The 230087-nt window shown below is 72.3% G+C and carries 194 protein-coding genes, 2 pseudogenes and 1 riboswitch (1 of these 197 running past the window's edge); of the genes and pseudogenes, 94 read left to right on the top strand and 102 right to left on the bottom strand.

What is annotated here, in order from left to right:
- Positions 1-1251, top strand: the 3' portion of a protein-coding gene (locus ACH41F_RS30150; RefSeq protein ID WP_391231779.1) for an FAD-binding domain-containing protein. The gene continues 123 nt to the left of window position 1, outside the view; only the last 1251 of its 1374 coding nucleotides appear in the window; its start codon lies off the left edge, out of view; it ends in the stop codon at positions 1249-1251.
- A gap of 144 nt (positions 1252-1395) precedes the next feature.
- On the opposite strand, the gene ACH41F_RS30145 is transcribed toward ACH41F_RS30150, so the two are convergent.
- On the bottom strand, positions 1396-2424 hold the full coding sequence (locus tag ACH41F_RS30145) for a MerR family transcriptional regulator (protein ID WP_391231778.1): 1029 nt from the start codon (positions 2422-2424) through the stop codon (positions 1396-1398).
- A 114-nt stretch (positions 2425-2538) separates the two neighbouring features.
- On the opposite strand from ACH41F_RS30145, the gene ACH41F_RS30140 reads away from it, so the two are divergent.
- From ACH41F_RS30140 to ACH41F_RS30130, 3 genes and pseudogenes are all read left to right on the top strand, one after another.
- The gene (locus tag ACH41F_RS30140; protein WP_391231777.1) at positions 2539-3150 is read left to right on the top strand and encodes a sigma-70 family RNA polymerase sigma factor; all 612 of its coding nucleotides are present in this window, start codon (positions 2539-2541) and stop codon (positions 3148-3150) included.
- A 249-nt stretch (positions 3151-3399) separates the two neighbouring features.
- A complete protein-coding gene (locus ACH41F_RS30135) occupies positions 3400-3867 on the top strand; it encodes a hypothetical protein (RefSeq protein WP_398838303.1) in 468 nt (155 codons plus the stop codon).
- Positions 3868-4009: 142 nt separating this feature from the next.
- Positions 4010-4246 (top strand): annotated as a pseudogene (locus tag ACH41F_RS30130) (SPW repeat protein); the annotation flags it as partial.
- 77 nt (positions 4247-4323) lie between these two features.
- Here the strand turns inward: ACH41F_RS30130 and ACH41F_RS30125 are convergent.
- Positions 4324-5115: pseudogene (locus tag ACH41F_RS30125) on the bottom strand (phosphotransferase); the annotation flags it as partial.
- Positions 5116-5200: 85 nt separating this feature from the next.
- On the opposite strand from ACH41F_RS30125, the gene ACH41F_RS30120 reads away from it, so the two are divergent.
- The gene (locus ACH41F_RS30120; RefSeq protein WP_398838301.1) at positions 5201-6097 is read left to right on the top strand and encodes a GNAT family N-acetyltransferase; all 897 of its coding nucleotides are present in this window, start codon (positions 5201-5203) and stop codon (positions 6095-6097) included.
- On the opposite strand, the gene ACH41F_RS30115 is transcribed toward ACH41F_RS30120, so the two are convergent.
- The 3 genes from ACH41F_RS30115 to ACH41F_RS30105 all read right to left on the bottom strand — a co-directional run bounded on the left by ACH41F_RS30115 (position 6086) and on the right by ACH41F_RS30105 (position 8571).
- A complete protein-coding gene (locus tag ACH41F_RS30115) occupies positions 6086-7003 on the bottom strand; it encodes an NAD-dependent epimerase/dehydratase family protein (RefSeq protein WP_398838299.1) in 918 nt (305 codons plus the stop codon). The genes ACH41F_RS30120 and ACH41F_RS30115 overlap by 12 nt on opposite strands.
- 57 nt (positions 7004-7060) lie before the next feature.
- Positions 7061-7837 (bottom strand): GNAT family N-acetyltransferase, encoded by a 777-nt coding sequence (locus ACH41F_RS30110; RefSeq protein WP_391231773.1) that lies wholly within the window; start codon positions 7835-7837, stop codon positions 7061-7063.
- 83 nt (positions 7838-7920) lie between these two features.
- Complete coding sequence (locus tag ACH41F_RS30105; RefSeq protein WP_391231772.1) at positions 7921-8571, bottom strand: chaplin family protein; 651 nt, start codon at positions 8569-8571, stop codon at positions 7921-7923.
- 261 nt (positions 8572-8832) lie between these two features.
- Between ACH41F_RS30105 and ACH41F_RS30100 the strand changes: the two genes are divergently transcribed.
- A complete protein-coding gene (locus ACH41F_RS30100) occupies positions 8833-10383 on the top strand; it encodes an alpha/beta hydrolase (RefSeq protein ID WP_398838298.1) in 1551 nt (516 codons plus the stop codon).
- A 12-nt stretch (positions 10384-10395) separates the two neighbouring features.
- Here ACH41F_RS30100 and ACH41F_RS30095 read toward each other — a convergent pair whose 3' ends face one another.
- Positions 10396-10821, bottom strand: coding sequence for a MarR family transcriptional regulator (locus ACH41F_RS30095; protein WP_391231770.1), 426 nt, complete (start codon positions 10819-10821; stop codon positions 10396-10398).
- Between the two features lie 67 nt (positions 10822-10888).
- On the opposite strand from ACH41F_RS30095, the gene ACH41F_RS30090 reads away from it, so the two are divergent.
- Entirely contained in the window at positions 10889-11320 is a 432-nt protein-coding gene (locus ACH41F_RS30090; protein WP_398838296.1) for a PaaI family thioesterase, read from the top strand.
- A 1-nt stretch (position 11321) separates the two neighbouring features.
- Here ACH41F_RS30090 and ACH41F_RS30085 read toward each other — a convergent pair whose 3' ends face one another.
- Both ACH41F_RS30085 and ACH41F_RS30080 read right to left on the bottom strand, forming a co-directional pair.
- Entirely contained in the window at positions 11322-12578 is a 1257-nt protein-coding gene (locus ACH41F_RS30085) for an arginine deiminase (RefSeq protein WP_398838295.1), read from the bottom strand.
- 19 nt (positions 12579-12597) lie between these two features.
- The gene (locus ACH41F_RS30080) at positions 12598-14016 is read right to left on the bottom strand and encodes a basic amino acid/polyamine antiporter (protein ID WP_398838294.1); all 1419 of its coding nucleotides are present in this window, start codon (positions 14014-14016) and stop codon (positions 12598-12600) included.
- 118 nt (positions 14017-14134) lie between these two features.
- On the opposite strand from ACH41F_RS30080, the gene ACH41F_RS30075 reads away from it, so the two are divergent.
- On the top strand, positions 14135-15232 hold the full coding sequence (locus ACH41F_RS30075) for a chemotaxis protein (protein WP_398838292.1): 1098 nt from the start codon (positions 14135-14137) through the stop codon (positions 15230-15232).
- Between the two features lie 13 nt (positions 15233-15245).
- On the opposite strand, the gene ACH41F_RS30070 is transcribed toward ACH41F_RS30075, so the two are convergent.
- On the bottom strand, positions 15246-15659 hold the full coding sequence (locus ACH41F_RS30070) for an SsgA family sporulation/cell division regulator (protein ID WP_391231765.1): 414 nt from the start codon (positions 15657-15659) through the stop codon (positions 15246-15248).
- A 535-nt stretch (positions 15660-16194) separates the two neighbouring features.
- On the opposite strand from ACH41F_RS30070, the gene ACH41F_RS30065 reads away from it, so the two are divergent.
- Positions 16195-17622, top strand: coding sequence for a PP2C family protein-serine/threonine phosphatase (locus ACH41F_RS30065; RefSeq protein ID WP_398838291.1), 1428 nt, complete (start codon positions 16195-16197; stop codon positions 17620-17622).
- A 78-nt stretch (positions 17623-17700) separates the two neighbouring features.
- On the opposite strand, the gene ACH41F_RS30060 is transcribed toward ACH41F_RS30065, so the two are convergent.
- Positions 17701-19191: a hypothetical protein gene (locus tag ACH41F_RS30060; protein ID WP_391231762.1), complete on the bottom strand. Its 1491-nt coding sequence runs from the start codon at positions 19189-19191 to the stop codon at positions 17701-17703.
- A gap of 253 nt (positions 19192-19444) precedes the next feature.
- Here ACH41F_RS30060 and ACH41F_RS30055 point away from each other — a divergent pair, with 253 nt between their 5' ends.
- Both ACH41F_RS30055 and ACH41F_RS30050 read left to right on the top strand, forming a co-directional pair.
- Positions 19445-20584: an aminoglycoside phosphotransferase family protein gene (locus ACH41F_RS30055; protein ID WP_398838289.1), complete on the top strand. Its 1140-nt coding sequence runs from the start codon at positions 19445-19447 to the stop codon at positions 20582-20584.
- Positions 20585-20857: 273 nt separating this feature from the next.
- A complete protein-coding gene (locus ACH41F_RS30050) occupies positions 20858-22813 on the top strand; it encodes an N-acetylmuramoyl-L-alanine amidase (protein WP_398838288.1) in 1956 nt (651 codons plus the stop codon).
- Positions 22814-22933: 120 nt separating this feature from the next.
- Here ACH41F_RS30050 and ACH41F_RS30045 read toward each other — a convergent pair whose 3' ends face one another.
- The 7 genes from ACH41F_RS30045 to ACH41F_RS30015 all read right to left on the bottom strand — a co-directional run bounded on the left by ACH41F_RS30045 (position 22934) and on the right by ACH41F_RS30015 (position 28956).
- Positions 22934-23431 (bottom strand): hypothetical protein, encoded by a 498-nt coding sequence (locus tag ACH41F_RS30045; protein WP_391231759.1) that lies wholly within the window; start codon positions 23429-23431, stop codon positions 22934-22936.
- Positions 23432-23556: 125 nt separating this feature from the next.
- Complete coding sequence (locus ACH41F_RS30040) at positions 23557-24483, bottom strand: universal stress protein (RefSeq protein WP_398838287.1); 927 nt, start codon at positions 24481-24483, stop codon at positions 23557-23559.
- A 159-nt stretch (positions 24484-24642) separates the two neighbouring features.
- The gene (locus ACH41F_RS30035) at positions 24643-24885 is read right to left on the bottom strand and encodes a DUF397 domain-containing protein (RefSeq protein ID WP_391231757.1); all 243 of its coding nucleotides are present in this window, start codon (positions 24883-24885) and stop codon (positions 24643-24645) included.
- 106 nt (positions 24886-24991) lie between these two features.
- The gene (locus ACH41F_RS30030) at positions 24992-26158 is read right to left on the bottom strand and encodes a thiolase domain-containing protein (RefSeq protein ID WP_391231756.1); all 1167 of its coding nucleotides are present in this window, start codon (positions 26156-26158) and stop codon (positions 24992-24994) included.
- Entirely contained in the window at positions 26155-27204 is a 1050-nt protein-coding gene (locus ACH41F_RS30025) for a thiolase domain-containing protein (protein WP_391231755.1), read from the bottom strand. Before ACH41F_RS30025 ends, ACH41F_RS30030 begins: the two co-directional genes overlap by 4 nt.
- On the bottom strand, positions 27201-28142 hold the full coding sequence (locus ACH41F_RS30020; protein WP_398838286.1) for a Zn-ribbon domain-containing OB-fold protein: 942 nt from the start codon (positions 28140-28142) through the stop codon (positions 27201-27203). Before ACH41F_RS30020 ends, ACH41F_RS30025 begins: the two co-directional genes overlap by 4 nt.
- Positions 28143-28155: 13 nt before the next feature.
- Positions 28156-28956, bottom strand: a complete 801-nt coding sequence (locus ACH41F_RS30015; protein WP_391231753.1) for a crotonase/enoyl-CoA hydratase family protein — start codon at positions 28954-28956, stop codon at positions 28156-28158.
- Between the two features lie 238 nt (positions 28957-29194).
- Here ACH41F_RS30015 and ACH41F_RS30010 point away from each other — a divergent pair, with 238 nt between their 5' ends.
- Positions 29195-30805, top strand: coding sequence for an acyl-CoA synthetase (locus ACH41F_RS30010; protein WP_398838284.1), 1611 nt, complete (start codon positions 29195-29197; stop codon positions 30803-30805).
- Positions 30806-30921: 116 nt separating this feature from the next.
- Positions 30922-32670, top strand: a complete 1749-nt coding sequence (locus tag ACH41F_RS30005) for a sulfatase (RefSeq protein ID WP_398838282.1) — start codon at positions 30922-30924, stop codon at positions 32668-32670.
- Positions 32671-32781: 111 nt separating this feature from the next.
- Here ACH41F_RS30005 and ACH41F_RS30000 read toward each other — a convergent pair whose 3' ends face one another.
- Positions 32782-33636, bottom strand: a complete 855-nt coding sequence (locus ACH41F_RS30000; RefSeq protein WP_398838280.1) for an alpha/beta fold hydrolase — start codon at positions 33634-33636, stop codon at positions 32782-32784.
- 182 nt (positions 33637-33818) lie between these two features.
- On the opposite strand from ACH41F_RS30000, the gene paaK reads away from it, so the two are divergent.
- A complete protein-coding gene (gene paaK / locus ACH41F_RS29995) occupies positions 33819-35114 on the top strand; it encodes a phenylacetate--CoA ligase PaaK (protein WP_398838278.1) in 1296 nt (431 codons plus the stop codon).
- Here the strand turns inward: paaK and ACH41F_RS29990 are convergent.
- Positions 35111-36604 (bottom strand): acyl-CoA synthetase, encoded by a 1494-nt coding sequence (locus ACH41F_RS29990; protein WP_398838276.1) that lies wholly within the window; start codon positions 36602-36604, stop codon positions 35111-35113. The two genes, paaK and ACH41F_RS29990, sit on opposite strands and share 4 nt — an antisense overlap.
- Positions 36605-36711: 107 nt before the next feature.
- On the opposite strand from ACH41F_RS29990, the gene ACH41F_RS29985 reads away from it, so the two are divergent.
- Positions 36712-39129 (top strand): penicillin acylase family protein, encoded by a 2418-nt coding sequence (locus ACH41F_RS29985; RefSeq protein WP_398838275.1) that lies wholly within the window; start codon positions 36712-36714, stop codon positions 39127-39129.
- A gap of 6 nt (positions 39130-39135) precedes the next feature.
- On the opposite strand, the gene ACH41F_RS29980 is transcribed toward ACH41F_RS29985, so the two are convergent.
- Both ACH41F_RS29980 and ACH41F_RS29975 read right to left on the bottom strand, forming a co-directional pair.
- Positions 39136-40689, bottom strand: coding sequence for an acyl-CoA synthetase (locus tag ACH41F_RS29980; protein WP_398838273.1), 1554 nt, complete (start codon positions 40687-40689; stop codon positions 39136-39138).
- Entirely contained in the window at positions 40686-41795 is a 1110-nt protein-coding gene (locus ACH41F_RS29975) for a nitronate monooxygenase (RefSeq protein WP_391231744.1), read from the bottom strand. The genes ACH41F_RS29980 and ACH41F_RS29975 overlap by 4 nt, the downstream gene beginning before the upstream one ends.
- 85 nt (positions 41796-41880) lie before the next feature.
- Between ACH41F_RS29975 and ACH41F_RS29970 the strand changes: the two genes are divergently transcribed.
- The 3 genes from ACH41F_RS29970 (at position 41881) to ACH41F_RS29960 (ending at position 48121) form a co-directional block, all read left to right on the top strand.
- Positions 41881-43638 (top strand): serine hydrolase, encoded by a 1758-nt coding sequence (locus ACH41F_RS29970; protein WP_398838271.1) that lies wholly within the window; start codon positions 41881-41883, stop codon positions 43636-43638.
- Positions 43639-43784: 146 nt separating this feature from the next.
- Entirely contained in the window at positions 43785-44168 is a 384-nt protein-coding gene (locus ACH41F_RS29965; RefSeq protein WP_398838270.1) for a toll/interleukin-1 receptor domain-containing protein, read from the top strand.
- Positions 44169-44185: 17 nt separating this feature from the next.
- Positions 44186-48121: a HEAT repeat domain-containing protein gene (locus tag ACH41F_RS29960; RefSeq protein ID WP_398838268.1), complete on the top strand. Its 3936-nt coding sequence runs from the start codon at positions 44186-44188 to the stop codon at positions 48119-48121.
- Between the two features lie 12 nt (positions 48122-48133).
- On the opposite strand, the gene ACH41F_RS29955 is transcribed toward ACH41F_RS29960, so the two are convergent.
- From ACH41F_RS29955 to ACH41F_RS29935, 5 genes are all read right to left on the bottom strand, one after another.
- Positions 48134-49699, bottom strand: coding sequence for a phytoene desaturase family protein (locus ACH41F_RS29955; RefSeq protein WP_398838266.1), 1566 nt, complete (start codon positions 49697-49699; stop codon positions 48134-48136).
- A gap of 167 nt (positions 49700-49866) precedes the next feature.
- Positions 49867-52104: a tetratricopeptide repeat protein gene (locus tag ACH41F_RS29950; protein ID WP_398838264.1), complete on the bottom strand. Its 2238-nt coding sequence runs from the start codon at positions 52102-52104 to the stop codon at positions 49867-49869.
- A 57-nt stretch (positions 52105-52161) separates the two neighbouring features.
- The gene (locus ACH41F_RS29945) at positions 52162-53004 is read right to left on the bottom strand and encodes an oxygenase MpaB family protein (RefSeq protein WP_391231736.1); all 843 of its coding nucleotides are present in this window, start codon (positions 53002-53004) and stop codon (positions 52162-52164) included.
- Between the two features lie 10 nt (positions 53005-53014).
- Positions 53015-54223 (bottom strand): acyl-CoA dehydrogenase family protein, encoded by a 1209-nt coding sequence (locus ACH41F_RS29940; protein ID WP_391231735.1) that lies wholly within the window; start codon positions 54221-54223, stop codon positions 53015-53017.
- A 163-nt stretch (positions 54224-54386) separates the two neighbouring features.
- Positions 54387-54761, bottom strand: a complete 375-nt coding sequence (locus tag ACH41F_RS29935; RefSeq protein WP_391231734.1) for a ferredoxin — start codon at positions 54759-54761, stop codon at positions 54387-54389.
- Positions 54762-54866: 105 nt separating this feature from the next.
- Here ACH41F_RS29935 and ACH41F_RS29930 point away from each other — a divergent pair, with 105 nt between their 5' ends.
- The 4 genes from ACH41F_RS29930 to ACH41F_RS29915 all read left to right on the top strand — a co-directional run bounded on the left by ACH41F_RS29930 (position 54867) and on the right by ACH41F_RS29915 (position 57491).
- Positions 54867-55226 carry a DUF6479 family protein gene (locus ACH41F_RS29930; RefSeq protein ID WP_391231733.1) on the top strand — a complete coding sequence of 120 codons (360 nt, stop codon included), beginning with the start codon at positions 54867-54869 and terminating at the stop codon, positions 55224-55226.
- Between the two features lie 228 nt (positions 55227-55454).
- Positions 55455-56447 carry a dihydroxyacetone kinase subunit DhaK gene (gene dhaK / locus ACH41F_RS29925; protein WP_391231732.1) on the top strand — a complete coding sequence of 331 codons (993 nt, stop codon included), beginning with the start codon at positions 55455-55457 and terminating at the stop codon, positions 56445-56447.
- A 41-nt stretch (positions 56448-56488) separates the two neighbouring features.
- Entirely contained in the window at positions 56489-57088 is a 600-nt protein-coding gene (dhaL, locus tag ACH41F_RS29920) for a dihydroxyacetone kinase subunit DhaL (protein WP_391231731.1), read from the top strand.
- Positions 57081-57491 carry a PTS-dependent dihydroxyacetone kinase phosphotransferase subunit DhaM gene (locus ACH41F_RS29915; protein WP_398838260.1) on the top strand — a complete coding sequence of 137 codons (411 nt, stop codon included), beginning with the start codon at positions 57081-57083 and terminating at the stop codon, positions 57489-57491. Before dhaL ends, ACH41F_RS29915 begins: the two co-directional genes overlap by 8 nt.
- Positions 57492-57552: 61 nt before the next feature.
- On the opposite strand, the gene ACH41F_RS29910 is transcribed toward ACH41F_RS29915, so the two are convergent.
- Positions 57553-58266, bottom strand: a complete 714-nt coding sequence (locus tag ACH41F_RS29910) for a glycoside hydrolase family 75 protein (RefSeq protein ID WP_398838258.1) — start codon at positions 58264-58266, stop codon at positions 57553-57555.
- Positions 58267-58646: 380 nt separating this feature from the next.
- On the opposite strand from ACH41F_RS29910, the gene ACH41F_RS29905 reads away from it, so the two are divergent.
- Positions 58647-59612: a fibronectin type III domain-containing protein gene (locus ACH41F_RS29905; RefSeq protein WP_398838256.1), complete on the top strand. Its 966-nt coding sequence runs from the start codon at positions 58647-58649 to the stop codon at positions 59610-59612.
- A gap of 167 nt (positions 59613-59779) precedes the next feature.
- Positions 59780-60307: a hypothetical protein gene (locus tag ACH41F_RS29900; protein ID WP_391231726.1), complete on the top strand. Its 528-nt coding sequence runs from the start codon at positions 59780-59782 to the stop codon at positions 60305-60307.
- Between the two features lie 171 nt (positions 60308-60478).
- Here the strand turns inward: ACH41F_RS29900 and ACH41F_RS29895 are convergent, their stop codons facing one another.
- From ACH41F_RS29895 to ACH41F_RS29885, 3 genes are all read right to left on the bottom strand, one after another.
- A complete protein-coding gene (locus ACH41F_RS29895; RefSeq protein WP_391242520.1) occupies positions 60479-61027 on the bottom strand; it encodes a helix-turn-helix transcriptional regulator in 549 nt (182 codons plus the stop codon).
- Between the two features lie 31 nt (positions 61028-61058).
- A complete protein-coding gene (locus ACH41F_RS29890) occupies positions 61059-63074 on the bottom strand; it encodes an FAD-dependent oxidoreductase (protein WP_391242517.1) in 2016 nt (671 codons plus the stop codon).
- 213 nt (positions 63075-63287) lie between these two features.
- Complete coding sequence (locus ACH41F_RS29885; RefSeq protein WP_391242514.1) at positions 63288-63650, bottom strand: hypothetical protein; 363 nt, start codon at positions 63648-63650, stop codon at positions 63288-63290.
- Between the two features lie 301 nt (positions 63651-63951).
- On the opposite strand from ACH41F_RS29885, the gene ACH41F_RS29880 reads away from it, so the two are divergent.
- Complete coding sequence (locus ACH41F_RS29880; protein WP_391242511.1) at positions 63952-66030, top strand: SpoIIE family protein phosphatase; 2079 nt, start codon at positions 63952-63954, stop codon at positions 66028-66030.
- Here the strand turns inward: ACH41F_RS29880 and ACH41F_RS29875 are convergent.
- The gene (locus ACH41F_RS29875; RefSeq protein ID WP_391242508.1) at positions 66002-66805 is read right to left on the bottom strand and encodes a putative protein N(5)-glutamine methyltransferase; all 804 of its coding nucleotides are present in this window, start codon (positions 66803-66805) and stop codon (positions 66002-66004) included. The genes ACH41F_RS29880 and ACH41F_RS29875 overlap by 29 nt on opposite strands.
- 156 nt (positions 66806-66961) lie before the next feature.
- Here ACH41F_RS29875 and ACH41F_RS29870 point away from each other — a divergent pair, with 156 nt between their 5' ends.
- The gene (locus ACH41F_RS29870) at positions 66962-67366 is read left to right on the top strand and encodes a MarR family transcriptional regulator (protein WP_391242551.1); all 405 of its coding nucleotides are present in this window, start codon (positions 66962-66964) and stop codon (positions 67364-67366) included.
- On the opposite strand, the gene ACH41F_RS29865 is transcribed toward ACH41F_RS29870, so the two are convergent.
- Both ACH41F_RS29865 and ACH41F_RS29860 read right to left on the bottom strand, forming a co-directional pair.
- Positions 67363-68241, bottom strand: a complete 879-nt coding sequence (locus ACH41F_RS29865) for a GNAT family N-acetyltransferase (RefSeq protein ID WP_391242505.1) — start codon at positions 68239-68241, stop codon at positions 67363-67365. The genes ACH41F_RS29870 and ACH41F_RS29865 overlap by 4 nt on opposite strands.
- Positions 68238-68447 (bottom strand): hypothetical protein, encoded by a 210-nt coding sequence (locus ACH41F_RS29860; protein WP_391242502.1) that lies wholly within the window; start codon positions 68445-68447, stop codon positions 68238-68240. Before ACH41F_RS29860 ends, ACH41F_RS29865 begins: the two co-directional genes overlap by 4 nt.
- 153 nt (positions 68448-68600) lie before the next feature.
- Here ACH41F_RS29860 and ACH41F_RS29855 point away from each other — a divergent pair, with 153 nt between their 5' ends.
- The 6 genes from ACH41F_RS29855 (at position 68601) to ACH41F_RS29830 (ending at position 74694) form a co-directional block, all read left to right on the top strand.
- Positions 68601-69206, top strand: a complete 606-nt coding sequence (locus tag ACH41F_RS29855) for a molybdopterin-dependent oxidoreductase (RefSeq protein ID WP_391242499.1) — start codon at positions 68601-68603, stop codon at positions 69204-69206.
- A gap of 91 nt (positions 69207-69297) precedes the next feature.
- On the top strand, positions 69298-70017 hold the full coding sequence (locus ACH41F_RS29850; protein ID WP_391242548.1) for an FAD-binding oxidoreductase: 720 nt from the start codon (positions 69298-69300) through the stop codon (positions 70015-70017).
- 195 nt (positions 70018-70212) lie between these two features.
- Positions 70213-70812 (top strand): hypothetical protein, encoded by a 600-nt coding sequence (locus ACH41F_RS29845; RefSeq protein ID WP_391242496.1) that lies wholly within the window; start codon positions 70213-70215, stop codon positions 70810-70812.
- Between the two features lie 641 nt (positions 70813-71453).
- Complete coding sequence (locus ACH41F_RS29840; RefSeq protein WP_391242493.1) at positions 71454-72422, top strand: acetylxylan esterase; 969 nt, start codon at positions 71454-71456, stop codon at positions 72420-72422.
- Positions 72423-72653: 231 nt separating this feature from the next.
- On the top strand, positions 72654-73820 hold the full coding sequence (locus tag ACH41F_RS29835; RefSeq protein WP_398838253.1) for a serine hydrolase domain-containing protein: 1167 nt from the start codon (positions 72654-72656) through the stop codon (positions 73818-73820).
- Between the two features lie 121 nt (positions 73821-73941).
- The gene (locus ACH41F_RS29830; protein WP_391242490.1) at positions 73942-74694 is read left to right on the top strand and encodes a GntR family transcriptional regulator; all 753 of its coding nucleotides are present in this window, start codon (positions 73942-73944) and stop codon (positions 74692-74694) included.
- A 59-nt stretch (positions 74695-74753) separates the two neighbouring features.
- On the opposite strand, the gene ACH41F_RS29825 is transcribed toward ACH41F_RS29830, so the two are convergent.
- The gene (locus ACH41F_RS29825) at positions 74754-75488 is read right to left on the bottom strand and encodes a methyltransferase domain-containing protein (protein WP_391242487.1); all 735 of its coding nucleotides are present in this window, start codon (positions 75486-75488) and stop codon (positions 74754-74756) included.
- Between the two features lie 98 nt (positions 75489-75586).
- Between ACH41F_RS29825 and ACH41F_RS29820 the strand changes: the two genes are divergently transcribed.
- The 4 genes from ACH41F_RS29820 (at position 75587) to ACH41F_RS29805 (ending at position 79568) form a co-directional block, all read left to right on the top strand.
- Positions 75587-75988 carry a nuclear transport factor 2 family protein gene (locus ACH41F_RS29820; RefSeq protein WP_391242484.1) on the top strand — a complete coding sequence of 134 codons (402 nt, stop codon included), beginning with the start codon at positions 75587-75589 and terminating at the stop codon, positions 75986-75988.
- 81 nt (positions 75989-76069) lie between these two features.
- Positions 76070-76897 (top strand): class I SAM-dependent methyltransferase, encoded by an 828-nt coding sequence (locus tag ACH41F_RS29815; protein WP_398838251.1) that lies wholly within the window; start codon positions 76070-76072, stop codon positions 76895-76897.
- A 266-nt stretch (positions 76898-77163) separates the two neighbouring features.
- Positions 77164-78303, top strand: a complete 1140-nt coding sequence (gene rho, locus ACH41F_RS29810) for a transcription termination factor Rho (RefSeq protein WP_398838250.1) — start codon at positions 77164-77166, stop codon at positions 78301-78303.
- 83 nt (positions 78304-78386) lie between these two features.
- The gene (locus ACH41F_RS29805) at positions 78387-79568 is read left to right on the top strand and encodes a D-alanyl-D-alanine carboxypeptidase family protein (RefSeq protein ID WP_398838249.1); all 1182 of its coding nucleotides are present in this window, start codon (positions 78387-78389) and stop codon (positions 79566-79568) included.
- Between the two features lie 217 nt (positions 79569-79785).
- On the opposite strand, the gene ACH41F_RS29800 is transcribed toward ACH41F_RS29805, so the two are convergent.
- The 13 genes from ACH41F_RS29800 to ACH41F_RS29740 form a co-directional block, all read right to left on the bottom strand.
- Positions 79786-80718, bottom strand: a complete 933-nt coding sequence (locus tag ACH41F_RS29800) for a glutaminase (protein WP_398838324.1) — start codon at positions 80716-80718, stop codon at positions 79786-79788.
- Positions 80719-80764: 46 nt separating this feature from the next.
- Positions 80765-82177 (bottom strand): aspartate ammonia-lyase, encoded by a 1413-nt coding sequence (gene aspA, locus ACH41F_RS29795; RefSeq protein ID WP_391242473.1) that lies wholly within the window; start codon positions 82175-82177, stop codon positions 80765-80767.
- A gap of 118 nt (positions 82178-82295) precedes the next feature.
- Entirely contained in the window at positions 82296-83312 is a 1017-nt protein-coding gene (locus ACH41F_RS29790) for an asparaginase (protein WP_398838247.1), read from the bottom strand.
- 34 nt (positions 83313-83346) lie between these two features.
- The gene (locus ACH41F_RS29785; protein WP_391242467.1) at positions 83347-84789 is read right to left on the bottom strand and encodes an amino acid permease; all 1443 of its coding nucleotides are present in this window, start codon (positions 84787-84789) and stop codon (positions 83347-83349) included.
- Positions 84786-85469 (bottom strand): FadR/GntR family transcriptional regulator, encoded by a 684-nt coding sequence (locus ACH41F_RS29780; protein WP_398838323.1) that lies wholly within the window; start codon positions 85467-85469, stop codon positions 84786-84788. The genes ACH41F_RS29785 and ACH41F_RS29780 overlap by 4 nt, the downstream gene beginning before the upstream one ends.
- A 161-nt stretch (positions 85470-85630) precedes the next feature.
- Positions 85631-86467: an undecaprenyl-diphosphate phosphatase gene (locus ACH41F_RS29775; RefSeq protein WP_398838245.1), complete on the bottom strand. Its 837-nt coding sequence runs from the start codon at positions 86465-86467 to the stop codon at positions 85631-85633.
- Between the two features lie 71 nt (positions 86468-86538).
- On the bottom strand, positions 86539-86901 hold the full coding sequence (gene crcB / locus ACH41F_RS29770; protein ID WP_391242461.1) for a fluoride efflux transporter CrcB: 363 nt from the start codon (positions 86899-86901) through the stop codon (positions 86539-86541).
- Positions 86898-87275, bottom strand: a complete 378-nt coding sequence (locus tag ACH41F_RS29765; protein ID WP_391242458.1) for a DUF190 domain-containing protein — start codon at positions 87273-87275, stop codon at positions 86898-86900. Before ACH41F_RS29765 ends, crcB begins: the two co-directional genes overlap by 4 nt.
- Positions 87272-87721, bottom strand: coding sequence for a CrcB family protein (locus ACH41F_RS29760; RefSeq protein ID WP_391242455.1), 450 nt, complete (start codon positions 87719-87721; stop codon positions 87272-87274). The genes ACH41F_RS29765 and ACH41F_RS29760 overlap by 4 nt, the downstream gene beginning before the upstream one ends.
- A 48-nt stretch (positions 87722-87769) precedes the next feature.
- Positions 87770-88744: an SMP-30/gluconolactonase/LRE family protein gene (locus ACH41F_RS29755; RefSeq protein ID WP_391242452.1), complete on the bottom strand. Its 975-nt coding sequence runs from the start codon at positions 88742-88744 to the stop codon at positions 87770-87772.
- Between the two features lie 34 nt (positions 88745-88778).
- The gene (locus tag ACH41F_RS29750; RefSeq protein ID WP_391242449.1) at positions 88779-89066 is read right to left on the bottom strand and encodes an ArsR family transcriptional regulator; all 288 of its coding nucleotides are present in this window, start codon (positions 89064-89066) and stop codon (positions 88779-88781) included.
- Between the two features lie 234 nt (positions 89067-89300).
- Positions 89301-90860: an arabinogalactan endo-beta-1,4-galactanase gene (locus ACH41F_RS29745; RefSeq protein WP_398838242.1), complete on the bottom strand. Its 1560-nt coding sequence runs from the start codon at positions 90858-90860 to the stop codon at positions 89301-89303.
- Between the two features lie 131 nt (positions 90861-90991).
- On the bottom strand, positions 90992-93013 hold the full coding sequence (locus ACH41F_RS29740) for a beta-galactosidase (RefSeq protein ID WP_398838240.1): 2022 nt from the start codon (positions 93011-93013) through the stop codon (positions 90992-90994).
- A gap of 310 nt (positions 93014-93323) precedes the next feature.
- Here ACH41F_RS29740 and ACH41F_RS29735 point away from each other — a divergent pair, with 310 nt between their 5' ends.
- The 7 genes from ACH41F_RS29735 to ACH41F_RS29705 all read left to right on the top strand — a co-directional run bounded on the left by ACH41F_RS29735 (position 93324) and on the right by ACH41F_RS29705 (position 99784).
- Positions 93324-94643 (top strand): ABC transporter substrate-binding protein, encoded by a 1320-nt coding sequence (locus ACH41F_RS29735; RefSeq protein WP_398838238.1) that lies wholly within the window; start codon positions 93324-93326, stop codon positions 94641-94643.
- Positions 94640-95614: an ABC transporter permease subunit gene (locus ACH41F_RS29730; protein ID WP_391242438.1), complete on the top strand. Its 975-nt coding sequence runs from the start codon at positions 94640-94642 to the stop codon at positions 95612-95614. Before ACH41F_RS29735 ends, ACH41F_RS29730 begins: the two co-directional genes overlap by 4 nt.
- Complete coding sequence (locus ACH41F_RS29725; protein ID WP_398838236.1) at positions 95611-96552, top strand: carbohydrate ABC transporter permease; 942 nt, start codon at positions 95611-95613, stop codon at positions 96550-96552. Before ACH41F_RS29730 ends, ACH41F_RS29725 begins: the two co-directional genes overlap by 4 nt.
- Positions 96549-97580, top strand: a complete 1032-nt coding sequence (locus tag ACH41F_RS29720; RefSeq protein WP_398838235.1) for a LacI family DNA-binding transcriptional regulator — start codon at positions 96549-96551, stop codon at positions 97578-97580. Before ACH41F_RS29725 ends, ACH41F_RS29720 begins: the two co-directional genes overlap by 4 nt.
- 265 nt (positions 97581-97845) lie before the next feature.
- Positions 97846-98190, top strand: a complete 345-nt coding sequence (locus tag ACH41F_RS29715) for a VOC family protein (protein WP_398838233.1) — start codon at positions 97846-97848, stop codon at positions 98188-98190.
- Positions 98191-98250: 60 nt separating this feature from the next.
- On the top strand, positions 98251-98640 hold the full coding sequence (locus ACH41F_RS29710) for a MarR family transcriptional regulator (RefSeq protein WP_391242426.1): 390 nt from the start codon (positions 98251-98253) through the stop codon (positions 98638-98640).
- Between the two features lie 163 nt (positions 98641-98803).
- Positions 98804-99784 carry a helix-turn-helix domain-containing protein gene (locus ACH41F_RS29705; protein ID WP_391242541.1) on the top strand — a complete coding sequence of 327 codons (981 nt, stop codon included), beginning with the start codon at positions 98804-98806 and terminating at the stop codon, positions 99782-99784.
- 262 nt (positions 99785-100046) lie between these two features.
- Here ACH41F_RS29705 and ACH41F_RS29700 read toward each other — a convergent pair whose 3' ends face one another.
- The 6 genes from ACH41F_RS29700 to gndA all read right to left on the bottom strand — a co-directional run bounded on the left by ACH41F_RS29700 (position 100047) and on the right by gndA (position 106932).
- Positions 100047-100454, bottom strand: a complete 408-nt coding sequence (locus tag ACH41F_RS29700; protein ID WP_391242424.1) for an SseB family protein — start codon at positions 100452-100454, stop codon at positions 100047-100049.
- Between the two features lie 167 nt (positions 100455-100621).
- Positions 100622-101164 carry a cysteine hydrolase family protein gene (locus tag ACH41F_RS29695; protein WP_398838232.1) on the bottom strand — a complete coding sequence of 181 codons (543 nt, stop codon included), beginning with the start codon at positions 101162-101164 and terminating at the stop codon, positions 100622-100624.
- On the bottom strand, positions 101161-102651 hold the full coding sequence (locus ACH41F_RS29690; RefSeq protein ID WP_398838229.1) for a purine-cytosine permease family protein: 1491 nt from the start codon (positions 102649-102651) through the stop codon (positions 101161-101163). The genes ACH41F_RS29695 and ACH41F_RS29690 overlap by 4 nt, the downstream gene beginning before the upstream one ends.
- An 86-nt stretch (positions 102652-102737) precedes the next feature.
- Complete coding sequence (locus ACH41F_RS29685; RefSeq protein ID WP_398838227.1) at positions 102738-103202, bottom strand: (2Fe-2S)-binding protein; 465 nt, start codon at positions 103200-103202, stop codon at positions 102738-102740.
- 29 nt (positions 103203-103231) lie between these two features.
- A complete protein-coding gene (locus tag ACH41F_RS29680) occupies positions 103232-105292 on the bottom strand; it encodes a molybdopterin cofactor-binding domain-containing protein (RefSeq protein WP_398838322.1) in 2061 nt (686 codons plus the stop codon).
- 200 nt (positions 105293-105492) lie between these two features.
- Positions 105493-106932 (bottom strand): NADP-dependent phosphogluconate dehydrogenase, encoded by a 1440-nt coding sequence (gene gndA, locus ACH41F_RS29675; RefSeq protein WP_391242412.1) that lies wholly within the window; start codon positions 106930-106932, stop codon positions 105493-105495.
- Between the two features lie 219 nt (positions 106933-107151).
- Between gndA and ACH41F_RS29670 the strand changes: the two genes are divergently transcribed.
- Complete coding sequence (locus ACH41F_RS29670) at positions 107152-108597, top strand: glyceraldehyde-3-phosphate dehydrogenase (protein WP_391242409.1); 1446 nt, start codon at positions 107152-107154, stop codon at positions 108595-108597.
- A gap of 508 nt (positions 108598-109105) precedes the next feature.
- Positions 109106-110488, top strand: a complete 1383-nt coding sequence (locus ACH41F_RS29665) for a Tat pathway signal sequence domain protein (protein WP_398838226.1) — start codon at positions 109106-109108, stop codon at positions 110486-110488.
- Positions 110489-110574: 86 nt separating this feature from the next.
- Here the strand turns inward: ACH41F_RS29665 and ACH41F_RS29660 are convergent, their stop codons facing one another.
- Positions 110575-111168, bottom strand: a complete 594-nt coding sequence (locus tag ACH41F_RS29660) for a TetR family transcriptional regulator (protein WP_391242403.1) — start codon at positions 111166-111168, stop codon at positions 110575-110577.
- Between the two features lie 37 nt (positions 111169-111205).
- A complete protein-coding gene (locus ACH41F_RS29655; protein WP_398838224.1) occupies positions 111206-113260 on the bottom strand; it encodes a discoidin domain-containing protein in 2055 nt (684 codons plus the stop codon).
- A gap of 230 nt (positions 113261-113490) precedes the next feature.
- On the opposite strand from ACH41F_RS29655, the gene ACH41F_RS29650 reads away from it, so the two are divergent.
- Complete coding sequence (locus tag ACH41F_RS29650; RefSeq protein WP_398838223.1) at positions 113491-116664, top strand: RICIN domain-containing protein; 3174 nt, start codon at positions 113491-113493, stop codon at positions 116662-116664.
- Positions 116665-116872: 208 nt separating this feature from the next.
- Positions 116873-117724, top strand: a complete 852-nt coding sequence (locus ACH41F_RS29645; RefSeq protein ID WP_398838222.1) for an SDR family oxidoreductase — start codon at positions 116873-116875, stop codon at positions 117722-117724.
- A gap of 510 nt (positions 117725-118234) precedes the next feature.
- Here the strand turns inward: ACH41F_RS29645 and ACH41F_RS29640 are convergent.
- Positions 118235-118912: a class I SAM-dependent methyltransferase gene (locus tag ACH41F_RS29640; RefSeq protein WP_398838220.1), complete on the bottom strand. Its 678-nt coding sequence runs from the start codon at positions 118910-118912 to the stop codon at positions 118235-118237.
- A 114-nt stretch (positions 118913-119026) separates the two neighbouring features.
- Between ACH41F_RS29640 and pgm the strand changes: the two genes are divergently transcribed.
- The 3 genes from pgm (at position 119027) to ACH41F_RS29625 (ending at position 123721) form a co-directional block, all read left to right on the top strand.
- Positions 119027-120667, top strand: a complete 1641-nt coding sequence (gene pgm / locus ACH41F_RS29635; protein WP_391242388.1) for a phosphoglucomutase (alpha-D-glucose-1,6-bisphosphate-dependent) — start codon at positions 119027-119029, stop codon at positions 120665-120667.
- A gap of 160 nt (positions 120668-120827) precedes the next feature.
- Positions 120828-121772 (top strand): hypothetical protein, encoded by a 945-nt coding sequence (locus tag ACH41F_RS29630; RefSeq protein ID WP_398838219.1) that lies wholly within the window; start codon positions 120828-120830, stop codon positions 121770-121772.
- A gap of 560 nt (positions 121773-122332) precedes the next feature.
- A complete protein-coding gene (locus tag ACH41F_RS29625) occupies positions 122333-123721 on the top strand; it encodes an MFS transporter (protein WP_391242381.1) in 1389 nt (462 codons plus the stop codon).
- A gap of 55 nt (positions 123722-123776) precedes the next feature.
- Here the strand turns inward: ACH41F_RS29625 and ACH41F_RS29620 are convergent, their stop codons facing one another.
- The 4 genes from ACH41F_RS29620 to lnt all read right to left on the bottom strand — a co-directional run bounded on the left by ACH41F_RS29620 (position 123777) and on the right by lnt (position 128733).
- Positions 123777-125702, bottom strand: coding sequence for a helix-turn-helix domain-containing protein (locus ACH41F_RS29620; protein ID WP_398838217.1), 1926 nt, complete (start codon positions 125700-125702; stop codon positions 123777-123779).
- 76 nt (positions 125703-125778) lie between these two features.
- Positions 125779-126579 carry a 3-hydroxybutyrate dehydrogenase gene (locus ACH41F_RS29615; protein WP_391242373.1) on the bottom strand — a complete coding sequence of 267 codons (801 nt, stop codon included), beginning with the start codon at positions 126577-126579 and terminating at the stop codon, positions 125779-125781.
- 54 nt (positions 126580-126633) lie between these two features.
- Positions 126634-127113 carry an NUDIX domain-containing protein gene (locus ACH41F_RS29610; protein ID WP_391242370.1) on the bottom strand — a complete coding sequence of 160 codons (480 nt, stop codon included), beginning with the start codon at positions 127111-127113 and terminating at the stop codon, positions 126634-126636.
- Between the two features lie 9 nt (positions 127114-127122).
- Positions 127123-128733 carry an apolipoprotein N-acyltransferase gene (gene lnt / locus ACH41F_RS29605; RefSeq protein ID WP_398838216.1) on the bottom strand — a complete coding sequence of 537 codons (1611 nt, stop codon included), beginning with the start codon at positions 128731-128733 and terminating at the stop codon, positions 127123-127125.
- Between the two features lie 217 nt (positions 128734-128950).
- On the opposite strand from lnt, the gene ACH41F_RS29600 reads away from it, so the two are divergent.
- Positions 128951-130036, top strand: coding sequence for an O-antigen ligase family protein (locus ACH41F_RS29600; protein ID WP_391242363.1), 1086 nt, complete (start codon positions 128951-128953; stop codon positions 130034-130036).
- Positions 130037-130141: 105 nt separating this feature from the next.
- Here the strand turns inward: ACH41F_RS29600 and ACH41F_RS29595 are convergent, their stop codons facing one another.
- Together ACH41F_RS29595 and ACH41F_RS29590 are read right to left on the bottom strand one after the other, a co-directional pair.
- Complete coding sequence (locus ACH41F_RS29595) at positions 130142-130687, bottom strand: hypothetical protein (RefSeq protein ID WP_391242360.1); 546 nt, start codon at positions 130685-130687, stop codon at positions 130142-130144.
- 91 nt (positions 130688-130778) lie between these two features.
- Positions 130779-131564: a glutamate racemase gene (locus ACH41F_RS29590; RefSeq protein WP_398838321.1), complete on the bottom strand. Its 786-nt coding sequence runs from the start codon at positions 131562-131564 to the stop codon at positions 130779-130781.
- Positions 131565-131603: 39 nt separating this feature from the next.
- Between ACH41F_RS29590 and ACH41F_RS29585 the strand changes: the two genes are divergently transcribed.
- Complete coding sequence (locus ACH41F_RS29585; RefSeq protein ID WP_398838215.1) at positions 131604-132797, top strand: glycosyltransferase; 1194 nt, start codon at positions 131604-131606, stop codon at positions 132795-132797.
- A gap of 2 nt (positions 132798-132799) precedes the next feature.
- Here ACH41F_RS29585 and ACH41F_RS29580 read toward each other — a convergent pair whose 3' ends face one another.
- Entirely contained in the window at positions 132800-134065 is a 1266-nt protein-coding gene (locus tag ACH41F_RS29580) for a TerD family protein (protein WP_398838320.1), read from the bottom strand.
- Positions 134066-134361: 296 nt separating this feature from the next.
- Here ACH41F_RS29580 and ACH41F_RS29575 point away from each other — a divergent pair, with 296 nt between their 5' ends.
- From ACH41F_RS29575 to ACH41F_RS29560, 4 genes are all read left to right on the top strand, one after another.
- Positions 134362-134796, top strand: coding sequence for a DUF6643 family protein (locus ACH41F_RS29575; protein ID WP_391242352.1), 435 nt, complete (start codon positions 134362-134364; stop codon positions 134794-134796).
- A gap of 51 nt (positions 134797-134847) precedes the next feature.
- Positions 134848-135678: an MOSC N-terminal beta barrel domain-containing protein gene (locus tag ACH41F_RS29570; protein ID WP_391242349.1), complete on the top strand. Its 831-nt coding sequence runs from the start codon at positions 134848-134850 to the stop codon at positions 135676-135678.
- Between the two features lie 178 nt (positions 135679-135856).
- Positions 135857-136462, top strand: coding sequence for a hypothetical protein (locus ACH41F_RS29565; protein WP_398838213.1), 606 nt, complete (start codon positions 135857-135859; stop codon positions 136460-136462).
- Positions 136463-136663: 201 nt separating this feature from the next.
- Positions 136664-139102 carry a right-handed parallel beta-helix repeat-containing protein gene (locus tag ACH41F_RS29560; protein ID WP_391242343.1) on the top strand — a complete coding sequence of 813 codons (2439 nt, stop codon included), beginning with the start codon at positions 136664-136666 and terminating at the stop codon, positions 139100-139102.
- Between the two features lie 31 nt (positions 139103-139133).
- On the opposite strand, the gene ACH41F_RS29555 is transcribed toward ACH41F_RS29560, so the two are convergent.
- A complete protein-coding gene (locus ACH41F_RS29555; protein ID WP_391242532.1) occupies positions 139134-141365 on the bottom strand; it encodes a hypothetical protein in 2232 nt (743 codons plus the stop codon).
- Positions 141366-141715: 350 nt separating this feature from the next.
- On the opposite strand from ACH41F_RS29555, the gene ACH41F_RS29550 reads away from it, so the two are divergent.
- Positions 141716-142546, top strand: a complete 831-nt coding sequence (locus ACH41F_RS29550; RefSeq protein ID WP_391242341.1) for a DeoR family transcriptional regulator — start codon at positions 141716-141718, stop codon at positions 142544-142546.
- Between the two features lie 54 nt (positions 142547-142600).
- Positions 142601-143071: an SRPBCC family protein gene (locus ACH41F_RS29545; protein WP_391242338.1), complete on the top strand. Its 471-nt coding sequence runs from the start codon at positions 142601-142603 to the stop codon at positions 143069-143071.
- 83 nt (positions 143072-143154) lie between these two features.
- Here ACH41F_RS29545 and ACH41F_RS29540 read toward each other — a convergent pair whose 3' ends face one another.
- Positions 143155-144279 (bottom strand): pyridoxal-phosphate dependent enzyme, encoded by a 1125-nt coding sequence (locus ACH41F_RS29540; RefSeq protein WP_391242335.1) that lies wholly within the window; start codon positions 144277-144279, stop codon positions 143155-143157.
- Between the two features lie 336 nt (positions 144280-144615).
- Between ACH41F_RS29540 and ACH41F_RS29535 the strand changes: the two genes are divergently transcribed.
- Both ACH41F_RS29535 and ACH41F_RS29530 read left to right on the top strand, forming a co-directional pair.
- Positions 144616-144939 carry a hypothetical protein gene (locus ACH41F_RS29535; protein WP_361520942.1) on the top strand — a complete coding sequence of 108 codons (324 nt, stop codon included), beginning with the start codon at positions 144616-144618 and terminating at the stop codon, positions 144937-144939.
- Positions 144940-145123: 184 nt separating this feature from the next.
- A complete protein-coding gene (locus ACH41F_RS29530) occupies positions 145124-145660 on the top strand; it encodes an ATP-binding protein (RefSeq protein ID WP_391242332.1) in 537 nt (178 codons plus the stop codon).
- 228 nt (positions 145661-145888) lie between these two features.
- On the opposite strand, the gene ACH41F_RS29525 is transcribed toward ACH41F_RS29530, so the two are convergent.
- On the bottom strand, positions 145889-146209 hold the full coding sequence (locus tag ACH41F_RS29525) for an SHOCT domain-containing protein (RefSeq protein ID WP_391242529.1): 321 nt from the start codon (positions 146207-146209) through the stop codon (positions 145889-145891).
- A 176-nt stretch (positions 146210-146385) separates the two neighbouring features.
- Between ACH41F_RS29525 and ACH41F_RS29520 the strand changes: the two genes are divergently transcribed.
- The 3 genes from ACH41F_RS29520 to ACH41F_RS29510 all read left to right on the top strand — a co-directional run bounded on the left by ACH41F_RS29520 (position 146386) and on the right by ACH41F_RS29510 (position 148522).
- Positions 146386-146961: a TetR family transcriptional regulator C-terminal domain-containing protein gene (locus tag ACH41F_RS29520; RefSeq protein WP_391242329.1), complete on the top strand. Its 576-nt coding sequence runs from the start codon at positions 146386-146388 to the stop codon at positions 146959-146961.
- Positions 146962-147032: 71 nt separating this feature from the next.
- Complete coding sequence (locus tag ACH41F_RS29515) at positions 147033-147617, top strand: DUF4865 family protein (protein ID WP_391242327.1); 585 nt, start codon at positions 147033-147035, stop codon at positions 147615-147617.
- Positions 147614-148522 (top strand): phosphotriesterase, encoded by a 909-nt coding sequence (locus tag ACH41F_RS29510; protein ID WP_391242325.1) that lies wholly within the window; start codon positions 147614-147616, stop codon positions 148520-148522. Before ACH41F_RS29515 ends, ACH41F_RS29510 begins: the two co-directional genes overlap by 4 nt.
- 152 nt (positions 148523-148674) lie before the next feature.
- On the opposite strand, the gene ACH41F_RS29505 is transcribed toward ACH41F_RS29510, so the two are convergent.
- From ACH41F_RS29505 to ACH41F_RS29495, 3 genes are all read right to left on the bottom strand, one after another.
- Entirely contained in the window at positions 148675-149124 is a 450-nt protein-coding gene (locus tag ACH41F_RS29505; RefSeq protein WP_391242322.1) for an RpiB/LacA/LacB family sugar-phosphate isomerase, read from the bottom strand.
- Between the two features lie 119 nt (positions 149125-149243).
- Complete coding sequence (locus ACH41F_RS29500; protein WP_391242319.1) at positions 149244-150488, bottom strand: ROK family protein; 1245 nt, start codon at positions 150486-150488, stop codon at positions 149244-149246.
- Positions 150489-150524: 36 nt separating this feature from the next.
- Complete coding sequence (locus ACH41F_RS29495; RefSeq protein ID WP_398838211.1) at positions 150525-151166, bottom strand: alpha-ketoglutarate-dependent dioxygenase AlkB family protein; 642 nt, start codon at positions 151164-151166, stop codon at positions 150525-150527.
- 70 nt (positions 151167-151236) lie between these two features.
- On the opposite strand from ACH41F_RS29495, the gene ACH41F_RS29490 reads away from it, so the two are divergent.
- A complete protein-coding gene (locus tag ACH41F_RS29490) occupies positions 151237-152385 on the top strand; it encodes a methyltransferase (RefSeq protein ID WP_398838318.1) in 1149 nt (382 codons plus the stop codon).
- A gap of 3 nt (positions 152386-152388) precedes the next feature.
- On the opposite strand, the gene ACH41F_RS29485 is transcribed toward ACH41F_RS29490, so the two are convergent.
- Positions 152389-153243 (bottom strand): ketose-bisphosphate aldolase, encoded by an 855-nt coding sequence (locus ACH41F_RS29485; RefSeq protein WP_398838209.1) that lies wholly within the window; start codon positions 153241-153243, stop codon positions 152389-152391.
- An 8-nt stretch (positions 153244-153251) separates the two neighbouring features.
- A complete protein-coding gene (locus tag ACH41F_RS29480; RefSeq protein ID WP_391242311.1) occupies positions 153252-154136 on the bottom strand; it encodes an SIS domain-containing protein in 885 nt (294 codons plus the stop codon).
- A gap of 128 nt (positions 154137-154264) precedes the next feature.
- Here ACH41F_RS29480 and ACH41F_RS29475 point away from each other — a divergent pair, with 128 nt between their 5' ends.
- Together ACH41F_RS29475 and ACH41F_RS29470 are read left to right on the top strand one after the other, a co-directional pair.
- Positions 154265-155044, top strand: coding sequence for a DeoR family transcriptional regulator (locus ACH41F_RS29475; protein ID WP_391242308.1), 780 nt, complete (start codon positions 154265-154267; stop codon positions 155042-155044).
- A gap of 58 nt (positions 155045-155102) precedes the next feature.
- Positions 155103-156920: a glycoside hydrolase family 15 protein gene (locus ACH41F_RS29470; RefSeq protein WP_398838207.1), complete on the top strand. Its 1818-nt coding sequence runs from the start codon at positions 155103-155105 to the stop codon at positions 156918-156920.
- 36 nt (positions 156921-156956) lie between these two features.
- Here ACH41F_RS29470 and ACH41F_RS29465 read toward each other — a convergent pair whose 3' ends face one another.
- Positions 156957-157169, bottom strand: coding sequence for an MbtH family NRPS accessory protein (locus ACH41F_RS29465; protein WP_391242302.1), 213 nt, complete (start codon positions 157167-157169; stop codon positions 156957-156959).
- 121 nt (positions 157170-157290) lie between these two features.
- On the opposite strand from ACH41F_RS29465, the gene ACH41F_RS29460 reads away from it, so the two are divergent.
- A complete protein-coding gene (locus ACH41F_RS29460; RefSeq protein WP_398838205.1) occupies positions 157291-158373 on the top strand; it encodes an alpha/beta hydrolase-fold protein in 1083 nt (360 codons plus the stop codon).
- Between the two features lie 9 nt (positions 158374-158382).
- Here the strand turns inward: ACH41F_RS29460 and ACH41F_RS29455 are convergent, their stop codons facing one another.
- The 8 genes from ACH41F_RS29455 to ACH41F_RS29420 form a co-directional block, all read right to left on the bottom strand.
- Positions 158383-160083 (bottom strand): ABC transporter transmembrane domain-containing protein, encoded by a 1701-nt coding sequence (locus ACH41F_RS29455; protein WP_398838203.1) that lies wholly within the window; start codon positions 160081-160083, stop codon positions 158383-158385.
- The gene (locus ACH41F_RS29450; protein WP_398838202.1) at positions 160070-170998 is read right to left on the bottom strand and encodes an amino acid adenylation domain-containing protein; all 10929 of its coding nucleotides are present in this window, start codon (positions 170996-170998) and stop codon (positions 160070-160072) included. Before ACH41F_RS29450 ends, ACH41F_RS29455 begins: the two co-directional genes overlap by 14 nt.
- 58 nt (positions 170999-171056) lie before the next feature.
- Entirely contained in the window at positions 171057-172844 is a 1788-nt protein-coding gene (locus ACH41F_RS29445; RefSeq protein ID WP_398838200.1) for an ABC transporter ATP-binding protein, read from the bottom strand.
- Positions 172841-173908, bottom strand: coding sequence for an iron-siderophore ABC transporter substrate-binding protein (locus ACH41F_RS29440; protein WP_398838199.1), 1068 nt, complete (start codon positions 173906-173908; stop codon positions 172841-172843). The genes ACH41F_RS29445 and ACH41F_RS29440 overlap by 4 nt, the downstream gene beginning before the upstream one ends.
- A gap of 126 nt (positions 173909-174034) precedes the next feature.
- A complete protein-coding gene (locus tag ACH41F_RS29435; protein ID WP_398838197.1) occupies positions 174035-174856 on the bottom strand; it encodes an ABC transporter ATP-binding protein in 822 nt (273 codons plus the stop codon).
- Between the two features lie 57 nt (positions 174857-174913).
- Positions 174914-175993, bottom strand: a complete 1080-nt coding sequence (locus ACH41F_RS29430; RefSeq protein ID WP_398838317.1) for a FecCD family ABC transporter permease — start codon at positions 175991-175993, stop codon at positions 174914-174916.
- A 140-nt stretch (positions 175994-176133) separates the two neighbouring features.
- Positions 176134-177192 (bottom strand): FecCD family ABC transporter permease, encoded by a 1059-nt coding sequence (locus ACH41F_RS29425; RefSeq protein WP_398838195.1) that lies wholly within the window; start codon positions 177190-177192, stop codon positions 176134-176136.
- Between the two features lie 11 nt (positions 177193-177203).
- Positions 177204-178616, bottom strand: coding sequence for a lysine N(6)-hydroxylase/L-ornithine N(5)-oxygenase family protein (locus ACH41F_RS29420; protein ID WP_398838193.1), 1413 nt, complete (start codon positions 178614-178616; stop codon positions 177204-177206).
- 259 nt (positions 178617-178875) lie between these two features.
- On the opposite strand from ACH41F_RS29420, the gene ACH41F_RS29415 reads away from it, so the two are divergent.
- Complete coding sequence (locus ACH41F_RS29415; protein WP_398838191.1) at positions 178876-179823, top strand: methionyl-tRNA formyltransferase; 948 nt, start codon at positions 178876-178878, stop codon at positions 179821-179823.
- Between the two features lie 67 nt (positions 179824-179890).
- On the opposite strand, the gene ACH41F_RS29410 is transcribed toward ACH41F_RS29415, so the two are convergent.
- Positions 179891-180829, bottom strand: a complete 939-nt coding sequence (locus ACH41F_RS29410) for a hypothetical protein (RefSeq protein ID WP_391242272.1) — start codon at positions 180827-180829, stop codon at positions 179891-179893.
- Positions 180830-181006: 177 nt separating this feature from the next.
- Between ACH41F_RS29410 and ACH41F_RS29405 the strand changes: the two genes are divergently transcribed.
- Positions 181007-183274 carry a heavy metal translocating P-type ATPase gene (locus ACH41F_RS29405; protein WP_391242270.1) on the top strand — a complete coding sequence of 756 codons (2268 nt, stop codon included), beginning with the start codon at positions 181007-181009 and terminating at the stop codon, positions 183272-183274.
- A 58-nt stretch (positions 183275-183332) separates the two neighbouring features.
- On the opposite strand, the gene ACH41F_RS29400 is transcribed toward ACH41F_RS29405, so the two are convergent.
- On the bottom strand, positions 183333-184028 hold the full coding sequence (locus tag ACH41F_RS29400) for a DJ-1/PfpI family protein (protein ID WP_391242266.1): 696 nt from the start codon (positions 184026-184028) through the stop codon (positions 183333-183335).
- 50 nt (positions 184029-184078) lie between these two features.
- Here ACH41F_RS29400 and ACH41F_RS29395 point away from each other — a divergent pair, with 50 nt between their 5' ends.
- The 7 genes from ACH41F_RS29395 (at position 184079) to ACH41F_RS29365 (ending at position 190929) form a co-directional block, all read left to right on the top strand.
- Entirely contained in the window at positions 184079-185008 is a 930-nt protein-coding gene (locus ACH41F_RS29395) for a LysR substrate-binding domain-containing protein (RefSeq protein WP_391242263.1), read from the top strand.
- A gap of 112 nt (positions 185009-185120) precedes the next feature.
- A complete protein-coding gene (locus tag ACH41F_RS29390) occupies positions 185121-185651 on the top strand; it encodes a DUF2269 domain-containing protein (RefSeq protein ID WP_391242261.1) in 531 nt (176 codons plus the stop codon).
- A gap of 123 nt (positions 185652-185774) precedes the next feature.
- Positions 185775-186458, top strand: a complete 684-nt coding sequence (locus ACH41F_RS29385; protein ID WP_391242258.1) for a LuxR C-terminal-related transcriptional regulator — start codon at positions 185775-185777, stop codon at positions 186456-186458.
- Positions 186459-186590: 132 nt separating this feature from the next.
- Complete coding sequence (locus tag ACH41F_RS29380) at positions 186591-187676, top strand: acyltransferase family protein (protein ID WP_391242255.1); 1086 nt, start codon at positions 186591-186593, stop codon at positions 187674-187676.
- A gap of 224 nt (positions 187677-187900) precedes the next feature.
- Positions 187901-187983: riboswitch (cobalamin riboswitch) on the top strand.
- A gap of 125 nt (positions 187984-188108) precedes the next feature.
- Positions 188109-189164 carry an iron chelate uptake ABC transporter family permease subunit gene (locus tag ACH41F_RS29375; protein WP_391242253.1) on the top strand — a complete coding sequence of 352 codons (1056 nt, stop codon included), beginning with the start codon at positions 188109-188111 and terminating at the stop codon, positions 189162-189164.
- A 2-nt stretch (positions 189165-189166) separates the two neighbouring features.
- Positions 189167-189934 carry an ATP-binding cassette domain-containing protein gene (locus ACH41F_RS29370; protein WP_391242250.1) on the top strand — a complete coding sequence of 256 codons (768 nt, stop codon included), beginning with the start codon at positions 189167-189169 and terminating at the stop codon, positions 189932-189934.
- Positions 189935-189942: 8 nt separating this feature from the next.
- Entirely contained in the window at positions 189943-190929 is a 987-nt protein-coding gene (locus tag ACH41F_RS29365) for an ABC transporter substrate-binding protein (protein WP_391242247.1), read from the top strand.
- A gap of 262 nt (positions 190930-191191) precedes the next feature.
- Here ACH41F_RS29365 and ACH41F_RS29360 read toward each other — a convergent pair whose 3' ends face one another.
- Positions 191192-192424 (bottom strand): MFS transporter, encoded by a 1233-nt coding sequence (locus ACH41F_RS29360; protein WP_391242245.1) that lies wholly within the window; start codon positions 192422-192424, stop codon positions 191192-191194.
- Positions 192421-192915, bottom strand: a complete 495-nt coding sequence (locus ACH41F_RS29355; protein WP_391242242.1) for a GNAT family N-acetyltransferase — start codon at positions 192913-192915, stop codon at positions 192421-192423. The genes ACH41F_RS29360 and ACH41F_RS29355 overlap by 4 nt, the downstream gene beginning before the upstream one ends.
- A gap of 26 nt (positions 192916-192941) precedes the next feature.
- Between ACH41F_RS29355 and ACH41F_RS29350 the strand changes: the two genes are divergently transcribed.
- Positions 192942-193463 carry a CGNR zinc finger domain-containing protein gene (locus tag ACH41F_RS29350; protein WP_391242239.1) on the top strand — a complete coding sequence of 174 codons (522 nt, stop codon included), beginning with the start codon at positions 192942-192944 and terminating at the stop codon, positions 193461-193463.
- A gap of 110 nt (positions 193464-193573) precedes the next feature.
- Entirely contained in the window at positions 193574-194047 is a 474-nt protein-coding gene (locus ACH41F_RS29345) for a carboxymuconolactone decarboxylase family protein (RefSeq protein WP_398838187.1), read from the top strand.
- A 57-nt stretch (positions 194048-194104) separates the two neighbouring features.
- Here the strand turns inward: ACH41F_RS29345 and ACH41F_RS29340 are convergent, their stop codons facing one another.
- Complete coding sequence (locus ACH41F_RS29340) at positions 194105-195160, bottom strand: cellulase family glycosylhydrolase (protein ID WP_391243061.1); 1056 nt, start codon at positions 195158-195160, stop codon at positions 194105-194107.
- A gap of 164 nt (positions 195161-195324) precedes the next feature.
- Here ACH41F_RS29340 and ACH41F_RS29335 point away from each other — a divergent pair, with 164 nt between their 5' ends.
- The 5 genes from ACH41F_RS29335 (at position 195325) to ACH41F_RS29315 (ending at position 200014) form a co-directional block, all read left to right on the top strand.
- Positions 195325-196371 carry a LacI family DNA-binding transcriptional regulator gene (locus ACH41F_RS29335; RefSeq protein ID WP_398838185.1) on the top strand — a complete coding sequence of 349 codons (1047 nt, stop codon included), beginning with the start codon at positions 195325-195327 and terminating at the stop codon, positions 196369-196371.
- 276 nt (positions 196372-196647) lie between these two features.
- Positions 196648-197172: a hypothetical protein gene (locus tag ACH41F_RS29330; protein WP_391243055.1), complete on the top strand. Its 525-nt coding sequence runs from the start codon at positions 196648-196650 to the stop codon at positions 197170-197172.
- 74 nt (positions 197173-197246) lie between these two features.
- Positions 197247-198089, top strand: a complete 843-nt coding sequence (locus tag ACH41F_RS29325; protein ID WP_398838183.1) for a DUF4097 family beta strand repeat-containing protein — start codon at positions 197247-197249, stop codon at positions 198087-198089.
- Positions 198090-198221: 132 nt separating this feature from the next.
- A complete protein-coding gene (locus tag ACH41F_RS29320) occupies positions 198222-199226 on the top strand; it encodes an ATP-binding cassette domain-containing protein (RefSeq protein WP_398838182.1) in 1005 nt (334 codons plus the stop codon).
- The gene (locus tag ACH41F_RS29315) at positions 199223-200014 is read left to right on the top strand and encodes an ABC transporter permease (protein ID WP_391243047.1); all 792 of its coding nucleotides are present in this window, start codon (positions 199223-199225) and stop codon (positions 200012-200014) included. The genes ACH41F_RS29320 and ACH41F_RS29315 overlap by 4 nt, the downstream gene beginning before the upstream one ends.
- Positions 200015-200115: 101 nt before the next feature.
- On the opposite strand, the gene ACH41F_RS29310 is transcribed toward ACH41F_RS29315, so the two are convergent.
- The 7 genes from ACH41F_RS29310 to ACH41F_RS29280 all read right to left on the bottom strand — a co-directional run bounded on the left by ACH41F_RS29310 (position 200116) and on the right by ACH41F_RS29280 (position 208547).
- On the bottom strand, positions 200116-201492 hold the full coding sequence (locus ACH41F_RS29310) for an alkaline phosphatase family protein (protein ID WP_398838181.1): 1377 nt from the start codon (positions 201490-201492) through the stop codon (positions 200116-200118).
- Complete coding sequence (gene eboE, locus ACH41F_RS29305) at positions 201489-202673, bottom strand: metabolite traffic protein EboE (protein ID WP_398838179.1); 1185 nt, start codon at positions 202671-202673, stop codon at positions 201489-201491. Before eboE ends, ACH41F_RS29310 begins: the two co-directional genes overlap by 4 nt.
- 7 nt (positions 202674-202680) lie before the next feature.
- On the bottom strand, positions 202681-203535 hold the full coding sequence (locus ACH41F_RS29300) for a TatD family hydrolase (protein WP_398838316.1): 855 nt from the start codon (positions 203533-203535) through the stop codon (positions 202681-202683).
- Entirely contained in the window at positions 203535-204251 is a 717-nt protein-coding gene (locus tag ACH41F_RS29295) for an EboA domain-containing protein (protein ID WP_391243038.1), read from the bottom strand. Before ACH41F_RS29295 ends, ACH41F_RS29300 begins: the two co-directional genes overlap by 1 nt.
- A 53-nt stretch (positions 204252-204304) precedes the next feature.
- Positions 204305-205189 (bottom strand): sugar phosphate isomerase/epimerase family protein, encoded by an 885-nt coding sequence (locus ACH41F_RS29290; RefSeq protein WP_398838177.1) that lies wholly within the window; start codon positions 205187-205189, stop codon positions 204305-204307.
- Positions 205186-206085, bottom strand: a complete 900-nt coding sequence (locus tag ACH41F_RS29285; RefSeq protein WP_391243033.1) for an SCO3242 family prenyltransferase — start codon at positions 206083-206085, stop codon at positions 205186-205188. Before ACH41F_RS29285 ends, ACH41F_RS29290 begins: the two co-directional genes overlap by 4 nt.
- 284 nt (positions 206086-206369) lie before the next feature.
- Positions 206370-208547, bottom strand: a complete 2178-nt coding sequence (locus ACH41F_RS29280) for an RICIN domain-containing protein (protein ID WP_391243030.1) — start codon at positions 208545-208547, stop codon at positions 206370-206372.
- Positions 208548-208751: 204 nt separating this feature from the next.
- Here ACH41F_RS29280 and ACH41F_RS29275 point away from each other — a divergent pair, with 204 nt between their 5' ends.
- The 5 genes from ACH41F_RS29275 to ACH41F_RS29255 all read left to right on the top strand — a co-directional run bounded on the left by ACH41F_RS29275 (position 208752) and on the right by ACH41F_RS29255 (position 213445).
- On the top strand, positions 208752-209468 hold the full coding sequence (locus ACH41F_RS29275; protein WP_391243027.1) for a ThuA domain-containing protein: 717 nt from the start codon (positions 208752-208754) through the stop codon (positions 209466-209468).
- Positions 209438-210538: a Gfo/Idh/MocA family oxidoreductase gene (locus ACH41F_RS29270; protein ID WP_391243024.1), complete on the top strand. Its 1101-nt coding sequence runs from the start codon at positions 209438-209440 to the stop codon at positions 210536-210538. Before ACH41F_RS29275 ends, ACH41F_RS29270 begins: the two co-directional genes overlap by 31 nt.
- A gap of 200 nt (positions 210539-210738) precedes the next feature.
- Positions 210739-211152 (top strand): VOC family protein, encoded by a 414-nt coding sequence (locus ACH41F_RS29265; RefSeq protein ID WP_391243021.1) that lies wholly within the window; start codon positions 210739-210741, stop codon positions 211150-211152.
- Between the two features lie 176 nt (positions 211153-211328).
- On the top strand, positions 211329-212519 hold the full coding sequence (locus ACH41F_RS29260; RefSeq protein WP_391243018.1) for an MFS transporter: 1191 nt from the start codon (positions 211329-211331) through the stop codon (positions 212517-212519).
- Between the two features lie 194 nt (positions 212520-212713).
- On the top strand, positions 212714-213445 hold the full coding sequence (locus ACH41F_RS29255) for a maleylpyruvate isomerase family mycothiol-dependent enzyme (RefSeq protein ID WP_391243016.1): 732 nt from the start codon (positions 212714-212716) through the stop codon (positions 213443-213445).
- 13 nt (positions 213446-213458) lie between these two features.
- Here the strand turns inward: ACH41F_RS29255 and ACH41F_RS29250 are convergent, their stop codons facing one another.
- Entirely contained in the window at positions 213459-213854 is a 396-nt protein-coding gene (locus ACH41F_RS29250) for a MarR family transcriptional regulator (RefSeq protein WP_391243013.1), read from the bottom strand.
- Positions 213855-213941: 87 nt separating this feature from the next.
- Between ACH41F_RS29250 and ACH41F_RS29245 the strand changes: the two genes are divergently transcribed.
- Together ACH41F_RS29245 and ACH41F_RS29240 are read left to right on the top strand one after the other, a co-directional pair.
- The gene (locus tag ACH41F_RS29245; protein WP_391243011.1) at positions 213942-215426 is read left to right on the top strand and encodes an MFS transporter; all 1485 of its coding nucleotides are present in this window, start codon (positions 213942-213944) and stop codon (positions 215424-215426) included.
- A 79-nt stretch (positions 215427-215505) separates the two neighbouring features.
- A complete protein-coding gene (locus tag ACH41F_RS29240) occupies positions 215506-215799 on the top strand; it encodes a DUF6332 family protein (protein ID WP_391243008.1) in 294 nt (97 codons plus the stop codon).
- Here the strand turns inward: ACH41F_RS29240 and ACH41F_RS29235 are convergent.
- The 3 genes from ACH41F_RS29235 to ACH41F_RS29225 form a co-directional block, all read right to left on the bottom strand.
- The gene (locus tag ACH41F_RS29235; RefSeq protein WP_391243005.1) at positions 215760-216425 is read right to left on the bottom strand and encodes a response regulator; all 666 of its coding nucleotides are present in this window, start codon (positions 216423-216425) and stop codon (positions 215760-215762) included. The two genes, ACH41F_RS29240 and ACH41F_RS29235, sit on opposite strands and share 40 nt — an antisense overlap.
- Positions 216422-217648 carry a histidine kinase gene (locus ACH41F_RS29230; protein ID WP_391243002.1) on the bottom strand — a complete coding sequence of 409 codons (1227 nt, stop codon included), beginning with the start codon at positions 217646-217648 and terminating at the stop codon, positions 216422-216424. Before ACH41F_RS29230 ends, ACH41F_RS29235 begins: the two co-directional genes overlap by 4 nt.
- A 113-nt stretch (positions 217649-217761) precedes the next feature.
- Entirely contained in the window at positions 217762-218478 is a 717-nt protein-coding gene (locus tag ACH41F_RS29225; RefSeq protein WP_391242999.1) for a WHG domain-containing protein, read from the bottom strand.
- Positions 218479-218612: 134 nt separating this feature from the next.
- Between ACH41F_RS29225 and ACH41F_RS29220 the strand changes: the two genes are divergently transcribed.
- Entirely contained in the window at positions 218613-219062 is a 450-nt protein-coding gene (locus tag ACH41F_RS29220) for a nitroreductase family deazaflavin-dependent oxidoreductase (protein ID WP_391242996.1), read from the top strand.
- On the opposite strand, the gene ACH41F_RS29215 is transcribed toward ACH41F_RS29220, so the two are convergent.
- On the bottom strand, positions 219055-220293 hold the full coding sequence (locus tag ACH41F_RS29215) for a geranylgeranyl reductase family protein (RefSeq protein ID WP_391242993.1): 1239 nt from the start codon (positions 220291-220293) through the stop codon (positions 219055-219057). The genes ACH41F_RS29220 and ACH41F_RS29215 overlap by 8 nt on opposite strands.
- Positions 220294-220440: 147 nt before the next feature.
- Here ACH41F_RS29215 and ACH41F_RS29210 point away from each other — a divergent pair, with 147 nt between their 5' ends.
- Entirely contained in the window at positions 220441-221796 is a 1356-nt protein-coding gene (locus ACH41F_RS29210) for a M20/M25/M40 family metallo-hydrolase (RefSeq protein WP_391242990.1), read from the top strand.
- Between the two features lie 179 nt (positions 221797-221975).
- On the opposite strand, the gene ACH41F_RS29205 is transcribed toward ACH41F_RS29210, so the two are convergent.
- The 3 genes from ACH41F_RS29205 to ACH41F_RS29195 form a co-directional block, all read right to left on the bottom strand.
- A complete protein-coding gene (locus ACH41F_RS29205) occupies positions 221976-223016 on the bottom strand; it encodes an NUDIX domain-containing protein (protein ID WP_391242988.1) in 1041 nt (346 codons plus the stop codon).
- Between the two features lie 138 nt (positions 223017-223154).
- On the bottom strand, positions 223155-223346 hold the full coding sequence (locus tag ACH41F_RS29200) for a hypothetical protein (RefSeq protein ID WP_391242985.1): 192 nt from the start codon (positions 223344-223346) through the stop codon (positions 223155-223157).
- A gap of 153 nt (positions 223347-223499) precedes the next feature.
- Positions 223500-224447 (bottom strand): ROK family protein, encoded by a 948-nt coding sequence (locus tag ACH41F_RS29195; protein WP_391242982.1) that lies wholly within the window; start codon positions 224445-224447, stop codon positions 223500-223502.
- 194 nt (positions 224448-224641) lie between these two features.
- Here ACH41F_RS29195 and ACH41F_RS29190 point away from each other — a divergent pair, with 194 nt between their 5' ends.
- On the top strand, positions 224642-225691 hold the full coding sequence (locus tag ACH41F_RS29190; protein WP_391242978.1) for a substrate-binding domain-containing protein: 1050 nt from the start codon (positions 224642-224644) through the stop codon (positions 225689-225691).
- 326 nt (positions 225692-226017) lie between these two features.
- On the top strand, positions 226018-226782 hold the full coding sequence (locus ACH41F_RS29185) for a hypothetical protein (RefSeq protein WP_391242975.1): 765 nt from the start codon (positions 226018-226020) through the stop codon (positions 226780-226782).
- Here the strand turns inward: ACH41F_RS29185 and ACH41F_RS29180 are convergent.
- Positions 226728-228488: a protein kinase gene (locus ACH41F_RS29180; protein ID WP_398838169.1), complete on the bottom strand. Its 1761-nt coding sequence runs from the start codon at positions 228486-228488 to the stop codon at positions 226728-226730. The genes ACH41F_RS29185 and ACH41F_RS29180 overlap by 55 nt on opposite strands.
- Positions 228489-228643: 155 nt before the next feature.
- Positions 228644-229939, bottom strand: coding sequence for a DUF6986 family protein (locus ACH41F_RS29175; RefSeq protein ID WP_391242969.1), 1296 nt, complete (start codon positions 229937-229939; stop codon positions 228644-228646).
- Positions 229940-230087: the final 148 nt, after the last annotated feature.

The following is a 230087-nucleotide window of genomic DNA, read 5'->3' as shown; positions in this document are numbered from 1 at the left end:
GCCGGGTTCGCCGCCCCCAACCGGCTGGCGTTCCTCGCCGACTGCCTGCACGACCTGGACTCCGGTCTGCGCGAGCGCGGCGGCCGTCTCGTGGTGCGCTCCGGGAACGTCGTCGAGGCGGTGTGCGAGGTGGCCGCCGAGACGGACGCCGACGAGGTGCACATGGCCGCCGACGTCAGTGCCTACGCCCACGCCCGCGAGGCACGGCTGCGGCGCGCCCTGGAGGCCGAGGGACGCCGGCTGCACGTCCACGACACGGTGACCACGGCCGTCGCCCCCGGCGAGGTGACCCCGGCCGGCTCGAACCACTTCGCGGTCTTCACGCCGTACTTCCGGCGATGGTCCGGACAGAACCTGCGGGCCCCCCTGGCCCCGCCACGTGCCCTGCGCGTCCCGGACGAGGTCAGGTCGGAACCCCTGCCGAGCCGGTCCGCCCTCGACGGCCTCTCCCCCGGTCTGGCCGGAGGCGGGGAGACCGAGGCCCGCAAGCGCCTCGCGGCCTGGCTCCGCGACGGCGTCGCCGGGTACGCGGACCGCCACGACGACCTGCCCGGCGACGCCACCTCCCGCCTCTCCCCACACCTGCACTTCGGCACCCTCTCCCCCGTCGAGCTGGTCCACCGGGCGCGCAGAGCGGGCGGCTCGGGCGCCGAGGCCTTCGTACGGCAGCTCGCCTGGCGCGACTTCCACCGGCAGGTCCTTGCCGCCGGTCCCGGCGCCGCCACCGCCGACTACCGCACCAAGCGCGACCACTGGCGCACCGAGCAGAGCGCCGCCGCGGACATCGAGGCCTGGAAGGAGGGGCGCACCGGCTACCCGGTCGTCGACGCGGCGATGCGCCAGCTGCGCCACGAGGGGTGGATGCACAACCGCGGCCGCCTGCTGACCGCGAGCTTCCTGGCCAAGACGCTGTACGTCGACTGGCGCGTCGGCGCCCGCTATTTCCTGGAGTTGCTGGTCGACGGGGACGTGGCGAACAACCAGCTCAACTGGCAGTGGGTGGCCGGCACCGGCACCGACTCGCGCCCCAACCGCGTCCTCAACCCGGTCACCCAGGCCAAGCGGTACGACCCGGACGGCGCGTACGTCCGACGCTGGGTGCCCGAACTCGCCGGTCTCCGGGCGCCCGCCGTGCACGAGCCGTGGAAGCTGCGCGGCCTGGACCGCGCCACCGTCGGCGACTACCCGGACCCGATCATCGACCTCTCCGAAGGCCTGGCCCGCTTCCGGCGGGGACGCGGCCTCGAGTGACTCCTCCTGGCAGGGCTTTACGGGTGCGGTGATCCGCGCCGGGTGAGTCCTCCCGGCAGGCCTTCCCGGCTGCGGTGATCCGGGCGGCCTCCCGGTGCCGGCGCGACGGCTTCCCGATCCGGGGCGCCCTGGGGATTCCCGCCGTCAGTGCCGTTCCCCGCTGCCCGCCCCCGCGAACGCGCCGGACAGGATCTCGAGTGCGTCCTTCAGCGCCGTCGGGCGCGGCAGTTCGCGCGCTGCCGGGACGGACCAGCCGGGTCCGCCCAGGACCACCAGGGGCCGGCGCCGGGCGCCCTTCACACCCCACGAGGTGCCGGCGACGTGCCGGGCCAGCGGCAGGCTCGCGGTGGAACGGGCCTGCGCCCACAGGAACACCGCGGCCGGGCCCAGCCGCTGCACCGCGGCGGTCAGCGCCTCCCCGGGCACCGCCGCGCCGAACATCCTGGTGGGCAGGCCGAGTTCGCCCAGCGCGGCGTTGAGCGCCTCGATCGGCAGGGTGTGCTGTTCACCGGGTACGCAGGCCAGCACCACCGGTCCGGCGGCCGGGGCCACGGTCTGCCGGGCCACGGACGGTGTGCACCGGCGCAGCGAGGTCGACACGTGCCACGACAGCAGGTGCTCGACCTCGACGTAACGGTCTCCGGAGGACGCCCACTTGCGCCCCACCGCGTGCAAGGTGGGGACCATCACCTCCTGCCAGGCGACGGTGACGCCGTACTGCTCCACCGCGGCCGCGAGCTGCTCCTCGACGGCCGGGGCGTCGAGCCGTACGGCGGCTCGCGCGAGCCCCCTGCACTCCTGGCGCACGTCGCCGAGCGGCAGGGTGCCCGCGGCCCTCGAACGCGGCCGGTGCGGTTGCGGCCCCTCGGTCGGGGGCGGCGGGGCGCCCGGCGCCTGCCTCGCCAGGCGGGCGGCTTCGGCGGGCGGCACCCCCGACGAGGTCAGCCGGCACATCGCCTCCAGCACCGCCACGTCCGCGGGGGTCCACCGGCGGTGGCGGCCGTCGGCGCGCACGGCGGGTCCGATGCCGTACCGGCGGTCCCAGGAGCGCAGCGTGGTGGGCGACACGCCCAGCCGGCGGGCCAGGGCACCCGTCGTCAGGGGCACGTCCGCGGTCTCGGAGGACGGCCCCGGCCGGTCCTCGGGCGCCGCCTCGGCTGACGTCTCACTCATGGCAGCGACTATACGACGCAGAACCGATGCAAGTTGATGACCATGCTCGGCCGCTTCGACGATGGGCTCACCGGGCGTCGCGAAAGACGTCCCGACGCGTGAGGAGCAGTCGCCATGTGCCAGCAGCAGAACGCGACGCTGCCACCCGCCGCCGCGCCCCTGTGGGCACCGGTGGAGGAGTCGTTCGCCGACGAGGAGATCGCCCGGGGCCTGGCCGCGGGCGACGAGGCGTGCCTGGAGGAGGCCTACCACCGCTGGTCGACGCTGGTGCACACGCTCGCCTGGCGGTCCCTGGGGGACCTCAAGGAGGCCGAGGACGTGACCCAGCAGGTGTTCCTCGGGGTGTGGCGGGGGCGCGGCGGGTTCCGCCCCGAGCGGGGGACGATCGGCGGCTGGATCGTCGGCATCACGCGGCGCAAGATCGCCGACGCGCTCGCCGCCCGGACACGCCGTTCGGACCTCGTCGCCGCCGCCGGGTCGGCACTGCCGCCGACCGACACCGACGCGCACGGGCCCGAGGCGGTTCTGGACCGGGTGATCGTCCTGCACGAGCTGGCGAAACTGCCGTCGGCCCAGCAGCGGGTCCTGCGGCTGACCTTCTACGAGGACCTGACGCAGACCCAGATCGCGGAGTGCACCGGGTGGCCGCTGGGCACGGTCAAGAGCCATGCGCGGCGCGGGCTGCACCAGTTGCGCCGGTGCCTGCGGGACGCGGCCCTCGGCTGAGCGGTTCCGGCACAGACGGTCGTACAAGATTTCGACGCAAAAACGTTGCAGGCATGAACCACTGGCCGTCTTTCCTGTTCACGGGACCGGACGCAGTTCCTTCGACACGCGTCGGATCGCTCGGGCGCATCCATGAGGCCTCGAACTCGGGAAGAGGGGGAGATCACGCATCGTCCGAGACCGGGACGGCCGCATCCGACGGCCCACCGCACACCGCGACACCGCGACACCGCAGGGAGAGGTGGAACCGTGGCCGATACGAACACGGACGGTCATGTGCCTCCCGACCTCCTCGCCGCCCTCGCCCTGGACGGAGACCGCCTGCCCGACTCCGCGGAACTCGCCTCGGCCCACCTGCATCTGACCCACTGCCCCCAGTGCGGCGCGACGCTGGCCGAGCTGCGGAAGGCAGCGTCGGCCGCACGCGGAGCCGGGCCCGAGGACGGCCTCCGCGCCCCCTCCGACCGGGTGTGGCGGGCGATCCTCCGACTGGTGCGGGAGACCGGCACTCCCCTGGCGGCCCCGGCACCCGCGCGGCCGCCCGCCTGCCCGCCCGAAGCCACGGGGCTGCTCCTGTCCACGGTCGCGGTCCTGCTCGTGGTCGCGCTCCGGCTCCCGCGCCGAGGGCGAGGTCGAGGTCGGGGTTCAGGTCGGGGTTCAGGTCGAGAAATTCTCGGCGCGCCCCTGCATCCGCGGCCCGGTCGGCGTCAGAAGTAGGAGCAGGCCGGGAAATCGGATGACCGAGCCGGGTCAGGACATCCCCCCTCCGATGCCCCGGCCACCTCCGGGGAGTGTCGGCGCTCCCCGGAGGCCGCCACCGGGGGCCGCCCCCGGAGGCCCTTCCCGGCCGGACGACGCCTTTGACCTCGGTATGTACTGCGCCGTGTCCCCCTGGATCCTCCATTACCCGGAGCGCATGTACGGCCTCAGCTGGGCCTTCTGCGCGATCGGCGTGTGGATGATCGTGTCGCCGTGGATCGTCGGCGACAGCCCGGACGCCGGCGTCGTGCTCAACAACGTCATCATCGGCGCCCTGGCCGTGATCCTGGGCCTGGTGTGCACCGGGACGGCGGCGAAGAGCGCCCCGCGGACGTAGGAACCGCCCGGGAAGGAACCACTCGGCCGGCCCGCGCCGGAAAGCCACAGCACGACGGTCTCCGGCGCCCCGGCCCATCAGCGCATCAGCGCCCCCAGCTCGCGCCGGTGCCGGGCCACCCACTGCCGCGCCGCCCGCACCTCCCGCACGACCCCGCGCTCGCGCAGCGCCACCATCGCCGGCTCGCCTCGTTCGGCACCGGCGTCGATGCCCCGGGCGCACCGGTCCTGCCACCACAGGACCGTGTCCAGGAGCCGCTCCCCGTCGATCGGCCCGTACGCGTCACGGATCAGACGGATGTGCCGGGCCGCCTCGCCCACGTCCGTGACGCCGGGTCCGAGGTCCAGGTACTGCCAGCACACGTGCGCGACGTCGTGGACGCGCTCACCGGGGGCGGCGAGATCCCAGTCCACGAAGGCCAGCGGCCGCCAGTGCGCGTCGTACACGGTGTTCTTCGGGGCCAGGTCGTTGTGGCAGACGACGTCCTGGTCCCCGGCCGCCGGTGTGCCGTGCGTCAGGTCGTGGAAGGCCCGCACCAGGCGAGCCACGCGCACGAGCCCCTCGTCGGTGCGGGCGGCGGCGCGGTCGGACGGGGTGACGGCGGCCCGGCCGTCGACGTAGGAGAGGACCTCCCGGCCCCGCTCGTCCGTTCCGAGGTGACGCGGCGCCCCCGGCCAGTCATGGCGCTCGAACAGGGCGAGCACCTCATGGACGTACGCGGATCGCGGTGACCCGGTGCGCCGCACGGTCGCGCCCACCCGGACCACGTCGTTGACCGCGCCGCCCTCCAGTGATGTCTCTTCCACGCGTACGAGTATCGGCCGACGGGCGGCGACCACGACACCGCCGTCGCGGAGCACTCGGAGGCGCCTGCCCTCGGCGGCCGGGCCGGAATTCCCTTGTCGGGCTCGTCCGGTGGTGGTTTGCTACAGCGGCCCAGCGCTCGACCCGACCATGACCGGAGCCCAGTTGACCCCGCGCATCACCCCGCTGACCGACCCCGGAGCCGGTGGTTCGAGCCGCCGTCTGGCCTGGCTGGCCTCGGCCGTCGACGGGGCACCGACCGGATCGGCCTTTCTGCGGCTGTTCACCCAGGAGGGCCAGGCGCACCTCGCGGAACTGGAGATCGCGGTGCACGCCGCCGAGCGCCGACAGGGCGTCGGCACCCTCCTGCTGGAGGCAGCGGTGAGCGCGGCACGGGCCGAGGGACGCCGCTCCGTCATCGCCCAGGCCGAACAGGGCTCCCCCGCGGACCGGTTCCTCGCGGCCCGGGGCTTCAACCCGGTGCTGTCCCTGACCTACGCGCGGCTCCCGCTGGCCGACGCGGACCTCACCCCGATCCGCGCGATCGCCGAACGGCCGTGCCCCGGCTACCGGTTGACCACGTGGGACGGCGTCGTGCCGGACGACCTGGCCGCGTCCTACGCCGCCTCACGGCGCGCCATGGACGACATGCCCATGGAGGGCACCGACTACGGCACCGTCGTCTGGGACGTGGACCGGGTGGTCGCCGCGGCCCGGACGGTCGCCGAGCGCGGCGATCTCCTGCACACGGTCGCCGCCGTCGACACGGCGGACGGCTCGGTGGTCGGATTCTGCGAACTCGTCGTGCCCGGCGACGGCCGGGGCGACGGACAGCACTACGGCACGGCGGTGCTGCCGGACCATCGCGGCCGGGGACTCGCCCGGCGGCTCAAGGCGGCGTCGATCCTCCTGGCCCGTGAACGGCACCCGGAACTGGGCGGGTTGCTCACCGACACCGCGGACAGCAACGCGCCCATGCGTGCCGTCAACGACGCCCTCGGCTATCTGCCCACGCACCGGGCGATGGAGTACCAACTAGACCTGTGAGGCACGCAGCGCGGCCAGACCCTCGCGGCACGAGGGGTACACCGGCGTCCAGCCCAGCTCCCGCTCGGCCTTCGCGATGGACACCCGCAGCGTCGCCCCCATCAGCGCGTGCGCGTACGACATCGGCCGCATCATCCACATCGGTACGGCCATCGGCTTGGGCAGGCCGAACTCCTCGGCCACGCGCACGATGTGCCCCCGGAACCCCGTCGGCGTGCGGTCGGCGATGTTGTACGCCTGCCCCGGGCGCCCGCGCTCCACGGCGGCGACCATGGCGCGGGCCGCGTCCGTGAGCTCGACCCACGGCAGGACGCGTCCGCGGTCGGCAGGGACCGGCAGTTGCCGCTTGCGGAGCATGGGCAGCAGGTTCTCGGTGCCGCCCGGGCCGTAGAAGGCTCCGTAGCGCAGCGCGATGCCCTCCAGGCCCTCGGCCTCGAAGGTCAGCCGTTCCTTGGTGCGCATGCCGGCGACGTGGCGTTCCAGCTCCGGGTCGGCGCACCGGGCGCCGAAGGAGCCCTCGTCCTCGGTGAGTTCGCGGTCACCGTGGTCTCCGTAGCCGTAGCCGAACACCATCGACTCCGCGACGAAGCGGCGGGCTCCGGTGGCCTGCGCGGCCTCGATCAGATGGGCGGTCCCCTCGACGCGCAGCGCGTCCGTGGCGTGCATGTCGCGGTGGCGCATGGGCGGCTTGCTCAGCGCGGTCGCCGCGTGGATCACGGTGTCGAAGTGGTGGCCGTCGACGGCGCGCAGCAGGGCGTCCCGGTCCATGAGGTCGGCCCGGATCTCGTTGCCCTCGCTCCGGCCCAGCCCGGTGACCTTGTGGCCCGCCTCGGTGAGGGCGTGGGTGATGTGCCGGCCGAGGACCCCGCCGGCGCCTGCGAGGAGGATGCTCTGGTTCGTGTCCATGCCCTTGCGACGGATCGGGGGCCCTCGGATGTGACATCCCCCGGCACATGGTCCCCGTCACACGGTGTACAGGTACGGCGTGGTCGTGGTCAGCGGCTCGAAACCGAGGCGCTCCAGGATGGGGCGGCTGCTCGGCAGGGCGTCCACCTGGAGGTAGCGGTAGCCCCGCTCCACGGCCTCCCGGGCCCGCAGGGCGACCAGGGCGCGGTAGATCCCCCGGCCGCGCCAGGCCTCGACGGTGCCGCCGCCCCACAGCCCGGCGAAACGGGTGCCCGGCACGAGTTCCATGCGGGCCGCGCTGACCGGCGTCTCCCCGGCCAGCGCGACGACCGCGACCACGGTCTCCGGGTCGGCGGTGAGCTGGGCGAGCAACTGGTGGCGCAGGCGGGTGCTGTCGGTGCCGAAGGCGGCCTCGTGCACGTCGGCCACGAGGTCCACGCCCGCGCGGTCGGTGACCGGCAGGACGCGGATGCCCTCGGGCGGTTCGGCGTCGAGGGTGAGGTCGTTGACCTCACCGATCATCAAGGTCTCCTCGGGCTGCGCGGTGAACCCGGCCGATCTGAGCCGCTGCCCGAGGTCCACCGGCAGGTCGTGCCCGTACAGCTTCCACTCGAACTCGCGGCCGAGCCCGGAGAAGTACGCGATCTGCTCGGCGATCGCCGCGTCCGCGCCGGCGTCGTCGAGGTCGGACCAGACGACCCCGTTCCAGCCCTGCTCGGAGGAGACCTGGCGGACCACCTTGCCGACCCGCTCGATCCTGGACTCCGGGCTGTCCGGCTGCGCGCCCTCACGCATGTCCCGGTCGTACAGGGCGAGTACCGCGGTGTGATCCATGGGTTCACTCCAGCATCAGGACCGGCGCGGGGCAACACCATTACGGGTCATGGTCCGAGGGCCGGTGCGGGCCGGGTACCCCGTCAGCGCGCCGCCCCCGGGCGGAAGCGGCGGTACAGCACCGCTCCACCCAGCACCAGCGCGGCGCTTCCCGCGACGGCGGGAAGCGTCCCGTCGGTGCCCGTGCGGGCGAGCGAGGCCACGGGCCGGTGCGGCTCGGGCACGTCGGGCTTCGGGTCGGGGTGCGCCCTGGGCGGTTCGGCCTCCGGCTCGGGGACCGGCGTGACCGGGGTGTCCCGCGGCCGGTCACCGGGAGTGTTGACGGACTCGTTGCCCACGGCGGCGTTGCCGACGCCGACCACGCTCACACCGTTGCCGCTGACGTGCACGGGAACGTGGACCGGCAGCTGGAGGCCGTTGCCGGAGAGCACGCCCGGCGCGTCCGTCACGCCGCCCTCCGCGGCGGCGTCCGCGGGTGCGGGGGTGGCCGTACCGCCTCGGTTGCCACAGGTGTTGCCCGCGGCGGGGTTGAGCAGTCCCACCACGTTCACGGTGGTGCCGCACACGGTGACCGGGACGTGCACGGGGAGCTGGATCGTGTTGCCGGAGACCGCTCCGGGCGAGCCGGCCGTGTCACCGTCCGACATGGAGTCGGCGTGCACGGGCATCGACACCGCCATCGCGCCGGACACGGCGGCGACGGCGAGCACACCGTTTCGGGTAACCCGCCTCATAGGTTCCCTGCCTTCCCGTCATGGATCGCGGGCAGTCGCCCGCACCGCGTAAAACGCGGACGAACCATCCGAGTTATGGCTTATCGGTCTTTCACCCCATCGAGCGGCACAGTTGTCGAACTAGTCGTAAAACCGTCGAATGCGTGGTGAGGGGCGCAGGATAAGGCACTCCGCACGCTCCCGCCCGTCCGGAGGCGGCGCTTCCGCGAGCCGCCTATCGTGATCGAGGGCGCGGTGTGCGCGCTCCGCCTGGAGGCATCGATGCTGGCCAAGCTGTCAACGCGACGCTGCGCGCTCGCCGGGGCGGTCGGACTCGCCCTGCTGGGCACCGGGCTGCCGACGGCCACCCGCACCAACGGCGCCGACCTGTCGCGTTTCTACGACCAGAAGATCGCGTGGTCGAGATGCGAGGGCATGTCCGCGGCCGACGACCTGCAGTGCGGCAAGGTCACCGTGCCCCTCGACTACGCCAATCCCCGTTCGGGCACCCTCGATCTCGCCCTCGCCCGCTACCGGGCGACGGGCAGGGCGAGAGGCTCGGTGCTGCTGAACTTCGGCGGTCCCGGCGGTGCCGGTGTCGGCGAACTCGCTGCCGGCGGCGACGAGTTCATGGGCCTGGCCAAGGGCTACGACGTGGTGTCGTTCGACCCGCGCGGCGTCGGCCGCTCCTCGCCGGTCAGCTGCGGGGACGACACCGAGGCGGCCCTCGCGGCGGAGGGCGGTGACGATCCACGGGCGCTGCTACGGCAGTTGAAGCGGGTCGCCGCTGCCTGCGCCGAGCACTCCGGCCCCGTCCTGCCCCACATCGGCACGGTCGACGCCGCCCGCGACCTGGACGTGATGCGCGCGGCCCTCGGCGACAAGAAGCTCAACTACCTCGGTTTCTCCTACGGAACGCGGCTCGGCGCGGTGTACGCGGCCCAGTTCCCCAAGAAGGTCGGCCGGTTGGTCCTCGACGGCGTGGACACCCTCACCGAACCCCTGACCGAGCAGGGCAGGGTGGGCGCCGAGGGGCAGCAGACCGCGCTGGAGGACTTCATCGACTGGTGCGTCGACGACGTCGCCTGCCCGTTCGGCCAGGACGCGCGCAAGGCCCGCGAGCAGGTCGTCCGGCTCGTCGGCTCGCTCGACGAGGATCCCGTGCCCACCGACTGGGGCTACGACTTCTCCGGCCAGGACCTCGTCGGCGCCATCGGCCAGGCCCTCTACAGCAGGGAGCTGTGGCCGCTGCTGGAGCGGGCCCTGGCCCAGCTCGTCGAGGACGGGGACACCCGCGGCATCGAGGCGTTCTCGTCGGGCGGGACGGCGCTGCCCGCGTTCGCGGCCGCGGACGGCGAACTCGCCGACGAGGACGAGGTGCCGCCGGACAACCTCGCGGCGGCGCTGATGGCCATCAACTGCGCGGACGACCCGGACCGGCCCACCGCCGACGAGATCACCCGCGACCTCGGCCGGCTGCGTTCCGCGTACGAGAAGGCCTCCCCCGTCTTCGGCCGCTACCGCCTCACCGAGGTGCTGACGTGCTACGGCCGCCCCAAGGGCACCGACTTCATCCGTGAGAAGGTCCGGGACGTCGACACCCCGAAGATGCTCCTCGTGGGCACCCGGGGCGACCCGGCGACGCCGTACCGCTGGACCGTGGAGACCGCGAAGCGGCTCGGCGACTCGGCGGTCGTGCTCGACAACAAGGGCGACGGCCACACCGGGTACGCCTCGTCGAAGTGCGTCCAGCGCAAGGTCGACGCCTTCCTGCTCTACGGCTCCCTGCCCCCGAGCGGCAGCTCCTGCGGATCGGAGCAGGACACCTCCTGACCGGCCCGCGGGTCAGCCCTCCCAGTGCGCGAGGCGCCGCAGTGCCGCCGCGGCACCGTCGAAGCCGTCGTCGCCGAGCACGGACCGCATCTCGGCGTTGAAGCGGTCGATCTCCGGCTGGGCGGCACGCAGCGCGGCGGCGCCGGTGTCCGTCAGTTCGAGGACCACGGCGCGGTGCTGCCGGGGATGCGGTCGCCGCGACAGCAGGTCCGCCGCGCTCAGCCGTGCGACGAGGCCGGTGACGGCTGACTCACGCAGACCGAGTGTCCGGGCGAGCTGCTGCTGGGTGAGGCCGGGTTCCTCCTGGACGGCGAACAGTGCGCCGAGCTGGGCCGTGGTGACGCCCGCGGTGTCGAGACAGCGCCGGTCCAGGGTGGTGCGCAGCCGGTGGGCGGCCCTCTGGAGCAGGTAGTAGAGGCGCTGATCGGGCTCGGGCATGGGCCGATGTTGACAGAGGACACCCCCGCGCGCCACCCTCACTTCACCAGTGAAGTGAGGTGCGGACGTGAGCGACAGCAGGACGTTGGATCTGGAACTCGCCCGGAAGGTCCTCGGGGAACAGCCCTTCAGCCGCCTCCTGGGCGCCCGGGTGACGGCCTTCGGGGACGGCGAGGCCACCCTCGAGCTGGACCTGCGCGAGGAACTGCTCCAGCAGTACGGCTATGCCCACGGCGGCGTGCTCTCCTACGCGGCCGACAACGCCCTGACCCTCGCCGCGGGCAGCGTCGTGGGCAGCGGGGTCATCACGTCCGGTTTCACCATCGACTACCTGCGTCCGGCGACCGGCGCGGTCCTGCGCGCCCGGGCGCGGGTGGTGCGCGCCGGCCGGACCCGGGTCGTGTGCCGCTGTGACGTGATCGCGGTCGACGCCGTCGGCACCGAGACGCTGTGCGCGGTCGCCCAGGGCGACATCGCGGTGCTCGAGCCGTCCGCCTGACTCAGAAGTCCACCGGGTCCCGCACGATCGGGCACGTCATGCAGTGCCCGCCACCGCGGCCGCGGCCGAGTTCGGCGCCGACGATGGTGATGACCTCGATGCCCGCCTTGCGCAGCAGGGTGTTGGTCTGCGTGTTGCGGTCGTAGGTGAAGACCACGCCGGGCTCCAGGGCGACCGCGTTGTTGCCGCTGTCCCACTGCTGGCGCTCGGAGGCGTACAGGTCCCCGCCCGTCTCCACGACCCTGAGCCCGGGCAGCCCGAGCGCCTTGGCGACGACGTCCACGAAGGGCGTCGAGCCCTCGTCGACGAGTTCGATGCCGGGCGCCTTGTCACCGGGCCGCAGGGAGAAGGTGTGGACGGCGTCCATGATGGCCGGGTAGAGGGTGACCAGGTCGCGGTCGGCGAAGGTGAAGACGGTGTCCAGGTGCATCGCGGAGCGCAGCTTGGGCATGCCGGCGACGATCACGTGCTCGGCGGCGCCGTTCCTGAACAGCGCCGAGGCCACCTGAGTGATGGCCTGGCGCGAGGTGCGCTCGCTCATGCCCATCAGCACGACCCCGTTACCGACGGGCATGATGTCGCCGCCCTCGAACGTCGCCTGCCCCCAGTTCTGTTCGGGGTCGCCCCACCAGACGGTGGAGCCCGCGAAGTCGGGGTGGAAGCTGTAGACCGCCTTCATCAGCAGGGTCTCGTCGTGCCGGGCGGGCCAGTACAGCGGGTTGAGCGTGACGCCGCCGTAGAGCCAGCACGTGGTGTCCCGGGTGTACAGGGTGTTGGGCAGCGGCGGCATCAGGTACTCGCGTACGCCGGTCGACTCACGGGCGAGGCCGAGGTACGCGGTGCGGTACTCCTCGGGCAGGTCGGTGGTGGCCAGGCCGCCGATCAGGTACTTGGCCAGGCGCTCCGGCTCCAGCGACTCCAGGTAGGCGCGCGTGGCGTCGACGAGGCCGAGACCGACCTCGTTGGCGACGATCTTCCGGTCCAGGAGCCAGTCCCGGGCGCCGGGGACCGCCATGGTCTGGGCGAGCAGATCATGCAACTCGACGACCTCGACGTCGCGTTCGCGCAGCTTGTTGACGAAGTCGGCGTGGTCGCGCTGGGCGTTCTCCACCCACATGACGTCGTCGAAGAGCAGGTCGTCGGAGTTGGTCGGGGTGAGCCGGCGGTGGGCGAGCCCCGGGGCGCAGACCAGCACCTTGCGCAGTCTGCCGACCTCGGAGTGGACGCCGTGGGCGGGGCGGGTCTCTTGACTGGTCACGGTGCACCTTCCGGGGGGTTCACAGGCTGATCCAGCCCACGGCCAGGGCCACCACGCCGAGGACCGCGCCGGCCACCGAGACGGCGAGGATCACGTACTCGCGCGGTGAGAAGAGCCGTCTGCCCTGCTCTTTGCGCGCCATCACGAACAGCACGGTGGCGGGGGCGTAGATGATGAAGGAGACGAGGACGAACTTCAGGCCGGCCGCGTAGAGGAGGAACGCCGTGTAGACGGTGGCGAGCGCGGCGACGGCCAACTGGGCCCAGGTGCCGGCCCGGCCGATCTTCAGCGCGAAGGCGGCGGCCAGCAGGAACGGGATCAGCGTCAGCGCGCTGGTCAGGTCGAGGGCGAAGTTGAAGGCGTCGTCGGAGAACAGCGTGACGACGAGGACGATCTGACTGAGCACGGTCGACATCACGAGCGCGGGCACCGGCACGTCGGCCGCCGTGGCGCGCTTGAGGAAACGCGGCATGTCGTCGTCCTTGGCGGCCACGTACAGCACCTCGGCCGCCATCAACGTCCAGGCGAGATAGGCGCCGAGGACGGAGACGATCAGGCCGACGCTGACGAAGACCTTGCCCCAGGTGCCGACCGCGTGTTCCAGCACCTCGGCCATGGAGGGCTGCCGGAGTTCGGCGATCTCGGCCATCGGCATGATGCCGTAGGACACGATCGTCACCGACGCGAAGATCGCGAAGACGCTCACGAAACCGAGGATCGTGGCCCGGCCGACGTCCTCACGGCGTCGTGCGTGCCGGGAGTACACGCTCGCGCCCTCGACGCCCAGGAACACGAACACCGTGGCCAGCATGGTGCCTTTGACCTGGTTGAACAGTGAGCCGGCGTAGTCGGCGCCGGCGAAGTTGTCGGCGAAGACGCCGGGGTCGAGATAGCAGAGCGCGAGGACGACGAAGACGAGGATCGGGACGACCTTGGCGATCGTGACGATCCGGTTGATGGCCGCCGCCTCCTTCACGCCCCGGCTGATGAGCGCGAAGAACAGCCACAGCCCCACGGAGGAGAGGACCACCGCGAGCACGGTGTCGCCGTCGCCGAGAGCGGGTGCGACCGCGCCGATCGTCGACATGATGAGCACCCAGTAGGTGACGTTGCCGACGCAGGCGCTCGCCCAGTAGCCGAACGCCGAGAAGAAGCCCAGGTATTCGCCGAATCCGGCCTTGGCGTAGGCGTACACACCCGCGTCGAGATCCGGTCGGCGCACCGCGAGGGTCTGGAAGACGAACGCCAGCATCAGCATGCCGGTGCCGGCCACCGCCCACGCGATCAGGGCTCCGGCCACACCGGTCTCCTGCGCGAACCTGCGGGGCAGGGAGAAGACCCCGGCGCCGACCATCGAGCCGACCACCATGGTGGTGAGGGTCGGCAGGGAGAGTTTCACGGCGGGAGGTGCCTGCGTCTGGGTGTCGGCCTGGCTCATGGGCGTCCTACGGCGGTGGGGACTTCGGCGCCCCAGCGACGCTAGCAACGAAATGCCGCTGATGCCCTACTTCATTACCCCTGATGCCCTATCCGCCGATCGGCCCTATCGTGCTGTTATGGAGCACGCACTCAGCCCCACGACCCTCATCGAGCTGCGGCGCCCGCGCCCCTATCCGGCTGTGTCCGTGCTGACGCCGACACATCGCCGGGAGCCCGAGAACGCCCAGGACCCGGTCCGGCTGCGCAATGTCGTGGCCGAGGCCAAGAAGCAGCTGGAGGCCGATCCCGCGGTCAGCCGGGAGCGGCGCGCCGACGTCGCGCGCCAGCTGGACCAGGCCCTCGCCGAGGTCGATCTGGCGCATGCCGAGGACGGCCTGGTGATCTTCGCCGCTCCGGGCGAGCACCAGGTGTGGTCGCTGGCCCGGTCCGTGCCCGAGCGGGTGGTGGTCTCCGACACCTTCCTGACCCGCAATCTCGTCTCCGCACAGGCCGCCGAGCGGCCGTTCTGGGTGCTGTCGGTCTCCGCCGACCACGTCACCCTGTGGAACGGCGGCACGGACCGCGTCACCGAGCACCGCGCCGACGGCTTCCCCCTGACCCGGAGCCGTGAGAACTTCGACGCCGAGCGCCAGGAGCGGATCGGCGACCTGCCGAGCACCTTCCGCGACGAGGGCACCCGGCACTTCCTTCGCGAGGCCGACACCGCGATGGGCAGACTCCTGCGCGGGAGCCCGCGCCCGCTCTACGTCACCGGCGATACCGCGGCGCTGGCCGCGCTGGACGAGGTCGGCGGCGCGACCAGGGACGCCGTCCACGTGCCGCGCGGCGGGCTCGCGCACGGCACCCCGGACGCCGTGTGGCAGGCGGTGCGCCCCCTGCACGAGGCCGAGACCCGCAAGGACACCGCCGCCGTGGCCCGCGAGCTGGAGTCGGCGCGGGGCCGCCGGGCGTTCGCGGCCGGCGTGGACGAGGTGTGGCAGAACGCCCGCGAGGGCCGCGTCCGGCTCCTCGCCGTCGAGGAGAACTACCGGGTCACCGTCCGCGACGAGGGCGTCGACCACCTGGTCCCCGCCGCCAGCGGCGATCTCGACGCCCGCGACGACATCGTGGACGAGATCGTCGAGCAGTGCCTGGAGACCGGCGCCGACGTCCGTTTCGTCCCGGACGGCGCGCTGGGCGACGCCCGGGGGATCGCGGGGATCCTGCGCTACTGACCGGCGGGCCTCCTCAGACGCTCCCGAACAGCGAGCTCAGACCGCGGTCCACCGCCGCGCCGACATCCTCCTGCCCGGCCGCCACCACCGCGTAGGACCGCAGCAGGAACCGGCGCAGTGCCGAGGTGTCGAACTGGAGCAGGGCCAGCCCGCACGGCGAGTGGAGTTCCACGACCGTGCGGGCCTGTCCGCATGGCCACAGATGGACGTCCCCGCTGCCCGCCGGGCCGCGCAGTCCCGCCTCCAGCAGCGAGCGCGCGAAGGTCCAGGTGACCGTCTCGCCGTCGAGGGAGACGCGGGGTGGGAAGTCGAGATGCACCGCGAACGGGTCCGCGGAGGTGTAGCGGAGCGTGGTGGGGACGGGCAGCTCGTGTTCCTCGGTGGTGATCAGACACCCCTGCGCGGACTGCTCGAGTTCGATGTCCATCGTCGGTTCCCCCTGCGTGTCGAAGTCCGGCCGTAGAGCCGATGTCTGTACGACCTCGCAGGTGCCGTTCGCATTACGCGGAAGCCCTTACCAATCGATGTGATGTGCGTCACCCGCAAATGAGGCATTGGACGTTTAGGGTGACGAACTTGCCCGAACCCGCCGCCGGGAACAGGAGAGTCACCCCCTGCCCGACACCGGCACAGGTGCCCCCGCGGCATCGACGTCCGCCTCCGTGACCCCGGCCGATGCAGGGCTCGACAGCGGACCGAACAAGGGGCCGTCGAACACGCGGATGAATGTCTATCCCGAGTCCCGAGAAACCCCTCAACTCACGTACGCTGACTACGACTTGCCCCAGGGATGAGCTACACCGATCGTACGGTGAAACCCCTCCATGAAGACTGTGGCATATGCCAGAAGCACCACCGTATCGTGTGTTGCCGAATCCCTTACAGGGCGTCGCGGGCTGTGCCACAGTCGTAACGGTCCCTCCGTCAGCCTTGGTCCTTCCCTCCCCGCATCGGAGCGCGTCATGCCGTCCCATCTCTCTGCGGACCGCCCTTCCGCCCAGCCGCCGGGCCGCGGCTCGGTCGACGCGCTCATATCGCAGACGCGACGGCTCAAGGGAGAGGTGGACGCCGTACGGCGGGACGCTCAGGACGAGGTGTCGGACCCGCAGGGTCGCTGGCAGCGCGCGCTCTACGACCTTGCACTGCACCAACTCAACGACCTCGACGAGCATTTGGCCCAGCTGCGGGACGGTCCGCCCGGACCGGCGCCCGACGACCCGGCACCCGCCGCCCCCGCCGCGCCGACCGCTCCCCGGCACGGCTCGCTGCTCAGCCGGGTCGGCAGCGCGGAGTGGAACCTGCTGACGGACGAGGCCAGTTGGTCCGGAGAGCTCTACCAGATCCTGGGCCGCGCCCCCGCCTCTCCCCCGCTCACCCTCGACGAGCTGCCGTCCCTGGTGCTCGACGAGGACAGGCCGAAGCTGACGTCGATGGTCACGGACTGCCTCGTCGACGCCAAGCCCATCGACGGGGAGTTCCGCGTGGTGCGCCCGGACGGTGCCGTGCGCACCGTGCACATGATGGGCGAGCCCGTGCTCGACGCCGACGGCAGCACCGCGTCCATGTGGGCCGTGCTGCGCGACGTCAGCGAACTGCGCCGCAGCCAGAGGGTGGTGAGCGAGACCCGTGACTCGCTCCAGCACCACCAGCACCGCGCGCAGACCGAGCACCGGCTCGCGGTCGAGTTGCAGGAAGCCGTGCTGCCGCCGCGACACGGCTCCCTGCGGCTCCCGCGCCGCCGCCCCGAGACCCTGGATCTCGCCGCGCGCAGTCTGCCGTCCTCGGCCACCGCCCTGCTCGGCGGCGACTGGTACGACGCGCTCGAACTCGCCGACGGCGACATGCTGCTCAGCGTCGGCGACCTCACCGGTCACGGCGTCGCCGTCACGTCCGGCATGGCGACGCTGCTGGGCGCCGTGCGCGGTATGGCGATGGCGGGCACCCAGCCGGGCCAACTGCTGTCCTGGCTCAACCAGTTACTCGACGCCACCGTGCACCCCGCACTCGGCGGCGCGCTCTGCTGCCGCTACCGCCCCGAGACCCGCACCCTCACCTGGGCGCAGGCCGGACACCCCGCCCCGCTGCTGTTCCGCGACGGGACGGGGCGCCGACTGCACGCACCGGACGGCGTCCTGCTCGGCGCGACCCCGGCCGCCACCTACGAGCAGGCCGAAGAGACCCTCGAAGCCGGCGACCTGCTCCTGCTGCACACCGACGGGCTGGTGCCCGGGCATGACAGCACCGACGCCGCGGACCGTCTCCTCGGCCTGGCCCCGCGCTTCACCGAGGCGCCCACCGCACAGGACTGCGTACGGATGGTCGTGGAGGAGTTCGGCAAGACCGAGCGCGAGGACGACGCCTGCGTGCTCATCGCCAGGGTGACGAGCTGAGACTCACGTCAGCCGAGACTAAGCCGAGACCGAGGTCGGCTGCGGGGCCGCGAGGTGGGGCAACGGCGCACAAACCCCCTATGCCCGTGCGCTGTTCCCGCCCTTCACCGGCCGCGGCAGGGCCAGCTTGATCTCCTCCCGCAGCTCATGGATCTTCGGGTAGCTCGAGTACTCCGCGGTGAGCCGGTACATCTGGCGCAGCCGGTCCCAGGTGCGGTGCGAGGAGTTGGACCCCATCGACACCAGGGCCAGCCGGGCGTACGTGCCGCCCTGTTCCGGGTCGTCCGCGAGGAAGCAGGCGGAGGCCATGGACAGGAAGTCGAAGATCTTCGACCGCTGCCGTCCGTCGACCCGCAGGGCCAGGGCCTTCTCCGCGTAGTGCTGGGCGTGCACGGCCGCGGACGGCTCGTGCTCGGCCAGCGTGCGGTAGGCCAGGGCCTGCATACCGTACAGATCCTCCTCCTTGAACATCTGCATCCAGCTCGGTGGGGGCACGTCGCTCCGGTCGGAGACGAAGAGGTCCTCCGCCTGACCGAGGGTGCGGCGCATCGCCTGGCCCTTGCCCATGGAGGCCTGCGCCCAGGCCTCCACGGTGTAGAGCATCGCCATGGTGCGCGGCAGCACCTCGTCCCCCGAACCGGACTGGGCGAGCTTCATCAGGTCGAGTGCGTCGTCGGGCCGGCCCAGGTGCACCATCTGGCGAGCCGCTCGGGAGAGCGCCTCCCCGGCGCGGGGCCGGTCACCGCCCTCACGGGCCGCGTGGGCGGCGATGACGAAGTACTTCTGGGCCGTGGGCTCCAGGCCGACGTCGTGCGACATCCAGCCCGCGAGGACGGCGAGGTTGGCGGCGACGCCCCACAGGCGTCGCTGGAGATGGTCGGGGTGTCGGTAGGCGAGCATGCCGCCCACCTCGTTGAGTTGGCCTACGACCGCCTTGCGCTGGAGCCCGCCGCCGCGAGCCGCGTCCCACGCCCGGAACACCTCGACGGAACGCTCCAGTTCCTCGATCTCCTGCGACCCGATGGGGGCGGCCTCATAGCGGTCGAACCCAGCGGGGTCGGCATGCAGGGGATCGTCGAAACGGGGAGCGTCGGCCGTCAGGGCCGGGTCGGTGTGGAGCCAGTCGTGCATGGCACTGCTGAGTGCTGATCCCGCGGCGAGCGCGGCACCCGCGCCCACCAAGCCGCGTCGGTTGAGCATGAGGTCCATTCCCGTGAATTCGGTGAGGACCGCAGCCGTCCGCTCGGGCGCCCACGGCACACCGTCGGGATGTTCCACACTCCCGCCGCCCTGCCGTTTCCCCACGCGCCCGTGCCGGACCAGACCGAGGTCCTCGATGGTCACGACACGGCCGAGACGCTCGGTGAACAGGGCAGCCAACACACGGGGTACCGGGTCGCGCGGGATCTCTCCCGTGTCGATCCAGCGCCGGACCCTCGAGGTGTCGGTCGAGAGCTGGGGGTGGCCCATGGCCGCCGCCTGCCGGTTGACCAGCCTCGCGAGTTCACCCTTGGACCAGCCGGCCAGGCCGAACAGGTCCGAAAGTCGGGTGTTGGGTTGTCCGCTCACGTCAAGCCCCCAGGTTCTCGGCTGAGTTGACAGTAGCCCGGGCAGAGTTGCCGGGCGACTATTCGCCAGGGTTCGCCAGGGTGCGCCAGATGGTGTGCCAGTGGGCGATGGGTGTCAGGTAGGAACGCGCCACCCCGACTCGGCCGCTGCCATATGACGGGTGCATTCCCCAGGGTGTCCCCAGGGCGGCCGGGCCGGGTAGCGCACTTGCGCAGACATGCACTGCTGGCACACGAAGGGATCTGTTTCGCCCATGTACACAGCATCGTCCTCCGTGTCCGCCCCGCCCCGGTCGCTGCACCCCCGCCCGGCGGGCACCGGCCCCTACCTCGACCCCGCTCGCCCGACGGCCCCCGTGCTCGGTGCCGGCAGGACGCGGCGCGCTCCGGGGCTCGGCACCCAACCGCTGAGCGGGAGACTCGACTTGTCCGGCCCTCAGGGCGCCCAGCTGCGTACGGCGATCGCGTCGGTGCACCGGATCTGCCCGGAGTTCGCTCCGGTCCAGGTCCTGCGCCGCAGCGGACGCTCCGTCCTCCTGGTGGGGACGACCGGACGCAGCACGGCCGTCGCCAAGTGTTTACTGGACCACTCCCCGATGTGGGCCGAGCGGGTGCGGCACGAGATAGCGGCGTACCGCTCGTTCGTCCGGCACCGCCCGCCCGTGCGGGTGCCCCGGCTGATCGCCGCGGACCCCGACAACTGCACCCTGGTCATCGAGCGGATGGCCGGCCGGGTGGCGGCACTGCACCGGCATCCCGCGGAGGCCCCGCCGCGGGCGGACATCCGGGCGGCGCTGGGCGCGATCTGCCGGCTGAACGCCTGGCGGCCCCCGGCGGGCACCTTCGGCGCCCCGCTGGACTACGCGGACCGGATCTCCCGCTTCCACGAACTGGGGCTGCTCACCGACCGCGACATGGGCGACCTGCAGAAGCTGCTGCACGGCATCGCGGCGACCGCGGGCCGGCAGGGCATGGGCCAGTTCTGCCATGGCGACGCGCTGCTCTCGAACATCCTTCTGTCACCGGCCGGTCCCGTGCTGGTGGACTGGGAGCACGCGGGCTGGTACCTGCCGGGCTACGACCTGGCGACCCTGTGGTCGGTGCTCGGGGACGCGCCCGTCGCCCGTCGCCAGATCAGCCAGATCGCCCAGTCGGCGGGCCCCGCCTCGCGCGACGCGTTCCTGGTGAACCTGATGCTCGTCCTGACGCGCGAGATCCGTACCTACGAGACGGCCGTGCAGCGTTCGATGCATGACACGACCCCGGCGGCACCGGGAGCGGCCCACCCGGGTGCTGCGCCGTCCGGCGAGGAACAGCGGCTGCTGCTGAGGCGGCTGCACGACGACTGCCAGCTGGCCCGACGGGCCGTACGCGCGGCGGTCGGCACTCGCTGACGGGGACGCCGGTCCGCGGTGCGGCCCGCGACAGCGGCGCACCGCGGACCGACGTATGTCCGCCGGGCGGCCCGCTCGCAAACGGCCCATTGGTGTACGCCAGTGACGCCCCGCAGGCCTTGCAGGTGCCGCGGCGAAACTCCCGGGACCGCCGGTTGACAAGGGGATTTGCCTGTTCCTGGGCATGATTGACGGATCGTCGGCAAGCCGGTACCACTGACGCACGCCCGGCACCGCACGGCCCATCGCGCCCGACCGTCCCAGGAGGCTGCTTTGCGAGGATCCGACCCGACCGGCGCCGCCGGCCCCAGACGCACGCGGACCGCCCTCGGCGCGGTCGCCACCGCGGCACTGCTGCTCCCCCTGCTCGGCGCGGCCCCCTCCGGCGCACAGACCTCGACGGACAGCCTCCAGCAGGCGTTCGCCTCGGCCGCCGGCAGGTACGAGGTGCCGCAGAGCGTGCTTCTCGGTGTCTCCTATCTCCAGTCCCGCTGGGACACGCACGCCGGGGCGCCGAGTGTGACCGGCGGCTACGGACCGATGCACCTCACCGACGCCCGCGCCGCGCTCGCCCGGGCCCCGCACCACAGCGAGGGCACGGAGGACGCGCGCGGCGACAGCACCCGGCCGGCCCTGCTCCCCGAGACCGACGTGCCGGCGCCGACGTCGTTCCCGGCCCGCCTGACGACGCTGCCCAGGGCGGCGGAACTGACCGGGCTGAGCGCGGCACGGCTGCGGACCGACCCCGCGGCGAACATCGCGGGCGGCGCGGCACTCCTCGCCGAGACGCAGCGCGAGCTCGGCGGGCCGCTCAGCGACGACCCCGCCGACTGGTACGCGGCGGTGGCCCGCTTCTCGGGCGCGGACGACATCGCGACGGCGCGGGCGTACGCGAACGACGTGTACGACGTGATCCGCACCGGCGAGGAGCGCACCACGGACACCGGGCAGCTGGTGGCCCTCGCGCCGCGACCGGGGGCGGCACCGGAGCCCGGGCGCCTGGACGGGGCGGGGCTGCGGACGCTCCGCGCCGGGGCCACGGAGTGCCCGAAGTCGGTGTCCTGCGAGTGGATCCCGGCCCCGTACAAGGAGTTCGGCGACAACGACTACGGCAACCACGACCTGGGGAACCGTCCCACGTCGCAGAGCATCGAGTACATCGTCATCCATGACACCGAGGGCGCCTGGGAGGGCGTGCTCAACCTCGTGCAGGACCCGACGTACGTCTCGTGGCAGTACACGCTGCGCTCCACCGACGGTCACATCGCGCAGCATGTGAAGGCCAAGGATGTGGCCTGGCACGCGGGCAACTGGTACGTGAACGCCAAGTCGATCGGTCTGGAGCACGAGGGCTTCCTGGCGAACCCGGACGCCTGGTACACGGAGGCGATGTACCGCTCCTCGGCCCGGCTGGTGAAGTACCTCGCCAAGAAGTACGACATCCCGCTGGACCGGCAGCACGTCCTCGGGCACGACAATGTGCCGGGCCCGACCACGGCGACCATCGGCGGCATGCACACCGACCCCGGCCCTTACTGGGACTGGCGGCACTACTTCGAGCTGCTCGGCCGCCCGTTCAAGGCCACCGGCGGCAAGCAGGCCGAACTGGTGACGGTCCGCCCCGACTACGCGACGAACCGGCCGGAGTACACGGGCTGCGTCACCAAGGGCGTGCCGTGCGCGGCGCACGGTTCGAGCGAGGTGCGGCTGTACTCCGGACCCGGTGAGACCTATCCCCTGATCAAGGACGTCGGTCTGGGCACGGTGCCGGGCACCGGGGTGAACGACATCTCCTCACGGGTGTCCACCGGCCAGCAGTACGCGGTCGCCGGCCGCGACGGCGACTGGACCGCGATCTGGTACCTGGGCCAGAAGGCCTGGTTCAAGAACCCCCAGAAGGACCCGACCGCGGTGAGCGCCAAGGGCCTGCTGGTGACGCCCAAGGCCGGCGCGGAGAGCGTCCCGGTGTACGGGCGCGCGTACCCGGAGGCCTCCGCGTACCCGGCGGGGGTGCCCGCGCAGGCGGTGTCTCCGTTGCCGTACAAGCTGCTCAAGGGGCAGAGGTACGTGGCAGGTGCCAAGGTGCCGGGTGAGTACTACTACGCGGTCACCTTCACCACGGACTCGCACCGGGTGGTGGTCGGCAAGGACCTCTACTACGAGATCCAGTTCGGTCACCGGGTGGCGTTCGTGCGGGCGGCCGACGTCGAGGCGCAGGTCGTCCGCTAGGCGGTGGCCCGGCGCGTGGCGGTGTCACGCGCCGGGCTGCGCGGGAGAGCCACGTGACGGGTCAGGCCCGCCGGCTCGCAGCCCGCGGGCCGAGACGCGGCGGGGGTCATGACCACTCCCTCAGCTCTGCTGGAACAGCTCCGCCGGCAGCGGCTTGAGGAGGGCGTAGAGATCGTCGGTGATGGGGCGGTCCCAGGAGGCGATGGTCACCAGGACGTTGTCGCTGCGGTCGAACTGCACACAGGAGATCCGGCTCTCGGAGAGCTTCAGACGCCGCACGATCAGGAGGTTGTCGCCCTGCATCACCGGCATGTCCTCGGTGCCGACGACGGTCACCTCCTCGTCGTTCTCCAGTGCGATCAGCAGCTGCGCCACCTCGAAGGGGACCTCGCCCTCGGCCAGCTCACGGGCCGGGGAGCCCTCGGGGAGGTTGCCGATGATCATCGCTGGGCCGCGGCCGCCGAAGAGGTCGTAGCGCAGGAAGACACCCTGGCAGGTGCCGTCGGGGGCGGGCAGCAGACCGGCGCCGAGATTGCCGGGCCAGTCGCCCGGGTCCATGGCCAGGACGTCGAAGTCGGGGCCGGCGGGAGTGGCGCTGCGGCGACGGAGAAACGACATGTCGCCCATGGTACGGGGCGCCGGGGACAGGCGGGCGACTGCGGTGGACGGGGGTCGGCCGACCCCCGCCGAGCGAGTCACGCATGGTCTCGAGTGCCGCATGGCTTTGATGACGGGCGGCACCCTCACCCGTGGGACGGCTGCGGTGGGACCACCGCGACCGGGGCGGCCGCGTGCAGCAGGACCGCCTGGGTCACGGAGCCCATCATGCGGGTGGGGGCGAGCAGCCGGCGCCGGTGCCGGCCGACGACGACCAGTTCGGCGTCCCGGGAGGCGCCGACGAGGTGGCCGGCCGCGTCGCCCGGGGCGACGTACAGGTCGACCCGCACGTCGGGGTGGTGCCCCCGGTGCGGGGCGAGGAAGCCCTCGGCGAGGGTGCGGGTCTCAGCCTCGACCGCGTCCTGGTCGACCATCACCGGGGCCAGTTCACCGGGCATGGCCCAGGTCTGGAGCGGCCACTGGTAGGCGGACACGACGTGCAGGCGGGCGCCTCTCAGGGCGGCCTCGGCGAAGGCGAAGGCGAGCGTGTTCTCGTCGGGGCTGTCGGCCTGGAGGCCCACGACCACCCGGGGCCCTGGTCCGGCAGGCACGTCCGTCCCCACGTCCGTCCCCACGTCCGTCCCCACCTCCCGGCCCGGCCGGGGCACCACGATCACCGGGCACTCCGCGTCGCGTGCGGCGGCCATGCCGTTGGAGCCCAGCAGGAGACTGGCGAAGCCGCCTCGTCCCCGGGAGCCGAGCACCAACAGCTGGGCGGCGGCGCCCAGTTCGGGCAGCACGGCGGCCGTCGCGCCCTCCAGGGCGAGGTACTCCAGCACCGGCCGGTCGGCGACGTCCGCCAGCCGGGTGCGGACGTCTTCCAGGACCGCGTCCTCGTTCGCGTCCGGCGGCCCGGCGGACAGGACGTCGGGCTGGGCCCACGCGGCGTACTGCCGCACATGGACCACCCGCAGCGGTGCCCGGCGGCTTCGGGCGGCGTCCAGGGCCCAGTCCAGGGCGCGCAGGCTGTCGTCCGAACCGTCGACCGCAGCGATGACCGGCAGGGTGCTCATGGGGTTCCTCGTCTCCGGAGTACGACCTTCCCCCGGGGCCGGCGTCGCCGACGACGGCCACGGAGGACTGCTCAAGGTCGCGTGTCCGGAAAATCCGGTGGGACACCCCCGGATCGGCCCCCACTCGTGCGCGGGTACGGCGTCACACGGGACGGCACGTCACGTGAGGTCGAACTCCCCCTCCCGGGCGCCCGACACGAACGCCCCCCACTCGGCGGGCGTGAAGATCAGGGAAGGGCTCTCCGGGCGGCCGCTGTTGCGCATCGCGATGAAACCCTCGACAAAGGCGATCTGGACATCCCCCAGGCCACGGCTGCTGGAGTGCCAGTCCGCACCGCTGAGGTCCAGCTCGGGCTTGTCCCAGCCCATGAGCGGCTGCTGCTGGATGGTGGTCTCGGCCACGTCCGTGCTCCTCCCGATTGCGTCGTCCGCGGCCAGCCTAGCGATCGCCTCGGGCCGCCGACAGGCCACGTGAGGGGGACCTTTCGGTGACCTGCGGGGAGGCGTTTCACGCATCAGGGGGTTCGGCCCCCACGAGCCACATGGAGAAGAACTGCGAGCCGCCGCCGTAGGCGTGCCCGAGCACCCTGCGGGCCCCGTCCACCTGGTGCTCCCCGGCCTGGCCGCGCACCTGGAGCGCCGCCTCGGCGAAGCGGATCATGCCGGAGGCGCCGATGGGGTTGGTGGACAACACGCCGCCCGACATGTTGACCGGGAGGTCCCCGTCCAGTTCGGTCACCCCGGACTCGGTGAGTTTCCAGCCCTCGCCCTCGGCGGCGAAGCCGAGGTTCTCCAGCCACATGGGCTCGTACCAGGAGAACGGCACGTACAGCTCCGCGGCGTCGATGTCCCGGCGCGGGTCGGTGATGCCCGCCTGCCGGTACACGTCGGCCGCGCAGTCCTTCCCGGCCTGGGGCGAGACGGCGTCCTTGCCGGCGAAGAGGGTGGGTTCGCTGCGCATGGCGCCGCCGAGCATCCAGGCGGGCGGGCGGGGTGCGCGGGCCGCCCCGGCCCGGTCGGTCAGGACCATCGCGCAGGCGCCGTCGGAGGAGGGGCAGGTCTCGGAGTAGCGGATCGGGTCCCAGAGCATGGGCGAGGCCTGGACCTTCTCCAGGGTGATGTCGTGCTCGTGGAGGTGGGCGTAGGGGTTCTTCAGCGCGTTGCGCCGGTCCTTGTACGCCACCAGCGAGCCGACGGTGTCCGGGGCGCCGCTGCGGCGCATGTACGCGCGGACGTGCGGTGCGAAGAAGCCGCCCGCCCCGGCGAGGAGCGGCTGCTGGAAGGGGATCGGCAGGGACAGCCCCCACATGGCGTTGGACTCGGACTGCTTCTCGAAGGCCAGGGTGAGGACGGTGCCGTGGACGCGGGCGGCGACGAGTCCGGCCGCGACCAGGGCCGTGGAGCCGCCGACGCTGCCCGCGGTGTGCACGCGCAGCATCGGTTTGCCGACCGCGCCGAGGGCGTCGGCGAGGTAGAGCTCGGGCATCATGACGCCCTCGAAGAAGTCGGGCGCCTTGCCGATGACGACGGCGTCCACGTCCGCCCAGGTCAACTCGGCGTCGTCCAGGGCGCGTCGGGCCGCCTCGCGTACCAGCCCCGCGATCGACACGTCTCGGCGGGCGGCGACGTGCTTGGTCTGTCCGACGCCCACGACGGCCACGGGTTCCTTGCTCATCGCGGATCCCCTTCCAGTACGGCGACCAGGTTCTGTTGCAGACAGGGGCCGGAGGTGGCGTGCGCGAGGGCACGGTCGGAGTCCCCGCGGTGGATGCGCGCGGCGGCCTCGCCGATGCGGATCAGTCCGGCGGCCATCATCGGGTTGGCGGCCGGCGCCCCGCCGGACGGGTTGACCCGCACCTCGTCGCCGAGCCGCAGCGCCTTGCGCAGGACGACCTCCTGCGAGGTGAACGGGGCGTGCAACTCGGCGGTGTCGACGGGCTGTTCGAAGGCTCCGGCCCGCTCGGCGGCCAGCCGTGCGGAGGGTGAGTCGGTGAGGTCGCGGACCCCGAGGCTGTGCGGTTCGATGCGGTGGTCGATGCCGCGGATCCAGGCGGGGCGGGAGCACAGGTCGCGGGCCCGCTCCCCGGCCGCGAGGATCACGGCGGCGGCCCCGTCGCCGATCGGCGGGCAGTCCCCGGTGCGCAGCGGGCGTACCAGGTACTCCCCGTGCGGCACCGAACCCCTCAGCTGGGCGCGGGAGTTGTCGGCGGCGTCCGTACGGCTGCGGGCGGCGACGGCGGCCAGGGCGGGTTCGTCGGTCTCGCCCGCGTCGATGAGCGCCTGCGCCTGGAGCGCGGCGAGGGCGACCGAGTCGGGCCACAGGGGGGCCAGGTAGTACGGGTCGAGCTGGCGGGTCAGGACGTCTCGCAGGGAGCCGGGTGAGGACTTGCCGTAGGAGTAGACGAGCGCGGTGTCCGCGTCTCCGGTGAGCAGTTTGGTCCAGGCCTCGTACAGCGCCCAGGCGCCGTCCATCTCGACGTGCGACTCGGAGATGGGCGGCCAGGCGCCCACCCCGTCGAGGGCGAGGGTGAAGGAGAAGGCGCGTCCGGCGAGGTAGTCGCTGGAGCCGGAGCAGGTGAAGCCGATGTCGGCGGTCTTGAGGCCGGTCTGTTCCAGGACGCCGTGCAGGACCGGCATGAGCAGTTCCACCTCGGACTGCTCCTCGGTGGTGCGCAGGACGTCGGACTGGGCGAAGGCGACGACGGCGATGTCCCTGGTCACAGGAGCTCCTTGTACGTCTCGTAGTCCGCGTCGGGCTCTCCCGTGGGCCGGTAGTGGTCGGGAAAGCGGCCGCCTTCCGTCCATACCGGCTCGACCCTGAGTCCCATCCGCACCTGGTCGTAGGGGATGCCGCCGATGCGTCCGTGCAGGGCGAGGTCGGCGCCGTCGAGGGCGATGTGGGCGTAGACGTAGGGGACGTCGATGTCGAGGTTCTTCGCCTTGATGTTGACGATGCAGAACGTGGTGACCGTGCCGCCGGGTCCCACCTCCACCTGTTCCGAGGTGGCGACGCCGCAGGTGGGGCACGCGCCCCTCGGCGGGACGTACACCTTGCGGCAGGAGGGGCAGCGTTCGCCGACGTTGCGGTGGTCGGCGAGGGCGTTGATGTAGGCGGTCTGTGCGCGGCCGGGGGAGTACGTGTAGTCGAGGCGGGCGGCCGCGACGATCCCGGTGACCGGGTCCGCGAACTCACCGCTGTGGCCGCACGGTTGGGCCGGGTCGCCGTCGTACGGCTCGAAGCAGGCGATGTCGGTGATGGCGCCGGTGCGGTGCTCGGCCCAGCGGACGCGGACGCGCATGCCGGTGTGCACGGCGTCGGGGCCGGGGGCGTCGAGGGCGTGCAGGAGGGCGGTGTCGGCGCCGTCGAGGCGGACCAGGACCCAGGCGAAGGGGGTGTCGAGCGGTTGGGCCCGGCGCGGTTCGTGGTTCCAGGCCCAGGTGGTGACCGTGCCGGTGGGGGCGACCTCGACGAGGTCGCGGAGTTCCTCGGCGGTCCGCGGGTCGTACTCGACGGGTGGCACGAGGGTGCGGCCGTCGGTGGTCCGCACGCCGAGGACGACACGCTCGCGCAGCCCGGTGAGGAAGGCGCTCTGGACGGGGCCGAGGGAGCGGGTGAAGGGGAACTCCACGACGAGCGGCGCTTTGAGGACTTCGGGCACGGTGACTCCCTCGTCAGGCTCGTTTGTAGACGGGCGGTCGTTTCTCCGTGAAGGCGCGGGCGCCTTCCTTGGCGTCGGCGGTGTCGAAGACCGGCCAGCCGCGCTTGAGTTCGGCCGCGAGTCCTTCGGTCTCGGTCATCTCGGCGGTCTCGTACACGGAGGCCTTCACCGCTTCGACGGCCAACGGGCCGCAGGCGTTGATCTGTTCGGCGATCTCCAGTGCCTTGGTCAGCGCCGTGCCGTCGGGGACGACATGCCCGACCAGGCCGATGTCGGCGGCCTCGCGGGCGGTGTACGGGCGGCCGGTGAGCAGCATCTCCAGGGCGTGGGTGCGCGGGATCTGGCGCTGGAGGCGGACCGTGGAGCCGCCGATCGGGAACAGGCCGCGTCTGACCTCGAAGAGGCCGAAGGTCGCGGACTCCCCCGCCACCCGGATGTCGGTGCCCTGGAGCATCTCGGTGCCGCCCGCCACGCAGTGGCCCTCGACGGCGGCGATCACCGGTTTGCGGGGGCGGTGGTGGCGCAGCATCGCCTTCCAGTGCAGGTCGGGGTCGGCCTTGAGGCGGTCCCGGTACCGCTCTCCCTCCATGCCGTGGCCGGCCAGGGCCTTGAGGTCCATGCCCGCGCAGAACGAGCCGCCCGCGCCGGTGAACACGATCGAGCGGACCGAGTCGTCGGCGTCGGCCTCGATCCAGCCGTCGTAGAGGCCGACGAGCATCGCCAACGAGAGCGCGTTCTTGGCCTGTGGCCTGTTGAGCGTGAGCACCAGTGTGGCGCCTTCGCGCTGCACGGTGAGGTGTTCCGTCCCACCCATCGCTCATCTCCCCTCGATAAGAACGAGAACAGGTTGCAGGAGCCGCCCGGGCTCTTCAAGGGTTTTCTGACAGACAGTCAGATTTCTTCGCGCGGAGCCTTCACAGTTGGGTCGCCCTTTGCTCTGATGACCGGCAACCGGTGCGGAGCTAGGGCCTGTCTCTCGGATCAGCTCGGCTGCGAGCAACGGTGCGACGCCGAGCTGATCCGAGAGGCAGGCCCCAGGGTCAGGAGGAGCGGTGGAGTACAACCTTGCCGACCTGTTCGAGTCCGTCGTCGACGTGGTCCCCGGCCGTGAGGCGCTCGTGTACGTCGACCACCCCGGCACGGGCGCGGAGCACCGTCTCACGTACGCCGAACTGGACGCGGCCGCCAACCGGGTCGCCCACCATCTGATCGACAGCGGCATCCGCCCCGGCGACCATGTCGGGCTGCACCTGTACAACGGCATCGAGTACCTCCAGATCGCGATCGGCTGCCTGAAGGCCCGCGCCGTGCCCGTGAACGTCAACTACCGGTACGTCGAGGACGAGTTGGTCTACCTCTACCGCGACGCCGATCTCGTCGGCCTCTTCTTCGACGCGGAGTTCGCGGCCCTGGTGTCGGCCGCGCTGCCGTCGACGCGCAAGCTGCGGCATCTGGTGCGGGTGGGCGAGGGCGGGTCCGGTACGGATGCCGTGCCGTTCGCCGACGCCGTGGCCGCGGGCTCCGCCGAGCGCGGGTTCCCGCGCCGCTCGGGCGACGACCAGTTCATCATCTACACCGGCGGCACGACCGGTATGCCCAAGGGTGTGATGTGGCGCCAGGAGGACCTGTTCTTCGCGGGCATGGGCGGCGGCGCGCCGACCGGCGAGCCGGTGAGCAGGCCCGAGGAGCTCGCCGAGCGGGTCGCCGCGAGCGGCGAGGGGATCACCTTCTTCCCGACCGCGCCGCTGATGCACGGCACCTCCACGCTCACCGCGTTCATCGGCTTCTACTTCGGCCAACGGGTCGTGATCCACCGCAAGTTCGTGCCCGAGGAGGTGCTGCGGACCGTGGAGAGGGAGAAGGTCACCAGCATGTCCCTGGTCGGCGACGCGATGCTGCGCCCGCTGATCGACGCCCTCGAAGGGCCCATGAAGGGCGTCGACACCTCGTCGATGTTCAGCGTGTCCTCGTCCGGCGCGATCATGTCGGACACCGTGCGCCGGCAGTTCCAGGCACTCGTGCCGAACGTGATGCTGCTGAACAACTTCGGCTCCTCCGAGTCCGGCTTCAACGGCACCGCCACGGACGACTCCGGCATCGAGCGCGGCTTCCGGGTCCGGGTCAACACCCGCACCCAGGTGGTCGATCCGGCCACCCACGAGCCGGTCGCGGTGGGCGAGGTGGGCCGTGTCGCCCAGTGCGGCCACGTGCCGCTCGGCTACTACAACGACCCCCGCAAAACCGCCGAGACCTTCTTCGAGAAGGACGGCGAGCGCTGGGTGCTGCTCGGCGACATGGCCACCGTCGACGAGGAGGGCGTCGTCACCGTCCTCGGCCGGGGCTCGCAGTGCATCAACACCGGCGGCGAGAAGGTGTACCCGGAGGAGGTCGAGCAGGCGCTGAAGTCCCACCCGGACGTGTACGACGCGCTCGTCGCCGGCGTGCCGGACGCCAAGTGGGGCCACCATGTCGCGGCGGTCGTACAACTGCGGGAAGGAGCCGCGCGACCGTCGCTCGACGACATCCAGACGCACTGCCGCACCCATCTGGCGGGCTACAAGATCCCGCGCCAACTGGTGATCCAGGAGTCCATACGGCGCTCCCCGAGCGGCAAGGCCGACTACCGGTGGGCGCGGGAGGTGGCGGTGAGGGCGGACGCGTGAATTCCGCGCCCATGGGATTGAACCGAAGGTGACGTGCGGACGTACTGGTGGTGGCAGGCTCGGTCACGGGCCTGTGTTCGCCATGCCATCGCAGGACCGCACGGAAGGACCGCCGGGTGTCGCTCTTCACACCTCGCTCTCGTCAGCTGCCGGAGGCCACCGAGGGCGGGGTGGAGACGGACGGCACGCCCGGCGAGACGGCCGAGGCGGCCCCCGGGAAGTCCGGCTGGTTCGGCTGGCGGGGCCGCTGGCCGCGTGCGGCACGCGGCGTGACCGTCGGCACGAGCGTCCTGGCCGCCGTCCTGGTGCTCGGCGCGTTGCTCATGCCCAACCGTCTGGACCGGATGAACCTCCAGGCGTTCCTCCGCCTCCCCGTGGAGGCGATCCTCCTCGCCGGACTGCTGCTCGCGCTGCCGAGGCGGCCGCGGCGCGTCACGGCCGTCGTCGCGGGTGTCCTGATCGGTCTGTTCACCCTCGTCAAGTTCCTCGACATGGGCTTCCGTCAGACCCTGGCCCGCCCCTTCGACCTGGTCTTCGACTGGATCCTGCTGGACGACGCGACGGATTTCGTCAGGGAGTCCTTCGGCCGCACGGGACAGGTCCTCGCGGTGACCGGGGCGATCGCGCTGGCCGTCGCCGTGCTCGCCGCCTGCACGCTCGCGGTGGTACGGCTGACGAACCTTCTGGTCAGGCACCGTCCCACGGCCCTGCGGGGCACGCTCGTCCTCGGCATCGTGTGGATCGTCTGCTTCACCCTGGGCGTGCAGTTCGGCGGGGTGCCCTTCGCCACCAAGGGCAACACCCAGTTCGTCGCCAACCGTGTCCAGCAGGTGCGTGACGGCCTGTTCGACGCCAAGGAGTTCGAGAAGCTCGCCGCCGTCGACGCCTTCGCCCAGACCCCGCCCGACCAGCTGCTGACCGGGCTGCGCGGCAAGGACGTCCTGTTCACCTTCATCGAGAGTTACGGCCGGGTCGCGATCGACGACCCGTCGATGGCCCCGGAGATCGACGCGACCCTCCAGGCGGGCGACAGCCGGCTGAAGGCGGCCGGCTTCTCCTCGCGCAGCGCCTGGCTCCGCTCCCCCGTGACGGGCGCGGGCAGCTGGCTCGCCCACTCGACGTTCCTGTCGGGCCTGTGGGTGAAGAACCAGCAGCGCTACCGGAGCCTGACGACCGGCGACCGCGCGACCCTCACCAGCTACTTCCAGAAGACCGGCGCCTGGCGCACGGTCGGCATCGTGCCGGGGGTGCGCAAGGCGTGGCCGGAGGGCAAGTACTTCGGCCTCGACCACATCTACGACTCCGAGCACCTCGGCTACCAGGGCCCCTACTTCAGCTGGACGCCGGTCCCCGACCAGTTCAGCCTGGAGGCCTTCGAGCGCCTGGAGCACGGCAGGAAGAACCGCGACCCGATCATGGCGGAGATCATCCTGGCCTCCAGCCACAACCCCTGGTCCCCCATCGCCCACATGATCGACTGGGACCGGCTCGGGGACGGCTCGGTCTTCGAGCAGATCAAGAAGGAGGGCACCGACCCGAAGGAGGTCTGGAAGAGCTCCCAGCGCGTGCGCACCGAGTACCGCAAGGCCGTCCAGTACTCGCTGGACAGCCTCACCGAGTGGGTCGAGCGCTACGGCAACGACGACACGGTCCTGGTCTTCCTCGGCGACCACCAGCCCGTCCCGACCGTCACCGGCGGCGACACGAACAAGGACGTGCCCATCACCATCGTGGCCCGTGACCCCAAGGTGCTGGACCGGATCGCCGACTGGGGCTGGACCGAGGGGCTCAAGCCCGCCGGGAACGCCCCGGAGTGGGGCATGGACACCTTCCGGGACCGGTTCATGACCGCGTACGCGAAGTGAGCTCCCGCCGGGCGGCTCCACGACCGCCGGGGACTCCTCCGGCCGCGTCTCGTGCACCAGGTGCCCGGCGGCAACGGTCACCGGGAACCGGTGGGCCGGCGGGGTGCGCCCCTACTCCGGTGTCGGCAGCGGCTCCCTGAGGAAGGCGGTGATCCGGCGTACGAACCACTCCGGGTCGTCGAGCCACGGGAAGTGCCCGGCGCCGGGCTGTACCGCGAGTTCGGCGTGCGGGAACACCTCCGCGGCGCGGCCGGCCTGCTCGGGCCGGGGTCCGTTGTCGAGGCTGCCGGCGAGGACGAGCACCGGGCCCTCGAACCGGCCGAGCGCCTCCCGGGTCGCGTCCGGGTCGTAGGCGCCGTCGGAGCCGTACACCTCGGCCGCCTCCTCGTTGAACTCCTCCTCCCCGCGCGCGTCGTGCGCGGCGGCGCTCTCGTCCCAGCGGCCGTAGAAGAAGGGCGCGAAGACGGGGTCGTAGCCGCCGGTCCCGGTGAGCGAGGCCTCGAAGGCGGGGAAGGCCTCCTCGAACCAGGGTTCGTCCTTGCGCAGCGCGGCAGCGGCCAGCCGGTCCGCGTCCGTCACGGGCATGCCCAGCGCCCACGGGATGGTCGTGACCAGCACCAGCCGCCGCACCCGCCGCGGGTACCGGGCCGCGTACAGCATGGCGAGGCTGCCGCCCGCCGAGTGGGCGAGCAGATCCATGCGCTCCAGCCCCAGGTGCGTCCGCAGGGCCTCCACGTCGTCCACGAGCCGGTCGCAGCGGTACGTCGCCGGGTCGGCCGGTACGGCGGAGTCCCCGGTGCCGCGCAGGTCGAGCAGGGCGAGCCGGCGGTGGGCGCTCAGGCCGCCGAGGTCGCCGAGGTAGGCGGAGGCGCGCATGGGTCCGCCGGGCAGGACGACCAGGGGCTCGCCCTCGCCCCGCAGATGGCAGGCGAGCGGGGTCCCGTCGGGTGCGGTGAAGGTCGGCATGGCACTGATCCTGAAGGTCGACGGCTCCGCGCCGCAACGGGGTTCCCGGTCGGCGCCTGTGCGGGCAGAAAATCCGGGCCGGCCTCTTGATTGAGGTCGGCAGGGCTGAATTACTGATCCCGAACACGTCGACCGAATGATCGGTCGCCCGTATTGCTGTGGTTGGTGAGGGAGGCGTCCCGATGGCGGATGCGACGGAGCTGTTGGACGCGGGTGAGCGGATGGACCCGGAGGCGCTGCGGGCGGCGCAACTCGAGCGGCTGCGCCGGTCGTTGCGGCACGCCTACGACAACGTGCCCTTCTACCGGGAGTCCTTCGACAAGGCGGGCGTCCACCCCGAGGACTGCCGGTCCCTCGCCGACCTGGCCCGCTTCCCCTTCACCACCAAGGCGGACCTGCGCGAGAACTACCCGTACGGCATGTTCGCCGTGCCACGGGACCGCGTGCGCCGCATCCACGCCTCCAGCGGCACCACCGGGCGGCCCACGGTCGTCGGCTACACCGAGGGCGACCTCTCGCTGTGGTCCGACATGGTGGCCCGCTCGCTGCGCGCCGCCGGCGCCCGCCCCGGCGACATCGTCCATGTGGCCTACGGGTACGGCCTGTTCACCGGCGGCCTGGGCGCCCACTACGGCGCCGAACGGCTCGGCTGTACGGTGATCCCCGCCTCCGGCGGCATGACGGCCCGTCAGGTCCAGCTGATCCAGGACCTCAGGCCCGACGTCATCATGGTGACCCCCTCCTACATGCTGACGCTCCTGGACGAGTTCGAGCGGCAGGGCGTCGATCCGCGCGGCACCTCCCTGCGGGTGGGCGTCTTCGGTGCCGAGCCCTGGACCGAGGGGATGCGCCGGGAGATCGAGGAACGGTTCGCCATCGACGCGGTCGACATCTACGGGCTGTCCGAGGTGATCGGCCCGGGCGTGGCCCAGGAGTGCGTGGAGACCAAGGACGGCCTGCACATCTGGGAGGACCACTTCTATCCCGAGGTGGTCGACCCGGTCACCGGCGAGGTGCTGCCGGACGGGGAGCGCGGGGAGCTGGTGTTCACCTCGCTCACCAAGGAGGCGATGCCCGTCGTGCGGTACCGGACCCGGGACCTGACGCGGCTGCTGCCGGGCACGGCACGGGTGTTCCGGCGCATGGAGAAGGTCACCGGGCGCAGCGACGACATGGTCATCCTGCGGGGCGTGAACCTCTTCCCCACCCAGATCGAGGAGATCGTGCTGCGCACCCCGGGCGTGGCCCCGCACTTCCAGCTGCGCCTCACCCGCGAGGGCCGCCTCGACGCCCTCGCCGTGCGCGCGGAGGCCCGGCCGGACGCCGGTCCCGAGGACCGGGAGGCCGCCGCCCGGTCCATCGCCGCGGCGGTGAAGGACGGCATCGGGGTGTCCGTCGACGTCGAGATCGTCGAACCCGAGTCGCTGGAACGGTCGGTGGGCAAAATCCGGCGGATCGTGGACCAGCGGCCCCGCTAAGAGAACCGGTCCCGCAACTCCCGCTTGAGGATCTTCCCGCTCGCGTTGCGCGGCAGCTCGTCCACGAACAGCACCCGCTTGGGCGCCTTGAAGTGGGCGAGCTTCTCGCGTGCGTGGTCGATGAGTTCGGCCTCGCCGACCTCGCCGCGCGGGACGACGACCGCCGTGACCGCCTCGACCCACCGCTCGTCCGGCAGCCCGATCACGGCCACCTCGGCGACGGCCTCGTGGGTGTAGAGCGCGTCCTCGACCTGCCGTGAAGCGACCAGTACGCCACCGGAGTTGATGACGTCCTTGACCCGGTCCACGATCGTGAAGTAGCCATGGGCGTCACGGACCGCGAGGTCCCCGGAGTGGAACCAGCCGTCGCGGAAGGCCTCGGCGGTCTCCTCGGGCTTGTCCCAGTAGCCCTCGCACAACTGCGGGGAGCGGTAGACGATCTCCCCCGGCGTCCCGTCGGGCACGTCCTTGCCGTCCTCGTCGACCACGCGGGCGTCGACGAACAGGACGGTCCTGCCGCAGGAGTCCATCCGGCCCTTGTGCTCCTCGGGCGCGAGGACCGTCGCCAGCGGACCGATCTCGCTCTGGCCGAAGCAGTTGTAGAAGGCGAGCTTCGGCAGGCGTGCGCGCAGCCGCTCCAGCACGGGTACCGGCATGATCGACGCGCCGTAGTAGGCCTTGCGCAGCCCGTCGAGGTTCCGGGTGGCGAAGTCGGGACGGTTGGCCAAGCCGATCCACACCGTGGGCGGCGCGAAGAGGCTGTCGGCGCGGCCCGCCTCGATCAGGTCGAAGATCCGGTCGCCGTCGGGCGCGTCGAGGATGACGTTCGTCGCGCCGACCGCGAGGTAGGGCAGCAGGAACACGTGCAGCTGCGCCGAGTGGTAGAGCGGCAGCGAGTGCACGGGGCGGTCCCCGGCGCTCAGGTCCAGGGCCGTGATCGCGCTCAGGTACTCGTGCACCAGTGCGCGGTGCGTCATCATCGCGCCCTTGGGGAGGGCGGTCGTGCCGGAGGTGTAGAGCAGTTGGACGAGATCCTCGCCCTGGGGCTCGGGACCGTCGTAGGCGGGCGCCGCCGCCAGCCGGGCCAGCAGCGAGTCGTCGGCGTCGCGCAGCGGCACCGTGCGGACGTCGTCCCCGAGTCGGGCGGCGAGGTCCGGGTCGGTGAGGACCAGGGCGCTGCCCGACTGGCCGACGATGTACGACAGGTCCTCGCCGGACAGGTTCTGGTTCACCGGCACGTGCACCAGGCCCGCGCGGGCGCAGGCGAGGAAGACGATGAGGTAGGCGTCCGAGTTGTGGCCGTAAGCGCCGACGCGGTCGCCGGGCGACAGGCCCTCCGCCAGCAGCACGCTCGCCGCGCGGGAGACGGCCTCGTCGAGTTCCTCGTACGTCCAGGCGCGGTCGCCGTACTCCACCGCCACCCGCGCCGGGGTGCGCCGGGCGCTGCGCCGCAGCACCCCGTCAACCGTGCTGCCGTGTCCGGGCGTCATGACACATGATCCTCGGTCCGTGGCGACGGGAGGTCAAGCACCGTCCGCCCGGACATACCCGTTGGTACGCTCAACCGCTCCTTCCCCCAATGACGTTGGGAGGCACGATGCGCACACGCCTGAGACGAACCGTCGTCCTGGCAGTCGCCCTGTTCACCGCCACGTCCGCGCTGCCGGCGGCCGTGGCCGAAGGCCAGAGCTCTCGGCACCACCCGTCGCACGGCGGCCTGTCCGCCACGATCCGCTACACCGAGTACGGCATCCCGCACATCGTCGCCAAGGACTACGCGGACCTGGGCTTCGGCACCGGGTGGGCGCAGGCCGCCGACCAGGTGTGCACGCTGGCCGACGGTTTCGTGACCGTGCGCGGCGAACGGTCCCGGTACTTCGGGCCCGACACGGCGCCCGACTCCTCCCTCTCCTCGGCCGCCCGGAACCTCTCCAGCGACCTCTACTTCCGCGGGGTGCGCGAGGCGGGCACGGTCGAGAGACTGCTCGCCGAACCGGCGCCGCGCGGACCGAGCCGCCAGGCGAAGGACCTGATGCGGGGCTACGCGGCCGGCTACAACGCGTGGCTGAGGAAGAACCGCGTCACGGACCCGGCCTGCAAGGGCGCCGCCTGGGTCCGCCCGGTGACGGCCCTGGACGTGGCCGTGCGCGGCTTCGCGCTCTCGGTCCTCGGTGGCCAGGGGAGGGGCGTGGACGGCATCACCGCCGCCCAGCCGCCCACGACGGCCTCGACCGCGGCGCCCGACGCCCAGGACACCGCCCGGGCGGCCCGGGAGCTGCTGGCCGCCGACACCGCCGACATGGGGTCCAACGCCGTCGCCTTCAGCGGCGCGACCACCGCGGACGGCCGCGGACTGCTGCTGGGCAACCCGCACTACCCCTGGCAGGGCGGCCGCCGCTTCTGGCAGTCCCAGCAGACCATCCCCGGTGAACTCAACGTCTCCGGCGGCTCGTTGCTCGGTTCCGCGACGATCTCCATAGGCCACAACGCGAAGGTGGCCTGGAGCCACACCGTCGCGACCGGCGTCCCCGTCAACCTCCACCAGCTGACCCTCGACCCGGCCGACCCGACCACCTACCTCGTGGACGGCACGCCGGAGCGGATGACCAGGCGCACCGTCACGGTCCAGGTCAAGGACGGCGCCCCGCTGACACGGACCCAGTGGTGGACCCGCTACGGCCCGGTGATCACCTCCTTCGGCGGCTCCCTGCCGCTGCCGTGGTCGTCCACGACGGCATACGCCCTCAACGACCCCAACGCGGCCAACCTGCGCGCCTCCGACACCGCTCTCGGTTTCAGCAAGGCCCGCAGCACGGCGCAGGTCCTCGGCTCGCTCCGGCGCACCCAGGGCCTGCCGTGGGTGAACACGATCGCCGCCGACTCCGGCGGTCACACGCTCTTCACCCAGTCCCAGGTGCTTCCGCGCATCACCGACGAACTGGCCCAGCGCTGCTCCACGCCCCTGGGCAAGGTCACCTATCCGTCCGCGGGTCTGGCGATCCTGGACGGCGCTCGCGGCGACTGCGCGCTCGGCTCCGACCCCGACGCCGTGCAGCCCGGCGTCTTCGGTCCGGCGCGGATGCCGACCCTCGTGGACGCCCCCTACGCGGAGAACTCCAACGACAGCGCCTGGCTGGCCAACGCCGACCGGCCGCTGACCGGGTACGAGCGCGTCTTCGGCACCATCGGCACGCAGCGGTCGCTGCGGACCCGGGGCGCGATCGAGGACGTCTCGGCGATGGCCGAGCGCGGGCGGCTGACCGTACGGGATCTCCAGGCGCAGCAGTTCGCCAACCGGGTGCCCGCCGGGGACCTGGCCGCGGCCGACGCGGCGAAGGCCTGTGCGGCACTGCCCGGCGGCACCGCAACGGGCAGTGACGGCAAGGCCGTTGACGTCAGTGAGGCGTGCGGGGTGCTCGCCGCGTGGGACCGCACGGTGAACACCGACAGCCGTGGCGCGCTGCTCTTCGACCGACTGTGGCGCAAGATCCCGTCGGCCCAGCTGTGGAAGGTGCCCTTCTCCCCCGCGGACCCGGTGCGCACCCCGAACACCCTGAACACGGACACGCCGGCGTTCGCCGCCGCCCTCGCGGGCGCGGTCACCGAGCTGCGGACGGCGGGGATCCCGCTCGACTCCCCGCTGGGGGACCACCAGTTCGTCGTACGCGGCGACCGGCGCATCCCGGTCTCGGGCGGCACGGAGTCCCTGGGCGTCTGGAACAAGGTCGAGCCGGTGTGGGACCCGGCGCACGGGGGCTACACGGAGGTGACCACCGGCTCCAGCTACATCCAGGCCGTCGGCTGGGACGGCAGCCTCCCCCACACTTCGTGCGGGGGGACCCCCAGCCCGGTGGCCCGCACGCTCTTGTCGTACTCCCAGTCCTCGAACCCGAACTCGCCCCACTTCGGCGACCAGACGCGGCTGTACTCCCAGGAGAGGTGGGTGAGGGCCCGCTTCTGTGAGAAGGACATCCTGTCGTCGCCGTCGCTGAGGATGGTCCGGGTCCGCTCGTGAGACGGCTCAGACGGGGCGGGTCCGGCCCTCCCAGTACGGGTCCCGCAGCCGGCGCTTGTAGAGCTTGCCGTTGGGGTCGCGGGGCATCTCGGTGATGAAGTCGACCGTCTTGGGGCACTTGTAGCCGGCGAGCTGACCGGCGCAGTACCCCAGGATGTCGGCGGCCAGGCCCGGGCCGGGTTCGCGGCCCGGGGCCGGTTCCACCACGGCCTTGACCTCCTCGCCCCAGTCGTCGTGCGGGATGCCGAAGGCGGCGGCGTCGGCGACGGCGGGGTGCTGGAGCAGCACGGACTCGATCTCGGCGGGGTAGATGTTGACCCCGCCCGAGATGATCATGTCGATCTTGCGGTCGCGGAGGAAGAGGTAGCCGTCCTCGTCGAGGACCCCCAGGTCGCCGACGGTGAAGAAGTCGCCGATGCGGTTCTTCCGCGTCTTGTCCTCGTCCTTGTGGTACGAGAAGCCGCCCGTGTTCATCTTCATGTAGACGGTGCCCAGTTCGCCGGGCGGCAGCCGGTTGCCGTCGTCGTCGAAGACCGCCAACTCGCTGATGGGCCAGGCCTTTCCGACGGTGCCCGGCTTCTTCAGCCAGTCCTCGGCGGTGGCGAAGGCGCCGCCGCCCTCGCTGGCCGCGTAGTACTCCTCCACGCACGGCCCCCACCAGTCGAGCATCGCCCGCTTCACATGGTCGGGGCAGGGTGCGGCGCCGTGGATGGCGTGCCGCATGGAGGAGACGTCGTAGCGCGTCCTGATGTCCTCCGGCAGGGCGAGCAGCCGGTGGAACTGGGTCGGGACCATGTGCGTGTGGGTGCACTTCTCCCGGTCGATGAGCCGGAGCATCTCCTCGGGCGTCCACTTGTCCATCAGCACCAGTCGGTGGCCGATGTGCAGGGAGGCGCTGGCGAACTGGAGCACCGCCGTGTGGTAGAGCGGCGAGCAGACGAGGTGGACGTTGTCGTCGTACGGCCTGATGCCGAAGATGCCGAGGAAGCCGCCGAGGTAGGCCTCCTCGGGGAGCTTGCCGGGCAGCGGGCGGCGGATGCCGCGGGGGCGGCCGGTGGTGCCCGAGGTGTAGTTCATGACCCAGCCGAGGGTGCGGTCCGCGGGCGCCGACTCCGGTTGTCCGTCGAGCAGTTCGGCGTACGGCCGGAAGCCCTCGATGCGGCCGACGGCGTACCGGTGGGTGGCCGGGAGGCCGGCCTCGTCGGCGGCCTGGCGGGCGGGGCCGGCGAACCGTTCGTGGGCGAGGAGGACCTTGGCGCCGGAGTCGGCGACGATCCAGGCGATCTCCGGGCCGACGAAGTGGTGGTTGACCGGCACGAGGTAGAACCCGGCCTGGGTGGCGGCCAGATGGGCGGTGAGGAACTCGACGCCGTTCGGCAGGACGACGGCGAAGGCGTCGCCGCGCTCCATGCCGGCCGCGCGCAGACCGTGGACGAGGCGGTTGGCCGCGGCGTGGAGGCGCCCGGCGGTCCACTCCTCGCCGTCGGGGGCGACGAGGACGATGCGGTCGGGGTCGGCGGTGGCCTGGGCCCAGAATCCGGCGGGGGGTGTGCTCGTCACTGGCCGCTCCTTCCGGCGATGCGGTTGACGCGGTCGACGGCCCGCTCGAAGCCGCGGGTCAGGTCGTCGAAGACCGCCTGGACACTGCGTTCGCTGTTCATCCGGCCGACGATCTGGCCGACGGGGGTGCCGAGCAGGGGCTGGACCTCGTACTTCTGGATACGGGTGAGGGCCTCGGCGACCAGCAGGCCTTGCAGGGGCATCGGGAGGGTGCCGGGGCCGTTCGGGTCGTCCCAGGCGTCCGTCCACTCGGTGCGCAGCTGGCGTGCGGGTTTCCCGGTCAGGGCACGGGAACGGACGGTGTCGCCGGAGCCGGCCTCCAGCAGCTTGCGCGTCACCGCGGGAGAGGACATCTCGGCCTCGGTGCAGGTGAGCCAGAGCGAACCCAGCCACACCCCCTGGGCGCCGAGCGCCAGTGCGGCCGCGACCTGCCGCCCGCTGCCGATCCCGCCCGCGGCCAGGACCGGCAGCGGGTCCACGGCGTCGACGACCTCGGGGGTGAGCACCATGGAGGCGATCTCGCCGGTGTGGCCGCCGGCCTCGTAGCCCTGGGCGACCACGATGTCGATGCCGCCCTGCTGGTGCTTGACGGCGTGCCGGGCGCTGCCCGCGAGCGCGGCGACGAGGACGCCCCGGTCGTGCGCGCGCTCCACGACGTCGGCGGGCGGTGAGCCGAGCGCGTTGGCGAGCAGCTTGATCGGGTAGTCGAAGGCGACGTCGAGCTGGTTGCGGGCGACCTGCTCCATCCACCCGGTGATCCGCCAGCCGGACGCCTCCCCCTCCGCGAGTTCGGGGACGCCGTACTTGGCGAGGGTGTCCCTGACGAACTGCCGGTGCCCCTCGGGGATCATGGCCTCGACGTCCGCCTCGGTGACGCCCTCCACCTTCCTGGCGGGCATGACGACGTCCAGGCCGTACGGTCTGCCCTCGACATGGGCCTCGATCCAGTCGAGGTCGCGTTTGAGCTCGTCGGGGGCGGTGTAGCGGACCGCGCCGAGCACACCGAAGCCGCCGGCCCGGCTGATGGCCGCAGCGACGGCGGGGAACGGCGTGAAGCCGAAGATGGCGTGCTCGACTCCCAGTCTCTTGCTCAGCTCCGTCTGCATGGGCGCAGGATGCCGCAGTCCCCTGGCAGACGGAAGACCTTTTCTGATGCTCCGTCAGATCTGGTCGTGGCGTTAGAGTTTCACGATGACCGATGAGGCGCACCACGGACTGACCCGCCGTCAGCTCACCCGAAGAGCCCTCGCACTGGGGGGCGCGCTCGCCATCGCCCCGTTCCCCGCGGGGCCCGCCGCGGCGGCAGCCGGCCGCAGCACCCTGCGCCACGGCACCCCGGAGCAGGCCGGCCTGATCGGCGCCCACCTGCGTCGACTCGTCACCGACGCCGAGGCGTTCCTCGCCCCCTCCCCCAAGCACCCGTGGTACGCGGGCGCCGTCCTGCTCGCCGGACGCGGCGGCACCGTGGCCCTGCACCGACCGATCGGCATGGCGGTGCGCTACTCGGCGTACGACGAGAAGACCGACACCGGGGTCGAGTTCCCGCCCGGGCAGCAGATCGCCATGACCGAGGACACCGTCTTCGACCTGGCCTCGGTCTCCAAGCTGTTCACCTCGATCCTGGCGGTGCAGCAGATCGAGCGGGGCGCGCTGGAGCTGGAGGGCACGGTCGCCTCGTACCTGCCGGAGTTCGGCGCCGCGGGCAAGCAGGACATCACGGTCCGTCAGCTCCTCACGCACACCTCGGGGTTCAAGGCCTGGATCCCGCTCTACAACGCACCGACGTACGAGGAGAAGCTCCAGCTCATCTGGAACGAGGCACCCCTCAACCCACCGGGTACGAAGTACCTCTACTCCGACCTGAACCTGATCTCGCTCCAGCTGGTCCTGGAGAGGATCACCGGGCGCACCCTGGACACGCTCCTGCGCGAGGAGATCACCGAGCCGCTCGGCATGCGGAGCACCTGCTACAACCCGCCCGCCTCCTGGCGGCCGAGGATCGTGGCGACCGAGGACGCGCGCAAGCCCTGGTCAGGCCTGGACCGAGGCCTGGTGTGGGGGGAGGTGCACGACGAGAACGCCTTCAGCCTGGGCGGCGTCGCCGGTCACGCGGGCGTCTTCTCCTCGGCCTGGGACCTGGCGGTGCTCGGCCGGACGCTGCTCAACGGCGGCTCCTACGGCCGGGCCCGCATCCTGCGCCCGGAGTCGGTGGAGCTGATGTTCACGGACTTCAACACCCCCTTCCCGGGCGACGAGCACGGCCTCGGCTTCGAGCTCTACCAGCACTGGTACATGGGCGCGATGGCCACCCCGCGCACCGCCGGGCACACCGGCTTCACCGGCACCTCGCTGGTCCTCGACCCCACGACCGACTCCTTCCTGATCGTGCTCGGCAACTCCGTGCACCCGGTGCGCAGTTGGCGCTCCGGTTCGGCACCCCGGGTCGCGGCCGCCACCAACCTGGCGCGCGCCGTACCCGTCCGCCCCCGCTACGGCCGTACCGCCTGGTTCGCCGGCATGGCGAGCCCCGCCACCGCCACCCTCACCCTCCCCGCCCTCGACACGTCCACGGGTGCCGCGCGGTTGCGTTGCGCGGTGTGGTGGGACACCGAACCCCAGGCGGACGTCCTGGCGTTGGAGGCCACGACGGACGGCGGCACGACATGGCGGCCGGTGCCGTTCACGACGGCCCGCCCCGCCGCCGACCACCCGTCGGGCACGGTCACCGGCTGGTCCGGCCGCGTCTGGCACCGGCTCACCGCCGACCTGCCCGCCCACCGGCAACTCGCCCTGCGCTGGCGGTACACGACCGACCGGCTGTACGTCGGGCGCGGGGCCTACGTCGACGGGTTGCGCGTGCGCACGGCCGACACGGTCCTCTTCGACGAGGCCCGGCCGAAGGACGCGGAGCGCATCGCGGCGGTGGGATGGGTGCCGGCCGCGGACTGACCTGATACACCGCCAGTTCACGTCCCCTATCGGCCGGTTAGCATATGTCGGCATCACATCACCTTCGTGAAGCACCGCGGGAACCACCGCGGGGGTCACCGTCATCCGCGCGCTTCTCCGCGCGTCAACGCCGAACCAGGATGGACATGGCGAACGTCTTCATCAGTCATCGCAAGGTCGATGTGGCCGACGCCAAGCGGCTCGCGGGGGCTGTCTCGGCCGCGGGGCACCAGGTGTGGTTCGACGAGTGGGAGATCGGCATCGGCGACTCCGTGGTGGACCGCATCAACTCCGGGCTCGAAGGCACGTCGTATCTGGTGCTCTGCTATTCCACGGCCGGTGTCATGAGCCCGTGGGTCACCCGGGAATGGATGTCCACCCTCCATCGCCAACTGGAGGGCTGCGACGTGCGGATCCTGCCGGTGAAGTTCAGCGGCAAGGCTCCGGCGATCCTGGCCGATCTCCGGTACGCGGACCTCTCCCAGGACTGGGACGGCGGATGCGAGCAGCTCCTGAAGGCGATTCGCTGAACACCTCGGGGGGCTCGATGGTCAAGATCCTGATCGCGCATGCCGACGGTGACGAGGCGCTGGCCGCCGAGATCGCACGACCGCTGGAGGCCGCGGGGTACCACGTGGTGCATCACGGCAGCCTGTTCGTCGGCGACTCGCTGATGCAGCAGGCCTCCCAGGCCATCGCCGAGGGCAGCCCGGTCGTCCTGTGCGGTTCCGTCCGGGCCATCGGGACCGGATGGGCCCACTTCCTCGTCAACGCCGCGCGACGGTACGGGCAGGCCCGGATCTTCGCGCTCCAGATGGAGGAGGGGGCCTTTCTCGACTTCCTGACGCTGGACGGCCGTGTCGCCCGGTACTGGCAGGACCCCGCCGGTGCGATCGGCGAACTCATGGCAGCGCTGTCGGAGTACTACCCGACCCCGAGACCGGCCGGCGCCGACCAGCGGCTGGACCTTCTCGAGCAGCGCTACCGCGAACTCGCCCTCGAAACCTGCGACATCGTCGATCTCGCCAACTTCCCCATCGGGGACCGCGAACTGCTCACCAGGAGTCTGCTGCTGCGCAGCCTGTACGTGTCCCTGCGCGTCGCCGTCGACATCCCGCCGGGCATCGACCCGCACGACCTCGACAAGAAGCTCCATAACCTCGAAGCGCGCCGCAAGGACCAGGACGGGGCCCAGGACACCGGGTCCCGCTTCTCCGTCGGGGAGCGGCTCGCGCACTCCAACCGGCTGGTGGTGCTGGGCGATCCGGGCGCCGGGAAGAGCACCCTGCTGCGCTGGATCGCCACCGCGTACCTGCTGCGCCTGAAGGCGGACCCCGACTGGAGTCAGCTGCCGGACGTCGACACGCTTCCCGACACCGACTGGCTTCCGCTCTTCATCCGCTGCCGCGACCTGGACCGAAGGAGGCTCACCGGGTCGTTGGAGGAGATGATCCAACACCACCTGTGCGACACGGAGTTCTCCAGCGACGAGGCCGCCGACCTGACACCGCTGCTGCTCGGCCGGCTGCGTGAGGGGCGGGTGCTGCTGCTGATCGACGGCCTGGACGAGATCTCGGACCCCGCCCTGCGGGCCCGGTTCTGCCGCAAGGTCGAGAAGATACATGTGGCCTTTCCCAAGGCGCCGATCATCGTGACCTCCCGGATCGTCGGCTACCGGGAGATGAAGCTGCGGATCACCCGGGGGTTCGAGCACGTCACGGTGCAGGACCTGACGCCCGAGGACAAGGACGACTTCGCGCGTCGCTGGTGCGTGGTGACCGAGCCGCCGATCCGCCGCGAGCTCGCCACGGAACAGCTCATCAGCGACATCCACAGCACGGACCGCATCGAGCGCCTGACCGGCAGCCCCATGCTGCTGACCACGATGGCCCTGGTGAAGAAGAAGGTCGGCAAGCTGCCGAGCCGCCGGGCGGACCTGTACCGGGAGGCCGTCGACGTGCTGTTGCACTGGCGCAGCGACGTCGACGAACGGATGGACCCCCGCGAGGCCCTTCCGCAGCTGCAGTACCTCGCGTACTACATGTGTGACTCCGGGGAACAGCAGATCCGTCAGGACACGGTCCTCGACGTCCTGGAGCGGATGCGCGGGGAGTTCCCCGACATCCACGCCGTCCAGCAGCGACCCCCGGTGGAGTTCCTCCGTCGGCTGGAACGGCAGACCGGGATCCTCGTCGAGTCCGGTCACGTCCACCATGACGGCCATCTGGTCCCCGTCTACGAGTTCCGGCACCTGACCTTCCAGGAGTATCTGGCGGGGCTGGCGCTGGTCGCCGGACGCTACCCAGGACGTGATCGGCAGAGATCGCTCGCGCAGCAGATCGCCGAATTGGCCGCGGAGACGGCTCCCTTCGTGTCTCCGGGCCGTCAGGCCGACGTCGCGGTGACGGAGAAGTGGCGCGAGGCCATCCGGCTGAGCGTGATGACGTGCAACGACGACCACGTCAACGACGTTCTCCGCGCCATCGCCACGCCCCTGGCCGGGGAGGACGCCGCCACGACGGCCCGTCCACGAGCCACCCTCGCGTGCGCGTGCCTGGCCGATGAGCCCAATGTCAGCAAGGAGGTCGCGCAGGAGGTCGTCACCCGCTTCGTCGCCGCACTGACGACGGAGGACGGAAGCGGTCCCGAGTTCACCATCGCCGACACCGTGCTGAAAGAGGTGGGGAACTCCCGCTTCGCCGCCCTGCTCAGCCGCACCATCGTCGCCCGGTGGATCCAGGATCCCTCGGAGTACCACCGGCTCGCCGGCTCCGCCTCCGTGGTGCTGGGCGAGGCCGCTCCCTCCGAGAAGGAAGCCCTGCGGACATGGGTCCGCAACCAGGTTGCCCTCCTCAAAGAGCCTGAGGCGGAAGTGGCGACCGAAGCGGCGCTGGCCCTGATGGACGTCGCCTATCGAGGCACCCTCGTCATGGTGCCCGGCCTGGTGCCGGGGCTCATCTCCATGCTCACCCGCGGCCCGTGCGAAGCGACCGCGGCAGCGTGGGCTCTCATGTGGATCAAGGGGCCTGCGCACAACTGGTGGCCTTCCGCCGCCGAGTTGCAGGAGTTGACCAGCGTCATCCTCACGGCGGCTCTGCCCCCTGATGCCGTCACGCATCTGCTGTGGTGTTTCGACGAGGCTCCGGCACCGCGGCGCGAGGCCTTGGCCGAACGGGTGATGGAGGCCTTCGCGTCCGCCACCGCAGCGACGCGGAACCAGATCGCCGATCAGTACCAGACCCTGTTCCGCGGCGTCACGGGACCCGTCATCTCGGCAACTCGGCATCAGCGGTACGAAGTTCGCGTCGGTGCGGCACTGCTGCTGAAGCGGTTGGACAATTCGTTGGCGTTGCAGCCCCTGCTGAAGACGCTCACCGACGAACACGGTGTGCGTCACAGCGGGGTCGTCGAGGCCCTCGGCGCTCTGCGCGATTCCCGCGCGCTGGACCCCCTGCTCGCCCTCCTCAGAACGTCCCACGGCACGGCGGACCGCGTCGTGGCCAAGGCCCTCGGTGATCTCGGCGACCCCCGGGCCCTGCCGCCCCTGCTGGGCCTGCTGCTGCTCCCTCACGGAACCCCGGACACCTTTGTGGTCCATGCACTGGGGAACCTTGGTGATCGGGGAGCGGTGGAACCCCTGCTGAGCATCCTCACCACACAGCACGGCAAGGTGAACGGCTCAGTCGCTTACGCTCTCGGCCATCTGGGCGACTCCCGGGCCGTACAACCCCTACTCGAAGCGTTGCCTCTCGGCGACAACGTCGAGAGCGTGGTCACCGCGCTCGGCCGCCTCGGCGACTCCCGGGCCGTTGGCCCCCTCCTCGACGCGCTGGCCACCGAGAACATCTGGCGCCCCGCCGTCGCGCGAGCCCTCGGCCGCCTCGGCGACTCCCAGGCGGTGGAGCCCCTGCTCGGCCTTCTGCCGACCTCTCGTGGCGAACTTCGCGAGGCCGTCATCGAGGCTCTCGGCCTCCTCGGCGACAAAAGGGCCGTCGAGCCACTGTTGTCCACGCTCCCGGACCTGGACGACGATCCCGAGCCGTTCGGGGATGATCAGCGCCTGGCCGTTCTCGCGGCCCTGTGCCGCATCGGTGACGCTCGTGCGATCACACCACTGACAGAGCTGCGGGCGAACACAGACCCGGAGCTGTATTCCGCCCTGAGGGCCGCACTGGCGGCGCTCGGGGACACCACGGCCCGCAGCGAGCTGAACGAAGCCATGACAGGCAGCAACCGCGACGCGAGGCGCAGCGCCTTGTGGTCCCTCGCGACACTGGACCCCGATGAAGTCAACCGGGTGCTGCTGTCCAAAGACCTCGACGGCCTCACCCCCGGAATCGACCCCCAGATGGTGATCGAGGAGTCGACGCTCCGGCAGTACGCCGCCGCCGTCCATCTTCCCGTCCCTGAAGTCCGCGCCCGCTACGAGCAGTTGGCCGACCGCTATCCGCTCCGGCTCGCCTGGCGCCGCCGATCCGACTGACGGCCGCTCCCTTCATCCCTTGAGCGCCTCCAGCACCACCCTCGCCGCGTTGTGGCCCGGCACCCCGCTCACCCCGCCCCCGCGCACCGCGCCAGCACCGCACAGCAGCACGTTCCCGTGCCGCGTCTCCACGCCCCAACGCCCCGTCCCCTCCTGTTCGTACGGCCAGGACAGGTCGCGGTGGAAGATGTTGCCGCCGGGCAGCCGCAGGTCCCGCTCCAGGTCGAGCGGGGTCTTGGCCTCGATGCAGGGGCGGCCCTCCGCGTCGACGGCCAGGCAGTCGGTGATCGGCTCGGCGAGGTGCGCGTCGAGCTGGGCGAGCGTGGACTTCAGCAACTCCTCCCGTACGCCGTCGTTGTCCGCGTCGAAGAGCCGCGCGGGCGTGTGCAGGCCGAACAGGGTCAGGGTCTGGTAGCCCTGCTCCACCAGCTCCGGACCGAGGATCGTCGGGTCGGTCAGGGAGTGGCAGTAGATCTCGGAGGGCGGGGCGGTGGGCAGCGCTCCCGCGGAGGCCTCGGCGTGCGCGACGGCGAGCTGCTCGTAGCCCTCGGCGATGTGGAAGGTGCCGGAGAACGCCTCGCGCGGGTCGACGGAGCGGTCGCGCAGCTGCGGCAGCCGCTTGAGCAGCATGTTCACCTTGAGCTGGGCGCCCTCGGCCGGGGTCGGCGGCCCGTCCCCGGTCAGTTCCGCCAGGGCCTGCGGGGAGGCGTTGACCAGGACGTGCCGGGCGGCCACGACACCTTCCTCGCCGGCCGTCCGGAACCCGACCTCGGCCGTACGACCGTCCGTGTCGATCCGCACCACCTCGTGCCCGGTGGCGAGGACGGCACCGGCGTCGCGCGCCGTGGCGGCCAGGGCGTCGGTGAGGGCGCCCATACCGCCGACCGGGACGTCCCAGTCACCGGTGCCGCCGCCGATCACGTGATAGAGGAAGCAGCGGTTCTGCTGGAGCGAGGGGTCGTGGGCGTCGGCGAAGGTGCCGATGAGGGCGTCGGTGAGGACGACACCACGGACCAGGTCGTCGGCGAAGCGTTCCTCCACGGCCACCCCGATCGGCTCCTCGAAGAGGACCCGCCAGGCCTCCTCGTCGTCCACGAGCCGGCGCAGCGCGTCGCGGGTGGGCAGCGGTTCGGTGAGGGTCGGGAAGACCCGTTCGGCGACGCGGCCGGTCATGCCGTAGAAGCTCCGCCAGGCCGCGTACTCGCGCTCGCCGCCGGTCAGGCGCGCGAAGGCCTCCCGGGTGCGGCGTTCGCCACCGCCCACGAGCAGGCCGGTGGGCTGTCCGTCCCGCTCGACGGGGGTGTACGAGGAGACGGTGCGCTTACGGACCCGGAAGGCCAGGCCCAGATCCCGGACGATCTTCTTCGGCAGCAGGCTGACCAGGTACGAGTAGCGCGACAGCCGTGCGTCGACGCCGGCGAAGGGCCGGGTGGAGATCGCGGCGCCGCCGGTGTGGCCGAGGCGCTCCAGGACCAGGACGGAGTGTCCGGCCCGGGCCAGATAGGCGGCGGCGACGAGCCCGTTGTGGCCGCCGCCGACGATCACGGCGTCGTACGTGTGTCCCTCGAGTGCAGGCATGCCTCTTCGTAACACGTGATGATCGCGAGCGGCCAGGGGTGTACGGCGGCGGGGTCGGGACGGGTCACGGGAGGGCGGCCCGGCGATCTCGGGGTACGGGGCGGGCCGTCCCGACGCCTCGGACGCTCCCGCACCTCCGCCGGGTCGCGCATGCTCCGCCGTCCCCGTCAGGGCCCGCCCGCCGCCCGCTGCTGTCGCAGTACCGCCACCCTGCGGTACAGCTCGACCGCCTCGGCGCCGCGGCCGAGCTGTTCCAGGCAGTGGGCCTCGTCGTTGCGGCTGGCGAGGGTGTCGGGGTGGTCGGCGCCGAGGACCCGCTCCCGGGCGCCGGCGACTCGGCGGTACTCGGTGAGGGCGTCGGCCCAGCGGCCGAGCCACCCGAGGCCGACGGCGACCTCACGACGGCTGACCAGGGTGTCGGGGTGCTCGGGGCCCAGGACGCGCTCGCGGATGGCGCACACGTCGCGGGACTCGGCGAGGGCCTCCTCCCAGCGGCCCAGGCGCCCGAGGTTGACGCCGAGGCCGTGGCGGGCGCGGAGGGTCTCGGGGTGGGCGGGTCCGTGGACGCGGGTGCGGTCGTCGATGAGGTCGCGGTAGAGCCGGAGGGCCTCCCCGCTGCGGCCGAGGCGGCCGAGGCTGATGCCGACCTCGTAGCGGGCGGCGAGGGTGTCGGGGTGGTCGGGGCCGAGCGCCTGGGCGCGGGCCTCGGCGACCTCCTGGTAGGTCCGCAGGGCCTCCTGCCAGCGGCCCAACTGGCCGAGCGCGTAGGCCACTTCGTAGCGGGTGACCAGGGTGTCGGGGTGGCCGGCCCCGAGGACGCGGGCGCGGGCGGCCGCCACCTCGCAGGCCATGCGGTACGAGTCCTCCAGGCGACCGAGCCGGCTGAGGTTGAAGGCGAGGTTGTGGCGGCAGCGCAGGGTGTCGGGGTGGTCGGGGCCCATGGCGCACTCACGGGCGGCGAGCACCGACGTGTAGACCTGGTGGGCGTCGAAGTGGCGCCCCAACTGGCCGAACACATAGGCCATTTCCTGGCGGGCGGCGAGGGTGTCGGGGTGGTCGGGGCCGAGGGCGAGGCTGCGGGAGCGGGCCACGTGCTTGTACTCGCGCAGGGCGTCGGCGGCGCGGCCGGTACGGCTGAGGGTGAAGGCGACCTCGTAGCGGCTGGCGAGGGTGTCCGGGTGGTCGGGGCCGAGCAGGTGCTCGCGCTCCGCGGCGACCGCGCGGTGCACCTCACCGGCCTCCGCCCAGCGGCCGAGGCGCCCCAGGCTGAGCCCGGCGTTGTGCCGTCCGGCCAGGGCGCTGAGCGCCTCCGGAGACGGGGTGCCGCGTTCGTCGGGGAGGGCCACCTCGCCCTGGCGGCCGGTGACGGGGCGGGGGATCCACTCGCCGGTGAGCCCCGCCCCGGCGTCCGGTGGTGTGGTGCCGAGACCGGCTCCGGTGGCCTTGTGGCCGGTGGTCATCCCGCGGGTCCAGGACGGCAGACGGGCGGCGCGGGCGGCGGGGTCGGCCTTGAGCGTCGGCTGGGGTGTCACGACGGTGGGCACGTACGTCGGTGTCGTACGGCCCAGACCGATGCGGCGGCCCACCTCGCGGGCGTCGTGGGGGCGTTGCTCGGGCAGCTTGGCCAGCAGGTCCAGGATGATCTTCTCGAGGTAGGCGGGCACCTCGGCGCGGTGGCTGCGCGGCGGCCGGGGCGGGGTGTCGCGGTGGCCGACGAGGATGGCCCAGGCGTCGTCGAGGTCGAACGGCGGCGCCCCGGTGGCGATCTCGTAGAGCACGCATCCCAGGGAGTACAGGTCGCTGCGCTGGTCCACCTCGGAGCCGCCGATCTGCTCGGGCGACATGTAGTGCGGGGTGCCCATCGCGATGCCGGTGCCGGTCAGCCGGGAGGTGAAGCCGATGTCGTGGCCGAGCCGGGCGATGCCGAAGTCGCAGATCTTCACGGTGCCGTCGGTGAGCCGCATGATGTTGGCGGGCTTCAGGTCGCGGTGCACGATGCCCTGTTGGTGGGTGTAGGCGAGGGCGGCGGTGACCTGGTCGGCGATGTCGACGACGTCCGCGACGGGCAGCGGATGGTGGTGGTTGTCCTCCAGGAGCTGACTGAGGTTGCGGCCCTCCAGCAACTCCATGACGAGGTACAGGATTCCGTCGGACTCCCCGAAGTCGTGGACGACGGTGATCCCGCGGTGCTGGAGGGCGGCGGCCACCCTGGCCTCGCGGCGGAACCGTTCGCGCAGCACCCGGGTGAAGGACTGGTCGTGGGACGGGCCGAGCGGCTTGAGGCACTTCACGGCGACATGGCGGCCCAGCGACTCGTCGCGCGCCCGCCACACCTCGCCCATGCCGCCGCGCCCGATCAGGTCGAGCAGCCGGTAGCGGCCCTGGATCAGCTTGCTCTCCCCCATCTGCTGCGCTCGCCCCCGATGGTCTCGCCCCGCCCCTGGCCCGTCCAGTATGGCGGGCTATCGACCCACTTTGTACGGTGCCGGGCGCGAGCCGGGGCCGAGCCGTGACATGGCCCGGAGGATGTGCTTGGGCGGGAGTTGCCAGCGAAGACGTGCGGGAACGCAGCGCAACAGGGTTCCCGTGGCACGCAGTTGACGGGTGACGCTGGCGGGCCGCGGGGCCGGTCTGCCGTACAACTCGTGGGCGTACGGCGGCAGGGCGGCGTACGCCAGTTGCGCCACGCGCCGCCACAACACCACGCGCGCCGGGACGAGCAGGGGGTGCGTCGGCGGGCGGAGCAGGAAGTCGTCCACCGCGCGTGCCTCGGGTCCTACGGCGAGTTCGGGGCGCACCTTCTCGAAGTAGGCGGCCATCTCCGCCTGATCGGCCGGTACGGCGTCCGGGTCCAGGCCCACCAGGCGTGCGCTGACCCGTTGTTCGGCTATGTAGCGGTCGGCCAGCGCGTCGGTGAGGCGGAACCCGGAGCGCCGGGCGACGTGCAGATAGGAGTCGATCTCGGCGCAGTGCACCCACAGCAGCAACTCCGGTTCGTCGACGCCGTAGCGCTCCCCGGTGTCGGGGTCGACGGCCGACAGCATGCTGTGGATCTTCCGGACCCGGGCGCCCGCCTTCTCGGCGGCCTCGGTGGTGCCGTAGGAGAGAGTGCCGACGAAGTTCGCGGTCCGCATCAACCGGCCCCAGGCGTCCTTGCGGAAGTCGGAGTTCTGCATGACGCCGCGCACCGCGCGCGGGTGCAGGGCCTGGAGGTAGAGCGCGCGGACACCGGCGACCCACATCATCGGGTCGCCGTGCATCTGCCAGGTCACCGAGGTCGGTGTGAACAGTCCGGGATCACCCATGTCCGGAAGGCTAGCGCCGTACCCTCGGCATCCCCAGACCGATCCACGAGATGATCTCCCGCTGGATCTCGTTGTTGCCGCCGCCGAAGGTGAAGATGACGGCGGAGCGGTAGCCGCGTTCCAGTTCGCCGTGGAGGACGGCGCCCGCCGAACCCTCCTTCAGGGCGCCGGCCGCGGCGACGATCTCCATCAGCCACGCGTAGGCGTCGCGGCGGGCCTCGGAGCCGTAGACCTTGACGGCGGAGGCGTCCTGCGGGGTGAGGGTGCCGTCCTGGACGGCGCTGACCATCTGCCAGTTGAGGAGCTTGAGGGCCTCCAGTCGGGTGTGGGTCCGGGCGAGGAGGCGGCGCACCCAGGGCAGGTCGACGACGCGGCGGCCGTCTGCGAGCTTGGTCTCGATCGCCCAGTGCTGGACGTCGTGCAGGGCGCGGATGGCCATGGTGCCGTGGGCGGCGAGGGTGACGCGCTCGTGGTTGAGCTGGTTGGTGATCAGCCGCCAGCCCTGGTTCTCGGCGCCGACCCGGCGGGTGACGGGGACGCGGACGTTCTCGTAGTAGCTGGCCGTGGTGTCGTGCCCGGCGAGGGTGTGGATGACGGTGCAGGAGTAGCCGGGGTCGGTGGTCGGCACCAGCAGCATGGTGATGCCCTTGTGGGGCGGGGCGTCGGGGTCGGTGCGGGTGGCGAGCCAGACCCAGTCGGCGGTGTCGCCGTTGGTGGTCCAGATCTTCTGCCCGTTGACGACGTAGTCTCCCGCGCCGTCGCGCACCGCCCGCGTCTTCAGGGACGCGAGGTCGGTGCCGGCGTCGGGCTCGCTGTAGCCGATGGCGAAGTCGATCTCCCCGGAGAGGATCTTCGGCAGGAAGTACGCCTTCTGCTCGTCGGTGCCGAACTGCATGATCGTCGGCCCGACGGTGTTCAGCGCCATCAGTGGCAGCGGGACGCCGGCCTGGGCGGCCTCGTCGAAGAAGATGAACTGTTCGGTGGCGGTCAGGCCGCGTCCGCCGTACTCCTTCGGCCAGCCCACGCCGAGCCAGCCGTCCGCGCCGAGCCGCTGGATGATCTCGCGGTAGAAGCGCTTCTGTTCCCGCCGGTCGCCGATGCCTCCCACCCCTTTGGTGCCGTCGGGGAGGGCGGGCGAGTCCCCGGGCACCAGCTCGGCGAAGTAGGCCCGCAGCTCGGTGCGCAGCCTCTGCTGCTCGGGCGTGTATTCGAGATGCACGGCGCCTCCAGGCTCCCCGGGACCGGTCCTGTCGGCGCACACGGTAGAACGTGTTCCAGAAATTGGGAATGGCGAGGGCACACGGGACCGTCCCGCCGCTGTCGGTGGCCGAGCTCAGCGGCAGGGCAGGACCGTGGAACGCACGTCCGGGACGCCCGCCCGGTCAGCGCAAGGTCGCCATGAAGTCCGAGCAGGCCTGCGCGCACTCCCGGCAGGCCTTCGCCGCGTCCTCACCACCGGGGTGGTCGTCGAAGGCGTGCGCGCACTCCAGGCACACCGTCCGGCACCACTCCAGCTGGACGCGGATGCCGTTCTCGTCCAGGCGGTTCTGCTCGGACAGCAGGCGGCAGGTCGCGTCGCAGACCTCCGCGCACATGATGCCCTTGCGTCGTACGAGTTCGTCCTGCTCGCTTCCGTCCGGGTCCACGAGGCTCGCGCGCAGCGCACACGTCCGGGCACATTCGGTGCACGCCTGGGCGCACGCGAAGCGGTCCTCCAGGAACCGGAAGAGCTCCTGTTGGGATGCTGTCGTCGTCACACCGCGCGGGTAGCCGCACCGCTTCGCGTCAAACACCCGCGGGCGGGGGCGTGGCCGGTTTCTTCCGGTTTGGTTCACCCGGGGCGTCCGGGGTACTCGCCGGTCATGACTACCGCAGGGATGACATTGGCCGCGGGCGCGACGGGCCTCGGCATGCTGGTGGCGGGACTCGCCGTGGTGTTGGTGCTGCTCGGTGCCTTCTGGCTGGGATCCAGGCTCCGGCGCCGAGAGTCCCCGCCGCCCACCCCGGAACAACAGCCACGGCTGCCCGAGGGCGGCCCCGTCCGCGAGGTCCAGGAGAACCGGGAACCCGACGAGATGCCCAGAAGCGACCATCGCCTGACCCCGCACGAGATGCCGTCCTCCGGCAACTCCTCCACCCGTACCGGCTCGGACCAGGAGCGGCCGCGGTGGAACGAGGGCAGCAGCGGTTCGTTCGGCAGTGGCGGGCCGGGCGGCAGCTGACCCGTCGGCGCGTCTGCCGAAGGGTGACCGTACGCAACCGCATCGAACAGTCCAGTTCCCCGCGCGGATCGGGCCGACTCGGCGACGAGTCGGCCCGATCCGCGCGTTGCGGCCGGGGCAGCACCTGGATCACCGGGCCGTACCGGTAGGCCGTCGTGACCTTTGGGTACCGCCCGTTCGATACTGCTGACATCAGTCGGCAGGGGAAGCGGCCACCAGGAGGTACCCATGAGGATGCTCATCAACGTCCCAGAGACCGTCGTCGCGGACGCGTTGCGCGGTCTGGCGGCGGCTCACCCCGAGCTCACCGTGGACGTGGAGAACCGGGTGATCGTACGGCGGGACGCCCCCGTGGCCGGGAAGGTCGCCCTGGTCTCCGGTGGCGGGTCCGGGCACGAGCCGCTGCACGGCGGTTTCGTGGGCCCCGGCATGCTGTCGGCGGCGTGTCCGGGCGAGGTGTTCACCTCCCCGGTCCCGGACCAGATGGTGCGGGCGGCGGCCGCCGTGGACAGCGGTGCGGGCGTGCTGTTCATCGTGAAGAACTACACGGGCGACGTGCTCAACTTCGACATGGCCGCCGAACTCGCCGAGGACGAGGGCATCCAGGTCGCGAAGGTGCTCGTCAACGACGACGTGGCGGTCACCGACAGCCTGTACACGGCCGGCCGGCGCGGCACCGGGGCCACCCTGTTCGTGGAGAAGATCGCCGGGGCCGCCGCCGAGGAGGGTCAGCCCCTGGAGCGCGTCGAGTCGATCGCCCGTCAGGTCAACGACCACTCCCGCAGCTTCGGCGTCGCGCTCAGCGCCTGCACCACCTACGCCAAGGGCAGCCCCACCTTCGACCTGCCGAACGGCGAGCTGGAGCTGGGCATCGGCATCCACGGCGAACCGGGCCGGGAGCGGCGGCCGATGATGACCTCGGGCGAGATCGCCGACTTCGCGGTCAACGCGATCCTGGAGGACATGACCCCGCGCAACCCGGTGCTGCTCCTCGTCAACGGCATGGGTGCGACCCCGTTGCTGGAGCTGTACGGCTTCAACGCCGAGGTGCAGCGGGTGCTCACCGACCGTGGGGTCCCGGTGGCCCGCACCCTCGTCGGCAACTACGTCACCTCCCTGGACATGGCGGGCGCCTCGATCACGCTGTGCCAGGTCGACGAGGAGCTGCTGCGGCTGTGGGACGCGCCGGTGCGGACGGCGGGGCTGCGCTGGGGCATGTGAGACAGCGGGCAGTCAACGTACCTACCACGCAAGGAGATCCCGTGCTCGACGCCGACTTCTTCCACCGATGGATGACGGCGACCGCCGCGTCCGTCGACCGTGCGGCGGATCAGCTCACCGCCCTCGACTCGCCCATCGGTGACGCCGACCACGGCAGCAATCTGCACCGCGGGTTCCGCGCGGTGGCGGCGGTACTGGAGAAGGACGCCCCGGCCACGCCGGGAGCGGTGCTCACGCTCGCCGGACGGCAGCTCATCTCCACGGTCGGCGGGGCTTCCGGGCCGCTGTACGGCACGCTGCTGCGGCGTACCGGCAAGGCCCTCGGGGACGACGCGGAGGTCAGCGAGGAGCGGTTCGCCGAGGCGCTGCGGGCCGGGGTGGACGCGGTCAGGGCGCTGGGAGGTGCGGCGCCCGGCGACAAGACGATGATCGACGCGTTGGTACCGGCCGTGGAGGCGCTCGGCGACGGTTTCGCCGCGGCGCGGGCCGCCGCCGAGGAGGGCGCGCTGGCGACGACACCGCTACAGGCCCGCAAGGGGCGCGCGAGCTACCTCGGCGAGCGCAGCATCGGACACCAGGACCCCGGGGCCACCTCGGCCTCGCTGCTGATCGCGGCGCTCGTGGAGGCGAGCGGTGAGTGACGGCGCGCTGGTCGGCATCGTGCTGGTCTCGCACAGCGCCGACGTGGCCAGGTCGGTCGCGGAGCTGGCGACGGGGCTGGCGGGCGGCGGCGTGACGGTCCCCGTGGCCCCGGCCGGCGGCACCGAGGGCGGTGGGCTGGGCACCAGCTCCGAGCTGATCGCCGCGGCGGCCGCCTCGGTGAACCGCGGGGCCGGGGTCGCCGTCCTCACCGACCTGGGCAGCGCCGTGCTCACCGTGAAGGCGCTGCTGGCGGAGGGCGACGAGCTCCCCGAGAACACCCGTCTGGTGGACGCCCCGTTCGTGGAGGGCGCGGTCGCGGCGGTCGTCACGGCGGCCACCGGCGCCGACCTCGCGACGGTGGAGGCGGCGGCCTCGGAGGCGTACACCTACCGGAAGACCTGACCTGGAACCGGGGACGCAGGCCCACCACGCGGTGAGGGCTCCCGGGGCACGGCCCCGGGGCCTACCGGCCCCGCACGAACAACCGCGCCAGCCGCTCCCCCGTCGCGACGGCGGCGTCATGGTCCTCGATGGGTTTCACCTGCGAGTCCTTGAAGACGATGTAGGTGACCCCGGAGTCGGTGCCGCCGCCGCGCGGGTCTGGCCGGATGCCGAGCGCCCGGGCACTGGCGTAGGACGCCTCGCCGATGATGTCGCGCGGGCCCACGTCACCCACCACCGCGTACTGCACCCGGTCCTTGTAGACGACGGCCGCGACCGACCCGCCGCGGATCCCGCTCGCGCGGTAGTCCCAGATCCGGCTCGGGGTGGGCACCACGATGAAGGGGAGGCGTTCGGCCTTCAGGTGGCGGCCGTCGGACTGCTGGTAGGCGGTGGTGTCGCTGAAGAGCGGGTCCGTGCGGCGGTTGCAGCGACGGCCCGGCCGGCCGTCGCAGTCGATGTCCATGTCCGCCTTCCAGAAGACGGCTTCGCGGGTGCCGCAGACCCGGATGGTCGCGGGCCGGCCGGCATCGCTGCGGTAGCGGCCGCGGGAGACGGGGGCGCAGTCACGCACCATGGCCAGCAGGTCGGCGGCGCGGACGTCGCCCTCGTGGCGCACCACCGCCTCCTGCCGCACCACCGTCTCCTGCCGCGCCTGTGGCTCGGCGGCGGGTGTCATCGTCGGGGCGAGCAGGGCGGCACCGGCCGCGGCCAGCGTCAGTGACTGGGCACGCACGATAAAGGACCCTCTCCGGGTGGACATTGACGGGCACTCAGCCAAATCTGATGCCCTGTCGGAGATGCGGCCACCGGTAGAGGGCCGTACGGTGCACGCCCCTTGCCGGGGCGGCCGGGTACCGAACCGCGGACAGGGGCCGGGCACCTGAGCCCGCGTCGGCTCAGGCCGCCCGGCCGCCCGCGTCCGGCGCGGGAACAGCGACGACAGCGGTCCGCGCCAACGGCATGAACTCCCGAGCTCTCAAGGGGAGTTCATGCGCGAGGAGCTTCAGCATACGTAACCGTCCCGGCCGCCCACCAACTGCGGCCCTCTTGCCCCGTCCCCGTCCACGGCGCCATATTGGTCCGGACCAATACCGTCACCGGGGAGGCCGTACCGTGCGCCGTTTCCTCGTGCTCTGCGCGACGATCACGCTGGTCGCGTCCTGCGGCCGGGGCGGCGGCGAGGAGGGCGGGCGGCTTCCCGCGGCGCCCGTGGGCGTCACCGCCGAGGCCGGGAGCGCGACCAGTGTGCACGTCATGTGGAACGCGGTCGGTCCGGGCGTCGAGGCCTACGAGGTATATCGCGGCACCACGAAGGTGAAGGAGGTACCGGGTTCCGCGCACATGGTGGACGTCACCAGGCTCAGGCCGTCCACCGTGTACGTCTTCACCGTGCGGGCCCGGGACGCCGACGGCCGGATCGGCCCGAGCAGCGGCGAGGTCCGCGCGACCACCCCGGCGGCCGTCACCGCGGACGGGAGGGCGCCGACGGCACCCGGGCATCCCAAGGGCCGGGCGATCGGCAGCCGAGCGGTCCAGCTGTCGTGGTCCGCGGCCTCGGACGACCGGGACGTGACGTCGTACGACATCCACCAGGGCGGCACGAAGATCCACAGTGTCGGCGGGAACCAGACGGCGGCCGTGGTGACCGGGCTGCGGCCGGGCACCCGGTACTCCTTCACCGTGCGGGCCCGGGACGCGGCCGACAACGTCTCCCCGGCGAGCACCGCCGTCCGCCTCACCACCGCGCCGGCCGCCGACTCCGGCGGCGGCACCGCCCCCGGCCGCTTCCGCGCGGTGACCCGTCTCGCGGACGACGGAGCGTACTACCTCGACCTCTCCTGGGTGCCGCCGCGCGCGGACGGCGCGGTCACCGAGTACCAGGTCCACCTCGACGGCCGACCGGCCACCTCGCTGGTCTTCGGCGGGAGCCCGCCGAGCGACCGGGCGAGCTACAGCTTCTACGTGGGCCGGGACGCCGGGGTCACGCACCGGGTCCGGATCCGGGCCAGGCTGCCCGACGGGACGTGGGGCGGCTTCTCACCGGAGCGGGCCGTCACCACGGGAGGCTCGGGGCCGTGACGGCACCGCCCGCCTGAGCCGGCCGAGGGAGTCCGTCACCCGCACGGGCGCCGTCCGGATGCGCCGCGGCCCGCGAGGGCATTGGCTGCCCCTGAGGCGCACGGGCGTTTCCCGACCCTCGGCGGCGCCAGGGATGTTCCGCCGACCGTGTCGCCGGAGGGCAGTCCATGCGTACTAGTCAGCTTCTCCTCCGCTCCGGCCTGACCGCGGCTGCCGCCGCTGCCCTGGCCGCCGTACCGGCGGTCGCGGCCTCGGGAATCTCCGTGAGCACCACCGGATCCACGGTCTCCGTCACGACCAGCGCCTGCACCCAGGACGCCGGCGGCAACTGGGGCACCGCCTCGCTCCTGAACAGCAGCCAGGCGAACTTCGCCCAGGGCCGCCAGGTGACGCTGTCCGGGACGAGCGCCCTGCAGTCGGCCGCCTGGTCGAACGTCAGCCCCGGGACCTACACGGTCATCGTCATGTGCTCGAACAACAACACCGCGGGCACCCAGTCGGTCATCGTCTCGACCGCCTCCACCCCCACGATCTCCGCCACGGCCTCCCCCTCACGGGGTGTCATGGGCGGAGTGGGCGGCGGCATCAAGGACTACGGCCCCGTCACCCTCGGTGTCGGCGCCGCCCTGGTCGGGACCGGCGGTATCGCGGCGGCCTGGTTCCTGCGCCGCCGCGCGAAGCCGCACCGCCTCTAGGGCCTGTTGTGAAAGTGGCCTCTGCCGCGCGACGCCCGGCACGCACTCTCGCCGCACCGCCCGAAAGCCCGAGTACGCCCAGTACGAGGGCTTCCGGGCGGCACGCCGAGAGCACGCACCGAACGCCGCGCGGCCGCCCTCCGGGCGACGAGGCCACTTTCACAACCCGCCCTAGTCCGGCCGACCGGACAGGTGCGCGAACTCCTCCAGCGCGTGGCTGAGCCACCGCGTCCAGAAGGTCTCCAGATCGATGCCGGCCCGCAGGACCAGATGTTGCAACCGGTCCTGCGGGCTGTCCTTGCCCGGCGGGAAGTCCCGCCGCTCGATCTCCTGGTACTCCGCCAGCTGACGCCGGTGCAGGTCGAGATGGCGGCGCAGGTCCGCCTCGACGCCCTCGGTGCCCACCACGGCCGCCGCCCGCATCCGCAGCAGCAGGGTGTCGCGGTGCGGCCGCGGGTCCTGGGAGGCCGCGGTCCAGCGGGCCAGTTCGTCCCGGCCCGCCGGCAGCACCTCGTACCGCTTCTTCTGCCCGCGGGCCGGCTGCTCCGAGGGCAGCGCTCTGATGTGCCCCTCGGCCTCCAGCCTGCCCAGCTCCCGATAGATCTGCTGGTGCGTCGCCGACCAGAAGTAGCCGATCGACCGGTCGAAACGCCGGGTCAGCTCAAGTCCCGAGGACGGCTTTTCCACCAGGGCGGTGAGGATCGCGTGCGGGAGTGACATGGGGTCATCCTAGGGACGGCGTGGCGGGCCCTCAGAGGGCGGCCGCGACCTCGGTGCCCTGCTTGATGGCGCGCTTGGCGTCCAGTTCTGCGGCCACGTCGGCGCCGCCGATCAGGTGGGCGCTCACACCGGCGGCGACCAGTTCCTCGTACAGGTCCCGGCGCGGTTCCTGCCCGGTGCACAGGACGATCGTGTCGACCTCCAGGACCGCGCTCTCCTCGCCGACGGTGACATGGAGCCCGGCGTCGTCGATCCGGTCGTAGCGCACGCCCGGGACCATGCGCACGCCGCGGTGCTTGAGCTCGGTGCGGTGGATCCAGCCGGTGGTCTTGCCGAGCCCCGCGCCGACCTTGCTGGCCTTGCGCTGGAGCAGATGGACGGTGCGCGGCGGGGCGGGGCGCTCGGGGGCGGTGAGGCCGCCGGGTCCGGTGTGCTCCATGTCGACGCCCCAGAGGCGGAAGTAGGTGGCCGGGTCCTCGTGCGCCTTGTCGCCGCCGTCGGTGAGGAACTCGGCGACGTCGAAGCCGATGCCGCCCGCACCGAGCACGGCGACCCGGGCGCCGACGGGCACCCTGTCGCGCAGGACGTCGAGGTAGCCCACCACGCTCGGGTGGTCGACGCCGGGGATGTCGGGGGTGCGCGGGGTGACGCCGGTGGCGACGACGACCTCGTCGTAACCGGCGAGGTCCGCCGCGGCCACCCAGGTGTTCAGGCGGACGTCCACGCCGTGCCGGTCGAGCTGGTGGCGGAAGTAGCGAAGGGTCTCGTCGAACTCCTGCTTGCCAGGGACCTGGCGGGCCACGTTGAGCTGGCCGCCGATCTCGCTCGCGGCGTCGAAGAGGGTGACGTCGTGGCCGCGCTCGGCCGCCGAGACCGCGCAGGCCAGGCCCGCCGGGCCCGCGCCGACGACCGCGACGCGCTTCCTCAGCCGGGTCGGCGACAGCACCAGCTCGGTCTCGTGGCAGGCGCGCGGGTTCACCAGGCAGGAGGTGATCTGGAGGCTGAAGGTGTGGTCGAGGCAGGCCTGGTTGCAGCCGATGCAGGTGTTGATCGCCTCGGGCGTGCCCGCTTCGGCCTTCGCGACGAAGTCGGGGTCGGCGAGCATCGGACGGGCCATCGAGACCATGTCCGCGTATCCGTCGGCGAGCAGTCCCTCGGCCAGGTCGGGGGTGTTGATGCGGTTGGTGGTGACCAGGGGGACGCTCACCTCGCCCATGAGCTTCTTGGTCACCCAGGCGTAGGCGCCGCGCGGCACCGAGGTGGCGATGGTGGGGATGCGGGCCTCGTGCCAGCCGATGCCGGTGTTGATGATGGTCGCGCCCGCCGCCTCGACGGCCTTGGCGAGGGTGACGACCTCGTCGTGGGTGGAGCCGCCGGGGACCAGGTCCAGCATGGACAGCCGGTAGATGATGATGAAGTCCTCGCCGACGGCCTCGCGCACCCGCCGCACGATCTCGACGGGGAACCGCATCCGGTTCTCGTACGAGCCGCCCCAGCGGTCGGTGCGGTGGTTGGTCTGGGCGGCGATGAACTCGTTGATCAGGTAGCCCTCGGAGCCCATGATCTCCACGCCGTCGTAACCGGCCTGCCGGGCGAGGCGGGCGGCGCGGGCGTAGTCGTCGATGGTCTGCTCGACCTCGGCGTCGGTGAGCTCGTGCGGCGGGAAGGGGCTGATCGGCGCCTGGATCGGGCTCGGCGCGACGAGGTCCTGGTGGTAGGCGTACCGGCCGAAGTGCAGGATCTGCATCGCGATCCGGCCGCCCTCGCGGTGCACGGCCGCGGTGATCTCCCGGTGCTGCTCGGCCTCCGCGTCGGTGGTGAGCTTCGCGCCGCCCTCGTACGGGCGCCCGGCGTCGTTGGGTGCGATACCGCCGGTGACGATCAGGCCCACTCCCCCACGCGCGCGTGCCGCGTAGAACGCCGCCATCCGCTCGAAGCCGCGCTCGGCCTCCTCCAGGCCTACGTGCATGGAGCCCATGAGGACCCGGTTGGGCAGCGTGGTGAAGCCCAGGTCCAGCGGGCTCAGCAGGTGGGGGTAACGGCTCATCGGGCCCTCCGTGGCGGCGGTGTCTGCCCTCTTGTTGTAGAGGACCACCGCGCCTTTATGCAACTAGTTGCACAAGTCGGGAGGGTGATACGGACCACCTCGACCACGGGAAGGCGGGGGTGATCCGGGCGTCGACGACGACGGGCGGGCCCGCGTGGCGGACCCGCCCGTCATCCACGCCGTGCACCGGCGTGCCGTACTGGCCTGCTCGGCTCAGCGGCTCTCGAGGCGCAGGTGGAGCTGGCGCTCCTGGTCCCCGGACGTCGAGGAGAGCTCACGCACGGTGAACAGCGAGTCCAGGGTGGCCCGCAGGCGCTCGACGGCCCAGTAGCCGCCCTGCGCGTCGGCCTCCACCGACGACGAGAGCTTCGCGGGCGCCGGGCAGTCGTGCGTCTCGGTGACCTCGAACGTGCCGAGCCACACCATCGGCCGTGACTCGTCCAGTTGCTGGGGCACGTCGTCGGCCCCCCGGTCCGACTCGAAGCACGTGGACAGCGTGTCGAACACGATCCGGGCGTCCTCCTTGTTGCATCCGCTCAGCTCGATGGAGACGGACTCCGCGTGCGATCGGTCCATCACGATGGCTCCTCTCATGGCAGTGGCGCGATGACGCGGGTTCCCCGGTAACCGCGCCACATCCCCAGAAAAGCATCACTGTCCGCACCGGACCAGCCGCGGGCTCGGCACTCGCGCACCGGCAGACGGCCTCCCCGGCCCCCCGGGACCGCCCTGCTACCGTCGCCGGACGCGCTCGCGCGTGTTGAGGGATGGTGGAAGAGGGCGCCGGGGGTGCTCCCGCGGCGGTTGGGCGCGGTAGAACAGGGGAGTCGGCACGGGGGACGACGTGCCGTGTGGACGGTCGAAGGCGGTGCGGGCGATGAGTGCAGCCGGGACTCCGGTCGCCGAGGGCGACGGACCGGTGCGCGGGGCGGTGCAGCCCAGCGGACTGCTCGACGTGCTGGGCGTGGCCTCGGTCGTCCTGGACGCCGAGGGGCGGATCGTGCTGTGGTCCCCCCAGGCGGAGGAGCTGTTCGGCTACACGGCGCGGGAGGCGCTCGGGCAGTTCGCGGCCCGGATCATGGTCCACGAGCAGTACCTCGACCTGGTGGTCAAGCTGTTCGCCGACGTCATGGCCACGGGCGAGGGCTGGGCCGGCGCCTTCCCCATCCGCCGCAAGGACGGCGGCACCCGCCTGGTGGAGTTCCGCAACATGCGGCTGCTGGACGACCGCGGGGACGTGTACGCGCTGGGTCTCGCCGCCGACCAGACCACCGTGCGCAGCCTGGAGCGGGACGTGGCGCTGTCGACGCGGATGATCTCCCAGTCCCCGATCGGGCTCGCCGTCCTGGACACCGACCTGCGCTACGTCTCGGTCAACCCGACGCTCGAACGGCTCAACGGTGTCCCGGCCGAGGAGCACATCGGCCGCACGATGCGCGAGGTGCTGCCCGAGATCGACGTGGACGCCGTCGAGACCGCCGCCCGCGGCGTCCTGGAGACCGGCCGTCCGCTCGTCGACCAGCACTCCTTCGGCCGTACCCCGGCCGACCCGAACGAGGAGCACGCCTGGTCGGTCTCGCTGTACCGGCTGGAGGACACGCTCGGCACGGTGCTGGGCGTGGCCATGTCGGTCGTGGACATCACCGAGCAGCACCGGGCGGCCGTCGAGGCGGAGTCGGCCCGCCGCCGGCTCGCCGTCGTCGCGGACGCCTCCGCCCGGATCGGCACCACCCTGGACCTGGACCGCACGGCCCGCGAGCTGGCCGACGTGGCCGTGCCGGAGCTCGCGGACATCGCCGCCGTGGATCTGCTGGAGGCGGTGGTGGACGGCAGACGCAGCAGCCTCGGTCCCACCGAGCCCGCCGTGATCCGTGCCCTCGCGGTCCGGGCGCACCACGCCTCGGTGGCGCTCGAGGCCGCCGACCCGCCCGGGCAGGTCGCCCGGTACGGCCCCGACCGCCTTGTCACCGAGTGCGTACGCACGGGCCGGCCGGTCCTGGTGGCCGAGGTCCAGGAGTCGGACCTGCCCCGCATCGCCCGCTCTCCGGAGGCGGCGGGGCTGCTGGCCCGCGCGGGCGTCCACTCCTATCTCGCCGTCCCGCTGATCGCGCGCGGCGAGGTCCTCGGCGCCCTCGATCTCAAGCGCACCCGCAACCCGCTGCCGTTCAGCGAGGACGACCTGCTGCTGGCCCGGGAGCTGGCGGCCCGCGCGGCCGTGCAGATCGACAACGCCCGCTGGTACCAGAACGCCCGCGACACCGCCCTGACCCTCCAGCGCAGTCTGCTGCCGAGCCACCCGCCGGTGACCGGCGGCCTGGAGGTCGCCTCCCGCTACCAGCCGGCCGGGGCCACCGCCGAGGTCGGGGGCGACTGGTTCGACGTGATCCCCCTCGACGACTGCAAGACGGCGCTCGTCGTCGGGGACGTGATGGGCAGCGGCATCAACGCCGCCGCGACCATGGGCCGGCTGCGCACCGCGACGAACACCCTCGCCTCCCTGGACCTCGAACCGGCCCGCCTCCTGGAGCACCTGGACCGCATCACCCAGGACCTCGACCACTCGATCGCCACCTGCGTCTACGCCGTCCACGACCCGCGTCTGCGCCAGTGCCGGATCGCCAACGCCGGCCATCTGCCCCCCGTACGGCTGCGTGCCGGACGGGCGCCCGAACTCCTCGACCTGCCGACCGGGGCGCCGCTGGGCGTGGGCGGTGTCGCCTTCTCCACCACGACCGTCGACCTGGAACCCGGCGACCGTCTGGTGTTCTACACGGACGGGCTGGTCGAGACCCGCCAACATCCCCTCGACGAACGCCTGGACGCCCTCCTGGACCTCCTCGACGGCCCCGACCGTCCGCTGGAGGAGGTGTGCGACCTGTTGCTGCGCACCCTGCACCAGCCGGACAACTCCGACGACGTGGCCCTGCTCATCGCCCGTGTGCAGCAGCCGGGTTGAGGCCCAGCACGACGTTGGCGTACCACTCCTCGGAGACGGCCACGCGGGCCGTCAGTCCGCCGTCGGTGAAGGCCTCCAGGGCCGCGGGAGCCTGCCGTTCGCTCGTCTCGACCAGCAGGCAGCCGCCCGGGGCGAGCCATGCGCGGGCCTCGGCGGCGACCCTGCGCAGCACGGCCAGCCCGTCGCCGCCGCCGTCCAGGGCGACCAGGGGCTCGTGCTCGCGGGCCTCCGCGGGCAGGAACGCGACCTCGCCGGAGGGCACGTACGGCACGTTGGCCGCGAGGATGTCGACGCGACCGCGCAGCCGCTCGGGCAGCGCCGCGTAGAGGTCGCCTTCGTGGACGTGACCGCCAAAGGGGGCGACGTTGCGGACCGCGCAGCGCACCGCGGCCGGGTCGACGTCGGCGGCGTGCAGTTCGGCACCCGTGAGCGCGGCGGCGAGGGCGGCGCCCACGGCGCCCGAGCCGCAGCACAGGTCCACGACGACGGCGGCGTCCGGGACGTGGGCGAGGGCCTGTTCGACCAGGAACTCGGTGCGGCGGCGCGGCACGAAGACCCCGGGTGCCACGGTGATCCGCAGGCCGCGGAACTCGGCCCAGCCGACGACGAGTTCGAGCGGGGCGCCGGTGGCGCGGCGGTCCACCATGGCGGCGAGTTCCTCCGGGGTGCCCGCGGCGTCCAGGAGCAACTGGGCTTCGTCCTCGGCGAAAACACAACCGGCGGCACGCAGCGCGGCGACCACCGAGTCGAAGGAGGAGGCGGAGAGAGAAGTCATGGAAGTGGCAACTCTACCCTCGCGGTGTCCGCGCCTTCCGCTCTTCTCGGAATTGGTTGGCATACACAACCCCATCCTCAAGTTGTACTGTGCAACTACACCCGTGGAGGAGGTCCCGTGGACGCAACCGAGGCCGTCGAGAGCATCCAGCGCGAGATGACGGCCTTCGCCCGGCGGGCCCGCGCCTCGGCCGGCCGTATGCACCCCGAGCTGTCGCTGGTCTCCTACACGCTGCTCGGACATCTGGAGGAGCGCGACGGTTGCCGCGCCACCGACCTCGCCGCGCACTACGCCCTCGACAAGTCCACCGTCAGCCGTCAGGTGACCGCGCTGGAGCGCGCCGCGCTCGTCGAGCGGCGGCTGGACCCGGCCGACCACCGGGTCCAGGTGCTGCATCTGACGGAGGCGGGCCGGCGGATCCTCGGCCAGGTCACCGAGAGCCGCCGGGCCGCCTTCCGGGAGCGGCTCGCGGACTGGCCCGAGGAGGACCTCAGCCGCTTCGCCGCGTACCTCGTGCGGTACAACGCCTGGTCGGGCCCGCACGAGGACCGAGCGGACTAGGCGGCCGCCGTCCGCCGGTCCCCGACCGCCTCCGGCGCGCGGGCCGCGCCGAAGGCGGTCGTGCGACGCAGCCGGAACCCCAGGGACTCGTACAGCCGGATGGCGCCGGTGTTCGCGGCCCCGGTGTGCAGGAACGGGGTCTCACCACGCTCCCTGATCCCGTGCGCGACGGCGAGGATCAACCGTGTCCCCAGGCCCTGCCCGCGGAAGGCCGGGTCGGTGCAGACCGCGCTGATCTCCGTCCACCCCGGCGGACGGAGCCGCTCCCCCGCCATCGCGACCAGGGCCCCTGCCCTGCGGATGCCCAGGTACGTGCCCATCTCGACGGTACGCGGCAGGAACGGGCCCGGGCGGGTGCGTTCGACCAGGTCCAGCATCTCGGGCACGTCGGCGGGGCCCAGACGGACCGCTTCCGGCGCGGGGGCGGCGGGCACCCCGTCGTCGACGAGTTGGACGCCGTCCACCTGGAACGTGACCTCCCAGCCGTCGGGCACCTCCCCGCGGTACCCCAGCAGCGGGACCTCCCCGCCCGGCCCGGCCAGGGCCGCGAGGTCCGCCCAGTCGTCGGCGTCCGGTTCGGCCGGCATCGCTAGCCAGGGCGAGACGTCGACGGGGTAGCGCACGATGCGGCCACGCCATTCGGCGAAGTGGGCGTGCGGGCCGGTCAGCGAGGCGAGGGCGGGACTGTCGAGGACGTGGGGCGCGTCGGCCGGGGATGGGGCGGCGGGAGGGGCCTCGGCCGCGGGGGCGGGGACCTGGGCGCCGTCGACCCGACGTCTGTCGCCGTGGGGGGCGTCGGCCGCGGTCACGGAGACGTGGGCGCGCTGCCGCGCCTCGGCCTGCGGTGATGCGGCGGGGGCCGCGTCCGCGCTCATGCGGCACCCTCGATCGCGGGTCCGGTCGCCGCGGCGGCGAGGGACAGGGCTCCGGCGAGGGACAGGCCTCCGGCGGGCTTCCGGGTGGTCCGGGGCCTGGAGGGCGGCGCGGGGTCGGCGCACCTGACGACCGGGGGGCCGAAGGCCTCGATGAGCACCTCGGTCTCCGGACCGCCGTACCGCGTGAACACGTACGCCTTGGGCATCGTTCTCCCACTCTCCTTCGCTCGCGCCGGGCATCAGGCGGCAAGGAAGAGCGGCGGGCTGCTATTCCCGGAGCGGCGCAGAGTTCACACGGCGGCAATGATCGCCGTCTGACCAGGGACAAAGCACCCGGGACGACAGCGTACGGTTGAACCATGAACGTCACCCGAGGCTTCACCGGACGCCCCCGCGTCCACAACACCGGGCTGCCGCCCGGGCAGTACGACGCGGGCGACGACTGGCCCGTGCTGTCCGCGGAGGTCACGCCGGAGCTGTCGCCGGCGGACTGGACCTTCCGTGTCGACGGGCTGGTCGAGACACCGCGCACCTGGGACTGGGACCAGGCGCACGCGCTGCCGGGTTCGGTCTACGAGGGTGACATCCACTGTGTGACGAGCTGGTCGAAGTTCGGGGTGCGGTTCGGGGGCGTGTCCCTGGACGCGTTCCTGGATGTGGTCCGGCCCCATGGGTCCGCCACCCATGTGGTCGCCTACTCCCACACCGGGTACACCACGAACCTCCCGCTGTCCGACGTGACAGGTGGCCGGGCGTGGATCGCGTGGGAGTTCGACGGCAAGCCGCTGGCCCCGGAGCACGGGGGACCGGCGCGCCTGCTGGTGCCGCATCTGTACTTCTGGAAGAGCGCCAAGTGGATCGCGGGCCTCAGGCTCCTCGATCATGACGAGCCCGGGTTCTGGGAGCAGAACGGTTATCACGCGCGGGGCAACCCGTGGGAGGAGCAGCGGTACTCCGGTGACTGAGCAAGCGACCCAGGGATCCCCCTCGTCCACGCAGGGATCACCCTCCTTCACGCAGGCCTCCCCCGCCTTCACTCCCCCGACGCGGTTCGCCGTGCCCGGGCGGATCGCCGTGAGTCAACGCGCCGCCTCCGTGTGGCAGACCGCGACGCTCACCGAGATCCGCCGCGAGACCCCGTACGCGTCCACCTTCCGCTTCGCGGTGCCCGAGTGGACGGGGCATCTGCCCGGGCAGCACCTGATGCTGCGGCTGACCGCGGAGGACGGATATGTGGCGCAGCGCCACTACTCGATCGCCTCCGCACCGGACGACCCGGGGCACATCGAGCTGACCCTGGACCATGTCGAGGGCGGCGAGGTGTCGGGCTGGTTCCACACGGTGGCCGAGCCCGGTGACCGCGTCGAGGTGCGCGGCCCGCTCAGCGGCTTCTTCGCCTGGCCCGGCGACCGGCCGGCCCTGCTGATCGGCGCCGGCTCCGGTGTCGTACCGCTGATGTCGATGGTCCGGCACCACCGGGCGAGGGGCCTGTCCGTGCCCCTGCGGCTGCTGGTCTCCGCACGCGGCCCCGAGGAACTCATCTACGCGGACGAGTTCGGTGCCGAGACGACACCGGTCTTCACCCGGACCGCGCCGGAGGGCGCGGCGGTGGGCCGTATGGCCGCCGCACATGTGGCGCCGCTCCTGGCCGAGCAGCCGCCTGGGGGGTGGGAGGCCTATGTGTGTGGGTCGAACGCCTTCGCGGAGCACGCCTCACGCCTGCTGGTCGAGGCGGGCCAGCCGGTGGACCGGATCCGGATCGAGCGGTTCGGCTGAGGGACGGCGACGTCGGCACCCGCCCGGGGTCGCCATATGGCCCGATTCCATAGGGGGTCGTGGTGAACGATGTCCGGCGGACGGGGTACCAGATCCTTGGGGGCACTCGCATCCGTGCTGGTGCCGAGGGAGACGGACCGGCCCCCGACATGGCCCGTCCCGCCCTTCGGCCCCGGAGACGGCGAGGAGGTCGACATGCGGACCCGGACCCGGGTGCTCGGCTGGCGGTGGCGATGGCGGCGGAATCCGTTGCGCCGGCGGTCGGACGTCATCGAGGCGTGGACGGCGTTGGCGGTGGCCGTGCTGCTGCTCGTGGGCGCCCCGATCGCCGGGGTGGTCGCGGGCGGGTGGGCCCATTCCGAGGCACTGGCGACCGCGACGGCCCAGCGCGCCGAACGGCACAGCGTGCGGGCCGAGGTGGTCGGCCGGGACTCCGACTCGCTGCCGACGACACAGAACACCCGCCGGCACACGTACCGCACGACGGTGCGCTGGACGGAACCGGGCGAGGGCGTGCGGACCGCCACGGTGAGCGTCCCCGGCGGCACGCGCAAGGGCGAGGTCGTCGAGGTGTGGTTCGACTCCCGGGGCCGCAGCGTCTCGGCTCCGCCGAACGGTTACGCCATCTGGCAGTACACCGTCACCACGGGAGCCTGCGCCACGGTCGGCGCGGCCGCCCTGGTCCTCCTCGGTCACACCGTCGTACGCCGCGTGTCCACACGGCGTCGGCTCGCGGAATGGGGCGAGGAATGGGCCCGCACCGAACCACAGTGGTCCCGCCGGCACTGGGCGTGAGCCTCGCCCGCGCGGACCGCGTGGACGTCCGGAAGCAGGCGCGCACCGGGACGGAGCGACCTCGGCAACGCTGGACGTGAGCCTCGCCCGGCGGCCACGGCTCCAGAGCCGTCGCTGCTCGGCAACCCACGTCCCGCAGCCCCCGAGAACTGCGGCTGGCCGAGAGCCGTTCCCCCGCGGCTGACGGAGAGCCGAGCCCTGCACCCGCCGGACGGCCTGTCCGTGATCCCGCCCGGAGCCTCAACGCGCCCGCCAGAACCGCCAGTTCCGGCCGCCCCCCGCCCACGGGCACCCGACCGCCTCAGCAGCGCGACCACGTCACCGACCTCGCCGCCCAAGGCCTCCACGCGGTGGACGCCGCCCGCGGCCCCGTGGGCCAGCGTGCCGGCACCCGCCTCACCGGCCTCGGGTTCGGCTCCGCGTCCCCACCGCGGTGACCCGACCATTGGCGACGGCCACCCCGCCGCCGGAAATCTTCCGAACCCGTCCACGACCAGCAGTTCAGCGCCCTTGACCAGCAACTCCCGGTCGGCGTCAAGGTGTCGCCGTCGGCAGGTGGCTGGGCAAAGTCCTGGCGAGTCGTCCGATGTCACGCGTACGGTGTGATCATCCGCAGTGACTCTCTTCGAAGGCGGTCCTACATGGCCCTGTTCGACCTCCCCCTGGACGAGCTCCACGAGTACCGCAGCGCGTCCGTGGAGCCCGAGGACTTCGACGCGTTCTGGACCAAGACCCTCCAGGAGGCCCGCGAGCACGACCTGGACGCCCGGTTCGAACCGGTCGACACGGGGCTGACGACGGTCGAGGTGTACGACGTGACGTTCGCGGGGTTCGGCGGGCACCCGGTGAAGGGCTGGCTGACGCTGCCCGCCGGGGCCACGGAACCGGTGCCGCTGGTCGTGGAGTTCGTCGGGTACGGCGGCGGGCGCGGGCTGCCGCACGAGCACCTGTTGTGGGCGGCGTCGGGTCGGGCGCACTTCGTGATGGACACGCGCGGACAGGGCAGCGCGTGGGGCGGTGGCGGCGGTACGGCGGACCCGGTGGGCGGCGGGCCCGCCTTCCCGGGTTTCATGACCCGCGGCATCGACGCCCCCGAGAACTACTACTACCGGCGGGTGTTCACGGACGCGGTGCGTGCCGTCGAGGCGGCCCGCTCGCACCCGGCGACCGACGCCTCGCGCACGGTCGCGGTCGGTGCGAGCCAGGGCGGCGGCATCACGCTGGCCGTGGGCGGTCTGGTCCCCGACCTCGTAGCCATCGCCCCCGACGTGCCGTTCCTGTGCGACTTCCCCCGCGCGGCGAAGTTGACGGACCGTCACCCGTACCGCGAGATCGGCCTGTTCCTCAAGACCCACCGTGGTCGCACCGAGGACGCCCTGCGCACCCTGTCGTACTTCGACGGCGTCCACTTCGCCGCCCGCGGCCGCGTCCCGGCCCTGTTCTCGGCGGCCCTGGAGGACCAGACCTGCCCGCCCTCGACGGTCTTCGCCGCCTTCAACGCCTGGGACCACGACGACAAGAAGATCGAGGTCTACGACTTCAACGACCATGAGGGCGGCGGCCCTTACCAGGAGGCCGCGAAGCTGAGCTGGCTGCGCTCCCGCCTCTGAGCGCCCGCCATGACCTCCGGGCGGGCGGCGACCGTGAGGGGCACGCGTACCCCACGCGGCTGCCGCCCCGCCCGGGCAGGACGATCGCCCGGGAACGGTTGACGCCCCCCCCTCGCCCACCCCCCTCACCCGCATCCCACACCTTCCCCCTGGTCCGACCAGTCGGTATGTTCATCGGGCCCTGGTCGCAGTGTCGTGGCCGGGGGTTTCGGCGTACGACGGAGGCGGTCCATGTCCGAGCACGAAGCCCGGGTCGAGGGGCACTGCGACGAGCGGTTCGCGGCGGTGCGGGGGGCGTTCGAGGAGAACTTCGCAGAACGCGGGGAGCTGGGGGCCGCGGTCACCGTCATGGTGGGCGGGCGGACCGTGGTGGACCTGTGGGGCGGGTGGGCGGACGCGGCACGCACGCGGGCGTGGGAGCGGGACACGCTGGTCAACGTGTGGTCGACCTCGAAGGGGCCCGTGGCCCTGTGCGCGCACATCCTCGCCGACCGGGGCCTGCTGGACCTCGACGCCCCGGTGGCCACGTACTGGCCCGAGTTCGCCGCGGCGGGCAAGGAGAAGGTCCTCGTACGGCATCTGCTGTCGCACCGGGCGGGACTGTCCGGGCTGCGCGAGCCGCATGCGCTGGAGCAGCTCTACGACTGGGAGCTGACAGTGAACCGGCTCGCGGCGATGGAGCCTTGGTGGGAGCCCGGGTCACGGTCCGGGTATCACGCGCTGACCTACGGGTTCCTGGTCGGCGAGGTCGTGCGGCGGGTGTCGGGGCTGCTGCCGGGGGCGTTCCTGGAGCGGGAGGTGACCGGGCCGCTCGGCATCGACTTCACGATCGGGCTGCCGGAGAAGGAGTACGGGCGCGCGGCGGAGCTGGTCCGTCCGGGAGTCGCCGCGGACAGTGAACAGGCCGCGATCTTCAGCCAGTTGGCTCCCCCTGCCCGGGCCGCCCTAGCCAACCCGCCGGTCGGCGCCACCGAGGCGAACACCCCGAGGTGGCGGGCCGCCGAGATCCCCGCCGCGAACGGGCACGGCACCGCGCGGGCGGTGGCCGGGCTGTACGGCGTCCTCGCGGGGCGCGGGACCTACGGCGGCCACCGGATCCTGTCGCCCGCGGCGGCCGAGCGGGTGCGCGAGGGACAGGGCGCGTGCCGGGATCTGGTGCTGGGCGCCGGTTTCGCGAGCGAGACCGAGCTGGGCCTGGGGCTGTGGCTGAGCGGGGCGAACGGCTCGTACGGGCCGAATCCACGGGCTTACGGGCACGACGGCTTCGGGGGTTCGTGCGGGCTGGCGGACCCCGACGCGGGGGTGTCGCTCGGTTACGTCATGAACCGCATGGGGCCCCATATCGCCGACGATCAGCGGAAGATGGCGCTGGTCGACGCCGTCCACCGCGCACTGTGAGGGGTGGGGCGGTTTCGGCCGATCCCGCGGGCCGCTCTTCCCTTGTGGTTTAGACCAATGCTAATTCTGGTGGCGCACCGAGCCCGTACGGCTACAGCACGTCACCGACAGGAGGCGCGGCATGGCCCGCACCACCCCGCCCCAGAACCAACCCCTGTACTGGAGGATCGCCACGGAGTTGCTCGACGAACTGCGCGACGGCACCATCCCGCCCGGTGAACGGCTGCCGGGTGAGCGGAAGTTGGCCGCGCACTTCGGCGTCAGCCGGGAGACCGTCCGCCAGGCGCTCCAAGTGCTGCGGCACAGCGGCCTGGTCGCCACCGACCGGCGGGGCAGCCACGCCGCCCTTCCCGCCACGCCGGTCGAGGCCCCGTCCGCCCTCGCCTTCCCGGTGGGCTCGGACACCGCGGGCCCTGGGGCGGCCGACCGGGCGACCGTCACCTGGGAGACTCCCCCGCCGGACCACGCCGAGGCCCTCGGGCTCGCCCCGCACCGGCCGACCCTGGTGCACCGCTACCAGTCGGGCCGCCGGACGGCGGTCACGTCCTTCTCCGCGGTGGCGCTCGCCGAGGTCGCGGAGTTGGGCAGGTATCGGGGGCGGGCCGACGGCAGTGCGTCGGCGCAGCTGGGTCGGGCCTACGACTGGATGCGCAAGGCGGGGCTGACGCTGCACCACCGCGACTCCATCACCCCGCTCGCCGACACGCCCTCGGTCCGGGTCACCCGGCGGGTGCACGACCAGTACGCCCGGCCGCTGGAGATCACCGATCTGGTGCTGGACGCCCAGCAGGAGGCGCTGGTCTACGAGTTCACGGTGCCGGCGGACGACGGCACAGCCGCCCGACGGGGCCCGTCCGGGCCGGAACCCGACTGACCAGGTCCGTCAACTCGTCCACGGGCCACCTCCCGTGAGCGGTCGGGGCGCGCCGCCCGTCACCGGCGCCCACCCGGCAGCCCCGCCACCACCATGCGCACCCGTGGGCTGCCGTCGCCCCGGTTCCCGAACCCGGGCAGCGCGACGAGGTCCACCTCGAACCCGGCACGCTCCAGCTCCCGGCGCACGTCACCGAGCCGGAACACCCGGTAGTACATGACGAACGGCGGCCGCCACACGGCGTTGCGCACCCGCATCACCGCGTCGAAGCCCAGCAGCATCCAGTACCCGAGCGACCCCGGCCGGGGCGGCGCGACGACAGGGAAGGCGAAGCGTCCCCCCGGTCGCAGCACCGAGCGCACCTGGGCGAACAGCCCGGGCAGTTCGGCGGGGAGGAAGTGCCCGAAAGCCCCGAAGCTGACGACGAGATCGAAGGCGGGCCCGAAGGGCAGCGCGCGGGCGTCCGCGCGCACCCAGTCGAGGCGCGGCCCGGTCGCCGGTACGCGTGCTCGGGCCACGTCGAGCATCCCGGCACTGAAGTCGACCCCGACCACACGCTCCCGGCACACCTGTCCGAGCACGTCGACCCCCGCCCCGGTCCCGCAGCACAGATCGAGCCCGGCGTCGAAGGGCCCCATCCGCGTCAGCGCCTGTGCGACGGAGTCGAGCACGGAGTCCGGGGTCCGGAAGGGCGTGTGGTCGAACTTGGGGGCGAGGAGGTCGTAGCCGCGTTCCACGGACGACAGGGCCTGGACGGCGAGTTCCCGCAGGCTCGGACCTTCTGGGCTGAACATCGCGTCAGCTTAGGCGAGCACCACCCGTGGACACCGCGCGCACCGCGCCATACCGTAGGGTGCGATTACTCAACTAATTGACTATGAGGTGAGGTCGGATGCGAGCTTTCCGTGAGGCCGTCGAGGCGTGGGACTTCGACGCGGTCGAGGCGCTGCTGGCCGAGAACGTCGTCTTCACCAGCCCGGTCGTCTTCAAGCCGTACCCCGGCAAGGCGATCACTGCGGCGATCCTGCGGGGCGTCTCCCGGGTCTTCGAGGACTTCCGCTATGAGCGCGAGCTGACCGGCGCCGACGGACGCGACCACGCCCTGGTCTTCTCGGCCCGGGTGGGCGAGCGCACACTGACGGGCTGCGACTTCATCCACGTCGACGACAACGGCCTGATCGACGAACTCACGGTCATGGTACGGCCGTTGTCGGGCGCCCAGGCTCTCGCGGAGGCCATGGGCGCGCAGTTCGACCGGATCGCGAAGGAGGCGGAGACCGGCCGCGCCTCCTGACCTCACCGCAAAGGAGCGATCTTCGGCCGGATCAGGTCCTGCGTCCGCCGCCTGTGGCCCGGCGCACGGTTGGATGGGCCCATGACCACCGACGAGCACGCGCGGTTCATGCGGGCCAACCAGGCGAACTGGGACGCCCGCACCCCCGTCCACCTCGCCAGCCGCTTCTACGGACTCGACCAGGGCCTCGATCCCGCCCGCTGGTTCGCCGGGTTCGAGTGGGAGGACCTCGGCGAGCTGGCCGGCCGCGACCTGCTCCATCTCCAGTGCCATCTCGGCACCGAGACGCTCGCCTTCGCCGAGCGCGGCGCCAGGGCGACGGGCCTGGACTTCTCCGCCGCGTCCGTGGCCGCCGCGAAGGACATCGCGGCGCGGGCGGCGCTGGACGTCACCTACGTGCAGGCCAACGTGTACGACGCCGTGGAGGCCCTGGAGGGACGGCAATTCGACGTCGTCTACACCGGCAAGGGCGCGCTGTGCTACCTGCCGGACCTGCCGCGGTGGGCGGGCGTGGTCGCTCGACTGCTGCGCCCGGGCGGGCGGTTGTATGTCGTCGAGTTCCATCCCCTGCTCAACTCCCTCGGTCCGAAGCCTGCTCCCGGCGAGGGGCCCGAACTGCTGCTGCGCCACGACTACCTGGCAGGCGGCGGTGCCGTGCGCCGCGACGCGACGCACACCTACACCGACGGCCCGGCCGTCGAGGGCGCCACGGACAGCTACGAGTGGATGCACGGAATGAGCGAGGTCGTCAACGCGTTGGTGGAGGCGGGACTCACCATCCGGCGCCTGACGGAGAGCGACGAGCTTCCCTGGCCGCGCTGGGAGCGGATGGTGCGGACGGAATCCGGCTGGTGGCGCCTGCCCGAGCCCCGGATCCCGCTCCTGTACGGCCTGCTCGCCACCCGCTGAACCGTACCGCTGTGGTACGGTGCCGCTAGCACTTGTGTACGCCCCCCTTGTGGGCGCCGGTGCCAGTTCCCTTCAGATCAGCCGAACCGCCCGTCCGTCGTGACCGGCTCCCCGGCTTCCCCGCACCAGCGCGTGGCAGCGTTCCGCCGCCGCGTCCGCGGTGCCGTTCCCCGCCGCCCGAAGGCGCTCCGTCCGCCTTCCCGTCCGCGGCTTCCCTCCCTTCCTCGCATGCCTCATGCCGTCCGTCCTCGAAAGGACCGCCCACCATGACCACCACACTCGAACCCCCCGTCCAGCAGCAGCTCCCGGTCCGCGCGGCCACCGGTGTCCTCGACATCGACGCGAACGGCAAGGGCCATCTGCGCGCCGAGAGCCTGCTGCCCCTGCCCTCCGACCTCCAGGTCTCCCCCGCGCTGATCCGCGCGTACGGCCTGCGCAAGGGAGACCTCGTGGACGGTGTCCGCGGCACCCAGCGCGCCCTCACCGAGGTCGCCCGGGTCAACGGCCGCGCCGCCGACGCGGTCCGCGGTCGCCGCCACTTCCGCGACCTGACGCCACTGCACCCCCACGAACGCCTCCGGCTCGAACACCCGGCGTCCGGTCTGACCGGCCGGGTCGCCGACCTGATCGCCCCCGTCGGCAAGGGGCAGCGCGGCCTGATCGTCGCGCCGCCCAAGACCGGCAAGACGGTCCTCCTCCAGCAGATCGCGGCGGCCGTCGCCGGCAACCACCCCGAATGCCGGCTGATGGTGGTGCTGCTGGACGAGCGCCCCGAGGAGGTCACCGACATGCGGCGCTCGGTACGCGGCGAGGTGTACGCCTCCACCTTCGATCGCACGCCCAAGCAGCACATCGCGCTCGCCGAACTCGTCATCGAACGGGCCAAGCGGCTCGTCGAGGCCGGTGAGGACGTCGTGATCCTGCTCGACTCCCTGACCCGGCTGTGCCGGGCCCACAACAACGCGGCCGCCGCCGGTGGCCGCACCCTCAGCGGTGGTGTCGACGCCACCGCGCTCATCGGCCCCAAGCGGTTCTTCGGGGCCGCCCGGGCCGCCGAGGAGGGGGGCTCGCTCACCATCCTCGCCACCGCCCTGGTGGAGACCGGCTCCCGCGCCGACGACTTCTTCTTCGAGGAGCTCAAGAGCACCGGCAACATGGAACTGCGCCTCGACCGCGAACTCGCCTCCCGGCGCGTCTTCCCGGCCGTCGCCGTCACCCCCTCCGGCACCCGCCGCGAGGAACTCCTCCTGCCCTCTGCCGAGTTGGCCACCATGCGTGGACTGCGCCGCGCCCTTCAGACCCGCGACGGCCACGCCACCCTGGAAACCCTCCTGGAGCGCCTGCGGGCGACCCCGGACAACGCGACGTTCCTGCGCCGCGTCCAGCCGACGCTGCCCGCGGACTGACACACTCCCCCGTCCGGGTGCTCGCGCGCTCCGCACGGCCCGGGCAGCGCCTCGGACGGAGGGTCCGTTCCTACGTTGGCGGTATGACCATCGGATCTTCCTCCCGGGTTGTCGTGTCGGCCTGCGCGCTGTGCACGGCGGGCCTGCTGACGCTCGCCCCCGTCCCGGCGGCCGCGCACACGGGCTCCGACCCCGGCGCCCCCGGCGGGACGCGGGCCTCGGCCCCGCGCCCCGCCCTGCTCTACCGCTCCGGCACACACGTCCGCCCGCACCAGGGCGCCCCCCGGCCCCCGGACGTCTCCGCGCTGTCGTGGATCGTCGCCGACGCCCGCAGCGGGGAGGTGCTCGCGGCACACGACGCGCATCGCAAGCTGCCACCGGCCAGCACGCTCAAGACCCTGTTCGCCCTCGCCGTGCTCCCGGTGCTGCCCGCCGGGGTCCACCACCGGGTGGGGCCCGACGAACTGGCGGACGTCGGGGCCGGGAGCAGCCTGGTGGGGGTGCGGGAAGGGCAGACGTACCGGGTGTCCGACCTGTGGCACGGGGTCTTCCTCAACTCCGGCAACGACGCCGTGCACGTCCTGGCCCGGCTCAGCGGCGGCTGGCGCGCGGCCGCCGCCCGGATGCAGGCCAAGGCCCGGGCCCTCGGCGCCCTCGACACCCACGTCCACTCCCCCGACGGCTACGACACTCCCGGCCAGGTCTCCTCCGCGTACGACCTGGCCGTCTTCGGGCGGGCGGGGCTGCGCAACCCGGACTTCGCGCGGTACTGCGGCACGGTCGAGGCGAGGTTCCCCGGGCGCGGCGGAGGGTCGTACCCCATCCAGAACACCAATCGGCTGCTCACCGGCGCGGACGGGGTGAAGCCCTACGACGGGCTGATCGGCGTCAAGAACGGATACACCAGCCACGCGGGCAACACGCTGGTCGCCGCCGCGCGACGGGATGGCCGCACGCTGCTGGTCACCGTGATGAACCCCCGGTCCGGCGGGGGCTTCGCCGTGTACGAGGAGGCGCGCGAGCTGCTCGACTGGGGGTTCGGCGCGGCGGGGCGGGTGGATCCGGTGGGCTCGCTGGACGCGCTGCGGGTCCGGGCGCGGTCCGGCCCGGAGGCGGTGCCCGCGGCCACGGCCGCCGCCGTCGTCGTCCCCGACGAGGGGTCGGGCTGGTCGCGGACGGGGGCGATCGCCGGGGCCGCGGCACTCGGCGCGCTCGCCGTCGCGTTCGCCCTGCGGGGCAGGACCGGGCGACCGCTGCGGCACTGAGCGGCCGGCAGCCGTGTCAGCAGACCCAGCGCGGTCCAGGCGTCGGCGCCCGGCGCCTCGTCGAGCCGCGGCCGGACCACGTCGGTGCACAGCACCGCGTACAGGGCGCCCGCCGCGCGCGGGTGCCCGGCGCGGACCGGCACGGCAAGGGCCGGGAGAGTCGCGCGCCCCCCTTCGGCCTGGTCCGCTGACAGCGGCGGGGGTGACCGCCGCGGGCTCAGAACACCGACAGTCCCGTGAGGGTCGTGAACCGGTCCAATGCGGCCACCCCGGCCACCGAGTTGCCCCGCTCGTCGAGTCCCGGGCTCCACACGCACAGCGTGCACCGCCCCGGGACCACCGCGATGATGCCGCCACCCACACCGCTCTTGCCGGGCAGTCCGACCCGGTAGGCGAAGTTCCCGGCCGCGTCGTACGTCCCGCAGGTCAGCATCACCGCGTTGACCTGCTTGGCCTGACTGCGGGTGAGCAGCCGGGACCCGTCGGCGCGGATGCCGTGGCGGGCCAGGAAGCTGGTGGCGAGGGCCAGATCGGCGCAGGAGGCGAGCAGCGAGCACTGGCGGAAGTACTGGTCGAGCAGGACAGGCACCGGGTTGTCGATGTTGCCGTAGGACGCCATGAAATGGGCGAGGGCGGCGTTGCGGTCGCCGTGCGCGGCCTCGGAGGCGGCGACCTCCTCGTCGAAGTCCAGGCCCGGGTTGCCGCTCTCGGTGCGCAGGAAGGACAGCAGCTCGCCCGCCGCGTCCCCGGTGCGGGTCTGGAGGCGGTCGGTGACGACGAGGGCGCCCGCGTTGATGAACGGGTTGCGCGGGATGCCGTTCTCGTACTCCAGCTGGACCAGGGAGTTGAAGGGGTTGCCGGAGGGCTCGCGGCCCACGTGCTCCCAGAGCGCGTCGCCCTCGCGGGCCAGGTCCAGGGCGAGGGTGAAGACCTTGGTGATGGACTGCGTGGAGAACGGCTGCCGCCAGTCCCCCACGCCGTACACCGTGCCGTCCAGCTCCGCCACGGCCATGCCGAAGCGGCGCGGGTCGCAGGCGGCCAGCGCCGGGATGTAGTCGGCGGGCCGGCCGCGGCCGGGGGTGCGCTCGATCTCCTCGGCGATGCGTGCCAGGACCGGCTCGAAGGTCATGGACGACGTCATGATCACTATTGTGCCTCCGGGTCGGTCCGGGCGCGCATCAGCGGATCGAGGCGGGTCAGGCCAGAGCCCGGCCGGTGCCCGCGACGACTTCCGGGCGCAGCAGGTCGGCGAGGGTCTCGGCTGGCAACAGGCCCTTCTCCAGGACGAGTTCGGCGACCCCGCGGCCGGTGGCGAGGGCCTCCTTGGCGATGTCGGTGGCGGCCGTGTACCCGATGTGCGGGTTGAGGGCGGTGACCAGGCCGATGGAGTTCTCGACGGTGGCGCGCAGCACCTCGGTGTTGGCGGTGATGCCGTCCACACAGCGCTCGGCGAGGGTGAGGCAGGCGGCGCGCAGGTGGGTGAGGGACTCCGACAGGGAGTGCAGGATGATCGGCTCGAACGCGTTGAGCTGGAGCTGTCCGGCCTCGGCGGCCATGGTGATGGTGACGTCGTTGCCGATCACCTCGAAGGCGACCTGGTTGACGACCTCGGGGATCACCGGGTTGACCTTGCCGGGCATGATCGACGAACCGGCCTGTACCGGCGGGAGGTTGATCTCGCCGAGGCCCGCGCGCGGCCCGGACGACAGCAGCCGCAGGTCGTTGCAGCTCTTGGAGAGCTTGACCGCGATCCGCTTGAGCACGCCGGACATCTGGACGAACGCCCCGCAGTCCTGGGTCGCCTCGACCAGGTCGGCGGCGGTGACCAGCGGCAGTCCGGTGATCTCGGCGAGGTGGCGGCGGGCCGACTCGGCGTACCCGGCCGGGGCGTTGAGTCCTGTGCCGATGGCCGTGGCGCCGAGGTTGATCTCATGGATCAACTGCACGGCCTCGTCCAGACGATGACGGTCCTCGTCGATCATGACGGCGTAGGCCGAGAACTCCTGACCGAGCGTCATCGGGACCGCGTCCTGCAACTGTGTACGGCCCATCTTGAGCACGTCACGGAACTCGACCGCCTTACGGGCGAACGCGTCCTGAAGTACAGCCATCGCCTGGAGCAGGCCGCGCACCGCGAAGACCGTCGCCACCTTGACGGCGGTCGGGTAGACGTCGTTGGTCGACTGGCCCAGGTTGACGTCCTCGTTGGGGTGCAGGTGCCGGTACTGCCCCTTCTCGAACCCCAGCAGCTCCAACGCCCGGTTGGCGATCACCTCGTTGGCGTTCATGTTGGTCGAGGTGCCGGCCCCGCCCTGGATGACGTCGACGACGAACTGGTCGTGCAGCTTGCCCTCCCGGATCTCCCGGCAGGCCTCCACGATCGCGGCGGCCTTCCGCGGCTCCAGCAGCCCGAGCTCCTCGTTGGCGAGCGCGGCGGCCTCCTTCACCGCGGCCAGGGCGTCGATCAGGTGGGGGTAGGCGGAGATGGGCGTCCCGGTGATGGGGAAGTTCTCCGTGGCTCGCAGGGTGTGCACACCCCAGTAGGCGTCGGCGGGGACATCGCGGTCACCGAGCAGATCGTGCTCGCGGCGGCTGACGACGGCGGTCATGAGGGAACGGTTCCTCTTTCGAAGGGGGTGAGGACGACGCGCCCCACAGGGGCGCGGGGAACTGCGCGACCAGCCACAACGGACCCGCGGCCGCACGACAACAAATCGAGGCGAATCCCTAGGCGCAGGCCGAGACAACCACCGGCTCCAGCGACCGAACGGGCCGCACACGCCCGACTTCAAGGCCGCCCCCGAGAAGCGCCTCTCCCCGGAACTCGGTCAGCACAGCAGGGTCGACCCCGGCCCACGCGAGCGCCGCCGCAGCGACCGGCACCCGCGCCCGGTTCGCCCCGTCAGCGATCTTCACGGCAACAGAGCGCCCGTCCGGAAGGGCGGCGACCTGCACGCCCTCGAAGCCGTCCTTGGCCAGCAGCCCCGGCACCGCCCTCATCAGCGCGGCCACGTCCCGACCCGTCCCGGACGCCATCTCCGCGTGCGACCGCATCGCGTCGGCCACCCGGGCCTCGGGGGTGCCCGGCGCCGCGGTGGTGATCCGCGCGGCGGCCCGGGCGAGCCCGTGCAGCGAGACGGAGAAGAGCGGCGCTCCGCACCCGTCCACCGTCACCCGGGCGATCCGCTGCCCCGTGAGGTCCTCGACGATCTCGGCGATCGCCTGCTGGAGCGGGTGCGCGGGGTCCAGGTAGCCGTCGAGGGGCCAGTCGTTGAGGACGCACGTGTAGAGCATCGCCGCGTGCTTGCCGGAGCAGTTCTGGGCGAGCCGGGAGGGCGGTCGGCCCTCCCGCACCCACCCGTCCCGCACGATCGGGTCGAACGGCATGTCCGGCACGTTGCGCAGGGCGTCCTCCCCGAGCCCGGCGAGTTCCAGGATCCGCCGGGTGCCGGCGAGATGGCGCTCCTCGCCGGAGTGGCTCGCCGCGGTGAGCGAGAGGAGTTCGCCGTCGAGCGGGAGTCCGGCCCGGACCATGGCCACGGCCTGCACCGGCTTCAGCGCCGACCGCGGGTAGAACGCCGCCTCGATGTCGCCGAGCTGGAACCGGACCTGGCCGTCCGCGCCGAGGACGACGACGGAGCCGTAGTGGATGCCCTCCACGACCCCGCCGCGTATGAGGTGGGCGACGGGGGCGTGCAGGGGCTCGCGGATCAGGGGTGGGGCCGCGACGGAACTGCTGTACATCACTTCCTGCTTCGGGATGAGCGCGTCACGCGGGTCACGCGTCGACGTCGGTGGTGGAGTTGCGGGCCAGCCGGCCGCGGATGGCGTACCACCCGGCGACCAGCGCGCCGACGATCAACGGCAGGCACAGCACGGTGGTGCGTCCGGCGCCGCCGTCGGCGTACATGAGGACCAGGACGGTGGCGAGGAAGGCCAGCGTCACGAGCTCGGTCCAGGGGGAGCCCGGCAGTCGGTAGCCGGGGCGGGTCAGGTCGCCCTTCTGGGTCTTCTGCCAGAAGAGCAGGTGACAGATCATGATCATGCCCCAGGTGGACAGGATCCCGATCGCGGCGAAGTTGAGGACGATCTCGAACGCGTCGGCGGGGACCACGAAGTTGAGGCCGACGCCGAGCACGCAGATGCCACTGGTGAGCAGGATGCCGCCGTAGGGGACCTGGCTGCGGCTCATCACGCCGGTGAATTTGGGCGCCGAGCCGGACATGGCCATGGAGCGCAGGATGCGGCCGGTGGAGTACAGGCCGGAGTTGAGCGAGGACATGGCCGCGGTGAGGACGACGAGGTTCATCACGCCGCCGGCCGCCGGGATCCCGACGTTGGAGAGCACGGTCACGAAGGGGCTCTCGCCCGCCTTGTAGGAGGACCAGGGCAGCAGCATCGAGAGCAGGACGACCGAGCCGACGTAGAAGAGGCCGACGCGCCACATGATCGAGTTGATCGCCTTCGGCATGATCTTCTCGGGGTTCTCGGTCTCGCCGGCCGCGACGCCCACCAGTTCGACGGAGGCGTAGGCGAAGACGACGCCCTGGATGATCAGCAGCATGGGCAGCAGGCCGTGGGGGAAGACGCCGCCGTGGTCGGTGATCAGGGCCGGGCCGGGGGTGGTGTCGCCGACCTCGTGCTGGGTGACCAGCAGGAAGATGCCGATGAGCATGAAGGTCACCAGCGCGCCGACCTTGATGATGGCGAACCAGAATTCCAGCTCACCGAACATCCTCACCGAGACCAGGTTGACGGTGAGGACCACGGCGAGCGCGACGAGTGCGAGCACCCACTGCGGGATGTCGGAGAACATGCCCCAGTAGTGGGTGTAGACGGCCACCGCGGTGATGTCGGCGATGCCGGTGGTGGCCCAGTTCAGGAAGTACATCCAGCCGGCGACGTACGCGCCCTTCTCGCCCATGAACTCCCGGGCGTACGACACGAAGGCGCCGGAGGAGGGGCGGTACAGGACGAGTTCGCCGAGGGCGCGGACGACGAGGAAGGCGAAGATCCCGCAGACCGCGTAGGCGATGAAGAGGGAGGGGCCGGCGTCGGCGAGCCGGCCGCCGGCGCCCAGGAAGAGGCCGGTGCCGATGGCGCCGCCGATGGCGATCATGTTGACGTGCCGGGACTTCAGCGACTTGCTGTAGCCCTCGTCTCCGGCGTCGACATGGACGGAACGTTTCTGCACGCCGTCGTGCAGGCTCTGCTCGCTCAAGGCTGGGGTTCGCCTTCCGTGGGAGTGTCCGTGCCCGTGCCCGGGGGACGCACGATGTCGGTGAGGGTGGTCTCGACGCGGTCGAGGTGGTGGGACATGGCCTCGACCGCGTCCAGCTCGGAACCGTCGACCAGCGCCTCGACGATCGCCCGGTGTTCCCGGTTGGACTGCTCACGGCGTCCACCGAGTTCGTTGAGGAAGGCCGACTGACGCGCCAGTGCGTCGCGGATCTCCTCGATCACCCGGCGGAAGAGCGGGTTCTGGGCGGCCTCGGCCACGGCCAGATGGAACAGGGTGTCCATCGCGACCCACGCGGTCGTGTCCGTCTCCCGCTCCATGCGCTCCAGCAGATGCGCCAGGTGGTCGAGGTTCTCCGGGGTGCGGCGCAGGGCCGCGTACCCGGCGACGGGGATCTCGACGTGGCGGCGCACTTCCAGCAGGTCGCTGGCCGCGTAGTCGCCGAAGGTGGGGTCCTCGACCGCGTCGGCGACGACGAAGGTGCCCTTGCCGGTCTTGGAGACGGTCAGACCCATGGTCTGCAACGCCCTGAGGGCCTCGCGCAGCACGGGCCTGCTGACCTCCAGGGTGCGGCAGAGCTCGGCCTCGGAGGGGAGCTTGTCGCCGATGGCGTACTCCCCGCGCTCGATGGCGCCACGCAGATGCGCCAGCACCGCTTCCATGGCGCTGACGCGCCGCGGGGGCTGCTGTCCGGCTGTCCGGCTGTCTGACAGGTTCACGGGAGTGATACTCCGGGCGATGGGAGGGTGCTGTCAAGGCGTGTGAAAAAGGATTTTCACGGGGCCCGGGAGATGAATGCCGCCTCACGTCCCGGGCGGGCCGCTCAGCCGTGCAGCACACCCGTGCCGAGGAGACCGAACAGCAGCAGGCCCACGACGATCCGGTAGACCACGAAGGCGTTGAAGGAGTGCTTGGCCACGAACCTCAGCAGCCAGGCGATGGAGGCGTAGGCGACCACGAAGGAGACGGCCGTGCCGACCGCCAGCGGGACCGCGCCCGCGCCGGTGCCGAGCGCGTCCTTGAGCTCGTAGACGCCGGCGCCGGTCAGGGCGGGGATGCCGAGGAAGAAGGACAGCCGGGTGGCGGCCACGCGGTCCAGGTCGAGCAGGAGGGCGGTGGACATGGTGGCGCCGGAGCGGGAGAAGCCGGGGAAGAGCAGCGCGAGGATCTGGGAGCTGCCGACGAGCATGGCGTCCTTGAAGGACGTGTCGTCCTCCCCCCGCTTGTGCCGGCCCCTCTGGTCCGCCGCCCACATCACGCCGCTGCCGACGATCAGGGAGCCGGCGACCACCCAGAGCGAGGCGAGCGGGCCCTGGATCAGCGGCTTGGCGGCGAGGCCCACGACGACGATCGGGATCGTCGCGCAGATGACCCACCAGGCGAACTTGTAGTCGTGGTGGTACCGCTCCTCCCTGTCGCGCAGCCCGCGGCCCCACGCGGAGACGATCCGCACGATGTCCTTGAAGAAGTACACGAGCACGGCGGCGATCGCGCCGACCTGGATGACGGCGGAGAACCCGACCACGGCGTCGTCGTCGACGGGGATGCCCATGAGCCCCTCGACGATCTTGAGATGACCGGTGGAGGAGACCGGCAGGAACTCGGTCACCCCCTCGACGGCTCCGAGGACGACGGCCTGACCGACACTGATGGCGCTCATGGGTTCCAGTTCTCCGGCGGAGGGGCGGATCGGGCGGGACAGTCTTACTACACGCGGACGTGTCCGGATCCTTACGCGCCGAGCGCGCGGGCGAGTTCCACGCCCGCGAACGCCGCCCCGAGCCCCGCGACCAGGGTGCCGCCCACGTTGGCGAGGGCGTACAGGCCCGCGCCCGTCTCGGCCAGCCGCAGGGTCTCGTAGGAGAACGTCGAGTACGTGGTCAGAGCGCCGCACAGGCCGGTGCCGAGCAGGAGCTGGACCTGCGGGGACCCGGCGGCGCCGGTGAGCAGGCCGAGGACGAGACAGCCGGAGACGTTGACCGCGAAGGTGCCCCACGGGAAGACCGAGTCGTGGCGGGACTGGACCGCGCGGTCGGTGAGGTAGCGGAGCGGGGCGCCGACCATGGCGCCCGCGACGACGAGCAGCCAGTTCACGACGAGTTCTTACCCTCCGCGTCCGTTTCCTCCGGCTCGTCCCGGCCCGCGTACCGGATGACCTCGCAGGCGTCGAGGATCACCAACCCCTCGGTCACGAGCTCGTCGAGCTGCGGCAGGAAGGCCCGCACCCGCTCCTCGGTGTCGACGACGACGATCGCGACGGGCAGGTCCTCGCTCAGGGACAGCAGCCGCGAGGTGTGGATCCGGGAGGAGGCGCCGAAGCCCTCGACGCCGCGGAAGACGCTGGCGCCCGCGAGGCCGGCGGCATGGGCGCGGTGCACGATCTCGCTGTAGAGGGGCTTGTGGTGCCAGATGTCGTTCTCGCCGACGAACACCGTCGCCCGCAGGGCACTGCCGGTCAGTCTCGTCATGACGGTCTCCGCTTCAGGACACGGCGGGTGGCGGTGGCGGCGAGCCACACCGCGGCGAGGGCCGCGAGGAGAGTCGCGGCGAGGTAGGCGAAGCCGGTGCCGGGGTGACCGGAGTCGACCAGCTTGCGGATGTCGACGGCGTAGGTGGAGAAGGTCGTGAAGCCGCCGAGGACGCCGGTGCCGAAGAAGGGCCTGACCAGGTGGTGCGCGGCCCACACCTCGGTGACGACGACCATGAGGACCCCGATGGCGGCGCAGCCCGCGACGTTGGTCCAGAAGGTCGCCCAGGGAAATCCGCCCGGCCGGTGGGGCCACCACAGGGAGAGCCCGTACCGGGCCGTGGCGCCGAGGGCCCCGCCGACCGCGACCACGGCGACGACGGGCGCCTGGCCGCGCGGAGGGCGGGGCGCGGGGGTGCGGAGCCTCTCGGCCTCCGGAGTGGTCATGGTCGTACGTCTCCTGCCTGGACGGCCCGGTCGGGGCCGGTCAACAGGCTAACGCCGGTCGCTCTTACCGGCGGGCGGCTCGCACAGGGCGATGCCCCGCTCCCACAGGCTGCCCAGGACCAGGTGACCTGCGGCCTCGCAGACGCTGGTGACCATCCGGAAGCCGGAGCGGCGGCGGGCGAGGTGGTGGACGGTCGTGCCGTGGTCGTCGACGGCGAGGACGCCGATCGTGCCGGTGGGACGGAAGGGGGCGTGCACGGCCAGCCGGGCGGCGGTGCGGCGGACGGCGGGGGCGGCGCGGTGCAGAAGGTCCAGCGGGGGCACGCGCGGGCCGGCCAGCGACACCCAGATCGGCCCTTCGGGGCCCGCGCGCCAGATGTTGTCGGGCATGCCGGGGAGGTCCTCGACGAAGGGTTCGCCGCGGCCTGCCTTCGGGCCGGTGAGCCAGTAGCGGGTGAGGCGGCGGGCGCCGGTCTCGGCCACGACCAGGAAGGACTCGTCGCCGCTGGGGGCGATCCCGTTGGCGAACTGGAGCCCCTCCAGGAGGACTTCGGGTGTCTCACTGCCGGGCGCGAGGCGCAGCAGACGGCCGGTGCCGGTGTGCTCGACGAGGTCGCCGATCCACTGGTCGAGGGGGTGACTGCGGCTGGAGACCGTGACGTACACGCTGCCGTCGGACAGGGCGACGGTGTTGCTGCAGAACCGCAGCCGCTCCCCCGCCACCGAGTCGGCGAGGATGCGCACCACGCCGGTGGTCAGGTCCACGCGCAGCAGGCCGAGTTCGGCGTCGCACACCAACAGGGTGTCGTCCGCGAGGAGTTCGAGGCCGAGCGGTCTGCCGCCGGTCTCGGCGAGCACCTCGACGCGGGCCGTGTCCGGATCGGCGAGTCCGTCGAGGCGCAGGAGGCGGCCGTCCTCCACGCCGGTGAGCACCCGGCCCCGGCTGTCGGCTACCACGTCCTCGGGGCCCCGGCCGCCGATCGCCACGTACCTGTAGGGGACCAGCACCTGTGCACGCTCCACGGACATCCGCCCTTCGTCGCCGGTGAACCCGCTCCTACCAGCCCTTCTCGAACATGCGGGCCACCTCGGCCAGCCGCATCTCGTCCCGCCGGTAGTACGTGCGCCGCCTGACCCGCGTGGCGTGCACCAGGCCGATGGCCGCGAGGAGTTCGAGATGGGTGTCGGCGACCTCGCGGCCCACCCCGAGTCGGGCGGCCACGGCGTCCGCGGTCACGCCGTCCTCGGTCAGCTCGCCGCGACGCCGGGACGGGAAGGCCGCGGCCGGATCCTTCAGCCATTCCAGGATCTCCAGCCGTCGCTCGCTGACGGGAGTTCGCAGCATGGCATCCCCTCTCGGTCCGACCTCCTCGTACCGCGAGTTCCCACTGTCCCGCAATCGAGACCGCCGTGTACGGACTTCACACGGCTTGTCCGATATCGAACGGGCGCGTGGGGAGCGTCTGCCGCTTCCCAGCGCGGGCGTGCGCGCCGGGCGACGAGTCGGGTGCGCTCCCTCCCCCTGGACGGCATCGCGCGAGGGCCCGGCCGCGCGGCCGGGCCCTCGGGTCACCCGGGATCACCGGTGGCTGAACCACGCCATCGCCGGCAGCGCCTTGTCGTCGTAGCCGAACAGGGCCTGGTTCTCCCAGCCGTTGCCGGAGGCGGAGTCGGTCGGGTCCCAGCCGTTGCCGGTGACCGCGGTCCAGGTCGACTCCCAGTAGAAGACGCCGAGGCCGCGGCCGTTCGGGACGGCCTCGACGATGCTGGCGACGTCGTTCATCCAGCGGGTCTGGCCGGCCGTCGTGGCCGGGTAGCCGGCGACGAGCTCGCTGGTGAGGTTGATGATGTTCTCGTGCGCGTCCTCGCTGTCGAGACGGAAGGGGTACGCCGTCTCGGCGACGAAGACCGGCTTGCCGTAGCGGGAGGCCGCGTCGTCCAGGGTCGTCTGGAAGTCGGACAGCGAGCCGTGCCAGTAGCCGTAGTAGGACAGGCCGATGACGTCGAACTTCACGCCGTTGGAGACCGCGTTGTCGAACCACCAGCGGGTGCCGGTCAGGTCACCGCCCTTGGCGAGGTGCAGCGCCACCTGGGTGGAGGAGCTGACCGCCTTGACCGCGGCGTAGCCGGAGTTGAGCAGACCGGCGAGCTGCGACCAGTTGTCGGTGGAGCCCGCCGACCACAGCATGCCGCCGTTGATCTCGTTGCCGACCTGGACCATGTCGGCCGTGGTGCCCTGCGCCTTCAGCGCGTTGAGGACGTCGTACGTGTGGTTGTACACGTCCGTCTTCAGCTGGCTGTAGCTGTGGCCGGTCCACGGCGCCGGAACCGTCTGGGCGCCGGGGTCGGCCCAGGTGTCCGAGTAGTGGAAGTCGACCAGCAGCTTCATGCCCTGTGCCTTGACGCGCTTGGCCAGCGCCAGCACCTGGGTCTTGGTGTTGTAGCCGTCCTTGGGGCTCACCCAGACCTTGACGCGCGCGTAGTTCTGCCCGGCGGACCTGAGGACGGCGAGCGCGTCGCCGGTCGCGCCGGAGCTGGTCCGGTACGTACCGCCGAGCGCCTCGCTCTTGGCGAGGGAGGAGACGTCGGAGCCCTTGATGGTGGTCCCGCCGGCGCCGGACGCGAAGGTCAGGTCGTCGACGTTGATCCAGTTGCCCGCGTTGGCGTCGCTGTTGACGCTGATGGTGCACTGGTTGCTGGTGACGTTGACCGGGACCACGATCCGGATCCAGCCGCTCGCGGAGACCGGCAGGTCGGTGCGCTGCTCGGCGCCGCCGCAGTTCTTCAGGGCTATGTAGGCGGAGTTCTGGCCGCCGCCGGAGCGGACCCAGGCGGTGAGTCGGTAGGAGCCGTTGGTCAGCCCGGACAGGTACTGGTACGTCTCCACCTTGTACGCGGAGGACGCCCAGTGGGTCAGGCGGTAGCTGCCGCCGTGGCCGCCGGCCTCGCTGAACGAGGCGCCGGTCGAGCCGTACTCGGACCAGCCGGCCGGGGCAGCCGTGGCCGCGCCGTCGGACTCGAAGCCGCCGTTGGTCAGCGTGCTCGCCGCCTGGGCGGTCTGGGCGGGCAGGGCGGTGAGGGCGAGCCCCGCGGTGAGCGGGAGAAGCAGGGCGCGCAGGGTGCGTCTGGGATGGAACATCGTCGTCCGTCGTCCCTTCGACATGGGGGTGGGGAATTGCCCTTCGACGGGGATGGCGAAGGGGCCCCTCCACCCGCGGCTCGCGGCTCGCACGGGCGGAGGGGAGTCGGTCGGGCGCGTGGCGCCCCGGTTCAGCCGTCGAGTCGTACGACCCGGACGCCTCCGGCCGGGACCTCCAGGCGGCCCGCGGCCCGCACACCGGTCAGGAGCTCGGTGCCGGTGCCAGCCAGCGCCACCTTGGCGTCCGCGGCGGTGTGGTTGATGGCGAACAGGTAGGTGCCCGACGCACCGGCGCGGCGTACGACCTCGACGTCGCGGGGCAGGTCGGCGGGCGCGACGACCTGTGCGTCCTCGACGGCCCAGCCGAGCAGCGCGTCGAGGCCCTCGGCGCCGAGGCGGGTGGAGACGTACCAGGCGGTGCCCTCGCCGAGACGGTGCCGGGTGACCGCCGGATGTCCCGCGGTGAGCCCGTCGGCGTAGGTCCACACGGTCTCGGCGCCGCGCGGGACGACGAACTCGGTCCACACGTCGCCGTTGAGCTCGGAGCCGTCCGGGCCGGTGAGGCGTACGTTCTCGCCCTGGAGCAGCGGCGAGAACTCCTCGATCGTGAGGCCGAGGACGTCGCGCAGCGGGCCGGGGTAGGCCCCCTCGTGCACGGCGTCGTGCTCGTCGACGATGCCGGAGAAGAAGGAGACGACGAGGGTGCCGCCGTTCTCCACGTACGCCTTGAGGTTGTTCCCGGCCGCCTCGGTCATCAGGTAGAGGGCCGGTACGACGACAAGGGGATACCTCGACAAGTCGGCTTCCGGGTGGGCGAAGTCGACGGTGAGGTGCCGGTCGTAGAGCGCCTCGTAGAAGGCGTCGGCGCGCTCGCGCGGGTCGTGGTCCTCGCTGGGGCGCCAGTCGAGGTTCTGCGCCCACCAGGAGTGCCAGTCCCACAGGACGGCGACGTCGGCCTGGGTGCGGGTGCCGCGCAGGTCGCTCAACGAGTCGAGCGCGGCGCCGAGTTCGACGACCTCGCGCCACACGCGCGTGTCGGTGCCGCCGTGCGGCAGCATCGCGGAGTGGAACTTCTCGGCGCCGCGCCGGGACTGGCGCCACTGGAAGAACATGGCGCCCTCGGAGCCGCGCGCCACGTGGGCGAGGGAGTTGCGGGCCATCTGGCCGGGGGCCTTGGCGGGGTTGCGGGCCTGCCAGTTGACGCCCGAGGTGGAGTGCTCCAGCAGGATCCAGGGCGCTCCCCCGGCCACCGAGCGGGTGAGGTCGGCGGCCATGGCGAGGTTGACGTGGGTGCGGCGGCCGTCGGTGATCAGGTAGTGGTCGTTGGTGACGATGTCGACCTCGCGGCCCCAGGCCCAGTAGTCGACGGAGTCGCACTGGCTGAGGGCGGTCATGAAGTTGGTGGTCACCGGGACGCCGGGCGCGAGGCGGTGCAGGATGTCCCGCTCCATACGGAAGTTCTCGCGCATGGTGGCGTCGGCGAAGCGCCTGTAGTCCAGCGCCTGGGCCGGGTTGCCGACCGTGGGGGCGAGGCGCGGCGGGTTGATGTCCTCGAAGTCCGCGTAGCGCTGGCCCCAGAAGGCCGTGCCCCAGGCCTCGTTGACGCCTTCGACGCTCCCGTGGGTCGAGGCCAGCCAGCGTCGGAAGTGGGCCGCGCAGGAGTCGCAGTAGCAGGCGGAGACGGGGACGCCGTACTCGTTGTGCACGTGCCACATCGCCAGGGCCGGGTGGTCGGCGTAGCGCTCGGCGAGCCGGGTGGTGATGTTCGCGGCGGCCGCGCGGTAGTCGGCGTTGCTGTGGCAGATCGCGCCGCGGGAGCCGAACTCGTAGCGCACGCCCTCCGCCGTCACCGGCAGGGCCTCGGGGTGGGCCCGGTAGAACCAGACCGGGGGCACCACGGTGGGGGTGCCGAGGTCGGCGCGGATGCCGTTCTCGTGGAGCAGGTCGAGCAGGCGGTCGAGCCAGCCGAAGTCGTACACCCCCGGCGCCGGTTCCAGGAGCGCCCAGGAGAAGATTCCGACACTCACCATCGTGACGCCGGCCTCCCGCATCAGCCGGACGTCCTCGTGCCAGACGCCTTCCGGCCACTGCTCGGGGTTGTAGTCCCCGCCGAAGGCGAGCCTGGTGAGGCCCCTGGGGGTGGCTTCCGGCATGGATCTCTCCCGTTGTGGTCGATCTTTTGGGAACGTGCACACAGTCGATCAGCGGTGCGAGCCCAACATAACCGCACAGCAACAACCATTGACAAGTGTCCGGGATGTTTCTCTACTGTGAACGCTCACAGAAGCACCGCGAGCGAGCCGAGGGGCGCGCCGGTGTCGAGAGGACGAGTGCGCGGAGGCCCGCAGGGCTGAGCACGATCGCGCCACCCGACAGCGGCGACACGGCGTCCCGGCGGCGAGCCGCGGAAACGAAGGCGCAGGTTCTCGCAGCAGGCGGGGACCCAGGTCAGGGGAGAGATCCATGCCCATCACGAAGCGCAGCCGCTTTGTGGCATCCACCATCGCCGTTGCCCTCGGCGCCACCGCACTGGCCGCCTGCGGCTCGTCCGACGGCGACAGCGAGGCCGACTCCGGTCCGGTCTCGCTGACGTACTGGACCTGGACGCCCGGCATGGACAAGGTCGTCGACCTGTGGAACAAGGGTCAGGGCAAGAAGGACCAGATCACCGTCACGGTGAAGAAGCAGGCGTCCGGTGACGCGCTCATCACCAAGATCCTCACCGCGCACAAGGCCGGCAAGGCGCCCGACCTGGTCCAGGCCGAGTACCAGGCGCTGCCGACCCTGGTCAGCAACGACGCCCTCGCGGACATCTCCAAGAACGTGGGCGAGGCGAAGGGCAAGTTCGCCGACGGTGTCTGGCAGCAGACCACGCTCGGCTCGGACGCCGTCTACGCGGTCCCGCAGGACATCGGCCCGATGATGTTCTACTACCGCCAGGACCTCTTCAAGAAGTACGGCCTGACCGTCCCCACCACCTGGGACGAGTTCGCCGAGACGGCCCGCGCGCTGAAGAAGAAGTCCCCCGGCACCGACCTGACGACCTTCTCCGCCAACGACTCCGGCCTCTTCGCGGGCCTGGCCCAGCAGGCCGGCGCGCGGTGGTGGACCACCGAGGGCGACAAGTGGAAGGTCGGCATCAACGACGCGGCCACCAAGAAGGTCGCCGACTTCTGGGGCGGCCTCGTCAAGGAGGGTGCCATCGACAACCAGCCGATGTACACCCCGGCCTGGAACAAGGCGCTCAACACCGGCAAGCAGATCGCCTGGGTCTCCGCCGTGTGGGCGCCGGGCACGCTGACCACCGCCGCGCCCGCCACCAAGGGCAAGTGGGCCATGGCCCCGCTCCCCCAGTGGACCGCAGGTGAGAACAGGACCGGCAGCTGGGGCGGCTCCTCCACCGCCGTCACCACGGACTCGGAACACCAGGAGGCCGCCGCCAAGTTCGCCACCTGGCTGAACACCGACGACCAGGCCCTCCAGGCGCTCGCCAAGGAGAGCGGCATCTACCCGGCCGCCACCAACGCCCAGACCAGCGGCGCCTTCGCCCAGGCGCCCGACTACTTCTCGAACCAGGCGGACTTCTACACCAAGGCCGCCGAGATCGCGAAGACCACGGCGCCCTCCGCCTGGGGCCCGAACGTGAACGTCGCCTACACGTCCTTCAAGGACGCCTTCGGCGCCGCCGCGAAGAACAAGTCGGACTTCACCGCCGCCCTGGACACGATGCAGGACGCCACGGTCGCCGACCTCAAGAAGCAGGGCTTCGGGGTCAGCGAGTGACCACCGCACGCCGGAGGTCGTACGGGGTCAAGGGGGCCCCGTATGCCCACCCGTCTCCCACCACCACCCTCAGACGAGCGCGCAGCGCCCCCTACTTCTTTCTGATCCCCGCCACGCTCCTCTTCGCGCTGTTCTTCGCGCTGCCCATCGGCTACGCCGTCTACCTCAGCTTCCGCAAGGTGCACGTCTCCGGCCTCGGCCTGGGCAAGGGCGCCCGCACGGAGGTCTGGGCCGGCCTGGAGAACTACACGGACGCCCTGTCCGACAGCGAGTTGCTGAACGGAGCCCTGCGCGTCCTCGGCTACGGCTGCATCGTCGTCCCGGTGATGCTCGGCCTCGCCCTGCTGTTCGCGCTGATGCTCGACTCCGACAAGGTGCGGTTCACCCCGTTCACCCGGCTCGCGATCTTCCTGCCGTACGCCATCCCCGGCGTGGTGGCGGCGCTGCTGTGGGGCTTTCTGTACCTGCCCGACGTCAGCCCGTTCTACTACGTGCTGGAGAGGCTCGGCCTGCCGCAGCCGGACCTCCTGGACGGCGGCCCCCTGTATCTGGCCCTGTCGAACATCGCGATCTGGGGCGGCACCGGCTTCAACATGATCGTCATCTACACCTCGCTCCAGGCCATCCCGGCGGAGGTCTACGAGGCGGCCAAGCTGGACGGCGCCACCCCGCTCCAGATCGCCCTGCGGATCAAGATCCCGATGGTGGCGCCCTCACTGGTGCTGACCTTCTTCTTCTCGATCATCGCCACACTCCAGGTGTTCAACGAGCCGACCACCCTCAAGCCCCTCACCAACTCCGTGTCCACGACGTGGAGTCCGCTGATGAAGGTGTACCGGGACGCGTTCGGCACCAACGACATCCACGCGGCCGCGGCGCAGGCCGTGATCATCGCGCTCGCGACGCTGCTGCTGTCCTTCGGGTTCCTGCGGGCCGCGAACCGTCGCCAGAAGCAGGAGGCAGCACGATGAGTTCTCTTGCCGTACACAAGACCGAGCCGGACGGGGGTCCCCCCGGTCGAGCAAAGTCGAGAAGGGGAGAGGGCAGCACGCCCCGCACCACCCAGGGCCGGCCCCTGCACCGCCGGATCGCGCTGGTCCCGACGGTCGCGCTGCTGATCGGCGCCCTCTACACCCTGCTCCCGGTGGCCTGGGTCGTGATCGCGTCGACGAAGTCCGGCACGGAACTGTTCTCCACGTTCACGTTCCTGCCCGGCACGGGTCTCACCGAGAACCTCAAGGACCTCAACGCCTACCGCGACGGCGTCTACTGGGCGTGGATGGGCAACTCGGCGTTCTACTCCGGTGTCGGCGCCCTGCTGTCGACGGTCGTGTCGGCGTTCAGCGGCTACGCGCTCGCCGTCTACCGCTTCCGCGGCCGCGAGACGATGTTCAACGTCCTGCTCGCCGGTGTCCTGATGCCGCCGATCATCCTCGCCGTCCCGCAGTACCTGCTGCTGGCCCAGGCGGACCTCACCGACTCCTACCTGTCGGTGCTGCTCCCCCAGATCCTCTCCCCCTACGGCGTCTACCTCGCGCGCATCTACGCCGCGGCGGCCGTCCCGGCCGACGTGGTCGAGGCCGGGCGGATGGACGGCGCCGGCGAGTGGCGGATCTTCACGCGGATCGCGCTGCCGATGATGGTGCCCGGCATGGTGACGGTGTTCCTCTTCCAGTTCGTGGCGATCTGGAACAACTTCCTGCTGCCGTACATCATGCTGAGCGACGACGAGAAGTTCCCGATCACGCTCGGTCTGTACACGCTCCTGGAGCAGGGCGCCAACACCCCGGCCCTGTACACGCTGGTGATCACCGGCGCCTTCCTCGCGGTGTTCCCGCTGATCGCGCTGTTCCTGGTCATCCAGCGGTTCTGGAGCCTCGATCTGCTGTCCGGGGCCGTAAAGTCATGACCATGAGCAACACGGGGGGCCGACGCAGGCCGCCGACGATCCATGACGTGGCCCGCGAGGCCGGGGTCTCGCGTGGCACCGTCTCACGCGTCCTCAACGGCGGGCACTACGTCAGCCCGGCCGCCCAGGAGGCGGTCAACGCCGCGATCCGCAAGACGGGTTACGTCGTGAACCGGCACGCCCGGTCCCTGATCACGGGACGCTCCGACTCCATCGGCTTCCTGCTGACGGAGCCTCAGGAGATGCTCTTCGAGGACCCCAACTTCAACGTCCTGCTGCGCAGTTGCACCCAGGCACTGGCCGCGCACGACATCCCGCTGCTGCTGATGCTGGCCGGCACACAGGACGAGCGGCGCCGGATAACGCGGTACATCACGGCGGGTCACGTCGACGGGGTGCTGCTGGTCTCCAGCCACTCCGCGGACCCGGTCGCCGAGGAGCTGCGCGAGGCGGGGGTGCCCCTCGTCCAGTGCGGCAAGCCCATGGGCCGGGGCTCCAAGGTGAGTTACGTGGCCGCGGACGACCGGGACGGCGCGCGGGACATGGTGCGCCATCTGCTGTCGCTGGGCCGGCGCCGCATCGGTGTCGTGACCGGTCCGCTGGACAGCCCCGGCGGCGTCGACCGCCTCGCCGGTTACAAGGAGGTGCTCACCGAGGCGGGCGTGGAGATCGACGAGCGCCTCATCACCTCCGGCGACTACAGCCGGGCCAGCGGTGAGGCAGGCGCCGAACGGCTGCTGGCGCAGGCCCCGGACATGGACGCCGTGTTCGTGGCCTCCGACCTGATGGCACAGGGCGCCCTCACGGCACTGCGCAGGGCCGGCCGCCGGGTCCCCGAGGACGTGGCCGTGGGCGGCTTCGACGACTCCGCCGCGGCGACGGAGTCCACCCCCGCCCTCACCACGATCCGCCAGCCCTACGACCGCATCAGCAACGAGATGGTGCGGGTACTCCTGGCCCAGATCGGCGGCGAGGACCCGGCCGCGGTGATCCTTCCCACCGAGCTGGTCAAGCGGGACTCGACCTGACGCAGGCCCGCGGGCAGCAGGCCACCGCAGTGGCCGCGCCATGGAGCCGGTGACCCGCCTGTCGGCACGGTAGGCGCCGCCGTCGACGTCGACATCGCATGGGCGCGCCGCCCGGCCCTCGCGCCGGGCGCGCGCCCTTCGGCGATCCCCGTCCCACGTTGCGGCCTGGCTCCCCCTTGACCCGGTCAGGATCGGAGAAGCCGCCTGCCACCGCCCCGTCCTACGGTGGGACCACGGACGAAACGGCGCACGCCAGGAGGCCCCGATGACCGCAGGACTGAACACCATCATCTACCCCGTCAAGGACATCGCTCGGGCGAAGGCCCTGTTCAGCGCTTTGCTGGAGACCGAGCCGTACGCCGACGAGCCCTACTACGTCGGTTTCAAGGACGCGGGCCAGGACGTGGGCCTGGACCCCAACGGCCACGCCCGCGGCATGACGGGCCCGGTCCCGTACTGGCACGTCACCGACATCCGCGCCCGGCTGGCCGCGCTGCTCGACGCGGGCGCGGAGCTGCTCCAGGACGTCACCGACGTCGGCGGCGGCAAGCTGATCGCCTCCGTCAGGGACGCGGACGGCAACCTCGTCGGGATCACCCAGGACAGCTGAAGGGTCGCGCCGATCACGCCCCCTGCCTGATGTGGTTGCACGCGCATTAACATGGGGTGTATGGCAGTGAACGCGGCCGGCGCCCGGCTCGAAGAACAGTGGCGGGACATCCTCGCGGTCCACGCCCGCACGATGTGCGAGATCGACCGGGTGCTGCACCCGCACGGGCTGGGCGCGAGCGACTTCGAGGTGCTCGACCTCCTCGCCGCCCAGGCCCCCGCGGAGGGCGACCTGTGCCGGGTGCAGAACCTGGTCGGCCGGGTCCATCTCAGTCAGAGCGCGCTGTCCCGGCTCATCGGCCGGCTGGAGAAGGACGGCCTGGTGGAACGGTCCGTGTGCCGGGAGGACCGGCGCGGGGTGTGGGTGGCCCTGACGCGCAAGGGGCGCGATCTGCACGCCGAGGTGCTGCCGCTCCAACGGGACGCGCTGCACCGCATGCTGAACGGCTGAGCGCGACCCCGCACACCCAGAGAACAGTCCGGTCCTCGCGGGAACCCCCAGGCCCGGGAAGAGCCTGTGAGAACCCGGGAGAGAGCGAGAACGTAACCGGCCCTTCGCGGTGCCATGCTGAACGAAAAACACCGCGCAGGGACGGAGAGACAACGCCTTGGCCGTGGAAGAGGACCGGGCCGCCGAGTTCAGCACCTACACGACGCGTTCCGTGGCGGAGACCCACGACGCGATCGCGGCGCACTACTACGACCTTCTCCTCGAAGTGGCGGGCCCCGCCGAGGACTTCAGCACCGTCATGAACGTGGTGGACCTCGGTTCTCTCACGGTCGGCGAGATCACCTTCGGCACCGAGGTGCGCATGCGCTTCGGCGAACTCGGCTACTACCACGTCGGGGTGCCGCTGATCGGGGGCTTCGGCGCCCGCGAAGGGTACGGGGAGCTGTTGTACGGCACCACCGGGCGCGCGTGCTTCTTCGACCCCGCGCGGAAGATCAGCGTCGAGGAGTGGACCGGTGACTGCCACACCCTCACGGTGAAGATCGACAAGCTGGCCCTGCACCGGCAGTTGGAGGCGCTGCTCGGCAGACCCCTCCCCCGGCCGCCCCGGTTCCAGCCGTACATGGACGTCTCCCGCGGAGCCGGGCGCAGTTGGGCGAACCTCGCACAGTGGAGCCTGCTGGAGAAGGACGTCTCGCACGGTCTGCTGCGCCGGCCGCTCATCCGCCGCCGCTTCGAAGAGACCCTGCTGGACGGGGTGTTGCTGGCCGCCGAGCACTCCTACCGCGAGGAACTGGCCGCGCCGCCACCCCCGATGCGGCCCGCCGCCGTCAAACGGGTCATGGACGTCGTGCAGGACCGTCCCGCCGATCCCTACAACGCCACGCGCCTCGCCGAGATCGCCCAGGTCAGTGTGCGCACCCTCCAGGAGGCGTTCCGCAAGCACGTCGGGATGCCGCCGCTGGCGTACGTCAGCGAGGTGCGGCTGGAGCGGGTACGGGTGCAGCTGCGGGCCTCGGCACCGGGCACGACGACCGTGTCGCACGTGGCCCACGAATGGGGCTTCGTCCATCTCGGCCGGTTCGCCCGGCGCTACCGGGAACGGTTCGGGGAGTCACCCTCGCAGACGCTGCGCGCCGCCTGACGCCGTCCGCCCCGGCCCCCGCCGACACGCCCTGGCGTGCTTCGGTCCACCGCGTTTTGCGGACAACCGTCGCGCATACCGGCGCGACAGAAGGACCGTGCGGCCCTATCGTCTGGGCACGGCGATCGCGGACGTCCGGTGCGGAGCGGGGTCGGCGCCGCTCACCCGGGCGTCGGCGTGACCCGGGCACGGGAGCGGGAGGCAGCTCGTGCCCAGGGCCCGGTCGCTCCCCCTCCGAGCGAGGTGGCCGGGCCCGCCCCGGTCAGCCGTACGACCGGCCCAGCAGGGTCCGCACCCCCTGCGAGGTGAGCGTCAGCGGGTGCTCGGAGGCGGCGTCGATGGTCAGCGCCAGTTCGTCCGTCGGCCACTCCGAGGCCAGCGCGCCCAGCGGCACCAGCCGGTAGCGGGAGACGGCGGGCAGCAGTCCGGCCAGTTCGGACTCGGAGGTGAACACGGGCACCACCGGCGAACCGCCGGGCTGCTCGATCACCGGAAGGGCCACCGCCGTGGGATCGACGGCGTCCGCGTCACTGACGTCGTCGGGGACGGGGACGAGGACGTCGCTGCTCGCCAGCGTGTCCAGCGCCACCGTGTCCTCGGTGTTCTCGGCGAGTGCGTCCAGCGCCCGCCGGGCCGGCGTGGCGGAGTGGTCGTTCGCGGGTGTCTGCATGGGAATCCCCTGATCGCGGTGGTCGTGCGGTCGGCCCCGGCGTACTTCGGCCCCCGGGGCGGCCCTGCTCGCGTACCCGATCCGGAAGGGGGCATTCCCTGAGCGGGCCGCGGAATGGGTCGAACACGGCGACCGGAGCCCCGTGTCCACCGGACGGCGCCGGCCCCTCAGCGGCTGAGCAGCTCCGCCACGGTGGTCACCCGGATCAGCGGCCTGTACAGGTCCATCACGTGCAGCGCCTTGGCGTGCGAGTCGTCGTCGGCGCCCGCGCAGGCGTCGGCGACGACCACGACCTCCACTCCGGCGTCGGCGGCGGCCAGCGCCGTGGACAGCACGCAGCAGTCCGTGCTGACGCCCGCGAGGACGAGACGGCCCTGTGGGCCCACGCGGGCGGCGAGTTCGGGGGTCCACTTGCCGAAGGTGGGGGCGTCCAGCACGTGCGGGGCGCCGTCGGCGAACTCGTCCGCCAGCCGCCACAGGGGCGCGTGCGCGGGTTGCAGGGCGAAGGGCCACTGCCGGAAGTAGGCGCGCCAGGCGCCGGTGGGGTGGTCGGGGGCCACGAAGCGGGTGAAGGTGACCCGTTCACCGAAGACGGGCAACAGTTGTCTGACGCCCTGCGCCGCCAGGGCGAAGCGAGGCGTGGCCCACGGACTGTCCGGGTCGGCGAAGACCCGCTGCATGTCGATGACGGCCAGCAGACCGGTCGTCATACGGCGGCCGCCTCCGCCCGGCTCGGCTCCCGCGCCTCCTGCTCCCGGACCCGGCCGCGGCTGAGGAGGAGAGCACCCAGGAAGCCGAGTACGAGGGCGGCGAGGACACCGAGGTTGGCGTAGGCCCAGGCGCCCGACGTGCCGCCGAGGCCCAGCGGTTGGAGGAGGTAGCCCTGCCACCCCAGCCAGCTCGCGGCCGAGTTGGTCACCAGGCCCCAGCCGATTGCGGTGCCGGCGAGGGTGAGGAGCAGGGGGGTGAGGGGGACGTCGCCGTAGCGGCCGTGGGGGCGGTAGAGGTCGCCCTCGTCGTAGTCGCGGCGGCGCAGCAGCAGGTCGGCGAGGAAGATGCCGCACCAGGCGGCGACGGGGACGCCGAGGGTGGTGAGGAAGCCCATGAACTGGCCGAGGAAGTCGTCGGCGTAGAACACGATGTAGACCGAGCCGGCGATCATCAGGACGCCGTCGGCCAGCGCCGCCAGGTAGCGCGGGATCCGGATGCCCGCGGACAGCAGGGCGAGGCCGGACGAGTAGATGTCCAGGACCGCGCCGCCGACCAGGCCGAGTACGGCGACGACGGCGAAGGGGACGAGGAACCAGGTGGGCAGGAGGGTGGTGAGCGCGCCGATGGGGTCGGCGGCGACGGCCGCGTCGAGCGTGCGGGACGATCCGGCGAGGAGCAGGCCGAAGACCAGCAGCAGGAGCGGGGCGAGCGCGGCGCCGAAGGTGGTCCAGCCGATCACCGAGCGGCCGGATGAGGTGCGGGGCAGGTAACGGGAGTAGTCCGCGGCCGCGTTGACCCAGCCGAGGCCGAAGCCGGTCATCATGAACACGAGCGCGCCGATGAACTCCTGCGCGGAGCCCGCGGGCAGGGCGCTGACGGCGCTCCAGTGGACGTGGTCGGCGACGAGGCCGACGTAGACGACCGTGAGCACAGCCGTCACCACGGTGATCAGGGTCTGGAGCCGCATGATCAGGTCGAAGCCCATGACCCCGCCGACCACGACGAGTCCGGCGACCACGATCAGGGCGACCACCTGTGTTCCGGTGCCGCCGCCCCAGCCGAGCCGGCCGAAGACCGTCGCGGTGGCCAGGGTGGCGAGGGCGCACAGCACGGTCTCCCAGCCGACGGTGAGCACCCAGGAGACGACCGACGGCAGTCGGTTGCCGCGCACTCCGTAGGCGGCCCTGCTGAGGACCATCGTCGGCGCGGAGCCCCGCTTGCCCGCGACGGCGACAAAACCGCACAGCAGGAACGAGAAGACGATGCCGAGGACCCCGGCGATCAGCGCCTGCCCGAAGGAGATGCCGAAGCCGAGCACGAAGGCGCCGTAACTGAGGCCCAGCACCGAGACGTTGGCCCCGAACCAGGGCCAGAACAGGGTGCGGGGCGTGCCCTTGCGTTCGGCGTCGCCGATCACGTCGAGCCCGTGCGTCTCCACCTGGAGCTGCCTGGCCCTGTTGTCGAGGGAATCCCGGGAGTCCGTCATCGGCCGCCTGTCTGTTCAGCTGTGACCAGTCGACGCTAGGCAGGCCGTACCCGGGCGTCAAGCACCGCTCGGGGCGTCACGGCCCGTCAGGCACCGCGCGGGGCGTCCGCCGCCTTCTTGATCGCCTCGCGGATGCGGGAGTAGGTGCCGCAGCGGCAGACGTTCTCGATGCGGTCGATGTCGGCGTCGGTGGGCCGGGGCGTCCTCTTCAGCAGGGCCGCTGCCGCCATGATCTGGCCGGGCTGGCAGAAGCCGCACTGGGAGACGTCGCAGTCGAGCCAGGCCTGCTGGACGGGGTGCAGGGTGTCGCCGTCGGCGAGGCCCTCGATGGTGGTCACCTTCCGCTCGGCGCACTCCTCGACGGGGACGACGCACGGCTGTATCTCCTCGCCGTCGAGGTGGCTGGTGCAGGCCCGGCAGACGCCGACCCCGCAGCCGTACTTGGGCCCGGTGACGTGCAGCAGGTCGCGCAGGACCCACAGCAGGGGCATGTCGGCGGGGGCCTCGACGGTGACGGGCTCGCCGTTGAGGTCGAAGGAGTAGGAGGGCATCGGTACCTTCTCGCGGGTCTCAGGCGGTTTCAGAAGTCGAGCGGGAAGCGGCGGGGCCTCGTGCCGGTCGCGCGGGCCCAGGCGTTCGCGACGGCGCCGGCGGCCGCCGGGACCCCGAGTTCACCCGCCCCGCCCGGCTCGCCGCCCGTGGGCAGGACGTGCGCCTCGAAGCGGAGCGGGGCGTGCCGTTGGCGCGCGTACCGGAAGTCGTCGTAACTGCCTTCGCGGACGGCGCCCTTGTCGATGTGCAGGCCGGCCCGCAGGATCGTGGAGATGCCGTCGATCGCCGTCCCCATGAGCTGGGCCTCAAGGCCGCGCGGGTTGACGACCGTACCGACGTCGGCGGCCATGACCACCTTGGTCACCCGCGGGTTCGCCGGGTCGGCGGCGTCGATCTCGACCAGACAGGCCACGCAGGAGCCGTACTCCTCGTGGACGGCCACGCCCTGGGCCTGCCCCGCGGGCAGGGTCCGGCCCCAGTGTCCGGCGCTCGCGACCTTGTCGAGCACGGCTTTGACGCTCTTGCCGCGCAGTGTCGTACGGCGGAAGGCGACCGGGTCGCTGCCCAGGGCCCGGGCGATCTCGTCGACGACGATCTCCTCGGCCGTCCGCACGGTCCCGGAGTCCACCGAACGCCAGGCGCCGAGGGGTATCGCCGCCAGCTCGACCGAGCCCGAATCCTCGGAGAGCCGGCCGAAGTTGTACAGGCCGCTGTCGCTGGGCAGCGGGGAGGCCGCCCGGAAGGAGGCGGTCCGGATGCCGCTGTCGGACTCGCTCACCGAGGCCGTCGCGTGGGCGAGGGCCACGACCCGGCCGTCGGCGTGGCTGGCGCGCACCCGGTGGTGGGAGGCCGGACGCATGCGGCCGTGCCGCAGGTCGTCGGCGCGGCTCCACATCAGCTTCACCGGGCGGCGCGCCGCCTTGGAGATCAGGGCGGCCTCGATCGCCGCGTCGTGGTTCAGTCGCCGCCCGAACGATCCGCCGCCCCGCACCACATGGACCTTGACCGCGGACGCCGGGAGGCCGACCGCCTGGGCGATGCTCTCGCGGGCCTGCTGGGGCGTCTGGGAGGAGAACCAGATCTCGGCGCGGTCCCCGCGTACGTCCGCGACGGCCGTGAGCACCTCCATCGGGGCGTGGCTGACGAAGGCGAACTCGAACCGGGCCTCGATCTGGGCCGACCCTCGCGGCGGAGCGCCGAGGGCGGGGACGGCGGCCTTCAGCCGCGTGCGGATCTCGGCGTCGGAGACCCCGGCGAGCGGGCCCGCCTTCCAGGTGATGTTGAGGGCGTCCCGGCCCTGGAAGGCGTGGTGGAAGGTGTCCGCGACGACGGCGACTCCCCCGGCGACCCTGACCACGGCGAGGACCCCGGGCAGGGCGCGCGCCGCGCGGTCGTCGACCTTGACGACCTTCCCGCCGAGCGTGGGCGGGCGGGCCACCACGGTCGGCTTCGCTCCGGCCGCCGTCAGGTCGCCCGCGTACGTCGCCCGGCCGGTGACGATGTCCCGGGCGTCGATCCGGGTCGTCGGCTTCCCGATCACCCGGTGCCGTGACGCCGGTCTGGGCTTGCTGGAGACGCGGGGGGTGCGGACGCGGGCGGCGGCCTCGGTGAGCGATCCGAAGGTGGCCGTGCGTCCGTCCGGTGCGAGGACCAGGGTGTCGTGGGTGCGCAACACCCGCGCGGGCAGGTGCCAGCGCCGGGCGGCCGCGGTGACCAGGCGGGCACGGGCCGTGGCGGCGAGGTTGCGGGCGGGGTCGTAGAGCGAACTGACCGAGCTGGAACCGCCGGTGAACTGGTTGCCCCGGCTGCGGGCGGCGGCGAGCGGGATGTCGACGTCGACGAGCCGGGCGTCCAGTTCCTCGGCGATCATCATGGCGACCGCGGTGGTGACGCCCTGGCCCACCTCGACGCGGGGCAGCCGGACGACGACCTTGTTCTCCCGCGTGACCTCCAGGACCAGCATCTCCTCGTCCGTGCCGGTCACCAGGACGTCCGAGCGGCGTCGCGCCGGGGCCCCTTCCGCCTCCGGGGTGTCGCAGCCGAGGGGGGTGGCGACGGTGAGGGTGGACGCGGCGAGGGTGTAGACCATGAATCTGCGCCGGGACAGCTCTGCCAACGTGCTCTCCTCCGTGGACGGCCGGTGTGTGCCTGGTAGGAGGGTCCCGGGCCGTGCGGGGTTGCGTGCGGCCGGCGTTCGGTCCTTGCGGCGACGGGAGTTGGGCGTCGCTCACCGCCTCGGCGGTCCCGGTGAGCCGGCGCACCCGCTCCCGCGCCAGCGGTGGCGCCCCGTCACTCCGCCGTCTCGGGCCGGCCCGGGGCCGCCCAGTGGGTGTGGAAGGTGCCGGGGCGGTCGGTCCTGCGGTAGGTGTGCGCGCCGAAGTAGTCGCGCTGGCCCTGGAGGAGCGCGGCGGGCAGGCGTTCGGCGCGCAGGGTGTCGTAGTGGGCGAGGGCGGCGGAGATGGCCGGGACGGGGATGCCGCGGCGGGCGGCGGAGGCCACCGTCTCGCGCCACGGCACCTGCGCGTCGGTGATCTCCATGGCGAACTCCATCTCCCCGAGCAGGCTCACCAGGTCCCGGTCGGCGGCGTAGGCGGCGCGGATGCGGTCCAGGAAGGCGGCGCGGATGATGCAGCCGCCGCGCCAGATCCGGGCCACCGAGCCGAGGTCGATCTTCCAGCCGTACTCGGCGGAGGCGTCCTGGATCATCGTCCAGCCCTGGTCGTAGGCGATGACCTTCGAGGCGTACAGCGCGTGCTCCACCTGCGAGGTGAAGCGCTCGGCCTCGGTGCGGCTGATCGGGGGTGTGGTGCCGCCGGGCAGACCACGGTAGGCGGCGCGCAGTTCGCCCTGGCCGGAGGCGGCGCGGGCGAAGGTGGCCTGGGCGACGGCGGTGACCGGGGAGCCCAGGTCGAGCGCGGTCTGCACGGTCCAGCGGCCGGTGCCCTTCTGCCCGGCGGCGTCCGCGACGACGTCCACGAAGGGCGCGCCGGTGGCGGGGTCGGTGTGGGCGAGGACCTCGGCGGTGATCTCGATGAGGTAGGAGCCGAGCCGGCCCTCGTTCCAGCGGCGGAAGACGTCCGCGATCTCGGCCGGGGTGTACCCGGCGACCTGGCGCAGCAGGTCGTAGGCCTCCGCGATGAGCTGCATGTCGGCGTACTCGATGCCGTTGTGCACCATCTTCACGAAGTGCCCGGCGCCGTCGGTGCCGATGTGCGCGGCGCACGGCTCGCCGTCCACCTTGGCGCTGATGGTCTCGAACAGCGGGCCGAGCAGGGCGTAGGACTCCGTAGAGCCGCCCACCATGATCGACGGGCCTTCCAGCGCGCCCTCCTCGCCGCCGGAGATGCCGGTGCCGACGAAGTGGATGCCGCGTGGGCGCAGTTCGGCCTCGCGGCGCCGGGTGTCGGCGAAGTGGGCGTTGCCGCCGTCGACGATCATGTCACCGGGCTCCAGGAGCGGGGCGAACTCCTCGATGACGGCGTCGGTGGCCGCGCCCGCCTGGACCATGATGATCAGCCGGCGGGGCCGTTCGAGCGCGGCCACGAACTCCTCGGGCGACTCGGCCGGGACGAACGTGCCCTCGTGGCCGAACTCCTCGACGAGCGCGCGGGTGCGGCCGGCGGAACGGTTGTGGACGGCGACGGTGACTCCCCGGCGGGCGACGTTGCGCGCCAGGTTGCGGCCCATCACGCCCAGGCCGGTGACACCGATGGATGCGCTTGCGTTCATGAGGTCCGTCCCTTGGATCGGCGGCATGCGGTCACGGGGCGAGCGACCCCGTGCCCGCAGGTACGGGCGGGAGGCCCGATCGTCTCGATGCCATGGGGGCCCATGGGGCGCGGACGCACGGTCCTGGCCCGTCGCCCCGTGATCCCACCCCGTTCGAAGGGTCAAACGAGCATGGGGTTAGCATATGAGCGCCGCCTAGCTCGATCGAGAGATAGATCTGTGACTGTCAACGAGGACTCGTTCACCAACTGGAAGACGCGCGAGGAGATCGCGGAGTCGATGATCCCGATCATCGGGAAGCTGCACCGCGAGCGGGACGTCACCGTCCTGCTGCACAGCCGCTCCCTGGTGAACAAGTCGGTCGTCAGCATCCTCAAGACCCACCGCTTCGCCCGGCAGATCGCCGGTGAGGAGCTGTCGGTCACCGAGACGCTGCCCTTCCTTCAGGCGCTCACCACCCTCGACCTGGGCCCGTCCCAGATCGACATCGGCATGCTCGCCGCGACCTACCGCGCCGACGACCGCGGTCTGACGGTGGAGGCCTTCACCGCGGAGGCCGTCGCGGGTGCCACCGGCGCCAACAAGATCGAGCGCCGCGAGGGCCGTGACATCGTCCTGTACGGCTTCGGCCGCATCGGCCGGCTCGTCGCCCGGCTGCTGATCGAGAAGTCGGGCTCCGGCAACGGGCTGCGGCTGCGCGCCATCGTCGTCCGCGGGGGCGGCGAGCAGGACCTCGTCAAGCGCGCCTCGCTGCTGCGCCGCGACTCGATCCACGGCCAGTTCCAGGGCACGATCACCGTCGACGAGGCCAACAGCACGATCGTCGCCAACGGCAACACGATCAAGGTGATCTACGCCAACGACCCGTCCGAGGTCGACTACACGGCGTACGGCATCAAGAACGCCATCCTCATCGACAACACCGGCAAGTGGCGCGACCGCGAGGGCCTGTCGAAGCACCTGCGTCCCGGCATCGACAAGGTCGTCCTGACCGCGCCCGGCAAGGGCGACGTCCCGAACATCGTGCACGGCGTCAACCACGACACCGTCAAGCCGGACGAGCAGATCCTGTCCTGCGCCTCCTGCACCACCAACGCGATCGTGCCGCCGCTGAAGGCGATGGACGACGAGTACGGGGTGCTGCGCGGGCACGTGGAGACGGTCCACTCGTTCACCAACGACCAGAACCTGCTGGACAACTACCACAAGGCCGACCGTCGCGGCCGCTCGGCGCCGCTCAACATGGTGATCACCGAGACGGGTGCCGCCTCGGCCGTCGCCAAGGCGCTGCCCGACCTCAAGGCGCCGATCACCGGCAGCTCGATCCGGGTGCCCGTGCCGGACGTGTCGATCGCGATCCTCAGCCTGCGCCTGGGCCGCGAGACCACGCGCGAGGAGGTCCTGGAGTACCTGCGGGACGTCTCGCTGAACTCGCCGCTGAAGCGCCAGATCGACTTCACCACGGCGCCCGACGCCGTCTCGATGGACTTCGTCGGCTCCCGCCACGCCTCCATCGTCGACGCCGGCGCCACCAAGGTCGACGGCGACAACGCGATCCTCTACCTCTGGTACGACAACGAGTTCGGCTACTCCTGCCAGGTCATCCGGGTCGTCCAGCACGTCTCCGGGGTGGAGTACCCGACCTTCCCGTCGACGGCGGTCTGATCTAGGCGCGCCCGTCGTCCGCACCCCGGCGGTGCCGACGGCGGGCGCGCCCGGCCCCACCAGGTCGGCGGGCCCCGCCGCGCGCTTCGAGCACGGGGCCAGCCGTACCGCCGCCCCTGCCGGTGGACGGCACGCCGTCCCGCACGGCCACGATCCGGCGTACGGACGGTCGCCCGTCGCGACACACGGGACCCCGACGAGCCCACCATCGCCGGCGCGGCTCGGCACAGGCTCCTGGAGCGCCGCGCGCGGCAGGCGACGGCTCCGCCCCGGCACGGCGGGCCCGCCACCGCACATCCCCTCGTTCCGCTGACGCCCAGGGCGCCTCGCCCTCCCGTCGGCGCCGGTTCCGAGCCGACCATCGCCCGTCCGGCCGACGTCTCCCTGGCCTCACCCGCTCCAACCGCGCCGCCCTGCACAGGCGTTGACCCACTCCCTCCTCGACAGCAGAATGAGGGCGCGCTCTGAGAGCGCTCTCAAACCCGCGCATGCGACTTCGAGGAGACCCATGACCGGCAGCCAGGGCGGCCCCGCACTCAACCGCCGCGCACTCATCGGGACCGGTCTCGGGGCCACCGCCGCCCTCGTCATGGCCGGGACGGGGACCGCGCGGGCGGCGGGCCATGGCACGGCCTCCGCGCCCGGCCGGGCGCAGGGCTTTCTCGCGGCGGCCATGGACGCCTATCCGGAACACGGCACGATCCGGCTGGCGCAGAGCTACACCGACCAGGCCGGACTGTTCAGCACGGCCTTCACCTACGACAACGCCCTCGCGATCCTGGCGAGCCTGGCCTGCGGGGGCGCGGACGGCAGGTCCCGGGCGGTGGTGCTCGGCGACGCGCTTCTGTACGCGCAGTCCCATGACCCGGAGTACGCGGACGGCCGGCTGCGGCAGGCGTACAACGTGGGGCCGTACACCTTCTACGACGGCACCCGCCAGCCGGACGGGTTCGTGCGGGCGGACGGAACGGCCAACGTGGGCCGGCAGTTCGGGTTCACCGGGACGGCCGTGGGCGACATGGCCTGGGCCGGAATCGCGCTGGCCGCGCTGGCTCGGCGGACCGGACAGCGGCGCTTCCTCACCGGTGCCGTGCGGATCGGTGAGTGGATCGACCGTGTCGGGCGCACCGACGAGCCGCTCGGCGGGTTCAAGTTCGGGGTGAACGGGGCGAACGAGAAGCTGCCGTTCACCTCGACCGAGCACAACACCGACCTGATCGGCCTGTTCGGCCAGTTGGCCCGGCTCACCGGGGACCGGGTGTGGCTCCAACGGCGGTCCGTGGCCGCTCGGTTCGTCAAGAGGATGTGGGAGCCCACGGCCGGCTTCTTCTACACCGGGACGAACGACGGCGTCACGATCAACACGTCACCGATCCCCGAGGACACCCAGACCTGGACCCACCTCGCCCTCAACTCCCCCGTCCACGCCCGCTCGTTGGACTGGGCCGCCGCCGAACTGACCGTCCTGGACACCCCGGACCGCCCCAACAGCACGGTCCCGGCAGGCCAGTCGTACGAGGGCGTCACCTTCAGCTCCGCCTCCCTCCTCGCCGACGAGTCCGCCCCCATCGCCGACGGCCAGCCCAAGCCGGACCGTGACGGCGTGTGGTTCGAGGGCACGGCGCACCTCGCGCTCGCCCTGCGCCACCGGCGGGCCCCCGGGGACGAGAAGCGCGCCCGGCGTCTGATCGCCTCGATCGAAAGGGCCCAGGACCTGCTCGGCGCCGACCAGACCTTCGGCGGGACCGCGGTGGCCGCCCGGTCGGGGATCGTCTCGGCCAGCAGCCCGCTCGACACCGGTTTCGGGTTCGGGTACTACCCGTACCGGCACACCGGCGCGACGGCGTGGTACCTGCTGGCGGCGACGCGCACGAACCCGCTGCGGGCTTGAGGCCCTGTCGTCCTCCTCCCGCCTGCCGTGCGGCGGCCCGCACGCCCTCCGGGCGGACGACGGGAGCGGGAGGGGGACGGCTGGTTCTAGCCGGACACCAGCCCCGCGATGTGGGAGGTGACGGTGTCAAGGATGTCGGTCCAGGCGTCCCCGTCGCCGAGCACCAGGTAGTTGAGGGTCAGTCCGTCGGTCATGGCGGCGAGATAGCGGGCCAACACGGAGGCGGGTACCCGGAGTTCGAAGTCGAGGTCCTGGCACAGCTGCTCGATGAGCTCGGCATACAGCTCGCCGTACAGCTCGTACTGGCGGCGCGCCAGATGCTCGAACCCCGGTTCCCGCAAGGCGTACTGGGTGAGTTCGTAGGTGAGCATGTGCTCGTCGGGGTGCGCGCACACATGGTCCCAGTACGCCTGGAACCCGGCTCGGACGGTCTCCTCCAGGGTCTCGCGGGGCTTGAGCGCCTCCTTCACGACGGTCACGTAGTGGTCGGTGATGGTGGTAATGACGGACTCGACGAGCTCCTGCTTGGAGTCGAAGCAGTAGTGGAAGACGCTCAGGGAGACGCCCGCCTCGGCGGCGATGGACCGGGTCGTGGTCCTGGCCACGCCGTCCCGGGCCATCGCCCTGATCGCCGCTTCCGTCAGCTGCCGGCGCCGTTCGGCCGACGGCATCCGTGCCATGCGCGCGTCCCCCCGTTCACCTGTGCCAGCGTCCTCGTCAGGCGCTGTGCACGCCGACCTCGTAGAGCGAGTACCCCCAGTCGGTGCCGCGGTCGAGGCCGTGGACGCGGACGTAGCGGGCCGGTGTGCCAGTGAACCTGGCGGTGTCGAGGCCGCCGTCGCCGCTGGTGGTGGACCAGGCGGTCTGCCAGTGGCTGCCGTCGGTGGAGAGTTCGACGCGGTAGGACCTGCCGTAGGCGCGCTCCCAGTCCAGCGTCACACGCGAGACCAGGTGGGTGGTGCCGAGGTCGACCTGCCACCACTGGTCGTCGCTCCAGTCGCTGGCCCAGTGGCTGCCGTCGTCACCGTCGACGGCCCGCCCCGGCTGGTAGCTGGTGAAGGGGTTGGACTCGGACGAACTCGCGGTGGCGGCACGGTTCTTGGCCAGGTCGACGCCGGCCTGGTGGTGTTCGGAGGCGCCCCAGGTGTCGAGGTAGGACTCGGCGCCGCGGAAGAGGTCGTCCACCACGCCCTGGCCGCCGACGAGCCGGATGTCCTCGATCCAGTCGGGGATCATGCCGACGTGCGCCGCGCCGTCGGTGTTGAGGTCGAAGGTGCGCTGACCGGTGGTCTGCCGGTCGATGACCGAGCCGCCGTCCACGCTCTTGAAGGGGTACGTCACCCCTGGGACCGTGCCGGTGCCGCGCGGCCCGGGGTGGTCGCCGACGCCGTTGAAGTCGGTGCCGAAGCCGTAGCCGACGTCGTACTTGGCGCGCAGCGCGTCGGTCCGCTTCGCCTCCGCGCTGAAGCCCTCGGAGCCGTGCATGTACTGGGCGACGAACCCGCCGAGGGAGTAGACCCGCTCGGTCCAGTTCAGGTCCATCCAACTGTGCGAGGACAATACGCCCGGGTAGTCGGCGGCCTCGAACATGTCGAGGACGCGGCCGGTGGCCTTGACGCTCATGTGGTCGATCTCGAGCATCATCTTGCGTTTCATCATGCCCTGCACGGCGTACTCACCGAGGTCGGTGAGCCCGCGGACGTTGCACTGCGCGTTCTCGTCGTACTCCGGGACCTCGGTGCCCGCCGGCAGGTCCGCCTCCGCCGCGGACGCGGCCGTGCCGATGGGGTTGTCGTGCTGCGGGCCCGTGCACTTCTCCGTCTTCCAGAAGGTGCCGGTGGACAGGAACTGCCCGACGTTGATGGCGGTCCCGAGCCCGCCCTCGTCGAAGCGGACCCCGCACAGCGCGTTGTCGAACTTGTGGCACAGGAACATGCTGCGCACACCGAGGCTGTACAGCTCGTCGAGGCCCTTGTCGATGTCGGACTTGCTGCACTGCGCGATGTCGAGGATCTGCTTGCAGCCGAAGGGCTCGGAGGTCTCGACGCCCAGGATGACCGCGAGCTTGCCCTGCTGGATGACCTGGCGGGCCTGCGCGCTGTCGGTGACGATCCGGAACCAGCCCTTTCCGGCGCCGCCGTACTGCGCGTCGACGTAGTCCTGGAGCTGGTAGGTGAGCTTGGCCTGGAGCCGGATCGAGGTCATCTCGTCACAGCTGCGGTCCTTGAACGGGTAGACCGAGCAGATCACCCCGTTGGTGACGAGGTCGTTGACGAGGACCCGCTGACCGCCGCGCCAGGCGCGCTCGATCCAGGCGTAGTAGTTGGCCTGGTGGGTCATCGAGTCATAGGCCGGCCAGTCCTTGAACGTCGGCCAGCCGACCGGGTCGTGCTTGCCGTCGCCGCCGTGGGTGATGTAGTCGAAGATCGCGAGCGTGCCGTCGGGGTAGTGCTCGGGGCAGTCCTTGAGCGCGTCGGCGACACCCGCCGTCGAGAAGACCTTGCCGCAGATCAGCCGGCCGCCGAACGCCTCGTTGGAGAACAGGTGGTTGTGCGCGTCGACGAACCCGCGCACGTCGCCGTTTGAGTCGGTCCCCTTGAACGGCTCGCCGGTGACGTTGATCTGCGCGTCCGGGGTGGGGCGCGCGGTCGGGTTCCACCAGTCGCTCGCGGCCGCCGAACTCGGCGCCGGGCCGAGGGCGATGGCCAGGACGAGGAGGAGGAGCGATACCACGGTGATGTCTTTGCGGCTGCGATACGAACATCGAGTCATGGTGGGTACCACGCCCCTCGGTCGGCGGCCACGACTTTGTCATGACCGGGGCAATCTGTGCGACGAGAATGGCCACTGGCGGGTAATGAGTCAAGGGTCCGGGACGCTTGACCTGATAAGTGCCCGGCGTGCGCACTGCCTTGACGTGTTCACTTCCGTCGCTGAGCATGCTGGGAGTCTGATCGCTTCTGGTCGATTCTGTGATTCTCCGTTCCCTGGAAGGGAGTTCCGTGCCTCACCGCCGCCGCGTCGTCCGGGCCCTGGCCCCGGCCGTCCCCCTCGCTCTCGCCGCGGGGCTCGTCACCGCCGCTCCCGCCCTCCCCGCTTCCTCCCCCACGGACACGGCGGCGGCCGGCGCGGTCACGGTACGGGTCGATCCCTCGTACCAGCAGGAGGAGTTCGAGGGGTGGGGCACCAGTCTGGTCTGGTTCGCCAACGCCACCGGGGGCTATCCGGAGCCGATCCGAAGACGGCTCGTCGACATGCTGTTCGGCAAGGACGGCCTCGCCCTCAACATCGCGCGCTACAACATCGGCGGCGGCAACGCCCCGGACGTCCGCACGGACTACATGAAGGCCGGCGCGACCATGGAGGGCTTCTGGAAGGCGCCCGAGGGCACCACGCAGAAGGACAGGGACTGGTGGGACCCGAACAATCCCGAGCACTGGGACTGGGGCGCCGACGCGAACCAGCGCTGGTGGGTCGACCAGGTCAAGGACAAGGTGACCAAGTGGGAGGCGTTCAGCAACTCACCGCCCTGGTTCCAGACCGTCAGCGGTTACGTCTCCGGCGGCTTCGACGCCGGCGCCGACCAGATCCGCGCCGACCGGGTCGACGAGTTCGCCACCTATCTCGTGCGGGTGTCCGAGCGGATGGAACGGGAACACGGCATCACCTTCGACACCATCGATCCCCTGAACGAGCCCAACACCTCTTACTGGGGCACCCAGTTGGGCCCGAACGGCCAGCCGACCGGCGGACGGCAGGAGGGCGCCCACGCCGGGCCCGCCCTCCAGCAGAAGGTGATCCTCGCCCTGCACAAGGCACTTCAGGGCGCCACGACCAAGGCCCGTGTCTCCGCCATGGACGAGACCAACCCCGGCATCTTCACCACCAACTGGAACGCCTACGCCGACGACGCGCGGGCCGCCGTCGACCAGCTCAACGTGCACACGTACGGCACGAGCCAGCGCACCAGCGCCCGCGACATCGCCAAGGGCGCCGGCAAACCGCTGTGGATGAGCGAGGTCGAGGGCACCTGGGGCACCGGCACCGACTTCACCGGCATGGAGCCGGGACTCGGCATCGCCACCCGCATGGTCGACGACATGCGGGAACTGGAGCCCTCCGCCTGGGTGTTCTGGCAGCCGATCGAGGACTCCGCCCCGCAGGCCGCGGCCGGCAAGAACTGGGGCAGCATCCATGTGCCGTTCGACTGCACGGCCGAGGACACCCTGGAGACCTGTCCGATCAAGGCGAACTCCAAGTTCCACACCATCCGCAACTTCACCCATTACATCCGGCCCGGCGACCACTTCGTGAAGGTCGACGACACCTCCAGCGTCGCCGCCGTCGGCAGGTCCGGCCGTTCCGCGACCGTCGTGCACGTCAACGGCACCGCGTCCGCCCGCTCCGTGACCCTCGACCTGTCCCGCTTCGGCAAGGTCACCCGCGGCGCCACGGTCACCCCCGTGGTGACCAGCGCGGACGGCGCCCTCGTCCGGGGCGCCCCGGTCCGGGTCACCGACCGCTCGGCCACCCTCACCGTCCCCGCGAAGTCGGTCACCAGCTTCCTCGTCAAGGGTGTCAGCGGGGTCGCGAAGGGCGCCGCCCTCGTGCAGCCCGGCCATGTCTACCGGCTGACCGGCACCCAGAGCGGCAAGTCGCTCGCCCCGACGGACGACGGCACCGGCGTGGTGATCCGCACGACCGACAGCGGCAGTGCCCGACAGCTGTGGTCCGTACGGCAGTTGACGCCCGGCACCGACCACCGCGCGCGGTACGCCCTCACCCACACCGCCACGGGCAAGCGGCTCGCCGTACGGGACGACCAGGCAGTCCTGGAGGACCCCTCGGACAGCCCGGCCGCGCAGTGGATCATGTCGACCACCGGGGACGGCACCTGGACCTTCGTCAACGCCGCCACCGGCCGACTGCTCGACGTCGCCGGCCAGTCCTCGGCGGACGGCGCCAAGGTCTCCACGTACACCCCGACCTCGGCGGCCAACCAACGCTGGACGGTGAGCGACGAGACCGTGCTGCGCACCGAGAAGGCCGAGGTGTTCACCGTGCCGGGGCTGGCCCCGGCACTCCCGCGGACGGTGACCCCGGTCTACCGGGACGGCGCCCGCGGCACCCTGCCCGTGGTGTGGGACGTACCGTCCGACGACGCCTGGGCCGAGCCCGGCACCGTACGGGTCACGGGGCGGGCGACCGATCCGCTCGGGCGGACGATCCGCGCGACGGCGACCGTCACCGTCGACACGATCGCCTCGACCCTGCCCGGTCGCGCCAAGACCTACGCGGGCGCAGGTCCGCGGCTGCCGGACACGGTCGTCGGTATCGGCACGCACGGCGGCCGGACCGACCTCCCGGTGACCTGGGAAGCTGCCCCCGACGGGGCGTACGAGAAGACCGGCGTGGTGCCCCTGGACGGCCTCGCACGGGTCGTGGGCGGCGGCACGGTCGCCGCGACCGTCCGCGTACAGGTCACCGAGCCGGAACTGACCGACATCGCGTCCGACCCGGGTGTCACCGTGGCCGCCACGTACACCGAGAACGGCTACTCCGCCGAGCGCCTGCGCAACGGCGACACCACCGACAAGGCCTGGTCCAACTGGCGCTCCGGCACCAAGAACCCCTCCGACACCCTCACCTTCGCCCTGCCCACGGCACGCGACCTCGACCGGGTCGTGGCGCACTTCTACCGGGACGGCGACACCCCCTCCTTCCCGGCGAGCCTCAAGGCACAGGTGCGCGTCGACGGCTCCTGGGCCGACGCGAGCGACGAGATCGCCGTCGGGACCGAGGGAACACCGGTGGTCGGCGTGCCGCTGCGCGCATCGGGCCCGACGACCGGGGTGCGCCTGGTCATGACGGCCCGGCCCGGCGGCTACCTCACGATGAGCGAGGTCGAGGTGTACGCCAGGGCGCCCGGGGTCTCCTCGGACGCGGCCGCGGCGTCGATCGAGGTCAACGGCGTACCGGTGGCCGACTTCTCCCCCGACAGGACCGACTACCGGGTCCGGACCGCCGATCCGGCCCGCGCCGTGATCACGTCGACGGCACGCGACCCGTACGCCACCGTCACCGTGCAGCGGGCCCACGGCCGTGCGGTCGTCACCGTGACCGGCGAGGACGGGTCCCGGACGACGACGTACCGGCTGACGCTCCTGCGCGGCTGACCGACGGGGACCCGGGGGGCGTGGGGACGGGGGGACGGGGGGACGGCGTCACGCCACTGAACCGTGCAAGGTCGTGATGCCGGTTGCCGCTGTACTCCCGGGCGTGATCCGGTGGACCATGGGGAACCCTGTCCACCGCACCCCGGGGCGCGACCGGTACGGGTCGATCCAGGCCCCCGGCCACCCCGTGTGAGGAAGTGAGCTGATCATGACCGAGTCGACCCTGGTGGTCACGGGAGCCACCGGCCGCCTCGGTGGCCGCGTCGCCCGTCGCCTCGCCGAGCGGGACGTGCCGCAGCGGCTGCTGGTACGCAGCCCCGAGCGAGCGCCGCGGCTGCCCGGCGCCACAGTGGTCCGCGGCGCCTACGACGATCACGACGCCGCCGTACGGGGCCTCACCGGCGCGCACACCCTGTTCATGGTGTCCGCCTCCGAGAGCGCCGACCGGCTCTCCCAGCACCGGGCCTTCGTGGACGCCGCCGTGGGGGCCGGTGTGCGGCACCTGGTGTACGTCTCCTTCTTCGGCGCGGCGCCCGACGCGGCGTTCACCCTGGCCCGCGACCACTTCCACACCGAGGAGCACATCCGGGCCACCGGCCTGGCGTACACGTTCCTGCGGGACAACATCTACGCCGATTTCGTGCCGGACCTGGCCGGGGCGGACGGCGTCATCCGCGGCCCGGCCGGCAAGGGGCGGGCCGCGTTCGTCGCCCAGGACGACATCGCCGACGCGGCCGCCGCCGTGCTGACCCGGCCGGCCGAGCACGCCGGTGCGGTGTACGACCTGACCGGACCGGAGTCCCTGTCGCTGGAGGAGGCCGCGGCCGTCCTGTCCGAGGTGTGGGGTCGCCCCGTCGCGTACCACCCGGAGACGGTCGAGGAGGCGTACGCCTCGCGATCCTCCTACGGCGCCCCGAGGTGGCAGCTCGACGCCTGGGTGTCCACGTACACGGCCATCGCCGCGGGGCAACTCGACGGCGTCAGCGACGCGGTGCCCCGGCTGACCGGGCGCCCCGCCACGCCCCTCCCTGACGTCGTGCGCGCGATGTCCCCGCGCTGACGCGCTCGACCGCCTGCCGAGGACCCGGGGCGCCCGATGCGACCGGGGCACCCGCTGACCGGACCGCTGCCGGAGCGACACGCTCCCCTTGGCGGGAGCGGTCGCACCGGTGCTCGCCGACTTGCGCGCCCTGAACTCCCTGCGCGTAAGCGATCTGTCCGCCCCTCACGGCCCACTGCTCGCCACGGACCTCCGGATCGCTCCTCCCCGTACCGCCGACGCCGGCGGCGGAACGCCCCGAGCAGAAAAGCCGAATGAGCAACACCCCCGGCATCCGCGGCAACGACACCCGCAGGGCGTTGCCGTCCCAGAGCGCGGCGCCGGCCTCCGGGCCGGACGGGTGGAGCACCTCCGCCCGCACCGCGCGGCCCGCCACGTGCGGTACCGGGAGCACTCGGCCACAAGGTTGCGGTCGGCGCGGGCGCGCGGTTCGCGCACAGGGACCGACTCACGCCCCCGGCCCACGCGGGGCCGCGCGCAGGGTCGGCACCTGTACGACCCGCTCGGGGCTCAGCCCCCGCCCCCGTCCCGTCGGCAGTACAGGAAGAGGTGGGGCTCGGGCCCGGCGCCGGGGTGGTCCGGGGTGAAGAGGGTGCCCTGGCGGGAGAGGACCGTCAGTCCCGCGTCCTCGGCCAGGACGACGACGCCGTCCTCGGCGAAGCTGGTCGCACGGACCGGCCGGCCCATGAAGACCACCTCCAGGTCCTCCACGTCCGCGGGGACGGTGGCGAGGACCAGGTGGCCGCCGGGGCGCAGAGCCAGGGCCAGCCGTCGCAGCAGCGCGGACTGCTCGGCGCGGGCCATCTGGAGCAGTGAGAAGAACACGCACACACCGTCGAACGCCGCTGTCTCCAGCGGCAGTTCGCGGATGTCGGTACAGCGGAACTCGGCCCCGGGAACCTGGCGCGCGGCCAGCTCGACCATGACCGCGGACACGTCGACGCCCAGCACCGAGTGCCCCGCCTCGACCAGCGCGGCCGCCGTGGGCCGCCCCGTGCCGCTGCCCACGTCCAGGACCCGCGCGGCCGGGGGCAAGCGCTCGATCAGCCACTCCAACGCGGCCAGATGCGCCGGCGCGTGCGCGAACGCCTTCTCGTAGTCGGCGCCCAGCGCGTCGAACAGCGCTGCGGCGGGCGGCCGTTGGTCCTCGTGCCTCACGTCGGTGTCCCTTCGCTCGCCGGCCTGCATCCTCGCACCCGCCGCGGACGTGCCACAACGGCCGACCTGTGCGCGCCCGGAAAGTCCGGGCAGGGGAGAATGAGGATCACACCCAACGGTCGACCCTTGCGGAGGAGCGGGAACATGCAGGACGAGCGAGCGGGGCAGGTCGCCGGACCCGAGGACCTCATCGATGTGGCCCGTCTGGTCACGGCGTACTACGCGCTGCACCCCGATCCGGCCGAGCCGGGTCAGCGGGTGGCGTTCGGTACCTCGGGGCACCGCGGCTCGTCCCTGGCGGCGGCGTTCAACGAGGACCACATCGCGGCCACCAGCCAGGCCATCTGCGAGTACCGGGCCGCCCAGGGCACCGACGGCCCCCTCTTCCTCGGTGCCGACACCCACGCCCTGTCCGAGCCGGCGCGGATCACGGCGCTGGAGGTCTTCGCCGCCAACGACGTGACCGTGCTCATCGACGAGACCGACGGCTACACGCCCACCCCCGCGGTCTCGCACGCCATCCTCACCCATAACAGGACCCGCACCTCCGGTCTCGCCGACGGCGTGGTGGTCACCCCCTCGCACAACCCGCCCGCCGACGGCGGCTTCAAGTACAACCCGCCGAACGGCGGACCGGCCGGTTCCGAGGCGACCTCCTGGATCCAGGACCGGGCCAACGAGATCATCACCGCCGGCCTGAAGGACGTACGGCGCATCCCCTACACCCGTGCCCTGACGGCCTCCGGGACCGGCCGCTACGACTTCCTCGGCACCTATGTCGCCGACCTGCCGAACGTGCTGGACCTGGAGGCGATCCGGACGGCCGGCGTGCGCATCGGCGCCGACCCGCTGGGCGGTGCCTCGGTCGCGTACTGGGGCCGGATCGCCGAAGAGCACCGCCTCGACCTCACCGTGGTCAATCCGCTCACCGACCCGACCTGGCGGTTCATGACGCTGGACTGGGACGGCAAGATCCGGATGGACTGCTCCTCGCCGTACGCCATGGCCTCGCTCATCGAGCGGCGGGACCGCTTCGACATCGCCACCGGCAACGACGCCGACGCCGACCGGCACGGCATCGTCACCCCGGACGGCGGCCTGATGAACCCCAACCACTATCTGGCGGTGGCGATCTCGTACCTGTTCTCGCACCGGGAGCAGTGGCCCGCCGACGCCGGGATCGGCAAGACGCTGGTGTCGTCGAGCATGATCGACCGGGTCGCGGCGGACGTCGGCCGCAAGCTGGTCGAGGTCCCCGTCGGCTTCAAGTGGTTCGTCGACGGCCTGTCCGACGGCACCCTGGGCTTCGGCGGTGAGGAGTCGGCGGGCGCGTCCTTCCTGCGCCGGGACGGCTCGGTGTGGACCACCGACAAGGACGGCATCATCCTGGCCCTGCTCGCCTCCGAGATCACGGCGGTGACGGGCGAGACCCCCTCGCAGCACTACGCCCGGCTCACCGACCGTTTCGGCGCCCCCGCCTACGCCCGCGTCGACGCCCCCGCCTCCCGCGAGGAGAAGGCGCTGCTCGCCAAGCTGTCGCCGCGCCAGGTCACCGCCGACACCCTCGCCGGGGAAGCGGTCACCACCGTCCTCACCGAGGCCCCCGGCAATGGCGCCGCCCTCGGCGGTATCAAGGTCGCCACCGCCAACGCCTGGTTCGCGGCCCGGCCGTCGGGCACCGAGGACGTCTACAAGATCTACGGGGAGTCCTTCCTCGGCCCGGACCACCTGCGGCAGGTCCAGGAGGAGGCCAGGTCCGTGGTGCTGTCGGCGCTGGGCGGCTGACGGCCCGGGGCGACTCGCACCGCCCGGAATGGGGCGCCTCTGCGCGGATGTGTCGTTATGCGGTCACGTCCTAATCACATCTGCGCAGGGGCGTCACACAGACTCCACACACGCTTTCGAAAGCCTCGCTACCTTTGCTCGCGGCTTGATCCTCTGGCATGTGAACACAGGAAGACCGCACATGGACTACTGCTCCACCTGTCGTCGGCATCTCAACGGCGCGCTGGCGTGCCCCGGGTGTGGCGCCTACGCCCCGGACATCGCTCCCCTCGCCGTCGCGGCGCCCGCGCCGGGCGCAGGGACGGGTGCCGGGATGGCCGCCACAGCGGCCGGGGCGGGCGCGGCGACATGGCCGACACCGGACCATCTGTGGCACGAGGAGAGCTCCGGTGCCGAGGAGAGCGGCGAGGCACCCCAGGTGCATCCCTCCGAGGACTCGGACGCCCTGCCCCTGGCCGGGTCCTCCGCGTCCACGGGCCGTGCGTCTCGGCGGCGGCAGCGGGAGCGCTGGCGCAAGACCCAGCGCAGGGCCCTGGTGGCCACCGCGGTCGCCCTGGTCGGCGGCGGGCTGACCGTCACCTCGATGGACCGCCAGTCCACGGACCGCACGCAGGCGGCCTCCGCGCCGGACACGGAGACCATGGGCATCGCCCAGGGGCCGGCCACGGAAGCCGTTCCCGCGTCGGCGACCCCGGCCGACACGCACCGGTCCCATCGCACGTCGTCCACCACCGGCTCGGCCACGGCCAACACCCCGCACGAGCAGTCCGCGGCCGCCCCCGAGGCCACTCCGACCGCACGGACGGCACGTCAGGACAACGGCACGACGTCCCTGGACACGGTCATCTCCTCGGCCGGTTCCCAGGCGACCTCCACGGTGTCCGACACCACGGGCACGGTCGCGGACACGGCGGCCTCCCCCGCCCCCGCCCCCGCCCCGGCGGACGGCGCCGACGACACGGGCACGGCCGGCACGTCCGACGCACCCGGTACGTCCGACACGTCCGGCACGGGCGCGTCCTCGACGAACCCCTCCTCGTCCGAGGCGTCCTCGCCGACCTCCCCCTCGGGTCTCTGCCTCCTCGGGCTGGTCTGCGTCAGCTGATCCGGCTCCGGCCGGGTCTCACCCGTCCCCGGAGAAGGGCAGTGGCCTGCGCAGCGGCCACTGCCCGAACGTCCGGCGCGCCGGCCGGACCATTACGCGGCTGTGCGCCTTCTGCCCCACCGGCCCCCCGTAGGACGACAGGCGTCTCCCGGCACGCCGCGGCCCGGTGCTGCTCGGCGCTGCTATGGGCCGGCCGCAGCCCGTCGGTGTCGACCACGACGAGCGCCAGGGTGTTCTACCTGTCATGGTCATGACGATTTGGTTAACAGCTCGGGCCACGAGCCAGCACCCGAGCACCTCGCGGTGGGCGACATCGCTTCCGGCATGCTTTCGTCCCACTCCTGTCGAACGCCCCCACGCGGCCCGAGCAGCGCCGCGACCAGCAGGCCGGCGCTCTGTCGCGACAGCCACCGTCCCCGGATCCCGCCGCCCCGACATAGCGGCAACACGTACAGGCCGCCCCCAAACTATGTAGTCCCACCACATGTGCCCCTGACCTGCCCGTTCCTACGGTGTGCGAACACGTACCCGTCCCCACCGCACACGAGGAAGTGGCGCACATGGCCTCCGCAGCAACCGCTCCACCGACGCCGAACAACCTGAAGCGCATCGTCGCCGCCAGCCTCATCGGCACGACCATCGAGTGGTACGACTTCTTTCTCTACGGATCCGCCGCGGCGCTCGTCTTCAACAAGCTGTTCTTCCCCGACTCCGACCCGCTCGTCGGCACCCTGCTGTCGTTCCTCACCTACGCGGTCGGGTTCGCCGCGCGTCCGATCGGCGCCCTCGTCTTCGGGCACTACGGGGACCGGCTGGGCCGCAAGAAGCTGCTGGTGCTGAGTCTGCTGCTGATGGGTGGGGCGACCTTCGCGATCGGGCTGCTGCCCACGCACGCGACGGTCGGCGCGGCCGCCCCGGTGCTGCTGACCGTGCTGCGCCTGGTCCAGGGCTTCGCGCTGGGCGGCGAGTGGGGCGGTGCCGTGCTGCTGGTGTCCGAGCACGGCGACGCCAGGCGGCGCGGCTTCTGGGCCTCCTGGCCGCAGACCGGAGCACCCGCCGGACAGCTCCTGGCCACCGGCGTGCTCTCGCTGCTGACAGCCCTGCTCTCGGACAGCGCCTTCACCAACTGGGGCTGGCGCATCCCGTTCCTGCTCTCCGGCGTGCTCGTGATGGTCGGTCTGTGGATTCGTCTCTCTGTCGATGAATCACCGGTCTTCCAGCAGGCCCTGGCCCACGCCGAGGCACGCAAGTCGCAGCAGGAGGCGGCGGAGAAGCTGCCGATCGTGTCCGTGCTGCGCCACCACTGGCGGGACGTGCTGATCGCGATGGGCGCGCGCATGGCCGAGAACATCAGCTACTACGTCATCACCGCGTTCATCCTCGTCTACGCCACCACCGCGGCCGACGTCTCCAAGCAGACCGCGCTCAACGCCGTCCTGATCGCCTCGGCCGTGCACTTCGCGGTGATCCCGCTGTGGGGCGCCCTGTCGGACCGGATCGGGCGTCGTCCGGTGTACCTGCTGGGCGCGGCCGGCATCGGGCTGTGGATGTTCCCGTTCTTCTCCCTGATCGACACCGGCGACTTCGGCAACCTGATCCTCGCCGTCACCGTGGGACTGGTGCTGCACGGGGCGATGTACGCGCCCCAGGCCGCCTTCTTCTCCGAGATGTTCGCCACCCGGATGCGCTACTCCGGCGCCTCCATCGGTGCCCAGTTCGCCTCGGTCGCCGCCGGCGCGCCCGCGCCGCTGATCGCCACCGCGCTGCTGGACGACTACGGCAGCTCCACCCCGATCGCCCTGTACGTCATCGCCGCGGCCGTGGTGACGCTCATCGCGGTGGGTGTGGCCAAGGAGACCCGCAACCGGGACCTCGCCGACGTCGGCACGGCCGCGGACGAGGACGCGGGCCCGGCGAAGGCCGCGACCGCGGACGCCCGCACGGTCTGACCGCCCTGCCGGACCGGCCCCCGCACGCCGACGCGTACGGGGGCCGGTCGGCGTCTCAGTGCTGCGGCGATGCCGACAACCGGTGCAGCCGGAGAGCGAGCTGGATCTCCAGAGCGCGTGCCGGGCTCTGCCAGTCGCCGCCGAGCAGGCGGCCGACGCGCTCCAGTCGCTGGGCGACCGTGTTCACATGGACGTGCAGTTCGTCCTTGGTGCGGGCCGGGCTCATACCGCAGGCGAAGTAGGCGTCCAGGGTGCGCAGCAGGTCGGTGCCGCGGCGCTCGTCGTAGGTCACGACCTGGCCGATCGTACGGTCGACGAAGCCCGCGATGTCCCGGTCACCGGCCAGCAGGAGCCCGAGGAACCCGAAGTCCTCGGCGGCGGCGCCGTCGCCGGTGCGCCCGAGGAGCCGCAGGGCGTCCAGACAGCGGCGCCCCTCCTCGTAGGCCGCGGCCACGGTGTCCGGGCGGGCGGCCAGGTCCTCGACCGGGCCCGAGGCGCCGACGGTGACCGCCTCGTGGACGGCGGTGCCCAGATGACGGGCGGTACGACGGGCCAGGGCCGTCGCGGTGTCGCCGGGCGCCAGGGGCAGCAGCAGGACGGTGCCGCCGTCGCGGGCGGCCGCCAGTCCGTGCCGGGTGGCGGCGAGGTGGGAGGCGGCGGACCACAGGCGTCTGCGCGCCTCCGCCTCCTGCTCGGCGTCGGCCGTGGTGCCGTCGAGACGGGCGGCGAGGACGACATGGGTGGCGTCGAGGTCGGCGTGCAGCCGGGTGGCTCGTTCCCGCAGCAGGCGCGGGTCGCGGTCGCGGGCGTCCAGCAGGTCGTCCAGCAGCTCGCCGCGGACCCGCTGCTCGGCCTCGGCCGCCGAGCGTCTGGCGAGCAGCAGCAGGGAGGTGACCATGGCGGCGCGCTCCAGGGTGCGCTGGTCCACGGGGTCGAGCCCGGGGTGGCCGTGCAGCACGAGCGCGCCGAGCAGTTCGCCGCCGGCGGCGACGGCCGCGATCCAGTCGTCCCCGTGCCGCACCGCGTGGCCCTCGGCGCGGGAGGCCTCCAGGGCGTCGGCCGGGGCGGCGTCGGCCTCGGTGAACTCGACCCTGCCGTCCAGGACCTCGGCGACGGCGGCCGCCACGTCATGCACCCCGCCGCCGCGCAGCACCAGCTCGGCGAGGCGGTCGTGCACGTCGGAGGCGCGCTCGATGACCCCGCTGCGGTCGCGGATGATCTCGTTGGCCCGCTCCAGACCGGCGAGGGCCGAGCGGGTCTCGGTGAGCAGGTTCGCGGTGTCGATGGCGGCGGCGGCCAGCGCGGCGAAGGAGCCGAGCAGGGCGATCTGCTCGCGCTCGAACACCCGGGCCCGTCGGTCGGCGGCGAAGAGCACCCCGATGACGTGGTGCCCGAGCGTGAGCGGTACGCCGAGGATGGCGACGAGCCCTTCGTCCCGGACGCCCGCGTCGATGGTGCGCGTGTGCTGGAAGCGCTCGTCCTGGAAGTAGTCGTCGGTGACATAGGGCCGGGCCGTCTGGGCGACGAGACCGCCGAGCCCCTCCCCCATCCCGAGCCGCAGCTGCTGGAAACGGGCGGCGACCGACCCCTCCGTCACCCGCATGTAGGTGTCGCCGCGGACCGGGTCGTTGAGGCTGAGGTAGGCGACGTCCGTGCCGAGCAGCGACCGCGCGCGCTGCACGATCGCCTGGAGGACGGCGTCCAGGTCGCGCAGCCCCGCCAGGTCGTGCGCGGTCTCGAAGAGCGCGGACAGCTCGGCCTCCCGCCGACGCCGGCCCTCCAGCTCCGAACGCACGCGCAGGGCGACGAGCTTCGCCTGTTCCAGCTCGGCGATCCGGTCGGCCGGTCGTCCCTCAGCCCGGGCGAGCAGCACCGGCTGCTCGTAGGCGTCGGCGGAAGCGCCCCTGGCCAGCAGCTCCAGGAACGGTGCCTCGGCGCTGCCGACGGGGCACTCGGCGGACTGCGCGTGATCGCGGGACATGCTCACAGGATTCCTCATCGCACGGTCACCTCGTCAGCCCTGTGGACAACTCCCGGTGCGCCGGGAGTGCGCCGGGTCAGTGGGCCGTCCAGCCCCCGTCCATCACCAGGGACGTGCCGGTCACGAAGGACGCCTGCGGGCCGCACAGATACGCCACGGCCTCGGCGACGTCCTCGGGCTCGATGAGCCGTTTGACCGCACTGTCCTGGAGGAGCACCTCGGCCAGGACGCGCTCCTCGGGGATGCCGTGCGCCCGCGCCTGGTCGGCGAGCTGCTTCTCGACCAGGGGGGTGCGCACATAGGCGGGGTTCACACAGTTCGAGGTGACACCGTGGGGCGCGCCCTCCAGCGCGGCCGTCTTGGACAGCCCCTCCAGTCCGTGCTTGGCGGCCACGTACGCCGACTTGAACGCCGAGGCCCGCAGCCCGTGGACCGAGGACACGTTGACGATCCGGCCCCACCCCTGCCCGTACATGTGGGGCAGGGCGCCGCGGATGAGCCGGAACGGCGCCTCCAGCATCACGGTGAGCACGGTGTGGAAGACGTCAGGCGGGAACTCCTCCAGGGGACGCACCAGCTGGAGCCCGGCGTTGTTGACCAGGACGTCGGTGCCGGCGGCGGCCAGTTCGGCGGCGTCCAGGTCGGTGAGGTCGAGGACATGCGGCTCGACGGTGCCCGCGAGGCCCCGCGCGCTCTCCGCGAGTTCCTCCAGCCCCCGCGCCTCCCGGTCGACCGCTCTGACCTTGGCCCCGGCGGCCGCGAGCCGCAGCGCACAGGCGCGTCCGATGCCACCGGCGGCGCCGGTGACGAGGGCGGTACGGCCGCCGAGGTCGAGCGAGGGGGCCTGGAGAGCCGGAAGGGCACTGGGCGGGGTCATGGCTCGACCCTAGGCACCGTCTTCCGCTCACCCCATGTGGTCAGCGCCCACACTTCATTCGGAACTCATGGGCTCGAACCATGTGGGTTCATCGGACAGTGCTTGCTTGATCCGGAACAGCTGACGCTCGCCCATCGGGGGCAGCGCGTCCACCTCGAACCAGCCGACCTGGAGGGACTCGTCGTCGTTCACCCGCGCCTCGCCGCCGACGGCCCGGCAGCGGAAGGTGATGTCCATGAACTGGCACGTGTCGCCGTTGGGGTAGACGACCTCACTCCCCGACCGGACGAGGACGACCCGCTCGACGACGCAGTGCACACCCGCCTCTTCGTGGACCTCCCGGACGGCAGCGGCCGCGGGCTGCTCCCCGGGATCGGGGATGCCCGATATCACCGTCCACTCGTGGTTGTCCGCGCGCTGCCCCAGCAGAACCCGCCCCTCGTCGTCGAAGACGACGGCGCTGACGCCGGGCAGCCACAACAGCTGGTGCCCGGCGGAGGCCCGGATCTCACGGATGAAGTCAGGAGTAGCCATGCCCCGACCCTAACCGGCCGCCCCCGTACGCCTGTTGCGCACACCGGAGCCGATCGCCCAGCCCAGTCCGCCCACGGCGAGCAGCACCAGCGCCATCTCCGGCAGGATGCCGAGCCGGGTCGCGGGGGTCTCGGAGGAGCGCAGCGGCACCTTCTGGACGAGGGAGTCGGCGACGAACATGCCGGTCTTCTGGGTGATCCGACCGTCCGGCATGATGATCGCGCTGACGCCGCTGGTCACCGGGACGGTGACGGTCCGGCTGTGCTCGACCGCGCGGACCCGGGACATCGCGAGCTGCTGGTAGGTCATCTCACTGCGGTCGAAGGTGGCGTTGTTGCTGGGCACGGAGATCAGCTGGGCGCCGTCGGTGACCTCGGAGCGCACCGCCCAGTCGAAGGCGGCCTCGTAGCAGGTGACGAGGCCGACCTTGGCACCGGCCATGGTGAACACGCCCGGCTCGGTGCCGCGGCTGAAGTCCTGGCGGACCATGGACGTCCAGTCGCTGTTGATCGCGCCGATGAGCGAGCGCAGCGGGAGGTACTCGCCGAACGGCTGGATCTGCCGCTTGTCGTAGGTGTCGGTCGGTCCCTTGACCGGGTCCCACAGGATCTGCTCGTTGTAGAGCTTGCCGTCCCTCTCGACGACACCGCCGACCGAGATCGGCACGCCGATCGCCTTGGCCGCCCCGTCGATGACGGCACGCGCGTCGGGGTTGGCGAACGGGTCGATGTCGGAGGAGTTCTCGGGCCACAGCACGAAGTCCGGCTTGGCCACCTTGCCGGCCTTGACCCGGGCGGCCAGCCGCTCGGTCTCCCGCGCGTGGTGGTCGAGCACGGCCCGGCGCTGGGCGTTGAAGTCCAGGCCCGCGCGCGGCACGTTGCCCTGGATGACGGCGACGGTCACGGTGCCGTTCTCGGCCTTGTCGCTCACCAGGGGGCGGGCGGCCAGGGCACCGGCGACCGGGACGGTGAGGGCGAGCAGGGCGACGACCGCGGCGGAACGCCGTACCTCCTGGTCACGGCTCTTGCGGACGGCCAGGCGGACCACCTCGTAGAGGCCGAAGCCGCACAGGACGACGGCGAAGCCGAGCACCGGGGTGCCACCGACCGCGGCCAGCGGGAGGAACACGCCGTCGGCCTGGCCGAAGGCGACCTTGCCCCAGGGGAAGCCGTTGAACGGCGCACGCGCGCGTGCGGCCTCGGCGGCGATCCACAGGGCCGCCGACCACAGGGGCGCACCGGGCAGCTTCGAGACCGTGGCGATGCCCGCGCCGACCAGGGCGACGAAGACCGCCTCGATCGCCACCAGGGCCAGCCAGGGCCCCGGGCCCACCTCCACGCCCGTCCACACCAGCAGGGGCAGCAGGAAGCCGAGCCCGAAGAGGTAGCCGAGGCCCAGGCCCGCCTTCCAGCTGCGGCCGCGCAGGACCCAGCCGAAGCCGGCGAAGGCCGGCAGGGCGAGCCACCACAGGGTGCGTGGCGGGAAGCTGACGTAGAGCAGCACTCCGAAGAGCGCGGCGGCGAGAGCCGGGGCGAAGCGCACGAGACGGGCCGCGCGGGAGGCGGGCGCCGCAGGCTGCTTCTGGTCCGACTCGTCCACGGATGTTGCGGTGACGGTCACTCCGGGAGTGTACGGCGGGTGACATCGGCATCGACAGGACGGTCCGGGCGGCAGCGCGGGCGCCCGCGCACGCCCCCGGCGCATCGTTCCTGCACATCGTGTCCACAAACCGTCCATCAGCGGTTACCGTGTGCCGGGGCCTTTGTCGTACCGCCGGTCAGGCGGCCGTGCGACCGAGGTCGGCGCAGGTCGCGGGGGCGACTGGTTCGGGGGTCGGATGGGGTCCACGGGGAGGACGTCTGCGGCCGGTCCGCTGGCGGACGGCGACAGACGAAACGTTTCTGACGCGACGGGTGTCCTGGTGCTGGGGGCCTGCGCCGCCTGGTCCCTGGTCACCGCGGCCGTCCATGACGGGCGTCCGGAAGGCATGCTGCTCGCCGTCCTCGCGGTGACCGCCGGCTACGCGGCCGGACGCGTCTGCGGAGCGGTCGTACCGGCCGCCGCGCTCACGGCGGCCGCCGTGGCCGGGCTCGGCCTCACCGTGGCAGCACCGCGGCTCTCCGCGGGACCCGAGATCGCTTCCCCGCTCGGCCATGCCGGCGCCACCGCCGCCGTACTGACCCTGTCCACCGGAGCCGCGTGCTGCGCGGCGTGGACGGTGGGCACGCCCGCGTGGCGGCTGCTGCTGCGGCTGCTGGCCGCCGGGACCGTCGTGACCGCCGCCGTCCTCGGCTCGGCGAGCGCCTGCGTCACCGGTGCCGCGGTGCTGCTGTGCTCGCTCGCCGCCGGCCGGATGGGCCGCCACCGGGGCGCGGGCTTCGCCGGACTGCTCCTGACGGCGGTCCTGGCGACCGGGCTGACCTGGGCGGTGGCCGGCAAGGCGGTGCCGGAGGGGCTGGCGGTGTCGCTGGAGGGCCAGCTGACCCGGCACCGCATCGAGCTGTGGCACGACGCGCTGCACATGGCGTCCCGGGACGCGGCCGTGGGCGTCGGCCCGGGACGCTTCGGCGAGCTCAGCACGACAGCAGCCCAGATGATGCTGCCCGACGGCAAACCGCACTCGGCCCCGCTGCAACAGGCGGCCGAACAGGGAGTCACCGGGGTCCTCCTGCTCGCCGCGGCCTTCTGCTGGCTGCTCTACACGCTCTGGCGCTCCCCGCGCCCCACACCGGTCGTGCTCACCGCGGGCGCGACCCTGACGGCGCTCGCCACGATCGCCGCGGTCGGCAACGCGCTCAGCTTCACCACGGTCTCGGTGGGCGCCGGCCTGCTGGCAGGCGTGGCCACGGCCCGCCCCCTGACCGACGGGTCACAGCCTCACGAGACCGCGCACGACCCGCACGCCTGGGACGACAGGGCGTGAAACCTGTTGCGAGAGTGGCCTCTGCCGCGCGACGCCCGGCACGCACTCTCGCCGCACCGAACGCCGCGCGGCCGCCCTCCGGGCGACGAGGCTTCACAACAGCCCCTAGTGGGCCGTGCCGTGCGCGCGTGAGTGCAGCCGGTCCCTGATGATCTGGACGGCCGCCTCGGCGTCGTCCACCGTGATCGTGAACGTGTGCCCGTCCCACAGGCTCAGCACGATGCCCTCACCCCGGCGCACCACGACGGCGGTGCCCTTCTCGGGCCGCCAGCGATAGCCCCAGCCGCCCCAGTGCCGCGGGGTGACGTCCGGGTCGACCTCGGCGCCCGCCACGTTCGACAGCAGGATGCGGCGGCGGGGCAGCCCCATGTGGCCGCAGCGCACTTCGAGGGACTCCGCGTCGACCTTCAGCGCCACGTGCACGAACGCCAGGGTGCCGAACAGGACGAGCAGCCCTGCCGCGATGCAGCCGACGACGGCCATGGCGAGCGGGGCGATCCCCGAGGTCCACGCCGAGTCGACGGCCAGCTCGATACCGAGGGCCATGCAGGCGGCTCCGGAGAGCGCCAGGAGCCACTGGACCCGGTTGGTGGCGCGTCCGGTCCAGACGTCGGGATGCGGCGTCTTCTCGCCGTGGGGGTGGTCCCTCATGCCTTCGAGATTACTCAGCTTTTGCCATGGGGGTAGCGCTCGGCGGGGGTGGAATGGGCCGGTGGGCTGAGCGCCCCCGGGTGCGCCCTGGTCAGCGGGCGGAGCTGACCTCTTGGAGGGCGCGGCCTTCCTCGTAGGCCAGGGCGGCCGACGGCAGTGTCCCCTCGCGTCCGCTCAGCAGGACGGTGAGGGTGCCGTCGGCGGCGGCCTGCGGGGCGGGCTGCTCGCCGATCCGGCGCAGCGCCTGGGCGGCGACCGCCCCGGCGGATCCGTGCAGGACCAACGGCGGGCGGTCGGGGCGCTGGACGGCGGCGCGGATGCGCTCGGCGACGAGCTCGTAGTGCGTGCACCCGAGGACGACCGTGGTCACGTCCTCCGGGGTCAGGGCGGCGGCCGCGGCGACCGCGGCGTCGATGGCCGTCTGGTCGGCGTGCTCCACGGCCTCGGCCAGCCCGTGGCAGGGCACCTCCGTGACGGTGACCCCGGCGGCGAAGTCCTTGATCAGGCCGCGCTGGTAGGGGCTTCCGGTGGTGGCGGGGGTGGCCCAGATCGCGAAGGGCCCGCCGCCGGCCGCCGCCGGCTTGATCGCCGGAACGGTGCCGATGACCGGCAGGGCCGGTTCCAGGAGGGTGCGCAGGGCGGGCAGCGCGTGCACCGTGGCGGTGTTGCAGCCGACGATCAGCGCCTCGGGCCGGTGCGCCGCGGCGGCCTCGGCGACGGCCAGGGCCCGCCGGGTGAGGTCCTCGGGGGTCCGCGGCCCCCAGGGCATGCCGTCGGGGTCGAGGGAGAGGACGAGATCGGCGTCCGGGCGCAGACGCCGTACCGCGGCGGTGGCCGCCAGAAGGCCGATGCCGGAGTCCATGAGCGCGATCTTCACCCGGTCACGATAGAACATGAGCCCTCCGGGACCGGTCGGGTGGGGCACACTGCGCGGGTGAGCGCTATCGCCTGGACCGCCGCCGCCTCCCTCGCCGCCTGGCTGTGGCTGTTGCTCTGCCAGGGGTTCTTCTGGCGCACGGACGTCAGACTCCCCGAGCGTCGGGATCCCGATGAGTGGCCGTCCGTCGGTGTGGTGGTCCCCGCGCGCGACGAGGCCGCGGTCCTGCCCGTCGGCCTGCCCTCCCTGCTGGAGCAGGACTACCCCGGGCGGGCCGAGGTCTTCCTCGTCGACGACGGCAGCTCGGACGGCACCGGGGAGCTCGCCCGGGAGCTGTCGCGGCGGCACGGCGGACTGCCGCTCACCGTCGGCTCGCCCGGTGAGCCGCCCGCCGGCTGGACCGGCAAGCTGTGGGCGGTGCGCCACGGCATCGCTCTGGCACGCGCGCGTGATCCCGAGTACCTGTTGCTGACGGACGCCGACATCGCGCACGAGCCCGGCAGTCTGCGCGCGCTGGTCGCGGCGGCGCGCACCGGTGGCTTCGACGCCGTGTCCCTGATGGCCCGGCTGCGGGTGGAGAGCCCGTGGGAGCGGCTGGTCGTGCCCGCGTTCGTCTACTTCTTCGCCCAGTTGTACCCCTTCCGCCGCATCGGGAGGCGGGGCACCCGGACGGCGGCCGCCGCGGGCGGCTGTGTGCTGCTGCGGGCCGAGGCCGCCGAACGGGCCCGGATCCCGGACGCGATCCGGCACGCCGTCATCGACGACGTGGCGCTCGCGCGCGCGGTCAAGGGCGGGGGCGGCCACATCTGGCTGGGGCTGGCCGAGGGGGTCGACAGTGTGCGCCCCTACCCGCGCCTGCACGACCTGTGGCGCATGGTCTCGCGCAGTGCCTACGCGCAGCTGCGGCACAACCCGGCGCTGCTGGCCGGCACGGTGGCCGGGCTCGCGCTGGTCTACCTGGTGCCGCCCGTCGCCCTGGCCGTGGGGCTCGCCACGGGGAGTACGCCGGTGGCGCTGTTCGGCGGTCTGGCGTGGCTGGTGATGACGGGGACGTACCTTCCGATGCTCCGCTACTACCGGCAGCCGCCGTGGCTCGCGCCCCTGCTGCCGTTCACGGCGTCGCTCTACCTGCTGATGACGGTCGACTCCGCCGTGCAGCACTACCGGGGGCGCGGTGCGGCCTGGAAGGGCCGCACCTACGCGCGCCCGGAGACGGTGCCTGAGGAAGGCTGAGCCTATTTGCGGCCAGGGGTCCAGTTCATGCCCCAGCCGTAGGCGTAGTCCACGGTGCGCTGCGGGCTCACCCCGCGCTCGGGCACCAGGTAGCGGGCCTCGCGCTGGACGACGAGGTCGGAGCCGGTGTTGGTGATCAGGGCGAGGGCGCAGACGGTCGAGGGGACGGTGCACTCGTCGAGGGAGAAGTCGATCGCGGCGCCGAACTGCGGCTGGAGGGTGACCCTGGCATTCAGGTCGGCGAAGGAGCGGGCGCCCTCGTAGATGGTGACGAAGACGAGGATGCGCCGGAAGACCTGCTGGTGGTCGAGGTTGACGGTGAGGTTCTCACCGCTCGCGACGGCACCGGTGCGGTCGTCGCCGTCGAGGTGGATGAACGGCGGCTGGTGCAGGGCGCCGAAGGCGTTGCCGAGGGCCTGGACGACGCCTTTGCTGCCGTCGGTGAGTTCGTACAGGGCGCACAGGTCCAGGTCGAGGTCGTTGTGCATCGCGACCGGGCGGCCCAGCTTGGCGGCCCAGCCCGAGAACTGCTTGCGGACCTCCCAGTTGAGGTTCACCCGCAGCGCGCCCGAGGTGCCGCCCTGCTTGGTCAGGGAGACCGAGGGGGCCGACTTGGTGAGCGTGACCTTGGTCAGCCGTACCGGCTGTGCGGGCGGTGCCGGAGGGGCGGCCGGCGGAGGCGGCATGGTCACCGGCGGTGTGGTGACGGGCGGCGCCACGCGCGCGGGCGCGGGCGGTGCGGCCTGCTGCGGCTCGTCCACGGTGATCCCGAAGTCCGTGGCCAGGCCTTCGAGGCCGCTGCTGTATCCCTGACCGACGGCACGGAACTTCCAGTTGCCCTGGCGGCGGTAGAACTCACCGAGCACGAAAGCGGTTTCGACGCTCGCGCCCGTGCTGTCGAAGCGGGCCACCACGGTTCCCCGCGCCGCGTCCTTCACCTCGATGTACAGACCCGGCACCTGTCCGAACGAGCCGCCGTCGCTGGAGGCGGCCAGGACCACGGTCTCGACGGCGGGCTCCACGCGCGCGAGGTCGACGAGGAGGGTGTCGACCACCCGGCCGCCGTCGTTGCGCTTGCCCTCGTGGCGGACCGCCCCGGAGGTGTGCGAGGGCTGGTTGTAGAAGACGAAGTCACTGTCGGAACGGACCTTTCCGCCCACCAGGAGCAGCGCCGACGCGTCGGCGTCGGGCACACCCGGACCGGGACTCCAGCCCACCTCGACCCGCAGTGCCGTCGTCGGCACCGGAGCGTTGGACCCTTTCGACATCGACATGTCCGCCCCCATCACGTGTCACCGCGCCAGGCATGTCCCGGCAGCCCATCGGTTCTCTCCAGGGCCAACCTATTCCCCGCGACAGCGAACTCCCATGCGGTGCACGCGAAGATCGCCGGGCAACCCCCGGTAACCCGCCTGGAACTCGGCCTTTGCGCCGGCCATGTCCTGCGCGGTGTCCCATTTTCCCGACTTCGCTCGCATTGGGGATCCGGGGTCACGGCCGACACGGAAATCAACCCTCTTATCGGTCTCCCCAACCAGCACATCGTGGGCTTAACTTATGTGCCATGACCTCCCCCCGCTCCACTTATGGCGGCGGCTACTACTCCGCCTCCTTCCCGGACACCCCGATCTACGACTCCCTCGTGGCCGAGCGGGGAACCCCGCAGATCGCCCCGATCCGGGTCCCGGCCGAGTACGCCATGCCGAGCAGCAACAACCTGCCCGCCCTGTCCTCGGGGCTGCCCGCCCTGCCGGCGGGCCCCTCCCAGCCCGCCTACGGCTATCCGCAGGCCCAGCAGCCCGCCCCGCTCCAGCAGGCGCCCGCCGCGTACATCCCGCAGCAGGCCGCCGCCCCGCGGGGCTATCCCGGCCCACAGGCGCAGCAGCCGCGCCCGATGGCGCAGGGCATGGGCTACGAGGCGATGCGCCCCGCGGCGCCCCGTCCCGCCCCGGCTCCGTACCAGGACCCGTACAACAACCAGCAGTACCGCGGCTACTGAGCCGATCCGAGCCGATCCCCGGACCGTCCGCCGGGCTGGCACGATGGTTCCATGGGAATTGCACGGCTTGAGTCGATTCACGTCCATCCGGTCAAGGCGTTCCGGGGCCTCGCGCCCCTGGACGCCGAGGTCGAGCCCTGGGGGCTGGCCGGGGACAGGCGCTGGGCGTTGATCGACGACGGGGGAAAGGTCGTCACCCAACGCGCGCACCCGCGCGTCGCGCTTGCCGCCGCCGAGCTTCTGCCCGGCGGCGGCGTTCGGCTGTCAGCGCCCGGTGCGGCACCGCTGGAGGTCCCGGTGCCGCGGCCGGTCGGCACCGTGCCGATGCAGATCTTCCGCGACAAGGTGGAGACGGTGCCCGCCGAGGACCCGGCCGCGCACGCCTGGTGCAGCGAGCTGCTCGGCGAGAGCGTCCGGCTGGTGCACATGGACGACCCCGCCACGCGCCGGCCCGTCGACCCGGAGTACGCGCGGGAGGGCGAGACCGTCTCCTTCGCCGACGGCTATCCCCTGCTGCTCACCACCACCGCCTCGCTCGACGCCCTCAACTCCCTGATCGCGCGCGGTGATCACGCCGCCGAGGGCCCGCTACCGATGAACCGTTTCCGGCCCAACGTCGTCGTCTCGGGCACCGAGGCCTGGGCCGAGGACGACTGGGCGCGTGTCGCGATCGGCGAGGTCGTCTTCCGCGTCGCCAAGGCCTGCGGACGCTGCCTGGTGACGACCACTGACCAGAGCACCGCCGAGCGGGGCCGGGAACCCCTCCACACGCTGGGACGCCACCGCCGCTTGAGCGGAAAACTGGTCTTCGGGCAGAACCTGGTACCGCAGTCCCGCGGCACGATCCGCGTCGGCGATCCGGTCGAGATCCTGGACCGGTAAAGATCCACTCAAGCGCCGGGGCGCGGGAACCGACCGCGGTGGCTTGCGCGTTGGGCATCGTGAGAAATTCCTGAGAGGCCCCGGTCCGGTGATTTCGCTCTCTCTTCGACCGGCCTCGCGGTGAACGGCTCCGCCAGGGGTTATCACTGAGCGGAAAGGCGGAAAGGGGGTGCGGACCGTGCGAGCGATCAGCGGACTCTGGCAGTGGCGGCACAATCCGCTGCGCCGCGCCACGGATCTGGCCGAGGCCTGGGTCGCGCTCGCGGCCCTGCTGCTCGTCCTGGTCGTCGCACCGCTGGCCGGTGCGGTCGTCGGCGGTCTTGCCCAGGACTCCCTTCAGGAGTCCGTCCGTTCCCAACGCGCCTCCCGTCACCCGGTGACGGCGACCGTGACCCGCGAGCTGGACCGGTCCCCGCTGGACGCCGACCCCGAGACCTCCACCGGGCGGGAGTTGCGCACCCGCGTCCTCGCCGACTGGACCGCGCCCGACGGCACGCCGCGGCACGGCCCGGTGCTCGCGGGCCTCAAGGACCCGCACAAGGGCGACCACTTCACGATATGGACGGACACGCAGGGGCACATCATGCCCCGCCCGCTGGACTCCGCCACCGCCACCACCCACGCGGTCCTCGCCGGGGTCGGTGCGGCCCTGCTCGGCATCGGTCTGATCGAGAGCGCCCGCCGGTTGATCGTCTGGCGCATGGTCCGTCGCCGGTACGCCCGTTGGGACCAGGCCTGGGCACGGGTGGGCCCGGACTGGGGCAGGGCCGGCACCGGCAGCTGACAGCCTTGCGGCTCTGGTCAACTCACCGCCTGCGCGCACGCTACGGTGGACCGGCCGAACTTCTTCGGCAGCACGAACCGCGCGCGAGCGAGCTGGAGGGACGCGCCGGTCGCCGGACGCGCACGCGCTCCCGGTACCGACCGCGACGCCCCGAGGGCGAGCGAGCCATGAGTTACCGCAAGGTGGGGGCACAGCAACGCCATGGCACAGGGCACGGTCCAGGTGACGCACACCGGCACCTCGCGGTGGCGGCGCCGCACGGGTGAGTACGCATCGCTCGCCGCCGCCCTGGAGGCCGCGGCCGACGGCGACGTCCTCACCATCGCCCCCGGCACCTACCGGGAGAACCTCGTCGTCCAGCGGACGGTGACCCTGCGCGGACCCGAGGGCTCGCCCGGTTCGGTGCGGATCGCGCCCGTGGACGGGGTACCGCTGACCGTGCGCGCCTCGGCGGTGGTCCAGGACCTGCACGTGGAGGGCCAGGACGCGGCGGCGCCCGCGCTGCTCGTGGAGGAGGGCACCCCGGAGCTGACGGACATCCGGATCGTCACCCGGTCCGCGGCCGGCATAGAGGTGCGCGGCGGTGCCCGCCCGACCGTGCGGCGCTGCACCGTCGACAACCCGGCCGGCATCGGCATCGCCGTGGTCGACGGCGGGGGCGGGGTGTTCGAGGAGTGCGAGGTCGTGGCCGCCGGCCAGTCCGGTGTCGCGGTCCGCGGCGGCGCCCACCCCCGTCTCGAACGCTGCCGGGTGCACCACGCCTCGGGCGTGGGCCTGTCGGTGACGGGTGAGAACTCCGCGCTGGAAGCGGTGGGTTGCGAGGTGTACGAGGTCCGGGGCAGCGGCGTCCAGATCACCCACCGGGCCGCCGCACACCTCAGCGACTGCGATGTGCACCGCACGGCCGGCGACGGCGTCACGCTCGACACGGACGCCGTGCTGACCCTGGCCGACTGCCGCATCCACGACATCCCCGAGAACGCGGTGGACCTGCGCTCCCGTTCCGTCCTGACGCTGACCCGTACGACGGTGCGTCAGTTCGGGCGCAACGGCCTGTCGGTGTGGGACCCGGGCACCCGCGTGGACGCCAACCAGTGCGAGATCTTCGACAGCACCGGCGACTACCCCGCGGTGTGGGTCAGCGACGGGGCGACCGCGGTGCTGGACTCCTGCCGGGTACACGACGTGCCGGACGCGCTGTTCGTCCTGGACCGCGGTTCCCGCGCGGACGTCGTGGACAGCGACCTCTCCCAGGTGCGCAACACGGCCGTGTCGGTGAGCGACGGCGCCACCGCGCAACTCGACGACTGCCGCATCCGGGACGCCGCGACCGGCGCCTGGTTCCGTGACCACGGCAGCGGCGGCACCCTCAACAACTGCACGGTGGACGGCACCCAGACCGGCGTGATCGTCACCAAGGGCGCCGACCCCACCATCGAGCGGTGCACGGTGGACTCCCCCGCCGAGGCCGGCTTCTACGTCTCGGCGGGCGGCCGGGGCAGCTTCCTGAACTGCCGGGTCACCGGCAGCGGCGGCTACGGCTTCCACGTGATCGACGGCTGCCGTGCGACCCTGCGCAAGTGCCGCACGGAGCGGTGCGCGCGCGGTGGGTACGAGTTCGCCGACGCCGGCCCGGACGCGGGTTCCGGCACCGGCCCGCTCGTCGAGGACTGCACGAGCGACGAGAGCGCCGGCGCGCGGCCTCCGGTCGCCGGGGAGATCGCCGTGGAGACGGCGGGCCGGTCCCCCGGTCTGCTCGGCGCCGTCCCCGGGCAGCGCACCGTCGAACCGGAGCAGGCCGCCGCGCCCGTCGAGCCCGAGCAGCCCCCGCGCACCTCCAAGGACGTGATGGGCGAACTCGACGCGCTGGTGGGCCTGGAGAGCGTCAAGCGCGAGGTGCGGGCCCTCACCGACATGATCGAGGTGGGCCGGCGCCGTCAGCAGGCCGGTCTCAAGGCGGCCTCGGTCAAGCGCCATCTGGTCTTCACCGGCTCCCCCGGCACCGGCAAGACCACGGTCGCCCGTCTCTACGGCGAGATCCTCGCCTCGCTCGGTGTGCTGGAGAAGGGCCATCTCGTCGAGGTGTCCCGGGTCGACCTGGTCGGCGAGCACATCGGCTCGACGGCGATCCGCACCCAGGAGGCCTTCGACCGGGCGCGTGGCGGGGTGCTGTTCATCGACGAGGCGTACGCGCTCTCGCCGGAGGACTCCGGCCGTGACTTCGGCAAGGAGGCCATCGACACGCTGGTGAAGCTGATGGAGGACCACCGGGACGCGGTCGTGGTGATCGTCGCGGGCTACACCGCGGAGATGGAGCGTTTCCTCTCCGTCAACCCCGGTGTGGCGTCCCGCTTCTCACGGACCATCACCTTCGGCGACTACGCCCCCGACGAGCTGCTGCGGATCGTGGAGCAGCAGGCCGACGAGCACGAGTACCGGCTGGCGCCGGGCGCCCCGGAGGCGCTGCTGGAGTACTTCACGGCGCTTCCCAAGGGCCCCGCCTTCGGCAACGGCCGCACCGCCCGCCAGACCTTCGAGGCCATGGTCGAGCGGCACGCGAGCCGGGTCGCCCAGGTCGCGGACCCCAGCACCGACGATCTGACGCTGCTGTACGCGCAGGACCTGCCGGAGCCGCGCTGAGCGAGCGCCCCTGGGGCGCCGGTCCGGCGGGCTACCGCTGGGCCGGTACGTCGGGTCGCAGCCGGGCCAGCAGCCTCGCCCGCTCCTCGGCGAAGGCCGGGTCCGCCTGGTAGTCGGAGTGACCGAGGACCGGCGCGGGCAGCGGATGCCGCTCGGTGCGCCCGTAGGCCAGCGGGTCCTTCAGGGCCTGGTGGTCGACCTCGGGGCCGCAGTCGCCGGACAGGCGCACCGGGCCGCCGATGGGGTCGGTGGGCCGGTACAGGTTGCGCCAGCAGGCCACGTCGTGGTGCAGGGCGCTGAGCGCGGCCGGACCGAAGTGCGCCGGGAACCAGCGGCCGTAGAGCCGCTCCAGCGGTGAGCCGTAGGTCAGCAGCGCCACCCGTCTGCGGTCGGCCGGGGTCAGCTGCCAGGCCGCGGCGGCGGCGAGGACGCTGCCCTGGGAGTGGCCGGAGATCACCAGGCGGCCGCCGGTCGCACGCGTCCAGGTGGCCACCCGCCAGGTGAGGTCGGGGACCGCGCGCTCGGCGTAGCAGGGCGGTGAGAAGGGGTGTGCGGCGCGCGGCCAGAACGTGCCGACGTCCCACAGGATGCCGATGGTGCGGCGCGCGGAGGCGTCCTTGTAGGCGCGCCGGCCCCAGGTGACGAACACTATGAAGCCGACCCCGATCAGCCAGGAGCCCAGCGCCTGGGCGGTGTCGGCGGCGCCCTGGACGAAGGGGGACGAGGTCCGTGCCGCCTCACCCGGGGTCTTGCCGGTGGTGAGGGCGCCGGTCAGCGCGGCGGCGCCGAGGAGCAGGGTGGCGGCGGAGGTGACGGCGACGATCAGCGGGGCCCGGTCGGTGAGGGTGGCCAGCGCGCGGGTGGTGGCGATGCGCCGGGTGCGGGCCCGGTCCTTGGTCTCGTCCGGGTAGTCGCTCTCCACGGCGGTCAGTTCGGTGCGGCGCAGCCGCCAGGTCCTGCGGCCGAGGCAGGCGATCAGGACCAGCAGGACGATGATCAGCGGCGGGATCACCGAGGACTGCCAGGTCAGCAGGACCGGTGGTCCGGCGAGGGAGGTCCCGGTGCCGTCCAGCCAGTCGGCCACGCGCTGGGAGACCCCGCCGGACATCACCCCGCCGAGGGCGCAGGCGAGCATCGCGACGGCCGGCCCGCCCAGGCCCCGCATGGCGGCGCGCGGGTCGGGGTGGGTGCGGTGCAGCAGGTGGGCGACGGCGGCGAGGAGAACCACGATCAGCCCCTGCACCAGGGTGATGGCGCCGAAGGTCGCGTCACCCGGCAGCCGGCCGGACGAGACCCACCCCGGGCGTTCCCAGCCGGCGTACAGCAGGGTCAGGGCGAGCAGGCCGAGCGCGGCGAGCGGCAGACGGCGTACGAGGTGTTCGTCGAGCTCGCGGTCCAGGCGGTTCTCGCTGCGGCCGCGGCGGCAGACCACCCAGACGACCATGACGGCTCCGCCGGCGAGCGCCACGAGCAGCGCTCGGCCCGCCAGGTCGAGCGCGGCGGGACCGCCGGGGCGGCGGTCGAAGCGGGCCGCCGCGGAGCCGACGGCCGCGGCGACCGTGAGCAGGGCGGCGGCGGTGTGGGCGGCGCGCAGCCGGGCCACCAGCCGGCGTCCGTACCAGAAGCCGGGGCGGCCGAGAGCGGTGCGGGCCGTCTCCTCGTCGGGTTCGGCGGGGCGGGACATCGGGGCCTGCGACTCGTAGGCGTTCCAGGTGTGGTGGGAGAGGTACCACAGCAGGCAGGTCAGGACGGTGGGGACCAGGGCGGCGAGGGCGAGCCGGCGGCCCGGGCGGCTCCACCAGCCGCCGCCGGAGACGGTCGGCGACAGAAAGCCCAGCCAGGTGTGCCGGTCGGCGCACGCGCGCGTGCCCGCGCACTGCCATGCGGCCAGATCGAGGGCCACCTCGCAGACGGCCGCGACCAGCAGCACGGTCAGGGAGAGCGCCGCCAGCCGCACCAGCAGCCCGTACAGCCGGACCGTGCGGGTGCGGCCCCGGGCGGCGGGGCGCATCCAGTGGGCGAGGTTGACCACCATGAAGGGCAGCAGCAACAGCCACAGGGCGCGCGAGGCGTTGCCGGAGGTGAGGTTGCACCAGACGTAGGCCTCGGGGATCGGTTCACGCCGGGTGGCGCCGGGTCCGGTGTCCGCCTCGGCGTCGTCGGCGCGGCGGAAGACGGCGGCGGTGTCGTCGCCGGTGACGCGTACGATGCGTGGGTCGTCGAGCATCTTGTCGGGTGTCGTGCCGCCCACCCCGTGGACCATCAGTTCCAGCGCGGCGCCTTCCGGCCCGCCCGTCGAGGCACGCTTCTCCACATGATCCACTGTGCGCTCTTCCCCCGTTGACACGCCGTCCGCAGATGCCTGTGCGGGTCAAGGATCTCCGCTGCGGGACCGTCGTGCACCCCTCGTCACGGAATCTCCCCGATCCGTGTCACGATCGGCGCGTCACTGAGGTCGAACTGACATGCGCGCGTCGTGACGGTCGGTGGCGCGACCGGTACGGTGCCGTGCGAGGATGGGGCGTCCGCGCGCCGCAGACGGGGAGAACGCCCTCGTCGGAGCAGGTGCGCGTGGCGTGTCGGACGGATTGAGGCGAAAGGACCGGAGCGTACGTGAGCGAGAATCAGAACCTCCTCGCGGAGCAGCGGCGCGCGCTCATCCTGGACGAGGTCCGGCGCCGCGGCGGCGTCCGGGTGAACGAGCTGACACGCAAGCTCGGCGTGTCGGACATGACCGTGCGTCGGGATCTGGACGCGCTCGCCCGGCAGGGCGTCCTGGAGAAGGTGCACGGCGGCGCGGTGCCGGTGGTCGAGGCGAGCACCCACGAGCCGGGGTTCGAGGCCAAGTCGGGTCTGGAGCTGTCCGCCAAGGAGGACATCGCGCGGGCGGCGGCCGAACTGGTGGCCCCGGGCTCCGCGATCGCACTGTCGGGCGGCACGACGACGTACGCGCTGGCCCATCACCTGATCGACGTCCCCGATCTCACGGTCGTCACCAACTCGGTGCGGGTGGCCGACGTCTTCCACTCGGCGCAGCGCACCTCGGGCCCTCGTCAGGGCGCGGCCACGGTGGTGCTGACCGGCGGGGTGCGCACTCCCTCGGACTCCCTGGTGGGTCCGGTGGCCGACCAGGCGATCGCGGCGCTCCACTTCGACGTGCTGTTCCTCGGGGTGCACGGCATATCGGTGGAGGCCGGGCTGTCGACGCCGAACCTCGCGGAGGCGGAGACCAATCGCCGGCTGGTGCAGTCGGCGCGCCGGGTCGTGGTGGTCGCGGACCACACCAAGTGGGGCACGGTGGGCCTGAGTTCGTTCGCGACGCTGGAGCAGGTCGACACGCTGGTGACGGACACGGGGCTGCCGGCCGTGGCGCGTGAGGAGGTCGCCGAGCATCTGCGGCGGCTGGTGGTGGCGGGCGAGCCGGAGGCCCCCGCAGACAGTTGACGGTCCGTCAGCTAGGGTGGCGCCTTCCCGGCCGTCACCGAGGGGGGTTCGCCCATGGCTCGCCGTCTGCGCGAGGTGGGGCTCGACTTCGTCGAGACCGCGCCCGTACGCCTGGTCTTCGCACGCGAGGTCTCCGCGCCGCCGGAGCGGGTCCACCGGGCGCTGGCCGAGGACGTGCCGGGCTGGAGCGAGTGGTTCGCCGCGGTGACCCTTGCCCGATCCACGCGCGAGGGTGCCGGCCGCGAGGTCAGGCTCAGGGGCGGCACCCGCTTCCTGGAGACGGTCCTCGTGGCGAAGGAGCCCGAGGTGTACGCCTACCGCGCGGACCTGACCAACGCGCCCGGCCTGCGCGCACTGGTCGAGGAGTGGCGGCTGGGGCCCGCGGGCACGGGCACGCGCGTGCAGTGGACCTTCGCCGCCGACGGCACCGCGCCCCTCCGGCTCGCCCTGCGGCTCGGACGGGCCGGGCTGGAACGGGCGTTCCGCGACGCGGTCGTCTCACTGGACCGGCGCCTGGCGCGCTAGTCGTCCCGCGGCGGGCGATGTGCGCCCGTCAAGGACCGGTGTGTGCCGGACCTCGCGCCGGGGCGGACGTCGCCGGCGCGGCGCTAGCAGGGCCAGACGCCCGTGCCCAGGAACGACTCGATCGCCTCCGCGTACGGCTGGATGTCCAGGCCCTGTTCGGCCAGCCACGCGTCCGAGTAGTACTTGTCGAGGTACCGGTCCCCCGGGTCGCACAGCAGCGTCACCACGCTGCCGCTCCGCCCCTCGGCCACCATCTCGGCGACGATCTTCAGCGCGCTCCACAGCCCGGTTCCGGTGGAACCGCCCGCCTTGCGGCCGATGGCCTGTTCCAGCGCCCGTACGGCGGCGACACTGGCCGCGTCGGGGACCTTCATCATGCGGTCGACCGCGCCCGGTACGAAGCTCGGCTCCATACGCGGCCGGCCGATGCCCTCGATACGGGATCCGCAGTCGCAGGTGACGTCCGGATCGCCGGTGGTCCAGCCCTCGAAGAAGCAGGAGTTCTCCGGGTCGGCGACACAGATGCGGGTGTCGCGCTGGGTGTAGTGGACGTAGCGCGCGATGGTCGCCGAGGTGCCGCCGGTGCCGGCCGTGGCGACGATCCACGCCGGTTCCGGGAAGCGCTCCAACTCCAGCTGGCGGAAGACGGATTCGGCGATGTTGTTGTTGCCGCGCCAGTCCGTGGCCCGTTCCGCGTAGGTGAACTGGTCCATGTAGTGGCCGCCGGTGTCCACCGCGAGCCGGGCCGACTCCTCGTACATCCGGCGCGGGTCGTCCACGAAATGGCACCGGCCGCCGTGGAACTCGATCAGGCGGATCTTCTCGGCGCTGGTCGTGCGCGGCATGACGGCGATGAAGGGCACGCCGATCAGCCCCGCGAAGTACGCCTCGGAGACCGCCGTCGAGCCACTGGACGCCTCGATGACCGGGCGGCCCGGCCGGATCCAGCCATTGCACAGGCCGTACAGGAACAGGGAGCGGGCGAGGCGGTGCTTGAGGCTGCCGGTGGGGTGGGTCGACTCGTCCTTCAGGTACAGGTCGATGCCCCACTTCTCCGGCAGCGGGAAGCGCAGGAGGTGTGTGTCGGCCGAGCGGTTGGCGTCGGCCTGGACCTTGCGGACGGCCTCTTTCAGCCAGCCTCGGTAGGCGGCGTCACTGCGGTCGACGTCGAGTGTCGCGCCGGTCCGGATCTGCTGAGGGGTGCTCACGGAGGGGCTCCTTACGCTGAGCGCCGACAGCGTCTCGCGCGGCCGACGCACCGATCATAAACACCTTCCGCACGCTTCTCACCTGCATAAACACACCTTTGAGGACCCCAAAGGCCACCCTGGGGTGCGGGCTTCCGCAGCAGGGTGGGGGCGCATTCGAACGAGTGCTCCAGGCGCCCGCGTGCGGCCCTCGCATGCGCACTGGTGCTCGGCGCCGGGTGCGGGCAGACTGCACCGGGCGGGACACCCCGGCCCCGGACAGGGGCGCACACCGGACCACGTGACGACCCGGATCACGGGCCGGCACACCGAGGACACGCGAGGGGGCGGGCAGGCATGGCGGAGCCGGAGTTCACGGCCACGGGCGTGCGGATCGGGAAGCGGCTGCGTTCGCTCACCCGGGCCGGACAGGTCCGGATCAGCGACGGCAGGCTGGAGTTGCTCACCAGCTACGGCAGCGAGATCGACAGCGCGCCGGTGCAGGCGGTGCGCGCGTCCAAGCCCTGGTTCGCCGCGGACGACCGGGCCCTCGCCGACCTCAACGGCAAGCGGTACCTGCTGACCCTCGGCGACCACGACCCCGCCCCGGGCGAGCCGGGCCCACCCGCGGCACGCCGGTTCATCGAGGCCGTACGAAAGGCCGCGGGGCGTAGCGGATGAGTCACCGCGAGTTGCGCAGACCCGCCGCCTGAGTCACGCTGTTCACACGTCACTCTGGGTTTACCGGCGATAACGCTGCGAACCAGCCCGCCGGACATGGCAGCAGGCGGCCGTCTCACCAGGCATCCTGCTGGATCGATCCGAACTCCGTGTTCTTCCGGACCTCAGTCGGGGAGTCGCAGCCGTGATCAGTTACCCAAGCAGGCACTGCACGGTGGAGCTCCAAGCCCTGCCGTCGCGGATCGGCCAGGTCCGCAGAATCGTCTCTGCGCAGTTGCGCTACTGGCATCTGGACCCCCTCATAGACCGGGCCGCGCTCGGTGTGACGGAGCTCTTGACCAACGTCCACCGGCACGCCCAGCCCGACAAGATGTGCACGGTCGAGATCGAGCTACTGCTCGACCAGCTCATGGTCTCGGTGCACGACCACGACCCGCGTCTGCCGGTTGTGGCGGACAGCGAGGACTCCGGCACCGACGGACTCGCCACCTGCGGGCGGGGCCTGGCGATGGTGGCCGCCGTCAGCGAGAGCTGGGGCGTGCGACCGGCCGGGGAGGCGGGCAAGGTCGTGTGGTTCGCCCTGTCCGCGTCCGCCGCCGCCAAGGCCGGACCGACGCGCCCGCCACGGCGCGCCGCGGTGGAGAAGGGACCTCGGGTGTTCGCCGAGGTCGACGCCCACCGGGTCGAACATGCTCCCGCCCGGTCGGCCGCTGTCGGCTGACCGGGCGGTGACGCTCCGATCGGTCGACCGTGGCCGACCGACCTGGCGATGACGCTCCCCTCGGTCGACCGTGGCCGACCGACCTGGCGGTGACACGCTGATCGGTCGGCCACGCGGCTGTTTCCGGGCCGCGGGCCGCGGGCCGCGACACGGGCGTGTACCTCCGTCACTCCGTGGCGATCGCCCGGAGTACGTCCAGGCTCGCCGCCCTCCTGGCGGTCGTGGTCGTCATGCCGCACCGCCGCCCTTGCCCGTGCGGCCGAACTGCTCGTCCAGGACGGACAGGCGGCGCCAGTACTCGTCCTCGTCGATCTCGCCGGCGGCGAAACGACGGCCGAGCAGGGCGATCGGCGAGTCGCCTGACGGGCCGGTGTCACCCACCTCGCGCCAGGGGGCGGCGTCGGACATCGCGCGCCACGGGCCGCGACGTCCGCGCCGGACCGTGCGGCGCAGGACGGTGACGGCGCCGACCACGACGGCCGCCCAGATCAACGGGAAGAGAAGGATCCACGGGCCGGGCCCGCCGTCCCAGTGCGCCAGGGTCTGCATCTCGGTCATCTCCCTCGAAGCGGTGTTCTCGAAGCGGTGTTCCGGTGATGTCCCGAGACTGGCTCCGAGGAGGGGGCCGGGTCGTCGTACGGCCAGCGGCAGTGGGCGTACCACCCGGGGAGTACGCGGGGGCGTCCCGGCTGCTCCTCACCACCTCGACTTCTGTAACTACTAGTATGTACAGTGGCTGCATGAGCACCCCGGAGCGTCTGATCGAGTCCACCCGCGAGCTGCTGTGGGAGCGCGGTTACGTGGGCACCAGCCCCAAGGCCATCCTGGAGCGTTCCGGCGCCGGGCAAGGCTCCATGTACCACCACTTCAAAGGCAAGCCCGACCTCGCGCTGGCCGCGATCCGGCGGACGGCGCAGGAGATGCGGGCCACCGCCGAGGGAGTGCTCGCCGGGCCGGGGACGCCGTACGCGCGCATCGAGGCGTATCTGCTGCGTGAGCGGGACGTGTTGCGCGGCTGTCCGGTCGGGCGGCTGACGATGGACCCGGACGTCGTCGCGAGCGACGAGCTGCGCGGTCCGGTCGACGAGACGCTGGACTGGCTCCGGGAGCGGCTCGCGGGGATCGTCGAAGAGGGCAAGGAACAGGGGCAGTTCGCGCCCTCCCTCGACGCCGAGGCGATCGCCGCGACCGTCGTCGCCACCGTGCAGGGAGGCTATGTCCTCGCCCGCGCGTCCGGGTCGCCCGCCGCCTTCGACGCGGGGGTCCGCGGGCTGCTCTCCCTTCTCTCGCCACGGCACTGAGCGTCCGCGCCGGGCGCACATCACGAGGAAGCAGTCCCGACAGCGCGCAAACCCCGCCCGAGGAGGCCGCGATGCATGCCATGCAGTACGAACTCACCCTTCCCGCCGACTACGACATGGGGATCGTCCGCGACCGGGTCGAGCGTGTCGGGCATCTGCTCGACGCGTGGGAGGGGCTCGGTGTCAAGGCGTACCTGATACGGGAGCGCGGGGTGCACGGCTCACCGGTCAACCAGTACGCGCCGTTCTACCTGTGGAACACCATGGAGGGCATGAACACCTTCCTGTGGGGTGGCGCCTTCCAGGGGCTGAGCGACGACTTCGGCCGGCCCTCGGTCCGGCAGTGGACGGGGCTCGCCCACGAGGTGGGCGGTGCCGCCGGTTCGTCCGCGCGGGTCGCCGTGCGGCGCCGGCAACCGGTGCCGGACGGGGTGGAGTTGGCGGCGGTCATGGGGGACGCGGTGCGTGAGACGGGGCGGCTGGCGGCGGAGGACGGGGCGGTGCTCGCGGCGGCCGTGGTCGATCCGAGCCGCTGGGAGCTGGTCCACTTCTCGCTCTGGGCGCACGACACGCCCAAGGCCGCCGGTGACGTCTTCCAGGTGCTGCACCTGTCCGCGCCGGGACTGGCCGAACTGCCCCGGGGACGCCAGTGGTGAGCACGGTCCGCACGGTCCTCGGGGACGTGGCGCCGGAGCGGTTGGGGGTGTGCGACGCGCATGACCATCTGTTCTTCGGCAGCCCCCAACTGCCCGGACAGGAACTGCGCGACGCGGCGGCGGCCCGCGCGGAGTTGGCGGCCTTCCGGGACCAGGGCGGGCACAGCGTCGTGCAGTGGACACCGTACGGGCTGGGGCGGCGGGCCGCCGATCTGCCGCCGCTGTCCAGGCAGACGGGGGTGTTGGTGGTGGCCGCGACGGGACTGCACAGGGCCGTCCACTACGACGAGCGGACTCTGGCGGAGCTGCGCGGCCGTCTCGCGGAGCTCTTCGTCGCCGAACTGACGGACGGCATCGGGCTCTCGGGGGTGCGCGCCGGGATCATCAAGGTCGCGGGCGGCTTCCACGCCCTCGACGCGCACGCCCGCTGGACGATGAGCGCGGCGGCCGAGGCCCACCACGCCACAGGTGCGCCGATCGCCGTGCACCTGGAGCTGGGGACGGGCGCTCTCGACGTACTCGACCTGCTGTGCGGCGAGTTGGAGGTGCCGCCGCACCGGGTGATCCTCGGTCATCTGAACCGCTTCCCGGACTCCGTGCTGCACCTCCAGGCCGCGGCGAGTGGCTGCTATCTCGCCTTCGACGGCCCCTCCCGCGCGAACCACGCCACGGACTGGCGGATGCCGGACGTGGTACGGGCTCTGGCCGACGCGGGGTTCGGTGACCGGCTGCTGCTCGGCGGCGACACCACGACCGCGGCGGCACGCTCGGTGAACGGTGGTCCGGGGATGCCGTATCTGCTGCGCCGGGTGCGGCCGCGACTGGTCACGGAACTGGGCGCCGAGCTGGTCGACCGCGTCCTGCGCGACAACCCCGCCCGGGCCTTCGCCGTCGCGTGGCGCTGACCGGGATCGGCGGCATCCGCCCCCGTCCGGCGCGGCGAACCGACGGGGCGTCGCCCAGGCGCAGTACGACCCCGCGAGTCAGCCCTGACGTGGCGTTCCGGGCCGCCGCGGGCCGGGCTCGGGCCGCGGCCCGCAAGGCACCGCCCTCGACGTCACGGCTCCCCGCGGTCCAGCCGTTCGATCCGGGTCACGTTCTGCCGGTCCTCGGGGTCCTCGCTCGGCGAGCCGGCGAACCAGGCGTCGAGGATCTCCTTCAGCAGGGGCGCAGAGGTCAGGCGCAGGCTGAGGGCGAGGACGTTGGCGTCGTTCCACCGCCGGGCGCCGTCCGCGGTGTACGCGTCGGTGCACAGGGCGGCCCGTACGCCCGGGACCTTGTTCGCGGCGATCGCGGCGCCCGTGCCGGTCCAGCAGCACACGACCGCCTGGTCCGCCCGGCCGGAGGCGACGTCCCGGGCGGCCGCCTCCGAGCACACCGCCCACTGGGGATCGGCGCCGGGCGCGAGGGCCCCGTGGGCGACGACCTCGTGGCCACGGGAGCGCAGTGCGGCGACGAGGGCGCGGGCCACGGGTTCGTCCATGTCGGAGGAGACGGAGATCCGCATGTCCCGAGCCTACGCGCCGGGCACGCGGGCGAGGAGGTCGCGTCGGTCGTGGGTGCCGGTGCCGACCCGGGCACCGAGGCAGTCGGGAAGCCGGAGCTGCTTCCGGCGTCGGCGTCCGGTCACTGACGGGACAGCGCTCCCAGCGGATCGTCCAGCACCGGCTGCCAGGCCAACTCGGCGGCGCCGACCAGGCTGTTGTGGTCCAGCGTGCACGCCAGGATCGGTACCCCGCCGCTCTGCCCCCACAGGCTGCGGTCGGCGACGACCGCGCGCAGCCGGTCCGGGTCGGCGTCGAGGAGGGTGCGGTGCAGTCCGCCGAGGATGATGCGGTCCGGGTTGAGGATGTTGACCAGGCCCGCGAGACCGAGGCCGAGCCGGTCGATCAGGGCCTCGGTGGCCGTGCGGACGGCCGGCTCGTCGTAGTGGTCGCGGATCAGCTCGTTGGCCTGCTGGAGCAGGGACACCTCCGGCCCGGTCTCGCGGCCGGCGGCGTCGAGGAAGGCCAGCGGGTCGGCCTCGACGTCCAGGCAGCCCCGGCTGCCGCAGTGGCAGGGTCGGCCCTCGGGGTTGACGGTGAGATGGCCGACCTCCAGTGCCAGACCCGAACTGCCGGTGTGCAGCCGGCCGTCGAGGACCAGCGCCCCGCCGACCCCTCGGTGCCCGGTGGCCACGCACAGCAGGTCCCGGGCGCCGCGGCCGGCGCCGTGCCGGTGCTCGGCGAGCGCGGCGAGGTTGACGTCGTTGCCCGCGAAGGCGGGTCCGGTGAGGCCGGCGGCGCGCACGCACTCCGCGAAGATGCGGCGGACGGGGGCGCCGACGGGCCAGGCCAGGTGGAGGGGGTTGAGCGCGGTGCCGTCGGGCTCGGCGACGGCGGAGGGCACGGCGAGGCCGGCGCCGACGCAGCGGCGGCCGGTGGTGCGCAGCAGTTCGGCGCCCGCCTCGACGACGGAGCCGAGGACCTTCGCCGGGTCGGCGTCGACGGTCTCGCAGCCGGGCGCGGTGGCGACGATCCGGCCGCCCAGGCCCACCAGGGCCGCCCGGAACCCGTCGGCGTGCACCTGCGCGGCGAGCACGACGGGCCCGTCCTCGGCCACCGCGAGCCGGTGCGAGGGGCGGCCCTGCGAGCCGGCGGCCGCGCCGGGGCGGGCGTCCACCCGGATCAGTCCGAGCGCCTCCAGCTCGGCGGCGACCGCGCCGGCCGTGGCACGCGTCACGCCGAGTTCGGCGGTGAGCACCGCGCGGGTGGGCGCGCGGCCGGTGTGCACGAGCTCCAGCGCGGGCCCGAGCGCACCGCGCCCCCGGTCCAGCCGCGTCCTCGAGGTGGTCCCTTCCCCCGCCGGCCGGGGGTCCGCGTCGCCGCTCATGGGGGCGAGTCTCCCATGATCCGCCGCGCGGACCTCCTACAGCCCGCTGACCCGGAGCGTGATGTTCAGCCGCCCGGTCAGCCCCAACTCCGGGGGCGCGCTGCCGGGGTACACCCTGGGCACCCCGTGGTAGGCGAGCCGGGAGGACCCGCCGAACACGAACAGGTCACCGCTGCGCAGTTCGACGTCCGTGTACGGCCTGGTCCGGGTCTCGGTGTTGCCGAAGCGGAAGACACAGGTGTCGCCGAGGCTCAGCGACACCACCGGCGCGTCCGACCGCTCGTCGGCGTCCCGGTGCATCCCCATGCGCGCCTCGCCGTCGTAGAAGTTGATCAGTGCGATGTCGTACGACGGTGGGGTCGCCCCGAGCGCGTCGCGCACCGCGTTCCCGGCCAGCTCCCCGAGCCACTCCGGGAACGGCTTCACGGGGGAGCCGTCGCCGTCGACGACCGTGCGGGCGTAGCCGTAGGGGTACCAGTGCCAGCCCAGGCACACCTGCCGGGCGGTCATCGTGCCGCCGCCGGGGGTGTGGACCGTGCGCAGCCCGGCCGGCGGGCGGGCCCACGCGCGGCACGCGTCGAGCAGCTCGCGCTGGCGCGGCGGATCGAGCCAGTCCGGCACGTGCACCGCCTGGGGCGCGATCTCGGCGCGGGGTCGGGGGAACAGCTCGGTGTCCATGGGTCCCATCCTGCCGCCGGGAGGCCTTGAGCTGCGGCTCGGCTAGCCTGGGGGCACGATGAACGACCGTATGACGACGCCCTGGGGCGAGCTCGCGCTGGCCCGTTTCCCCGAGGACCCGCGCGACCGGCTGCGTGCCTGGGACGCCTCGGACGAGTACCTCCTGAAGCATCTGGCCGAGCGGGAGGTCCCGCTGTCCGGCTCGGTCGTGGTGCTCGGGGACCGCTGGGGCGCGCTGGTCACCGCGCTGGCCGCGTACCGGCCCACGCAGATCACCGACTCCTACCTCGCGCAGGAGGCGACCCGGGCCAACCTGGCCCGCAACGGTGTGGAGGCCGGGGCGGTCGGGCTGCTGACCACCCAGGACCCGCCGCCCGAGCGGATCGACGTGCTGCTGGTGCGGGTGCCGAAGAGTCTGGCGCTGCTGGAGGACCAGCTGCTGCGGCTGGCGCCCGCGGTGCACGAGGACACGGTCGTCGTCGGCACCGGCATGGTGAAGGAGATCCACACCTCCACGCTGAAGCTGTTCGGGCGGATCCTCGGGCCGACCCGCACCTCGCTCGCCGAGAAGAAGGCGCGGTTGATCTTCTGCACGCCGAAGCCGTCGTCGGAGCCGTCGCCGAAGCCCGCGGCCGGGAGTCCGTGGCCGTACAGCTATGCGCTGCCCGACGGCATCGGTCCGGTGTCGGGGCGCACGGTCGTCAATCACGCCGGGGTCTTCTGCGCGGACCGGCTCGACATCGGTACGCGGTTCTTCCTGGGGCATCTGCCGGTCAGCGAGGGCGCCCAGCGGGTGGTGGACCTCGGCTGCGGCAACGGCGTGGTGGGCACGGCGGTGGCGCTGGCCAATCCCGAGGCCGAGGTGCTGTTCGTGGACGAGTCGTTCCAGGCGGTGGCGTCCGCGGAGGCGACGTACAAGGCGAACGGTGTGCCGGGGCATGCCGAGTTCCGGGTCGGGGACGGGCTGGCCGGGGTTCCGGCCGGGAGCGTGGACCTCGTGCTGAACAACCCGCCGTTCCACTCGCACCAGGCGACCACCGACGCCACGGCACGGCGGATGTTCGCGGACGCCGAGCGCGCGTTGCGGCCGGGCGGTGAGCTGTGGGTGATCGGCAACCGGCATCTGGGGTACCACGTGACGTTGCGGCGGCTGTTCGGCAACAGCCATCTCGTCGCCGGTGATCCGAAGTTCGTGGTGCTGAAGGCCGTCAAGCGCTGAGGTTCATGAGCGGCCGAGCACGCGCAGGATCCGCTCCACGGCTCGTGCCATGGCCTCCCGTCCCACCCCCAGGTAGGTGCGGCCGTCCACGGCCTCGGGGTGCGCGGTGAGGAACTCCCTGATGGCGCCGGTCATGGCGACGTTGAGGGCGGTGCCGATGTTGACCTTGGTGATCCCGCCCGCGACCGCCGCGGCCAGTTGGTCGTCGGGCACTCCGGATGAGCCGTGCAGGACGAGGGGGACGTCCAGCGCCCCGGAGAGGCGTCTGAGGAGGTCCTGGTCGAGGGTGGCGGTGCGGGTGGTCATGGCGTGCGTGCTGCCCACGGCCACGGCGAGGGCGTCCACGCCGGAGTCGGCCACGAACGCGCGGGCCTCGGCGGGGTCGGTGCGGGCGCCGGGCGCGTGCGCGTCGAGCGGCGGCTGACCGCCCTTGCCGCCGACCTCACCCAACTCGGCCTCCATCCACAGGCCTTGGGAGTGCGCCCAGTCGGCGGCGGCACGGGTCGCGGCGAGGTTCTGCGCGTAGGGCAGGCGGGAGGCGTCGTACATCACGGAGCTGAAACCGGCGTCCGGCGCCTGCCGCAGCAAAGCGTCGCTCTGGACGTGGTCGAGGTGCAACGCGACGGGGACGGCGGCGCGTTCGGCCGCGGCGACGGCGGCGCGGGCGAGCGGGTCCAGCCGCCCGAGGCGGAACTTGACGGCGTTCTCGCTGACTTGGAGGACCACACGGGCCTCGGCCGACTCGGCGCCGGCGATCACCGCCTCGACGTGTTCGAGGGTGACGACGTTGAAGGCGGCGACGGCGCCGTGCGCGGCGGCGGCCCGCGCGACGAGCTCGCCGGTGGTGACGAGAGGCACGGGCGCTCCTAGGAACCGGCGAGGATCACCGAGCGGGTGAGATGGCGGGGCCGGTCCGGGTCGAGACCGCGGGCCGCGGCGAGGGCGACCGCGAGCCGCTGGGCGCGGATCAGATCGGCGAGCGGGTCGAGGTCGCCGGCGATCCACAGTGCTCCGGTCTGCCGTACCTGGGCGGCCAGCCCTTCGGGGGCCTCGCCGAGCATCCAGGTGGCGGTGCCGCCGGTGGTGACGCTGATGGGGCCGTGCCGGTACTCCATCGCAGGGTAGGCCTCGGTCCACGCCAGGCTGGCCTCGCGCATCTTCAGGGCGGCCTCGTTGGCCAGGCCGACGGTCCAGCCGCGGCCGAGGAAGGTGAACTGGCCGCAGTCGAGCAGTCCTTCGGGCAGCGGGTCGGCGAGCGCGGTGCGGGCGTCGGCGACCACCTCGTCGGTGTGCAGGCCGAGGTGGGCGCGGAGCAGGGTCAGCGCGGTGGTCGCGAAACGGGTCTGCACGACCGAGCGTTCGTCGGCGAAGTCGAGGACGACGACGTCGTCGGCGGCCGCCATGACCGGTGTGCGCGGATCGGCGGTGATCGCCGTGGTGCGCGTGCGCCCCCGCGACCGGTCGAGCAGCTCCAGCACCTCGGTGGTGGTGCCGGAGCGGGTGAGGGCGACGACCCGGTCGTAGGAGCGGCCGTGGGGGAACTCCGACGCGGGGAACGCGTCGGTCTCGCCCTGCCCCGCGCCCTCGCGCAATGCCGCCGCGGACTGCGCCATGAAGTACGAGGTACCGCACCCGACGATCGCGACCCGCTCCCCCGCCGCCGGCAGCGCGGCGGCGTGTCCCGGCGCCTCGGCCGCCGCCCGGATCCAGCAGTCGGGCTGGCTGACCAGCTCGTCCTCGACATGCGTCATGTCGTGGCCCCTCCCCACTCGCGATGCTCTTTCCTGCAAGGTAGAGCGAACTTTCGAGCAAAATCAAGCATTCGGGCGTGATTGGCGTGCGTTAAGGTCGCCGTGAGATCGAGGAACGGAGGGTGCGGATGTCCCGCGACGCCCGCTGGAAGACGCTGCTGGAACTGCTCGTCGAGCGCGGCCGGCTGGACGTCGAGGAGGCGGCCTCCGAGCTGGAGGTCTCTTCCGCCACCATCCGTCGCGACTTCGACCAGCTCGCCGAGCAGCAGATGCTCGTGCGCACACGCGGCGGCGCGGTGGTGCACGGGGTGTCGTACGAGCTGCCGCTGCGCTACAAGACGGCCCGGCACGCCTCCGAGAAGCAGCGGATCGCCAAGGCGGTCGCCGGGCTCGTCACCCCCGGCGGGGCGGTGGGGCTGACCGGCGGCACGACCACGACCGAGGTCGCCCGGGCGCTGGCCGTACGCCCCGATCTCGCTTCCGGCTCCCCCGCCCTCACCGTCGTCACCAACGCGCTGAACATCGCCAACGAGCTGGCGGTGCGGCCCCAGTTCAAGATCGTGGTGACCGGCGGGGTGGCCCGCCCGCAGTCCTACGAACTCGTCGGGCCGCTCGCCGACGGAGTGCTGAGCCAGATCACCGTCGACGTGGCGGTGCTCGGTGTGGTCGCCCTCGATGTCACGCACGGCGCGGCCGCCCATGACGAGGCCGAGGCGGCGATCAACCGGCTGCTGTGCGAGCGCGCCGAGCGGGTGATCGTGGCCGCCGACTCCAGCAAGCTCGGTCAGCGCGCGTTCGCCCGGATCTGCGCGGCCGACGCGGTGGACACGCTGGTGACGGACACGGCGGCCGGGGCGGACACCCTGCGGCGCTTCGAGGACGCGGGCGTTCAGGTCCTCGCGGTCTGATCCCGTTCACCCCACCCCAGACGCCGATGCGACCTAGGCTGGTCGCAGGGAGGCTGCGATGACCGCGACACCGATGGACCAGTCGTATCTGCCGATCGCCGAGCACGGGCTCATCGGTGATCTGCGCAGCGTGGCCCTGGTGGGCACCAACGGCACGATCGACTGGTACTGCTGCCCGGCGTTCGACGCGCCCAGCGTCTTCGCCGCGATCCTCGACGCCGAGCGCGGCGGGTCCTTCGAGCTCGCGGCGTCGGTGCCGGCGAAGACGAAGCAGTTCTACTTCCCCGACACCAACGTCCTGATCACCCGCTTCTTCACCGAGGACGGCGTCGGCGAGGTGCACGACTTCATGCCGGTCGACGGCGAGTCCGCCGAGCCCGAACGGCACCGGCTGATCCGGCGGGTGGTGTGCGTACGCGGTTCGCTTCCCTTCCGCGTCCGGGTCGCGCCGCGCTTCGACTACGGCAGACGCCCGCACACCGTACGCATGGTCGGTGACGTCGCCGTCTTCGACTCCGAAGGGCTCTCGCTCGGCCTGACCGCGACCGTGCCGCTGGAGACCGACGGCCAGGACGCGCGCGCCGACTTCAAGCTCGCCGAGGGCGAGTCGGCGGTGTTCGCGCTGGACCAGGTCGGCGGCGAGATCCCGCCCCGCCGGTGTGCGCGCACCGAGGCGGAGGAACAGTTCAACAGCACGGTCGACTACTGGCGCCGCTGGCTCTCCGCCTCCAAGTACCGTGGCCGCTGGCGGGAGATGGTGCACCGCTCGGCCCTCACCCTGAAGCTCCTCACCTACGCGCCGACCGGCGCCATCGTGGCCGCCCCGACCACCAGCCTGCCCGAACAGATCGGCGGGGAACGCAACTGGGACTACCGGTACGTGTGGGTGCGGGACGCCGCGTTCTGCGTGTACGCGTTGCTCCGGCTCGGCTTCACCGGCGAGGCCGAGGCGTTCATGAACTTCGTGACGAAACACATCAGTCCGGGCGACGGCAAGCCCTCCGGACCGTTGCAGATCATGTACGGCATCGACGGTCGCACCGACCTCACCGAGTCCGAACTCCCCCACCTGGAAGGCCATCACGGCTCCGCGCCGGTGCGCGTCGGCAACGCCGCGGCCGAGCAGCTCCAGCTGGACATCTACGGCGCGCTCATCGACTCGATCTACCTCTACGACAAGTGGGCCAAGCCCATCTCCAGCGACCAGTGGGACGACGTGTGCGCCCTGGTGGAGTGGGTGTGCGAGCACTGGGACCAGCCCGACGAGGGGATCTGGGAGACCCGGGGCGGCCGCAAGAACTTCCTGTACTCGCGCCTGATGTGCTGGGTGGCGATCGAGCGGGCGATCCGCATGGCCAACCGCCGCGGGCTGCCTGCCGATCTGCCCCGCTGGCTGGAGTGCCGCGACACGATCTACCGGCGGATCATGAGCCGCGGCTGGTCCGAGAAGCGGCAGGCGTTCGTGCAGCACGAGGACGGCGACGTGCTGGACGCGGCCGTCCTGATGATGCCGCTGACGAAGTTCATCGCCCCGACCGACCCCAAGTGGCTGTCCACCCTGGACGCCCTCACCCAGGAGCTGGTCTCCGACTCGCTGGTCTACCGCTACGACCCCCTGGCCAGCCCCGACGGACTGCGCGGCGACGAGGGCACGTTCTCGATCTGCTCCTTCTGGTACGTCGAGGCGATGGTGCACGCCGGCCGGGTCGACGAGGCACGGCTCGCCTTCGAGAAGATGCTGACGTACGCCAACCATCTCGGCCTGTACGCCGAGGAGATCAGCCACACGGGTGAGCAACAGGGCAACTTCCCGCAGGCGTTCACCCACCTGGCGCTCATCAGCGCCGCCTTCAACCTCGACCGGGCGCTCGGCTGATCAGCCGAACGCCTTGCCGTTGGGCAGGCACCGCCGTCAGGACTCCAGGCCGGCCGTCAGTGAACGGGGGCGCAGGTCGGTCCAGTTCGCCGTGACGTAGTCCAGGCACGCCTGCCGGGTGTTCTCCTCGAAGGCGACCGTCCACCCTCCGGGGACCTCGGCGAAGGAGGGCCAGAGGGAGTGCTGGCCCTCGTGGTTCACCAGGACCAGGAAGCGCCCTTCGGCGTCGTCGAAAGGATTGGTGCTCACGTGCCATGCCTCCTCGGAACCGACGGACCGGTGACAGCCGGGGAATATCATGATTAGGTAAGCCTCGCCTAATTACCGGGCGAGCTTAGCCTCTCCCTCTCGCTCCCACAAGGAGACGTTCATGCCGCGGAACGCCTTCGCCGAGTTCGGACTGTCCGGTGAGCCCGGGACGACCGCGTTCTGGGCGACGGCCCGTGGCCCGGTGTCGGTGCCGGGCGAGGACGGCGGTTGGCGGACCCTGTTCCTGTGGCGCGGATCCGAGGCGAGGGTCGTCTTCGAGAGCTGGTCCGAGCCGGTCCCGCTGCGCAGATGGCGCGACACGGACTGCTGGTACGCCGAGGTGCGCATGCCCCGGCGGCTGCGGGTGACCTACCAGTTCGTCGCCGACGACATCGCACACGCCGACCCGCTCAACCCCTGCGGCGCGGGCGGCGACCGTTCCGTCACCGCCACCCCCGACGTCCCGGCCCAGCCGCACTGGCCCGCCCTCGGCCCGGACGACGTCCTCCCGCTCCCGCGGACCCGGATCCGCTGGACCAGCGAGCGGCTCGGCGGGCGCCGTACCGTACGGGTCCATCCCGTGGGCGGCGGCGGGCCGTTGATCCTGCTGCTCGACGGGGACGACTGGCTGCATCTGCATCCGGCGATGACCGCGTTCGAGACGGCCCTCGCCCAAGGCGACTCACCGCCCGTCACGTTGGTCTTCCTTCCGGCCCGGGACAGGGAGTCCGAGTTCGCCTGTCGGCCCGAGCTCTGGCACGCCGTCAGGGACGAACTCCTGCCGCTGGTGGCGGAGTCCGGAGTCCCCGCCGACCCGCAGCGGCTGGTGGCCGCCGGACAGAGCCTCGGGGGGCTGAGCGCGCTGTACGCGGCCCTGGACTTCCCCGACCTGGTGTCCCGGGTCGCCTGTCAGTCGGGGTCGTTCTGGTGGACGCCCGACGCCCTGGAGCGCGCGGACCCGCTCGGCGGCCCGGTCGGCGGCGCCCTCGCCGCGCGGCTGCGGGAGCGCGCCGACCTGTCCGGTCTGCGGATCGCCTTCGACGTGGGGGAACACGAGACGCGGATGCTCCCCCACTGCGCACTGATCGAGTCCCTGACCGAGCGGGCCGGTGCGACCGTCCGTGTCTCGCGCTCGCCCTCGGGGCACGACCGTGCGGGCTGGCGGCAGGCCCTGCTCAGGGACGTGGTGTGGGCCCTCGGCTGACGTGCCGGGTCATCTGGCCACCGCCAGGCAGTAACTCGCGTCCCCGGCCAGGAGATTGCGATGGGTGTCCTCGGCCGTCACCACCCCGTCGTCCAGCACGAGGACCCGGTCGGCGACGTCCAGCAGGGCCGGGCTGCTGGTGAGCACGACGGTGGTCCGGCCCCGCCGGAGCCGGGCGACCTTGCGCGCGATGAGCTGTTCGGTGACCGCGTCGACGGCCGTCGTCGGATCGTGCAGGACGAGGATGTCGGTGTCGGCGGCGAGAGCGCGGGCCAGCGACAGCCGTTGACGCTGCCCGCCGGACAGGTTGGCGCCCCGGTCGCGCACCCCGTGGTCGAGGCCCTCCCGGTGCAGGGCGACGACATCGGTCAGCATGGACGCCTCGACCGCCTCGGACACCGTCCGGCTGCTGCCCGAGGGATCGATGTTGCTGCGCAGGGTGCCCGCGAAGATCTCCCCGTCGTACGGGTTGACCAGCAGGTGCTCGCGGATCGCCTCGACCGACAGGTCCGCGAGGTCCTGCCCGCCGAGCCGCACGACTCCCGCGTACGCGTCGGGCGGGACCCGCAGAGCCAGGATCGACGCCAGGTCCGCCGCCGCGCGCGGCTGGTAGGCGGCGATCGCCACGAACTCCCCCGCCGCGACCCGGAACTTCAGCTCGCGCAGGGTGCCGTACCGGACGCCGTCGATCTCCAGGTCGCCGCCCGGGACGGGCCGTCCCGGTCCCGGGGTGGCCACCGGGGGCGCCGCCAGGACGAGCGCCATCCGTGCGGCCGAGGCCCGCGCGATCATCACGTACTTCGGCATCTCGGAGAACAGTTTCAGGGGTTCGATGATGAACTGCGCCAGCCCCACCGCCATGACGAGCTCACCGACGGTGATCCGGCCCTCGAAGGCGAGCCAGCCCGCCAGGAGGGTCACCGCGGCGGCGAGGAGAGCGTTCAGGGCCAACGCGGCGCCCGCGTAGGCGCCGTTGACCCGGGCGACGGTCACCGCCTGCTGCTTCGCCTCGGTGCTCACCTTCCGATAGGACGCGAACGCCGCGTGGTTGCCGCCGAAGCCGTGCAGCGGGCGCAGTCCGCTGATCAGGTCGGCGACCTTCGCGCCCGCCCGCGCCACCCGGGCCTGCTGTTCCTGGGTGCTGTCCCCGATCCGTCGGGACAGCACGCTCAGGATGGACAGGATCGCCACGGTCCCGACGATCACCAGCAGCCCCAGCCGGAGGTCGGCGAGCCCCAGCGCCACCGCCGCGACCAGGACCGCCACCAGCGAACTGATCAGCAGCGGCACCACCTCGATGATGTCGGCCGTCTGGTCGGCGTCCTCGGTGGCGATGGTCAGCACCTCGCCCGACTTCAGGTCGACGTCCCGGGCCACCGGTTGCAGACCGCAGGCAGCGACGCGCACCCGCCAGCGGTGCGCCTCGGAGGTGTTGGCCTTCTGCAAAACACGCATGCCGAACCGCCACGACAGCGACACGGTCGTCACGATCACGGCGAGCGCGCCGATCGACAGGCCGAGCGCGCCGAGGCCGCGGTCCCGCATCGTGTGCTCGACGATCAGGCCCAGCGCGATGGGGAACGCCGTCTCGCCGGCCTGGTACAGGCCCATCAGGACGGTGCCCCAGATCATGGCGCCCACGTTGCGGCGCAGGGCGATGCGGAGGATGTCGGCCCCCGTGCGGGGCTGCTGGACGTCAGGAGTGGTCATCGAGGTGGCGGGCCATCGCTTCCGGGGTGCGCAGGGTGAACAGGTCGCGGATCGTGAGCACGGGGCCGAACTCCCGGCGGAGCAGCCCGACCAGGCGTACCGCCAGCATGGAGTGCCCGCCCAGGGACACGAAGTCTCCCACCGCGCTCACCTCGTCGTCGTCCAGGTCCAGTGCCTCGGCGAAGTACGCGCACACCACCCTCTCCGTCTCGGTCCGCGGGCCGCGCTCCCCCGATGTGGTCAGCGCGCCCAGGGGTCTGGCCTCCGGCAGCGCCTTGGTGTCGGCCTTCCCGTTCACGGTCAGCGGGATGCTGTCGACCTGGGCGTAGTGGGTCGGGCGCAGGAAGTCCGGCAGCCCGGCCCCCACTTCCGCGGCCACGGCCGCCAACTCCGCGCCCTCCAGCACCAGATAGGCGGCGAGCCGGTACGCCCCGTCGACCTGCGGGTCGGCCTGGGCCACGGCGGCCACGAAACGCACCGCGGGGTGCGCCGCGAACGCCGCCTCCACCTCGCCCGGTTCGACGCGGTGCCCACGGATCTTCACCTGCTGGTCGGTACGGCCCAGGTAGGTCAGGTTCCCGTCGGTCCTGCGCACCACCAGGTCGCCGGTGCGGTACATGCGCTCGCCGGGCGCACCGAACGGGCACGCCACGAACCGGTGGGCCGTCTGCGCCGGTTGGCCCAGGTAGCCGCGCGCGATACCGATGCCCGCCACGTACAGCTCGCCGGGGACGCCGTCCGGCAGGGGCCGCAGCCAGGGGTCGAGCACGTAGACGTCGGTGTTGTCGATCGCCACGCCGACCACCGGGTCCGCGCACTCGAACGTGCCGACGCCGAGGGTGTTGATGGTGTACTCGGTGGGCCCGTACAGGTTGTAGCCGACGGTGCCCTCGGTCTCGGCGAGCCGCTGCCACAGGGTCGGCGTGACGGCCTCGCCGCCCAGCAGGACCAGCGGCGGGCGCCGCTCGGGGTCGTCCAACAGTCCTTCGGCGAGCAGCTGTTGGGCGTAGGTCGGCGTCACGTTGACGACGTCGACGCGGTGTTCCAGGCAGTACTCCACCAGTCGGGGCGCGTCCCGCCGCAGCTCCTCGTCGCAGATGTGCACCTCATGGCCGTCCGCGAGCCACAGCAGTTCCTCCCAGGACATGTCGAACGCGAACGACACGGTGTGCGCGATCCGGAAGACCCGGTGGCCGTGGGCCGCCAGCACCGGCTCGAAGATCCGGCGCTGATGGTTGATCAGCATGTTGGTGAGCCCGGCGTACTCGGTCACCACGCCCTTGGGCCTCCCGGTCGACCCGGAGGTGTAGATGGTGTACGCGGGGTGCCGCAGCCGGTGCGGGTCGTCCGGGTCGAAGGTCACGAACGGCTCGGCCGGGGGCAGCGGGCAGTCCAGCTCGACCAGATCGCGGGCCGGTCCGGCCAGTCGGGGCGAGACGGGGCTCACGGTGAGGATCGCGTCCGGCCGGGCGTCCTCGACGATGGCCGCGATCCGCTCGTCCGGGTGGTCCAGCTCCAGCGGTATGTAGGCGGCGCCCACCCGCAGGACGGCGAACAGCGCCACGATGGAGTCGAGGGAACGCGGCACGGCGATGCCCACGGTCCGCTCGGGGCCGATGCCCCGAGCGGCGAGCACACCCGCGACCGCCCGGCTGCGGTCGCGCAGCTCGGCGAAGGTCATGCGCGCACCGTGGGCGACGAGCGCCACCCGCTGCGGATCGCGGTCCGCCGCCTGGTCGAAGCGATCGACGACGGTGTCCGTGCCGACGTCCGTGCGGGGCCCGGGCACGGGCGCGCGGCCCAGCCCCGGCAGCGCGCCGATCGGCCCGGTGGCGCGGGCCAGGTCCGCCAGCACGCGCAGGTAGTCGTCGAGGAGTCGCTCGGCCCCGGCGGTGTCGCCGTCGCGGTGCTCCAGCTTGACGGTGAGGCGCTCGCCGGGGGTGACGACCCAGGTGAACGGATAGTGGGTGGAGTCGTCGGCCGTGACCGAGGTGATGCCGTGGCGGGCGTTCATCTCGGCGAAGGCGTCGAGGTCCAGGAAGTTCTGGAGGACGAACAGGTTGTCGAACAGGGTGTCGTGCCCGCTGGCCCGCTGGATCTCGCCGAGCCCCAGGTGCTCGTGCTCCATGGCCGCGACCCGGTCGGCCTGCACTGCGGTCAGGTAGGCGCGGACGGTGTCGTCGGGACGCGCCCGCGTCCAGGCGGGCACGGTGTTGAGCAGGACGCCGACGATGTCGGACAGCCCTTCGCCGTCGCGGCCGGAGACGGTCACGCCGAACACGGCGTCCCCGCGGCCGGTGCGCGCGCCGAGCAGCAGGCCGAAGGCCCCGGTCAGCACGGAGTTGAGGGTGACCCCGTGGGCGCGGGCCGTCTCCCGCACCAGGTCCGACAGCTCGACGGAGACCGTGCGGACGACAGCGTGCGGCAGGTCCTCGGTGTCGAGCGGCCGCGGTCCGGCGAGCAGGGTCGGGCCGGGGAGCCCGGCCAGGTGCTCCGCCCAGAAGCGTTCCGCCGCGGCGGCGTCCCGTGCGGCCAGCGCCCGGGCGTGGTCCTCGAAGCTCGGCGTGGCGGGGACCGCGGTCGGCGACTCGCCCGCGAGCACCCTGTCGTAGGCGTCGAAGAGGTCCCGCAGCACGATCTCGCGGGACCAGCCGTCCCACAGCAGCAGGTGGTAGCTGAGCAGCAGGCCGTCGCGTGCGTCGGGGAGCCGCACGACGGTCAGCCGGATCAACGGGGGCTCGCCGGGGTCGAAGCCGGTCGCGCGGTCGCGGGCCCGCAACGCGTCCACCTCGGCGTCCGTGGACAGCTCGATCGTGCGGACGGGGACCCGGCGGCCGGCCCTGAGCACCTGCACCGGATTGCCGTCGTCGTCGGTGGCGAAGCCGGCGCCCACCACCGGGTGGCGGTCGATCACGTACGCCACCGCCCGCTCCAGCGCGGCGGTGTCCAGGCGCCGGTCGAAGGTGAACCAGCTCTGCGCGACGTAGGGCCCGGTCGAACCGGCCAGCTGGGCCTGGAAGTACAGGCCGCGCTGGAGCGGGGTGACGGGAGCCGTGCGCTCGGTTGTCGTCGCGGTGTCCGCGACGCGTTCCAGGGCGTCGAGCCAGTGCCGGGTGATGTCCTCGGGGACACCCTCGGCGAGGGTGAACTCGGCGTGCAGACCGCCGGAGGCCTCGTCGAGCCAGGCGTTGACCTCGACGGCGTACGGGCTTCGCTCGTCGCCGCCGGTGAGGCGCACGGCCTGCGACTCGCTGCCGCGGCCGAGGTAGTTGAACAGCACCTGCGGGTGGGCGGTCAGCAGCGGGGCCGTCTGCGGGTTGAGGTACCGCAGCGTGCCGTAGGCGAGGTGCGTGCGCTCGTCCGGCCGGCGTGCGGCGAGTTCGCGGGCCGCGGCGACGGGGTCGGTGTGCGCGGTGAGCCGTACGGGTGCGATGGCGGTGAACCAGCCGACGGTACGGCTGTAGTCGTGGTGTTCCAGGACGGGGACGCGGCCGTGGTGCTCCAGGTCGATCGCGAGGTCGGTGGGCTCGGTCTGGATCCGGGTCAGCGCGGTGCGCAGGGCCCCGCACAGCAGTTCGGTGAGGCCGACGCCGAGTGCCGCGGGGGCGGTGCGGGTGACACGGCCGGTCACGTCGGGCGGCAGGACGACCGTGGTCGCGCGCAGCCCCGTCGCCGGGGGGAGCGGGGTGGGCGCCTGGAGGGTGCCGGTCCAGTGCGCCAGGGTGTCGACCGACCGGGCGGACTCCAGCGTCAGCGCCTCGGCGTACTCGGCGTAGGAGGTGGTCTGCGGCGGCGGGGGTGTGCCGTGCAGGGCGGCGGCGAGGTCGTCCAGGAGGATCAGCCAGGACACCGCGTCGACGGCGAGGTGGTGGACCGTGATCACCAGCGTGCGGCTCGTCTCCAGCCAGGAGAAGGCGACGACGTCCCCGGCCTCGGGGTCGAGGCGCCCGGCGGCGTCGTTCGCGGCTCGGGTCGCGTCGGTGGTGTCCGGACGCAGGACCGTGACCTCCCGGGACGGTTCGGTGGCGAGCGTCCATACGCCGTGGTCGACGCGCAGCCTCAGGCGGAGGGCCGGGTGTGCGGCGACGAGGGCGCGCGCGGCCCGTTCGACGTCCGCCCATCGGGTGCCGTCCGGGGTGGCCAGCGTTCGGGCCTGCGCGAACCGGGCGAGGGATCCGCCGAGTTCGCGCCGGCGCAGGACGATCGGTGTCACGGGCAGCGGACCGTCGTCGCGGCGGGCGGGCGGGGTCACCTGCGCGAACCGCGGTGTCCGTGCGCCGAGTTGCTGCGCCAGGGCGCGCGGTGTCCGGTGGAGGAAGACGTCCCGGGGCGCCAGGGGCAGGCCGCGTGCCCTGGCCCGGTTGACCACGGTGATGGCGATGATGCTGTCGCCGCCGGCCGCGAAGAAGTCGGTGTCGCCATCCACTTCGACGTCGGGCAGGGTCTCGGTGAAGATCTCCACCAGGGCGGGGAGCGCGGAGTCGCTCGTGGCCACAGGCGTCCCGCCGGACCGGGTGACGCCCAGGAACGGTTCGTCCGCGCCCGTGTCCTGGGCGGCCCGTTCGGCCAGCGCGGTGCGGTCCAGCTTGCCGTTGACCGTCAGGGGCAGCGCGTCGATTGGCAGCACCCGGCCCGGCACCATGTACGCGGGCAGTTTCGCGGACAGCCGGGCGGCGAGGTCCGCGGGCGCGTCGCCCACGACGTGCGCCACGAGATGGTCGCCGCTCGCCGCCACGGTCACGGCGACGTCGACCACGCCGTCGAGCTGCCTGATCGCGGCCTCGACCTCGCCCGACTCGATGCGGAATCCCTTGAGTTGGACCTGGTCGTCGGCGCGTCCGACGAACTCCAGCTCGCCGTCGAGGGTGCGGCGGGCGAGGTCGCCGGTGTGGTACATGCGGGAGCCGTCGCCCGCGAACGGGTCCGCCACGAACCGGCCCGCGGTCAGCTCGGGCCGGCCCAGATAGCCGAGCGCGACCTGGTCGCCGGCGACGTAGATGGCGCCGACCCGGCCCGGCGGCACCGGCCGGAGGCGGTCGTCGAGGAGGTGGGTGACCAGGCCGGGGATCGGCCCGCCGATCGGACTGGAGTCGTCCCCGCGGGCGAAGTCCTCGTCGGTGAGCACCCGGTGGGTGACGTGGACGGTGGTCTCGGTGATGCCGTACATGTTCACCAGCTCGGGCGAGGCGGTGCCGTGCCGCTCGACCCAGCCGCGCAGCCGCCCGAGGTCCAGTGCCTCGCCGCCGAAGACGATCCGCCGCAGTGCGGGCAGCGGCTCACCGGCATGCCGGTCGGCCTCGATGAACTGGTAGAACGCCGACGGGGTCTGGTTGAGCACCGTCACCCCGCGCTCACGGACCAGCCGGTGGAAGTCGACCGTGGAGCGGGTCAACCCGTACTCCGGCACCAGCAGTTCGCCCCCGTGGGCCAGCGCGCCCCACAGCTCCCAGACCGCGAAGTCGAAGGAGTACGAGTGGAACTGGACCCACACGTCGTCGGGGCCGAAGCGCATCGCGGGCCGGGTGTTCGCCAGCAGGGTCACCACGCTGGAGTGCGGGACGACGACCCCCTTGGGCCGGCCGGTCGAGCCGGAGGTGTAGATCACGTACGCCGGGTCACGCGGATCGACCTCCGGCAGCGGCGCGGTCCCCGGCGGCTCCTCCCCCCGCACGAGCACCTGGGCCGGCACGCCTGCCCGGGCGAGCAGCCGTGTGTAGCGCTCGCGTTGCCCGGCGGCTACCAGGACCACCTGGGGGGCCGCATCCGCGAGGACGTACTCCAGCCGTTCGTCGGGGTGGGCCGGGTCCAGGGGCACGTACGCGCCGCCCGCGCTGACGATCGCGACCAGGGCGACCACCTGGTCCAGACAGGGGGGTACGGCGACCGCCACCCGCCGGCCCGGGCCGACCCCGGCCGCGCACAGGGTGGACGCCAACGCGTGCTGGGCGGAGGCGAGTTCCCCATACGTCAGGGAACGGGTACCGCCGTCGAGCGCGCACTGGGTGACGGCGGTGGCGGTCGGGTCCCGGCGTGCGGCGGCGTCGAAGAGCCCGCCCAGTGTGGTCGGGCCGGTGTGCGCGGTCCGGTCGGCGGTGCGGGTGGCCAGGTCGTCGACCGGGGTGTCCGGGCGGGTGAGGAGTCCGTCGAGGGCGTGTGCGAAGTCGCGCAGGATCGCGTGGGCGCCCGGCTCCCGCAGCAGCTCGCCGTCGTAGATCAGGTTGAAGCGGGGGCGGCCCCGCCGGTCGCGCTCCACCACCAGGGTCAGCGGGTAGTGCGGGGCGCCCTCGTTGACGATCCCGGTGACGGCCACCTCGTCGTCGGGCCCGCGCAGGGCGGCCGGGTCGGTCGCCACGTCGAAGACCACCAGGGTGTCGAACAGCGGCCCCGATCCGGCCTGCCGGCCGATGCGCGCCAGTGAGACGTGCTGGTGGGGCAGCACCGCGCTCTGGTGCTCCCGCACCGAGGCGAGCAGCTCGCGGGCGGCGGTCGCCGCCGACCAACGGGCGCGTACAGGAATGGTGTTGATGAACAGGCCCACCATGTCCTCGATGCCGGGCACGTCCACGTCCCGGCCGGACACCGTGGAGCCGAACACCACGTCCCTGCCGTGCAGGACGGCGCCCAGTGTGAGGGCCCAGGCGCTGTGCACGGCCACGCTCAGGGGCACGCCGGCTGCCCGGGCGGCCGCGTCGATGTCGCCGTCCGGCTCCAGGGCGGTGTCGGCGAACCGGTCCGAGGGGGTGTGCCCTTCGGCGACCAGGGTGGGGCCGGGCAGCTCGGCGAGTTCGGCGCGCCACACCCGGTCGCTGTGGTCCGCGTCGCGTCCGGCGAGGTGGCGCACGTAGTCGGCGAAGCCCCCGAGGGGGTGCACGGTTCCCGGCGCGTGGTACTCGGCCAGCAACGCGCGGAGCATCGGGGGCACCGACCAGCCGTCGGCGACGAGGTGGTGCACGGTCTGCACCAGGACGCCGCGGCCCGCGCCCGTGCGGACGAGGGTGTACCGCATGAGTGGTCCGGTGGCGAGGTCGAACCCGGCGCGGCGGTCCCGCTCGGCGTAGGCGCGGATCTCCTCGTCGGTGATGCCTGGTCGGTCCAGCGTGGTGAAGGGCGCGCGCACGCCCCGCTCCAGCACGGAGACCACGCGGCCGTCGGCGAGGGGCACGAACCGTGCGGCCAGGTTGGGGTAGAGCTCCAGCAGCCGGGTCGCCGCGGCCGCGAGCCGGTCGGCGTCCACCTCGCCCTCCAGGGTGAGGAGTTGCTGCTCCACGTAGGCGCCCGCGGAGTCGTCGTCGTACACGGAGTGGAAGTACAGGCCCTCCTGAAGCGGGGTCAGCGGCAGGACGTCCCGCAGTGCCGGTCCGTCGAGGGCGTCGACGTCGGCCTGGGTCAGCCGCACCAGGTCGAAGTCGCTGGGCGTGTGGCCGCCCTGGTCGAGTGCGGCCAGTCCGGCCAGGGCGGTGCGGAAGTAGGCGGCGAACGTCGTGATGTCCTCGTCCGTGAACACCCCCTCGGGCCAGGAGATGCTGGTGACCAGCTCGTACGCGCCGCCCGGACCGGGTTCGGCGATCGCGTTGAGTTCCAGGGCGCGCGGCAGGCGCATCCGGGGGTCGCGCCGCTCACCCAACTGCCCTGTGCTCCGTGTCAGTTGCCAGTCCCCGGTGTCGCCGGCGGCGAAGCGGCCGAGGTAGTTGAAGAGCACCTGCGGGGCGGGGGCGTCGAACTCGGCGTGGGCCAGATAGCGCAGGGCCCCGTAGGAGACGCCGTGGTCCGGGACCCGGGCGAGGTCCTCCTTGACGGCCTTGAGCGCGGCGGCCAGATACGCGGGTGCCGTGAAGTCGGCTGCCGTGCCGGGGTCGACGAGGACGGGGAAGAGGGTGGTGAACCAGCCGACGGTCCGGGAGAGTTCGGGCTCGAAACCGGCCGTGGCCGCGACGAAGTGACCCTCGCGTCCGTGGCCCTCCAGCTCGATGTGCGCGAACGTCTGGTCCTGGCCCAGGTCGCGGCGCCTGCGGGCGAGGGTGACGGCGAGGGCGGTGAGCAGCACGTCGTTGACGCCCGCGTGGAACTTCGCGGGGATCTCGCCGAGCAGGGCGGCCGTGATCTCGGGTCCGACCGAGACGGTGAGGACCCGCTCCCGTTCGACGGTGTCGGCCTCGGACAGCGGGCGCCTGCCGAGCGGTCGGTCCGGTCCCGGCAGGGGGCGGCGGTAGTAGGCGCTGTCGGCGTCGAACGCCGCGCGTTCCAGCAGCAGCGTCCAGCGCCGGAACGACGTGCCTGCCGCGGGCAGTTCGATCGGGGCGCCCGAGGCGTACTGCCGCCATGCGGTGGCCAGGTCCTCCATCAACACCCGCCAGGACACGCCGTCGACGACGACGTGATGGGCCGCCAGCACCAACTGCCGTGCCGCGCGCCGCCACACGGCCCGCAGCATCAGCCCGCGGTCGGGGTCCAGTCCGGCGGTGGCGAGCGCGACGCAGTCCTCCAGCGGCAGGTCACTTGACTGCCAGGCCGCGGCGGCCCCGTCCGCCTCCGGGATGTCGAAGCCCCAGCGGTCCGCGCGGACCAGGCGGGCGCGCAGCATGTCATGCCGGACGAGCAGGGCCGTGAGGATCGCGTCGAGGGCGTCGGCGGTCAGGTCGGCGGGGGTGTTCAGCACCACGGACTGCACGAAACCGTCGATGGCGTCCGTGGTCTCGCCGAGCCACTGCACGATGGGGGAGCCCACCACGGTGCCGGTCGGCACGTCCCGGTGGTCCACGGTCCTGACGGCCTCGCGGCTCGCCACGGCGGCCAGCGCCCGGACGGTGCCGTGGGTGAAGATCTGCCGCGGCGTGACGTGCAGGCCCTCCTCGCGCAGCGCGCCGAGCAGCGAGATCGCCAGGATGCTGTCGCCGCCGAGCTGGAAGAAGTCCTGGTCGGCGCCGACCTCTTCGAGCCGCAGCACCTGGGCGACCGCGCGGGCCACGGCCCGTTCGTCGTCGGTGGCGGGCGGCACGAGCGTGCCCGACGCCTGCTCGGGTTCCGGCAGCACGTTGCGGTCGAGCTTGCCGTTGGCGGTGAGCGGGAACTCCCGCATCACGACGATGTGCGCGGGGACCATGTACTCGACCATGTGCGCGCCGGCCCAGGCCCTGACCGCGTCGGCCCGCAGGTCCTCGTGGCCGGCGGCCGGGATGACGTACCCGACGAGGTAGGTGCCGCCCGCCGAGTTCTTCCGGGCGACGACACAGGAGTGCCGTACGCCCGGGTGCTCCGCGAGACCGACCTCGACGTCCTCGATCTCCAGCCGCATGCCGCGGATCTTGATCTGGTTGTCGACCCGGCCGAGGAAGTCCAGGGAGCCGTCGGGGGCGAAGCGCGCCAGGTCTCCGGTGCGGTAGAGGCGGGAGCCGTCCGAGGCGAAGGGGTTGGCGACGAACCGGGAGGCGGTCAGGGCGGGCGCGTTGACATAGCCGCGGCCCAACAGCAGTCCGCCGACGTAGAGTTCGCCGCCGACCCCGACCGGGACCGGGCGCAGCTCGTCGTCCAGGACGTACAGCTGGGTGTTGGGGTTGGCCCTGCCGATCGAGGTCGACAGGCGTTCGGCCGCGCCCCGGTAGATGACGTGGGAGACGCCGATCGTCGTCTCGGCGGGCCCGTAGCCGTGGTACATGGGGATGTCGAGCCTGGTGCGGAAGCGCTCGTACAGCTCCGGGGTCAGCACCTCGCCGCCGCACCACACGTGCCGGAGGCTGTCGAGCCGGCCGGTGTCGCCCGCGATCTCCAGCAGCACGTCCAGCATCGACGACACCAGGTAGGTGAAGGTGACGCGCTGCTCGGCGATCACGCTGAGCAGGTGCTCCGGGTCGCGTTCACCGCCGGGCCTGAGGACCACCAGGCGGGCACCGGAGACCAGCGGCAGGAAGATCTCGTTGAGGGAGATGTCGAACGACAACGGCGCCTTGAACAGGGACGCGTCGTCGTGGCCGAAACCGAGGATCTCGTGGACCTGCCACAGCAGACGCTCGCTGATCGCCTCGTGCCGGATCATCGCGCCCTTGGGCCGCCCGGTCGAGCCGGAGGTGAAGATCACGTAGGCCAGGGAGTCACCGGGCGCGGTGATGCCGGTGCCCTCGGTGGGGTAGGAGCCGAAGCGCCAGTCTCCGAGGTTCACGGCCACGGCGTCCGGTTCGCCCGGGTCGTGCGTACCCGAGTCGTTGAGCTGGACCACGACGGACGCGTCCTCGATGACGACGGCGCGGCGGGCGGCGGGCCACTGCGGGTCGAGGGGGACGAACGCGCAGCCCGCCTGGAGCACGCCGAGCAGCCCGACCACCATGTCGGCGGAGCGCCCGAGGGAGATACCGACGACCTGTTCGGCGGTGAGGCCCCGTTCGAGCAGGTGGTGAGCCAACTGGCTGGACAGCTCGGCTGTCTGACGGTAGGTCAGTGAACGGTGCTCGTCGACGACGGCGAGGGCGTCCGGCCGGGCGCGGGCCTGTTCGCGGAACATCTCCACGATGGTCGGGCGGACCCGGTCGGCCGCGGTGTCGTTCCACTCGGCCAGGGCCGCGCGTCTCGTCGCCGCGCTGGAGGGTCCGACGGTACCGAGGGTCCGGTCCGGGAAGTCGGCGAGGTCGTCCAGGGCCACCTGCGCGTCGGCCGGATCGACCTCGCCGGGGACGGCGATGTGCCAGCCGCCGTCGGTCTGCCGACTGCCGGGTCCGGCACCACCGTTGTCGACCCAGCCGAGCACGTCGGCGAAGAGGGTGGTGGGAGTGAGGTCGATGCCGTCGGGGCTGCGGCCGGTGGCCCAGTACGCCAGTGCGATGGCGCACGCCTCGGCGATGGTCCGGTCGGGGTGGTCGCCGGTTCGCCGTCGCACGGCCGCCAGTTGGGTGGGGGAAAGCAGGACGAGACGAGCCGGTTCCCTCATCGAAGACTCAGCACCCTTCCACGGTAAGAAAGTTGGACCAGCCCTCAGTTAGGTTTCCCTAACTTCCTTCTCGCCAAGCCAGCCACAGACGTGCGTACCGGCCGCCCAGCGCCACCAGTTCCTCGTGCGTCCCCTGCTCCACGACTCGTCCGGCGTCCAGCACGGCGATCCGGTCCGCCGCCATCGCCTGGGTGAGCCGGTGGGCCACGAACAGCGTGGTCCGGCCGGCGCACGCGGCCCGCACGGCCCGCTCCAGCCCGGCGGCGCCCTCGCTGCCCGCCTCGGCGGTGGACTCGTCGAGCACCACCACCGGCGCGCGCCCCAACACCAGCCGCGCCAGGGCGATCTGGGCGACCTTGGTGACGTCCAGGCGTGCACCGCCCTCGCCGACCGGGGTGTGCAGCCCCTCGGGCAGCTCCGCCACCCAGCCGTCGGCGCCGACCGTGCGCAGCGCCTGACGCAGCTCGGCGTCCGTGACCCTGGGCGCGGCCAACCGCAGGTCGTCGGCGAGGGGACCGGAGAAGACGTGCGTCTCCTGGGTGAGGATGCTCACCAGGGCCCGCGCCCCGGCCTCGTCCAGCCCCGCGAGGTCGGTCGAGCCGATGCGCACCGTCCCGGCCTGCGGGGTCCCGATGCCCGCGACGAGCGCGGCCAGGGTCGACTTGCCCGCGCCGGTCGCGCCCACCAGGGCCAGTGAACCGCCCGCCGGGATCGTCAGGTCGACGTCCAGCAGGACCGGCTCCTCGGTGCCGGGATAGCGGAAGGTCACCCCTTCCACGGCCACCGGACAAGGCGTCGGGCCGGCCGCCGCGACGGCCTCGTCCCCCACCAGCCGGTCCTCCGCCCCCTCCCCCAGCACCCCGACCAGCCGGGTCAGGCTCGCGCCCGACTTCTGCGCCTCGTCGAAGGTGAACATGAGCAGGCCGAGCGGGACGAACAGCCGGTGGAACAGCAGCGGGGCCGCCGCGACCTCGCCCAGGCTGGCGGCGTCGGCCTCCAGCAGGGCGTACCCCACCAGCAGGATCAGGGTCAGTCCGATGAACTCGGCGCGGTTCTCCCTGCCGACGAACCGGCCGAAGAAGTGGAAGACCTCGATGCCCAGGTCACGCACCCGCCGCGACTCACGGGCGACCTTCTCGCGGAAGGCCTCCTCCAGACGGTAGGCGCGCACGGTGTCGATCCCGTCGAGGCCGCTGATCAGCGCCTGCGCCCGGTCGGCCTGGGCGGCGCGCTGGGCGCGGTACAGGGGCGCGGAGCGCGGCAGGTACCAGCGCAGGGCCAGCGCGTACGCGGGCAGCGCGCCGGCTCCGGCCAGGCCGAGCCGCCAGTCGAGGCCGAACATGCCGGCGGTGGCGATGACCACCAGCACGCCCGCCGAGAACACCGTCGGGACGGCCATGCGGATGCCCCGGGAGAGCACGGCGACGTCGTCGCCGACCCGGGAGAGCACATCACCCCGGCCGACCTGTTCGATCCGCGCGCTCGGCATCCCGAGCACGGCCCGGACCGCGGCCTCCCGCAGCTCGGCGAGCAGATCCGCGCCGAGCCGTCCGATCAGATACGTCGACATCGCGGTGGCCACCGCGCCGAGCATCGCTGCGGCCACCATCAGCACCCCGGTCCTGACCAGGACCGCCCGGGACCCGCCGTCCACGACGGCGTCGACCACTTGCCCCAGCAGCAGCACCGGGAGCACCTGGAGGGCCGCCCCGGCCACCGAGGTGACCGCGGTGGCCGTGGTCAGCCAGGGCTTTTCACGGCAGTGTGCCGCGACCCAGCGGGCCGCCTCGCGTCCCGTCGTGGTGTGCAGGGCCGCCGGAACGGCACGCGCGTCGGTGACGGTCACACCTGATCGGCCGCCGACTTGACCAGCTCGTCGATCGCGTACGGCATCGACAGCAGGGTGCCCTGCGAGATGGCCGCGCCGATCGCCGGGCCCTCGCTGTCCAGCAGGTACGACACGTTGCCCTTCTTCACGGCGTCGAGGTTGGCGAACAGCTTGAACTTCTTCAGCGCCGCGGTGTCGGCCTTGTCGTTGATGACGAAGATGTGGTCGACGTCGACCAGGTCGATGCGCTCCGGGGAGAGCTTGGTGTAGAAGCTGCCGCCCGCGACCTTGTCGATGCCGGTCTGGTACGCGTACCCGAGGCCCGACACCAGTCGGCCGCGCACGTCGGTGGAGGTGAACGGCGCCACCGAGTTCTCGTACCACGACAGCACGACCGCGGTCTGGTCGGCGAACTCCGGGTGGTCCTTCTTCGCGGCGTCGAGCCGGGTCTGGACGTCCGCGATCATCTTCTCGCCCTCGTCGGCCCTGCCGAGCGCCGTGGCGATCTGGAGCGCGTTGTCCTGCCAGGGCGCGCTGAACGGCTCCTTCTCGGCCTGGGTGCGGCCGACCGTGGGAGCGATCCTGGAGAGCTTGTCGTAGGCGGCCTGGTCGACCTCGGAGTAGACCGCGATGATCAGATCCGGGCGGAGGGCGGCGATCTTCTCGTAGTTGGGGCCGGAGTCGCCGTTCTTCATGATGACCTCGGGCTTGCTGTCGCCCCACTGGTCCTTCACCCACGGCCACTGGGTGTTGATGTCGGGGCTCTTGCCCGGCGGGTTCGGGTACTGGTCCACCATGCCGACCGGCTTGACGCCGAACGCCAGGACGGTCTGGTCGTCGGTGTACCCGACGGTCACGACCCGCTCGGGGGCCTTCTCGACGGTCGTGGACCCGAAGGCGTGCTCCACCGTGACGGGGAACGTCCCGCCGGGAGCCGCGGCCGAGGTGCTGCCGTCGTCGGCCGGCTCGTCCGACGCGTCGGAACCGCAACCCGCGAGCAGGCCGACGGCCAGGGTCGCCGCGGACACCGTTGCCGCCAACCGCCGCCACGGCTTGGTGAGGGTCGTTCTGAGCAGGAGCATCCGCCATCCCTTGCCTTCGCACTGTCCGCTGCGCCTCGTTCTAAGGGCAGGCAAACCTTACCGACAAAAATGAGGTTAGCCTAGCCTAACTACCCCTGTTTCCCGGGCAGTTGGCCCATCGACAGATCAACCGCCCGCGTGCGTACGGCCGATGGGCACGATCAGGGGCCGGTCACCGGCCGGATCCTCGATCACCATGGCGCGCAGCCCGAACGCCTCCCGCAGCAGCTCGGCGGTGACCACCTCGCGCGGATGCCCCTGCGCCAGGACGGTCCCCTCCTTCATGACCACGAGGTTGTCGCTGTAGCGGGCGGCCAGGTTCAGGTCGTGCAGCACCATGACCACAGTGCAGCCGGACTCGTGCAGATCGTCCACCAGGTCGAGTACGTCGATCGCGTGCGCCAGGTCCAGATAGGTGGTCGGCTCGTCCAGCAGCAGCAGATCGGTGCCCTGGGCCAGGGTCATCGAGATCCACACGCGTTGCCGCTGGCCGCCGGAGAGTTCGTCGACCCGGCGGTCGGCGAGGTCGGCCACCCCGGTCATGGCCAGGGCGCGCCCGACGACGTCGGCGTCGTCCGAGGACCACTGCCGCAGCCAGCTCTGGTGCGGATGGCGCCCTCGGGCGACCAGGTCGGCGACCGTCAGCCCCTCCGGCGCGACCGGCGCCTGCGGCAGCAGCCCCAGCTTCTTGGCCACGTCCCGGGTCCGGAGCCTGGCGATGTCGTCGCCGTCCAGCAGGACCGCCCCGCGGGCCGGCTTCAGCAGCCGCGAGAGCGTGCGCAACAGGGTCGACTTCCCACAGCCGTTGGGGCCGATGATCGTGGTGATCACCCCCGGCGGTATCACCACGTCGAGCCCGTCGATGACGGTCCGGCCGCCGTACCCCACCGTGACGTCCCGGGCGGTCAGCCGTGCGGCCTGTCCGACCGCGGACTCGGTCTCGGTCATGTCCTGAGCGACCACGTGGCCCCCTTGCGTCGAGCGCTTGCCTGACTTGCGCATCATCTACCGGAGGTTCGCCCGCACCAGCAGGTAGACCAGGAACGGGCCGCCGATCGCCGCGGTGACCACACCGACCGGCAGGGACACCGGCAACGCGGTACGGGCGACGAGGTCCGAACCGATCAGCAGCAGCGCGCCCACCAGTGCGGAGGCGACCAGGGGCGGCGTCGGGAACCTCGCCAGCCGCATCGCGACCTGCGGCGCCACCAACGCCACGAACGGCACCGGACCCGCCGCGCTCACCGCGGCACCGGCCAGCAGCACCGCGCACAGCAGCATCACAGCCCGCACCATCGAGTACCGGACGCCCAGCCCCGCCGCGACCTCGTCCCCGAAGTGCAGCGGCTTGAACTGGAAGGCGACGCACCCCACGACGACGAGGAGGGCGAGCGTGCACCACAGCGCCACCCGGACCTCGTCCCACGAGCGGCCGTCCAGCGAACCGACCAGCCACCCCTGGGCCCGGGCCACGTCCCGGATGTCGGCCGTGGCCAGCAGCCAGGTGGTGATCGCCTCCGTCACCGCGGTCACCGAGATGCCGATCAGAATGAGCCGGAACCCGTCGATGCCGCGCCGCCACGCCAGGAAGTACACCATCAGGCCCGTGCCGAGACCGCCCGCGAGGGCCGCCGTCGACAGCCCCACGGTGTTCGCGATCGCCCCCGCGGTGCCGCCCGAGACGGTGACCAGGAACACCGCGACCGCGCCGGCGCCCCCGGTGATCCCGAGGACGTCGGGACTGGCCAGCGGATTGCGGGCGACGGACTGCGTGATCGCCCCGGACACCCCCAGCGCGATCCCCACGACCAGGCCCGCCATGGCGCGCGGCATCCGCAGGTCCATGATCACGAACTCGTCGACCCGCTCGCCCCGGCCGAGGATCGTCGCGATCACCCGGGGCAGGCTGATGGGGAAGTCCCCGATGCCGATGGACAGGCAGAACAGCAGGAAGACCGACACCGCCAGCAGCAGCGTGACGCCGACGAGCCAGGGCCGCCACACGAACGACAACCGGCCCAGCCGCACACCGGGCAACGGCAGCGGCACCGGCTCCGGCTCCGGCTCCGAGCCCACCCGGTCCATCGCCTTCACGTCCGCCCCGCTCATGCGTTCTTGCGCCGTCCGAGCCGCGTCCATCGCGCTTACGCGTTCCTGCGCTTTCCGGTCCGCGTCCGCCCCGCCCATGCGCTCCTGGGCCCTCCGAGCCGCCTCCGCCCCGCTGCTCATGCGTTCTTGAACTTTCCGAGCCACACCAGCGCCGCGAAGAACGGGGCACCGAGCAGCGCGACGACGACGCCCGCGTCCAGCTCACCGGGCCGTACCACCAGGCGGCCGACGATGTCGCAGACCAGCAGGACGATCGCGCCGAGCAGACCGGCGTACGGCACCAGCCAGCGGTAGTCGGGGCCGGTGAGGTAGCGGGCCACGTGGGCCACCATCAGGCCGAGGAACGCGATGGGGCCGCATGCCGCCGTCGCCGCGCCCGCCAGCAGGGTGATGGCGACGATGCCGACGGTCCGGCTCAGCGCGATGTTCACGCCGAGCCCCCGGGCCACGTCGTCGCCCAGGTTGAGCAGGTTGATCGCGGGCAGCGCGGTCAGCGCCAGCACCAGGCCCACCGCGATGAAACCGGTGACCGGCCAGATGACGTCGAAGCCGACCCCGGCGACGGACCCGGCGTTCCAGAACCGCAGCGCGTTCAGCGCCGCCTGGTCCGTGAGCGCGATCGCCGTGGTCATCGCCGCGAGGAAGACCGCGACGCCCTGACCGGCCAGGGCGAGCGTCAGCGGGTTGCCCGCTCCCCTGCCGAGGCTCGACAGCCCGAACACCACGACACCGGCGGCCGCCGCGCCCAGGAAGCCGAACCAGACGTACTGGAACGGACTGCCGAGCCCGAACACGGTGATCGCCGACACCACGGCGAACGAGGCACCGGAGTTGACCCCCAGCAGGCCGGTGTCGGCGATCGGATTGCGCGTGTACCCCTGGATCAGCGCCCCGCCGACGCCCAGGGCGATGCCCGCCACCACGGCGAGCACCGTCCGGGGCACCCGTACGGTCTGCACGATCAGCCGGATCTCGGTGAGCCGCCGATCGGATTCGGGCGCCGCGAACAGCCCGTGCCACACCTCGTCGGGGCTCAACGCCCGTGCCCCGACGGCCAGTGAGACCGCCGCCGCGACGGCGAGGATCGCCACCAGGGCGCCGAGACCCACAACTCGCCTTCTGTGTAGGGGTGTTGGGCCCGGTGGCGCGGTGCGCTCGACTGCAGTCATGCCCATGTGGACGTACGTTATCCCTTTGATCGAACAGGATGCGCGCGGCGAGTCACCGGCACCGCGCCCGGGGGCCGACCGGGGACGCTGTCGGCCACGGCCGGGGCCGAACTAGCCTCGCCCGAGGCGGCCTTGCGGCTTTGGTCGACGATGGAGTCGAGGATGTCGCCCACCCTGATCGCGGTGTTGGACAGCAGCGACGAGGTGATGCCGTGCGTGTGCTCGGTGCCGCCCTGGAGGTAGATGCCGCAGCGCAGGTCGGGGCTGGTGGCCACGCGGTAGTCGCGCAGGACGCGGACCCGGCCCCGGTCGTCGCGCCGGCACAGGTCGGCGACCTCCCCGATGAGTCCGAGGGGGTCGGCGGGGCTGTAGCCGGTGGCGCAGACCACCACGTCGGCGTCTAGGACGGTCTCCTCGCCGGTGACCAGGGAGGTCACGGCGGCCCGCACACCGTCCGGGGTCTCCTCGACGCCGGTGAGCCGGGAGACGTTGAGGAACCGCATCCGCTCGGTGCCGAGGACCTTCTCCTGGTACATCTGGCGGTACAGGTCGTCGATCAGATCGATGTCCACCACGGAGTAGTTGGTGTTGCCGTGGTAGTCCATCAGGCTGCGTTTCACCTCGTCCGGCGCGCTGAAGTACGCGTCCACCGCGTCGGGGTCGAAGATCCGGTTGGCGAAGCCGCTGTCGTCGGCCGGGCTGTAGCCGTAGCGGGAGAAGACGGCGCAGACCTCGGCCCGCGGGAACCTCCGGTGCAGATAGGCGACGTTCTCGGCGGCGCTCTGTCCGGCACCCACGACGACGAAGCGGGAGGGCTCGGTGCCCGCCAACTCCTCCACCTTCGTGAGCAGTTCGGCGTTGTGCCAGACGCGGTCGGTGCGCTCGACGCCCTCCGGCATCAGGGGGCGCAGTCCGGTGCCGATGACCAGGTTGCGGGTCCGGTGGAGTGCGAGCCCCTCCGCCGAGCGGACCGTCACATCCAGGTGGTCGACGACCCCGTCGCGGACGACGGGTGACACGGCGACGACCTCGTGGCCGTAGGAGACCAGGTGCCCGACCTTGGCGGCGGCCCACTCGAAGTAGTCGTGGAACTCCACCCGCAGCGGGAAGAGGTTCTTGTGGTTGATGAAGTCGATCAGCCGGCCCTTGCTCTGGAGGTAGCACAGGAAGCTGTACTCGCTGGTGGGGTTCCGCAGCGTCACCAGGTCCTTGAGGAAGGACACCTGCATGGTCGCGTCGTCGATCAGCATGCCGCGGTGCCAGCCGAAGCTCGGCTGCTGCTCGAAGAAGTGGGCGCTGACCGCCTCCCGCCTGTCGACGCGTGCGTTGTGCTCGTCGAGCGCGATCGCCATGGCCACATTGGACGGCCCGAAGCCAACGCCTATGAGGTCGTGGATCAGTGATGCGTCGTCAGGAAGAGCTGGTGTCATGTCACTCCCATCGTGCGGTCGGCCGCCCTGGGGAGCGGCCGATGGTCGAGCGTCGGGAAGTTCCGGGATCGAGCACGCCGATAGCGGGACCGGCTGAAACTTAGGTAAGGCTAAGCTGATCCTGTGCGGCTGTCGATAGGCAATCCGGGCACCAGGGGGCGCGTTGCCGTCCAACTCGCGCCCCAGTGAGCGCCGTTGCGTGCTTAGGTAAGCCTTGCTTTACTGGCGCGGTTCAGTCCCTGCTCCGAGGAGGAACCGCATGCGGGTCGTCATGTTCGGCTATCAGACCTGGGGGCGCCGGACCCTGAGAGCCCTCCTGGACTCCGAGCACGACGTGGTCCTGGTCGTGACGCACCCGAAGAGCGAGCACGCCTACGAGAAGATCTGGAGCGACTCGGTGGCCGACCTCGCCGAGGAGCACGGCGTCCCGGTCGTCATCCGCAACCGCCCTGACGACGACGAACTGTTCGCGCGCCTGAAGGAGGCCGACCCGGACATCATCGTCGCCAACAACTGGCGGACCTGGATCCCCCCGCGCATCTTCGACCTGCCCCGCCACGGCACCCTGAACGTGCACGACTCGCTGCTGCCGAAGTACGCCGGCTTCTCCCCGCTGATCTGGGCCCTCATCAACGGCGAGAGCGAAGTGGGCGTCACCGCGCACATGATGAACGACGAGCTCGACGCCGGGGACATCGTGCGTCAGGAGGCGGTCGCCGTCGGCCCCACGGACACGGCCACCGACCTCTTCCACCGGACCGTCGACCTCATCGCCCCGGTCACGATCGGCGCCCTCGACCTCATCGCCTCCGGGCAGACGGAGTTCACCCGGCAGGACCGCTCCCGGGCGAGCTTCTTCCACAAGCGGTCCATCGAGGACAGCCGCATCGACTGGACCTGGCCGGCGGAGGACCTGGAGCGCCTGGTCCGCGCCCAGTCCGAGCCGTACCCGAGCGCCTTCACCTTCCACAAGGGCAGGCGCCTGGACGTCCTCGCCTCGGTCGTCTCCGAGGGCCGGTACGGCGGCACGCCCGGCCGCATCTTCTACCGCGAGGGCGACGGTGTGGTGATCGTCGCCGGTGCCGACGCCCGTACCGGCCGCAACCACGGCCTGGCCGTCACCCGGGTGCGCACCGAGGACGGACGGGAACTGCCCGCGACGGAGTACTTCACCTCGATGGGCGGCTACCTCACCAACCGTCCCTGATCTGACGGCACTTGGCCCGGCACACCGAAAGGGGTGCCGGGCCGAGCGCTGTCAGGGGCGGCCGGGATCAGTGACCGTGGCCGCCTTCCTCGGCATGCTCGCCCTCGGGTGCGGCGGCCGCCTTTCCGGCCGTCACCGTGAACGCCGCGGTGTGGACCGTGCCCTCGTGCTTGAAGTCCAGGAACAGCCGGTACGAGCCCTCGCTGGGCGCCGTGGCCGTGAACGAGATACCGGGACCGGACGTGGTCTCGCCGTCGCCGGGCTCGCCGTTCGGGTGGACGTGGAGGTAGGCCAGGTCGCCCGAGCGCAGGGCGACCAGATGGCCGTAGGCACCGAGGTAGGGCTGGAGGTCGGTGACGGGCTTGCCGTCCCGGGAGACGGCCAGCCTGATCTCACTCGCGCCGCCCGGGCGCAGGCCGCCGGCGAGTTCGACCTGGTAGCCGTCGACGGTGGCGATGTCGTTCCGCGCCGGGAGCCGCTGCGGCTCGTAGGTGCCCGAGGCCGCCAGGTCCGCGCCGAGGGTGAGGTTCTCGGCCCCCTTCCTCGCCGGGGTGAAGTCGGCGAAGACGCGGTAGCCGCCCGCGCGTGGCAGCTCGACGGGGATGCTCCAGGTGCCGTCGGCGGCGCGCGTGGGGTGCAGATGGCGGAAGGTGACCAGGTCGCGCGAGGCGACGATGAGGTGCAGTTCCTTCTCGTGCTCACGCCGGTACGCGGTGACGGCCCGGCCGCTCGCGTCGCGCACCACGAAACGCAGCTCGGCCCGCTGACCTGCGGTGACGCTCGGGGTCCGCAGGTCGAGGGTGTAACCGCCCTCGGAGATCTGTAGCCCACCCGGGGTGGCGGCCCCCCTTGCGGCGGGCGCGGGTGTCGCCTCCCCGTGGCTGTCGTGGCGCGTGGGCGCGCTCTCCGCGACGACCGGGTCGGCGACCTTGCCCACGCCGTAGGCGGTGCCGAAGGTCGCGGCCAGCGCGGCGGCGAAGGCGGAGATCTTGATTCCAGCATGCATGGCCAGCTCCTGGGGAAAACACGGCCTCCGGCTCCGGTGTGAGGCCTTGATACAGTCCGACCATACCCCCAGGGGGTATGAAGTCAACCTCTCGGAGCGACTTGCCCATGATACCCCTTGGGGGTATACAGGTCCTAGGCGCGGATACCCCCGCCCCGTACCGCATGAGGAGCAGCGATGACCACCACCGCGACCGGAGCCCCCGCAGAGGTAGAACTCGTCATCGGGGGCATGACCTGCGCCTCGTGCGCCGCGCGCGTCGAGAAGAAGCTGAATCGTATGGACGGCGTGACCGCCACCGTCAACTACGCCACCGAGAAGGCGAAGGTGAGCTACGCCGGTGAGGTCACCGTCCAGGACCTGATAACGACCGTGGAGAAGACCGGGTACACGGCCGCGGAGCCCGTGCCGCCCGAACCCGAGCCCACCGGCTCGCCGGACTCCCCCGCCTCAAACTCCGACGAACTCCGGCCGCTGCGGGAGCGGTTGGTCACCGCGGTGGCCCTCGCCGTCCCCGTCGTGGCGATGGCGATGATCCCCGCCTTGCAGTTCGAGTACTGGCAGTGGCTGTCGCTGACACTGGCGGCGCCCGTGGTGACGTATGCCGGATGGCCCTTCCACAAGGCGGCGTTCACCAACGCGCGGCACGGCGCGGCCACCATGGACACGCTGATCTCGGTCGGCACGCTGGCCGCGTTCGGCTGGTCGCTGTGGGCGCTGTTCCTCGGGACCGCGGGGACGCCGGGCATGACGCACCCCTTCGAGCTGACGATCGCCCGCGGTGACGGGGCCGGGAACATCTACCTGGAGGCCGCGGCGGGTGTCACCGCGTTCATCCTGGCCGGGCGGTACTTCGAGGCCAGGTCCAAGCGGAAGGCGGGGGCGGCGCTGCGGGCGCTGCTGGAGCTGGGCGCGAAGAACGTCACCGTGGTGGGCGCCGACGGTCGTGAACAGAGCGTGCCGGTCGGCGAGTTGACGGTCGGTGACCGGTTCGTCGTCCGTCCCGGCGAGAAGATCGCCACCGACGGGACGGTGGTCGAGGGTTCGTCGGCGGTGGACGCCTCGATGCTGACCGGCGAGTCCGTCCCGGTCGAGGTCGCCGTGGGTGACGCCGTCACCGGCGCCACGGTCAACGCCGGCGGGCGGCTCGTGGTCGAGGCGACGCGGGTCGGCGCGGACACCCAGCTGGCCCGGATGGCGAGGCTTGTCGAGGACGCGCAGAACGGCAAGGCCGCGGCACAGCGGCTCGCGGACCGCGTCTCCGCGGTGTTCGTGCCGATCGTGATCGCCCTCGCCCTCGGCACCCTCGGCTTCTGGCTGGGCAACGGAGCGGGCCTGACGGCCGCGTTCACCGCAGCCGTCGCCGTGCTGATCATCGCCTGCCCGTGCGCCCTGGGGCTGGCCACGCCGACCGCGCTGCTGGTGGGCACGGGGCGCGGTGCGCAACTGGGCATCCTGATCAAGGGTCCTGAGGTCCTGGAGTCCACGCGCGAGGTCGACACCATCGTCCTGGACAAGACGGGCACGGTGACCACCGGCCGGATGACCCTGCTCGCCGTGCACACCGCCGAGGGCACCGGCGAGGCCGACGTCCTGCGGCTGGCGGGGGCGTTGGAGCACGCCTCCGAGCACCCGATCGCCCGCGCGGTGGCCGACGGGGCGCTGGCGAAGCTCGGTTCGCTGCCCGCCCCGGAGGACTTCGCGAACGTGCCGGGGCTCGGGGTGCAGGGCATCGTCGAGGGCCACGCGGTACTCGTCGGCCGGGAGCGGCTGTTGGCCGAGTGGGCAAGGGAACTGCCGGTGGAGCTGGCCCGGTCGAAGGCGGACGCCGAGGCCTCCGGTCGTAGCGCCGTCGTGGTCGCCTGGGACGGCGAGGCACGGGCCGTGCTCGAGGTCGCCGACGCGGTGAAGGAGACCAGCGCAGAGGCGATCACGCGGCTGCGGGCGCTGGGACTGACCCCGATCCTGCTGACCGGGGACAACGAGACGGTGGCCCGGGCCGTGGCCCGTGAGGTCGGGATCGCGCCGCAGGACGTCATCGCCGAGGTGCTGCCCCAGGACAAGGTGGAGGTCGTCAAGCGCCTTCAGGGCGAGGGCCGTTCGGTCGCCATGGTCGGTGACGGCGTCAACGACGCGGCCGCGCTCGCCCAGGCCGACCTCGGACTGGCGATGGGCACGGGAACCGACGCGGCGATCGAGGCCGGCGATCTCACCCTGGTCCGCGGCGACCTGCGGGCGGCGGTGGACGCCATCCGGCTGGCACGCCGCACCCTCGGCACGATCCGCACCAACCTGTTCTGGGCCTTCGCCTACAACGTGGCCGCGCTGCCGCTGGCCGCGGCCGGACTGCTCAACCCGATGCTGGCCGGGGCGGCGATGGCATTCTCGTCGGTGTTCGTGGTGGGGAACTCGCTGCGGCTGCGGTCCTTCAAGGCCGCGCGATAGCCAGGAGACAGCGGTGAGGGCCGGTGCGATCCGCACCGGCCCTCACTCGACCACGGGTTCAGCCGAGCTTCTTGAGCAGCTCCGCCGCCAGCGGCGCCGAGGACGCCGGGTTCTGGCCGGTGACCAGGTTGCGGTCGACGACCACCTTCGGCGCCCACGGCTCGCCCGCCTCGACCTGCACGCCGGCCTCGGCCAGCCGGTCCTGGAGCAGCCACTTGGCCTTGTCGGCGAGACCGGCCTGGGTCTCCTCGGCGTTGGTGAAGGCGGCGATCCGGTACCCGGCGAAGCTGTTGCCGCCGTCCGCGTCGACCGCGGCGAGCAGCGCGGCCGGGGCGTGGCAGACCACGCCGAGCGGCTTGCCGGACTCCAGGGCACGGGTGAGGAGTTCGCCGGAGGCGGCGTCGACCGCGAGATCCTCCATGGGGCCATGGCCGCCGGGGTAGAAGACGGCGGCGTAGTCGTCGAGGTTCACGTCCTCGAGGCGGATCGGCTGCCGCAGCTCGGTCGCGGCGGCGAGGACGCCCGCGATCCGGTCGGCGTTCTCCTGGCCGCCGTTGACCTCGGCGGCGAGGCTGCCCTGGTCGACGACGGGGACGACCCCACCCGGGGTGGCCACGGTGATCTCGTGACCGGCGGCCTTGAAGGCCTCGTACGGGGCGACGGCCTCCTCGGCCCAGAAGCCGGTCGGGTGCTTGGTGCCGTCGGCCAGCGTCCAGTGGTCGGCGCCGGTGATTACGAAGAGGATCTTTGCCATGCCTCGACGGTAAGTCGTCACACCCATAGGAATCCAATAGGCTCACGTATGTGAGAGATAGGGATTCCAATCACCATCCGGTGGCGGCGCCGCTGGACCTCAATCTGCTCCGCACGTTCCTCACCGTCTACCGCACCGGCTCCTTCACCGCCGCCGCCCGCCTCCTGGGCCTGTCGCAGCCCACGGTGACGACACAGATCCGCGCGCTGGAGCGCCAACTGGACCGGGAGCTGTTCGAGCGGCTGGCCCGCGGCGTGGCACCGGCGCCCTACGCGGACGAGCTGGCCGCCCGGATCGTCGACCCCCTGGACTCGCTGGCCACGGTCACGGGCGCCGGCGACACCCCGGCCGCGCCGGTGCACCTCGCCGGCCCCGCCGAGTTCCTCACCCGGTCCGTGCTGCCCGGCATCGCACCCCTGGTGGAGAAGGGGGTACGGCTGCGTGTCACCCCCGGTCTGACCGAGCCGCTCCTGGAGGACCTGCGCGCGGGCCGTCACGACCTGGTGATCGCCACCTTCCGGCCGCGCGGCCGCACCCTGGCCGCCGTCCCCCTCAACGACGAGGAGTTCGTGCTGGTGGCCGCTCCCAGGCGGGCGGAGCGCCTCGGTGGTCCGACCCGGGTCGCGGCCGAGGGGGACGCGGCACTGCACGGCGTCCCGCTGATCGCGTACGCCGAGGACCTGCCCATCGTGCGCCGCTACTGGCGGCATGTCTTCGGCCGACGTCTGGTGCGCGACCCGGCGGTCACGATGCCCGACCTGAACGCGGTGAAGGCGGCGGTCGCGGGCGGCGCCGGGTTCACGGTGCTCCCCCGCTACCTGTGCGCGGCCGAGCTGGCGTCCGGGACCCTGGTGCTGCTGCACGACCCGGACGACCCGCCCATCAACACCGGCTTCCTGGTGCAGCGCCCGGGCGCCTCCGGCAACCCGCACGTGGCCCTGGTCCGCGACCACCTGCTGCGGGCCGCCCGGGAGGGCTGACCACGGGTTCCTGCCCGAGAGCCGAGCAGCAGGGCCGTACTCCGAGGCCAGTACGCGCGGTTACTCCCGCTGCCGGACGACCCGGGCGCCCGCGCCGGGCACCGTGGTGCGGGTGAAGCTGAACCGCCCGGGTCGCCGGGTCTCCCTGATCGTCCACGTCGTCTCGTCCGCGAGCTGGCTCGGGCTCACGCTCGGGCTGCTGGCGCTCGGGATCACCGCGACCACCACCGGATCGGCGGTGACCGTCGAGGCCAGTGTGCGGACCATGAAGCTGTTCGCGGACTGGCTGCTGCTCCCGCTCGCGTTCCTCACGCTTCTGAGCGGTCTGCTGCTGTCGCTGGGCACCGCGTGGGGCCTGGCGCGGCACCGCTGGGTCTGGACGAAGTTCTGGCTGACCCTCGCCACGACCGCCGCCACCGCCTTCGCGTTGCGCCCCGGGGTGAACGCGGCGGTCACGGCGGTCGCCGCGGGCCGGGCGCTCCCCGACGCCGGTGACGTCCTGTTCGGACCGGTCGTGTCACTGTCCGCCTACGTCTTCATGACGGTGATCTCGGTCCTCAAGCCGTGGGGGCCCACGCGCCGCGGCCGACGGCTCCGGGCGACCGCCGCCGCCCGCACGAGGAAGCCCGCCCCGGTCGCCTGACGGCCATCGACGACGGCTCCGTGGCGCGTGATCGAGGCCACAGAGGAGGAGGCTTCGTTTCGATTCCCGAGGGGTATTCTGAGGGCACGGTGAACGAAACAGTTTCGTTCAGAAGGAGTCGTCATGATCTCCGTCCTCATCGCGAGCGATCAGTCCCTCCAGCGCCACGGCCTGCGCATGCTGCTGGCCGGCCGGCCCGATCTGACCGTCGTCGGCGAGGCGCGCGGCGGGGCCGAGGCGGTCCGTCTGGCCGCGGTACTGCGCCCGGACGTCGTCCTGCTGGACGGCCGGGTCCACGAGACGGAGGGGCCCGAGGTCATCCGCCGGATCACCCGGCCCGCGGCCCTCGCCGTGACGGGCGAACCCGTCCTCGCGGCGCGGGTCCTGGTCCTGACCCCGACCAGCGACGAGGGGCACGCCTATGCCGCCCTGCGCGCCGGCGCCGGTGGCTTCCTCCCGCAGAACAGCACCACCGACGAACTGATCGCCGCCATCCGTGTGGTGGCCACCGGGGACTCCGTCATCACCCCCCACCTCACCCGCGCCCTCATCGACACCGTCCGTCAGCTCCAGCCCTCCCGCGCCACGCCGGAGGTCGGACTGCGCACCCTCACCGAGCGCGAGCGCGACGTCCTGGCCGCCGTCGCCTCCGGCTGGTCCAACGCCGAGATCGCCCAGCGCCTGTCCATCGCGCCCACCACCGTCAAGTCGCACGTCAGCCACATCCTCGCCAAGATCGGCGCCCGCGCCCGCGTGCAGGCGGTGGCCTTCGCCTACGAGTCCGGACTGGTGCGCCCCGCGGCCTGACGACCGCACCCGGAGGTTTGCCGCGCCGGGAAATGGTCAGGCGCGTGGGATGCCCCAGGTACTCCACACACCCGTCACTCCCGGCAGACACGTACCGGACGCCTTCCGACGCGGTGCGCGGGGGGCGGTGTGGTGACCGCGGCCCCCGACCTCGCACCGGAACGGGACTCCGCGCCCCGCACCGCACCCGTCAAGCAGCGGGACGCGTTCTTCGACAACGCCAAGTACCTGGCCATCGTGCTGGTGGCGATCGGACACGCGTGGGAGCCGCTGCGCGAGAGCAGCCGGACCGTCTCCGCGCTCTACATGCTCGTGTACGCCTTCCACATGCCCGCGTTCATCGTGATCGCCGGCTACTTCTCCCGCAGTTTCGACGGGAGCCCGGAGCGGCTGAGGCGGCTGGTGACCGGCGTCGCCGTCCCGTACATCGTCTTCGAGACGGCGTACACCTTCTACACCCGGTGGACCGACGGTGTGCCGGACCGGCAGGTCAGCCTGTTGGAGCCGCTGTATCTGACCTGGTTCCTGGCCGCGCTGTTCATCTGGCGGCTGACCACCCCGGTGTGGCGCTCGGTGCGCCGGCCGCTGCCGCTCGCGCTCGCCGTCGCCATGCTCGCGACCGTCACCCCGTCCATCGGCGAGGACCTCGACCTCCAGCGCACCCTGCAGTTCCTGCCGTACTTCGTGCTCGGCCTGTGTCTGAGGCCGGAGCACTTCCGGCTGATCCGGCGCTGGACGGTACGGATCGCGGCCGTCCCGGTGTTCGCGGCCGCGCTCGCCCTGGCGTACTGGGCGGTGCCGCGGATGAGCGACGCCTGGTTCTACCACCGGGACAGCGCCCAGGAGTTGGGCGCGCCCGCGTGGTACGGCCCGGTCATGACCCTGGCCCTCTTCGCCGGCTCGACGCTGCTGGTGGCCTGTTTCCTGTCCTGGGTCCCCGGGCGGCGGATGTGGTGCACCGCGCTCGGCGCGGGCACGCTCTACGGCTATCTGCTGCACGGCTTCTTCGCCCAGGGCTCCAAGCCCTGGGGCTGGTACGACCCGGCGTGGGTGTACCAGCCGCTCGGCGAGGTCGTGGTCACCCTCGTCGCGGCGGCGATCGTGACCCTGCTGTGCACGCCGGTCGTGCGCAAGGTGTTCCGGTTCGTCATGGAGCCGGACCTGAAGTGGGCGTTCCGGCGGGACACGCCCCAGGAGAGGGTCGCGCTGCGCGCCTGAGCGTCGGCGCCCACCCGTTGGTGCGGGTCCCAGCTCCTGGCCGGTGGCGCGCGACGGGAGCTGGGACCCGCCACCCCTGTCGCGCGCGCAGGCACAGGTACGCCACCCGTCGGAGGCCGGTCCCCCGCCCCCCGGCCGGTGGCACGCGCCGGGGCGGGCACGACCACGCCTCCCCCGACGACCGGTCGACACCCCCGTTTGCTACGCTCCCCGAGCCTCCCGCGGGGGAAGTCCGGTGAGATCCCGGCGCTGACCCGCAACGGTGTGCGCGGCTGCCCCGGAGGGTGCCGCGTGAGCCCGATCGCCCGTGGGTGGTGCGACCCGTTGACTGCTCGCCGAGGACTGCGAGAGGGGACCGCGCGGCTTTCCGGGCCGTACGGGCTGTCTCCTTGACGTTCGTCAGGCGGCCCCACCCGAAGGACCGCCCCGACCGTGCGCCCAAGCCCCACGCCCAGCCGCCTGCCCCTGCTCCCGTTGGTGGCCGGCACGGTGTCGCTGCTCGTGGTGTCGCTCGTCGGCGGTGTCGGTCTGGGCGCCTCCGGGATCGGGTGGCTGGACGTCCTGGGGTTCCTGTGGGCCGGTCTGACCGGTGCGACCGTGCACGCCGAGGACGCCGCCGCGTACGCCATCGTCTGGGAGATCCGGCTGCCCCGGGTGCTGCTCGGGGCGGTCGTCGGCGCGGGGCTCGCCGCGGTCGGGGTGGCCGTGCAGGCGATGGTCCGCAACGCGCTGGCCGACCCGTTCGTCCTCGGCATCTCCTCGGGCGCGGCGGTGGGCGCCAACGCGGTCATCCTGCTCGGCGCGTTCGCCGGGCTCGGCGTCTGGGCGCTGTCCGCGTCGGCGTTCGTCTCGGCGCTCGCGGCGATGGTCCTGGTGTACGCCGCCGCCCGGTCCCCGCACGGGCTGACCCCGCTGCGGCTCGTGCTGACCGGTACGGCGCTGGCGTACGGCTTCGAGGCGGTCACCACCGTCATGGTGTTCGGCGCGGCCCGCGGCGAGGCCGCCCGCTCGGCGCTGATGTGGCTCCTCGGCAGCCTGGGCGGCGCCACCTGGGCGCAACTGCCGCTCGTCGCGGTGACGGTGGCCGCGGGGTGGGCGTGGCTGCGGTGGCGGGCGGAGTCGCTCAACGCGCTGGCGATGGGCGACGAGACCTCGGCCGCGCTCGGCGTCCGGCCCGGCCTGCTGCGCCGTGAGCTGTTCCTGGTCACCGCGGCCGTGACCGGCACGGTGGTCGCGGTCAGCGGGGCCATCGGATTCGTCGGGCTGATGGTGCCGCACGTCGTACGGATGCTGGTGGGCGCCGACCACCGCCGGGTGCTCGCGCTGGCGCCGCCGGCCGGGGCGGTGCTGCTGGTGTGGGCGGACGTGCTGTCCCGGCTGCTGCTGGCGCCCGCCGAACTGCCCGTCGGGGTCATCACCGCCGTGGTGGGCGTGCCGGCCTTCCTGCTGCTGATGCGGCGCGGCGGCTACGCGTTCGGAGGCCGCTGACGATGAGGCTCGACATCGAGGACGTGACGGTCGAGGCCGCCGGGACACGGATCGTCGACGAGGTGCGGCTCGCCGTGGACAGCGGGGCGTTCGTCGGACTCGTCGGCCCCAACGGCAGCGGCAAGTCGACGCTGCTGCGGTGTGTGTACCGGGCGCTGCGGCCCGCCGGGGGCGTCGTGCGCCTGGGCGGGGACGACGTGCACGCGATGCCGGCCCGGGAGAGCGCGCGGGTGCTGGCCGCGCTGCCGCAGGAGTCTGCGGCGGAGTTCGACTTCACGGTCGCCGAGGTGGTCGCGATGGGGCGGCTGCCGCACCGGGACCGTACGGCCGCGGCGGACCGCGAGGTGTGCGCGCAGGCGATGGCGCGCACCGGTGTCGGGCACCTCGCCGACCGGGGGTTCCTCGCCCTGTCCGGAGGCGAGAAGCAGCGCGTGCTGATCGCCCGGGCGCTGGCCCAGCGGCCCCGGGTGCTCGTGCTCGACGAACCCACCAACCACCTCGACATCGCGCACCAGTTGGACGTGCTGTCCCTGGTACGGGCCAGCGGCGTCACCGCCCTCGCCGCCCTGCACGACCTCAACCTGGCCGCCGCGCACTGCGACGTCCTGTACGTGATCGCGGGCGGCCGGGTCGTCGCCTCGGGGCCTCCGCATGACGTGCTTCAACCGGCCCTGCTCGCCGAGGTGTTCGGGGTGCGCGCGCATCCCGTACGGCACCCGGTGACCGGCGCCGTCCAGCTCCTGTTCGACCTGCTTCCGCAGACACCGTGAGGATCCCCATGCGCAGACTGCTCGCCGCCGCCCTGTGTCTCGCCGCGACCGCCACCGGCTGCGGCGCGTCCGTCGAGACGTCATCCGAGGACGCCAAGGCCTCCTCGGTGACGCTCACCAACTGCGGCCGGAAGGTGACGTTCGACAAGGTCCCCGAGCGGGTCGTCACCAACGACGTCGGGATCACCGAGCTGATGTTCGCGCTCGGCCTGGAGGACCGCATGGCCGGGTTCGCCATGCCCGACGACAAGGGCGACCTCAAGGGGGTCCCCTGGAAGGACGGCTACGACAAGGTCAAGTGGCTCTCCAAGGACCAGCTGACCAAGGAGAACGTCCTGGACGTGCGCGGCGACCTCGTCTTCGCCGGCTGGAACTACGGCTTCCGCGAGGACGCCGGCTTCACCCCGGACGCCCTGAAGAAGCTCGGCATCCCCTCGTACATCCTCACCGAGTCCTGCCGCAACGGCCGCACGACGTCCTCGCGGGGCATCATGCCGCCGCTGCAGGCGCTGTACACCGACCTGACCAACCTCGGGAGGCTGTTCGGCGTCGAGCAGCGGGCGGCCACGCTGATCGCCGGGTTCAAGAAGCGCATCGCCGACGTCCACGCCCAGGCCCCGGCGAGGAAACCCACGGTCTTCCTCTACGACAGCGGCCAGGACCAGCCCTTCACCTCCGGCCGCTACGCCGCCCCCGACCAGATCATCAGCGAGGCAGGCGGGGTCAACGTCATGCACGACGTACGGGACTCCTGGACCACGGTCGGCTGGGAGAGCGTGGTGGAGCGGAACCCCGAGGTCATCGTCATCTGCGACTACGGCGACGTGAGCGCCGAGCAGAAGCGGAAGTTCCTGCTCGACTACCCCCCGCTGCGGGGCGTGTCCGCCGTCAAGCACCGGCGGATCTTCACGCTGGACTACGTCGACCTGGTGGAGAGCCCGCGCAACCCGTCGGCGATCGCCCGGCTGGGAGCGTATCTGCGGACGGTCGGCTGAGCACGGCCCGGCGGAGGGCGGCGGGTGCGGCAACGAGCAGGAAGAGCCCGCCGACGACGTACCGGCCGGGGCGGCCCCGGTTGATGCCCAGGGCGATGGGCAGACGGGGCCGAACGCCTCGGCCAGGCCCGTCCCCAGGCGGAACACGCCCAAGTATGGCCGCGCCCGCGGGGCGCGGCCGAAGCACACCCCAACTGACCACAAGGGGCTCTACTTCACCGAAGCCGTCCGGCGAGGCCCCGTCGCGGCCCGGGCTCCGACATCAGCTGGGGCATGAGGCCTCATCCGTCTTCCGGGCGCCGCCGGTCGAGCGTGCGCACTCCGTCACGCGCACCCTGGCGGCCAGCGCGACCAGGATCATCGCGATCAGCAGACCCCACACGGCTGCGAAACCGCCGCTGAGGTCCTTGAGCAGGCCGAGCGAGGGCGGCACGACGACGATGGCGACCTGGTTGACGCACATGGCGAGCCCCAGCCCGAACCCCGTCCACTGCGGCGGCGCCGACTCGGCCACCTGGGCGACCCACGGGCCGTACCAGCCGAAGCCGAAGAATCCGAGCCAGACGAACGCACAGCAGGCGACGGTGACCGAACGGCCCGCGGGCGTCAGCAGCACCGCCATCCCCGCGACGACCGCGACCATGCAGACCACGACGGCACGCTCGCGTCCGACGCCGATACGGTCGCTCCAGGCCGCCAGCCCGATCCGGCCGAGGACTCCGGCGCCCTGCACCGCCACCAGGACCAGGGCCGCCGCCCCGGCTCCCACGGACGCCACCTCGTGCAGGTACAGTGCCGCCAGGATGCCCACTCCGCACTGCACCGAGATCAGGCTCGTCCCGGCCGCCATGGTCCGCCTGAGGGACGGGTCGCGCAGCATGCCCCGCCGGACACCGCGCGGCGCCCTGCCCCGGGGAACGGCACGGGTGGGCGGCCGGCGGTAGAGGGCCATGAACGCGACCGCGCCGAGCAGCGCGACGCACCCGCCGACCAGGAGCGCCGCCCGCCAGCCGAAGGCCCCGGCGACGAGGGGCAGGACGGCCGAGGCGAGCGCGGCACCCAGCGGCAGCCCCGCCTGCCTGACCCCCATCGCGAACCCGCGCTGCGAGGCGTCGAACCAGGACGCCACCGACTTGCCGCCGCCGGGTTGCACGGCGCTGTACCCGGCGCCGACGACCACCAGTACGGCGAGCAGGCCCGGGTATCCCGGTACGAGACCGCCCACGACGAGGGCCACGGCGACCACGGAGGCACCCGCGCCGACGACCCAGCGTTCGTCATGGCGGTCCAGCAACTCCCCCGCCACCAGCACCCCGACCAGCGGGGCGAACTGGGCGGCCGAGACCAGCAGCCCCAACTCGGCTGTGGTCAGCTCCAGTTGGCGTTGCAGGTGGATACCCATGGCTCCGATGCCCTGGACGAAGAACCCGGACGCGGCCTGGGTGAAGGTGGCCACGGCGAGGACGACCCAGCGGTAACGCGCGCCGCGCCTCACAGGCGCAGACACAGAGCCGGGTCGGGGTGCGGGACGAACCCGAGCTCGCGGTAAAGGGGTTCGCCCTCGGCGGAGGCGTGCAGGTCCACGCGCGACACCTCGCACTGCCGGAACCAGTCGAGCAGCCCCCGCATGATCGCGCGGCTGTGTCCGCGCCGCCGGTGGGCGGGGTCGGTGACGACGCCGAGCACCTGCCCGATCCTGCCGTTGCGCAGGTGCGGGCCGGGCAGCCGCTGCTCGACGGTGCCGATGCCGCAGGCCGCGAGTCCGCCGACGGCAGAGTCCACGACGAGGATGCGCACGGTGTCCGCGGTCAACTGCTCCTTGAGCACCACGGCCAGGGTGTCGAGCCATCCGTCGTTCACCGACACGGGGTGGAAGAAGTCGCCCTCCAGCTGGTCGAACAACAGAGCGCGCAGGCGGACGAGTTCGACGAGGTCGTACTCCATGGCCTGCCGTACGTCGGATCGGGGTCCGGTGCGTTGTTCCATGACCACGACCCTGATGTAATGCCCTTATGCATCTCAACCCTTACGGCGAGGATGCCGTGAACCTCGCCGTCGACCTGGTCAACCACCGCCCGTCGAGCGCCGGGGACCTCACCGACCGCTGCCGCGCCGCCGGGCTGACCGTGGAGGGCCCCGCCACCGCCGAGGACCTGGAGCGCACCTGGGAGCTCCTCGACGCCTGGGAGAAGGTCGTCGACGCCGACGACGAGGGGGAGCGCGCCGACCTGGTCAACCGGATGCTGGCCGCGGCCGCCGCCTACCCGCGGATGACCAACCACGTGGGCAGCGGCTGGCATCTGCACTACCGCGACGAGGGGCAACCACTGGGCGGCGTACTGTCCTCCCTGGTCGCCGTGGGCACCGCGCTCCACCTGTCGGGCCGCGGCATGCACCGGCTCAGCCGCTGCGCCGTGCCGGAGTGCACCACGGTCTTCGCCGACACCTCCCGCACCGGCAGACAGCGCTACTGCTCGACCCGCTGCGCCAACCGGGACGCGGTACGCCGTCACCGGGCCCGCGCCGCCCGGTGACGACCGAGGAGGAGGGCGTGGCTCACGTCACATTCGGGGCTGTCACATCTGGGGGTGGCCGTTCCGTCAAAGAGGCGTAGGCATCGACACCAACGCCACAGGAGCACACCATGGAAGCCCGCCTGAACCTCTTCGAGAACCCGCTCGTCGGCAAGGTCATCCGGTACGTCAACTCGGCGGGCAAGGCGGTCTCGGACTCCACCCTCCCCCACGCCACCCAGGAACTCGTCAAGCTCCGCGCCAGCCAGATCAACGGCTGCGGCTTCTGCACCGACATGCACACCAAGGACGCCGTCGCCGCTGGCGAGAGCCACGAACGCCTCCACCTCGTCGCCGCCTGGCGCGAGGCCAAGGTCTTCACCGAGGCCGAACGCGCCGCCCTCGCCCTCGCCGAGGAAGGCACCCGCATCGCCGACGGCGCCGGCGGCGTCAGCGACGAGGTCTGGCAGAACGCCAAGAAGCACTACGACGACGACCAGCTCGCCGCCCTCGTCGCCTGCATCGCCCTCATCAACCTCTACAACCGCATCAACGTCATGATCCAGCAGCCCGCCGGCGACTACCAGCCCGGCATGTTCGGCTGACCGAACGACGGTCGGGGGTCGCGGCGCACCAGTGCCGCGGCCCCCGACCGTACGCGGTCACTTCTGGACGGGCTTGCCCCGTCCCCATGCCCAGGCGAGCCGGTCCGCGCCGGACTGGTTGGTCGTGGCGAGCCACGGCCGCGCCGGGTCGCCGACCAGGGTCTGCAGGGAGTACGTGTCGTCGGTCCGCAGCCCCGGCCAGTACACCGAGCCCATCTTCAGCTCACGGAAGGTGTCGGTGACGGCCTGGACGTAGTTGACGAAGTTGTCGTCCGGGGTCGGCACGTTGTAGTTCAGGCCGGTCGTCATCGGGGCGCCGAACTCGTCGGCGACGGTCCGGTTCGCACAGTCCCCGATGCGCACCTTCAGGTCGGCGACCCACTCGTCGTAGGTGGCGTACGACTTCCAGAAGCCGTAGTGGTGCAACGACAGGTAGGTGCCCTTCAGGCGCGGGTCGGCGCAGACCGAGGTGACGTGGTCGTTGTAGCCGGCGCCGCTGACGAAGACGCGCTTGCGCGGCACCTTCGCGTAGGTGTCGAGCCACTTCGCGGCTATGTCGGCCCACTCGGTGTCGGTGTAGCCGTGCGGCTCGTTCATCGGCTCGAAGTAGACCTTCGAGTTGTTCTTGTAGGCCTTCACCACGGTGTTCCACATCGGCCAGTACGTGGCGGTGTCGTCGATGTAGCCGTCCTTGCGCTCCCCCGTCCCCTCCCAGTAGGAGACGATGACCTTGAAGCCCTGCGCCGTCGCCGCGTCGATGACACCTCGGTACGACTTCCAGTAGGAGCCGTTGACCGTGTACGGGTTGATCGGCAGTCGCACGGTGTTGGCGCCGAGGTTCGCGCGGAACGCGGCGATGATCCGGCTGGCCTTGGTGTACGTCTGGCGGTAGGTGTCCGAGGTGGACAGACCGGAGAGCTGGAGTTCGTCGTCGGCGAAGTTGTCGCGCGGATCAGCCCAGTTGACGCCCTTGAACTGGGTGGTGTCGAGGCTCGTCGTGGCGGAGGCCGGGCTGCCCGTGAGGGTGGAGCCGGTCACGGCGGCCAGGGCGACCGCGACGAGGGCGGCCCGCGCCCGGGACCTGCGGCGGGGACTGACAGGGGTCTTGCGCATCGACCAACCTCCGGAGGGACAGCGTGTTTGCGTGAACATCAGCGATGTTTACGTAAACATCGCAGCGCCGGAATCGTGGCATCCGCCTCCGGAGCCGTCAAGGTTTCCCACACGTAACATCCGATGCGACACGCACACGACCAGGACCGGCAGAAGGAGACACCGTGGCGGAGCGGGGCGGTACCGATGTCCCCGGCGGGCGCCGCAGGCAGCGGGTGTCGATGGCCGACGTCGCCCGGCGCGCCGGGGTGTCGTCCCAGACCGTCTCCCGGGTCTCCAACGGCCATCCCGGGGTGATCAGTTCGACCCGGGAGCAGGTCCTCGCAGCGATGCGTGACCTCGGCTACCGCCCCAACAGCGCGGCCCGCGCCCTGCGGTACGGGCAGTTCAACACCATCGGCGTGATCCTCTTCAGCCTCTCCTCCACCGGCAGCAGCCGCACCCTGGAGGCGATCGCGACCCATGCCGCGGCGGAGGGCTACGCGATCACCCTGATCCCCATCGACGTGCCCACCCAGGACAACGTGCTGGGGGCCTTCACGCGCATGGGCGAGCTGGCCGTGGACGCGGTGATCGTCATCATGGAGGTCCACCTCCTGGACACCGGGACGGTCCAACTGCCGCCCGGCGTCCACGTCGTGGTGGTGGACTCCGACGCCGGCGACCGCTACAGCGTGGTCGACACCGACCAGGCCGACGGCACCCGCAAGGCCGTACGCCACCTGCTCGACCTGGGGCATCGCACCGTGTGGCACGTCACCGGCCCGCAGACGTCCTTCTCCGCGCAGCGCCGGACCCAGGCCTGGCGCACGGTGCTGACGGAGGCCGGACGGCCGGTGCCGCCGCCGCTGCACGGGGACTGGTCCGCCGAGTCGGGCCACGCGGCCGGCCTCTCGCTCGCCGAGGAGCCCGACTGCACGGCCGTGTTCGCCGCCAACGACCAGATGGCGCTGGGCCTGCTGCGCGCCTTCCACGAACGCGGCCGGGCCGTCCCCGACGACATCAGCGTGGTCGGGTTCGACGACATCCCCGAAGCGGCGTTCTTCGTGCCGCCCCTGACCACCGTCCACCAGGACTTCGCCGAGGTGGGCCGCCGGTGCGTCCACACGGTGCTCCAGCAGATCCGCACGCCGGACGGAACGCGCCCCGGCACGGATCTCGTCCCGACGACCCTGGTGGTCCGCGGCAGCACGGCGGCACCTCGCGGGTGACTCCGACGCGTTGACCTTGGCGCAACGAGCCGCCCGGGAGGCGGTGAGGGCGGGTGACACCTGCGTGGCACCGCTATAGCGCCTACTTGGCGACTCGTGGTGCCACATGTGGCCCCGCACGACACCCGCGCACTTGACTGACGGTGTCTGCGCCACGCCCGAAACCGCACCCATCGCCGCATTTCCGCAGGTCAGCGGCGTGAGCGCGAGAAGATCCACAGCGAGACGCCACCTCTTGGTTTGCGCGTGGCGCCATAGTGGTGCCATGATGGCGTCATGGACCTCACGCCGTATGTCGACACCCTCCGCCGCGAACTCGCGGTGGCCGCCGAAGCCGGTGGCGACGAAGCCCGCGAGCTGGCGGAGCGGCTCACCGCTCCCCTTGAGTCGGCGACCCGACTGACCCTGCTCAACGTGCTTTCCGCCGCGATGGACGAGATCACCCGTGAACTCGCCCCCGGCTCGGTCGACGTGCGACTGCGCGGGCTCGACCCCGACTTCGTGGTGACTCCGCCTCCCACCTACGCCAGCGGCACCGAGGAGCCGGCCCCGCCCGCCGAACCCCTCAGGACCCCGGCACCGGCGCCGGCCGACGGCGACGAGGGTGGCACCGCCCGTGTCAACCTGCGCCTGCCGGCCCATCTCAAGGCGCGCGCCGAGGAGGCCGCGAACCGCGAGGGGCTGTCGGTCAACGCGTGGCTGGTGCGCGCGGTGTCGGCCGCGGTCGACGACGGTGCCCGCGCACGGACACCGGAGAGGCCCCGGACCGTCGGACAGAGCTTCACCGGCTGGGTGCGCTGACCGCACGCCGCGCACCTCCCCCACCACGTCCCACCAGCGGGGACACCTCACGGACTCAACAGGACGGGACAGCCATGCCTTCTTTCGACACCCCCGAACCGATCCAGGCCACCGCCCGCGTGGACGCCGGCTCCCTCCAGCTCACCGCGAGCGACCGTCCGGAGACGGTCGTCGAGGTACGCCCCCGCGACCCGAAGCGGGACAAGGACGTACGGGCCGCCGAGCAGACCGAGGTCTCGTTCACCGGCGGCGTCCTGACCGTCCGCACGAAGCAGCGCCGCCTCGTCGGGACCTCCGGGGTCGTGGATGTCACGGTCGAACTGCCCACGGGCTCGCACCTCGACCTGACCGGGGAGTGGACCCAGGTGCTCGGCGTGGGCCGGCTCGGCGAGGTCCGCGTGAAGGCCTCCACCGGTGAAGTCCGCCTCGACACCACCGGCCCGGCACATCTGACCGTGTCCCACGGCTCGATCACGGTGGACCGCGTCGAGGGGGCCGCCGAGATCACCACCAGCTCCGGCAACCTGCGCGTCGGTCTCGTCGACGGCCCCGCCGTCCTGAAGAACTCGCACGGCACCACGACCGTCGGCGCCGTGACCGGAGAGCTGCGGGTCAGCGGCGCCAACGGCGGCATCGACATCGCGCGCGCCGAGTCCTCGGTCACCGGCACCAGCACGAACGGCGCCCTGCGCGTCGCCGAAGTCACGCGCGGCAACGTGCAGTTGGAGACCTCCAACGGCTCCATCGAGATCGGGATCCGCGAGGGCACCGCCGCCTGGCTCGACGTCAGCTCCAACCGCGGACAGGTCCGCAACACGCTCGCCGCGTCCGAGGCGCCGGAGCACACCGACGACACCGTCAAGGTCCACGCGCGGACAAACTGGGGCAACATCGACATCCTGCGCGCCAAGGCCTGAGCCCCGACCGCTGCCCTCACCATGACACCCCGCACGACGGCCTCCTCACCGCGGCCCCCTCACCCTTCACCCTTCACCCTTCACCCTTCATCCCTCACCCTTCGACCGGAGGGCCCCATGCCTTCATCTGTCATGTCCACATCCAGCGCGGGTGGGAGCGACTCGTCGCCCGCCGCCATCTCCGCCGTCGGGCTGCGCAAGTCCTACGGTGACAAGACCGTCCTGGACGGTATCGACCTGCGTATCCCGGTGGGATCGGTATTCGCGTTGCTCGGTGCGAACGGGGCGGGCAAGACCACCACCGTGCAGATCCTGTCCACGTTGATCTCCGCGGACGGTGGCCGGGTCGAGGTCGCCGGCCACGACCTGGCCGCCGCCCCGCAGCGGGTGCGGGCCGCGATCGGGGTCACCGGACAGTTCTCCGCCGTCGACGGGCTGATCACCGGCGAGGAGAACATGCTCCTGATGGCCGACCTGCACCACCTGCCCAAGGCCGACGGACGCCGCGTCGCGGCCGAACTACTTGACCGCTTCGACCTCACCGCGGCCGCGAAGAAGCCCGCCTCCACCTACTCCGGCGGCATGAAACGCCGCCTGGACATCGCCATGACCCTGGTCGGCAGCCCACGCGTCATCTTCCTCGACGAACCGACCACCGGACTGGACCCCCGCAGCCGCCACACCATGTGGCAGATCATCCGCGCCCTGGTCGCCGACGGCGTCACCGTCTTCCTCACCACCCAGTACCTGGAGGAGGCCGACCAACTCGCCGACCGCATCGCGGTCCTGCACCACGGCCGGATCGCCGCCGAGGGCAGCGCGGAGGAACTCAAACGGCTCGTCCCCGGCGGCCACGTCCGCCTGCGCTTCACCGATCCCCACACCTACCACCAGGCAGCCACCGCACTGCGCGAGACCACCCGCGACGACAAGGCGCTCACGCTCCACATCCCCAGCGCCGGCAGCCAGCGCGAACTGCGCGCCCTCCTCGACTGGTTGGACGCCGCCGGTGTGGAGGCGGACGAACTGACCGTGCACACCCCCGACCTGGACGACGTCTTCTTCGCCCTCACCGGCGAAACCAGCGAAGTGAACGAAGCCAACCACACCAACGAGACCCGGGAGTCCGTCCGATGAGCACCCTCGCCCTCGCCGTGCGCGACTCCTCCACCATGCTGCGCCGCAACCTCCTGCACGCCCGCCGCTACCCCTCCCTCACCCTGAACCTGCTGCTCACCCCGGTCATGCTGCTGTTGCTGTTCGTCTACCTCTTCGGCGACGCGATGAGCGCCGGCATCGCAGGCGCGGGCGCCGGCCGGGACGCCTACGTCGCCTACCTCGTCCCCGGCATCCTGCTGATGACCATCGGCTCCACCACCATCGGCACCGCCGTCTCCGTCTCCACCGACATGAGCGAAGGCATCATCGCCCGCTTCCGCACCATGGCCATCCACCGCGGCTCGGTCCTCATCGGACACGTCATCGGCAGCGTCCTGCAATGCGTGGCCAGCGTCCTGCTCGTCGCCACCGTCGCCGTCGCCATCGGCTTCCGCTCCACCGACGCCACCCCCCTGGAATGGCTCGCCGCCTTCGGCCTCCTCGTCCTGTTCGCCCTGGCCCTCACCTGGATCGCCGTCGGCATGGGGCTGGTCAGCCCCAACGCCGAAGCCGCCAGCAACAACGCCATGCCCCTGATCTTCCTCCCGCTGATCTCCAGCGCCTTCGTCCCCGTCGACAGCATGCCCGGCTGGTTCCGGCCCATCGCCGAGTACCAGCCCTTCACCCCCGCCATCGAGACCCTGCGCGGCCTCCTGCTCGGCACCGAGATCGGCCACAACGGCTGGCTCACCCTCGCCTGGTCCCTCGGTCTGGCCGCCCTCGGCTACTTCTGGGCAGCCGCCAAGTTCGACAACGAACCCAAGTAGACAGCGCACGCACCTGAGGGCACCGGCCTATCACGCGGCCGGTGCCCTCAGGTGCGTCATGCGACAGGGCACCCTTGCCCCGAAGGGGACGGCTGCCGTGGTCAGTCGGTGGTGATGTCCGAGAGGGACAGCAGGAGCTTCTTGACGTCGGTCGCGTCGATCTCGTCGCGGGCAGGCCCGGGGCGCGAGCACAGCAGTACGGGGCTGTCCTGCGGGTCCTGCGGCAGGCGGCCGTGGCTGCCGCGGACGCCGGAGGGGTCCAGGGGGACCGTCTGGATGCGGTAGCGCAGCCCGGCCTTCTTGCGGGCGACCTGGCCGATGGCGCGGGCCTTCACCCCGGACACGGTGGGGTCGTAGAGCAGCTCGGCGGGGTCGTAGCCGGGCTTGCGGTGGATCTCGACCTGGCGGGCGAAGTCGGGGGCGAGGTCGTCGTCCAGCCAGTAGTAGTACGTGAACCAGGCGTCGGGGTCGGCCACCGCGACCAGCTCGCCCGAGCGTTCGTGGTCCAGCCCGTGCGCTGCCTTGCCCTCCTCGCCCAACACCTGGTCGACGCCCGGGAGTTCACCGACGATCTTCGCCACGGCGTCGACGTCGGCGGGGTCACGGACGTAGACGTGGGCGATCTGGTGGTCCGCGACGGCGAAGGCGCGGGAGGTCCAGGGGTCGAGGTACTCCATGCCGTCCTGCGTGTGCACCTCGAGCAGCCCGGCCCGGCGCAGGGCGCGGTTGATGTCGACGGGACGGGAGGCGGGGGCGATGCCGTACTCGCTGAGGATCACCACCGTCGCGTCCTCGCGGCGGAAGTGCTCCAGCAGCGGCCGTAGGGCGTCGTCGAGGCGGCGGGCCTCGCGGGCGGACTGCGGGGAGTCCGGGCCGGAGCGCTGGGGCTCGTAGTCGAGGTGCGGTACGTACACCAGGGTGAGGTCGGGGCGGTGCTCGTCGAAGATCTGCCGGGCGGCCGCGAGGATCCACTGGCTGGAGGGCATGCCCGCGTTGGGGCCCCAGTAGGTGAACAGGGGGAACGGGCCGAGCCGGTCGGTGAGTTCGTCGTGCAGGGCGGGCGGCCGCGTGTAGCAGTCGGGTTCCTTGCGGCCGTCGGAGTAGTAGACCGGGCGCGGGGTGACGGTGAGGTCGACGTCGGCGCCCATGGCGTACCACCAGCAGACGTTGGCGACCTTGTAGTCGGGGCGGGTCCGCCGGGCGGTGTGCCAGATCTTCTCGCCGCCGACGAGGGCGTTGTGCTGGCGCCACAGCATGACCTCACCGAGGTCGCGGAAGTACCAGCCGTTGCCGACGATGCCGTGCTCGGCGGGCGGGGCTCCGGTGAGCAGGGTGGACTGCACGGAGCAGGTGACGGCGGGCAGCACGGTGTTGAGGCGGGCCTGGAAGCCCTGTTCGGCGACGGCCGAGACGGCGGGCATGTGACGGAGCATGCGAGGGGTGAGACCGACGATGTCGAGGACGACCAGTCGGGTCATGAGACGGGCTCCTTGCGTGAGTGGGAGGTCAGGCCCAGTTCCTCGAACCGGCCGCGCACCCAGGCCAGTTCGGCGGCCAGGCCCGTGACGAGGCCCTCGCGGTCCCGGGGGCGGAGGTGGGCGGGGAGGACCGACCAGGTGTAGGTCTCGACCTCGATGTGGTCGCAGAGCGCCTGCGGACCGCCGAGCAACGCATCGAGGGTCCAGGTCAGTTCGGTGGTCGTGGTGGTCAGCGGCGGCTCGGGCCGAGCGTGCAGGGGCGCGTGGAAGTGCACCCGCCAGGACGAGTCGGGGTCCAGGCCGCCCGCCAGCGCCTCCGGCAGGTCGTCCACGCCGGTGACGGTGCCGTTCGGGGCGGTGCGCGTCTGGTGCAGGAAGCGGGGCTCGGCGAACCGGGCGAGGGCGCGCCGCGCCTGCGGGTCCGTGGGGTCGTCGGCCTGGAGGGCGCTGGAGGCCTGGACCTTGACGACCGGGAGCCCGGCGGCGGCGAGGCGGCCCAGTGCCGCGAGGGGCTCCTCGAACTGCACGGCGAGGTGGCAGGTGTCCAGACAGATCCCGAGCCGCTCGGGATCCACTCCGCCGAGTTCCCGGGCCGCTTGGACGGTGTTCTCCACCACGCATCCCGGTTCGGGCTCGAATCCCACCCTGACGGTACGGCCGGTCTCCCGCTCCACCCGGGCCAGTTCCCCGGTGAGCCGGTCCAGGGCGTGCCGGGCCGTGTCCCGTGCCTCGGCCGGCCAGGGGGTGCGCCAGGCCAGCGGCAGGGTGGAGACGCTGCCGCGCCGGGCGTCGTCCGGCAGCAGTCCCGCGAGCACCCGGGCGCAGTCGACGGTGTAGCGCAGGCGGGCGGGGTCGGTCCAGTCGGGCAGGTAGACGTCCTTCTTCACCACCTCGCGGTGGAATCCGCCGTAGGGAAAGGCGTTGAGGGTGACCGTCTCCAGTCCGCGCGCGGCCAGTTCGGTGCGCAGGCGGCGCAGGGCCGCCGGGTCGGTGGTCAGCTCGGTGACGACGTCGCGGGCCAGCCACAGCCCGATGCCGAGCAGGTCCGCGTCGAGGGTCCGGCGTACGGGCTCGGTGTAGGCGGCGAGCTGGTCCACGATCCCGTCGAGGTCCTCGGCCTGGTGGACGTTGGAGCAGTAGGCGAGGTGGACCGTGGTGCCGTCGGGGTGTCGGAAGCGCACGGGGTGCTCACTCTCCGCCGCGTTTGACGGAGTTGCCCTCGAAGAGCGCCGCGGCGTCGGGCTTCACGTCCTCCAGGTCGAGACGGCCGCTCTGCCCGTAGAAGGCCGCGGGGTTGCGCCACATGACCTGGTCGACGGTGTCCGCGTCGAAGCCGGCGGCGAGCATCGCGTCGGCGGTCTTGCGGGTCTTCAGGGGGTCGCTGCGGCCCCAGTCGGCGGCCGAGTTGACGAGCATCCGCTCGGTGCCGTGCTCCTGGAGGATGCGCACCATGCGGTCCTCGGTGAGCTTGGTGTCCGGGTAGATGGAGAAGCCCATCCAGCAGCCGCTGTCCGCGACCATGCCCACGGTGAGTTCGTTGAGGTGGTCGACGAGGACGTGCTCGGGCGGGATGCCGGACTCGCGGACGACGTCGAGCGTGCGCCGGGTGCCGACGGCCTTGTCGCGGTGCGGGGTGTGGACCAGCGCGGGCAGCTCGTTCTCGACGGCGAGTTGGAGCTGGCGGGCGAGGGCCTCGTCCTCCTCGGGGGTCATGGAGTCGTAGCCGATCTCTCCGACGGCCACCACGCCGTCCTTGGCGAGGTAGCGCGGCAGGATGTCCAACACGCCCTTGCAGCGGGGGTCGTTGGCCTCCTTCGGGTTGAGGGCGACGGTGCAGCGGTGCTGGATGCCGAACTGGGCGGCGCGGTACGGCTCCCAGCCGAGGAGCGCGTCGAAGTAGTCGGTGAAGCTGTCCACGGAGGTGCGCGGCTGGCCGAGCCAGAAGGAGGGTTCCACCACCGCGCGGACGCCGGCGGCGTACATGGCCTCGTAGTCGTCGGTGGTGCGGGAGGTCATGTGGATGTGCGGGTCGAAGATGCGCATCATGCGGCTCCGTTGAAAGCGGCGAGGGCCTGGGCGGCGGCGGCTCGGCGGTCGGGTGAGGGGGAGTCGGCCTCGGCGGGCAGTCCGGAGGCCTCCAGGGTGCCGGGGTGGTCCCGCAGGATCGGCCAGACGTCGGCGGGCACGGCCCGGCCCGCGGCGACCCGCTCGTGGGCGAAGTCGGCCAGCATGCGGGCGAGTTCGCGGTCCGCGCGCTCGGTCAGCCCGGCCACCCGGTCGAGGGGGATCCCGCAGAAGACACACTTCAGTACGGCGTGGCGGTAGCCGTCCGGGTCCAGGTGGCGTGCGGCGTACGGGCCGAGGGCGGCCTCGATCAGCCCGGTGTCGTTGCCGCGCAGCGCGCTGTGCACCAGGGGCAGGCCGAGGTCGGCGAAGGTGGGGTCGGCGTCCTCCAGCAGGGCCAAGGAGCGCAGGACAGCCCGCTGTTCGGCGGCGTCCCCGTACCGGTGGAGGTCCGCGATCTCCGCGGCGAGGTCCGCCCCGCGCAGCGGCAGCGCTTGGAGCAGTCGGGCGCGGGCGGCGTCGGCGACGGTCCAGCCGGCGGCGAGCGGTCCGCGTCCGCACCGCCGGGCGACGGCCGGGAAGGCTCCCCGTACGGCGGTGGGGTCCTGTCCGACGCTGGTGACGGCTTCGGTCAGCCATTGCCTTGCGTCGGGGGTCAGTTGTCGGTCGAGCGCGGTGGCCAGGTCGAAGTCCACGGCACAGATCTCCTGTTCGGATGTGCTGCCTGCTGAGGGAGGGAGGCGCGGCCTCAGAAGGGCTCGGCGGCCTTCAGGAACTCCAGGGAGCGGCGGGCGACGTCGGGTGCGTCGAGGGACGCGCCCTGGATCTCCACCGAGACCGGTCCCGCGTACCCGGAGGCTTTGAGCGCGGCCAGGACGGGCGGGAAGTCGATCTCGCCGGCGCCGAACTCGAGGTGCTGGTGGACGCCTCGCCGCATGTCCTCGATCTGCACGTTCACCAGGTGGGGCGCCGCCAGCGCGACGCAGTCGAGCAGGCTGATCTCCTCGACGCAGTGGGCGTGTCCGATGTCGAGGGTGATGCCGAACAGGTCGTGATCACCGACTCGGCGCCGCAGTTCCAGGACCCGTTCCACGGTGTCGACGAACATGTACGGCTCGGGCTCGAAGCCCAGGGCGACGCCGTGCTCCTGGGCGATCTCCAGGACCTCCTCGCACCCCACGGCGAGCCGCTTCCAGGCCTCGTCCTCGGGGACGCCCTCGGGCGCGGGGCCGCTGCACAGATGCACGGCCGGGGCGCCCAGGTCGGCCGCGACGCGGATGGCCCGAGCCAGCAGGTCCACGCGGCGCTCGACGCCGTGGACGGACATCAGCGTGGGGTGGTGCTTGTGCCACGGGTCGAGCAGGTACGGCGACCCGGTCTCCACCATGACGGCCATCCCCAGGCGGTCCAACCGCTGCGCGAGGCGGTCGACCCGGCGGGGAAGGTCGGGGGCGTACGGGTCGAGGTGGGTGTGGTCGAGGGTCAGGCCGACCGAGTCGTAGCCCAGGTCCGCGAGGACGGTCAGGACGTCGTCCAGACGGTGGTGGGCGAATCCGTTGGTGCCGAATCCGAACCGGAGCCGCTCGACGGGCGCGGGGGTCCTGACGGGCACGCTGTCGGGTATGAGGGTCATGTCGGGGACACCTTCCGGGCGAGTCTGCGGGCCAGGGGGTGGGCGGCGGCCAGGATCCCGGCGAGGCCGGCTCCCCCGCCGCCCGCGGTGAGGGCCGCCTGGAGGGGCATCAACGACATGATCCCGGTGCCGACGGCGTCACGGACGTTGGTCGCGGACGGCTCCCGTGCCGCGCGCGCCTGGGCGCCGCCGTACGAGACGAGGTAGCCGAGCGCTCCGGCGGCGGCGCCGATCCGGGCCGCCCGGCCGCGCTTGCGTACGCCGGGAAGTGCCGCCGCGGCCAGGGCTGTTGCGGTGCTGCCGGCGAGCGTGACGGCGGGTACCTGGCGCGGGGCGCCGGAGACCTCGTGGCGGCTGAGGGTGGTGACGGTGTAGATGTGCGCGCCGGTCAGCAGGGCGGCGGGCAGTGCGGCGGCCCTGCGTCCGGGCTCGGCTCCGGCCAGGACGTTCAGAGCGCGGGCGCCCGCCATGGCGGCGGGTCCTGCGGGCGTGGACTTCAGGCCGAGGTCGTAGGCCCAGATCAGCCCGGTCAGGGGCAGCGTGACGCCGAGTGCCCGCCGTCCGCCGGTCAGGGCGGCGAGGCCGAGTCCGGCGGCGGTGAGTCCGCAGGCGGTGGCGAGCGCGGTGCGGCGGGCCACCCGCCCGGAGGGTACGGGGCGTTGGGGCCGCTCGACCGCGTCGACGGTCGCGTCCGCGTAGTCGTTGAGCGCCATTCCGGCCCAGTAGAGGGCGACGGAGGACGCCATCGTGCCGAGGACGCGGGGGCGGGGCGTCCCGGAGCTCGCGACAGCACCGGCGAGGACGTCTCCGGGGACGCTCAACGCGGCGGGCAGACGCACGAGTTGCGCCATGTCGGTCAGGCGCGGGGAGGAATTGTGATCATTTCGACCGTCCATGATCGGACCATACGCCCAAAGTGCTGTTCCCCACATGCCTTCGTACTCCAGTCTCTGCGGAGAACGTGTGCACGGAGCGTGCGGTTGCCGACTCCGCTGAGTGAACTGCTCAGGTGGCGTGGGTGCGTCGCGCGTCCGGCCCAGGTCCTGAAGGCCCGGCTCCGGTTGCACGGTCGGGCTCGTCCCGGCGGGACCTCGAGCGGGCATCGAGCGCCGGTCGAGGGCGCGGGGGGTGTCCTACGACGACCGCGGCTCAGGTCGGCCGTCGCAGGACGGGGCGCGGTCTACGGGTAGGTCACCCAGTTGGCCACGTTGGTCGAGGAGTTGGACGGGCCGCCCCGGTCGTTGATGACGTGCCGGATGGTTCCGGTGCCGCCCAGGGACACGGTCACCATGTTCTGGAAGCGCACGTTCGGGGTGTTGGGCACCTCGAAGGCGTGCTCGGCGGTGACGCTCGGGTTGACGTTGAAGTAGCAGTAGCTGCCGAGCCCGTAGGCCTGGTGGCTGGTGACGGAGTTCGCGACCTTGTAGGCGGCGTAGCCCTGGGTGGAGCCGTTCATCCAGGCGGCCTGGTTGGGCGGGTCGTAGGGCATCTCGTTCTGGTAGAAGTACGTCCGGCCGCCGTTGCCGTTCCAGATGGTCTGGTGCTTCTGGTAGTGCTCGACGAACAGGCCGTACATGGTGACGTCGTCGCCGTTGACGACGAGCCCGGTGTCGGCGGTGTTGGTGTTCCAGCCGATGCCGCTGCCGTGGTCCCCGCGCCAGATCCACATGTGGTCGCCGATGACGTCGTCGCTGTTCACGACGAGGCTGGTGGTCGCCTTGCCCACGGCGGCGCCGCCGACGCGGAAGTACACGTCGTGCAGCGAGGTGGGGTTGGCCGCGTGGTCGGCGGCGGCTCCGGACGGGCCGATCTCCACGAGGGTCTGCGAGTTGGTGGTCCCGGCGTCGAAGAGGACGCCCGCGAGCTTCACCCCGTCGACGTCGGCGACGGTCATGGCCGTGATGCCGTTGTCGGGGATGAAGGTGGCGAGGCCGAGGCCCAGGACGACCGTGTCGGGGCGGGTCACGCGCAGGGTCTGGTCGAGGTGGTAGACGCCCGGGGTGACCAGCAGGTTCTTGCCCGCGGCCAGGGCCGCGTTGAGCTGTGCGGCCGTCGCCCCCGGCTTGACGACGTAGAACTGGTCCATGCCGAGCGAGGTGCCCGCCGCGTTGCCGTTCGCCCAGCTGGTGCCGGAGGAGTTGGTGCGTGTCGACGGCACGAACACCCTGTAGGCGCCCGCCTGGTCGACGTAGAGGAAGGGCTTCTCGCGGACCGTCGGGGTCTGGTTCACCGTGGTGTAGGGCGGGTTGGGGAAGCTGTTGCCGGGGACGCCCTGACTGCCGACGAAGACCATGTTCCAGTTGGAGCCGGTCCAGCTGCCCAGCTGGGAGTTGCGGGTCAGCCACTGCTGCTGGGTGCCGGAGCGGACCTGTCCGTCGATCTTGCTGTCGGCCATGAAGCCGCCGCTGGACCAACCGCCGTCGCTAAGTTCGAGGTTGCCGCGGACGTGCATGCGCCGGTAGCCGGAGGCCTGCGAGACCGCCCAGCGGTCGGTACCGCCGGTGGGGTTGACGGAGAGGTTCTCGGCACCGCGCCAGAAGTTCTGGGTGGCGTTCTGCGGCGGGAACCAGTCGGCCTCCACATGGACGGCACCGTTGATGGTGACCGAGTCGGGCGACTGACCGAGGCCCAGCACCTGGGTGTAGAAGCCGACGTTGACGTCGTTGCTGTAGGTGCCGGGCTTGAACATGACGGCGTAGCGCTGGGAGCCGAACTGGTTCGTCTCCTGCTGCTGGAAGATCTGGTTCAACCGGCTCTGGATGGTCGCCGACGGCATCGAGGGGTCGAAGACGACGACGTTGGGGCCGAGGTCGACGTCGCCGGGCGCGGTGCTCACGGGTGCCACCTGGAAGCGCTGGGCGGCCGTGCCGTTGCAGGTGTACTGCACCAGCTGGACGCTGTCGGCCGTCGAGGCGGCGGGCACGTCGAGACACTTGCCGCTGTTGCGGTTGACGAAGTGGTAGGCGCCGCCGCCCTCGTCGACGGCCTGCCACTGCTGGTTGTTCCCGCCGCCGTACGTCCACAGGTGCACGGCCGCGTTGTCGGCCGTGGACACGTCGCTGACGTCCACGACCTGGGCCGCGTCGTTGCGGTTGTTGATGCGGACGTAACCGTCGCCGGTCGGGGTGAAGCTCCACTGCTGGGCGGTGGTGCTGTTGCAGGTGTACTGCTGCACGGCGGTGCCGTTGACGGTCGCGGCGGCGCGGGCGTCGAGGCACTTGCCGCTGCCGGCGTTCACGACGGTGGCCCAGCTCGTGGGCAGGGCGGCGGCGGCCTGGGTGGGTTGGAGGACGGTGAGCGCCGCGGCGATCCCGGCGGTGGCCAGGAGAGCCGTGGACCGGGTGGGGGGTCGGAGCATTTCTTCTCCGCTTCTGCGGGGGGTGGGAGGAGACTTAGTTCACTCCGTGATTTAAGGAATGAGATATGAACATGTCAAGAGTTTGGTGCAGACCAATCGGCCGGGAGGAAGCGAAAATTTCGCGGATCGCGGCAGCCCTTTCCCGGGCATCGGCCCCTGCCGCATAGTGAAGCCGTTGATCAACGGCCCGGCCGGAGGAACGACATGACACCCTCAGACAAGAAGGCCCTGGTGGTCCGAGGCGGATGGGAAGGACACCGGCCGGTCGAGGCGACGGAGTTGTTCGTGCCCTTCCTGCGCAGCCACGGATACGCCGTCCGCATCGAGGAGTCGACCGAGGTCTACGCCGACGCCGACGCGATGGCCGCCACCGATCTCGTCGTGCAGTGCGTGACGATGTCGCAGATCAGCCCCGAACAGCTCGCGGGGCTGAGCGCGGCGGTCGTGTCCGGCACCGGCCTGACCGGCTGGCACGGTGGCATCGCCGACTCCTTCCGCGCCTCCTCCGACTATCTCCACCTGATCGGCGGCCAGTTCGCGACCCACCCGGGCAAGGAACCCTGTGAACGCCGCGGTGACGAGAGCGACAACTTCCTCTCCCACACGGTCGAGTTCACCGAACGGGGCCGTGAACACCCCGTCACCGCGGGCATCGAGGACTTCGCGCTCACCACCGAGCAGTACTGGGTGCTCCACGACGACCTCATCGACGTCCTCGCCACCACCACCCATCCGGCCCAGCCGTGGCAGCCCTGGCGCCGCCCGGTCACCTCCCCGGCGATCTGGACCCGGCAGTGGGGCGCCGGACGCGTCGTGGTGACCACCCCCGGGCACAGCCTCGACGTCCTGGAGCACCCGGCCGTCCGAACCGTCATCGAGAGGGGCATGCTGTGGGCGACACGCACCGCATCGGCGTCATAGGGCTCGGCGTCATCTCCCGCGCCTACCTGGACACCCTGGTAGGTCATCCCGCGCTCCGCGTCACCGCGGTCGCCGACCTGGACGCCTCCCGGTCGGCCGCGGCCGCCGCCGAGTTCCCCGGCGTCCGGGCCCTGACCGTCGAGGAGTTGCTGAGCAGCCCGGACGTGGACACGGTCCTCAACCTCACCGTCCCCGCCGCGCACGCCGAGATCGCCCTCGCCGCGATCCGGCACGGCAAGCACGTGTACGGAGAGAAGCCGCTGACCGTGGAACTCGCCGACGCGCAGGCCGTGTTGGAGGCCGCGGCGGAGGCGGGTGTCGGTGTCGGCTGCGCGCCGGACACCGTCCTCGGCACCGGGGTCCAGACGGCCCGGGCGGCCGTGGAGTCGGGGAGCATCGGGCGGCCCCTGTTCGCCTCGGCCGTGATGGTCACGCCGGGACACGAACGCTGGCACCCGAACCCCGACTTCTACTACACCCCGGGAGGCGGCCCGCTGCTGGACATGGGGCCGTACTACCTCGCGTCCCTGGTCCATCTCCTGGGCCCCGTACGGGCGGTGACCGGCGCCTCCAGCCGACTGCGCACCGAGCGCGTCATCACCTCCGGCCCCCGCGCGGGCGAGCGGATCCCCGTCGAGGTCGACAGCCATGTCTCCGGAGTCCTCGAGCACGCGAACGGCGCCCTGACCACGATCACGACCAGCTTCGACGGCGTCACCACCACCGCCGCCCCCATCGAGGTCCACGGCGAGACGGGCACCCTCAGCGTGCCGGACCCCAACCACTTCGAGGGCGAGGTACGCCTCTTCCCCCTCGGCGACACCCGGTGGCACGCCCTCCCGCCGTCCGCGGGCTACGTCGACGGCGCGCGGGGCGTCGGCCTGCTGGACTTCGTCACCGCCGACGCGGACCGGAAACCGCGCGCCACCGGTGAACTCGCCCTGCACGTCCTGGAGACGATGAACACGCTGCTGCGCTCCTCGGCCGAGGGTCGGCGCATCGAGCTGACGACGTCGGCCGAACCGCCCGCCCCCGTCCCCCTGACGCCCGCGCGGGACTGGCGGAGCTGACCGGGCCCGGTCAACCGGCCAGGTGTGCGCGAGCGTGCGCGGCCAGTGGCACGAGGGGCGCGAGCGTGCGCGGCCGGCGGCACGAGGGGCGCGCCCGCGGTGGCTTCGCAGGCCCCGGCCACCCCGCCCGGAATGCCGTTGTCAGTGCCGCGCGCTAGCCTCCGGACATCTGGCTCTTTGCCCCGTTCAGGGAGGTTTTCATGGGCTCACGACTCAATCCGTACCTCAGCTTCGACGGCGACGCCCGACAGGCGATGGAGTTCTACGAGCAGGTCTTCGGCGGCACGCTCACGCTCCACACGTTCGGATCCCTCGGGCAACCGGACACCCCCGAGGCCGACAAGATCATGCACGGCATGCTGGAGACGACGAGCGGCTTCACCCTGATGGGCGCGGACACCCCGCCCGGCATGGAGCACACCCCCGGCACCAACTTCTCCGTGAGTGTCAGCGGTGACGACGACGCCGAGCTGCGCGGCTACTGGGAGAAGCTCTCGGCCGACGGAACCGTGTCCGTGCCGCTGGAGAGGCAGATGTGGGGCGATGTGTTCGGCATGTGCACGGACCGCTTCGGCATCCCGTGGATGGTCAACATCACCCAGCCGCAGGGCTGAACCCGGCCGGGACGACCCGCGGCCCCACGCCTGCGGCACGGGATCGCCGACACCCCCGGCCCATCGGCGCCAGGGCCGCGTCGGCCACCCCGGGACAGACACCCTTGCCCCCACACCGCACCCCCGCCTAGCCTGCTTTTGTGCCGCAAATAAACAAAACCCGATCGCACAACGTCGTGCCGGGCAATCCCCTCATCCGCCTCCGCATCGTCCTGACCGTGTTCTTCGCCCTCGACGGCTTCATCTTCGCCGGCTGGGTCGTCCGCATCCCCGACATCAAGGACCGCACCGGCGCCACCGCCGGTGACCTCGGCCTCGCCCTCCTCGGCGTCTCCGCGGGCGCGGTGATCACGATGATGCTCACCGGCCGCCTCTGCCGCCGTTACGGCAACCACCAGGTCACCGTCTTCTGCGCGGTGCTCCTCTCCCTCAGCGTGGCCCTCCCCCCGCTCACCCGCACCCCGCTGACCCTCGGCATCGTGCTGCTGGTCTTCGGAGCCGCGTACGGCGGGATCAACGTGGCCTTCAACAGCGCCGCCGTGGACCTGGTGACCACACTGCGGCGCCCGATCATGCCGAGCTTCCACGCCGCCTTCAGCCTGGGCGGGATGGTCGGGGCGGGACTCGGCGGCCTGGTCGCCGCGCAGGTGTCACCGACCCGGCACCTGCTCGGCCTCACCGTCGTCGGACTGGCCGTGACGGCTGTCGCCGGCCGCCAGCTCCTGCGGATCGAACCGCCCACGCCTCCCGAGCGGACCGAGCCCCGGACCGGATCGGCACCACACCGGCTGGACCGCCGGACCCGCGGGCTGGTGATCGTCTTCGGCCTGATCGCCCTGTGCACGGCGTACGGCGAGGGCGCCATGGCCGACTGGGGCGCGCTGCACCTGAAGGAGGACCTGGGCGCCTCCGCCGGGGTCGCCGCCATCGGTTACTCCTGCTTCGCGCTGACGATGACCGTCGGGCGGCTGACCGGGACGACCCTGCTGGAGCGGCTCGGCCGCACCCGCACCGTGGTCGTGGGCGGCGCCACCGCGGCGGCCGGGATGCTGCTCGGCTCCCTCGCCCCCGCGCTGTGGGCGGCGCTGCTCGGCTTCGGGATCGCGGGGCTCGGTCTCGCCAACCTCTTCCCCGTGGCCGTCGAACGCGCGGGCACGCTCGCCGGCCCCACCGGCGTCGCCATCGCCTCGACACTCGGCTACGGCGGCATGCTCCTCGGCCCGCCCGCCATCGGCTTCATGGCCGACTGGTTCTCCCTGTCCGCCGCGCTCACCAGCGTGGCGGCACTCGCGGCGGTCGCCGCGGCGATCGGTCTGACCACCCACCGGGCCACCACGGAGACCACTCCGCGACACCGCGACGCCTGAAGCACGGTGGTGCCTGAAACACGGTGGCGCGTGAAGCAGGGTGGCGCCTGAAGCAGGGCAGGGCTTGAAGCCGGGCGGGACTTGAAGCAAAGCAGCGCCCGAAGCACGCCGGCGCAGGGAGCGCGGTCCCCCAACGCACCGCCCCGCAGCCACCGCCCTGCCCTCGACCGCACTCCATGCGGCAGACTCACCGCATGGAGACTGCCGAGTTCGTTCACACCCTCGACCAGGAGGGCCGGTTGCTGGCCGCGGCGGCCGAAGAGGCCGGGACCGACGCAAAGGTGCCGACCTGTCCGCAGTGGCAGGTGCGGGACCTGCTCCGGCACACCGGGGCGGTGCACCGCTGGGCGGCGGGATTCGTCGCCGAGGGGCTGACCACGCCCCGTCCCATGGGCGAGGCGCCGGACCTCCACGGCCCCGAACTCCTGGCGTGGTACCGGCAGTCGCATCAGCGTCTGGTCGAGACCCTCACCTCCGCCGCACCCGACGTGGAGTGTTTCCAGTTCCTGCCGGCACCGTCGCCGCTGGCCTTCTGGGTGCGCAGGCAGGCGCACGAGACCGCGGTGCACCGCTTCGACGCGGAGGCCGCGCGCGGGGGTGCGCCGAGCGACATCGCCCCGGGGTTCGCCGCCGACGGCGTCGACGAGTTGCTGACCGGCTTCCACGCGCGCGAACGCAGCCGGGTGCGCAGCGCGACACCCCGGGTGCTGCGGGTGCGGGCCACGGATGTCGAGGGCGCGGTGTGGACCGTACGGCTGTCCCCTGAGCCGCCCGCGGCCGAGCGGGGCGAGTCGGGGGACGCGGAGTGTGAAATCGCCGGGCCCGCTGGGCAGTTGTATCTCTCCCTGTGGAACCGCGTGCCGTTCCCGGCCGTGACGGGCGACGGTGCCCTCGCCGAGCTGTGGCGCGAGAAGTCGGGTATCTGAGAGCGCCGCCGGGTCAGTCCGGCGCGAGCATCGTCGTCAGCACCGCACGCTGCACCGGGAGCACCTCGCCGTGCAGCGTGCGCCCCTTCTCCGTGAGCGCCACTCGGACGCCCCGCCGGTCCTCGGGGCACAGGGCGCGCTCGACGAGCCCGTCCTTCTCCAGCCGGGCGATCAGCCGCGACAGAGCGCTCTGGCTGAGATGGACCCGCTCGGAGATCTCCTGGACGCGGTAGGAGCAGTCGCCGGTCGCGCGCCCTCCGTCGGCGAGGACGTCGAGCACCTCGAAGTCGCTGGCGCACAAGCCGTGTTGGTGGAGTGCGCGGTCGATCTCGCACTGCGTGCGGGCGTGCAGCGCCAGCATCTCCCGCCAGCGTTCCACGAGTGCCTGCTCCGCGTTCGTCGCCGCCATGCGCGGCACCGTAGCAGAGAACAGAAATTATTGCATCGTAATTAAATGCGTTTGCATTCGATGCATGCGCATGTAGTGTCTTGGGGCATGACCTCTCCGCTCACCGCTTCGGCACCCGACGGGCGTTGGACCCCCCGACTGTGGGGCACGCTGCTGGTGCTGTGCGCCGCGATGTTCCTGGACGCGCTCGACGTGTCGATGGTCGGCGTCGCGCTGCCGTCCATCGGCGCCGACCTCGGCCTGTCGACCTCGACCCTGCAATGGATCGTCAGCGGCTACATCCTCGGCTACGGCGGCCTGTTGCTGCTCGGGGGCCGCGCCGCCGACCTGCTGGGCCGGCGCGAGGTGTTCCTCGTCGCCCTCGGTGTGTTCGCCGTCGCCTCCCTGCTCGGCGGGCTCGTCGACTCCGGGCCGCTGCTGATCGCCAGCCGTTTCGTCAAGGGCCTGAGCGCCGCGTTCACCGCGCCCGCCGGCCTGTCCATCATCACCACGACCTTCGCCGAAGGCCCGCTCCGCAACCGGGCGTTGTCGATCTACACGACCTGCGGCGCCACCGGCTACTCGATGGGTCTGGTCTTCTCCGGCTTCCTCACCGAGGCCAGTTGGCGCTACACCATGCTGTTGCCCGCCCCCGTCGCGCTGATCGCCCTGATCGTGGGCCTGAAGCTGCTGCCGCGCAGCGCCCGCGAGAAGAGCACCGGCGGCTACGACATCCCGGGCGCCGTCCTCGGCACCGCCTCGATGCTGCTGCTCGTGTTCACCGTTGTCGAGGCGGCCGAGGCGGGCTGGGGTTCCGCGCGTACCGTCCTGTCCTCCCTCGCCGTCGTCGTCCTGCTCACCGCCTTCGTGGCCGTCGAGCGGCGCAGCCCCAGCCCGCTGATCCGGCTCGGCGTCCTGCGCTCGGGTCCGCAGGTCCGGGCGCAACTGGGCGCGATGACCTTCCTCGGCAGCTACATCGGCTTCCAGTTCCTGGTCACCCTCTACATGCAGCAGCTGCTCGGCTGGTCGGCGCTGCACACCGCGCTGGCGTTCCTGCCGGCGGGCACGCTGGTGGCGCTGTCCGCGACGAAGGTGGGCGCGGTCATCGACCGGTTCGGCACACCGCGGCTCATCGTGGCCGGCTTCGCGCTGATGGTCGTGGGCTACCTGCTGTTCCTGCGCATCGACCTCGACCCGGACTACGCGGCGGTGATCCTGCCCACCATGCTCCTGGTCGGCGCCGCCTTCGCACTGACCTTCCCCTCGCTCAACGTCCAGGCCACCAACGGCGTCGACGAGCACGAGCAGGGCATGGTCTCCGGTCTGCTCAACACCTCGGTGCAGGTGGGCGGCGCGCTCTTCCTCGCCGTGGTCGCGGCGGTGCTGACGGCGAACGCGCCCGCGGAGGGGGCCTCCCGGCAGGCCGTCCTCGACAGCTACCTGCCCGGTCTGACGGTGGTCACCGGCATCGCGGTCGCGGGCCTGCTGATCTCGCTGACCGGACTGCGGTTCCGACCCCGCCGGAAGACGGTGGTGGTCGCCAGGTCCACACCCCAGGCGGAGGAGGCGGAACGCGTACCCGTACGCGGCTGACAGGGGGCGCCTCCTCCCCCACCGTGCGCCCGGCGGAGCCCACTTGCCCCGCCGGGCGCACACCTGTGAGACTCCCCGTATGACCGAGTTCGGGGGACGACGGGATCAGGCCGGGCGGGACGTCATCACCGTCGAGATCGGATACGCGCTGTTCAGCGCCGCGTTCGCGGCGGCGGTCGTCTTCGGGGCGCTCGCCGGGCCCGCGCTGCTCTTCGAACTGCCGGGCACCCTGGACAGGGTCCTGATCCGGGTGGGCCTCGGGGTCGCGCCGGTGCTGTTCCTGGCCCGGGTCATCAGCGTGCTGCTGCGCTTCCGGCCGGAGGACGCCTCGGCTCAGCCCAGCCAGCCGGGCCGGACCAGCCCCGACTCGTAGGCCAGCACGACGAGTTGGGCCCGGTCCCGGGCTCCCAGCTTCACCATCGTGCGGCTGACGTGGGTCTTCGCGGTGAGCGGGCTGACCACCAGGCGCCGCGCGATCTCCTCGTTGGACAGGCCGATGCCGACCAGCGCCATCACCTCCCGTTCCCTCTCGGTGAGGTGAGCGAGCGCGTCGGCCGCGGCGGGCTCCTTGGAACGGGCCGCGAACTCGGCGATGAGCCGCCGGGTCACCCCGGGCGAGAGCAGCGCGTCACCCTCCACCACCGCGCGCACGGCCCGCAGCAGCTCCTCCGGTTCGGTGTCCTTGACCAGGAAGCCGGAGGCCCCCGAGCGGATCGCCTCGAAGACGTACTCGTCGAGCTCGAAGGTGGTGAGCATGACGACCTTGACGTCCGCCAGACGCGCGTCCTCGGTGATGCGGCGGGTGGCGGCGAGCCCGTCGAGTTCGGGCATGCGGATGTCCATCAGGACCACGTCCGGGCGCAGTTCACGCACCAGGCGCACCGCCTGGGCTCCGTCGGGGGCCTCACCGGCCACCTCGATGTCGGGCTGCGCGTCGAGCAGCGCCCGGAACCCGGCCCGTACGAGCGACTGGTCGTCGGCGAGCAGTACGCGGATCACCGGTTCTCCTTCACCTTCAGGGGCAGGACGGCGAGCACCCGGAACCCGCCGTCGGGACGCGGCCCGGCCTCGATCGTGCCACCCAGCGCCCCGGCCCGCTCCCGCATGCCGGCCAGGCCGTTGCCGCTGCCGCCCGCGTCGGCGCCGGTCGCCGGCCCGTCGTCGTCGACCCGGATCCGTAGCGTCGCCCCGTCCCCGTGCTCGACGCGCACGCGCGCCTGCCGCGATCCCGAATGCCGTACGACATTGGTCAGCGCCTCCTGGACGATACGGAACGCGGCGAGATCGGTGCCGGGGGCGAGTTCCGGGATGTCCCCCTCGACCTCCACCGTCAGGCCGGCGCTCGCGGCCTGCCGCACCAGTTCCGGCAACCGGTCGAGGCCGGGGGCCGGCGCGCGGGGCGCGTCACCGGGGGTGCGCAGGGTGTCGAGCACCTGGCGGACCTCGCCGAGCGCCTCCTTGCTGGCGGCCTTGATGGTGGTGAGTGCCGTGCGCGCCTGTTCGGGGTCGCTGTCGAGGAGGGCGAGGCCGACGCCGGCCTGGACGTTGATCACGGAGATGCTGTGCGCGAGGACGTCGTGCAGTTCGCGGGCGATCCGCAGCCGCTCCTCGTCGGCGCGCCGCCGTGCCGCCTGCGCCCGCTCGGCCCGCTCCCGCGCCCACTGCTCCCGACGGGTCCGGGCCAGCTCCGCCAGCGCCACGACTGCGATCCCCCAGGCGGCGACCACTCCCTCCGAGCCCCAGGAGGCGGCCGCGTCATCGGGCGGGGGCAGCCACCGGAAGAGCCAGTGCGCGACGAGTACGTGTCCGGCCCAGAGCAGCCCGAGCGCGGTCCAGGCGGCCCGGCGGTGTCCCGCGACGATGGCGCCGAAGCAGCCGACGGCGAAGGTCACGAAGACCGGCCCGTACGGGTATCCGGCGCCCAGGTAGAGCATGGTGACGGCCGCGGTGCCGAACACGACGGCCACCGGGTGCCGGCGGCGCCACAGCAGCAGCCCGGCCGCCACCAGCAGCAGCACGCGCGCGAAGAGGTCGAGGTCGGCACGCTCCGCCTGCTGTCGCGCCGCGAAGTTCGATCCGGCCAGGACGAAGACCGCGACCAGCACGGTGGAGCGCCAGGGCAGGCGGGCCGCCCGCTCCGCCTCGCCCCAGCGGTTCCACCACGGCGGTCCGTGCCGCCACCACAGGGGCGGGCCGCCCCCGGACACGCGCTGCTCGTCCATGACCGCCACGCTAGACGCCGCCCGCCGCCCGGGGCGTCCGCCGGACGTGGTGATCAGGCGTACTCCCGGCGAAGTACGCGGCGCCGGCCGTCCCGCATGCCGTGGGTCCTCCGTCAGGACCCGGAGGCGGCGCCGGTTCCCTGGGGCACCAGCCCCACCCCGTGGCCGAGCCGGGTCGCGGCGTGCCGGAAGAACGGGGCGCGGTCCTCGACCACCCGGTGGAACTGCCCGAACAGCTCGAAGCCCACGAGCCCGAACAGCTGGGCCCAGGCCGCGACGAGCGCCGCCACGGACTCGGGCGGAAGGTCGGGCGCCAGGTCGGCGGCCATCCGCTCGGCCTCGGGGCGCAGCTGCGCCGGCAGCTCGGGCTCGGTCAGGTGGCCCTGGTGGTGGGCGTCGCGCACGATGCCGATGAGGACGAGGCCCACCCGGGCGGCGGCCGGGACGGTGGTCTGGGGCGCGGTGTAGCCGGGCACCGGGGAGCCGTAGATGAGCGCGTACTCGTGCGGATGCCCGAGCCCCCAGTCGCGTACCGCCTCGCACACCGCGGTCCATCGTTCGGCCGGTCCGGCGTCGGCGGCCCGGTCGCGGGCCGCCTCGACGCTCTCCCCCAGGGAGTTGTAGGAGTCGATGATCAGCGCGGTGAGCAGGTCGTCACGGCTGGGGAAGTACCGGTACAGCGCCGAGGAGACCATTCCCAGCTCGCGTGCCACGGCTCGCAGCGAGAGCTTCGACGCGCCTTCGGCGGCGAGCTGGCGGCGCGCCTCGTCCTTGATGGCGGCGGTGACCTCGATCCGGGCGCGGGCCCTGGCTCCTTGTGCGGTGCTCATGCCGACCAGTCTCCCACAAGGGCAGAGCAGTGCACACAAAAAAGAGCACTGCTCTTGATATGGGTCACCGCTCCGTGCAGACTGGACCCACCGAAAGCGAGAGCACCGCTCTCGCACCATCCATGGGAGTCACCATGTCGTCGTCGCCGTACTACCTCAAGGGCAGCCCGCTCAACGTCCGCCTCAACAGCCTCATGGGCTGGCTGGCCCGGCACGGACTCAGCCTTGCGGGCATGGCGGAGATGTCGGTGCGGGGCCGCAAGAGCGGCAAGATGCAGCGGATCCCGGTCAACCCGCACACCTACGACGGCGCGCAGTACCTCGTCTCCGCCCGCGGCCATTCCCAGTGGGTGCGCAACATGCGGGTGGCCGGCGGCGGGGAGCTCCGGGTCGGCCGCAAGGTCCGCCAGTTCACCGCGGTGGAGCTAGCGGACGACGAGAAGCCCGCGATCCTGCGGACCTACCTGGAGAAGTGGGGCTGGGAGGTCAACCAGTACTTCCAGGGGGTCACCGCGAAGTCCTCCGACGAGGAGATCGTCGCGGCGGCCCCGGACCACCCCGTCTTCCGGATCACGGTCAGGTAGCCGCGTCGTCGCCGCTCTGGTCCGACCGGCGGTCCAGCGTGGCCAGCAGCCGCTGGGCCATGGGGCGGCCTCGCACTATCTCGCCGAGCGAGGTGGACCCGCGGGTGATGTCCATGAACGCCCGCCAGGCGGGCCGGAACCCGGTCAGCGCCGCGTGGAAGACACCCGGCCTGCGCTCGAACGCCATCAACAGTCGCCTGCCGACGCTCATCTCCACGCCCAGCCCCGCCTTGATGGCGAACGCGTAGTTCAGGGCCTGGCGCCGGGCGTCCACCGCGTCGTGCGCCTCGGCGATCCGCACCGCCCACTCCCCCGCGAGCCGGCCCGAGCGCAGCGCGAACGAGATGCCCTCGCGGGTCCAGGGCTCCAGCAGCCCGGCCGCGTCCCCGCACACCAGCACCCGGCCGCGGGACAGCGGCGAGTCGTCGGCCCGGCAGCGGGTCAAGTGGCCCGAGGACACGCTCGGTTCGAAACCGGCGAGGCCGAGCCGGGCGATGAAGTCCTCCAAGTACCGCTTGGTGGCGGCGCCTTCGCCGCGGGCCGAGATCACCCCGACGGTGAGCGTGTCCCCCTTGGGGAAGACCCAGCCGTAACTGCCGGGCATCGGGCCCCAGTCGATGAGCACCCGCCCCCGCCAGTCCTCGGCGACGGTCTCGGGCACCGGGATCTCCGCCTCCAGACCGAGGTCGACCTGGTCGAGCTTGACCCCGACATGTGCTCCTATGCGGCTGGCGCTGCCGTCCGCGCCGACGACCGCCCGCGCGAGCACCGTCTCGCCGCCCTGGAGGACCACGGCGACGGTACGCCGGTCCGGCACCGCCGAGCCGTGCTGCTCCACCCGCTGCACGGTGACGCCCGTACGCAGGTCGGCGCCCGCCTTCTGGGCGTGCTCGACGAGCTGCTGGTCGAACTCGGACCGGTTGATCAGCCCGAACAGCATCTGCTTGGAGCGGCGGGTGCGCGTGAACCGGCCGTTGTGCGAGAACGTCACCGCGTGCACGCGGTCCCGCAACGGCAGCTCGTAGCCCGGGGGCAGGCTGTCCCGGGAAGGACCGATGATGCCGCCGCCGCACGTCTTGTAGCGGGGCAGCTCCGCCTTCTCCAGCAACAGCACACGCCGACCGGCGACCGCCGCCGCGTACGCGGCCGAGGCACCCGCAGGCCCCGCACCCACCACGACGACGTCCCACACCTGCCGCGCGTCGTCCGCCGAAGAGTTCTCGCTGGTCACGATGGTCTACTGCTCCGATCAAGCCGCTTGCCGCTGCTGACTCCCGCATCCTACGACCGCCATCACCGCAGGCCACCCGGCCCCGGGCCGCTGTGGGAGGATCTCCCTACCCACATGTACAACGTCGCACCTACGAGGAGCGTGCCCATGTCGTCGAATCCGGTCGCCGAGACCGTCGCCTCGCTCATGCCCAGGGCACGGGCGGAGCTCGCCGAACTGGTGGCGTTCAAGTCGGTGGCGGACTTCGACCAGTTCCCCCGGAGCGAGAGCGAGGGCGCCGCCCGCTGGGTCGCCGACGCGCTCACCGCCGAGGGCTTCCAGGACGTCGCCCTCCTCGACACCCCGGACGGCACCCAGTCGGTGTACGGCTACCTGCCCGGCCCGGCGGGCGCGAAGACGGTCCTGCTCTACGCGCACTACGACGTGCAGCCCCCGCTGGACGAGGCCGCCTGGACCACTCCGCCGTTCGAGCTGACCGAGCGCGACGGCCGCTGGTACGGGCGTGGCGCCGCCGACTGCAAGGGCGGCGTCATCATGCACCTGCTCGCCCTGCGCGCCCTGAAGGCGAACGGCGGCGTGCCGGTGAACGTCAAGGTGATCGCCGAGGGCTCCGAGGAGATGGGCACCGGCGGTCTGGAGCGGTACGCCGAGGAGCACCCGGACCTGCTGGCGGCCGACACCATCGTCATCGGCGACGCGGGCAACTTCCGGGTCGGACTGCCGACGGTGACCACCACCCTGCGCGGTATGACCCTGGTCCGCGTCCAGATCGACACGCTCCAGGGCAACCTGCACTCCGGCCAGTTCGGCGGCGCGGCGCCCGACGCGCTGGCCGCGCTGATCCGGGTCCTGGACTCGCTGCGCGCCGAGGACGGCTCGACCACAATCGACGGTCTGACGCCGAAGACCGGCTGGGACGGCCTGCGGTACGACGAGGAGCAGTTCCGCAAGGACGCCAAGGTCCTCGACGGCGTCGAGCTGATCGGCTCCGGCACGGTCGCCGACCGCATCTGGGCACAGCCGGCCGTCACGGTCCTCGGCATCGACTGCCCGCCGGTCGTCGGCGCCACCCCGTCCGTGCAGGCGAGCGCCCGCGCCCTGGTCAGCCTGCGGGTGCCGCCGGGCGTCGACGCCGCCGAGGCGACCAAGCTGCTCCAGGCCCACCTGGAGGCCCACACGCCGTGGGGCGCCCGGGTGCGCGTCGAACAGACCGGTCAGGGCCAGCCGTTCAGCGCCGACACCACAAGCCCCGCGTACGCGGCGATGGCCGACGCCATGGCGACCGCCTACCCGGGCCAGGAGATGAGTTACGCCGGCCAGGGCGGCTCCATCCCGCTGTGCAACACGCTCGCCGCGCTCTACCCGCGAGCGGAGATCCTCCTCATCGGCCTGAGCGAGCCGGAGGCCCAGATCCACGCGGTCGACGAGAGCGTCTCGCCCGAGGAGTTGGAGCGGCTGTCGGTCGCGGAGGCACTGTTCCTGCGCAACTACGCGGCGGGCTGACCGACCGCGCACGGCGGCGGACATGGCCTCGCGAGAGGGGCCGACCCGACCCCATCACGGGGGCCGACCCCGTCACGGGGCCATGTCCACCACCGCACGCGCCCGTTCCCAGGCCGAGCGCACGACGTCGTTCTCGCTGCCAGGCCACCGGGAACGGCCGAGGCGCCGCGGTCCGCCGTTCAGGGCGTGGGAATGCCCGCCTCCAGATAGAGCGCCGCCCCGCGCTCCCGGGCGCGCAGTGCCCAGCGCAGCCGCTCGTAGCGGACGGGGGGCAGCAGGTCCGCGGCCTCCTGCTCGGTGACGAAGCGCCAGGCGCGCAGTTCGGGACCGGGCAGCAGCACCCGGCTCGCCTCGGCGGAGTCCAGACGGCCGCCGTCGAAGAGGAGCCGCAGTCCGCCGTAGCCGGGCGGCCGGGGCTGCTCCCAGTCGACGACGAGGAGCCGCGGTACGTCCGCCAGCCGGATCCCGGTCTCCTCGGCGACCTCGCGCATGCCGGCCCGCGCGGGCGCCTCGCCGGGCTCGACGACACCGCCGGGGAACTCCCAGCCGGCCTTGTAGGTGGGGTCGACGAGCAGCACCCGGTCCTCCTCGTCGAAGAGGAGGACACCGGCGGCGACGGTCTCGGCGGACGGCTCGGGGGTCTGCACGATGTCGCAGACGGGCACGGAACCGGACCCGATCGCCTCGGCGATACGGACGGCCGTCTCGTACGGGGTGAGGGAGCCGGTGTCGACGGGGTGGGCGTCGGCGCTCAGCCAGGTGGCGAGGGCGGTCCGGTACGGCTCGATGTGGTCGTAGGACCACTGCCGTACCCGTATCTCAGCGTCGGGCAGGTCGGGCGGGATCTCCCGCCCCGCTATCCGCTCCCGCAGGATCGTTTCGGCCGGAGCGAGCAGGATGTGCCGGACCGTGATCCGGCGGGCGGCGAGACCGCCGAAGATCTCGTCGCGGTACTCCTGGCGCAGCAGGGTCATGGGGACCACGAGGGTCCCGCCCAGCTCGGCCAGCATGGCGGCCGCCGTGTCGATCACCAGGCGCCGCCAGATCGGCAGGTCCTGGAAGTCGCCGACCTCGGCGAGGCGCTTGGGCGGGAGCAGGTGCGTCAAGCCTCCGCCGATGACCTCAGGGTCGAAGAGCGTGCTGTTCGGGATCAGTTCGATCAGTTCTCGTGCGGTGGTGGTCTTCCCCGCACCGAACGCACCGTTGATCCAGACGATCACGGTTCCCCCTCTTCTGTTGGCCCCCTGAGGCTTGCCCGCTTCACCCTGCCACGGAAACCAGGTCCAGTTGAGGGCGTGCACACGACGGCGCCGGTGCTCCCTCACACGAGGGGCACCGGCGCCGTGGGTCGGGGCTCGTCAGCCGTTCTGCCCGAGGGCGGTGTCGTCAACGGCCAGGCTGTCGCTGGCGATCGTGTCGCCGAGGGTGCTGACGGTCTTGTCCACGTCGAGGTCGGGCAGGCCCTCCCCGACCGCGTGCGAGGGGGAGACCGCGGCGACGACGAAACCGGTGGCCATGGTGGCGATGGCGAGCATGGTGCGCTTCTTCATGCCCTGATCAACGGCGCGGGCGGCCCGGAGTCACGGGAACAGCGACGAAAGCGGCCGTCGGACGTACGCGAGTGCGTTGACCGCACTCGGCGGCGGCCCCGACGATCGTCCGTCGGGGCCGGCCGCCGAGTGAACGTTCCTGCCGAGGATGGGTCAGACCGGGGCCACGTCCGTCCTCTTGGCGAGGGCGGCCGCCGCCGCGCCCACGAGGCCCGCGTCGGTGCCCATCTGCGCCGGAGTGACGACCAGGCGCTGCACGAAGGACAGAGTGGCGTACTCGGTCAGGGCCTTGCGCAGCGGCGCGAAGAGGACGTCGCCCGCCTTGCCGACACCGCCGCCGATCACCGCGATGTCGATCTCGACGAGTGTCGCGGTGGCGGCGATCCCTGCGGCGAGCGCCTGCGCGGCCCGTGCGAAGGAGGCCACCGCGACCGGGTCGCCGGCCCGGGCGGCGGCGGCCACCGCCGCAGCGGAGGTGTCGCCGTCGGGGCCGGGGCGCCAGCCGTTCTCGACAGCCCGGCGGGCGATGTTCGGACCGCTCGCGATGCGCTCCACACAGCCTCGCGAACCGCACGCGCACGGGTCCCCGTCGACGTCCACGCTGATGTGGCCGATGTGGCCGGCGTTGCCCGTCGGACCGGGGTGCAGACGGCCGCCCAGGACCAGACCGCCGCCGACGCCCGTCGAGACGACCATGCACAGCGCGTTGTCGTGGCCGCGGGCCGCGCCCTGCCAGTGCTCGGCCGCGGTGATCGCCACACCGTCGCCGATCAGCTCGACGGGCAGTCCGCCGGTCGCCTCCCGAACCCGCCGGACCAGCGGATAGTCGCGCCAGCCAGGCACGTTCACCGGGCTCACGGTGCCCGCGGAGGCGTCCACCGGGCCCGCGCTGCCGATACCGAGGGCCAAGGCGCGTCCCCACAACGGCGAGGCGGCGAGCTCGCCGAGCACCTCCTCGACGGCGCCCATCACCGTCTCGCCGTCCTCCTTGGCGGGCGTGGCGCGCTGGGCTCGCACCAGGATCCGGCCCTGGTCGTCGACCAGTGCTCCGGCGATCTTGGTGCCGCCGATGTCGAGCGCGGCCACTAGGTCGGTGTGCATCAGTGTCAGATCTCCCCGTCAACCATGAGAAAGGGCGGGCCGGTCCCGGGGTGGGGGCACGGGACCGGTGATTGCGGTGGACAGTGTCCCCCGCATCTGACAACGTTGTCCAGGCTCTATGCTCGACGCCACATCCTCATACAAAATCATGGCCGCCGCACCTCCCTCGGACGACAGGAACAGGACGCCGCATCGTGCCCGACACCACCCGCCGCGCAGACCGCCACACCGCCTCGCGTTACGGCAACCGTCCGACGATGAAGGACGTGGCCGCACGCGCCGGGGTCGGCCTGAAGACGGTCTCCCGCGTGGTCAACGGCGAACCGGGCGTCACACCGGAGACCGAGCGCCGGGTCCAGGAGGCCATCGACGCGCTCGGCTTCCGCCGCAACGACAGCGCGCGGGTGCTGCGCAAGGGCAGCACGGCCAGCATCGGGCTGGTCCTGGAGGACCTCGCCGACCCGTTCTACGGCCCGCTCAGCCGCGCGGTCGAGGAGGTCGCCCGCACCCACGGCACGCTGCTCATCAACGGCTCCAGCGCGGAGGACCCGGAACGTGAGCAGGAGTTGGTGCTGGCGCTGTGCGCGCGGCGGGTGGACGGGCTCGTGATCATCCCGGCCGGTGACGACCACCGGTATCTGGAGCCCGAGCTCAAGGCGGGCGTCGCCACGGTGTTCGTGGACCGGCCCGCCGGACAGATCGACGCCGACGTGGTCCTCTCGGACAACTACGGCGGCGCCCGCGACGGGGTCGCCCACCTCATCGCCCACGGGCACCGCCGGATCGGCTTCATCGGCGACATGCCCCGCATCCACACCGCCGCCGAGCGCCTGCGCGGCTACCGGGCCGCCATGGAGGACGCCGGCATACCGGTCGAGGACTCCTGGATGTCGCTCGGCGTCACCGACCCCGGGCGGGTGCGCCGGGCGGCCGAGGAGATGCTCTCCGGCCCGACTCCGGTCACCGCGGTCTTCACGGGCAACAACCGGGTGACGGTCACCGTGGTCCGTGTCCTCGCCGAACAGGCCCGCCGGGTCGCCCTGGTGGGCTTCGACGACATCGAACTCGCCGACCTGCTCCAGCCGGGCGTCACCGTGGTGGCCCAGGACGCCGCGACCCTCGGCCGCACCGCCGCCGAACGGCTCTTCCGCCAACTCGACGGCACCCTCGTCACCCCGGAACGCATCGAACTGCCGACCCGCCTGATCACCCGGGGCTCGGGTGAACTGCCGCCGTCGGACTGAGCGGCCGGTGACGTGAGGCGCGCGAGGAAATGCGGGAGCATGGTCCCAGGGTGGCCGGACGGAGAGACGGGCGGACGGGCGCGGCCCTGGAAGCGCGGGGGGCGTTGGCGTGGCTGATGTGGGGGCAGGGGGCCGGGGCGATGACGGCGGATGCGGAGCGGGAGGCGGTTGCCGCGGGCGCGGTGCCGGAGGCCGTAGCCTCCGATTCGGTGCCCCGCGCGGTGGTTCCGGCGGAGGGTCCACCCCGGCCCGGTCCGGCGGCGGCGCCCCCGACTGGCGGTCCGGCAGAGGCCGTTCCGGATCCGCGCACCTTGGAGGCCCTGGGGTTGGCGCAGGCTCCACGCGATCATCCGCTGCTGTATCCGGGGGTGTGGCCGTCCGACTCCGGGCTGTTGGACGGTGACCGTCTGCTGCCCCTCGACCAGCTGCGGTACGAGGACCGGGTCCCCGTCCTCGCGGTCGGGTCCAACGCCAGCCCGGCCCAACTGCGCCACAAGATGGCCGAGTTCGGGATCACCTCCCCCATCCCCATGGTGCGCACCCGGGTCACCGGCATCGACGTCGGCGTCTCGGCGCATGTGAGCCTGCTGGGGTACGTCTCCGCCTCCCCCGTCGAAGCCCCGGCGGCCGTACGGGAGTTGTTCGTCACCTGGCTGGACGCCCGGCAGCTGGCGGTGATCGACGCGAGCGAGGGGGTGCCGCTGCCCGACGGCAACTACCGGCGGGCCTGGCTGCCCTCGCCCGAGGTACGGATCGAGCTCGCGGACGGCACCCGACTCCCCGGCGCCTACGTCTACGTCAACCGCCACGGCGTCCTGCACGACGGCACCGGCGCCCCGCGCAGCCACCCCGGACAGCGGGCGCTGCTCACCGAACTCCTCGTGGGGTCAGCCCGGTTGAGGGAACTGTTCGGTGTCACGCCGGAGGAGTTCAGCGCGCGGGCGCGGGCCGACCGGGAGCTGTGCCGACAGGGCACGCGACTCCTCAAGGAGGAGAAGCTCGTGACCGACTCCGGTCTGGAGCGCCTGGTAGGGGCTCAGCAGACCGGGAGCCCTGGCACCGGTTCGTCGTTGTTGCCGCCCTTGATGTAGACGTCGCTGACGAAGACGTTCGTGTTGCCGCTGTCGTCGTCGGTCTTGGCCCACCAGACGTTGGTCCACTCGCCGTCCGTCTCGCGGCGCCCCAGGTTCTGCTGGCAGTAGAAATAGTTGGTGCCCGCGTTCAGCACGCCGACCTGGGTGCCGGCGGCGGTGTAGGAGGCGGCGGTCTTCCAGACCACGCAGTGGTACTTGCCGCCGCCGATGGCGGTGCAGGAGGAAGCCGGGGGCGTCTCGTCGCCGCCCGTGGAGCCGCCGTCGCCCGAACCGCCGCTCGCCGTGCCCTCCTTGTCGCCGCCCGTGGAGTTGGTCGGGGAGGGCGTGGCGGCGCGGTCGGAGGGGGTGGCGCCGGCCGTGCGGTCCGGCGACGGGGTGGCGGTCCCGGTCGGGTCCTTGTCGTCGCCCCGCTCGGTCGGCTTGGGGTCGTCGGTGCGGACGGCGCCCCCGCGGCCGCTCGCGGAGGAGGTGGCCTCGACACCGGTGGCCCTCCCCCCGGACCCCGTGTTCGCCCTGCTGGCGCCGGTGTTGTTCAGCATGGACACCGTGGCGCCGGCCGACGCGAGGACGACGGTGACGGCCGCGGCGACAAGGAAGACACGCTTCCTGCCACGGGAGGGGCGGGTGGTGGACATGGGGCCGGTGACGGCCGGGCCCTGCGAGGCGGGAGCCCCGTGGCCCGGCCCCCCGAAGACCGGCGCCCCCTGCACCACCGGCCCGAACCCCGGCGGCTCCACCGGCCCGAACCCCGCCGGCACCGACGGCACACCGAGCTCCGTCTCCACCGGCGCCGGTCCCGCCTTACCCGACGCTCCCCGCAGCGTCGCCGTCGGCTCGTCCTCGCCGTCCGCGTCCGCGACGCTCCGGAGCAGTTCCCCGGCCTCCTCGGCCTCCGGCCGGGCCCCGGGCCGCTTGTCCAGCAGCATCTGGAGCACGGGCCCGAGCACACCGGCCCGAACGGGGTCCGGGAGCGGCTCGGAGACGATCGCGGTGAGGGTGGAGAAGGTCGACGTGCGGCGGAACGGCGAGGAGCCCTCCACGGCGGCGTACAGCGTGGCGCCCAGGGCCCAGACGTCGGAGGCCGGGCCGGGGTCGGCGCCCTGGGCGCGCTCGGGGGCCAGGTAGTCGAGGGAGCCGACCAGTTCGCCGCTGCGGGTCAGATGGGTCGCCGAGCCGTCGCCGGGGTCCTCCATGGTCGCGATGCCGAAGTCGGTGAGGACGACCCGCCCCGAGCGGTCGAGCAGGATGTTGCCGGGCTTGACGTCCCGGTGCAGGACGCCGACGCGGTGGGCGGCGGCGAGCGCCTCCATGACCTTGGCGCCGATCCCGGCCGCCTCGCGCGGGTCCAGGGTGCCGCGCTCGCGCAGGACGTCGTCGAGCGACGGCCCGTCCACCAGCTCCATGACGATCAGCGGGCGCCCGTCGACCTCGGTCACGTCGTGGACGGCCACGACGCCGGGGTGGCGGACCCGGGCCGCCGCGCGGGCCTCGCGCTGCATCCGCAGCCGCAGACCGGCGAGTTCGGGGCCGTCGGCGTCGTTGTAGGTGCGCAGTTCCTTGACCGCGACCTCACGGCCGAGGACCTCGTCCACGGCCCGCCAGACCACGCCCATGCCGCCGCGACCGAGCTGCGCCACCACGCGGTAGCGCCCGGCCAGCAGCCTGCCGACCTCTTCCGTCCGTCCGTTGTCCCCCGATGACACCGTTGCCCCGTTCCTGTGACCTGTCCGTGCGTGCCGTACAGATTACGGGGCCGGAATGACGGCTTCGATCGGCGGCGGCGGCCGTGACAGATCCGCTACCTGCCGGAGACCGGCGGGACACCGGACGGGACCCGGCGCCCCTCGCGAGCCCGGTCCTACTTGCCCGAGATGGTCAGGTCACCGCGGCGCGGCGCGGCAAAGCCCTCCAGGTCGGCGCGGGTCAGACCGCTGAGGCGGGCGACCTCGGCGATGTCGAGGGCGCCGCAGTCCAGGCCGCGCAGCAGGTAGCCGCTGAGGGCCTTGGCGGTGGCGGGCTCGTCCATGACGTCGCCGCCGGTGTGGTTGGCGTAGCGGGCGAGGCGACCGGCGGCCTGCTCGAAGCCCTCGCGGTAGAAGGCGAAGACGGCGGCGTACCGGGTCGGGAGGTGGCCGGGGTGCATGTCCCAGCCCTGGTAGTAGGCGCGGGCCAGGGCGCGCCGGGTGAGTCCGTAGTGCAGGCGCCAGGCGTCGTGGACCTTGGCGGTCGGGCCGACCGGCAGGACGTTGGTGGAGCCGTCGCAGACGCGTACCCCGGTGCCGGCGGCGGCGACCTGCATGATCGCCTTGGCGTGGTCGGCGGCCGGGTGGTCGCTGGCCTGGTAGGCGGCGGAGACGCCGAGGCAGGCGCTGTAGTCGAAGGTGCCGTAGTGCAGGCCGGTGGCGCGTCCCTCGGCGGCCTGGATCATGCGGGCGACGGTGGCGGTGCCGTCGGTGGCGAGGATGGCCTGGCTGGTCTCGATCTGGATCTCGAAGCCGATCCGGCCGGGCTCCAGACCCCGCGCCTTCTCGAACTCCTCCAGCAGCCGCACCATGCCGGTGACCTGCTCGGGGTAGGTCACCTTCGGCAGCGTCAGGACGAGTCCCTCGGGCAGACCGCCGGCCTCCATCAGGCCGGTGAGGAAGATGTCGAGGGTGCGGATGCCCCGGTCGCGTACCGCCGCCTCCATGCACTTCATGCGGATGCCCATATACGGGGCGGCCGTGCCGTTCTCGTAGGCCTCGGCGACCAGGCGGGCCGCGCGGGCGGCGTCCTGGTCCTCGTCCCCGCCCTGGTAGCCGTCCTCGAAGTCGACCCGGAGGTCCTCGACGGGTTCGCGCTCCAGCTTGGCGCGGACACGGGAGTACACCGGCTCGGCGAGTTCGTCGGACAGGCCGAGGACGGCGGCGAGGGACGCGGCGTCGGGGGCGTGGGCGTCGAGGGCGGTGAGCGCCTGGTCGCCCCAGGAGCGCAGGGTGCCGGCGGCGAAGGCGTCGCCGGGGACGTAGACGGTGTGGACGGGCTGGCGGGTGCCGGGGTCGCCGGGGTAGCGGCGCTCCAACTCGGCGTCGACCGGGGCGAGGGAGGCGCTGATCTCCTCGCTGACGGCTCCCGCGAGGCTCGTCGCCACCTGCTCCTGCTGGCCCTGACCCATGCCACACCCTCCTGTTTTCCGCACTACGGAATCAACAATCCGTAGAACGAAGTTATCCGTGGACTTCCGGCCGGTCAACACCCGTCCGCCGCATGAGCCACCCCCGTCAGCCCGGACGCCCTCTTTCGCACCCGGGTCCGGACGTTCA

The sequence above is a fragment of the Streptomyces sp. NPDC020489 genome (genome assembly GCF_044386545.1).
GTDB lineage: Bacteria > Actinomycetota > Actinomycetes > Streptomycetales > Streptomycetaceae > Streptomyces.
Note: the sequence above shows the minus strand (reverse complement) of the source record. Positions and strands in the feature narration are given on the sequence as shown.

Bases quoted from the DNA above. Each gene is read 5' to 3' on its own strand.
- ACH41F_RS30145 (WP_391231778.1), bottom strand. From the start codon at position 2,424: ATGAGTGAGACGTCAGCCGAGGCGGCGCCCGAGGACCGGCCGGGGCCG.
- ACH41F_RS30140 (WP_391231777.1), top strand. From the start codon at position 2,539: ATGTGCCAGCAGCAGAACGCGACGCTGCCACCCGCCGCCGCGCCCCTG.
- ACH41F_RS30120 (WP_398838301.1), top strand. From the start codon at position 5,201: ATGACCGGAGCCCAGTTGACCCCGCGCATCACCCCGCTGACCGACCCC.
- ACH41F_RS30115 (WP_398838299.1), bottom strand. From the start codon at position 7,003: ATGGACACGAACCAGAGCATCCTCCTCGCAGGCGCCGGCGGGGTCCTC.
- ACH41F_RS30110 (WP_391231773.1), bottom strand. From the start codon at position 7,837: ATGGATCACACCGCGGTACTCGCCCTGTACGACCGGGACATGCGTGAG.
- ACH41F_RS30105 (WP_391231772.1), bottom strand. From the start codon at position 8,571: ATGAGGCGGGTTACCCGAAACGGTGTGCTCGCCGTCGCCGCCGTGTCC.
- ACH41F_RS30100 (WP_398838298.1), top strand. From the start codon at position 8,833: ATGCTGGCCAAGCTGTCAACGCGACGCTGCGCGCTCGCCGGGGCGGTC.
- ACH41F_RS30095 (WP_391231770.1), bottom strand. From the start codon at position 10,821: ATGCCCGAGCCCGATCAGCGCCTCTACTACCTGCTCCAGAGGGCCGCC.
- ACH41F_RS30080 (WP_398838294.1), bottom strand. From the start codon at position 14,016: ATGAGCCAGGCCGACACCCAGACGCAGGCACCTCCCGCCGTGAAACTC.
- ACH41F_RS30075 (WP_398838292.1), top strand. From the start codon at position 14,135: ATGGAGCACGCACTCAGCCCCACGACCCTCATCGAGCTGCGGCGCCCG.
- ACH41F_RS30070 (WP_391231765.1), bottom strand. From the start codon at position 15,659: ATGGACATCGAACTCGAGCAGTCCGCGCAGGGGTGTCTGATCACCACC.
- ACH41F_RS30065 (WP_398838291.1), top strand. From the start codon at position 16,195: ATGCCGTCCCATCTCTCTGCGGACCGCCCTTCCGCCCAGCCGCCGGGC.
- ACH41F_RS30055 (WP_398838289.1), top strand. From the start codon at position 19,445: ATGTACACAGCATCGTCCTCCGTGTCCGCCCCGCCCCGGTCGCTGCAC.
- ACH41F_RS30045 (WP_391231759.1), bottom strand. From the start codon at position 23,431: ATGTCGTTTCTCCGTCGCCGCAGCGCCACTCCCGCCGGCCCCGACTTC.
- ACH41F_RS30040 (WP_398838287.1), bottom strand. From the start codon at position 24,483: ATGAGCACCCTGCCGGTCATCGCTGCGGTCGACGGTTCGGACGACAGC.
- ACH41F_RS30030 (WP_391231756.1), bottom strand. From the start codon at position 26,158: ATGAGCAAGGAACCCGTGGCCGTCGTGGGCGTCGGACAGACCAAGCAC.
- ACH41F_RS30015 (WP_391231753.1), bottom strand. From the start codon at position 28,956: ATGGGTGGGACGGAACACCTCACCGTGCAGCGCGAAGGCGCCACACTG.
- ACH41F_RS30000 (WP_398838280.1), bottom strand. From the start codon at position 33,636: ATGCCGACCTTCACCGCACCCGACGGGACCCCGCTCGCCTGCCATCTG.
- paaK (WP_398838278.1), top strand. From the start codon at position 33,819: ATGGCGGATGCGACGGAGCTGTTGGACGCGGGTGAGCGGATGGACCCG.
- ACH41F_RS29990 (WP_398838276.1), bottom strand. From the start codon at position 36,604: ATGACGCCCGGACACGGCAGCACGGTTGACGGGGTGCTGCGGCGCAGC.
- ACH41F_RS29985 (WP_398838275.1), top strand. From the start codon at position 36,712: ATGCGCACACGCCTGAGACGAACCGTCGTCCTGGCAGTCGCCCTGTTC.
- ACH41F_RS29975 (WP_391231744.1), bottom strand. From the start codon at position 41,795: ATGCAGACGGAGCTGAGCAAGAGACTGGGAGTCGAGCACGCCATCTTC.
- ACH41F_RS29970 (WP_398838271.1), top strand. From the start codon at position 41,881: ATGACCGATGAGGCGCACCACGGACTGACCCGCCGTCAGCTCACCCGA.
- ACH41F_RS29965 (WP_398838270.1), top strand. From the start codon at position 43,785: ATGGCGAACGTCTTCATCAGTCATCGCAAGGTCGATGTGGCCGACGCC.
- ACH41F_RS29960 (WP_398838268.1), top strand. From the start codon at position 44,186: ATGGTCAAGATCCTGATCGCGCATGCCGACGGTGACGAGGCGCTGGCC.
- ACH41F_RS29955 (WP_398838266.1), bottom strand. From the start codon at position 49,699: ATGCCTGCACTCGAGGGACACACGTACGACGCCGTGATCGTCGGCGGC.
- ACH41F_RS29950 (WP_398838264.1), bottom strand. From the start codon at position 52,104: ATGGGGGAGAGCAAGCTGATCCAGGGCCGCTACCGGCTGCTCGACCTG.
- ACH41F_RS29945 (WP_391231736.1), bottom strand. From the start codon at position 53,004: ATGGGTGATCCCGGACTGTTCACACCGACCTCGGTGACCTGGCAGATG.
- ACH41F_RS29930 (WP_391231733.1), top strand. From the start codon at position 54,867: ATGACTACCGCAGGGATGACATTGGCCGCGGGCGCGACGGGCCTCGGC.
- dhaK (WP_391231732.1), top strand. From the start codon at position 55,455: ATGAGGATGCTCATCAACGTCCCAGAGACCGTCGTCGCGGACGCGTTG.
- ACH41F_RS29900 (WP_391231726.1), top strand. From the start codon at position 59,780: ATGCGTACTAGTCAGCTTCTCCTCCGCTCCGGCCTGACCGCGGCTGCC.
- ACH41F_RS29895 (WP_391242520.1), bottom strand. From the start codon at position 61,027: ATGTCACTCCCGCACGCGATCCTCACCGCCCTGGTGGAAAAGCCGTCC.
- ACH41F_RS29890 (WP_391242517.1), bottom strand. From the start codon at position 63,074: ATGAGCCGTTACCCCCACCTGCTGAGCCCGCTGGACCTGGGCTTCACC.
- ACH41F_RS29885 (WP_391242514.1), bottom strand. From the start codon at position 63,650: ATGGACCGATCGCACGCGGAGTCCGTCTCCATCGAGCTGAGCGGATGC.
- ACH41F_RS29880 (WP_391242511.1), top strand. From the start codon at position 63,952: ATGAGTGCAGCCGGGACTCCGGTCGCCGAGGGCGACGGACCGGTGCGC.
- ACH41F_RS29875 (WP_391242508.1), bottom strand. From the start codon at position 66,805: ATGACTTCTCTCTCCGCCTCCTCCTTCGACTCGGTGGTCGCCGCGCTG.
- ACH41F_RS29870 (WP_391242551.1), top strand. From the start codon at position 66,962: ATGACGGCCTTCGCCCGGCGGGCCCGCGCCTCGGCCGGCCGTATGCAC.
- ACH41F_RS29865 (WP_391242505.1), bottom strand. From the start codon at position 68,241: ATGAGCGCGGACGCGGCCCCCGCCGCATCACCGCAGGCCGAGGCGCGG.
- ACH41F_RS29860 (WP_391242502.1), bottom strand. From the start codon at position 68,447: ATGCCCAAGGCGTACGTGTTCACGCGGTACGGCGGTCCGGAGACCGAG.
- ACH41F_RS29855 (WP_391242499.1), top strand. From the start codon at position 68,601: ATGAACGTCACCCGAGGCTTCACCGGACGCCCCCGCGTCCACAACACC.
- ACH41F_RS29845 (WP_391242496.1), top strand. From the start codon at position 70,213: ATGCGGACCCGGACCCGGGTGCTCGGCTGGCGGTGGCGATGGCGGCGG.
- ACH41F_RS29840 (WP_391242493.1), top strand. From the start codon at position 71,454: ATGGCCCTGTTCGACCTCCCCCTGGACGAGCTCCACGAGTACCGCAGC.
- ACH41F_RS29835 (WP_398838253.1), top strand. From the start codon at position 72,654: ATGTCCGAGCACGAAGCCCGGGTCGAGGGGCACTGCGACGAGCGGTTC.
- ACH41F_RS29830 (WP_391242490.1), top strand. From the start codon at position 73,942: ATGGCCCGCACCACCCCGCCCCAGAACCAACCCCTGTACTGGAGGATC.
- ACH41F_RS29825 (WP_391242487.1), bottom strand. From the start codon at position 75,488: ATGTTCAGCCCAGAAGGTCCGAGCCTGCGGGAACTCGCCGTCCAGGCC.
- ACH41F_RS29820 (WP_391242484.1), top strand. From the start codon at position 75,587: ATGCGAGCTTTCCGTGAGGCCGTCGAGGCGTGGGACTTCGACGCGGTC.
- ACH41F_RS29815 (WP_398838251.1), top strand. From the start codon at position 76,070: ATGACCACCGACGAGCACGCGCGGTTCATGCGGGCCAACCAGGCGAAC.
- rho (WP_398838250.1), top strand. From the start codon at position 77,164: ATGACCACCACACTCGAACCCCCCGTCCAGCAGCAGCTCCCGGTCCGC.
- ACH41F_RS29805 (WP_398838249.1), top strand. From the start codon at position 78,387: ATGACCATCGGATCTTCCTCCCGGGTTGTCGTGTCGGCCTGCGCGCTG.
- aspA (WP_391242473.1), bottom strand. From the start codon at position 82,177: ATGACCGCCGTCGTCAGCCGCCGCGAGCACGATCTGCTCGGTGACCGC.
- ACH41F_RS29790 (WP_398838247.1), bottom strand. From the start codon at position 83,312: ATGTACAGCAGTTCCGTCGCGGCCCCACCCCTGATCCGCGAGCCCCTG.
- ACH41F_RS29780 (WP_398838323.1), bottom strand. From the start codon at position 85,469: ATGGAAGCGGTGCTGGCGCATCTGCGTGGCGCCATCGAGCGCGGGGAG.
- ACH41F_RS29775 (WP_398838245.1), bottom strand. From the start codon at position 86,467: ATGAGCGCCATCAGTGTCGGTCAGGCCGTCGTCCTCGGAGCCGTCGAG.
- ACH41F_RS29765 (WP_391242458.1), bottom strand. From the start codon at position 87,275: ATGACGAGACTGACCGGCAGTGCCCTGCGGGCGACGGTGTTCGTCGGC.
- ACH41F_RS29760 (WP_391242455.1), bottom strand. From the start codon at position 87,721: ATGACCACTCCGGAGGCCGAGAGGCTCCGCACCCCCGCGCCCCGCCCT.
- ACH41F_RS29750 (WP_391242449.1), bottom strand. From the start codon at position 89,066: ATGCTGCGAACTCCCGTCAGCGAGCGACGGCTGGAGATCCTGGAATGG.
- ACH41F_RS29745 (WP_398838242.1), bottom strand. From the start codon at position 90,860: ATGTTCCATCCCAGACGCACCCTGCGCGCCCTGCTTCTCCCGCTCACC.
- ACH41F_RS29740 (WP_398838240.1), bottom strand. From the start codon at position 93,013: ATGCCGGAAGCCACCCCCAGGGGCCTCACCAGGCTCGCCTTCGGCGGG.
- ACH41F_RS29735 (WP_398838238.1), top strand. From the start codon at position 93,324: ATGCCCATCACGAAGCGCAGCCGCTTTGTGGCATCCACCATCGCCGTT.
- ACH41F_RS29725 (WP_398838236.1), top strand. From the start codon at position 95,611: ATGAGTTCTCTTGCCGTACACAAGACCGAGCCGGACGGGGGTCCCCCC.
- ACH41F_RS29720 (WP_398838235.1), top strand. From the start codon at position 96,549: ATGACCATGAGCAACACGGGGGGCCGACGCAGGCCGCCGACGATCCAT.
- ACH41F_RS29715 (WP_398838233.1), top strand. From the start codon at position 97,846: ATGACCGCAGGACTGAACACCATCATCTACCCCGTCAAGGACATCGCT.
- ACH41F_RS29710 (WP_391242426.1), top strand. From the start codon at position 98,251: ATGGCAGTGAACGCGGCCGGCGCCCGGCTCGAAGAACAGTGGCGGGAC.
- ACH41F_RS29700 (WP_391242424.1), bottom strand. From the start codon at position 100,454: ATGCAGACACCCGCGAACGACCACTCCGCCACGCCGGCCCGGCGGGCG.
- ACH41F_RS29695 (WP_398838232.1), bottom strand. From the start codon at position 101,164: ATGACGACCGGTCTGCTGGCCGTCATCGACATGCAGCGGGTCTTCGCC.
- ACH41F_RS29690 (WP_398838229.1), bottom strand. From the start codon at position 102,651: ATGACGGACTCCCGGGATTCCCTCGACAACAGGGCCAGGCAGCTCCAG.
- ACH41F_RS29685 (WP_398838227.1), bottom strand. From the start codon at position 103,202: ATGCCCTCCTACTCCTTCGACCTCAACGGCGAGCCCGTCACCGTCGAG.
- ACH41F_RS29680 (WP_398838322.1), bottom strand. From the start codon at position 105,292: ATGGTCTACACCCTCGCCGCGTCCACCCTCACCGTCGCCACCCCCCTC.
- gndA (WP_391242412.1), bottom strand. From the start codon at position 106,932: ATGAACGCAAGCGCATCCATCGGTGTCACCGGCCTGGGCGTGATGGGC.
- ACH41F_RS29665 (WP_398838226.1), top strand. From the start codon at position 109,106: ATGACCGGCAGCCAGGGCGGCCCCGCACTCAACCGCCGCGCACTCATC.
- ACH41F_RS29660 (WP_391242403.1), bottom strand. From the start codon at position 111,168: ATGGCACGGATGCCGTCGGCCGAACGGCGCCGGCAGCTGACGGAAGCG.
- ACH41F_RS29655 (WP_398838224.1), bottom strand. From the start codon at position 113,260: ATGACTCGATGTTCGTATCGCAGCCGCAAAGACATCACCGTGGTATCG.
- ACH41F_RS29645 (WP_398838222.1), top strand. From the start codon at position 116,873: ATGACCGAGTCGACCCTGGTGGTCACGGGAGCCACCGGCCGCCTCGGT.
- ACH41F_RS29640 (WP_398838220.1), bottom strand. From the start codon at position 118,912: ATGCAGGCCGGCGAGCGAAGGGACACCGACGTGAGGCACGAGGACCAA.
- pgm (WP_391242388.1), top strand. From the start codon at position 119,027: ATGCAGGACGAGCGAGCGGGGCAGGTCGCCGGACCCGAGGACCTCATC.
- ACH41F_RS29625 (WP_391242381.1), top strand. From the start codon at position 122,333: ATGGCCTCCGCAGCAACCGCTCCACCGACGCCGAACAACCTGAAGCGC.
- ACH41F_RS29620 (WP_398838217.1), bottom strand. From the start codon at position 125,702: ATGTCCCGCGATCACGCGCAGTCCGCCGAGTGCCCCGTCGGCAGCGCC.
- ACH41F_RS29615 (WP_391242373.1), bottom strand. From the start codon at position 126,579: ATGACCCCGCCCAGTGCCCTTCCGGCTCTCCAGGCCCCCTCGCTCGAC.
- ACH41F_RS29610 (WP_391242370.1), bottom strand. From the start codon at position 127,113: ATGGCTACTCCTGACTTCATCCGTGAGATCCGGGCCTCCGCCGGGCAC.
- ACH41F_RS29600 (WP_391242363.1), top strand. From the start codon at position 128,951: ATGGGGTCCACGGGGAGGACGTCTGCGGCCGGTCCGCTGGCGGACGGC.
- ACH41F_RS29595 (WP_391242360.1), bottom strand. From the start codon at position 130,687: ATGAGGGACCACCCCCACGGCGAGAAGACGCCGCATCCCGACGTCTGG.
- ACH41F_RS29580 (WP_398838320.1), bottom strand. From the start codon at position 134,065: ATGTCGAAAGGGTCCAACGCTCCGGTGCCGACGACGGCACTGCGGGTC.
- ACH41F_RS29575 (WP_391242352.1), top strand. From the start codon at position 134,362: ATGACCTCCCCCCGCTCCACTTATGGCGGCGGCTACTACTCCGCCTCC.
- ACH41F_RS29570 (WP_391242349.1), top strand. From the start codon at position 134,848: ATGGGAATTGCACGGCTTGAGTCGATTCACGTCCATCCGGTCAAGGCG.
- ACH41F_RS29560 (WP_391242343.1), top strand. From the start codon at position 136,664: ATGGCACAGGGCACGGTCCAGGTGACGCACACCGGCACCTCGCGGTGG.
- ACH41F_RS29555 (WP_391242532.1), bottom strand. From the start codon at position 141,365: ATGGTCCACGGGGTGGGCGGCACGACACCCGACAAGATGCTCGACGAC.
- ACH41F_RS29545 (WP_391242338.1), top strand. From the start codon at position 142,601: ATGGCTCGCCGTCTGCGCGAGGTGGGGCTCGACTTCGTCGAGACCGCG.
- ACH41F_RS29535 (WP_361520942.1), top strand. From the start codon at position 144,616: ATGGCGGAGCCGGAGTTCACGGCCACGGGCGTGCGGATCGGGAAGCGG.
- ACH41F_RS29525 (WP_391242529.1), bottom strand. From the start codon at position 146,209: ATGCAGACCCTGGCGCACTGGGACGGCGGGCCCGGCCCGTGGATCCTT.
- ACH41F_RS29520 (WP_391242329.1), top strand. From the start codon at position 146,386: ATGTACAGTGGCTGCATGAGCACCCCGGAGCGTCTGATCGAGTCCACC.
- ACH41F_RS29515 (WP_391242327.1), top strand. From the start codon at position 147,033: ATGCATGCCATGCAGTACGAACTCACCCTTCCCGCCGACTACGACATG.
- ACH41F_RS29505 (WP_391242322.1), bottom strand. From the start codon at position 149,124: ATGCGGATCTCCGTCTCCTCCGACATGGACGAACCCGTGGCCCGCGCC.
- ACH41F_RS29500 (WP_391242319.1), bottom strand. From the start codon at position 150,488: ATGAGCGGCGACGCGGACCCCCGGCCGGCGGGGGAAGGGACCACCTCG.
- ACH41F_RS29495 (WP_398838211.1), bottom strand. From the start codon at position 151,166: ATGGACACCGAGCTGTTCCCCCGACCCCGCGCCGAGATCGCGCCCCAG.
- ACH41F_RS29490 (WP_398838318.1), top strand. From the start codon at position 151,237: ATGACGACGCCCTGGGGCGAGCTCGCGCTGGCCCGTTTCCCCGAGGAC.
- ACH41F_RS29480 (WP_391242311.1), bottom strand. From the start codon at position 154,136: ATGACGCATGTCGAGGACGAGCTGGTCAGCCAGCCCGACTGCTGGATC.
- ACH41F_RS29475 (WP_391242308.1), top strand. From the start codon at position 154,265: ATGTCCCGCGACGCCCGCTGGAAGACGCTGCTGGAACTGCTCGTCGAG.
- ACH41F_RS29470 (WP_398838207.1), top strand. From the start codon at position 155,103: ATGACCGCGACACCGATGGACCAGTCGTATCTGCCGATCGCCGAGCAC.
- ACH41F_RS29460 (WP_398838205.1), top strand. From the start codon at position 157,291: ATGCCGCGGAACGCCTTCGCCGAGTTCGGACTGTCCGGTGAGCCCGGG.
- ACH41F_RS29455 (WP_398838203.1), bottom strand. From the start codon at position 160,083: ATGACCACTCCTGACGTCCAGCAGCCCCGCACGGGGGCCGACATCCTC.
- ACH41F_RS29450 (WP_398838202.1), bottom strand. From the start codon at position 170,998: ATGAGGGAACCGGCTCGTCTCGTCCTGCTTTCCCCCACCCAACTGGCG.
- ACH41F_RS29440 (WP_398838199.1), bottom strand. From the start codon at position 173,908: ATGCTCCTGCTCAGAACGACCCTCACCAAGCCGTGGCGGCGGTTGGCG.
- ACH41F_RS29435 (WP_398838197.1), bottom strand. From the start codon at position 174,856: ATGACCGAGACCGAGTCCGCGGTCGGACAGGCCGCACGGCTGACCGCC.
- ACH41F_RS29430 (WP_398838317.1), bottom strand. From the start codon at position 175,993: ATGGACCGGGTGGGCTCGGAGCCGGAGCCGGAGCCGGTGCCGCTGCCG.
- ACH41F_RS29425 (WP_398838195.1), bottom strand. From the start codon at position 177,192: ATGGGCATGACTGCAGTCGAGCGCACCGCGCCACCGGGCCCAACACCC.
- ACH41F_RS29420 (WP_398838193.1), bottom strand. From the start codon at position 178,616: ATGACACCAGCTCTTCCTGACGACGCATCACTGATCCACGACCTCATA.
- ACH41F_RS29415 (WP_398838191.1), top strand. From the start codon at position 178,876: ATGCGGGTCGTCATGTTCGGCTATCAGACCTGGGGGCGCCGGACCCTG.
- ACH41F_RS29410 (WP_391242272.1), bottom strand. From the start codon at position 180,829: ATGCATGCTGGAATCAAGATCTCCGCCTTCGCCGCCGCGCTGGCCGCG.
- ACH41F_RS29405 (WP_391242270.1), top strand. From the start codon at position 181,007: ATGACCACCACCGCGACCGGAGCCCCCGCAGAGGTAGAACTCGTCATC.
- ACH41F_RS29400 (WP_391242266.1), bottom strand. From the start codon at position 184,028: ATGGCAAAGATCCTCTTCGTAATCACCGGCGCCGACCACTGGACGCTG.
- ACH41F_RS29385 (WP_391242258.1), top strand. From the start codon at position 185,775: ATGATCTCCGTCCTCATCGCGAGCGATCAGTCCCTCCAGCGCCACGGC.
- ACH41F_RS29370 (WP_391242250.1), top strand. From the start codon at position 189,167: ATGAGGCTCGACATCGAGGACGTGACGGTCGAGGCCGCCGGGACACGG.
- ACH41F_RS29365 (WP_391242247.1), top strand. From the start codon at position 189,943: ATGCGCAGACTGCTCGCCGCCGCCCTGTGTCTCGCCGCGACCGCCACC.
- ACH41F_RS29355 (WP_391242242.1), bottom strand. From the start codon at position 192,915: ATGGAACAACGCACCGGACCCCGATCCGACGTACGGCAGGCCATGGAG.
- ACH41F_RS29350 (WP_391242239.1), top strand. From the start codon at position 192,942: ATGCATCTCAACCCTTACGGCGAGGATGCCGTGAACCTCGCCGTCGAC.
- ACH41F_RS29345 (WP_398838187.1), top strand. From the start codon at position 193,574: ATGGAAGCCCGCCTGAACCTCTTCGAGAACCCGCTCGTCGGCAAGGTC.
- ACH41F_RS29340 (WP_391243061.1), bottom strand. From the start codon at position 195,160: ATGCGCAAGACCCCTGTCAGTCCCCGCCGCAGGTCCCGGGCGCGGGCC.
- ACH41F_RS29330 (WP_391243055.1), top strand. From the start codon at position 196,648: ATGGACCTCACGCCGTATGTCGACACCCTCCGCCGCGAACTCGCGGTG.
- ACH41F_RS29325 (WP_398838183.1), top strand. From the start codon at position 197,247: ATGCCTTCTTTCGACACCCCCGAACCGATCCAGGCCACCGCCCGCGTG.
- ACH41F_RS29320 (WP_398838182.1), top strand. From the start codon at position 198,222: ATGTCCACATCCAGCGCGGGTGGGAGCGACTCGTCGCCCGCCGCCATC.
- ACH41F_RS29315 (WP_391243047.1), top strand. From the start codon at position 199,223: ATGAGCACCCTCGCCCTCGCCGTGCGCGACTCCTCCACCATGCTGCGC.
- ACH41F_RS29310 (WP_398838181.1), bottom strand. From the start codon at position 201,492: ATGACCCGACTGGTCGTCCTCGACATCGTCGGTCTCACCCCTCGCATG.
- ACH41F_RS29300 (WP_398838316.1), bottom strand. From the start codon at position 203,535: ATGCGCATCTTCGACCCGCACATCCACATGACCTCCCGCACCACCGAC.
- ACH41F_RS29290 (WP_398838177.1), bottom strand. From the start codon at position 205,189: ATGACCCTCATACCCGACAGCGTGCCCGTCAGGACCCCCGCGCCCGTC.
- ACH41F_RS29285 (WP_391243033.1), bottom strand. From the start codon at position 206,085: ATGGACGGTCGAAATGATCACAATTCCTCCCCGCGCCTGACCGACATG.
- ACH41F_RS29280 (WP_391243030.1), bottom strand. From the start codon at position 208,547: ATGCTCCGACCCCCCACCCGGTCCACGGCTCTCCTGGCCACCGCCGGG.
- ACH41F_RS29275 (WP_391243027.1), top strand. From the start codon at position 208,752: ATGACACCCTCAGACAAGAAGGCCCTGGTGGTCCGAGGCGGATGGGAA.
- ACH41F_RS29265 (WP_391243021.1), top strand. From the start codon at position 210,739: ATGGGCTCACGACTCAATCCGTACCTCAGCTTCGACGGCGACGCCCGA.
- ACH41F_RS29255 (WP_391243016.1), top strand. From the start codon at position 212,714: ATGGAGACTGCCGAGTTCGTTCACACCCTCGACCAGGAGGGCCGGTTG.
- ACH41F_RS29250 (WP_391243013.1), bottom strand. From the start codon at position 213,854: ATGGCGGCGACGAACGCGGAGCAGGCACTCGTGGAACGCTGGCGGGAG.
- ACH41F_RS29245 (WP_391243011.1), top strand. From the start codon at position 213,942: ATGACCTCTCCGCTCACCGCTTCGGCACCCGACGGGCGTTGGACCCCC.
- ACH41F_RS29240 (WP_391243008.1), top strand. From the start codon at position 215,506: ATGACCGAGTTCGGGGGACGACGGGATCAGGCCGGGCGGGACGTCATC.
- ACH41F_RS29230 (WP_391243002.1), bottom strand. From the start codon at position 217,648: ATGGACGAGCAGCGCGTGTCCGGGGGCGGCCCGCCCCTGTGGTGGCGG.
- ACH41F_RS29225 (WP_391242999.1), bottom strand. From the start codon at position 218,478: ATGAGCACCGCACAAGGAGCCAGGGCCCGCGCCCGGATCGAGGTCACC.
- ACH41F_RS29220 (WP_391242996.1), top strand. From the start codon at position 218,613: ATGTCGTCGTCGCCGTACTACCTCAAGGGCAGCCCGCTCAACGTCCGC.
- ACH41F_RS29210 (WP_391242990.1), top strand. From the start codon at position 220,441: ATGTCGTCGAATCCGGTCGCCGAGACCGTCGCCTCGCTCATGCCCAGG.
- ACH41F_RS29200 (WP_391242985.1), bottom strand. From the start codon at position 223,346: ATGAAGAAGCGCACCATGCTCGCCATCGCCACCATGGCCACCGGTTTC.
- ACH41F_RS29195 (WP_391242982.1), bottom strand. From the start codon at position 224,447: ATGCACACCGACCTAGTGGCCGCGCTCGACATCGGCGGCACCAAGATC.
- ACH41F_RS29175 (WP_391242969.1), bottom strand. From the start codon at position 229,939: ATGGGTCAGGGCCAGCAGGAGCAGGTGGCGACGAGCCTCGCGGGAGCC.